At 37.1% G+C, this 167,821-nt stretch carries 149 protein-coding genes, 1 tRNA gene and 2 pseudogenes (1 of these 152 running past the window's edge); 66 read left to right on the top strand and 86 right to left on the bottom strand.

Annotated features, from left to right (window positions below):
* Positions 1-185: 185 nt before the first annotated feature.
* Both ACUN8G_RS09940 and ACUN8G_RS09935 read left to right on the top strand, forming a co-directional pair.
* Positions 186-1,667 (top strand): M64 family metallopeptidase, encoded by a 1,482-nt coding sequence (locus tag ACUN8G_RS09940; RefSeq protein ID WP_437346922.1) that lies wholly within the window; start codon positions 186-188, stop codon positions 1,665-1,667.
* Positions 1,668-1,718: 51 nt separating this feature from the next.
* Entirely contained in the window at positions 1,719-2,240 is a 522-nt protein-coding gene (locus ACUN8G_RS09935) for a type 1 glutamine amidotransferase domain-containing protein (RefSeq protein WP_437346921.1), read from the top strand.
* A 2-nt stretch (positions 2,241-2,242) separates the two neighbouring features.
* Here the strand turns inward: ACUN8G_RS09935 and ACUN8G_RS09930 are convergent, their stop codons facing one another.
* Positions 2,243-3,199: a pyridoxal-phosphate dependent enzyme gene (locus ACUN8G_RS09930; RefSeq protein ID WP_437346920.1), complete on the bottom strand. Its 957-nt coding sequence runs from the start codon at positions 3,197-3,199 to the stop codon at positions 2,243-2,245.
* A gap of 102 nt (positions 3,200-3,301) precedes the next feature.
* On the opposite strand from ACUN8G_RS09930, the gene ACUN8G_RS09925 reads away from it, so the two are divergent.
* The gene (locus ACUN8G_RS09925) at positions 3,302-3,619 is read left to right on the top strand and encodes a hypothetical protein (protein WP_437346919.1); all 318 of its coding nucleotides are present in this window, start codon (positions 3,302-3,304) and stop codon (positions 3,617-3,619) included.
* 59 nt (positions 3,620-3,678) lie between these two features.
* On the opposite strand, the gene ACUN8G_RS09920 is transcribed toward ACUN8G_RS09925, so the two are convergent.
* Positions 3,679-3,786: a TetR/AcrR family transcriptional regulator gene (locus ACUN8G_RS09920; protein ID WP_437346918.1), complete on the bottom strand. Its 108-nt coding sequence runs from the start codon at positions 3,784-3,786 to the stop codon at positions 3,679-3,681.
* 94 nt (positions 3,787-3,880) lie between these two features.
* Here ACUN8G_RS09920 and ACUN8G_RS09915 point away from each other — a divergent pair, with 94 nt between their 5' ends.
* The 4 genes from ACUN8G_RS09915 to ACUN8G_RS09900 are packed head-to-tail and all read left to right on the top strand — an operon-like array spanning position 3,881 to position 6,904.
* Positions 3,881-4,756 carry an SPFH domain-containing protein gene (locus ACUN8G_RS09915; protein ID WP_437346917.1) on the top strand — a complete coding sequence of 292 codons (876 nt, stop codon included), beginning with the start codon at positions 3,881-3,883 and terminating at the stop codon, positions 4,754-4,756.
* Positions 4,757-4,762: 6 nt separating this feature from the next.
* Entirely contained in the window at positions 4,763-5,269 is a 507-nt protein-coding gene (locus ACUN8G_RS09910) for a hypothetical protein (protein WP_437346916.1), read from the top strand.
* A 1-nt stretch (position 5,270) separates the two neighbouring features.
* Positions 5,271-5,468 (top strand): type II toxin-antitoxin system antitoxin, encoded by a 198-nt coding sequence (locus ACUN8G_RS09905; protein ID WP_437346915.1) that lies wholly within the window; start codon positions 5,271-5,273, stop codon positions 5,466-5,468.
* An 8-nt stretch (positions 5,469-5,476) separates the two neighbouring features.
* A complete protein-coding gene (locus ACUN8G_RS09900) occupies positions 5,477-6,904 on the top strand; it encodes an alpha/beta hydrolase family protein (protein WP_437346914.1) in 1,428 nt (475 codons plus the stop codon).
* 26 nt (positions 6,905-6,930) lie between these two features.
* Here ACUN8G_RS09900 and ACUN8G_RS09895 read toward each other — a convergent pair whose 3' ends face one another.
* Genes ACUN8G_RS09895 through ACUN8G_RS09880 form a run of 4 tightly spaced genes read right to left on the bottom strand, consistent with a single transcriptional unit; the run spans position 6,931 to position 11,404 of the window.
* On the bottom strand, positions 6,931-8,133 hold the full coding sequence (locus ACUN8G_RS09895) for an alginate export family protein (RefSeq protein ID WP_437346913.1): 1,203 nt from the start codon (positions 8,131-8,133) through the stop codon (positions 6,931-6,933).
* Positions 8,134-8,193: 60 nt separating this feature from the next.
* Positions 8,194-9,690 (bottom strand): ammonia-forming cytochrome c nitrite reductase, encoded by a 1,497-nt coding sequence (gene nrfA, locus ACUN8G_RS09890; RefSeq protein ID WP_437346912.1) that lies wholly within the window; start codon positions 9,688-9,690, stop codon positions 8,194-8,196.
* A gap of 14 nt (positions 9,691-9,704) precedes the next feature.
* Positions 9,705-10,313: a cytochrome c nitrite reductase small subunit gene (nrfH, locus tag ACUN8G_RS09885; protein WP_437346911.1), complete on the bottom strand. Its 609-nt coding sequence runs from the start codon at positions 10,311-10,313 to the stop codon at positions 9,705-9,707.
* Entirely contained in the window at positions 10,310-11,404 is a 1,095-nt protein-coding gene (locus tag ACUN8G_RS09880; protein WP_437346910.1) for a 4Fe-4S binding protein, read from the bottom strand. The genes nrfH and ACUN8G_RS09880 overlap by 4 nt, the downstream gene beginning before the upstream one ends.
* A gap of 159 nt (positions 11,405-11,563) precedes the next feature.
* On the opposite strand from ACUN8G_RS09880, the gene ACUN8G_RS09875 reads away from it, so the two are divergent.
* From ACUN8G_RS09875 to ACUN8G_RS09805, 15 genes and pseudogenes are all read left to right on the top strand, one after another.
* The gene (locus tag ACUN8G_RS09875; protein ID WP_437346909.1) at positions 11,564-11,968 is read left to right on the top strand and encodes an RrF2 family transcriptional regulator; all 405 of its coding nucleotides are present in this window, start codon (positions 11,564-11,566) and stop codon (positions 11,966-11,968) included.
* 49 nt (positions 11,969-12,017) lie between these two features.
* Entirely contained in the window at positions 12,018-12,752 is a 735-nt protein-coding gene (gene ric, locus ACUN8G_RS09870; protein ID WP_437346908.1) for an iron-sulfur cluster repair di-iron protein, read from the top strand.
* A gap of 13 nt (positions 12,753-12,765) precedes the next feature.
* On the top strand, positions 12,766-13,227 hold the full coding sequence (locus ACUN8G_RS09865) for a c-type cytochrome (protein ID WP_437346907.1): 462 nt from the start codon (positions 12,766-12,768) through the stop codon (positions 13,225-13,227).
* A gap of 16 nt (positions 13,228-13,243) precedes the next feature.
* Positions 13,244-15,187, top strand: a pseudogene (gene nosZ, locus ACUN8G_RS09860) (Sec-dependent nitrous-oxide reductase).
* Positions 15,188-15,243: 56 nt separating this feature from the next.
* Entirely contained in the window at positions 15,244-15,822 is a 579-nt protein-coding gene (locus ACUN8G_RS09855) for a hypothetical protein (protein ID WP_437346906.1), read from the top strand.
* Positions 15,800-16,246 (top strand): nitrous oxide reductase accessory protein NosL, encoded by a 447-nt coding sequence (locus tag ACUN8G_RS09850; RefSeq protein ID WP_437346905.1) that lies wholly within the window; start codon positions 15,800-15,802, stop codon positions 16,244-16,246. Before ACUN8G_RS09855 ends, ACUN8G_RS09850 begins: the two co-directional genes overlap by 23 nt.
* Positions 16,224-17,480 carry a nitrous oxide reductase family maturation protein NosD gene (locus ACUN8G_RS09845; RefSeq protein ID WP_437346904.1) on the top strand — a complete coding sequence of 419 codons (1,257 nt, stop codon included), beginning with the start codon at positions 16,224-16,226 and terminating at the stop codon, positions 17,478-17,480. The genes ACUN8G_RS09850 and ACUN8G_RS09845 overlap by 23 nt, the downstream gene beginning before the upstream one ends.
* Complete coding sequence (locus tag ACUN8G_RS09840; protein WP_437346903.1) at positions 17,467-18,204, top strand: ABC transporter ATP-binding protein; 738 nt, start codon at positions 17,467-17,469, stop codon at positions 18,202-18,204. Before ACUN8G_RS09845 ends, ACUN8G_RS09840 begins: the two co-directional genes overlap by 14 nt.
* Positions 18,170-18,958 carry an ABC transporter permease gene (locus ACUN8G_RS09835; RefSeq protein ID WP_437346902.1) on the top strand — a complete coding sequence of 263 codons (789 nt, stop codon included), beginning with the start codon at positions 18,170-18,172 and terminating at the stop codon, positions 18,956-18,958. The genes ACUN8G_RS09840 and ACUN8G_RS09835 overlap by 35 nt, the downstream gene beginning before the upstream one ends.
* A 76-nt stretch (positions 18,959-19,034) precedes the next feature.
* On the top strand, positions 19,035-19,829 hold the full coding sequence (locus ACUN8G_RS09830; RefSeq protein WP_437346901.1) for an ATP-binding protein: 795 nt from the start codon (positions 19,035-19,037) through the stop codon (positions 19,827-19,829).
* Positions 19,826-21,055 (top strand): DUF438 domain-containing protein, encoded by a 1,230-nt coding sequence (locus ACUN8G_RS09825; protein ID WP_437346900.1) that lies wholly within the window; start codon positions 19,826-19,828, stop codon positions 21,053-21,055. Before ACUN8G_RS09830 ends, ACUN8G_RS09825 begins: the two co-directional genes overlap by 4 nt.
* Positions 21,045-21,566, top strand: a complete 522-nt coding sequence (locus ACUN8G_RS09820) for a DUF1858 domain-containing protein (RefSeq protein WP_437346899.1) — start codon at positions 21,045-21,047, stop codon at positions 21,564-21,566. The genes ACUN8G_RS09825 and ACUN8G_RS09820 overlap by 11 nt, the downstream gene beginning before the upstream one ends.
* A gap of 49 nt (positions 21,567-21,615) precedes the next feature.
* Positions 21,616-22,866, top strand: coding sequence for a multiheme c-type cytochrome (locus ACUN8G_RS09815; RefSeq protein ID WP_437346898.1), 1,251 nt, complete (start codon positions 21,616-21,618; stop codon positions 22,864-22,866).
* 143 nt (positions 22,867-23,009) lie between these two features.
* Positions 23,010-24,515, top strand: a complete 1,506-nt coding sequence (locus ACUN8G_RS09810; protein WP_437346897.1) for a glycogen synthase — start codon at positions 23,010-23,012, stop codon at positions 24,513-24,515.
* A 32-nt stretch (positions 24,516-24,547) separates the two neighbouring features.
* Complete coding sequence (locus ACUN8G_RS09805; RefSeq protein WP_437346896.1) at positions 24,548-25,705, top strand: metallophosphoesterase; 1,158 nt, start codon at positions 24,548-24,550, stop codon at positions 25,703-25,705.
* A 4-nt stretch (positions 25,706-25,709) separates the two neighbouring features.
* On the opposite strand, the gene ACUN8G_RS09800 is transcribed toward ACUN8G_RS09805, so the two are convergent.
* The 8 genes from ACUN8G_RS09800 to ACUN8G_RS09765 all read right to left on the bottom strand — a co-directional run bounded on the left by ACUN8G_RS09800 (position 25,710) and on the right by ACUN8G_RS09765 (position 32,727).
* Complete coding sequence (locus ACUN8G_RS09800) at positions 25,710-26,345, bottom strand: HAD family acid phosphatase (protein WP_437346895.1); 636 nt, start codon at positions 26,343-26,345, stop codon at positions 25,710-25,712.
* A gap of 35 nt (positions 26,346-26,380) precedes the next feature.
* Entirely contained in the window at positions 26,381-27,739 is a 1,359-nt protein-coding gene (gene hslU / locus ACUN8G_RS09795) for an ATP-dependent protease ATPase subunit HslU (RefSeq protein WP_437346894.1), read from the bottom strand.
* Positions 27,740-27,750: 11 nt separating this feature from the next.
* A complete protein-coding gene (gene hslV / locus ACUN8G_RS09790; protein WP_437346893.1) occupies positions 27,751-28,287 on the bottom strand; it encodes an ATP-dependent protease subunit HslV in 537 nt (178 codons plus the stop codon).
* Positions 28,250-28,924 (bottom strand): NnrU family protein, encoded by a 675-nt coding sequence (locus tag ACUN8G_RS09785; protein ID WP_437346892.1) that lies wholly within the window; start codon positions 28,922-28,924, stop codon positions 28,250-28,252. Before ACUN8G_RS09785 ends, hslV begins: the two co-directional genes overlap by 38 nt.
* A complete protein-coding gene (rpoN, locus tag ACUN8G_RS09780; protein ID WP_437346891.1) occupies positions 28,921-30,393 on the bottom strand; it encodes an RNA polymerase factor sigma-54 in 1,473 nt (490 codons plus the stop codon). Before rpoN ends, ACUN8G_RS09785 begins: the two co-directional genes overlap by 4 nt.
* Before the next feature lie 6 nt (positions 30,394-30,399).
* Entirely contained in the window at positions 30,400-30,963 is a 564-nt protein-coding gene (locus tag ACUN8G_RS09775) for a DUF3109 family protein (protein ID WP_437346890.1), read from the bottom strand.
* A gap of 85 nt (positions 30,964-31,048) precedes the next feature.
* A complete protein-coding gene (locus ACUN8G_RS09770) occupies positions 31,049-31,765 on the bottom strand; it encodes a response regulator transcription factor (RefSeq protein ID WP_437346889.1) in 717 nt (238 codons plus the stop codon).
* A 5-nt stretch (positions 31,766-31,770) separates the two neighbouring features.
* Entirely contained in the window at positions 31,771-32,727 is a 957-nt protein-coding gene (locus tag ACUN8G_RS09765) for a sensor histidine kinase (RefSeq protein ID WP_437346888.1), read from the bottom strand.
* A gap of 173 nt (positions 32,728-32,900) precedes the next feature.
* Between ACUN8G_RS09765 and ACUN8G_RS09760 the strand changes: the two genes are divergently transcribed.
* The 7 genes from ACUN8G_RS09760 (at position 32,901) to thrC (ending at position 42,031) form a co-directional block, all read left to right on the top strand.
* Entirely contained in the window at positions 32,901-34,385 is a 1,485-nt protein-coding gene (locus ACUN8G_RS09760) for a B12-binding domain-containing radical SAM protein (protein WP_437346887.1), read from the top strand.
* Positions 34,386-34,592: 207 nt separating this feature from the next.
* On the top strand, positions 34,593-35,027 hold the full coding sequence (locus ACUN8G_RS09755) for an FKBP-type peptidyl-prolyl cis-trans isomerase (RefSeq protein ID WP_437346886.1): 435 nt from the start codon (positions 34,593-34,595) through the stop codon (positions 35,025-35,027).
* Positions 35,028-35,059: 32 nt separating this feature from the next.
* Positions 35,060-37,102 (top strand): thioredoxin domain-containing protein, encoded by a 2,043-nt coding sequence (locus tag ACUN8G_RS09750; protein ID WP_437346885.1) that lies wholly within the window; start codon positions 35,060-35,062, stop codon positions 37,100-37,102.
* Between the two features lie 248 nt (positions 37,103-37,350).
* Positions 37,351-38,748, top strand: a complete 1,398-nt coding sequence (locus ACUN8G_RS09745; protein ID WP_437346884.1) for an aspartate kinase — start codon at positions 37,351-37,353, stop codon at positions 38,746-38,748.
* A gap of 4 nt (positions 38,749-38,752) precedes the next feature.
* On the top strand, positions 38,753-39,802 hold the full coding sequence (gene asd, locus ACUN8G_RS09740; protein ID WP_437346883.1) for an aspartate-semialdehyde dehydrogenase: 1,050 nt from the start codon (positions 38,753-38,755) through the stop codon (positions 39,800-39,802).
* A complete protein-coding gene (locus ACUN8G_RS09735) occupies positions 39,792-40,724 on the top strand; it encodes a homoserine kinase (protein ID WP_437346882.1) in 933 nt (310 codons plus the stop codon). Before asd ends, ACUN8G_RS09735 begins: the two co-directional genes overlap by 11 nt.
* Positions 40,724-42,031, top strand: a complete 1,308-nt coding sequence (gene thrC, locus ACUN8G_RS09730) for a threonine synthase (RefSeq protein ID WP_437346881.1) — start codon at positions 40,724-40,726, stop codon at positions 42,029-42,031. Before ACUN8G_RS09735 ends, thrC begins: the two co-directional genes overlap by 1 nt.
* On the opposite strand, the gene ACUN8G_RS09725 is transcribed toward thrC, so the two are convergent.
* Together ACUN8G_RS09725 and ACUN8G_RS09720 are read right to left on the bottom strand one after the other, a co-directional pair.
* A complete protein-coding gene (locus ACUN8G_RS09725; protein WP_437346880.1) occupies positions 42,028-43,242 on the bottom strand; it encodes a lipase family protein in 1,215 nt (404 codons plus the stop codon). The two genes, thrC and ACUN8G_RS09725, sit on opposite strands and share 4 nt — an antisense overlap.
* Positions 43,242-45,875, bottom strand: coding sequence for a DUF5916 domain-containing protein (locus ACUN8G_RS09720; RefSeq protein ID WP_437346879.1), 2,634 nt, complete (start codon positions 45,873-45,875; stop codon positions 43,242-43,244). Before ACUN8G_RS09720 ends, ACUN8G_RS09725 begins: the two co-directional genes overlap by 1 nt.
* Positions 45,876-46,259: 384 nt before the next feature.
* Between ACUN8G_RS09720 and rpmH the strand changes: the two genes are divergently transcribed.
* The 5 genes from rpmH to ACUN8G_RS09695 are packed head-to-tail and all read left to right on the top strand — an operon-like array spanning position 46,260 to position 51,672.
* Positions 46,260-46,406, top strand: coding sequence for a 50S ribosomal protein L34 (rpmH, locus tag ACUN8G_RS09715; RefSeq protein ID WP_437346878.1), 147 nt, complete (start codon positions 46,260-46,262; stop codon positions 46,404-46,406).
* Between the two features lie 51 nt (positions 46,407-46,457).
* The gene (locus ACUN8G_RS09710; RefSeq protein WP_437346877.1) at positions 46,458-46,865 is read left to right on the top strand and encodes a ribonuclease P protein component; all 408 of its coding nucleotides are present in this window, start codon (positions 46,458-46,460) and stop codon (positions 46,863-46,865) included.
* The gene (yidD, locus tag ACUN8G_RS09705) at positions 46,862-47,071 is read left to right on the top strand and encodes a membrane protein insertion efficiency factor YidD (protein ID WP_437346876.1); all 210 of its coding nucleotides are present in this window, start codon (positions 46,862-46,864) and stop codon (positions 47,069-47,071) included. The genes ACUN8G_RS09710 and yidD overlap by 4 nt, the downstream gene beginning before the upstream one ends.
* A 17-nt stretch (positions 47,072-47,088) precedes the next feature.
* Positions 47,089-48,969 (top strand): membrane protein insertase YidC, encoded by a 1,881-nt coding sequence (gene yidC / locus ACUN8G_RS09700; protein ID WP_437346875.1) that lies wholly within the window; start codon positions 47,089-47,091, stop codon positions 48,967-48,969.
* A gap of 18 nt (positions 48,970-48,987) precedes the next feature.
* Positions 48,988-51,672 carry a patatin-like phospholipase family protein gene (locus tag ACUN8G_RS09695; RefSeq protein ID WP_437346874.1) on the top strand — a complete coding sequence of 895 codons (2,685 nt, stop codon included), beginning with the start codon at positions 48,988-48,990 and terminating at the stop codon, positions 51,670-51,672.
* Here ACUN8G_RS09695 and ACUN8G_RS09690 read toward each other — a convergent pair.
* The 13 genes from ACUN8G_RS09690 to ACUN8G_RS09630 all read right to left on the bottom strand — a co-directional run bounded on the left by ACUN8G_RS09690 (position 51,666) and on the right by ACUN8G_RS09630 (position 65,147).
* On the bottom strand, positions 51,666-52,223 hold the full coding sequence (locus tag ACUN8G_RS09690) for a hypothetical protein (RefSeq protein WP_437346873.1): 558 nt from the start codon (positions 52,221-52,223) through the stop codon (positions 51,666-51,668). The genes ACUN8G_RS09695 and ACUN8G_RS09690 overlap by 7 nt on opposite strands.
* A 65-nt stretch (positions 52,224-52,288) precedes the next feature.
* Positions 52,289-52,669, bottom strand: coding sequence for a VOC family protein (locus ACUN8G_RS09685; RefSeq protein WP_437346872.1), 381 nt, complete (start codon positions 52,667-52,669; stop codon positions 52,289-52,291).
* Between the two features lie 12 nt (positions 52,670-52,681).
* Positions 52,682-54,127, bottom strand: a complete 1,446-nt coding sequence (gene rlmD / locus ACUN8G_RS09680) for a 23S rRNA (uracil(1939)-C(5))-methyltransferase RlmD (RefSeq protein WP_437346871.1) — start codon at positions 54,125-54,127, stop codon at positions 52,682-52,684.
* Between the two features lie 4 nt (positions 54,128-54,131).
* Complete coding sequence (locus ACUN8G_RS09675) at positions 54,132-54,839, bottom strand: class I SAM-dependent methyltransferase (protein WP_437346870.1); 708 nt, start codon at positions 54,837-54,839, stop codon at positions 54,132-54,134.
* Positions 54,840-54,914: 75 nt separating this feature from the next.
* The gene (locus ACUN8G_RS09670; RefSeq protein ID WP_437346925.1) at positions 54,915-55,817 is read right to left on the bottom strand and encodes a BFO_1060 family glycosyltransferase; all 903 of its coding nucleotides are present in this window, start codon (positions 55,815-55,817) and stop codon (positions 54,915-54,917) included.
* Positions 55,818-55,827: 10 nt separating this feature from the next.
* Positions 55,828-56,697, bottom strand: a complete 870-nt coding sequence (locus ACUN8G_RS09665) for a 6-hydroxymethylpterin diphosphokinase MptE-like protein (protein ID WP_437346869.1) — start codon at positions 56,695-56,697, stop codon at positions 55,828-55,830.
* A complete protein-coding gene (locus ACUN8G_RS09660; protein ID WP_437346868.1) occupies positions 56,694-57,599 on the bottom strand; it encodes a glycosyltransferase family 2 protein in 906 nt (301 codons plus the stop codon). Before ACUN8G_RS09660 ends, ACUN8G_RS09665 begins: the two co-directional genes overlap by 4 nt.
* Positions 57,600-57,628: 29 nt before the next feature.
* Positions 57,629-59,083, bottom strand: coding sequence for an oligosaccharide flippase family protein (locus tag ACUN8G_RS09655; protein ID WP_437346867.1), 1,455 nt, complete (start codon positions 59,081-59,083; stop codon positions 57,629-57,631).
* Entirely contained in the window at positions 59,080-61,602 is a 2,523-nt protein-coding gene (locus ACUN8G_RS09650) for a YfhO family protein (RefSeq protein WP_437346866.1), read from the bottom strand. Before ACUN8G_RS09650 ends, ACUN8G_RS09655 begins: the two co-directional genes overlap by 4 nt.
* 16 nt (positions 61,603-61,618) lie before the next feature.
* A complete protein-coding gene (locus tag ACUN8G_RS09645; RefSeq protein ID WP_437346865.1) occupies positions 61,619-62,917 on the bottom strand; it encodes a glycosyltransferase in 1,299 nt (432 codons plus the stop codon).
* A gap of 9 nt (positions 62,918-62,926) precedes the next feature.
* Complete coding sequence (locus tag ACUN8G_RS09640; RefSeq protein ID WP_437346864.1) at positions 62,927-63,982, bottom strand: NAD-dependent epimerase/dehydratase family protein; 1,056 nt, start codon at positions 63,980-63,982, stop codon at positions 62,927-62,929.
* A gap of 148 nt (positions 63,983-64,130) precedes the next feature.
* Positions 64,131-64,550, bottom strand: coding sequence for a copper chaperone PCu(A)C (locus tag ACUN8G_RS09635; RefSeq protein ID WP_437346863.1), 420 nt, complete (start codon positions 64,548-64,550; stop codon positions 64,131-64,133).
* Positions 64,551-64,565: 15 nt separating this feature from the next.
* Positions 64,566-65,147 carry an SCO family protein gene (locus ACUN8G_RS09630; protein ID WP_437346862.1) on the bottom strand — a complete coding sequence of 194 codons (582 nt, stop codon included), beginning with the start codon at positions 65,145-65,147 and terminating at the stop codon, positions 64,566-64,568.
* A gap of 52 nt (positions 65,148-65,199) precedes the next feature.
* Between ACUN8G_RS09630 and ACUN8G_RS09625 the strand changes: the two genes are divergently transcribed.
* The 6 genes from ACUN8G_RS09625 to ACUN8G_RS09600 all read left to right on the top strand — a co-directional run bounded on the left by ACUN8G_RS09625 (position 65,200) and on the right by ACUN8G_RS09600 (position 72,471).
* The gene (locus tag ACUN8G_RS09625; RefSeq protein ID WP_437346861.1) at positions 65,200-66,426 is read left to right on the top strand and encodes a T9SS type A sorting domain-containing protein; all 1,227 of its coding nucleotides are present in this window, start codon (positions 65,200-65,202) and stop codon (positions 66,424-66,426) included.
* Positions 66,427-66,797: 371 nt separating this feature from the next.
* Positions 66,798-67,829 (top strand): UDP-N-acetylglucosamine 4,6-dehydratase (inverting), encoded by a 1,032-nt coding sequence (gene pseB / locus ACUN8G_RS09620; protein WP_437346860.1) that lies wholly within the window; start codon positions 66,798-66,800, stop codon positions 67,827-67,829.
* A 10-nt stretch (positions 67,830-67,839) separates the two neighbouring features.
* Positions 67,840-69,021 (top strand): UDP-4-amino-4,6-dideoxy-N-acetyl-beta-L-altrosamine transaminase, encoded by a 1,182-nt coding sequence (gene pseC / locus ACUN8G_RS09615; protein WP_437346859.1) that lies wholly within the window; start codon positions 67,840-67,842, stop codon positions 69,019-69,021.
* Complete coding sequence (locus tag ACUN8G_RS09610) at positions 69,018-70,481, top strand: GNAT family N-acetyltransferase (protein ID WP_437346858.1); 1,464 nt, start codon at positions 69,018-69,020, stop codon at positions 70,479-70,481. Before pseC ends, ACUN8G_RS09610 begins: the two co-directional genes overlap by 4 nt.
* Positions 70,482-70,485: 4 nt before the next feature.
* Entirely contained in the window at positions 70,486-71,520 is a 1,035-nt protein-coding gene (gene pseI / locus ACUN8G_RS09605; protein WP_437346857.1) for a pseudaminic acid synthase, read from the top strand.
* Positions 71,521-71,706: 186 nt separating this feature from the next.
* Positions 71,707-72,471: a cytidylyltransferase domain-containing protein gene (locus ACUN8G_RS09600; protein WP_437346856.1), complete on the top strand. Its 765-nt coding sequence runs from the start codon at positions 71,707-71,709 to the stop codon at positions 72,469-72,471.
* A gap of 39 nt (positions 72,472-72,510) precedes the next feature.
* Here ACUN8G_RS09600 and ACUN8G_RS09595 read toward each other — a convergent pair whose 3' ends face one another.
* The 9 genes from ACUN8G_RS09595 to ACUN8G_RS09555 all read right to left on the bottom strand — a co-directional run bounded on the left by ACUN8G_RS09595 (position 72,511) and on the right by ACUN8G_RS09555 (position 81,168).
* Positions 72,511-72,756: an FmdB family zinc ribbon protein gene (locus ACUN8G_RS09595; RefSeq protein WP_437346855.1), complete on the bottom strand. Its 246-nt coding sequence runs from the start codon at positions 72,754-72,756 to the stop codon at positions 72,511-72,513.
* Between the two features lie 12 nt (positions 72,757-72,768).
* On the bottom strand, positions 72,769-73,428 hold the full coding sequence (locus ACUN8G_RS09590; protein WP_437346854.1) for a fumarylacetoacetate hydrolase family protein: 660 nt from the start codon (positions 73,426-73,428) through the stop codon (positions 72,769-72,771).
* Positions 73,429-73,470: 42 nt separating this feature from the next.
* Positions 73,471-74,961 carry a serine hydrolase gene (locus ACUN8G_RS09585; protein ID WP_437346853.1) on the bottom strand — a complete coding sequence of 497 codons (1,491 nt, stop codon included), beginning with the start codon at positions 74,959-74,961 and terminating at the stop codon, positions 73,471-73,473.
* Between the two features lie 88 nt (positions 74,962-75,049).
* Entirely contained in the window at positions 75,050-75,514 is a 465-nt protein-coding gene (locus tag ACUN8G_RS09580) for a YbhB/YbcL family Raf kinase inhibitor-like protein (protein WP_437346852.1), read from the bottom strand.
* A 72-nt stretch (positions 75,515-75,586) separates the two neighbouring features.
* A complete protein-coding gene (locus ACUN8G_RS09575) occupies positions 75,587-76,336 on the bottom strand; it encodes a cytidylate kinase-like family protein (RefSeq protein ID WP_437346851.1) in 750 nt (249 codons plus the stop codon).
* A 167-nt stretch (positions 76,337-76,503) separates the two neighbouring features.
* A complete protein-coding gene (locus ACUN8G_RS09570) occupies positions 76,504-77,559 on the bottom strand; it encodes an alpha/beta hydrolase family protein (protein ID WP_437346850.1) in 1,056 nt (351 codons plus the stop codon).
* A gap of 536 nt (positions 77,560-78,095) precedes the next feature.
* The gene (locus ACUN8G_RS09565) at positions 78,096-78,641 is read right to left on the bottom strand and encodes a NifU family protein (protein ID WP_437346849.1); all 546 of its coding nucleotides are present in this window, start codon (positions 78,639-78,641) and stop codon (positions 78,096-78,098) included.
* A 102-nt stretch (positions 78,642-78,743) separates the two neighbouring features.
* Positions 78,744-79,421: a 16S rRNA (cytidine(1402)-2'-O)-methyltransferase gene (gene rsmI / locus ACUN8G_RS09560; protein WP_437346848.1), complete on the bottom strand. Its 678-nt coding sequence runs from the start codon at positions 79,419-79,421 to the stop codon at positions 78,744-78,746.
* A gap of 58 nt (positions 79,422-79,479) precedes the next feature.
* Complete coding sequence (locus tag ACUN8G_RS09555) at positions 79,480-81,168, bottom strand: proline--tRNA ligase (protein WP_437346847.1); 1,689 nt, start codon at positions 81,166-81,168, stop codon at positions 79,480-79,482.
* A 326-nt stretch (positions 81,169-81,494) separates the two neighbouring features.
* On the opposite strand from ACUN8G_RS09555, the gene ACUN8G_RS09550 reads away from it, so the two are divergent.
* Together ACUN8G_RS09550 and ACUN8G_RS09545 are read left to right on the top strand one after the other, a co-directional pair.
* The gene (locus tag ACUN8G_RS09550; protein ID WP_437346846.1) at positions 81,495-82,334 is read left to right on the top strand and encodes an alpha/beta hydrolase family protein; all 840 of its coding nucleotides are present in this window, start codon (positions 81,495-81,497) and stop codon (positions 82,332-82,334) included.
* Positions 82,335-82,336: 2 nt separating this feature from the next.
* A complete protein-coding gene (locus ACUN8G_RS09545) occupies positions 82,337-83,773 on the top strand; it encodes a pyridoxal phosphate-dependent decarboxylase family protein (RefSeq protein WP_437346845.1) in 1,437 nt (478 codons plus the stop codon).
* Here ACUN8G_RS09545 and ACUN8G_RS09540 read toward each other — a convergent pair whose 3' ends face one another.
* From ACUN8G_RS09540 to ACUN8G_RS09505, 8 genes are all read right to left on the bottom strand, one after another.
* Entirely contained in the window at positions 83,774-84,121 is a 348-nt protein-coding gene (locus ACUN8G_RS09540; protein ID WP_437346844.1) for a gamma-butyrobetaine hydroxylase-like domain-containing protein, read from the bottom strand.
* Positions 84,122-84,676: 555 nt separating this feature from the next.
* On the bottom strand, positions 84,677-85,270 hold the full coding sequence (locus ACUN8G_RS09535) for an aminotransferase class IV (RefSeq protein ID WP_437346843.1): 594 nt from the start codon (positions 85,268-85,270) through the stop codon (positions 84,677-84,679).
* Positions 85,254-86,216, bottom strand: coding sequence for an aminodeoxychorismate synthase component I (locus ACUN8G_RS09530; protein ID WP_437346842.1), 963 nt, complete (start codon positions 86,214-86,216; stop codon positions 85,254-85,256). Before ACUN8G_RS09530 ends, ACUN8G_RS09535 begins: the two co-directional genes overlap by 17 nt.
* Positions 86,213-87,088, bottom strand: coding sequence for a MauE/DoxX family redox-associated membrane protein (locus ACUN8G_RS09525; RefSeq protein WP_437346841.1), 876 nt, complete (start codon positions 87,086-87,088; stop codon positions 86,213-86,215). The genes ACUN8G_RS09530 and ACUN8G_RS09525 overlap by 4 nt, the downstream gene beginning before the upstream one ends.
* Positions 87,089-88,456: a DNA repair protein RadA gene (gene radA, locus ACUN8G_RS09520; protein ID WP_437346840.1), complete on the bottom strand. Its 1,368-nt coding sequence runs from the start codon at positions 88,454-88,456 to the stop codon at positions 87,089-87,091.
* Positions 88,457-89,188, bottom strand: a complete 732-nt coding sequence (locus ACUN8G_RS09515; protein ID WP_437346839.1) for an ABC transporter ATP-binding protein — start codon at positions 89,186-89,188, stop codon at positions 88,457-88,459.
* A 113-nt stretch (positions 89,189-89,301) separates the two neighbouring features.
* On the bottom strand, positions 89,302-90,813 hold the full coding sequence (locus tag ACUN8G_RS09510) for a cytochrome c3 family protein (protein ID WP_437346838.1): 1,512 nt from the start codon (positions 90,811-90,813) through the stop codon (positions 89,302-89,304).
* Positions 90,814-90,948: 135 nt separating this feature from the next.
* Positions 90,949-91,602 carry a hypothetical protein gene (locus ACUN8G_RS09505; RefSeq protein ID WP_437346837.1) on the bottom strand — a complete coding sequence of 218 codons (654 nt, stop codon included), beginning with the start codon at positions 91,600-91,602 and terminating at the stop codon, positions 90,949-90,951.
* Positions 91,603-91,748: 146 nt separating this feature from the next.
* On the opposite strand from ACUN8G_RS09505, the gene ACUN8G_RS09500 reads away from it, so the two are divergent.
* From ACUN8G_RS09500 to ACUN8G_RS09470, 7 genes are all read left to right on the top strand, one after another.
* Complete coding sequence (locus tag ACUN8G_RS09500) at positions 91,749-93,245, top strand: sensor histidine kinase (protein ID WP_445480934.1); 1,497 nt, start codon at positions 91,749-91,751, stop codon at positions 93,243-93,245.
* Entirely contained in the window at positions 93,242-93,913 is a 672-nt protein-coding gene (locus ACUN8G_RS09495; protein WP_437346835.1) for a response regulator transcription factor, read from the top strand. Before ACUN8G_RS09500 ends, ACUN8G_RS09495 begins: the two co-directional genes overlap by 4 nt.
* Positions 93,914-93,982: 69 nt before the next feature.
* A complete protein-coding gene (gene truA / locus ACUN8G_RS09490) occupies positions 93,983-94,792 on the top strand; it encodes a tRNA pseudouridine(38-40) synthase TruA (protein ID WP_437346834.1) in 810 nt (269 codons plus the stop codon).
* A gap of 19 nt (positions 94,793-94,811) precedes the next feature.
* A complete protein-coding gene (locus ACUN8G_RS09485) occupies positions 94,812-95,282 on the top strand; it encodes a hypothetical protein (protein ID WP_437346833.1) in 471 nt (156 codons plus the stop codon).
* 4 nt (positions 95,283-95,286) lie between these two features.
* Entirely contained in the window at positions 95,287-96,150 is an 864-nt protein-coding gene (locus ACUN8G_RS09480; RefSeq protein WP_437346832.1) for a DMT family transporter, read from the top strand.
* A gap of 80 nt (positions 96,151-96,230) precedes the next feature.
* The gene (locus ACUN8G_RS09475; RefSeq protein ID WP_437346831.1) at positions 96,231-97,874 is read left to right on the top strand and encodes an amidohydrolase; all 1,644 of its coding nucleotides are present in this window, start codon (positions 96,231-96,233) and stop codon (positions 97,872-97,874) included.
* A 15-nt stretch (positions 97,875-97,889) separates the two neighbouring features.
* Complete coding sequence (locus ACUN8G_RS09470) at positions 97,890-99,266, top strand: M20/M25/M40 family metallo-hydrolase (protein WP_437346830.1); 1,377 nt, start codon at positions 97,890-97,892, stop codon at positions 99,264-99,266.
* Here ACUN8G_RS09470 and ACUN8G_RS09465 read toward each other — a convergent pair.
* From ACUN8G_RS09465 to ACUN8G_RS09445, 5 genes are all read right to left on the bottom strand, one after another.
* Positions 99,263-99,952 carry a potassium channel family protein gene (locus tag ACUN8G_RS09465; RefSeq protein WP_437346829.1) on the bottom strand — a complete coding sequence of 230 codons (690 nt, stop codon included), beginning with the start codon at positions 99,950-99,952 and terminating at the stop codon, positions 99,263-99,265. The genes ACUN8G_RS09470 and ACUN8G_RS09465 overlap by 4 nt on opposite strands.
* Before the next feature lie 14 nt (positions 99,953-99,966).
* A complete protein-coding gene (locus ACUN8G_RS09460; protein WP_437346828.1) occupies positions 99,967-101,727 on the bottom strand; it encodes a TrkH family potassium uptake protein in 1,761 nt (586 codons plus the stop codon).
* Complete coding sequence (locus ACUN8G_RS09455; RefSeq protein ID WP_437346827.1) at positions 101,724-102,644, bottom strand: mechanosensitive ion channel domain-containing protein; 921 nt, start codon at positions 102,642-102,644, stop codon at positions 101,724-101,726. The genes ACUN8G_RS09460 and ACUN8G_RS09455 overlap by 4 nt, the downstream gene beginning before the upstream one ends.
* A gap of 86 nt (positions 102,645-102,730) precedes the next feature.
* Positions 102,731-107,218 carry a cation:proton antiporter domain-containing protein gene (locus ACUN8G_RS09450; protein WP_437346826.1) on the bottom strand — a complete coding sequence of 1,496 codons (4,488 nt, stop codon included), beginning with the start codon at positions 107,216-107,218 and terminating at the stop codon, positions 102,731-102,733.
* Positions 107,215-108,459, bottom strand: a complete 1,245-nt coding sequence (locus ACUN8G_RS09445) for a cation:proton antiporter (RefSeq protein WP_437346825.1) — start codon at positions 108,457-108,459, stop codon at positions 107,215-107,217. Before ACUN8G_RS09445 ends, ACUN8G_RS09450 begins: the two co-directional genes overlap by 4 nt.
* A gap of 217 nt (positions 108,460-108,676) precedes the next feature.
* Here ACUN8G_RS09445 and ACUN8G_RS09440 point away from each other — a divergent pair, with 217 nt between their 5' ends.
* On the top strand, positions 108,677-109,105 hold the full coding sequence (locus ACUN8G_RS09440) for a SufE family protein (protein WP_437346824.1): 429 nt from the start codon (positions 108,677-108,679) through the stop codon (positions 109,103-109,105).
* On the opposite strand, the gene ACUN8G_RS09435 is transcribed toward ACUN8G_RS09440, so the two are convergent.
* A complete protein-coding gene (locus ACUN8G_RS09435) occupies positions 109,106-110,014 on the bottom strand; it encodes a cation diffusion facilitator family transporter (RefSeq protein ID WP_437346823.1) in 909 nt (302 codons plus the stop codon).
* A 46-nt stretch (positions 110,015-110,060) separates the two neighbouring features.
* Here ACUN8G_RS09435 and dgt point away from each other — a divergent pair, with 46 nt between their 5' ends.
* Positions 110,061-111,326 carry a dGTP triphosphohydrolase gene (dgt, locus tag ACUN8G_RS09430; RefSeq protein WP_437346822.1) on the top strand — a complete coding sequence of 422 codons (1,266 nt, stop codon included), beginning with the start codon at positions 110,061-110,063 and terminating at the stop codon, positions 111,324-111,326.
* Here dgt and ACUN8G_RS09425 read toward each other — a convergent pair.
* The 10 genes from ACUN8G_RS09425 to ACUN8G_RS09380 all read right to left on the bottom strand — a co-directional run bounded on the left by ACUN8G_RS09425 (position 111,299) and on the right by ACUN8G_RS09380 (position 122,840).
* Positions 111,299-112,534, bottom strand: a complete 1,236-nt coding sequence (locus ACUN8G_RS09425) for a 4-hydroxy-3-methylbut-2-enyl diphosphate reductase (protein WP_437346821.1) — start codon at positions 112,532-112,534, stop codon at positions 111,299-111,301. The two genes, dgt and ACUN8G_RS09425, sit on opposite strands and share 28 nt — an antisense overlap.
* 1 nt (position 112,535) lies before the next feature.
* On the bottom strand, positions 112,536-113,375 hold the full coding sequence (locus ACUN8G_RS09420; protein WP_437346820.1) for a DUF2911 domain-containing protein: 840 nt from the start codon (positions 113,373-113,375) through the stop codon (positions 112,536-112,538).
* Between the two features lie 190 nt (positions 113,376-113,565).
* Positions 113,566-115,203: an L-glutamate gamma-semialdehyde dehydrogenase gene (gene pruA, locus ACUN8G_RS09415; RefSeq protein ID WP_437346819.1), complete on the bottom strand. Its 1,638-nt coding sequence runs from the start codon at positions 115,201-115,203 to the stop codon at positions 113,566-113,568.
* A 736-nt stretch (positions 115,204-115,939) separates the two neighbouring features.
* Positions 115,940-116,233 carry a hypothetical protein gene (locus ACUN8G_RS09410; protein WP_437346818.1) on the bottom strand — a complete coding sequence of 98 codons (294 nt, stop codon included), beginning with the start codon at positions 116,231-116,233 and terminating at the stop codon, positions 115,940-115,942.
* Between the two features lie 6 nt (positions 116,234-116,239).
* Positions 116,240-116,389, bottom strand: a complete 150-nt coding sequence (locus tag ACUN8G_RS09405) for a hypothetical protein (RefSeq protein WP_437346817.1) — start codon at positions 116,387-116,389, stop codon at positions 116,240-116,242.
* A gap of 385 nt (positions 116,390-116,774) precedes the next feature.
* Positions 116,775-118,025, bottom strand: a complete 1,251-nt coding sequence (locus ACUN8G_RS09400) for an asparagine synthetase B (protein WP_437346816.1) — start codon at positions 118,023-118,025, stop codon at positions 116,775-116,777.
* A 41-nt stretch (positions 118,026-118,066) separates the two neighbouring features.
* Positions 118,067-119,320, bottom strand: a complete 1,254-nt coding sequence (gene clpX / locus ACUN8G_RS09395; protein ID WP_437346815.1) for an ATP-dependent Clp protease ATP-binding subunit ClpX — start codon at positions 119,318-119,320, stop codon at positions 118,067-118,069.
* The gene (locus ACUN8G_RS09390) at positions 119,313-121,157 is read right to left on the bottom strand and encodes a tetratricopeptide repeat protein (RefSeq protein ID WP_437346814.1); all 1,845 of its coding nucleotides are present in this window, start codon (positions 121,155-121,157) and stop codon (positions 119,313-119,315) included. Before ACUN8G_RS09390 ends, clpX begins: the two co-directional genes overlap by 8 nt.
* Positions 121,138-122,607, bottom strand: a complete 1,470-nt coding sequence (locus ACUN8G_RS09385) for an FAD-binding oxidoreductase (RefSeq protein ID WP_437346813.1) — start codon at positions 122,605-122,607, stop codon at positions 121,138-121,140. Before ACUN8G_RS09385 ends, ACUN8G_RS09390 begins: the two co-directional genes overlap by 20 nt.
* Positions 122,608-122,624: 17 nt before the next feature.
* Positions 122,625-122,840, bottom strand: a complete 216-nt coding sequence (locus ACUN8G_RS09380; protein WP_437346812.1) for a Trm112 family protein — start codon at positions 122,838-122,840, stop codon at positions 122,625-122,627.
* 69 nt (positions 122,841-122,909) lie between these two features.
* On the opposite strand from ACUN8G_RS09380, the gene ACUN8G_RS09375 reads away from it, so the two are divergent.
* Entirely contained in the window at positions 122,910-123,653 is a 744-nt protein-coding gene (locus ACUN8G_RS09375; protein WP_437346811.1) for a class I SAM-dependent methyltransferase, read from the top strand.
* A 1-nt stretch (position 123,654) separates the two neighbouring features.
* On the opposite strand, the gene ACUN8G_RS09370 is transcribed toward ACUN8G_RS09375, so the two are convergent.
* The 4 genes and pseudogenes from ACUN8G_RS09370 to ACUN8G_RS09355 form a co-directional block, all read right to left on the bottom strand.
* Entirely contained in the window at positions 123,655-124,086 is a 432-nt protein-coding gene (locus ACUN8G_RS09370) for an RrF2 family transcriptional regulator (RefSeq protein WP_437346810.1), read from the bottom strand.
* Positions 124,083-125,150: a mechanosensitive ion channel family protein gene (locus ACUN8G_RS09365; protein ID WP_437346809.1), complete on the bottom strand. Its 1,068-nt coding sequence runs from the start codon at positions 125,148-125,150 to the stop codon at positions 124,083-124,085. Before ACUN8G_RS09365 ends, ACUN8G_RS09370 begins: the two co-directional genes overlap by 4 nt.
* Positions 125,151-125,232: 82 nt before the next feature.
* A pseudogene (locus ACUN8G_RS09360) lies at positions 125,233-125,544 on the bottom strand (septal ring lytic transglycosylase RlpA family protein); the annotation flags it as partial.
* Between the two features lie 237 nt (positions 125,545-125,781).
* Positions 125,782-126,075 carry a hypothetical protein gene (locus tag ACUN8G_RS09355; protein WP_437346808.1) on the bottom strand — a complete coding sequence of 98 codons (294 nt, stop codon included), beginning with the start codon at positions 126,073-126,075 and terminating at the stop codon, positions 125,782-125,784.
* A gap of 169 nt (positions 126,076-126,244) precedes the next feature.
* On the opposite strand from ACUN8G_RS09355, the gene ACUN8G_RS09350 reads away from it, so the two are divergent.
* Both ACUN8G_RS09350 and ACUN8G_RS09345 read left to right on the top strand, forming a co-directional pair.
* Positions 126,245-127,720, top strand: coding sequence for a glycosyltransferase family 2 protein (locus ACUN8G_RS09350; protein ID WP_437346807.1), 1,476 nt, complete (start codon positions 126,245-126,247; stop codon positions 127,718-127,720).
* Positions 127,707-128,696: a DUF4922 domain-containing protein gene (locus ACUN8G_RS09345; RefSeq protein WP_437346806.1), complete on the top strand. Its 990-nt coding sequence runs from the start codon at positions 127,707-127,709 to the stop codon at positions 128,694-128,696. Before ACUN8G_RS09350 ends, ACUN8G_RS09345 begins: the two co-directional genes overlap by 14 nt.
* On the opposite strand, the gene ACUN8G_RS09340 is transcribed toward ACUN8G_RS09345, so the two are convergent.
* The 5 genes from ACUN8G_RS09340 to ACUN8G_RS09320 form a co-directional block, all read right to left on the bottom strand.
* Positions 128,693-129,829 carry a SpoIIE family protein phosphatase gene (locus ACUN8G_RS09340; RefSeq protein WP_437346805.1) on the bottom strand — a complete coding sequence of 379 codons (1,137 nt, stop codon included), beginning with the start codon at positions 129,827-129,829 and terminating at the stop codon, positions 128,693-128,695. The two genes, ACUN8G_RS09345 and ACUN8G_RS09340, sit on opposite strands and share 4 nt — an antisense overlap.
* A 15-nt stretch (positions 129,830-129,844) precedes the next feature.
* The gene (locus ACUN8G_RS09335) at positions 129,845-130,183 is read right to left on the bottom strand and encodes an STAS domain-containing protein (RefSeq protein WP_437346804.1); all 339 of its coding nucleotides are present in this window, start codon (positions 130,181-130,183) and stop codon (positions 129,845-129,847) included.
* Between the two features lie 12 nt (positions 130,184-130,195).
* Positions 130,196-131,575, bottom strand: coding sequence for a sigma-54-dependent transcriptional regulator (locus tag ACUN8G_RS09330; RefSeq protein ID WP_437346803.1), 1,380 nt, complete (start codon positions 131,573-131,575; stop codon positions 130,196-130,198).
* Positions 131,576-131,578: 3 nt separating this feature from the next.
* A complete protein-coding gene (locus tag ACUN8G_RS09325; protein WP_437346802.1) occupies positions 131,579-133,468 on the bottom strand; it encodes a sensor histidine kinase in 1,890 nt (629 codons plus the stop codon).
* Positions 133,469-133,536: 68 nt separating this feature from the next.
* Entirely contained in the window at positions 133,537-134,679 is a 1,143-nt protein-coding gene (locus tag ACUN8G_RS09320) for an MFS transporter (protein WP_437346801.1), read from the bottom strand.
* 92 nt (positions 134,680-134,771) lie between these two features.
* Between ACUN8G_RS09320 and ACUN8G_RS09315 the strand changes: the two genes are divergently transcribed.
* The gene (locus ACUN8G_RS09315; RefSeq protein WP_437346800.1) at positions 134,772-135,983 is read left to right on the top strand and encodes a peptidase U32 family protein; all 1,212 of its coding nucleotides are present in this window, start codon (positions 134,772-134,774) and stop codon (positions 135,981-135,983) included.
* Here the strand turns inward: ACUN8G_RS09315 and ACUN8G_RS09310 are convergent.
* The 8 genes from ACUN8G_RS09310 to ACUN8G_RS09275 all read right to left on the bottom strand — a co-directional run bounded on the left by ACUN8G_RS09310 (position 135,976) and on the right by ACUN8G_RS09275 (position 145,121).
* On the bottom strand, positions 135,976-136,350 hold the full coding sequence (locus ACUN8G_RS09310; protein ID WP_437346799.1) for an STAS domain-containing protein: 375 nt from the start codon (positions 136,348-136,350) through the stop codon (positions 135,976-135,978). The genes ACUN8G_RS09315 and ACUN8G_RS09310 overlap by 8 nt on opposite strands.
* A gap of 261 nt (positions 136,351-136,611) precedes the next feature.
* On the bottom strand, positions 136,612-137,409 hold the full coding sequence (locus ACUN8G_RS09305; RefSeq protein WP_437346798.1) for a hypothetical protein: 798 nt from the start codon (positions 137,407-137,409) through the stop codon (positions 136,612-136,614).
* Positions 137,406-138,692 carry a T9SS type A sorting domain-containing protein gene (locus ACUN8G_RS09300; protein WP_437346797.1) on the bottom strand — a complete coding sequence of 429 codons (1,287 nt, stop codon included), beginning with the start codon at positions 138,690-138,692 and terminating at the stop codon, positions 137,406-137,408. Before ACUN8G_RS09300 ends, ACUN8G_RS09305 begins: the two co-directional genes overlap by 4 nt.
* Before the next feature lie 45 nt (positions 138,693-138,737).
* Positions 138,738-140,288, bottom strand: coding sequence for a serine/threonine-protein kinase (locus ACUN8G_RS09295; RefSeq protein ID WP_437346796.1), 1,551 nt, complete (start codon positions 140,286-140,288; stop codon positions 138,738-138,740).
* A complete protein-coding gene (locus ACUN8G_RS09290; RefSeq protein WP_437346795.1) occupies positions 140,278-141,777 on the bottom strand; it encodes a sigma-54 interaction domain-containing protein in 1,500 nt (499 codons plus the stop codon). Before ACUN8G_RS09290 ends, ACUN8G_RS09295 begins: the two co-directional genes overlap by 11 nt.
* A 1-nt stretch (position 141,778) precedes the next feature.
* Entirely contained in the window at positions 141,779-143,731 is a 1,953-nt protein-coding gene (locus ACUN8G_RS09285) for a carboxypeptidase-like regulatory domain-containing protein (RefSeq protein ID WP_437346794.1), read from the bottom strand.
* 82 nt (positions 143,732-143,813) lie between these two features.
* Complete coding sequence (locus ACUN8G_RS09280; protein ID WP_437346793.1) at positions 143,814-144,596, bottom strand: PhzF family protein; 783 nt, start codon at positions 144,594-144,596, stop codon at positions 143,814-143,816.
* 12 nt (positions 144,597-144,608) lie between these two features.
* Positions 144,609-145,121, bottom strand: coding sequence for a hypothetical protein (locus ACUN8G_RS09275; protein WP_437346792.1), 513 nt, complete (start codon positions 145,119-145,121; stop codon positions 144,609-144,611).
* A gap of 132 nt (positions 145,122-145,253) precedes the next feature.
* Between ACUN8G_RS09275 and ACUN8G_RS09270 the strand changes: the two genes are divergently transcribed.
* The 3 genes from ACUN8G_RS09270 (at position 145,254) to ACUN8G_RS09260 (ending at position 148,296) form a co-directional block, all read left to right on the top strand.
* Positions 145,254-145,325 (top strand) — tRNA-Arg (locus ACUN8G_RS09270).
* A 28-nt stretch (positions 145,326-145,353) separates the two neighbouring features.
* Entirely contained in the window at positions 145,354-146,643 is a 1,290-nt protein-coding gene (locus ACUN8G_RS09265) for an MFS transporter (protein WP_437346791.1), read from the top strand.
* 6 nt (positions 146,644-146,649) lie between these two features.
* On the top strand, positions 146,650-148,296 hold the full coding sequence (locus ACUN8G_RS09260) for a capsule assembly Wzi family protein (protein ID WP_437346790.1): 1,647 nt from the start codon (positions 146,650-146,652) through the stop codon (positions 148,294-148,296).
* 399 nt (positions 148,297-148,695) lie between these two features.
* On the opposite strand, the gene ACUN8G_RS09255 is transcribed toward ACUN8G_RS09260, so the two are convergent.
* From ACUN8G_RS09255 to ACUN8G_RS09235, 5 genes are all read right to left on the bottom strand, one after another.
* A complete protein-coding gene (locus ACUN8G_RS09255; protein WP_437346789.1) occupies positions 148,696-151,008 on the bottom strand; it encodes a methyl-accepting chemotaxis protein in 2,313 nt (770 codons plus the stop codon).
* A 929-nt stretch (positions 151,009-151,937) separates the two neighbouring features.
* A complete protein-coding gene (locus tag ACUN8G_RS09250) occupies positions 151,938-152,330 on the bottom strand; it encodes a hypothetical protein (protein ID WP_437346788.1) in 393 nt (130 codons plus the stop codon).
* 112 nt (positions 152,331-152,442) lie between these two features.
* A complete protein-coding gene (locus ACUN8G_RS09245) occupies positions 152,443-152,814 on the bottom strand; it encodes a response regulator (protein WP_437346787.1) in 372 nt (123 codons plus the stop codon).
* Positions 152,815-152,929: 115 nt separating this feature from the next.
* The gene (locus ACUN8G_RS09240) at positions 152,930-153,565 is read right to left on the bottom strand and encodes a response regulator (RefSeq protein ID WP_437346786.1); all 636 of its coding nucleotides are present in this window, start codon (positions 153,563-153,565) and stop codon (positions 152,930-152,932) included.
* A gap of 69 nt (positions 153,566-153,634) precedes the next feature.
* Positions 153,635-156,469 carry a PAS domain-containing sensor histidine kinase gene (locus ACUN8G_RS09235; RefSeq protein ID WP_437346785.1) on the bottom strand — a complete coding sequence of 945 codons (2,835 nt, stop codon included), beginning with the start codon at positions 156,467-156,469 and terminating at the stop codon, positions 153,635-153,637.
* A 114-nt stretch (positions 156,470-156,583) separates the two neighbouring features.
* Between ACUN8G_RS09235 and ACUN8G_RS09230 the strand changes: the two genes are divergently transcribed.
* Positions 156,584-157,909 (top strand): M16 family metallopeptidase, encoded by a 1,326-nt coding sequence (locus ACUN8G_RS09230; RefSeq protein WP_437346784.1) that lies wholly within the window; start codon positions 156,584-156,586, stop codon positions 157,907-157,909.
* 18 nt (positions 157,910-157,927) lie between these two features.
* Entirely contained in the window at positions 157,928-159,997 is a 2,070-nt protein-coding gene (locus ACUN8G_RS09225) for an insulinase family protein (RefSeq protein WP_437346783.1), read from the top strand.
* A gap of 51 nt (positions 159,998-160,048) precedes the next feature.
* On the opposite strand, the gene ACUN8G_RS09220 is transcribed toward ACUN8G_RS09225, so the two are convergent.
* Both ACUN8G_RS09220 and ACUN8G_RS09215 read right to left on the bottom strand, forming a co-directional pair.
* Positions 160,049-160,261 carry a cold-shock protein gene (locus tag ACUN8G_RS09220; RefSeq protein WP_437346782.1) on the bottom strand — a complete coding sequence of 71 codons (213 nt, stop codon included), beginning with the start codon at positions 160,259-160,261 and terminating at the stop codon, positions 160,049-160,051.
* 261 nt (positions 160,262-160,522) lie between these two features.
* On the bottom strand, positions 160,523-160,732 hold the full coding sequence (locus ACUN8G_RS09215; RefSeq protein WP_437346781.1) for a cold-shock protein: 210 nt from the start codon (positions 160,730-160,732) through the stop codon (positions 160,523-160,525).
* Between the two features lie 382 nt (positions 160,733-161,114).
* On the opposite strand from ACUN8G_RS09215, the gene ACUN8G_RS09210 reads away from it, so the two are divergent.
* The 6 genes in view from ACUN8G_RS09210 to ACUN8G_RS09185 are tightly spaced (at most 38 nt apart) and all read left to right on the top strand, a layout consistent with a single transcriptional unit that may run on beyond the window.
* On the top strand, positions 161,115-161,735 hold the full coding sequence (locus ACUN8G_RS09210; protein ID WP_437346780.1) for a TetR/AcrR family transcriptional regulator: 621 nt from the start codon (positions 161,115-161,117) through the stop codon (positions 161,733-161,735).
* A gap of 27 nt (positions 161,736-161,762) precedes the next feature.
* Entirely contained in the window at positions 161,763-163,100 is a 1,338-nt protein-coding gene (locus ACUN8G_RS09205) for a TolC family protein (RefSeq protein ID WP_437346779.1), read from the top strand.
* Position 163,101: 1 nt separating this feature from the next.
* The gene (locus ACUN8G_RS09200; RefSeq protein WP_437346778.1) at positions 163,102-164,139 is read left to right on the top strand and encodes an efflux RND transporter periplasmic adaptor subunit; all 1,038 of its coding nucleotides are present in this window, start codon (positions 163,102-163,104) and stop codon (positions 164,137-164,139) included.
* Positions 164,140-164,152: 13 nt separating this feature from the next.
* Positions 164,153-167,266 carry an efflux RND transporter permease subunit gene (locus ACUN8G_RS09195; RefSeq protein ID WP_437346777.1) on the top strand — a complete coding sequence of 1,038 codons (3,114 nt, stop codon included), beginning with the start codon at positions 164,153-164,155 and terminating at the stop codon, positions 167,264-167,266.
* 10 nt (positions 167,267-167,276) lie between these two features.
* Positions 167,277-167,570: a PG0541 family transporter-associated protein gene (locus tag ACUN8G_RS09190; RefSeq protein ID WP_437346776.1), complete on the top strand. Its 294-nt coding sequence runs from the start codon at positions 167,277-167,279 to the stop codon at positions 167,568-167,570.
* A gap of 38 nt (positions 167,571-167,608) precedes the next feature.
* Positions 167,609-167,821, top strand: partial view of a DUF4956 domain-containing protein gene (locus tag ACUN8G_RS09185; protein ID WP_437346775.1) — the 5' portion only. The gene runs 465 nt beyond the window's last position; only the first 213 of its 678 coding nucleotides appear in the window; the start codon lies at positions 167,609-167,611; its stop codon lies beyond the right edge, outside the window.

Below are 167,821 nucleotides of genomic sequence, written 5' to 3'. Positions count from 1 at the left end.
TGGGTAAACAAATCGATATTATTAATCTTATTGCTGCGCATCTTTTCCTCTTTTTTGTTTATTCTCTTACAACGCTTTTCATTAAAAAGTTTTTAAATTCTGGATAATTTTTCAGAGGTTTCTTTTACATAAATTTTTCCAATAATTTAATAAACGTATTTTTACGAAAAAAAAGGAAAACCAACATGAGAAAAGTTTTAACTGCATTAGTATTCATGATTATGTTATTCAATGTTATCAAAGCACAAAGTGAATTCGAAAAGTTTTTTGAAGACAAAACTATGCGAATCGACTACTATCATACCGGTGATTCAGAACGGGAATTTGTGAGCATCGACCGTATTTATATCTACGGTATCTGGGCGGGCAGCAAATTAAATCTGATTGACGAGTTTAACAACGGGGCATACTATTACAAAATTTACGATGCAAACGACGGCAGATTGCTCTATTCGAAGGGCTTCGACAGCTATTTTAAAGAATACCAGACTACCGATGATGCAGCCTCGGGAATTTTGCGTACGTACCACGAAAGTGCAATTATTCCGGCGCCGAAAAACAAAATTAAATTCGTTCTCGAAAAACGCGATCGATCAAACCAGCTCAAAGAAATATTCAGTACACTAATAGATCCCGACGATGTTACAGTAATAAGAAAAGAATTCTTCGATAGCCAGGCTAAAATTATTAAATCCCACATTGCAAAAGATCCCCATGAATGTCTGGATATTTTGATCTTGGGCGACGGCTACACTAAAGACGAAGAAGAAAAATTTCAAAAAGATCTAAAGCGCTATACAGATTTGATAATGAATTTTTCTCCTTACAATCAATTTAAAGATAAGATCAACTTTACTGGGATTTACAGAGCATCCGAGGAAAGTGGCATCGACGAGCCTGATGCCGGTCAATTCAAAAATAACTTACTCGGCACAACATTTTATTCTCTTGGCTCCGAAAGATATGTATTGACAGAAGACAATAAAACAATGAGGGACCTGGCCGCTCTTGTTCCATATGATGCTATTTATATTATGTGTAACACAGAAAGATACGGTGGGGGTGGTATCTATAATTTTTATTGTACTTTTACATCCGACAACCAATTCAGCGATTATATCTTTCTTCATGAATTCGGACATTCCTTCGGAGGACTTGCCGACGAATATTATACAAATTCGGTAGCATACAACGAATTCTACCCAAAAGATTTGGAGCCTGTCGAACCGAATATAACCCGTCTGCTCGACAAAGAAAATTTGAAGTGGAAATCTCTTGTCACTGCAGGAATCGAATTGCCCACCCCATGGGAAAAAGAAGAATTTGATAAGATGGATTTAAAATGGCAAAAGGAACGCGCTGAGTTAAACAAAAAAATTGCTCAATTAAAGAAAATAAAGGCTCCCGAAAGTGAAATAAAAAAATTGCAGGAAGAATATAATCGGAAGGATAAAGAACACAGTGCTGAAGTTGATCGTTACTTGAGAAACTCAAAATACTGGAATAAAGTTGGTGCATTCGAAGGAGCGGGCTATTCATCAGAAGGAATGTATCGACCAATGCTCGATTGTTTGATGTTTTCTAAAGGCGCTAAACCTTTCTGTAGAGTTTGTGAAGAACATATCAAAAAAGTAATTGGATTTTATACGAACGGCATTGTGAAATGAACTTTTATTAATTGTGCGCGATTTAACAATAATAATTCGAAAGGAAAAATTATGTTGATAGGAAAAAAGATTTTAATGTTTGTCGATGATATTTACGAAGACCTCGAATTGTGGTATCCAAAACTTCGGATGATAGAAGAAGGTGCAGAAGTGGTTGTGGCAGGGCCAGAAGCTGGTAAAACGTACCGAGGCAAAAACGGTTATCCGTGCAAAGCTGACGTATCTTACTACGATGTTGAAGAAACCGATTTTGACGGACTGATCATTCCAGGTGGTTTTGCACCAGATAAACTGAGGCGTGTAGAAAAAGTGATTAGTTTAACGCAACATTTTCATCAAAAGGGAAAACTTGTGGCGCATATCTGTCATGCCGGCTGGATTCCAATTTCTGCAAAAATTATGAAGGGTTTTAGATGCACTTCTACCGTCGGTATTAAAGACGATCTTGAAAATGCAGGCGCTATCTGGGTCGACGAGCCGGTTGTGGTTGACAGAAATATGATATCGAGCCGAAGGCCGGACGACCTCCCTGCATTTTGTAAGGCAATTATCGAATTTATGAACAAGAAATAAAATTATGAATTCCACGGGAGGCGATTCAGATCTAAATTGCCCCCCGACAAAATGCAAACCACTTTTTTACGTTCGAAAAACATTTGATTTTCCCGTATCGCTGCAAGAGTTATTGCAGCCGAAGGTTCGACTATTATTTTCATCCTTTCCCAGATTAGTCTCATCGATTCTATTACAGATTGATCGCTGCAGGTGAATATCCTGTCGACATTATTTCTTATTATATTAAAAGTCCTGTCGCTCAGTTGAGTTAATAAGCCGTCGCAAATTGTTTTCGGATTAACTGACGGATGAATAAATCCATCTCGAATTGAACGGAATGCATCGTCGGCTCCTTCCGGCTCGGCTCCAATTACTTTTGTAGACTTTGAGAAATACTTTGCAGAAAGTGATGTGCCGCTTAACAGGCCTCCACCTCCTACCGGTGCAATTATATAATCTGCATCTTTTACTTCGTCAAATACTTCGAAAGCGCAGGTTGCTTGTCCAGCTATTATCGAATAGTTATCGTATGGATGGATTAATGTTGCGCCAGTTTTAGAGATTACTTCCTCAACTTTTTCAATTCTTGATTTGAGAGTTGGTTGACAAAAGTAAATTTCTGCATTGTATGAGCGCACTGCATCCTTTTTTATTTGAGGTGCCGTTTCAGGCATAACGATATATGCCTTGCTGTTCAGTAGTTTGGCTGATAAAGCCAGTGCTGCTGCGTGATTGCCCGAAGAATGCGTCGCTACGCCCTTTTTTAATTCATCCCTGTTTAATGATCTCAAAGTGTAATATGCACCTCTAAATTTAAAGGCGCCAGCTTTCTGAAAATTTTCGCATTTGAATAAAATCGTGCATGCGAACATTGAATTTATAGCCGAAGAAGAAAGAATCGGAGTCCGGTGAGCTTTCTCCTTGATTATATTTGCAGCGTTAATAATATCTTCTTTCGATGGAATTTCCTTTAGCAAGCTTATCTCCTTTTTATATTCTGCCAGAAAAATCGCGAGTGCTTCTGTGCCATCTCAAATATCGATTTGTCGATAGGAAGCACTGTCATCTTTTCAAGTCGAATGAAAAATAAAGGCGTCAGATATTCTTCAGTAAGCAGCTCAACTTCGTTTTCAATTAAATTGTTCTTCTTCATTTCTGTCAGAATTAATTTAACTATTTTTCTTGTCTCTTCGAAAAGAATTGATATTGAAATTTTCAGTCCATCAATATTCCTGAAATGTTCGGAGAGAATAAGCCGTGTAAATTGTACTTCTTCGGGCGAAGACCACTTCTTTAGCAGCTCTTCGGAAAAGTCTACAAAGAAATCGACAGGCTCAGATAATTTGTCGAGCAGTTCTTCATTGAGTATTTCTCTTGCTGAATTGAGAGCAGAATAATTTTTAATTAGCTCGGTTAATATTTCGTCTTTGGAGCGGAAATGGTTATAAATGGAGCTCTACCTTATGCCTGCTTCTGCTGCAATTTGTCTGACAGATGTGGCAGCAAATCCATAATCAGAAAACAATTTTAATGATACAGAAATTATTTTTTCGCGTGTTTTCATAATACGAACGTTCGTTAGTATAAATATAATGATTTTTTATTTGACTTCAAGATATTGATATGATATCTTTGTGATATCATTTTAAGGAGGGAATATGGAAAAAGTAGTCGAAAAAAACGGATTTAAAATTAATGGTTATTTAATGGTTTTAATTTATCTGGCTTTATTGTTAATTACTTTGTTAGTAATTGGAAGTTATGCCAGACATCCAGAAGAAGAAAAACTTTTAGCATTCATTTTGTTGGCAATTGTTGATGTGATTTATCCATTGGGATTTATTATTATTCAGCCGAACGAATCGAAGGTACTGATTTTGTTCGGGAAATATACCGGTACAGTAAAAAATTCGGGCTTCTGGTGGGTAAATCCATTGTCTGTAAAAAAGAAAGTATCGCTGAGGATTCACAATTTTAACAGCGACGTTATAAAAGTGAATGACCTCGACGGAAATCCAATTGAAATTGCAGCGGTAATTGTATGGCGGGTTGTCGACTCGGCACGCGCCATTTTCGACGTCCAGAATTACGAACAATTCGTTGCAATACAGAGCGAGACCGCCATAAGAACTCTGGCAACCGAATATTCATACGACAGCGGCGATGAAAATATAATGTCCTTGCGCACGAGTCAAAACGAAATTTCCGAACGATTAAAGACTCATATACAACAGCGACTCGAAATTGCGGGGGTAGAAATTCTCGAAGCACGAATAAGCCACCTGGCATATGCACCTGAAATTGCACAGGCAATGCTCCGCCGTCAGCAGGCTCAAGCAGTTGTTGCAGCTCGCCAGAAAATTGTCGAAGGTGCCGTCGGTATGGTCGATATGGCTCTTAAAACTCTGAGCCAGCAACAGATAGTACAACTCGACGAAGATAAAAAAGCAACAATGGTTAACAATTTGATGGTAGCCCTTGTATCAGAAGTGCAGGCTCAACCTGTCATTAATACGGGAACACTCTATCAATAAAAAATTATGACGAAAAAAGAATATAAATTTGAAAAAGGAATGCGCTTTACCGTTAATCAGCAGTCGGTTATTAATAGAAATCTTGAAATTAAACTTGAAGAAGAATTAATAGCAGGGCTCAAAAGAACGGGTTTTCTTAAGAACAATTTTCTGTTAGAAGGAAAATGGGGCGAGTGGGAGTTTTACAGGGAAAGTATCTGGAAAAGTGACATCTCTATTCGACCATATGGCTTTGATTTGCCAACGGCTTTTTTTTATAAAGAATTTTTTAAGAATAAAGGTACTCTCAAATTACCAATGGGTCTTCACTTTTCTATCGCATTGAATCCATTCAAAAAGTATGATGAACTGTTTTATGGTAATGACAAATTGGTTTTATATAAACAAAACATTAGTCTTAAAAGCAAGAGCATTGATATAATAATTACAAATGCAAGCGAAAAGATTAATAAGAATCCGTGGGTTGTAGCATTTCCTGTTTATCTAATTCATGCATTTAAAAGTAATTTTTAATATGGCAGACAAAAAGAAATTTTTACTTCGTATAGACGAAAAAATTTATGAAGCTTTAGAAAAATGGGCGGCAGACGATTTAAGAAGCATCAATGCACAAATTGAATTTCTTCTGAAAGAAGCATTACGAAAGAATAATCGTCTTAAGGAAATTAGCAATAATAATGAAGCAATTACTGATACAAAAACAGAAAAATAGAAGGGTTTATGAAAAAAATATTATTTGCATTGATGATGTGCTATTGCGGATTAAATGCACAATTCGAAAATATCAATTATGATTCGTACTGGCAGGGTAAACTGAATTTCGGTCAAACAGCTCTTAACGTAGTCCTGAAAATTTTTGCAACCAAAGAAGGAAAGCTTGCTGCACATCTGGATAGCCCAAATCAGGGCGTGGTAAATATGCAGGTTACAGAAATATACATAAGCAGCGATAGTCTTAAATTTTCGGTTGCATCAATAGGTGCGTCGTTCAAAGGGGCATTCGAAAAAGAAGGAAAAAAAATAACAGGAATTTTCAGTCAGTCTGGTTATAATCTTCCCTTGATACTTGAAAAAACTGAAGGAATAGCCGAATTAAGACGACCACAGAATCCTGAAAGACCATTTCCTTATATTGAAGAGGAAGTAACATTTTTAAACCCTTACGACGATATTAAATTAGTAGGAACATTAACATTGCCTTCCGGAAAAGGTAAATTCCCTGCGATTGTTTTAATTTCCGGTTCCGGACCGCAGGACAGAGACGAAACAATTTTCAGTCATAAACCTTTTTTAATTATTGCCGATTATCTTACACGAAATGGTATTGCAGCATTGAGATATGACGATCGCGGCGTGAATAAATCCGGTGGTAATTTTTACACAGCTACAACTGAAGATTTTATGAAAGATGCAGTTGCTGCAGTCGAATATCTCAAAACAAGGAACGAAATTGACCACGAAAAGATCGGATTGGTTGGTCACAGCGAAGGAGGTTTAATTGCTCCAATGGTTGCTGCTTCTTCTGATGATGTCAAATTTCTTGTGCTGCTCGCTCCTCCTGGAATTCCGGGTAAGGATTTGATTCCGCTTCAAACTGAATTAATAATGAAAACCCAGGGTATCGACAGTCTTACAATTTCCCGCACAGTTTCAGAAATGAAAATTGTTTTTGAAATTATTACTAATAACTCAGACAGCTTAGTTGTTTACAATAAATTGAAGGAATTATACCAGAAAGAGATTGAAGCGTTGCCGGAAGAGGTGAAAAAGAAACCCGAATACAGTTTCGACGAATTTGATCGAAAAGCAAAGAACTATTTGAGTCCCTGGTTCAGGTTTTTCTTAAAATACGATCCAGCGTGGGCACTTGAAAATGTAAAGATTCCTATTCTTGCACTTTGGGGCAGTAAAGACCTTCAAGTTCCTGCAAGAGAAAATATGACGGCACTAATAAAAGCGCTGGAAGCTGCTGGCAATAAACAATTTAAAACCGTCGTGTGCGACGATTTGAATCATCTTTTTCAAAAATCGATAACTGGTCTGCCACTTGAATATGGTTCTATAGAAGAGACAATTTATATGCCCGCGCTTGAGATGATAAAAGATTGGATTAAAAAAACTGTAAATCAATCCGCCGGGTTGAAGTGAACATTCCGGCGGTCTTAAAAATGAAATTATAAATTAACAGTAGCCATTAGATAATACCACGAAGATAAATCATTGCCACGCAATCTTTCGAATATCTTGCTAGGATTAAACAGAGAAGCACCTGCCTGAAAATCGACATATTCATTGTATTTATAATTAAACGTCAAATCTGCTTCAGAACCGAATTCGTTGGAAGTCCCGCCCGAATAAACATAATCTTCGACAGAGCGAAAAATGTGGTAATTAAAGGCAATGCTTAGAGCCCTTATTGGTTGGATGCTACATTTAACTGCTATATCAAGTATTCCAAGATTATATGTATCGTTGTTCAGGTTGACAAAGTAGTCCATGAAACCGAAAAATTTATGTCCGGTTGGATAGACTGAGGTATACGCTTTGTATTCGTTGTCGAGAGGATTGTCGTCTCCACTTGCATAGTCTAATTGAAATCCGAGAGATGGTTTTAATGAATGACTAAAATTATAATTCGTGTTGATCGAAAAAGTCATCGCATTAAGATCTTGTTCTCTGCCGTTTACAAGTGCAGAGCCTGTCTGGAATCCGAAATCAATTTCATGTTGAAAATTTTTCAGGTTACCAGCAATATAGAATCCAAGAGTTGCCCTGTCGAGATAATTTGTTGGATTAACTCTCTGCCAGATCACAAAGGGTTGAATTTTGTACGATTCGAAAAGAAACAAATCGGTCATCAATGCATAAATATTCTGATCAAGAGAGTCGCCTACGTTGAATTTCTCGAACTCTCTTACAGCTATTAAATCTGCATTAAGTAGAGAGCTTTTGAAGGTTAATACGCCGCCGTCAAACGAACGACCAACATTATGCCAGTCGACAGGTCCTAAAAATCTTTCCGAGCCATATTTTAATTCCATTCTGCCGACTTTAATGTCAACCGGTAAATCGAAAAAGTTATTAATTTTGAAATAAGCTTGGTGAAGATCAAGATTGTTTGAATTACTCAATGTTGAGATTTCTTCTCCAAAAATTCTGGAGTCTTGCAATTGAATGTAAGCACTCATGTCCTTGGAAACATTGAATTTCAGTCCAAGTCGCGTTCTCAATGCTGTAAAAGTATTTGGATTTGTAGACGAATTGAAATCTTTGTTGTCAATTTCAAAGCGTGGACGTAACTGGAAATCGAGTTTGTAAATACTTTGAGCATTTAGGATGATAGGAAGCGCAAGAAGTAGTGATAGAATTTTTTTCATGTTAATGCTCCTCAATTTTGATGAATTGATAAAAGAGCGGATAAGTCCGCTCTTCATAAATTAGTATTTCTTTAAAGTTCCCTGTCGTTTTTTAGCTTCGCTATCCCACTTAACTGCTGTGGTTTTCAGAAATTCTTTTTTGTCTGCTTCGAGTGCATTGATGTCGAGACCGATATATTTTTGTGCTTTTTCTTTTGTTGAGATGTCGGGTAATTCAACCGGATAGTTCACGCCGTGTTTAATCAGAACAGCAGCAATTTCTCTGCGAGCTTCTTCGGCTTTTTGAATTGCAGTCCCAAGAACTCTTAGTGCTTCAACAGGCGAATGGAAACCCATTGCGTTTGCAGCTGCAGTCCAGTCCCATCTCCATTGTGCGTGCCTGATAAGTTTGAGAGCCTTCTTCATTTCCGATTCGGTTGCTCCGTTATCCCATGCAATTTTAGCCTCAATGTGTGCAGCTGCAAGGGCTTTCTCGGCATATCTTCTTAATTCGTGAATTCTGTCCTGGCGGTCGTAAACATTTTTAATCAAACTTTCGGTTTTTTCCCTGTGGCATACCTGACAGGAATTTTCCACATTGTTTAAAGGACTTTGAATGTGGTGGTCTGTAAATTTAACTCCTCCTTCGGTTTTGTAAGGCATATGGCAATCGGCGCATGAAACACCTCTTTCGGCATGAATACCTGTCATATAAAGCTCGTAATCGGGGTGTTGTGCTTTCAACATCGGTGCCTTACTAAGTGCATGTGTCCAGTCGGAAAATTCGATTTCATCATAGTATTTTTCCATATCGTCCACACTGAATCCTTTATCCCACGGAAATGTCAGATACTGTGCGCCTTCCACTTTTGTTTTGTCAAAATAGTATTCAACATGACATTGAGCGCACACAAGCGAACGCATCTCGTTGTGACTAAAGCTTTTGATGTCTTTGCCCTGGCGTTGGAAAGCTTCGATAAGAGCTGGTCTTGTAATTCTTAAATCCATAGTTTTTGGATCGTGGCAATCCTGGCAACCAATTGGATTTACGAATTCATGTCCTTTTTCGATCCAGCTCCCTTTATAAAACTCGGCAACTCCATCTCTTGCCATAACACGCGGTACATCAGTACTTTTACATGTCCAGCAAGTCGAGGGCATCGGACTGACTTTATTACCGCCGGTACGCAATGTATTGCGAATATCTTTAATTGCGTAGGCATGTCCTCTTGGAGTTTCATAATCTTTTGAGAAACTATAACCCGCCCACATAATTACAAGCTCGGGTGATAATTCGAGATAATCGCGCGTAACGGATCCGGCGTATTTGCTGGCAAAATTTGTATCGAGTGTCTTTAGATAAGTTTCATATTCACGTGGGTAATTTTCTCCCCATACTTCATTGCGGGGCTCCCACTCCGCTATCGGCTTTACTACTTGCAGAGTGAACGATTCGCTTCTCCTTTCGATTATAGAAGAAGCAAAAAGTCCAATAAAAAATACTACAACAACGGTTGCAAAAAAGATTAACCATGCTACCCATGGTTTTGCTTTGATTATTTCCTGAATTGGTCTCATTTTGTTCCCCGTTTTTATTTTATAATTTCTTTTTCATTAAAAATCCATTCGGCGACAGGTTTTAATTTTGGTACGCGCGCATAAGGTGTAGACGAAAGGCTGTGTATCTTGCCATGAGGAGTTTCCCGATGGCATTCCCAACAGTATCGCTCTGTCTGGTCGGCAACGCTTCGGTTATTGATAGCTCTCAGGGCAATTGGATGAATTTGATTAGTATGACACCGAATACAATTTTCCTGAACGGCATTTTTACCCGCTTCTTTTATTTGAATAACCTGTGGTTCCATTCTAAGAGTAAAAATTGTAGCATGTCGTAAACCGTCGTTTGCTTTGAACCAGAGTTTTTCAAAAATATTTTCTTGAGGCACATGACAATCGTTGCACGTCGCAACCCTTGCGTGACTTCCTCTTTGCCAGGTAGCATATTCGGGATTCATAACGTGGCAATTGACACATACTTTTGGGTCGTCAGATAAATATGATATCGCGTTGGAAACATAAAGAATATGAAAACCAAGCCCTGTCAGTATACCAAGTAATAAAATTACCGGAAACTTCCAACTGTCTGGTGGACTCAATATCTCGATAATTTTTTTAAAAAACGACTTTCTTTCGGCGTTCATTTATCTGCTCCACTTTCTGATTCTTTATTTAGTTTTTCAATGTCTGCAGTACTTGTAGGGTGACCTAAATTTTCGATTTGTTCGTGAAGAATAATATATTCCTTTCGAGAAATATTATTTTTCCAGTGCCCAGTAAGAAATCCAATTCCAGTAATGGCAATATATGTACTAATAATGGCTATTACCACTAATTTTTTAGAAATTTTTTTGTTAACTATTTTTGTTTCTACAAACAAAGTGTCCGCAACTGGACATGCGTCTATGCAATTCATGCACATCGAACATTCATCCGAACGGACAGTATCAACCTTGTCGACTTTAATAAAAGAAGGACATGCTTTTGCGCATAATCCACAATCGATACAACTTTTGGCTTCTCTTTTTATTTTAAGAGGGCTCAAGAATGAAACTAACCCTAGCAAGGCTCCATAAGGACAGAGATATCTGCACCAGAAATTCCTTATAAATATCGATAGTATAAACAAAAGAGCAATTACGATTAACGAGAATCTACTTATATGGGCGAAGAAGTAGTACATTTTTACGTCGGCCATAAGATTGTAAGGGCTGTCGAGAAACGACTTGAGTGCAGTGATAGTCATAGAAAAAAAGATGGCATAAACAAAAAAGCCGAGTAGTAGATATTTTAGTGAACGAAGAGGGTAGTCGATGAATTTTGGTAATTTAATGCGTCTTTTGAATAATTTGTACCATATTTTTTCGCCAAATTCTCCGATTGTCTCAGAAAGGAAACCAATCGGGCAAAGCCAGCTGCAAAATGATTTACCGGCAATTAATGAGACTCCAACAATGGCAAGAAATATAAAAAATCCAGCAGGGTGTGCAGGATGAATTTCACCTGTTACGAAAAAATAATAAACACTCATTAAAGCACTAATTGGAAGAAAGCCCTCAACTCCAGGAGGTCGATACGACACGAGATCTGGATTGCCATATTCGAGAGACTTTACGAATAATGTAAACTCAATTCCGATCCAGATGCATAGTAGTGCAAAGAGTGCTTGAATGGCAAATCTATATTTTTGAATTGCTTTTTCGGTGTTCCGTATTATTTTATTTTTTCCTTTCATTGGGAGCCTTTCAATATGTAAACAGACTATAAATTCCGATAATAAAATTATAGTTTGTATCAGGAATAGTCAAATTAAATCATAATAAAATAGATATTTTATCCTTGACATAAAGAAAATAAGTGAATATATTTAAACAGAATTAATAATCTGATTAAAATGTTATTAAACAATAAAATAAAATACGGAATTAAAGTGTTGTTCTTTTTTACAGAAACTGGGGAAAATATATTGTATACGGCGAAGGAAATAGCAAAAAGACTTAATATCCCCAAAGAATTCATTTCAAAAATAATGCAGAGCCTGGCTCACGAGGGAATATTAAATTCAAAAAAAGGTAAGGGCGGGGGGTTTTATCTAGCTGTAAATCCTTCAGAATTAAGCTTTGAAAGGGTTTTTCGAGTGCTCGGTTATGATGAAAATATAAGCGATTGTATCTTTGAAATGAAAGACACCTGCAAACGTAATATTTGTCCTTTTTGTAACAATTGGAAAACTTTTTTAAAAGAGTTTAACGAAGCATTGAGAAACTATTCGATAAGCGGTAACGAAGTGAGTAAATAAAATTTTTTATTTTATAATCGGACACAATATACTTAATTAAGGAGGCTTTATGATAAATAAACTATTAGATTCCCCTGTCGGAGATATTGTAAAAGAAAATATTCAAGTTGCCGATCTTTTTGAAAAATATTCGATTGATTATTGTTGTGGTGGCAGTAAACTATTAAAAGATGCTTTGGATGAAAAGAAAATTGACCATAACGCTTTTCTTCATGAATTAAAAAATTATGTTAATAAAAAAACGCAGCAATCTGATAACTATAATGATCTTGAACTCGACACACTTTGCGAGGTTATTGTAAATAAACATCATAACTATATACGATCGTCAGTGCCTGAAATTGAAAGTTTGCTATTAAAAGTAATAAATGCACATGGTGGCAAATACCCGTTTCTTGAAATTATAAACAATCTGTTTGCTGAACTCTCGAAAGAACTAATGAGCCATCTGCTTAAAGAGGAGCGAGTATTATTTCCTCTTATACGTTACTTAGTGAATACAAAAAAAGCGGGTGAAAAACCGAAAACAAAAGGTTACGGTACGATAAAAAATCCAATCTCTCAAATGATTCGCGAGCATGACAACGCAGGTAACATAATTGAAAATATCGCTACCACAACGAGTGGCTATAACCTGCCAAAAGATGCGTGCGTTACTTTTTCTCTTCTTTATGAAAAATTAAAAGAGTTTGAAAAAGATTTACACATTCATGTTCATCTGGAAAATAATATTTTATTCACCAGAGCCATTGAACTGGAAAATTCAATAATAAACAAGGAGTAAAAAATGAAAAAAAATGATTTTTGCATTCATAATGTATTTTTTATTGGTTTTTACATATTGCAGCTCAGAAGAAGGCGACAAGACAAATAGAAATGTGAACGAAAAACTGGCCGCAAAATTTGGGCTGACGGTCTTTGAATACGAAAACGGTATCGGTCCAATTAAGGAAAAAATCAATATACCAGAGCAAATCAATCAGATAATGGCAGAAAGCGGAAAGGAAATATTTGAAGCAAAATGTACTCAGTGTCATAAATTAAACGAGCGATATACAGGTCCAGCCTTGGGAGATGTTACCCAAAGGCGCTCACCGGAATATATAATGAATATGATCCTAAATCCAACTGAAATGACGCAGAAACATCCCGAAGCTAAGAAGCTACTTGGGTTGTATGCGACTCAGATGACGTTCCAGAATGTAACCCAAGAAGATGCAAGAAAGATTCTTGAATATCTACGCTCCGTTTCAAATTAATTCATAGGAGAGAGCTATGAAATCACAAAAAAAATTATCCTTTTTTCTTTTAATGATTATAATAGCAGTTGTTCTTAACAATTGTACCCCCTCGAATAAGGGAGGCGATTTTGACGGGGCGGCTTCGAAAGTTTATGTTGCGCCGGGAAAATATGACGAATTTTATGCTTTTATGTCGGGGGGATTTAACGGACAATTGTCTGTTTATGGATTACCTTCTGGCAGACTTTTTAAGATTATAAGCGTTTTTTCGCAGAATCCTGAAACCGGATACGGATTTTCTGAAGAAACAAAACCAATGCTAATGACTTCATACGGTTTTATTCCCTGGGACGATGCACATCATCCAGAATTATCTCAAACAAACGGCGTTCCCGACGGCAGATGGATTTTTATTAACGCTAACAATACGACCAGAGTGGCAAGAATAGATCTGTCGTCTTTTGAAACGTCGGAAATTATCGAAATTCCCAATTCTGCCGGAAATCATGGGTCGCCATTCGTTACTGAAAATACAGAGTATCTAATTGCCTCTACGCGCTTTAGCGTTCCAGTTCCAAATAGAGATGTGGCTATCAATACGTACAAAGAAAACTTTAAAGGGACACTTTCTTTTATTAAAGTCGACCCCGAAAAAGGTAATATGGATATTGCATTTCAGATTCTCGTCCCCGGTTTTGATTATGACCTTGCGCATGCTGGCAAAGGTCCTTCTCACGGATGGGCTTTTTTTACTTCATATAATAGCGAGCAGGCAAATACACTTCTTGAAATAAACGCTTCGCAAAACGACAAGGACTTTATTGCCGCTGTAAATTGGAAACTTGCGGAAAAATATCTTGCAGAAGGGAAAGCTCAAAAAGTTAGTACGGAGTACTACCATAACTATTTCGATGAAGAGAAACAGCATGCTTTTTCGGAGAAAAAATCGAGCGTATATGTTCTGAATCCCAAAGATTGTCCTGATCTCATTTATTACTTGCCCACACCTAAATCGCCGCATGGCGTTGACGTTGATCCGAGTGGCGAATATATCGTTGCAGGAGGCAAACTTGCAACCGTAATTCCTGTTCATTCATTTTCGAAAATGCTTGAAGCAATAAAAAATAAAGAGTTCGATGGCGAAATTGACGGTATACCGATTCTTAAATATGAATCGGTTGTTGCCGGAGAGGTGGAAAACCCGGGATTAGGACCGCTCCATACTGAGTTCGACGGAAAAGGCTACGCTTATACTTCAGCATTTATTTCTTCTGAAATCGTTAAGTGGAAACTCGGTACCTGGGAAGTAGTTGACAGAATTCCGACTTATTACTCGATCGGTCATCTTATGATTCCGGGAGGAGATAGCAAGAAACCGTGGGGTAAATACGTCGTGGCTTTGAACAAAATTACTAAAGACAGATACCTGCCCACAGGTCCTGAACTGTGCTAGTCAGCTCAATTAATCGATATTTCAGGAGATAAAATGGAACTTCTGCTCGATTTCCCAACTGTCGGTGAACCGCATTATGCCCAGGCAATACCTGCTGATATTTTAGTGGAGAAAAACAAGAAAATTTATGAACTCGAGAAAAATTCCCATCCCAATAAAACGGCGAATGAAAAAGAAGCCAGAGTGGAAAGAAAGGGAAATGAAGTTCATATTTATATGACCGCTACAAGAACTCATTTTAAGCCGGATAATATAGAAGGTGTCAGGGTTGGTGATAAAGTTTATTTCCACATCACAAATCTTGAACAGGACTGGGACATACCGCATGGTTTCGCAGTGAAAGGACTGAACAACTCAGAACTGTTGATTATGCCCGGTCAAACAAAAACAATCGTATGGAATCCCAGACAAGCAGGCATATATCCCTTTTATTGCACCGATTTTTGCTCGGCTCTTCACCAGGAAATGCAGGGGTATATTAGAGTTTCGGGCGCGGGAAGCAATACTAAGTTAATCTATAATTAAAGTATTTAGGCGGGCTGACTCTGAAATATCAGCCCGCATTCTTAATTGGTGGAAAGATGATATCAAAGAAATCACAATACATATTATTAATATCAACATTGTTGTTAATTGCTACATATTATGTGCCGATATGGAAAATTGATTTGAATGCGCCTCAGTACCCGGAAGGAATCGGACTTAGAATCTGGGTGGACAAAATTACTGGATTAAATGATTTTGACCTCGATAACATCAATAAATTAAATCATTACATCGGTATGAAAATTATCGAACCAGATTCGATCCCCGAATTAAAAATTATGCCTTTTATCATAGTATTTTTTATCGCTTTCGGAATAGCGGCTTTTTTAATACGCAGGAAAATTATGATTTATCTGTATGTATTTTTGATGGCGTCAGTCCTTTTGATTGGTTTATACGACTTTTATAAGTGGGAATACGACTACGGGCATAATCTTAATCCGGAAGCACCAATTAAAGTTCCTGGTATGACATACCAACCTCCGTTAATCGGAACAAAACAGCTTCTTAATATGAAAACAACTTCTCTTCCCGATACCGGAAGTTATATAATTGGATTGTCCTTATTGGGTTTTATAGGAGCTTTGATATATGAAAAAAGAAATAATAGTTGATTTAACTCTGATAGTTTTAATGTTAATCGGCGGATGCAGTAAATCGCCCGAAGCGATTGATTATGGTAATATCGATTGCGCTTATTGTCAAATGACAGTTTCCGACCCGAAATTTGGTGCGGAACTGATTACTGAATCAGGGAAAAAATATTATTTCGACTCTTCGGAATGTCTGGCGGCATATATCATTTCCAATGACGGAAAGTATCATTCTGCCTGGGTTACAAATTATAAAAAGCCGGGAAATCTTATAGAAGTTAGCCAAGCCCTTTTTGTAATTAGCGACGGCATTAAGAGCCCAATGGGACTCGGCATTGCCGCTTTTGAAAGCGATTCGGTAAAAAATACAGGGATTGAATATGGCGCCGAAGAAATTGTCAATTGGGAAAGAATAAAAAAATATGTCAAAGATGAATGGTTTTAAAATAGTTTTTCTGCTGATTGTATTAATATCCCCGGGTCAATCTTTCGGAAGAGTATTAAAGGTAGGTAGCAATGAAAAATTTAAAAAAATTTCCGACGCTTTGAAATATGCAAACAATTTCGATACTGTTTTTGTAACAAAAGGCGTTTATAAAGAAGGCGTAATAGTCGTCGACAAGAAAATATCACTGCTGGGTGAAGACTTCCCTGTCCTCTCCGGCGAAGGAAAATATGAAATCATGAATATAACTGCACATGGCGTTGTAGTGAAAAATTTGGAATTTAGAAATGCTGGCGTAAGTTTTATTCATGACAATGCGGCTATTCGAATCGACAGCGCATCTAACTGCATAATTGAAAACAATAAATTTACCGACAATTTTTTTGCCATTTACCTGGCGCGTTCAAGCCATTGCAGAATAAAAAACAATGTTATTATATCGTCTAATAAAAGCCAAACTCACTCTGCAAACGGTATTCACTTGTGGTACTGTAAGGATATTGTTATTGAAAACAATTTAATAGAAGGACACAGGGACGGAATTTATTTTGAATTCGTGCGTAACAGCCGTGTAGAAAACAACATAAGCAGGAACAATTTGAGATACGGACTCCACTTCATGTTTTCCGACAGTTGCGTCTATACAAAAAATAAATTTATGAATAATCGAGCCGGTGTGGCTGTAATGTTCACCAGGAAAGTAAAAATGGAAAAAAATGAATTTGTCGATAATTGGGGTGCTGCCTCATATGGTTTGCTGCTTAAGGAAATATATGACAGTGAGATTAGGAATAATAAATTTATCGGTAATACATGCGCAATCTATTATGAATCGTGCAGCCGAGTAAAAGCAACGAAGAATTTATTTTCGAAAAACGGGTGGGCAATCAAGTTGATGGCAAATTCGATGGGGAACGTTTTTGAATTAAATAATTTCATCGACAATACTTTTGATGTCTCTACAAACAGCGTTCGTAATTATAATGTTTTTGTAGCTAATTATTGGAATAGGTATGATGGGTACGACTTGAATAAAGACGGTTACGGAGATGTACCGTACAGACCGGTTAATCTTTTTTCATACATTGTAGTAAAAAACCCCACAACATTGATATTATTACATAGTCTATTTGTTAAACTGCTCGATTTATCGGAAAAAATTTTTCCTGTGCTAACTCCGGCAGAACTCCAGGATAAATCGCCAAGGATGAAAAAATATTATGATATTGATTGATTCAGTTTCTAAAAATTTCGGTAATATAAAGGCACTTGAACAAGTTAATCTAAAGATTGAAAAAGGAAGCATGACTTACCTTGTAGGTCCTAATGCCTCGGGTAAGTCTACTCTGATTAAAATTATTTTGGGATTAGTAAAACCTTCTGCCGGCAACGTTGTTGTTAACGGAATTAAGTTAAACGGACATTCAGAGTACCGAAATTCGATCGGCTATATGCCTCAAACAGCCAATTTCCCAGACAATCTCAGTATAAAAGAGATTTTTGATATGATAGCGGAAATTCGGTCCGTTAAAAATTTTGCCGATAGCGAATTAATAGAATCGTACAACCTTTATAGAGAATTCAACAAAAAATTGAAACATCTTTCCGGAGGAACAAAACAAAAAGTAAACGCTGCTATAGCATTTGCGTTCAACCCGGAAATTTTAATACTTGACGAACCTACGGCCGGTCTCGACCCGTATGCAAGTTCTATTCTCAAAAACAAAATATTAAAAGAAAATAAACTGGGAAAGACGATTATCTTTACCTCGCATATTCTCAAAGATCTGCAGGAACTGGCACGGGAGATTGTGCTCCTTGTTAACGGGAAAATCGTTCTTTCCGGAATTATCAACGATATTATTTCCAATAATGGAATCGACCTTGAAGAAAAAATTATTAGCATTATGAAGGAAAATCTGTATGCTGACAATCAAAGTGGTCAAATATCAGTTTAACGACATACTCAGAAGCAAGTGGCTGATAATTTATACACTGTTCTTTATGTCCTCCACATACGGATTGGTTTATTTTAGCGGAACCGGACATAAATTTATTCTGAGCGTCGGAAATATATTTCTGTTTATAGTGCCTTTCATATCGATTGTATACGGTACTATTTATATGTACAATAATCGGGAGTATATTATTTTTATGCTCTCTCAGCCTATCAAAAGGCAAACTCTGTTTTTAGGATTGTATTTTGGAGTTACTTTCGCTCAGATCATCAGCTTGACGGTTGGCGTTGCTTTGCCTCTTGTTTTTTATTGTCCATTTCACAAAGAGACGATGGATTATTTATTTGCAATTATTGCGCTTGGTATTTTCAATATACTAATTTTTACATCCTTAGCCTTTTTTATATCTACTTTTATTGAAAATCGGCTTCTGGGATTGGGTGTCTCTATCTTCTTATGGTTAGCATTTGCAATATTATTCGACGGCGTTCTCATGATACTATTGTTTATGTTTAGAAATTATCCAGTAGAAAAGCCATCAGCGATCATATCGCTCTTAAATCCGATTGATATAGGTAGGTTGATGCTTATGTTGCAACTGGATGTCTCGGCTTTAATGGGCTATACCGGAGCGATTTTTAATAAGTTTTTCGGCTCGGGTTTAGGATTGATGGTTGCACTTACCGATATGATCGTCTGGTCGATTTTTCCCCTGCTGCTCGGATTGAAAAGATTCATAAAAAAAGATTTTTAGACAAATTCAATTTTTCATTTGCAGAGAAAAAATAAATTTTGTTAATTTATAATCGGAATAAATAATCTGTTTTAATATGATGCGGGACATTATAACAATCAACGAAGAACTTTGTGATGGATGTGGGAAGTGTGTGCCTGAGTGTCGCGAAGGAGCATTGCAGATAATTAACGGCAAGGCGCGGTTGATAAGCGACTTGTTTTGCGACGGTCTAGGCGCGTGTATCGGACGCTGCCCCACCGGCGCTCTCACTATTGAAAAAAGAGAAGCCGAACCTTACGACGAGAGAAAGGTGATGGATTACATTATACGTGGCGGCTCAGATGTGATCAAGGCACATCTTATTCATCTCAAAGAACACGGTCAATATGACTATATTAGTGAAGCCGTCCAATATCTTAACGAAATGGGAATAGAAATTCCGAATATCAGCAAACATTCCGAAGATATGCCGAAAGAAAAACCGGACGACCAGGTGTTGAATCAATGGCCTATTCAGATGCATCTTGTATCGCCTCTGGCGCCCTGTTTCGTTAATACGGATTTACTCCTTTCGGCCGATTGCTGCGGGTATGCTCTTGGCGATTTTCACAACAGTTTTTTGAAAAACAGGAGCCTTGCAATAGCTTGTCCCAAGCTTGATTCGAATAAACAGGTCTATCTCGATAAGCTGATTACAATGATTGAAAAAGCCAATATAAAATCAATAACCGTCTTGATTATGGAAGTGCCTTGCTGCAGCGGATTGGTGAAAATCGCTAAGCAGGCGGTCGAATTTTCAAGCAGACGAATCCCGGTTAGTATTGTAATTGTCAGTACGAAAGGAGAAGTATTAAAAAAAGTTAATGTAAATGAAAGGGAAACTATATGAGCGAATTAATAAATAACAGCAAAAACAGAGTTGAAGAACTGAAACATCTTATAAGAGAAATACATCAAGGGAATTCGGTAGAGGAAACAAAAAGTAAATTGGTCGAAAAACTTGGTTCGGTTCCTTACGGAGAAGTTGTCCAGGCCGAAGAAGAGCTTATTAAAGAAGGAATGGAGCGCGAGGAAATATTGAAATTTTGCGATCTGCACACCGAAGCTCTTAAAGGGAATCTTCAGGCACGGTTTTCCAAACCAATTCCGCAGTATCACCCAATTGACATTTTCATGAAAGAAAACAGAGAGGTGGAAAAGGTAATCGACAGGATAAGGCACCTGTTTTACGAAACGCGACAACGAGATAAGAATGAAAACGCCAGTGACCTATTGAAAGCATTACACGAGGAATTCAATTTATTGATGGATATCGAAAAACATTATCTCAAAAAAGAAAATCTTCTTTTCCCCTTTTTGGAAAAGCACGAAATAACTGGACCTCCGATGGTTATGTGGGGAAAACACGACGAAGTAAGAACTTTCCTGAAATCCTGTTTTCCCCTCTTTGAAAATGAACATGAAGCTACGGCTGAAGTAGTGTCCGGCTTTATCGATTTAATGCTGGAACCGACCGTTAAAGCTATCGAAGAAATGATTTATAAAGAAGAGAATATTCTTTTCCCGATGTGTGTTGATTCTTTGAATGACATTGAGTGGTACGAAATTGCTTCGCAGCTCGATGAGATAGGCTATTGCCTCTATTCTCCGGAAGGTGTCTGGAAGCCCGAATTTGAAATTGATAATATAGAAGAAATAAAAAATGACAAAGTTAAATTCGAAAACGGTTCACTCAGTCAGGAAGAACTCGAAGGAATTCTGAATACAATTCCGCTCGATCTTACTTTTGTGGATAAAGATGATAAAGTTAAATTCTTTTCGCACGGTGGTAATCGCATTTTTCAAAGACCCAAAGCTGTCTTGGGTAGGCAGGTTCAATACTGTCATCCACCGTCGAGCGTTCATATCGTCAATAAAATACTGGATGATTTTAAATCAGGCAAACAAAATTCAGCTAAATTCTGGATTAATTTTCATGGACAATATGTGCATATTGCTTATTATGCCGTAAGAAATTCAAAAGGTGAATATCTCGGTACTCTCGAAGTAACTCAGGATATTAACGAATACAAAAAACTTGAAGGTGAAAGGAGAATTTTGCAATATGACAACTGAAAAATGCGACATAACACCGAATACGATTGTAGGCGACCTGCTCCGGGACTATCCTGAAATTGAAGATAAATTGATAGAAATTGCGCCGGTATTCAATAAACTGAAAAATCCCGTTCTCAGAAAAACTGTGGCGAAAGTAGCCACTTTAAAACAAGCGGCACAAATTGCAGGAGTGCCCGTCTCGATTTTAATCAATAAATTGAGAGAAGCTGTTAATATGGAGCAGATTCAAGTTGAACAGGATTCTACAGAGAAAGCAGTAAAACCCGATTGGGTAGATAGCGGCAAAATTGTAATCGAATACGATGCTTCGCTCGACATTGAAAATGGATTGCACCCCGCTGCAAAAGTCACAAAAGAAATTATGAGCCTGAAAGATGGAGAAATCTATTTGTTGATTACTCCGTTTTTACCCGCACCTTTAATAAAAATTGTAGAAGAAAAAGGCTATAAAACTTACAGCGAAAAAAAGAACGAAACTACTTGGTATACATTTATTGGTAAAAAATAAATCCAGTCACATATAAATAATAAATTAATCACAGCCAGGAGATTCGTTAATGAAAAAAAACATTTTACTAATTTCAGGGTTGCTTCTCTTTGGTGCAATCAATATTTACAGTCAACAAAGCAAATGTATCGAGTGCCATTATAAGGAAACTCCAAATATAGTTTCCGATTGGCAACTCAGTAAGCATGCAGAAAATGATATCGATTGTTCGGTCTGCCACGGCGACGAACATATGTCGGCCGGAGATATTGCAAAAGTAAAACTACCCACACCAGAAACCTGTGCAATGTGTCACGATACTCAGGTAAGCCAATTTAAAAAAGGGAAACACTCAGTAGCGTGGGCTGCAATGAAAGCTATGCCCACAGCACATATGCAACCGATGTCCCTGATGGAAGGTCTCAAAGGTTGCGGAGGTTGTCATAAAGTTGGTATAAAGTCCGAAGAGGAAATGAAAAAATTAAAAGCTGATGGTTCGGTATTTGGACACGCGTCGTGTGACGTTTGCCATACACGCCACACATTCAGCAAAAAGGAAGCTCTGCAGCCGCAGGCCTGTCAAACCTGTCATCAAGGATTCGACCATCCTCAGTGGGAAATGTATTCTGGTTCGAAACATGGAGTTCGTTATCTCCTGAAGCAAAACAATGTACTGGCCGAAAACAGTGCCGCTCCAACATGCCAGACGTGTCATATGCCAGATGGAAATCATGAAGTGAGAACTGCATGGGGATTTCTTGCTGTACGTCTTCCGATGCCTGAAGACAAACAATGGGCTGAAGATCGTACGACAATTCTAAAAGCGCTCGGAGTTCTCGACCCAGACGGGAAGCCGACTCAACTGCTCGACGTGGTTAAAGCTGCCGATGTGGCAAGATTGACTCAAGAAGACTGGCAGAAAGAACGGGATAAAATGATCAATATTTGCTCGAAATGCCATTCGGAAAATTATGTTAGAACAGAACTCAAAAAAGGCGACGAGATGATTAAAAATGCCGATAGATTAATGGCAGAAGCAATTAAAATTGTAGCCGATCTCTATAAAGAAGGCATTATCAAAAAAAATGATAATTACCCTGCCGCTTATCCGATGTTATTAACATTCCACGATGCCCCGACGGTCATTGAACAAAAGTTATTCGTTATGTTCCTCGAACACAGAATGAGAACTTTCCAGGGAACATTCCATAATAATCCAGATTATGCGCTCTGGTATGGCTGGAGCGAAATGCAGCGCGACCTCTCGGAAATTAAAGAACTGGCTCATCAGATGAGATTGAATCAAAAAGCAAGTCATTAATAACTACAAGTTTCTATGGAGCGCAGATTATGATTGCAAGTTTTACCTGCGCTCCTGTCACTCTCCCTTTTCTAATTAATTTCGCAGAAATGATATAATAAATCTTTATTTTTGTAATTATATTTTTTCGTTTCAGGATATTAATGCAGACATCCAGACCTTTAAAAATTGCTTTCGTATCGAGCGAGGTTTACCCGTACGCAAAGACAGGCGGTTTGGCAGATGTTTCGGGTTCACTCCCGCTGGAGCTTTCTTCTCTTGGAAATGAAGTTAAAGTGTTCATGCCCAAATATAATACTTTCGGCGAGCTCGAACATGGTTTGAAATACAGGTGGGATATAGGTGAAATACCCGTGCGAGTTGCAGGTAGAGTTGTTCCAGTTCACGTTCATACCGCCATTCTGCCGAATAATAAACCAGATAAATATTCGAATGTGGAAGTCTACTTTGTCGACTGCCCTCATTACTTTCACAGGTTCCGACTTTATACAAATGACCCCGACGAAGACGAGCGCTTTATTCTTTTTATGAAAGGCGTTATCGAAATTTTGCAGAGACTTCAATGGGCTCCAGATATTATTCATTGCAACGACTGGCAAACAGCTCTTATACCGTTGCTCTTAAAAGATAATTATGGATGGGACAGATTATTTCATAATACAGCTACAGTTTTTACAATTCATAATGTAGCATATCAGGGACGCTTTTCTAAATCATCTTTTGCAAAAGCCGAAATAAAAGATCAATATTATCTTCACGGAGGAATTGGCGAATACCAGGGGGGAGTTAATTTCCTGAAGACTGCAATTTATACTGCCAATGTAATTAATACCGTAAGCGAAAATTATGCCCGCGAACTCCTTACTCCAGAATACGGGGAAGGAATGCATGAATATCTTAAGCATAGAATAAATGACTTTTATGGTATATTAAACGGGGTTGATTATAGCATCTGGAATCCTCAAACCGATAAATATATACCGTACAATTATTCAATTGAAAATCTGGATGACAAAAAGAAGAACAAAGCATATTTGCTTGAGCATTTTATGTTACCCGTGGATGACAGACCTTTGATTGGAATGATTTCCCGTATGGTAGACCAGAAGGGATTCGATATCATGGCATACGTTATCAATGACCTGATGAGTTTGGATGTCAGGTGGATAGTACTCGGTAGCGGTGAAAAAAAATACGAAGACATGTTTTATTATCTGGCAGGAAAATATCGAGAAAAAATGGCTGTCTACATCGGTTACAATAACGAATTGGCTCATTTAATTGAAGCTGGTGCGGATATATTTCTAATGCCTTCGAAATTCGAACCGTGCGGCCTAAATCAAATCTATTCGATGAAATATGGAACTGTGCCGGTGGTAAGAAAAACTGGCGGACTGGCAGATACCGTCCTTGACTGGAACGAGTATCTCGCACAGGGAAAAGAAATCGGTACCGGTTATTCTTTCTGGGATTATAGTGGCCATGCAATGCTGCAGTCTGTTCAACGTGCTATCCACGATTATTATTTGAAGGACGTCTGGCATAAAATTCAAACCAACGGAATGATGCAGGATTATTCCTGGCGTCGTTCTGCCGAAAAATATATTGATCTTTATAAAAAAGCTCTTGTTAACAATTTACATGTTTGAACTAATCTATTGTCAAGCGGGTTTATAACGTCATGAAGTTGACACAAATGATTTTATTCTTCGGAATTGTATTTGCCGTTTACGGCTTAATTAATTACTATATTGTAAAAAGACTACTTTCAGTAATCCCGGAGCAGTATAAAGGAATTGCTCTGATTCTATCGTTGTTTTTTGTTCTCTCTTATATAATTGGAAGAGTGATCGAAAATTACTGGATATCTTACCTGAGTGATTTTTTAGTGTGGATTGGTTCGTTCTGGATTGCGATTATGTTTTATACTTTCCTTTCCTTGCTGATAATTGATCTAATTCGATTAATAAATTGGGCAGTTCCATTTTTGCCAGGCGTACTATCAAAAAATCCAATTAAAACAAAACAATATGTTGCTATGATTGTATCCATCTTTGTAGTTATAATGGTTGTCGGTGGATTTATTACAACGCGGATGATTCAAATAAGAAAGTATAACCTCATTATCAATAAAAAAGCAGGTGACCTTAAGTCGCTTAATATTGTAATGGTTTCCGACTTGCATCTGGGAACAATCAATGGAAGTAAATTTGCTTATAAAATAGTCGATAAAATCAATAAGTTGAAACCAGATATAATTTTATTTGCAGGTGATATTATTGATGAAGACATAGAGCCTGTATTAAGAGATAACGTTGGCAATGCACTTCTTGAACTTAGAGCAAAATATGGAGTATATGGGATTACTGGAAATCATGAATATATTGGTGGAGTAAATAAAGCGGTCGATTATTTGAACAATCATAACATCAAAATCATCAGGGACGGTCATGTTTTAATCGACAATAGTTTTTATGTAGTGGGAAGAGAAGACAGAGCTATCAATCGTTTTTCAGAATATAACAGAAAAAGTCTCCAAGAAATTATGGCTGATATTGATAAGTCTATGCCTGTTATAATGATGGACCATCAACCGTTTAATCTCGAAGAAGCGCAAAATAACGGTGTCGATTTACAGTTGTCCGGACATACGCACAACGGTCAGCTCTGGCCATTAAACTATATTGTGAAAAAAATTTATGAATTGCCCTGGGGTTATAAAACTAAAGGCAGTACACACTATTATGTTTCTTGCGGAGTAGGGGGATGGGGCCCGCCGGTAAGAACCGGTAGTCTTCCAGAAATTATTCAAATCAAACTGAATTTTACAGGCAAATGATTTTTTAATCCACTTCATAAAGATAGTTAGGAAGCCTGACTACATAACCCGTATAACCGCCTTCGAAATCGCTTTGCTGGTCGCCTACATTTGCAATAATTCGATAACCTTTTTCTGAAAGCTCTTTTCTTACGCGGCTTTTGAATTTGGAAGCCAGTTCGTTGATTTGATGGTTTTTCCTGATGATAAGAGTATCGTATTCAGTATAACCGGCTGAATGTAAGTTATCAACGGTGGCTTTGTAAGTTTCCTCATATCTTCCGGAAAGAAATATAATTCGTATATTTTTCGAACGAAGGTAATTGTAGAATCTTTTGACTTCTTTATTCGGAGGTGCTTCTGCGCTGTTAACCCATTTATTCCATTCTTCAAGAATATATCCGAATCCGATCGATTTGATATACTGGTAATTGTCGAAGGCAGTCTCGTCGATATCAAAAACTACTGCATTGCTATCGAAAGGCTCTACCGATTCAATAAATTCAATAGCCCTGTCAATTAGCTTTCTGCAGTCTTTTTCATATTTTCCCGAATCATAGTACTCTGCAACAGCTTTTTTAGCCTTGTCGAGATTAATCAATTCGGGCTGGCAGGCAACCAAGAAAATTAAGAGCGATATTTGAAGAATTCTATATTTCATAAAAGGATACCGGACGATTTGTCAGCCGGGGCTGGTTACAAAATATATTTACTCAAATCCCTGTTAGTTACGATTTTCTCTAATTTTTTCTTTACCATTTCGCCGTCTATCTCAATTGTGCTTTCGGGCATTTTGTCGGGAACCTCGAATAAAATGTCCTCCAGCAATGTGGTAAGGATTGTATGAAGTCTGCGAGCTCCGATATTTTCAACCTGCTCGTTTACTAAAGCAGCCGTTCGGGCAATTTCACGTATTGCTTCGTCGTTGAATTTAATGCTTACCCCTTCTGTTTGTAAAAGTGCTGTATATTGTTTTAATAGAGCGTTTTCAGGCAGTGTAAGAATTTTAATAAAGTCTTCTTCGGTAAGACTTTTCAATTCGACACGTATTGGGAATCTACCTTGAAGTTCAGGTATTAAGTCGGACGGTTTAGAGACGTGAAATGCTCCAGATGCAATAAAGAGAATATGATCGGTTTTTATGGGACCATATTTTGTGTTTACAGTAGAACCTTCTACAATTGGCAAAAGATCCCTCTGGACGCCTTCGCGCGATACGTCTGGCCCATGCTGACTTTTTGTTCCTGCTATCTTATCAATTTCGTCTATGAATACAATGCCGGATTCCTGTACCCTTTGCGTGGCTTCTCTTTGTACTGCTTCCATATCGATTAACTTTTCTGCTTCTTCTTGAGCGAGAATTTTCTTTGCCTCTTTAATTGTAGTTTTTCTTTTCTTTTTCTTTTTTGGAATCATATTGCTGAGCATATCCTGAAGGTTTGAAGTTATATCGTCCATGCCCATTGGTCCAAGAACCTGCATACCGAAAGCGGGAGCCGTGATATCGAATTCGATCATCCTTTCGTCGAGTTCGCCATTACGCAATTTCTCGCGCATCCATTCGCGGGTTTTTTCGTTTTGAATTTCATCGGTTGAGTTTTCGTCGTCGGTTTTAGAAGAGCGTTTCAAAGGCGGGATCAATTGATCGAGAATTCTTTCTTCTGCAAGTTTTTCGGCTTTGTCTCTCACTACTGCCGTTTTCTCGGCTCTGACCATATTGACGGCAATTTCGGTTAAGTCGCGTATCATCGATTCGACGTCCCTGCCTACATAGCCAACTTCCGTGAATTTTGAAGCCTCCACTTTAACGAAAGGAGCATTTGCAAGTTTTGCCAGTCGACGTGCAATCTCGGTTTTGCCTACGCCCGTAGGTCCAATTAAAATAATGTTATTTGGCATTATCTCTTCGCGCATCTTTTCTTCGACCTGCTGTCGACGCCATCTATTACGCAGAGCTATAGCAACTGCGCGCTTAGCCTCGTCCTGCCCGATTATAAATTTATCCAGTTCTTTTACAATTTGAGAAGGAGTAAGTTGGTGCATATTGTTATTCATAATTTAAAACCTCATTTGTCTATTTCTTCGATTGAAATTTTGTCATTGGTATAAATACATATTTCAGCCGCTGTTTTTAGTGCTTCTTGAACAATTTCTTTTGCGGATAAGTTGCTGTGTTTTTTTAACATTTTGGCCGCTGCAAGCGCATACATTCCTCCGCTGCCAATTGCCACAATATTATCTTCCGGCTCGATTACGTCGCCGGTTCCCGAAACGATAAAAGCTTTGTCGATCGATATAATTGCAAGCATTGCTTCGAGTCGTCTTAAATATTTGTCTGTCCTCCAATCCTTTGCCAGTTCGACAACCGCTCTTTCAATATTTCCCCTGTAAGCTTCGAGCTTTTCTTCAAAGCGATTCAATAGTGTAAAAGCATCGGCGGTCGAGCCAGCAAATCCGCATAGTACCTTTCCATCTAAAAGTTTACGTATTTTTTTAGAATTATGTTTCATTACAGTATTGCCCAGTGTAACCTGACCGTCGCCGCCAAGAGCGGCTTTGCCGTCTTTAATTACGCCCAGTATTGTCGTTGACCTGACTTTCATATAATCTCCGTTTAGTTTCCTTTTTTATCATACAGGGAAAAATTCGAGGTGTATTTTTAGAATATTCTTCATAATCTTTCCCGTACTTTTCTTTAAGTCTTTCTTCTTCGAAAATTGAACCAATATAAAAATACAAAACGATGCATATAAACGTTACCATGTAAAACAGATCCATTGTCGGACGGAATCCGAGAAACAGTATTGTAAAGAAATAAATCGGATGTCGCACGTATTTATAAATACCAGTGGTAATCAACGGCTGCCATTCGTCGAGCTGTTCAATATTGTAGCTGCCTTTAATATATCGAATAACCTGACGTATGCCAATGAACTCGAGCAAATCAATTGGCTTAGTTGATACAATAATTCCAAATAAAGAAAGAACCTGAAATACAAATGTAATAATATCATAGGGATAATGTAAGTCGTATATCGTTATGTCGGGTTTAGGTGCGATTAAATAAAATAGAAGAAAAAAAATCGCGGATGCGGCATTGTAAAAAAGACGATAAAAAGCGATTGCTTCTCCTAGTCGCTCTTTGAGGGCAAGTTTTATTTTTTTAGACGCGAGTAACGAGTGTGCCAGAGCAAAAAGTATAAAAAGTACGACGATGCTGATTATATCGAACAGGATCATATAATTTTTTTACGAAGTCGGGCAACCGGAATTTTCAACTGTTCTCTGTATTTTGCGACGGTTCTTCGAGCAATGTGAATTCCCTTTTCCTGCAGAATGCTTGCAATTTTGTCGTCGCTGTACGGTTTATCTTTCGGTTCGTTTTCGCAAATTTCTTTGATTAGTTCTTTGATATGCTTATTAGATATTTCGTCGCCGTCGTCGGTTGAAAGACCTTCGCTGAAGAAATATTTTAATTCGTGAATTCCCTGAGGACTTTGCACATATTTGCCGTTGACCACTCTGCTTATTGTTGAAATGTCCATCCCGATTTCATCGGCAATGTCTTTATAGATCATCGGTTTGAGATATTTCGGTCCGTTCTCGAAAAACTCGTATTGTTTTTCGAGAATAGCCTGCATAATTTTCATAAGAGTCTGGCGTCTTTGATGCAACGAAGCGATAAACCATTTAGCCGATTCGAATTTTTCTCTCAAGAACTGATGTGCTTCTTTTTCGCGTTTGGGTATTTTCCTTTTTCTTTTGTTGTTTTCGAGCATTTCAAGGTAAGTCTTGCTTATAGTAACAGATGGTACCGCTCTATCGTTAAGCGTTACAATATAATTGTCGTCAACCTTTTCGATAATGAAATCGGGCGTAATCTGGTTAATTTGTTCCGAGTCAATATTTCCTTCGCCGGGTTTGGGGTTTAATTTTTGAATCAGAGCCAGCGCCGATTTTAAAGTTTCTGTGGATAGTTTTAAATTTTTCTGAATATTGTCGAAGCGTTTGTTGATAAAATCTTCGAAATGTTCGCTTAGTATTTTTTCTGCAATGTATGAATAATACGGGTCGTAGGAAGAGTTGCGAATTTGAATGAGTAAACATTCCTGAAGATTACGAGCTGCTATACCGACGGGCTCTAAAGTTTGAATCTTTTTAAGAACTTTTTCGGCGTCTTCCAGGCTTACGTCGATACTTTCGAAGAGTTTCAATTCATTAATAAATTTTTCGAGGTCCTCTTTAAAATAGCCGTCTTTGTCGAGCGCTCCGATTATGTTTTCACCCAGTATCATTTCTTTTTCGGTCAGGTCGAGCATATGAAGCTGGTCTATTAAACTGTCGCGCATCGATTTCCGCTGAATTGCCACGGGATAAACTTTTTCTTCGTCGTTATTTTTATTAAGGCGCTCGAATTCCTGTTCGTACTCTGAATCGTTCATAAAATCTTCCAGATCGAACTCGTCTTCTGCATTGTCGAATTGTTCTTCTTCCTCGTCCTCAGCTGCGTTCTCTTTCTCGGGCTCTTCTTCCAGTTGTTCGAGTTCCATTTCGTCTTCAAGAGCTTCTTCGAGAATCGGATTAAGTTCGAGCTCGGTTTTGATTCTTTGCTCGAGTGCAAGTGTATTTAATTGAAGTAGCTTCTGATACTGTATTTGTTGAGGCGATAATTTCTGCTGAAGTGCCATTTTTTGTTGCAACGATAACATAGTCTTCTACTCCGTTACTTTTTTTAATTTTGATAACCAGTCGCTGCCGAAAACTCTTGTTAGAGCTTCGCGGCAAAACTCTATTATTGTTGTCGATGTTTCTTTCCCTTTTGCTAATGCAGGAAGACATTCTTCGTACTTTTCGTATCGAAGTACGGGACCGCCAAAATTAGAAATCCTAATTGGAAAAAGATGACACGAGACCGGCTTAATAAAATCGATTTTACCTGCCTTGTATGCTTTTTCGATGCCGCAATATGCAATGTCGTTCTCGTAGACCACAAAGACGCACGCTCTATTATTTAAACTTTTTGTCATAAATTCGCCATGTTCTTCGAACCAGAAACCTTCGCGTTCGATAACGTCAACGTGTTCATCAGGAAGAAAATCTTTAATTATATCGATGTATTTGCTTATTATCTCGATTTCTTCTTCTAAAAGAGGAGCACCATATTTGCTTTCCATAGTACAGCATGACCCTTTGCACTTGCTCAAATCGCACGTAAACTTTGTTTCAATTATCTCCCTGTTTACAATTACATCGTCAACATCGATTAAATGATTATTCATAATACTGGAATAATTTTTGTTGTAAGATACAAATTTTTGTTCATTCAGTAAATTGCCGAATTTTTTTTAATACAAACAGTCTTCATTAATGGAATTCGAAAATGTATCCCATGCCGCGGACGCTTTTGAAATAAGCCGGATTGTCGGGATCGAGTTCAAAATACCTCCTCAAACGGGAAACAAATATATCAACGGTACGGGTTTCAACATCGGAGTGCAAATTCCAGACATTTTCGAGCAACTCTTTTCTCGAAATTATTCTCGACCTGTTTTCGACAAAATATTTTAATAACATTGCCTCTTTGGGAGTAAGCCGGAATTTTTTTTTGCCAGAGGTACACTCGAGATTAATAAAATTGACTTTGTTGTTGCCGAACTGAAAAGTTTCTCCCGTCTTTTCCAGATTTTTGTACCACGATTTTCTTTTTAACATCCTTTCTATCCGCAGAAGCAATTCCTTTAAATTAAATGGCTTTACCACATAATCGTCGGCTCCGTAATTGAAACCCCTGATTTTATCCTCGGCAGAAGAACGCGCCGTGAGTATCAGAATTGGCATTTGAATGTCTTTGTTCCGAATTAATTTGGTAATTTCAAAACCGTCGTGATAAGGAAGCATTAAATCGATAATAATGAGATCGTAATTTTCGTTGGTGATTTTTTCGATGCCCTCTCTGCCGTTCTTAGCCCAGTCTACAATATATCCTTCCTCTCTTAAATTGAATTCGAGTCCGATTGCCAGTGATTCTTCGTCTTCGATTAGCAAAATACGTTTACCTTTTAATTCTTCGGATTGTGTCATGTTTTTTATTTGTCCTTTATTTTTACCGCAGGGAGTTCAATTGTAAAAGTTGACCCTTTGTTCAAGCCTTCGCTATAAACGTTTATCGAGCCGTCGTGCTGCTTGATTATTTCTTTTGTCCAGTACAAACCCAATCCCGTCCCTTTTACGTTTGGCATATAATTCAAGTCGATTCTAAAAAATTTATTGAATATTTTTTTCTGATATTGCTGTGGGATGCCCACACCATTGTCACTTATGTTTATAATAATTTTCTTTCTATTGTCCTTAACGGAAATATTAATCGAGGGTTCTTTGTTTGAATATTTAATTGCGTTGCTTATCAAATTATCGACTGCTATCTGCAATGCTTTTTTATCCGCAGAGCAGCTTGAGGTGGAAGTACATTCGTATTTTACCACACCATCGGGAACCGATAAATTGGCGATCGATTCATTCACCAGTTCTTCAAAGAGACTGCAGGTATAATATGTTCGTCTGTCGTGTACAATCTTTTTTTGTTCAAGTCGGGAAATTTCGAGAATTGTATTTATCAAATTATCTAGTCGTTGAATGTCTTTCATCATTAACGCAAGAAAATCTTTCTGTTTATCTTCGCTCACATTTTTATATGACATAGTTTCAAGGAATAATTTTAATGAGGAGAGAGGTGATTTTAATTCATGAGTAACGGTAGCAATGAAATTGTCGTATAAATTTGCGAGTTTATACTGAACAGTAAGATTCCGAAAAAAAATGAACATGACAACAGCAATTCCCACAATGAGAATAATTCCACCGGTGAAGACAAATACATTTGGGGTTTGAATGTCAATTAAAGGCGAAAGTTTGCTGGCTACCTGTTCGAATATTATATAATTTGTTACATACCAATAAATCCACAAAGCCAGCAGGCCAAGCCATGCAATCTGAGCGATAACAAAGGCGATAATAATATAGAGTTGCGAATTAATTTTTTTCATCTTTCGCCGTTCAATTGACGGATTAATATCGCTGAAATACGCGAATTATACAATACGTAGTAAGGCAAGGAAGAAAATCAAAAGCTGGTTGCGCTTAATTTTTACATTTCTTTTACAGAAAGTATGTCTGAAATTTATGATTATTACGAGTGTTAATAAACACGTTAAACGAGATGAAAATATTAATGATTTATCCAGAGACTCCGGCAACATTCTGGAGTTTTAAAGATGCGCTTAAATTTGTATCGAAAAAGTCAGCCGAACCACCACTCGGATTGATCACTGTAGCTTCGATGCTTCCAGCTGAGTGGGAAAAGAGACTGATCGATTTGAATGTAACCCGACTCGAAGACGAGGATATTTTGTGGGCGGATTATGTTTTCTTAAGCGGAATGAATATTCATACCTCATCGATAAGAAAAATTATTAGAAAATGTAATAATCTGGACAAACCAATAGTTGGTGGTGGTCCCCTTTTTACTTTTCAGTATAACGATTTTCCCGGCATAGACCATTTTGTTTTGAATGAAGCCGAACTAACTTTGCCGCAATTTTTAAGCGACCTCTCGAAGGGCAGAGCTGAAAGAGTTTATTCAACAAATGAATATCCAGAACTTGGCGCCACTCCCGTACCGATGTGGGAACTGCTTGAGATGGATAAATACGCATCAATGAGTATTCAATATTCACGTGGTTGCCCTTACGATTGTGAATTTTGCAGCATAACTGTTTTAAACGGAAGACGACCGCGTACAAAAAGCAGTTTCCAATTTATTGCAGAACTCGATAGATTATATCAACTCGGCTGGCGTGGTGGAGTTTCAATTGTTGACGATAATTTTATCGGCAATAAAAGACTTTTAAAGTCCGAGACTCTGCCCGCAATTATTAAGTGGCAACAAGAAAAAGGGTATCCTTTCAATTTTATTACAGAAGTATCGATCAATCTGGCAGACGACGAAGAGCTGATCGCTCAGATGATTAATGCCGGTATTAACAGCGTTTTTGTAGGAATCGAAACAACCGACCCGGACAGCTTGAACGAATGCGGTAAGAAACAAAACTTAAGAAGAAACCTCGAATTGTCAGTTAAAAAATTAATTGGCAGCGGAATGATAGTATCGGGGGGATTTATTGTGGGTTTCGACAGCGATAAACCTGGATTTCATAAACAATACGTCGATTTTATTCAAAGCAGCGGTATAGTTTCTGCTATGGTTGGATTGCTAAATGCTCCTAACGGCACTAAATTGTATAACAGGCTAAAAAAAGAGAACCGCTTGATCGACAACTTCAGCGGCAACAATATGGATGGCTTTACGAACATTGTCCCCCGAATGAATTACAAAGAATTGATAAAAGGCTATACACAGATCATCAAAAAAATTTATTCGCCGAAAGAATATTATAATCGTATAAGAAATTTCGTTGATGTTTATCGTGTGCCTGATTGGCCGAAAGTCAGATTTACATTTAGAGAGTTTAAAGCGTTTTTTATGATATTATGGAAACTGGGTATACTCGACGCCGGAAAACGTTATTTCTGGAAGGTGTTTTTCTATACGGTTAAAAAATATCCAAAAAAATTCCCCCTTGCCATGACTTTTGCTGTTTACGGATATCATTTTAGAAAAATATCTGCGAGAATAACAAATTAATAATTTAGTTTTTTTCTAAGTAATATTTTTTATATTTGTAACGTAAGTTGCATTTCACACCTGACGTTTTTCACATCGAATTTGCAACATTGGTTCTTCTCTTAAACTATTCGTAGTAATTGGATGTTATTAAAAAAAAATTAATAAACTTAGGTAAATCTATAAACAAAATAACCCGCATTCAGGAATGCGGTTGGAGGAAAAAATATGTCAATCGCAAAAACAGGCGACAAAGTAAAAGTTCATTATACCGGAACATTAAACGACGGTACGCAATTCGATTCGTCATTCGGCAACGAACCCCTTGAATTTACAATTGGTGAAGGAGCTCTGCTCGGTAAATTTGAAGAGGCAGTTGTTGGTCTCGAACCAGGACAAACCGTCGATATTAATATTCCTGCCGACGAAGCTTACGGACAAAGAAGGGAAGATTTGATTATCAAAGTAAATAATTCAAACCTTCCTCCTAACTTGAATCCGGAAGTTGGAATGAAACTTCATATGCAAACAGATGACAATCAAATTATTCCCCTTACGATCGTTGATGTGCTCGAAGATGGTATTGTGGTGGATGCAAATCATGAATTAGCAGGGCAGGACCTTAACTTTCACATTGAATTGGTATCGATCGAAGAAGAATAATTTAGTTAGTTTAACTTGCTCCATACTATTGAGTGTGGAGCTTTTTTTTCCGAAAGGAAGAGAAAATTAATCGCTTAAAAAACGAGAAATCGCCATATTTAAGACAACACGCAGATAATCCTGTCAATTGGTATGCGTGGTGCGACGAAGCTTTCCGTATCGCTCAAAGGGAAGACAAGCCTGTCTTTCTTTCTATCGGTTATTCAACCTGTCATTGGTGCCATGTTATGGCTCACGAATCTTTTGAAGACGAAGAAGTAGCCGAACTTCTCAATAAACATTTTATTTCGATTAAAGTCGACAGGGAAGAACGTCCCGACATTGACTCAATTTACATGACCGCCTGCCAGTTGATTACGGGCAGGGGAGGCTGGCCTCTTTCGATTTTTCTTACACCCGATAGAAAGCCATTTTACGCCGGCACTTATTTCCCGAAGTATTCATATTACGGGAGAATCGGTTTTGTCGATCTATTGAACAGAATAATCGATTTATGGAACAAAGACAGAAGTCTGTTATTGCGTACTTCCGATGAAATATCATCAACCATTATCAAACATTTTGAATCTTCGACAAGCGAAGCCTTTGACAATTCGATTATCGACAAAGCATTCGAAACACTGAAATTGAATTTCGATGCCGAGTACGGAGGTTTCGGAACTGCTCCAAAATTTCCTGCACCTCACAACCTTCTCTTTCTTCTCGATTACAATAATCGGCAGGCAAATGAAATGGTTGAAAAAACTCTCACTGAAATGAGAAAAGGCGGAATATACGATCAAATCGGCTTTGGATTTCATCGTTATTCGACGGACAAAAAATGGTTCCTTCCTCACTTCGAAAAAATGATTTACGATCAGGCTTCATTGATCGAAGTTTACGCACTCGCTTATGCAAAAACTGGCGATAGCTTTTATGCCGATACGGTTAAAGAAGTATATGAATTTATTAAAAACGAAATGACCTCTTCTGAAGGTGCATTTTATTCGGCACTGGATGCCGACAGTGAAGGGGAAGAAGGAAAATATTATCTCTGGACTTCAGATGAAATCAAGTCGCTTTTGGGGAACGATTACGGGATTGCTCGGGAAATATTTAACTTTTCAGAGGAGGGCAATCACCGCAACGAATCGACTGGAAATCCAACGAGGAAAAATATCTTCTTCTTGCAACAAAGATCTGACATACTTCGTGTTCAATACGGAAGAGATAAAATTGAGTCCATAAGAAAAATTTTACTCGAAGCCAGGAGCAAAAGAATCAAACCTTTAAGAGACGAAAAAATTTTAACAGACTGGAATTCAATGGTTATCTCGTCGCTTGCTTTGGCGGGCTCGATTCTCGAAAATAAAGAAATGATTGCAAGCGCTGAAAAAGCTTTCGCATATTTGATAGACCATGCTTTTGTCAATAATCAATTGTATCATTATTCCGAGAATAAAATTCCCGGTTTTCTCGACGATTATGCGTATTTAATTAAAGCCGCTCTCGAACTCTACAAAACCACTCTGAACGAAGATTATCTTTTTCGAGCACTTCAAATTAACGATATACTTACGGATTTATTCGAAGACAAATCTGAAGGGGGATTTTTTTACAATCGGCCAGAAGAGAATACAATAAGATTAAAATTTGCTTACGACGGCGCAATCCCGTCGGGGAATTCGATTCAGTTGCTAAATTTAATCGAACTTTATTTTATTACAGGTAATAATAGAGAACTGGCAGTAAATTCGATTAAAGCATTTTCTTCCTCGTTAAATAAAAGTTCGATCGGGTATACATATTTTCTGCGTGGTATTATGAAATTTCATTCCAAAGATACTTCTCTTTTATTGATTTCTGGAAATAAGCCAGAGCAAAAATTTATCTCGCAGTTAAGGAAAAACTCAAACCTCTATTATCTTCATGTCGACAAAAATAACATTGAGAAAATGATTGAAAGAGCGCCATGGCTTGAGAATTACAAACTCGATTCCCAAAAGACGATCTACTATCTTTGCAAGGATTTTTCATGCACACTGCCCACCGATAATCGAGAAGAGATTTTATTGGCAATTAATCAAAAAAAATAATTTTTTAATAAAATCTGTTGAAACTGTCCCGAACGATTCTTATAATAAAATCCAAAATTTTGAGATTTTGCAAGTGCATTCGAGCAGTTCCTATATAACAACCCCATATAAGATTTTGCCGACTACCCCGCGCGGCAAAAAAGCAGAACTGCGTACAACAACGACGTCCACGCAAACGCATGTCACGACGTGCTGATTTACGGCACACAATCCAAGCTTTTTCATTAAAATTTAACAGGTGAATGAGTATGACTATATTAAAATTTGGTGGATCAAGTGTAGGTAATTCGGAAAGAATAAACAGCGTAATCGATATTCTTACGAACTATTATCTGAATAACGGGAAAAAAATTGCAGTTGTTTTTTCAGCATTTCAAGGCGTTACGGATAAGTTGATTGAGATAGCTCGCAAAGCAGATAGCAGGGACAATTCATACAAAGAAGAATTCGATTCGCTTGTAGAACTTCATTTGAAAGTAGCAGCAGATCTGAATAGAACTGAAGACTTGCCAGATATTGAAAAATTGCTCCGCAGTTTATTCGGAGAATTGAAAGAAATTTTGCACGGCGCTTATCTCGTACGCGAAGTTTCGCCTAAAACACTCGACTTTATTCAAAGCTTCGGAGAAAAATTATCGTGTTCTATTATCTCTTATACAATGCAAAAAAGGGGAATAGATTGTGAATACCTGGATGCCAGTAAATTGATAAAGACAGACGACAATTTCGGAAATGCAAAAGTAAATGAAAAAGTAACCTACAATAAAATTAAAAGATATTTTTCAAAGCACAAGAAACTGCAGATAATCACCGGCTTCATAGCATCGACAATCGATAACGAAATAACTACACTCGGTAGAGGCGGTTCCGATTACACAGCATCAATTTTCGGGGCGGCTTTGAATGCAAAAAAGATTGAGATCTGGACTGACGTCGACGGTATACTTACTGCCGACCCGCGCAAGGTCAAAGGTGCCTTTCCTCTATCCACAGTTACTTATGAAGAAGCGATGGAATTGTCCCACTTCGGCGCAAAAGTAATTTATCCTCCAACGATTTTGCCAGCTCTGAAAAAGAATATTGAAATTGTAATTAAGAATACATTCAATCCAGAATTCCCGGGTACAAGAATCATTCGACGGGAACAGAGTTCCGACATGACCGTTAAAGGAATTTCTTCAATCGACAACGTTTCATTGATTGGTATATCGGGCGGCGGTATGGTCGGGGTCACTGGTATTGCAGGCAGATTATTTACTGCACTTGCTCGCTACAATGTGAATATAATTTTAATCTCACAGGCTTCCTCCGAACATTCGATCTGTATTGCCATTCCTCCTTCGATGGGAAAAACTTCGATAAAAGCCATCGAAGAAGAATTTAAATTCGAAATTATGGAAGGCAAAATCAGTCGGCTCTCGTTAGAGGAAAATTTATCGATCATAGCTGTTGTGGGCGAAAACATGAGACGCACTCCGGGTATAGCTGGAAAAGTATTTCAGGCACTCGGCAAGAACAATATTAATATTATTGCCATTGCTCAGGGTTCTTCGGAGTTGAATATTTCGCTTATTATTGATAGGAAAGATATTTCAAAAGCACTTAATGTGCTTCATAAAAGTTTATTAAAAACTATAAAACGGTGAAAATATGAAAGAAAGTAAAATACCTGTGGCAGTATTGGGAGCTACTGGCAGCGTTGGACAAAGATTTATCGAAATGCTGGCAAATCATCCGTGGTTTGAAGTTGTTGAACTTTGCGCTTCCGATAGATCCGCCGGAAAAAAATATAAAGACGCCGTCAACTGGATTATGGCTACACCTATTCCTCCTCAAATAGAAAATATGATTGTTAAGAAATGTGAAACTGGTTTAACGGCGCGTATACTTTTTTCGGGACTCGATTCTTCAGTTGCGGGTGATATTGAAAAAATGTACGCCGAAGACGGTTGCATAGTAATTTCCAACGCGCGTAATCACCGTTTCGACAAAGACGTTCCGTTGATTATTCCCGAAATTAATCCCGAGCATATCGAACTGATTAAATCTCAAAAACATAAAGGAGCAATTGTAACAAATCCAAATTGTTCAACGATTGGGATGGCGCTTGCACTCAAACCAATTATTGATAATTTTGGGATAGAAGCCGTCAATGTGGTTACATTGCAGGCTATCTCGGGCGCAGGATATCCAGGTTTACCGAGTCTGGACATCCTCGACAATGTAGTGCCTTTTATCGGAGGCGAAGAAGAAAAAATGGAAACCGAACCGCTCAAAATTTTCGGAAAATTGAAAGATGATTCGATTGAGTATGCCAATATTAAAATTAGTGCTCAATGCAACAGAGTTGCCGTACTTGACGGTCATACAGAAAATATTCAGATTAAACTGAAAACCAAAGCCGAGCCGCAAGATATTATTGAAGTATGGAATAACTTTCGATCAGTGCCTCAGGAATTAAATTTGCCGCTGACGCCGGCAAAACCAATTATCTATTTCGAACAGTCAAACTATCCGCAACCGAGAATACACCGCAATCTGGGCGGAGGAATGTCAATTTCAGTTGGACGATTACGAAAATGCCCACTTTTTGATTATAAGTTCGTTGTCCTTTCACACAATACAGTAAGAGGTGCTGCGGGAGGCACTATTTTGATTGCCGAATTAATGAAAGCAAAAGGGTACTTCGATGAGCTCTAAGTCGATTAAAGTATTTGCTCCGGCTTCGGTTTCTAATGTTGGTCCAGGATTCGACATGATGGGTTTTGCCCTTCACAATCCCGGCGACGAGGTTACTGTAAAATTAACAGACCGCAAAGAAATACGGATAGTAAAAATCTTTGGCGACAATGGCTACCTTCCTTATGAAGTGGATAAAAATACTACAACTGGTGCCATGCTATCTTTATTGAAAAAGTACAGAATAAATGTTGGGCTGGATGTAACGATACATAAAAAGATGGGAATCGGTAGCGGATTGGGCTCGAGCGCTGCGAGCGCAGTAGCCGGCGTTTTTGCTCTAAATGAACTTCTCGAACTTAGATTATCTCTTTATGAACTTCTGGAACATGCTCTCAAAGGAGAATTTATTGCCAGTCGCAGTATTCATGCGGACAATGTTGCTCCCTGCCTTTACGGAGGATTCGTATTGATTCGAAGTTATAATCCGATTGATATAATAAAAATTGACTATCCTGAAGATCTCCATTGTTCAATTGTTTATCCCAATATAGAAATAAAAACCTGCGAGGCTCGTAAACTAATAAGTAAAAATGTTAGCATAAAAAAAGCAATTGCACAGGCAGGTAATGCCTCGGCTTTAATTGCTGGTCTAATTACATCGGATTACGATTTAATTGCCAGGTCGATTATCGATTACTTTGCCGAGCCGAAACGAGCGGCATTAATACCATGCTACGACGAAGTGAGAAATGCAGCTCTGGAAAAGGGAGCTATTAATTGTAACATTACTGGTTCTGGTCCTTCGATGTTTGCTTTTTCGAGAAGCGAGTCGCATGCGCGCGTAATTGCAAACGCAATGTTGAAAGCTGTAAAATCTGCGGGCTTCGAAGGCAAAATTTACGTATCAAAAATTAATAAAAAAGGTCCGATGGTTTTATAATGAAATTCTATAGTACAAACGACAAAAAAAATATTGTCAATTTCGAAACGGCGGTTTTGCAAGGGCTGGCAAAAGACGGTGGCCTTTTTATGCCCGTCGAAATTCCCATACTCCAGAAAGAAATGATTGATTCGATTGAAAACTATCAATTTCAGGAAATTGCCTTCAGAATTGCGGAAAAATTTGTCGGCAATGAAATAGGCGAAAGCGACCTTTCGGATATTATACAACAGGCAATCAACTTTCCAGCTCCATTAGTTAATCTAAAAGACGATTTAATGGTACTTGAACTCTTTCACGGTCCTACGCTTGCATTTAAAGATTTCGGTGCCCGCTTTATGGCTAAAACGATGGGATATTTTGTGAAGAAAAAAGGGGAAAGTCTAAATATTCTGGTGGCTACATCAGGAGATACCGGTAGTGCTGTTGCGTACGGTTTCTATGAAACTCCCGGAATTAATGTTTATATTCTTTATCCAAAAGGAAAGGTAAGTTTAATTCAGGAAAAACAATTAACAACGTTAAACAAGAACATAACAGCCCTTGAAATCGAAGGCACATTCGACGATTGCCAGCGTCTTGTGAAGAGCGCATTTATTGATAAAGAACTTGCATCGAAATTGAATTTGACTTCGGCAAATTCGATTAACATTGCTCGATTGCTGCCTCAATCCTTTTATTATTTCGAGGCTTATAAACAAATTCCCAATAAAACAATTCACTCAGTCTTTTCTGTACCCTCTGGCAATCTTGGCAATCTCACCGCCGGTTTGATTGCAAAGAAAATGGGATTACCGATTACAAAATTTATTGGTGCAGTAAATAGCAATCACGTGTTTGCCGATTTTGTCAATACCGGAATTTTCCAGCCGCATCCTTCCGTTCAAACGCTTTCAAATGCTATGGACGTCGGAAATCCGAGTAATCTTGCGCGTATACGGGAATTATACGGCAACCGACTTTCGGAAATTCAACGAGATATTCACTCCAGATCCTTTGACGACGTCCAGACACGACGGGGCATTAAAGAAGTTTACGAAAAATATGGATATATCCTCGATCCACATGGTGCGGTGGGATATATGGCGCTAAAGGACTACGAGATTGTTAGAGCGACGGCTAAATTTAATAAAGTGGTTCTCGAAACTGCACACCCTGCAAAATTCAAAGATGTAATTGAAGAGGAACTTGGAGTTGAAATTGATGTTCCTCAACGGCTTGCAACTTGTCTCGATAAACAAAAGAAAAGCATCGAACTTAGTTCCAATTACAGCGACCTGAAAGAATATTTACTTTCCACAGTTTAGTTTTGTACATAGAAGTGCGATTGATTAAAGCTGTCGAACCAAAGAATTAAATCGATAAGAGCAGGGACGGCGCTTGTATAATGAGTTCCGTTGTGAATGATAATTAAATCCACATTTGCACCGTGTGCCGAAAAGTAATCGTAAGCCAGATACGAATTTTCGACAGGTACAAAGTCGTCTTTATCGCCGTGATAAAGTCGCATTGGAGTCGAGGGGCTCCAATTTATTAAACTGTTTTCTTTCAATTTTGGTAGGAGTCGTTTCTCAGTTTTGTTTTGTATCGAAGAGAGGAATTCTGGCGCAAGCAATTGTTTGAGCTCTTTCGGGAGTGATTCATTAATCATCTCTATGTTTTTCGAGCCGTCAAAGAGTTCGTGCATGGCTGAGGCGTAAGGTTCGTTAAAAAAGTAATTCAAGTCGTTCCATTTATAAATTTTTGAATAAGCATAAATAAGGTAAGCTAAGAAAGCGGGTTGTGGATAATAATCATTTTCAAGAATTTTTGTTGCCGTTAGTTCCAGATCGTAAGCGCCTGCCATTGGCGCTGATGCTGTGATGTTAAATTCATTTCTATGGTTAAGTTCAATTTCTCTTTGAACAGCCATCGTTACGTAACCACCCTCTGAATAGCCGGCTAAAAAGAGTTTCCCATTCAGTGTTAAATTCTGAATGTATGCAAATTCTCTGGCGGCGCGTAAAAAATCGATTACCGAATTTGCAGAAGTTTGATAATGATGATAAGGATGCACAATTTCTGAAATGCCGAGTCCAAGATAATCGGGTTCGCAAGCGTAATAGCCCAACGCCGCAGCAATTAATCCTTCGAGCGCAAATAACGGGTTCACCGAGCCAACTCTTTTGCGATTTGTTTGGGTTCCGTGCTGAATGCTTATCATCGATAAATTATTAGTTCCCACAGGAATAAACACTATTCCAGAAGCCATTTCAATTTTGTTATCGTACCCAACCGTGTTATAGATTATTTTATAAACTTCGACATCATGAATACTTTTGTTCGAAGTAATATTTGATATATTGTCGTCGTCGTACTCTGAAGCAAGAGTAAGTAGCAGATCGGAATTGTATGTGGCAATTTTTTCGTAGTCGATAATTTTGCCCCGCTCAGATTCCAGAGGTCCTATAAGATCACTACCTCTTTCACATCCAAGCAGTAAAATTATCAACAAAAAGTATTTAATATTCTTTTTCACTAAATATTTATCCAGTAAGAAAATTTAACTAAGAAGATATCGTCGCCGGTTGATTTCCACAAACTTTTTATATCTCTCGAAAAGTCGAAGTTACCAGCGTAATCGTAATTAGTTTGATTGTGTGACCATACAAAATAAAATATGGAACCTGGAACAAATTCCCAGCGGAGAACCGCATTGCCTCTGAGAGATTTATAATTGAAATCGGGATTTTCAAAAGAAATTTCTTCAGCGTCTCCTTCGCCGTCAGGGTCAATATAATAAATATTTTCGGCACTGTCGTACCTGAAATGCGTATAATTTATAAAATTGTCTGTTCCTGGTTGAGCAAGTTCTTTGAACTCGCTGTATTTACCGACGGCCAAAAAAGGTTGCAGGTAAAGCTGTAGGCTTAATGTTGGGGTGAATGTCCAGTTGAGACGGATATTTGCCGAAAGCACGTCTTGTTTAATTTTACCGAAGACGTATCTTTTGTTATAAGTTGCCGTTGCAGTTGGATCGTCAAAAGCATCGATCCATTGTCGTGTTTCGTATCCGAATTTGTATTCCGGTTCGAAGATCAAATTGATTTGTGAAGTCGGCTTCCAGTCGATTTCGAGTTGAAGTTCAATCGAATTACTACCAGCGTCGTTAGCCGAATATTCATAATCAAAATCGAAGGCGATTTTATTTCTATTGTCGGTGCCGAAGGAAATATCTACCGAGTAATTAGCCGGGTCGATTGCAAGAGGTCCACCGCGTGTAAGAGTTTTTGTATATTTTTCAAAAGAATAATGGCCGCTGATTCGAATATTATGGTAATTATGAAAAGTTCCTCCGCTTCTGAACCACAAGAAATTATTGAGAAGATTGCCGTCGTAATCGAATGAGCGAGAATGAGCTGCGTAGATAAATTTTTCTCTGAAAATTTTTGCAGGTTCGTACCAGCGATAGCCAATAACAACGTGTCCATTTAATCTGTCGGCTAACCATTGAAATCCAAGGTCGTTAAATTCGAATCCTGGAGAAGCCGCACCCAATGCCATGTTGAAATAAAAATTGCCGTGTTGTTTGTTGAGCATTAATCTCCCGAAATATCCTGCAAGCGAAGTCCGTGTTGAATCGAGGCGTGAGAAAGAAGCATCCGGCCTCTGGAAATACCGATGCGGTCTTTCTTGAAGGTTTATTAGAAATTCTTTTGTACCTTCGATGTAAGAACCTGCAAATGCTCCAGATAAAACGTACTGTTTATCGTCATCGAGAAAGCTCCAGCCATCGAGTCCAATAGTGTATGCCTGTCTTGAAAGCAATTCTTTAAGGTCGTTGTCGTGTAAATCGCGGTTTACCGATGTAAACATTAAACCGAGCGATTGTTTACCCTCGTTGAATTCTCGTTTTAATCTTAATACTCCATAGTGTGTAAGGGGTTCTACTTCATATTCCGAAATATTATTTTGGGAATAAATTTTAGCAAACGTTCTTTCTGTCAAAGCCGATATTGCACCGATGGTAGTTGACTGGTTGATTTTTCCTGAAATTTTTGCGGCGCCTAAAATCCGTGTTTCGCCCGGAAAATCTGCGTAATCGTATTCATCAGGTAGATTGCCAGTAGGTGTTTTCCCGATTCTCCTGGAATAAAAAAGTTCTGGCCAACCGAAATTGAAATTCCAGTTGCTGTTCGAGCCACCGATGCCGAAGTAGAACAAGTCGGCGCCTTCAACAAAGAAAGGTCTTTTTTCGCGAAAATAAGATTCGAATGCCGATAAATTAATAACTGCGGGATCTACTTCCACCTGTCCAAAATCCGGATTGATAGTTAAATTCATGTTAAGGTTAGAGCCGATGCCAAGTTTAATGTCGGCTCCAGCGTAAGTTTTAAATTGATTCGATTTATAAAAAGGATCGCCGGCGTCGTGAACTAAGAATTGAGTCTTTTGCAATAAATAAGGGAGCACTTCAATCTTTTGTGTCGCTTTAATTCCGTTAATGCCTTCCAGAGTGGCAAAATGGGAAACGAAGCCGCTTTCATTCTTTGGTACCATTACAAAGTATGAGCGTTCGTTTTTCCTTTTTATTTCGCGCGCAAAATTCACACCCCATTTCATCTTGTTTTCTTCTTTGAATCGTAATTGTGAAAATGGGATTTTTATTTCTACTGACCAGCCGAAATCTTCTATACTTGTTTTAGCTTCCCAAATGCCATCCCATGTATCGTCGTCCCAGCTGTCGTTAAATAGAATACCGTCAATAACCGAGCCGCCGGCATTGACTGCAAAAAAGAAGCCGCTTTTTTTATCGTTGTACGGGTCTACATAAAATCCAAACCAATCAGAAAGAATATAATTGTCTTTACGCGTTAAGCTTGCATCGATTAATTCCGGATGGCTGTCGTATAGTTTCGCTGCTATGTATAAATACTCGTCGTCGTAAGCAATCCAAACTTCAGTTCGTTCCGAAGCAGGCATTCCTTCGTTAGGGTCACGTTGTGTAAAATTGTCGATTGGCAGATATTGCCATATCTGTTCGATAATTTTACCGTCCAGGTGGATTTCGGTATTCTCGAGCTTAAATGCTTTAATCGTAGGAGCTCTACAGGCTGCTTCTGTGTTAGTCGTAAGTAACTGTATTAATAAAATTAGTAATAAAGAAAACATTACCACTCCCGGTTTTCAATTTGGTGTCTTTAGACTCCTTAAATTGGTTTTCGTTGCAAAAATAATCAAAAGTAATTTTTTTTAGCATTTAAATTAAATAAATAATGAATTGAATAGCGAACGAAGTGTCTCATTATCGAATTACGACTCACAACAGGACAGAATTATTGAAAAAAGACGCGTAAAAACGAACGAAACAGAATTGGCATTCAAATTGATTCTAAAGTAACAAGGCGGCGGTTTTTCCGGCGGACTGTTTATCGGCTGGGCAGTTTGCTGAGATTGCCGCCTTTTTTATGTCCATATACCTCCCCACCATTGGTTTGTTAATTACGTCTAAAATGTTTACTTTTGCACGTTTCGAACGATTAAATTAGGTGAATTATGAAAAGAACATTTCAACCGAGTAATAGAAAAAGAAGGAATAAACACGGTTTCCGTGAAAGAATGTCCACAAAAAATGGGCGTAAAGTTTTAGCCAGAAGAAGAGCAAAAGGAAGAAAGAGACTTACAGTAAGCGACGAGCGTTAATTTTTGCCCTGTAAGCGTCCCCTCAAATTCGGGACTTCAAAGAGGTTTATTTTGAAGCAATATGGTCTTTCTGCCAAAGAAAGAATCAAAAGGAAAAAAGATTTCGAATTAGTTTATAATAAAGGAAATTTATTAATCTCTCCTTCAAAAAAGTTGAAAGTGGTCTATTACGCTGAATTTCTGGCAGACGAACCAGGTGTTAAAACAGCTTATGCGGTAGCTCGAAAAAGCGGCAATGCTGTTTGGAGAAACAGAATTAAAAGACTGATGCGCGAATCGTATCGCCTCAATAAATTTATACTGACAGAATTATGCAAGGCAAATAAAATTAAATTGCTGCTTGTGTTTGCATCTCATTCAATGAATCAGACCATAAATAAAAAAGTCAAGTTGAGCGAAATTATGCCGGAAATCGTAGATTTGATGAAAAAAGTTAAAGACAGGCTCGAATTAAAATGAAGTACTTGTTTATCTACTTAATTAAATTTTATCAGAAGGCAATTTCCCCAATGTTCCCCCCGTCGTGCCGCTTTTATCCCACTTGTTCGGAATATTCGGTTCAGGCATTTACTAAATACGGTGTAATCAAAGGGGGTATTAAATCTATCTGGAGAATATTAAGATGTAATCCGTTCAATAAAGGTGGGTACGATCCTCTCGATTAATTTTAAAGGTAAATTTTATGGACAGACAATCAACAATTGCATTCATACTTATCGGAGTTATTTTAGTAGTATGGCTCTATCTCAATTCACCCACTCCCCCTCCGGCATTACCAGAGTCAAAGGATTCAACGTTGGTAGCTAACGATACTTCAAAGGCAGGTAAGGATACTCTTCCCGCTGAAAAATCGAAAGAAGTGAAAAAGGACTCGATTGCCGAAGAAAATGAAACTCTTCCCTTTGAAACAGTACAACTTCCCGAAAAAATAATTACAATCGATACAAAACTTGCAAGAATCGAATTGACCAGCAAAGGTGCCAAGATTCGAAAATATTATCTAAAAAATTACGAAACGTGGTACCACAAAAAATATGATGAGAGCGATTTTTATAACAGACATGTTCAATTGATTAATCCTGATAACGGCGGAGATTTCAATTTGATTTTTGTTACAAAAGACGGAAAACTTGTCAATACTTCCAATCTTGATTTTTTCTCCGAGTCCAGCAACTATTTTTATAAACTCGACGAGAACGATTCACTGGTGTTGAAATATAAATTTGAAGGAACCGATGGAAAAGAAATTATAAAAACCTTCAAATTTTTTGGCAATGATTATGCTGCCGATATCGATATCGAATTTGCTAATTTTCAGGACATCATAAGCAGTTTCAGATACGACGTTGCGTGGACTAATGGAATAAACTTCACCGAAAAAAATTCTGTTGACGAAGCGCATTACACAAATGCCTCTATTTATGCCGGGGGCGAACAGGTGGTTGTCGATGCTTCCAGTCCGGATGAAAAAGTATCTAAGGATATTAACGGTAAAGTCGATTGGGCTGCAGTAAAAAGTAAATATTTTTCAATTATAATTTCGCCTGATAGTCCAAACGACGACGGTGGCGCTTACGTCGAGGGGACGCATGTGGTTAAAGGTGAAGACGTCAGGGAATATTACAACGTAAGTCTAAAGGTACCGTTCAAAAATCAAAGTTACCAGAAAGATTCGTTTAAACTTTACATTGGACCTGTAGAATACAATACACTAAAAGTATACGGCAGAAACTTCGAAGCACTTGTCGATTTCGGAAGTTTTCTGGGATTGAAAATTATAATTCGTCCCATTTCTGAATATTTTCTTTTGCCTTTGATGAAATTCCTCCATGAGTTTATTCCAAATTACGGATTCGTAATCATATTACTTTCGATAATAGTAAAATTTGCTCTGCATCCACTTACAAAGCAGAGTATGAAGTCGATGAAAAAAATGCAGCTTTTACAGCCGAAGATAAATGAGTTGAAGGAAAAGTATAAAGACGACCCGCAAAGATTACAGAAAGAAACGATGAAACTTTATTCGACCTACGGCATCAATCCAATGGGCGGATGTTTCCCGATGCTGCTTCAGATGCCTATACTTATAGCTTTGTGGAGTTTGTTTAATGTAGCCATCGACATCAGGCAGCAGCCGTTTATGCTCTGGATCGACAATCTTTCAGCGCCAGATGTTATTTTCAAATTACCCTTCAGGGTGCCTCTTTTTAATATCGACGTAGTCAGTGGCTTAGCTTTGCTGCTCGGTATAACGATGTTTATTCAACAAAAGCAGAGTGTTAAAGACCCTTCACAAAAGGCTTTGGTTTATATAATGCCCATAATGTTTACTTTGATGTTTATGGGATTCCCCTCCGGGCTCAATCTTTATTACTTTATGTTCAATTTATTGTCGATTGGACAGCAATATTATATAAATCACAAAAAAGGCGATATTGAACTGGTGCCAGTGGCCAATCCTGGTAAAAAGCAAGGATTCATGGCACGTATGCTCGAAGCAGCCGAAAAGCAGGCAAAGGCACAAAAACAGATTCAATCGAAATCCAGAAAAAGAAAAAAATAATCGACTACGAGTCGAAATGTGAAACGTCTTTTAATTACATTATTCTTTTCCTGTTTATCTCTAATTATGGCGCAGCGGAAAGACACGCTGTGCCTTGAACTTGAAAACAGATCCCTGCCATTCGGACTGGAAGAACAAATTCTTGCGAATAGACCATACGTTGGATTAGCACTCAGTGGTGGCGGGGCAAGGGCATTAACTCAAATCGGAATTTTAAAATTCCTTGAAGAAATCGATCTTCCAATCGACATGATTATGGGCACAAGTATGGGCAGTATTATCGGCGGACTCTATTCCTCTGGATATTCAATTGACGATCTCGATTCAATCGCTTCGAACACCGACTGGAATGGACTTTTTACCTCTGAAAGTTCCAACAGGAACGAACTTTTTGTCGATCAAAAAATTACTCAAGATAGGGCAATTTTATCTTTAAGACTCGAAGGCTTAAAGCCAATAATTCCAAGGTCTCTAAATTCCGGTTTGAAAGGATCGGCATTTTTAAATTTGCTTGCGTTAAATGCGCCTGTAAAATCGGATGATTTCGATAAACTGATATACAGATACAGAGCGGTTTGTACCGATCTTGTTAACGGCAGGGAAGTAATTATCGACAAAGGTTCTCTGGGACTTGCTATGCAAGCCAGTTCCAGTGTTTCGTTTCTATTACCGCCGGTTCAATTTGATTCGCTTACACTTGTCGATGGCGGTATAGTTGCCAATATTCCTGTAAAAGAAACACGACGTCTCGGTGCAGATATCGTCATTGCAGGAAATGCCGTAAGCCCGCTTTATTCGGAAAGCGAACTTAATTATCCATGGATTCTTGCCGATCAGCTAATCAGCATACCAATGCACCTGCTCAACAAAGAACAACTCGAAAATGCCGATATTGTAATTCAACCTGAACTGATGGGTGTCAGAAATACCGATTTCAAAAATATTAATGAGTTGATTCAAAAAGGTTATCTTGCCGCTAAGGAAAAGAAGGAAGAGATAACGAATCTTTATCTCAAACATTTTAAGAAAAAAATTAAAAATCCCACAGTTTATTATAATTTAAAACTACACGCGAAAGACCATATAGACAAATACTTCGATTATCAAACGATAATTGATTCTATCGACAGCAGCAGGCTGACTTTGATTTTATATCGTATAAAAAAAGATTACGGACTAAAAAAAGCAGCTTTCGAATTTGAAATAATAAACGACACAACGTATCTCAGGTTAATTAAAGATGAATATCCTCAGGTCATGAAAGTGGAATTCACTGGAGATTCTGCAGTTTCGAGATATCAATTGATGCAGATTGTTAGGAATCAGATAGGAAAACCCGCCAGCCCGAGGCAACTATTTGAAGTTGCTCTAAAAATAATCAATTACTATCGCAATGCAGGTTTCCCGATAGCAGAAATAAAAAAGGTAGATTTCGACGAACAAAGCGGTATTTTGAAATTTTTGATAGAAGAAGGCGTGATTGACGAAATAAAATTAACAGGGAAATATAGAGCAAAAAGAGAAATTATACTGCGCGAGTTCCCAATTAAACAGGGTAAGCCTTTTATTCTAAGAGAAGCCGAATTGGGTTTGATGAATTTGAGAAGTACGGACTTGTTTGAACAGATCGAATTGACAGTCGATAGAAAAGGCGAAAAAAATATCCTTTCGTTGAAAATGATTGAGCGCCCGTCGAGTATAATTCGATTTGGAATGCGTGTAGACAATGAAAACTTCACCCAGTTTTCTGTGGATGTGCGCGACGAAAATTTTAATGGTACAGGTACCGAAATTGGAGCAATAGTTTCGGGTGGGATCAGGAATCGATCGTTTATCATTGAACATAAAGCAAATCGAGTTTTCGATACTTATATGACTTACAAAGTGAGAGCAATTTATGAATTTAATGATATTAATATTTACAAAGACGATTCAACCGCAGCTTTTAATGAATTTAAACGGATAAAATCGGGTGAATACAGACAAATTTTCCTGGGTGGAACGTTCGGGATTGGAGCGCAGGTAAAAAGGTTTGGAAATTTAATGGTAGAAGCTCGTTTTCAGGAAGACAGAATTAAAAATAAATCGAACGCTGAAGATCTGACGGGTAGCACGGTTATATCTGCTCTTAGATTTTCTATTGCAGTCGATACACAAAACGATTATCCTTTCCCAACACGGGGTGTTTATCTTAAAACTTATTATGAAACAGCTCAAGCCTCGCTGGGCGGCGACGTCAGTTATACAAAAATATTTTTCGATTACAAGAATGTTTTCAGCCCTCTGCCATCGCACACATTTACATTCAAAACAACCGTTGGAGTGGGCGACAATACATTGCCCTTAACGCAACAATTTTCTCTGGGTGGACAGAACATGTTTTTCGGTTTCCGAAATGATGAATACAAAGGCAGACAAATACTAAACATTTCTGCAGAGTACAGATATAAATTGCCTGTAAAAATATTTTTCGATACCTATTTGAAACTTCGATACGATATCGGCTCGGTTTGGGAAAAGCGGGAAGCAATTAGGTACAAAGACCTGAAGCATGGATTAGGATTTACACTGTCGTTCGACACTCCGATTGGGCCGGCAGATTTTTCCGCAGGCAGGAGTTTTTTCTTTAAAGACCGATTACCTAAAAACATTCTGGTCAAGGGTGAACCTTTCTTCTATTTTACGATTGGTTATTATTACTGAGTCTTTTTCGATTTCCTTTCCTGCTCGGCTGCTTTTTCGGCAAGTGCTGTATAGCGGGCTTCGTTCTGGAAATCCTTTAATCGTTTATAATGATTAGCAAGCGATTGATATACTTTACTTTTTAGTTCAACGTTCTTAACATTTGTTTTAACTAATTCAATTATCTTTGAATTTGTCGGCAAGTCGAGGTCAAAATTATAAAGGCCGAGAAGATTTATAAGGGGTTCGTGCGCAGCTGGATTAGCGGTCATCGCTTTTTTGTAATACTCAATAGCGCTTTCGAGATACTCGTATTCGTCGGCATTATTTTCCAGAATTTTTGCAGTCCAGATTGCCAGGTCGTATTTCTTGTGATTGAAATCTCGAATCAATTTTTCGGTGTACATTTTTATTTCGTCGAGATTCAGGGTCGGATTGCCTAATAATATTTTAAATACTTCCAGATCGTCTATTCCGCATCTTACGGCTTCGGTAAATGCGTCGAATAATTCATCGGACGAACTTGAATATCTAAAAGTGGACTCGAGTTTTTTTATCAATTCTTTTTTCATCTCTTTTCAGAAAATTATTTGACTCTGGCACTTTTATTCATCACACCAGAGAAAAAAGTTTCATTTTATTCGTGTTCAAAGAGTGCACAACATGCGCCAGCAGGATCCTCGATTAAGCAATATTTACCCATTCCTTTAATTATCTTTGGTCCGGAGATAACTTTGCCGCCGTTTACAATACAGGCATCAATGCTTGCGTCCAGATTCTCCACATTGATATAAATCATCCACTGAGAGGGTAAATTTGAATTCTTTTCTCTTTTATGGCAAATTCCAGCTGCGGGATAATCTTCCGAAGGAATCATCATATTGTAATCGTCGTAATTACCCATATTCACTGGCTGGGATTTCCAGCCCGTAACTTTTTCATAAAAATTTTTAATGCCTTCGGCATTCTCTACAGTTAAATCATGCCAGGCAATAGCTCCTATTGTTTTGTTTATCATAAAATAATCCTTTTATTTTGTGTATTCCAGCAAAGCTACATTTTCAATGTGATATGTGTGCGGGAACATATCCACGGGTCTAATCTTGAGTAATTTATATCCGCCGTTACAAAGGAGTTTTATATCACGTGCCTGAGTTGCGGGGTTGCAACTTATGTATACAATTCTGGGAGGATGAATGCTTAAAATATCGTTGACCGTTTTTGGGTTCATACCGCTGCGTGGCGGATCAGCAATTAAAACCTGGGGCAAGGGAATTTTATTTTCGTCTATAATTGGTAAGAAGGATTTGTTCAGGTCGGCTAAGAATGGTGTGAAGTTTGTAATGTTGTTCAACTCGATATTAATTCGAGCATCTTCAGTTGCAGAGGCAACGTTTTCAAATCCGTAAATAAAACCCGCCCTTTCCGCTATAAAAATTGGTATTGTGCCTGCACCAGAATAAAGGTCATAAACAATTTCGTCGCTTTTTAGATTTGCAAATTCAAGTGCAGTGTTATAGAGCTTTTCTGCCTGCAATGTATTTGTCTGGAAAAAAGAATTGGCGCTTATACGAAAAATTTTTTCACCGATTGCATCGTATATAAATCCGTTTCCGAAGAGAACGATTTCGTAGTCGCCCGTTGCCACCTGCGATTTCTTTTTACTGATGTTATTTATCAATGATGTAACAGCTGGAAAATTTGCTTTAATCGCTTTGCTGTATTCTCTCATTAATTCAGAATTCTCTTCCGAAGTTACCAGATTTACCATTAAATCGTTATTATGGAAAGATTGTTTAATTACGAGATTGCGCAGATAACCCGTATGTGTATCAGTTGAATAAATTGTAACATCTCTTTCTTTGAAATAATTACGCGTAAAATTCAGTATATCGTTGCTGATTTCAGATTGCAAAAAGCATTCATCAATATCGAGAACTTTGTCGTACATACCCGGAATGTGAAGTCCAAGAGCAAAATTTTTGTCATCAATCTCCTGCATTGAATTAATTTCATAATCCGAGAGCCAGCGTTTATTTGCAAACGAAAACTCCATCTTGTTCCGATAAAAAAAGATTTTGTCGGAAGGAATGATGGGAAGAGTTTCGAAGTCATTTAAACCTGCAATATGGCGGAATATTTCGTCAACCTGTTCGCTTTTGTATTTCAATTGAATATTATAGTCGAGGTCCTGTTGTTTGCAACCACCGCACACTCCAAAGTATTTACAGCGTGGTTCGGTGCGATGAGCCGATTTTTTCAGAATCGAAACTGCTTCGGCTTCCGCATACGACTTCTTAATTTTTTTTAAACGGGCTTTTACTACGTCGCCGGGATATCCGTTTTTAACAAAAATTACGTAACGTTTTGAACTATCAGGGGCAATCGGATTGATATCCGTTATAATTTTAGCAACTCCTTTGCCTTCAAAAGCATATGAGGTAATTTCAAGTTCTAAAATGTCGCCTTTTTTCAATTTTTTAATCCTTCTGCAATAATAAAAGATAAAAACCGATATGTTTGCTAGCGCCCAGATTGAGATAAGCGTACGCTTCGTGTTTTATCCGATTAATGGTTTTTTTATAATAACTTTTTTCAGAAGGGTCTAATTCTGTTGTGCTTTTCTCTAATTTTCGTTTGACTTCCCTGTAATAATCCTTTAGCGTATACGACAGGTTTTTTTCCTGAAGAATTTTGAATTTTCTTTCTACATAATATTTTTTTAACTCATCAATTTTCAAGGGATTCAAATAAGAGTTTGCGTAGATGTCCTTAATAAAAGCGGGATACTTATCTGAGAGATGAACCATTTCGCCGACGCATAAGTGTCCTCCGGGTTTCAGTATTCTTTTAAATTCTTTGATAATTTTGTTCCTGTCGGGAGTAGAAACGGATGCCTGAGCATAAATGAGGTCGAATTCGTGCTCGGCGTAATCGGTATTTTCGAAACTCATCATTTTGATATTTACTGAAGGATTATTTTCGCCGAGAAGTCTGGTTTCGAGTAACGATTGATAATCTTCTACAATCAAATCGACTGACGTATTAAAATGTGCTGCAATAAGGGAGGCGGCATAGAAAGCACCGCTTCCTGCAATCAGGATCTTTTCCGGTTTGGGAATCAGATATTTGAACAAAAATTCGACCTGATAATTTAAACCGGGTAAAAGTATTTCTTCCTTTTCCATGCTCCAAAAATAAGAAACAATGGGATGTGTTTCTGAAAAAAGATAAATAAAATTAACTATGAATAGATGTGTTCTTTATTTGAATAAACTCTTGAACAAAACGTCGGTATGGTATTTTTCTTCAATTTTATTCACTTCATAAAATTCATCAAGATAAGTTTTATATCTTTTATAAAGATGGTTAAGTTTTTCCATTTTGTAGTTTTCGAATACCCAAAGGTGTTTTTTTAGTTTATAGATTTTCGAATAAATCTTCCGGTTGTAGAATGGAGCGGCAATACGAATTAGCAGGTAAACTATAAAATGCCAAAGATGCAATTTGTAAGTCGGTTTAAAATATCCCTCGGAAATTTTATCGAGTGTTTTCTTAAAATAGTAAGAAACACGTATATGATTTAGACCGTCACCATAGCCAATGATATTTTTTATTAACTCTTTGCGTATTTCTACTTTTTCCGGTAAGAAGAATGAGGAGAGTTTACCTGTGGAGTAATACTCATAAATCATATTACAAAATTCATTATAACTATTAGCCAATGCGGAGCCTTTGTAGAGTGGGTCACGGTTGAAGTTTGGTTCGGGATTGATAAATATGGTTTGTTTGCCCATAAGCCAGCTTTCGAGTGCCGTCGTCGATTCGAAACACGTCCATAAATCAGAGACAGAAATTAGATCGTGTATCGATTCTTCATTACATAAATAAAGAACATTTGGGTAATGTGCCAGTTCGCTCATCTCGTTGACCACAGGTTCGGGACGCTCCGGTGCGTTTTCTTGTGGATGTTGTTTTAATATAAAAAGTATATCCGGATTATTTTCGATAGCATTTTTAAGGATATCACGAACTGCACGACGTTGATTTTCTACCCATTCTAGTTTCGATTCGTCTCCTTTGAAAAATGCAATGAGTTCCTCTCGCCCTCTTTTATGGTCTTTTTTATTTAGTAGTCTTGATAAATTTGTATGAAATTTAGTTATAAAAATAAATTTATATTAAATTACCTCTTTGAAATGCATCAATATAACTTTTAGTGCTAATATTAATTATGGATGTGTTTCTATACTTGGAATATTCTTCAAGAATGAAATAACCCTTGAATGCATAATGTAATTTTCTAAAGATATCATGAATGTGATAAGGTTTTCCATCTAATTTATACATAGGCATGCGAACTTCTGATTTGTCATAAAAATGTTCGTGGTTTATAGTAACAGAATTAGTTGTGTCAATTTTTATTTCTTCGTGCCAAGAATGGTCAGCGCCCATAATATATATTTTTTTAAATCCAATGTTAATTCCCAAAAAAATCGATGGAATTAATACATTGTGCGGTCTTGGCATACCAAGATTGTATTTAAATAGTAAAAAATTAATTTTATTAAAACCTTCTATGGGAGTATCGTTGAAAAAAATAATTCTGATATTATCATTTTTTTGTAGTTCTTTATAAAATTGAGATTTTGAGGCCCTGAAAGGTAAAAAAAGCACTAATTCCCAATTTGTTTTTTCAATTAAAGTATGCAATAGATTTTCTCTTGATTTATGCATGAACTCTGTAGTTCTTTCTAACCAGAATTCAGGTGCAGCTAATACATAGAAATCAGGTTTAATTTTTGTGTATATTTCTGATAATGCAAATAAGTTAACGCACATAATACTATAATTACTTAGTTTATTTTTATAAAGTTCAATATCCTTTCTTAATGAAGGGCCATTTGCTAATATTATGCATTCCTTTTTCGGAATTCTCACTTTTATTATACTTGTTTTAATTTTCGATAAAATCAATACTTTTACAATTGAAAGTATTGATTGAAGCATTAAATTAAAAAAGATACTTATTTTTTCGTAGTTCATTTCAAATCCTTATGAAAATACCCCACTAAAGTGTACCATCGATTTTTAATTAAGTATGTTCCTTTATTGTACTGCATTGTTATAATGAAAAAAATGCCAATAAAAATACTAATTATTAGTTTAAGTATATATTCAATTACTTTTAGAATTTTACTAAATATATTAGAATTTCTTAACCTAATCCTCTCGCCTTCTCCTACTAAAAGGGATATATTTTTTAGAGATTTTAATTCTAGTCTTTCTTTATTAATATGATGATATAATACAAAATTGGGATTATAAAGAAATCTTTTTTTCCTTTTTTTAAGCTGTAAAAATATATACTTGTCGTCACACCTTGAGTGTATATCTGTATTAAATAATCCGATATCATTAAAGACGCTTTTTCTAAAAGCCATACTACATCCTGGGGGATATTTACTATAAGGATATTTTTTTATCTTATTTCCCCAATCAGATTTAGTAACCAAACCCCATAAGAAAACTGACATCCATTCTGGTTCTTTATTTTCTTCATATTTAGGGATTATCTTTCCCCCCATTGCATCAACATTTGGATGTTGACTGAAGAACTTTTTTGCTTCTTCTAAATAATTTGGTGTTAATTCAGCATCATCATCAATAAAAATAATTATCTCTCCAGTGGCTTCATTAATACCCCTATTTCTTGCGGCTGATAATCCTTTTTGTTTTTCAATTACGTATTTAATATTAAGATTAGGATTTTGGTCGATAAAATCTTTACAAACTTTTTCTGTGTTATCAGTAGAATTATTATTTACTATTATTATTTCATATTCATTCTTGTCAAATTTCTGTTCTTTTAATGAATTTAATGCTATAGGCAAGTACCTAGCACGATTATAAGTACATATTATTACAGATATTTGATATTCATTCATATTATACCTTTTTGTTTATTAAAATAACTTTACAAATTAATTATTAATTTTATAAATTTTTTAATATACTCCAGCTCTCGTTCTTCGTAAAATCTGAATATATAAAGTATAAAAGGGAATGCGCCTATTAAAAATATTTTTATAAATGTGTACATGATATTCTGAGGCAAAAAATAAACCGGTGCCGAAAGTAAAATCCCCAATAAAATCATAAAAGAGATTTTGTTGTTCTCAAAAGGAATTTTAAGATGCTTATTTGACACCATTAACGTAGCAAGATAAAATATTACATAGGCAATCAATGTGTTGAGCGCCGCTGCTATTATTCCATATTTCGGTATAAAAATAAAATTAAGTATAACATTTAATATCGCCGCACTGAGTGTAATTGTAGCAATGTGTTTTGTATTCTTTGTCAGCATCATTCCAAGCGAAGCCGTCACTCTCATTCCACTTAGCGAATACGAAATAAGTATAATCGGTACAACCATGTAAGCCGAATAATACTCGGGCTTTTCGGCAAATAAATTTACCACTTCTCTGCTAAAGAGCGAGATAGCAATGCTTCCCCATATAAACATAAAAGCCGAATAGGTCATTAATTTACTGAAAAAACGTTTATCGCCCTCCTGACCAAAATATTTAAAAGCTATCGGCATTAAACTTAAACTAAAAGGCATTATAAAAAACATATTGAGCACGCCAGCAATACGATATCCTAAACCATATATTGCATTCGACTCTGCTCCAAGTAAGTAAGTTATAATATAACGATCGCTCAGATTCAGAATCATGATTCCAATTGTACCGAATACTAAAGGAAATCCGAATTTAAACGACACTTTCAAAAGTTCACCGTCAAATCGATACGACATCTGGTTCAACAATTTAAGAAGGAGAAATAATGTTATAATAGCTTCGCCAATTAATGTCGCCGTAAATATTCCTTCTAATCCTTTGTTCAATATTGTTAATGCAAATATTATCCCAGCAGCAATCAATACTAATTTAACAATACTGACCGATGTGAAAAATATTGCTTTTTCTTCAGCACGGAATTTTGATAGAAAAAGATTATTGAGGGTTCGAAAGAAAACAATCCAAACAATCAATCTTATGTAAATTGGTTTAATTAAATTGGCAATATCTGAACCTTTATAAATGCCAATAATAATTTCGCTGAATAAAATTAAAAGAGTGCATACAACTACCAAAAATATCGTAATCGTAAAGAGTGCTTCTTTCTTCTTTGCTTTGTACTCGGAACTATTATTCAGAAAAATTATAGAGGCAGCTTGCCCGAGAAGAAAAATTTCGGCAAGTATATTTGTAGTTATATCGAGTAAATCCCATTTACCGAAATCCTGCTGTGTTAAATAAGCGGTATAAATGGGAAGGAGTACAACGCCTATTAATTTAGGCGCTATGTTACTAATGCTGTAAACAAACGTATCTCTCAGTGTACCCTTGAGCCGTTCAATCATTTCTTTTGTTTGTTTTTCTTGTTTATTACGATTGCAACGGCAATCGAAGCAAAGAGAATTAAATTAAGAACAAGCGAGAGATACTTGCCAGTCAAAAACGAATTTGGTTCATAGATAAATTGAATTTCGTGTGAACCTTTAGGAACAGCTATTCCCATAAAAGCGTGGTTAGTCTTATATACTTCTGTCTTTTTGCCGTCGATAAAAGCTTTCCAACCTGGCAGGTAAGTGGTGCTAAAAACGAGAAAATTGTTTCCTGATGTTGTGGCTCTTGCTGTAATTTTTTCGTCGCTATATGAAACGATATTCAATGTAGTAGTTGAGTCAGTTTTGTCCAGATTCAAATTACCACTTTCGATGAATGCTTTTACTTTCGGATCGAATTTGTCGTTAGCAACAGCATTGAGAATTTCAATCGGTTTTCTGACCTCAACCGTATCGACGAAATAGAGTCTCGGAAGTGCATTTTGATTTTCGTAAACAAAAGTATTTCCCGATTGATAAATAGGAATTAGCCCCATTGGATTATACGGTCTGTCGGTAATGATATATTTTACATTAGCCATTCGCCAGAGCGTAATATTTGCTGGTGTTACAACGTCGATAATATCTTGATATGCTCGTGGTTTAGCTGCTGAGTAGCCAAAAAAATCTTCTAAAAGAAAATAAACATTATAATTTCCATTGTTGGAAATTGAACCGAGAGAGCCGTCCTGTTTTAAATTTAATATTCTAAATGGCTCTTTATCGTTTTTGTTTTTTATAGCTGTTACATATTCCGGTTGACGAAACATATCTTCAATTTTCTGTGAATCTTCATAATGTGCGCCGCGACTACCGATCCTGAAAAGGTCAAAAATAATCAAGAATGCAAGAGCGCCGAGCAGTACTTCCTTTTTAATATTGTTGTTCAAATATGCGTAGATCAATCCAAATGTAAGTGTCAAAAGTGCCATTGCAATTTGTAGATCGCCGCGGAACATATCGGCCATATAATCGGAAAGTGCATTGAACATTTGTGCTTGCTGCTGATTGCTAAGGGAAGTCGCATAGGTATTTACTCTCGAAACAAACCAGTCGGACAAAAGACCACCAAAAATTATTGAAATAACAAAAAGACCTGAAAAAACAAGTGCAGTGTTTTTAAAATTCTTCAGATAAGCAATGTTTTTTTCTTTTCGCAATTCGGATAATTTCATCAAACCCAATCCCGCTAACAGTGGAAAGATGATCTGAATTACATGAAGTATCATCGACGGTGCTCTGAAGTTATCGAAATAGGGGAAATAGTAATACATCAGATTATAGACGATGGGGAATGTCCTTCCAAATGAAATTAATAGAAAGAAAAGTATGACAATTGTAAAATACCGTACCATCGGGTCTTTCCATCTCAAAATAATTGTCATAATACCAAGAGCAAAAATTATTACTCCCATGTACATCGCAGTATCGACGAAAGGCATTTGACCGAAATAGGTGTTGACTTCGACGGGTTGATAGTTTGTTAGAGGACCTTTGTAAGTAGACCTGCCAAAGCCGTAATAAGAAGGCACAATGAAAGTTAATACTTCGCCGGGCGAGAAAGACCAGTTGGTTGCATACTGATAAAAATCGGATTCGCTTTGTGCACTTTTATTTTCTTTTTCAACTATACTTTCTGTACCACGCGTTGAATAAGGTTTGTATTCGAATAGCTGCCCGTAAGTATCATACGACATTAGGACTGCAATTACGGCAGCGACAATTGAAACGGCAATCGACTTAAAAAGCTGATTCCTCAAAAAATTGTTTTTAGTGTAAATTGCATGAGCAAAGTAATAAATGAAATAAATTAATGATGCTAACCCAAAATAAAAAACAATTTGAACGTGTGCCCCAAATACCAGAATATGTAATCCGACTATAAACAATAAAACGTCTAGTATTTTTATTTCTTTCTGGAATTTAAAGAGCATCATCATAATAAAGGGAAAGATTGAAAGGCTCATCAGTTTTGTTGTGTGTCCGATAAAAAAGAGTACAATAATACCAGTACTGAAGGCAGCCGAAGTTGCAGTTATGAAAGCAATACCTCGGGAAGCTCCGAATTTCCGCATGAAAAAAAACGCAGTAAATGCAAGTATTAATAAATTGAAGGTATAAATTGCATTGTAGTTTTTAAAAGCTGCTGAGTAAATTTTTGAAGAAAATGAATAGAGCATGGCGGTTAAGTCATAATAACGAACCGACATCGAGGTAACAACTGCCGGCATTCCACAAAAGATGTAAGGATTCCACAAAGAAACTCCATCTCGCTCTTTTAGTGCATATTGTCTCATACTCTTAATTTGAATAAGGTCGCCTGACGTTGTGGTTTTATCGCCGAACATTACAGGAGAAAAAAAAGCGAACATGAGCAAAAGAATAATCAATAGTAAAATCGGCGTTCTATATTTTTCGGGAATTAAATTCACAATTGAAAAGCCAAATTCACTTGACTCTTTTTTTGTTGTGGTTCCTTTCTTTTGTTTGCTCATTTAATCACCATTGATTTTATGCATTTTTATGATATTCATTAAGAATTGCCTTTGCATAATTTACCCAGGTCATTTTCTTTGCCTGCTCTTCAATTCTTCCTCTTGGAATAGGATTTTCGATAAAATTTTTCATTACGCGATACATCGAATCGATATTATTTGGTTCTGCTAAATAGCCGTTGTAGCCGTGTTTAATAGTTTCAGGAAAATGTCCCACCGCAGTGGCGATCGTCGGTAAATTAAAATTATATGCCATCGATTCTACGCCCGATGGGGTGGCAACTTCATAAAACAAAACATTACAATCTGCAACTTGAAAATATTTGTGCACTTCTTCATTTGGAACGTATTTGTTTACAACAACCACACTCTCCCTAATTCCGAGTTTATCAATCAGTTCAAGAGGTCTGTAATTGCTTTCGTCGTCCTTCTCGTCTGTAAATAAATTCTTGAGGAAGCCAAAAAGCTTGTTTTTCAGACGGGTCGATAATTTTTTTTCGTCGAGTGTTTGCCAGAACGATTCGCCAACAATTAACAGCGATACATCGTTTCGTTCTGCAGCCAACTTTGCAAAAGCCTGGATTACGTTGTGCAAACCTTTATATTTTCTTATAAATCCAAAAAAGAGGAAAACATATTTTTTCAGTCCCAACTCGGTTTTAATTTTTTCCCGATCAATGTTAAAATCGGGAGTAAACATGTCGTATATCGGATGATAGAGGCGAATAACCTGTTGAATTCCCTTTCGTGACAATTCGACGTGATTATCCCTCTCTTTATTTTCAACAAGAATAAATTTTTGTTTTGGAAAAACTCCCTTTAACTCCTCAAAAGTTTTGAGTGAATGAACAATAAAAGTATGCGGTTTTTTCAAGGCATATTTGAGGAAGATTTTATCGAGTATACTGCTTTCTTTCTGAGCCACTACATGGAGGTCGAATATAATTTCGCAATTGCAAGTCGTTTTTAATTTCCGGGCAATGTAGCCCATCGGTAATCCTTGCACCGCAATTGCCCATTGAAAAACTACAATGTCGGGGTTGATGTTTTTAATTAGTTTAGCAGTTTTGTTCCAGGATAGAGGATTGTTATAATTAGTTACATATTCAATTTTAACTGGAGTACCCTCGAGAAAATTTTTTTTGCTCGAGCGGTCGATGAAATCACGCGGAATTATTGAAGGGTATTGTTGAATCCAGGATACAATATAAACCTCAGCACCTAATTTAGTCAAAGATTTAGCAAGCGAAGTGGTATAATTTGCAATTCCTCCTTTGAATTGCGGACCGGGACCGAAGATTACAATTTTTTTCATTTTGAATAATTATTTATTGTTTTTAATTCTTTCTACAGCCACATCGTAAACTCGTTTCATTCCTTCTTCAAGTGATATTTTAGGTTCCCATTTTAGTAATTGTTTAACAAAACTCATATCGCTATAACGTGAATGGACTCCCATTGGTTTGTCGGTGAGTGGTTTAATTGTAGGAGAATAGCCGGCAAATTTTGTAAAGAGCTGGATTAATTCAATAAAAGAAGTCAGTTTTCCCGAGCCTATATTGATTGCCGTTCCGTCGTGAATTTTGTCCATTGCCAGAAACATACAGTCCATTACATCGTCAATATGCACAAAGTCCCTGCCTTGTTGGCCGGTGCCCCAAACTTCGAAGGGGTCTTCTTTGCGTGCTGCTCGTGTTGCAATTGCTGGTACGGGATAACTCAAATCTTGATCTTCGCCGTATCCAGAAAAAGGACGTATACACACAATTGAAATTCCGTAATGTTCTGCTGCAATTTTCGCAAGGTACTCGCCTGTTAGTTTTGTCCAGCCGTAAGTCATATCCGGTTTCCCCAGCGTATAACCGTTTATATCGATATAAGATTCCTTTAAAGCTACAGCATTTCCTTCCGCTTGCAGATTAATTGGATAAGCAGCCGAAGAGCTGGGATAAAGAACTCTTTCTGGTTTCGACTTGGCAATCCAGTTGAAAAATTCGGCGTCGATCGAGAGATCGAGCGCAACCGCCATCGGATCGCCTTCAATTTTTGCGCGTCCTCCTACAATTGCAGCAAAATGAAATACATCTCCAAAACGTTCTATCTTCAGTCCGTATTCTCTTCTCAACCTGTCTTTATCTTCCTGCAATTTATTTAGGAATTTTCTAATGTCAGTTTGAAAGAAAAAGAGACGTTCGTCTTTGCCAAAAATTTCGATATCTTTAAATTTTTTTGAATAAGAATCACTGAGCCATGTAGTAGGATGAGTTCCAACAGAAAGGTCGTCAACCATTATAACGTAGTCGTTTGTTCTTTTAAGCAATTGTTTTACGGTATTTCTGCCCACAAATCCGCAGGCTCCAGTTACGAGATGAAATTTCATAATAAGGTTCCTTTTTTCTTCAATCGTAAAAATAAGAATTTTTGGCTTTTATCTTTCTATTCGAAACATTATTCGGCTTGATAATATGAAAAATCAAACTTACCTTCGGAATGCAATTTAGTTAAGAAACAAAAGGAGCTTGATTTTATCAGAACGACTTAACTTTTGCCTTAACATTAATTTTTCCGTTTTTTCTAAAGAATAAATCAACTTTGATTGAATCACCAGCAATTAAATCTTTAGTTACTCCAATAAGCATTATATGATGCCCACCTGGTTTAAAGCTAAGGCTTGAATTTGGTAATATTTTGACAAATTCAACTTCCCTCATTCCCATCATATCCTCGCCGGCTTTATAAGTTTCGTGAATCTCCACAATCTGAGCCACAGATGATTTTGCCGCATAAAGCGTATCTTCAAGTGTGCTTTTATTGCTAATTGTCATGTAAAGCGCCGAATTATGTCCCGTTGCTGCAGGACGCGCCCAGGCATTAGTTACTTCGATTTTTAATTCTTGCGCATTTATTAACATGGGAAAAAGAAATGTTAGTAATATTAATTTTTTCATAACGTCCTACCCCCTTTACAATAATTTTTTGATGTCGGCATAAATTTCTTCGAGATTCAGCTTGCTGCCGGAATAATTTTTCCTTACTATTCCGTTCCGGTCAATTAATTGGATTCTGTCCGTATGGATATAGTAATAAATTTTTTTTCCGTTGGCGAGGATTGTTGAATCTCCCGGAACGGCTAACACTTCAACTGTTTTCATTAATGAGTTAATCTCATTTTGACTTCCCGTAAGGAATTCCCAATTATGCGTGTCAAGATTCCTGATTTCCGCATACTTTTTCAAAACTTCAGGCGTGTCATTCAAAGGATCAAAACTGATCGAAATGAATTTTACATCCGATATTCCTTCGTTGTTTAACTTATCTTTTAAAAGGCGCATATTGTTTGTGGTAAGCGGACAGATATCCGGGCAATTTGTAAAAATGTAACCTGCTACGGTTAAGCGTCCTTTGATATTGTCCGGAAATATTACTTCTTTACCTTCTTGATTGATAAGATGAAATTTATATTCCGAAAGATCTATTAATTTTGGGAAATTATTTCCACAAGCGACTAATATCGCCAAAACGGGAATTATTTTAATTAATTTCATATTTACTTATTTTGAAATATCCAAAAGCAATAATAATTAATTAGGTTTTTAAATGAAACGTTTCTTTATGATTGCTCTTATTCTGGTTGCATTTAGATTGAATGCACAGGATACATTAAAAATAATGACTTATAACATTCATCAATATACTCCGTATAATCCCACGGAGAATGATCCGTCGAGACTAGATTGGGATAACCCTGCATTGAAATTTGTTGTTAACGCTGTTAATCCCGACATTCTGGTCTGTCAGGAAGTAGTCGACAAAGCTTCTGTCGAACAATTTTTGAAATATGTATTAGAATATAAATATAAGGCCGCTGATTTTATTGCCTCGACAGGTATGAACAGCGCACTATTTTATAAAGAAGATAAAATTGAATCGCTGGGTAACATAATTCATGATGCAGTAACGAGACCAATTCACGAATTTCCGGTGGTGAATAAAATTACTGGCGACACATTGATTATATTTTCGGTACATCTTAAAGCTAACACGAGAGATGGTGATAATAGTGAAAATCTAAATAAAAGATTTGAACAGGCTAAAGTATTGAGAAGTGTTACTTCTAAATTTGCTGAAGATAAAGATTATATAGTTCTGGGCGATTTCAACACACTTAACGGCTCCGAAGCTGCCGTTGCTGAATTAATCGACACAAGCGCTCCGGGATATTTTATCGACCCCCTGGATGCAATTGGTGAGTGGAACTACAATCCTCTCTTTAAACATGTTCATAGCTATTCCTCGGCGGAACTTACAAATCGATTTGACATGATACTCATTTCTCAAGCAGTCAAAGACCCCGGCGGTATTGAATATATCTCTAATTCCTATACAATAGTGGGAAACGACGGTAATCACTTCAAAATGCCTGTTAATTTCGGTACAAATACTTTTGGTATCGAACTAGCAGATTCACTCGTATCGGCAAGCGACCATTTGCCTGTTTATGCACTTTTCAAATTCGATAAATTGCAGAGTGTTTCAAATGATGGCGAAATGTATTACGGATTCGAGTTATATCAAAATTATCCGAATCCATTTAACCCGTCAACGAATATTAAATTCAAACTCGAAACGAGTGGATATGTAAAACTTGTTGTGTTTGATATTCTTGGCAGGGAGATAACACAACTTGTCAACGGATATTACCCACCTGGTTCTTACGAATTCAGTTTTGATTCAAGCAGCTATAAACTATCGTCAGGAATTTATTTCTACACGCTAAATTTTAACGGTTATTCAACCACCCAAAGGATGATTTTAATAAAATGAGAAACTACCGGGTTTCATAATGTTTTTATCGAATGCGAATGCTTTCCGATGTTAGTGAATTATAGAATTTATTCGGTTTGAAATCATTTTTCTGTAGGTGGAAAAATTCTTAGTTGTCATGTTTGTTCAAACTATAATATTATGGAAGGCAATTATATCTTAGGTTCCGAATTATTGTTTGCTGCTCGATTTAATTACACATTCGTATCATACGAGCAATATTTTTTCGAATTGAGCATTATCCATTTGATTATAACAACAATGTTATTTCCTTTGAAGGTTTCTCGTTTGAGTAAGAATTATGATTTGTAAATGGTAAGATAAATCGACATAATTTTAATAAATTTGCCTTGATAAAATAAAGGAGAATCATGGACGGCAAAACAATACTTATTACAGGTGGAACAGGTTCCTTCGGAAAGAAATTTGTTGAAACTGTATTGAAAAGATTTACACCAAGAAAAGTCATTATTTATAGCAGGGATGAACTGAAGCAATTTGAAATGCAGCACAATCCTAAATACAATAAAGAAGGCGTATTGATGCGCTATTTTATTGGTGATGTACGGGACGAGGAAAGGCTCAAGAGGGCAATGGAAGGTGTTGATTATGTTGTTCACGCAGCTGCATTAAAACAAGTGCCAGCATGCGAATACAATCCTTTCGAGGCGGTTAAAACCAATGTAATTGGCGGGCAAAATGTGATTAATGCTTGCATTGAAAAAGGGGTTAGAAAAGTTATTGCTCTCAGTACCGACAAAGCCGCAGCCCCGGTTAATCTTTACGGCGCAACAAAACTAACTTCCGATAAGCTTTTTATAGCGGCAAATAATTTCAAAGGCGCTCACGATATCAAATTCTCTGTAGTCCGTTACGGCAATGTTATGGGCAGCCGCGGTTCAGTAATTCCATACTTCCTTCAAAAAAGGAAAGAAGGGGTTCTACCGATAACCGATGAAAGAATGACGCGTTTTAATATCACTCTTCAACAGGGAGTCGACTTCGTTCTCGAAAGTTTCAAACGAATGTGGGGTGGCGAGCTCTTTGTACCAAAGATTCCTTCTTATAGAATATTAGACCTTGCCAAAGCCATCGCTCCTGAGTGCAAAATTGAAATTGTGGGAATTCGTCCCGGCGAGAAAATTCACGAAGAGATGATAACACAAGCAGATGCTCTCAATACAATTGAATTCGACGACTATTTCGTTATTCTGCCGTCAGTTCAATTGGGTAACGATTCTAACTTCAAGTTGTGGGATACAGAAGAATTTCGATTGAAAAGCAATGGCAAACCAGGAAGATTTTGTGAATACGGCTTTTCTTACAATAGCGGATCTAATCCACACTTCCTTACGGTTGAAGAACTACGTGAGTTAATTGAAAAAAATGTTGTCGTATCTTAAAGGAAATTTTATGAATTCAAAAACTTATTCATATGGAAAACAAAATATAAGTAAAGACGATATCGAATGTGTGGTTAAAGTATTACAGTCCGATTGGCTAACGCAAGGCCCAACTATAGATGAATTTGAAAAAGCGCTTACAGATAAATTTGGTGCAATATATGCTGCAGCTTGTTCAAACGGTACTGCAGGCTTGCATTTAATTGCATTGGGACTCGGCTGGTCGAAAGGCGATGTTGTTATTACAACTCCAATAACTTTTCTTGCAAGCGCCAACTGCGCAATTTATGCCGGTGCGGATGTTGACTTTGCCGACATCGATCCACTTTACTACACAATAGACCCAAATAAACTTGAAGATAAGATCAAATCTTACCGAAAGAAAAATATTAATGTTAAAGCAGTTGTCGCCGTCGATTATGCCGGTCAGCCATCCAATTGGGAAGCATTAAAAAGTCTTAAAGATAAATATGAATTTCAACTTGTTAATGACTTCTGCCATGCTCCTGGAGCAGAATATAAAAAAGATTATACCTATGCAGTTAAATATGCAGACGCTGTCAATTTGAGTTTTCATCCAGTGAAACATATTACTACAGGAGAAGGAGGTGCAGTTCTCTCAAACGATAGTAGTTTTATCAAAAGAGTAAAAACACTAAGAACACATGGCGCAACAAAGGATCCTACTGTTCTCGAAAAAAATGACGGCCCCTGGTATTATGAAATGCACGAAGTCGGATTCAATTACAGAATTACCGATTTCCAGTGCGCACTTGGAATTTCGCAATTAAAAAAACTCGATTCCTTTGTTGTCGAAAGAAGAAAAATTGCAAAATATTACGATGCTTTTTTTAAGAACGATGATCGATTTATTATTCCTCACGTCAACAAGGATTCCAACCATGCTTATCATCTCTATCCATTACAGATTAAATTCGACGAGTTAAAAATATCGAAGAAATCTTTTTTCGAAAAGATGAGGGAAAAGAAAATTTTTCTTCAGGTGCATTATATCCCAGTCCACCTTCAGCCGTTTTACAAAAAAAGATTTGGATTTAAGGAAGGTGATTATCCCGAAGCTGAACTATTTTATAAAAGAGAAATCTCGATTCCAATTTATCCTGGATTAAATGAAGAAGACCTAAATTACATTACAAAATCAATTGCGAGCACACTCGATTTAATGAAATGAAAATATCAATTATTACAGAAGGATTTCAAAATACTGGATACGGTCATATAACCAGATGCCTTTCGCTCTATCAAGCCTTTGAAGAAAGGAACATTTACCCGCATTTCTTCATAAATGGCGACGACAAATGCTCACATTATTTAAATGGTGTTCGATATGAAATAATCGACTGGCTTAGTCATCCTGCACAGTTGATAAAAAAAATCATAAATAGCGACTATGCCATTATTGACTCGTACCTTGCAAGTAGGGAATTTTACGATAAAATATCAAACTTCTGCGAAAAACTTGTTATAGTCGATGATAACCTGAGAATCGATTATCCAGAATCGATTATACTAAATGGAACACTCAACGCGGAAAATTATCCTTACCAGAAAAAAGCAGGATACGATTTTCTCCTTGGTTCGGAATATATACCAGTGAGAAAACCGTTTTGGGATTCAAATCAGCGTAAATACAATAAAGAAGTAAAAAGCATTTTAATTACATTCGGCGGACAGGATATAAGAAATCTTACTTTGCCCGTACTGAAAATAGCATTAGAAATTTATCCACAAGCAGTAATGCACGTTGTCTTTGGCAATAAAGGAAAAGACGAAATTGAAAAATTTGAGAAGCAATACGAAAATGTAAATTTTTACAGCATCTTAAACGCCGAGCAAATTAAAGATTTGATGTTGAAAGCCGATATTGTTGTTACTGCTGCAGGACAAACATTATATGAACTTGCGGCAACAGGAACTCCTTCGATCGCAGTGGCAGTAATCGATAATCAAAAAAACAACATACTCGAATGGCATAAAAGTGGCTTTCTGATCGAACCAATTTTTTACAATGAAATTAATAGTATGAAAAAAATTGTCGACCAGCTTCAAAAATATAAGTCGATCAGTTTGCGTAAAAAATGCGGTAGCGCCGGCAGAAAAAAAGTTGACGGTCAGGGCAGTCGACGTGTTGTGGCCTATCTTATTGACCGTATATGCTCCGTCGATAAATTTTATTTAAGGAAGGCAGTGGCCGGCGATTCCAAAATTGTATATGAATTGTCGAACGATCCCACTGTAAGAATGCAATCGATTAACAAAAACCCAATCCCGTGGGAAGAACATCTCGTATGGTTCAATAAAAAAATTAACGATGAAAATTATTTATTCCTTCTGGCTTTCGACCGCGAGGATCGATTTATCGGTCAAATACGCTTTCAAATAGAAGATAATCATGCATTCGTAAGTGTCAGTTTAACTGAAAATTTTCGCGGTAAAGGATTGTCAAAAAGAATTATTAAAGAAGGCTCGCGCAGATTGTTTGTCGAAAATCAGAATGTTAGATCGATAACAGCATACATATTGCCGCAAAACAGCGCTTCCTTAAGTGCATTCGAAGCTTCGGGATATAAATTGGAAGGCGAGGAATTAATTAATAATGAAATCTATAAAAAGTATGTGCTTGTGAGGTGATAGCGTGATTATCGAAAATTTTGACCTCGATAAAAAAGTGTTTATCATTGCCGAACTTTCAGCAAATCACAATCAGAATTTTCAGACGGCAATCGATTCAATAAAAGCAATCAAAGAATGCGGAGCTGACGCTGTTAAACTCCAGACTTATACTCCCGATACAATTACAATTGACTGCGACAACGAATATTTTCAAATTAAACAAGGTACTATATGGGATGGTGTTACCCTCTACCAGCTTTATCAAAAAGCTTATACACCGTGGGAATGGCAGCCCGAACTTAAAAAATTTGCTGAAGAACTCGGTCTAATTTGTTTTTCTTCTCCATTTGATAAAACGGCGGTCGACTTCCTGGAAAAGATGAATGTACCCGCGTATAAAATTGCCTCTTTCGAAATTACAGATATACCGTTGATTGAATACGCTGCCTCGAAAGGAAAACCGATGATAATCTCCACTGGAATTGCAAACGAAGAGGACATACAGGAAGCTATCGACGCATGCAAAAGAATGAATAACGATCAGATTGCGCTTTTGAAATGTACCTCTTCTTATCCTGCTCCAATTGAGGATGTAAATCTTAATACTATTCCCTACATGAAAGAAAAGTTCAAAACTATCGTCGGTTTATCAGATCATACAATGGGAACGGTTGTACCAGTAGCTGCAGTAGCGCTTGGAGCAAGAATTATCGAAAAGCATTTCATACTCGATCGAAAGATTGGGGGACCGGATTCTTCATTCTCACTTGAACCTTCGGAATTCAAAAAAATGGTTGAAGATATCAGAAATGCTGAAAAAGCACTTGGCAAAGCCACATTCGAAATTAATGAGAAAGTTAAGAAGAGCAGAACATTTGCGCGCTCTCTCTTTGCAGTTAAGGATATAAAGGAAGGAGAGCTACTAACTGAAGAAAACGTCCGCTCGATTCGTCCTTCTTATGGACTGCATCCGAAATTTTTGAAACAAGTAGTCGGCAGAAAAGCGAAAACCTATATAAAAAAAGGAACTCCTTTGAAATGGGATTTGATCGACTGAGCAGTTATTTATACAGGCAATGAAATTTAACGAATCTTTATGCGCTTGAGAAAAAAAGAATATCAAAATTATTTCTGAGAAAATTCTCTTTCGAACGGCGTGCGAATAGTTCAAAAAGAAATGGAGATTTATTCATAAAGACTTCATAAAAAATTCACATCACGCAAAAAATAAACTAAAGGATTTATGGGAAGAAGAAGCTACTCGAATTTTGTATGCGCCATAGTACAGGCGCGAATCGGTTCTACACGGCTGCCCGGAAAAATATTTAAAGAACTCGAAGGCAAGCCGATTTTGTGGCACGTTATTAATCGACTGTCGCATTCCAAAAAAATCAAGAATATTATTGTTGCAACTACAGACCTGCCTGAAGACGATGCTACTGAGGAATTTTGTGAGAATAATAAAATCGATTGTTTTCGAGGTAGTTCCGAAGATGTTCTTTCAAGGTATTACCAGGCTGCTATCGATTATGAAGTCGATACAATCGTTAGGGTTACATCCGATTGTCCTGTAATCGATCCAGCTGTTATCGACAAAATGATCTCTAAGTATTTTCTTCTGAACAAAAACGGTATGGTCGACTATTTGAGCAATACAATTAAAAGAACTTTCCCTCGTGGACTTGATGCCGAGATATTTTCTTTCACAGCGCTGGCGGAAGCATTTAGATGCGCAAACGAAAAATACGAACGCGAACACGTTACTCCCTATATCTATCAACATCCCGACATTTTTAAAATTGTGAATTATGAAAACAACCAGGATTATTCATTCCACAGATGGACGGTCGATACGGCGGAAGATTACGAATTGATAAAACAGATCTACAAGAACCTGTATAAACCGAATAAGTTATTTTATTTCGAAGACATCCTAAAATTATTCGAGGAAAAGCCAGAGTTGATTAAAATAAATCAGAAGGTAAAACAAAAAAGTCTGGGAGAGTAATAAGAAAAGCTTCGTCGGCTGAACGACGAAGCTTCAAAATTAATTGAGTCCACAGCTACCCGTTGAACATCCGCCATATGCAGGCAAGTTGCAGGAGCCGTCAGCGCACCCGGTCGAGGTCTCGTATGAATCACTTTCATTTGAAGTGCTAAATGATGAGAGCAGCTTTTTATAATTTCTGGATTTGCAGGATGGGCATTCGATATCACTGAGTTTGTTTATTGACTTATGATAAATTTCATACTTTTTGCCGCAGTCGTTGCATTTGTATTCGTAAACGGGCATAAACAATCCTCCTTATTTGATTATTTCAGTATCTATGAATCCGATATTTTCTATTTCAGCGTGAATTTTATCTCCAGGTACTACTCTGCCCACTCCTTCTGGAGTGCCGGTAAAAATCAGGTCGCCCTTTTCAAGTGTCATTTTTGACGAGATGTATTTTACGATTTTTATTGGCTCAAAAATCATTTTTTTTATGGACGAGTTTTGCCTGAGCTCGCCGTTAACAGAAAGTTTAATTGTTTCGTTTCCTCTTAATTTGTAATCTTTTTTTAATACAAATTCAGAAAGCACTGCAGCAGTGTCGAAACATTTTGAAAGTGTCCATGGGTCACCTTTTGCCATAAATTCTTTTTGAAGGTCTCTCAATGTCATGTCGAGTCCAACAGCGTAACCTGCAATAGCTTCTTCCGCAGCGGAATCGTTGGCATCTTTAATCGTATTTCCGATTAACAAAACAAGTTCCACTTCATGGTGAAGATTATTGGAATATTCGGGATGGATTACATTTTCACCGGAATAAATTACATTCGATGCCGCTTTCAAAAATATGACTGGAAATTCGGGAACCTCGTTGCCAAGCTCGAGGGCATGCGCCGCATAATTTCTGCCAACGCAGACAATCTTACCGATCGGTATTTCTTCATTGCTGTTTTTAACTTTTAAATATTTCATAGCACCTGTTTGATATTTATTAATGAAATTGGTTTCAGAATATTATTTTTTCTTTTCAAATAATAATTCAGTAAAAATAAAGTCGGGCGAATTCGGTACCTCCAGGCTGAACTGTTTTACGTTTCCTTCGAAATCCATATCGAATTTTATCCAGCCACGCGTCAGGAATTCATCTTCCCAGTCAATATAAAAAGTGTCGTAATGATAGTGATTGAGAACGCCCCTGAAAGTTGGAGTGGGAACAAACTGCAGAAAGAGCTTACCGTCTTTAAGATTTATTTCCGCTTCGCCATACATCTTATCTTCATATTTTCCGCAATATTTTTCGAGTGGGAGTGAGGGCGAAGTATTTTTTGCGCGTACTTCTTCCCGTCTTTTTAGTTCATCCTCATACTTTTGTAAACGCTCATTCCATTTCTCGAGCATTATTTTATTATAATCTTTCGGTTCGATTCCAGTAAATAAGTCGATAATATAATCCTGGATTGCCGAAACCATGCCGGTTTCCATATTGCTCAAAATTGCAAAGCCGAAATTTTCTTCGGGTAAAAGAACAACCGTAGAAATCATTCCGGGCATACCGCCACCGTGATAAAGCATTTTTTTACCGTTTCTGTATCGTATAAACCAGCCCAATCCATAATTCATTTCACCAAAAGCAGTTTGGTTCGACCACATTTCTTTCGATTGTTCTTTGCTAAAAATTGTTATGCTGTCGATTTTGCCCCTGTTAAGTTGAAGACGAATCCATTGCGCCAGATCGTTTACCGAAGAATTAATTCCGAGCGCTCCACTCGCATTGTCTTTTTGAGTGTCGGTGTAAACTTTTATTTCACCGTTCTTTTTGTAATGAGCCTTTGCTTTATTTTCTGCGGTTGCAAGTTCTTTATAAGATGTGTTTGTACTTGTCATTTTCAGTGGAACGAGAAAATGCTTTTTAATGAAATCACCCCAGGAAGTGTCGGTTACAGCTTTTATAATTTCCGCAGCGGCTATGAACATAATATTTTGATATCCGTACTTAGAGCGAAAACTCGAAACAGGTTTGAGATACCGTGCGCGTCTTATTACTTCTTTGCGATCGTAGTTTGAACCCAGCCAAAGAAAATCTCCACTAAATGTAGCAAGTCCACTTCGATGTGTTACGAGATCGCGTATTGTAATTTCATTAGTAACCCACGGGTCGTACATTTGAAAATCCGGCAGATAGTCGATTACCCTGTCGTCCCATTTGATTTTTCCCTGGTCGACCAAAACAGCCAGAGCAGCCGTTGTGAATGCTTTGGAACAGGAGGCAATTACAAAGAGAGTATTGGCGTCGACTTTTTCATCTTTACCGTATTCTCTAACTCCGTATCCCTTTGCAAAAATTACAGAATCGTCTTTTACAATTGAAACGGCAAAGCCGGGCATATCCCAATCATCCATAGCATTTTGAATGTATTCGTCGAGTTGTTTTAGCCTTTCTGTTTGTGCATTTAAAAATTGCACCGACAGAAAAAGCAGAATCAGCAGAAAAAATTTTCTCTTCATTTTAATTCCGATTGATGGTTCATTTATAGATGAAATATAAGAATAGCGTTCCTTTTTATGAAAGAGGAAGTTTATTTAATGATTACTCTCAACGAACACGCTGATATTTTCCCATAAGCACAGCTTCGCCGAGTATATGTCCTTTCATTAAACCGAGAAGCTTTTTCTTCGTCATTTTATTATCTGCGGGTAAGGAAGTATTGAGAGCGTATAATTTAAAATAGTAACGATGTATACCAGAAGGAGGACACGGACCTCCGTAGGAATTAATGCCCCAGTCGTTCAGCCCTTCAATTGAATTTTGTGGAATTTGTTTCTTATTGGAAGCACCTTCGGAAAGGTGATCGATTTCAGGTGGAATGTTGTACAAAACCCAATGGACCCAATCTCCAGCAGGAGCATCGGGGTCGTCGTTGATTAATGCAAATGATTTTGTGCCTTCCGGAATATTGTTCCATTTCAATGGTGGCGAAATGTTTTCTCCGTCACATGTATAACGAACGGGTATCATCCCTTCGTGCTCAAAAGCAGGTGAATTAATTGTGAATTTCATATTCACCTCCGAATTACATTTTATGAATAATATAATTGCAAGCAATATGAAAATTGAGTTTCGCATTTATATTCATGCAGTGAGTGACAATACTTTGTCTTTCGAAAAGAATTTAGGGAATTTTCTCACGATGCATTGACCAATCATTTCTGCTATCTCTTCAACTTCAAGTAAATTTGTATTGATTATAACATGATAAAGAAGTGGATCTTCAATATTCTTATGGAAGAATTTCCAGATATACTGTTTGCGTGCTTCATCTTCCTCGCGAATGAAATCAGCTGCTTTTTTGTAATCAAGATTATAAAGTCGGCATGCGTTTTCAATTCTGTATGAGAGAGGGGCAACCAGTCGTATATGGAATGCGTTTTTTCTTTTTGCTGTTATGATGTTTGCACCTCTACCTACTATTATTACATTTCCAAAGTCGGCTAATTTTAAGATCGTTTGAGATATTTTTCTGAGTAACAGAATTTTCGAAGGAGTAACACCGAGCAATTCGCCGAACCATGTTTCAATTTTAGGAGGCTTTTCCTCGTGTAAATATTTTCTGAAATGATCCGGCAATTGATGGTCCTCCATTATTTTTTCGATTAACGACCTGTCGAAATAAGTCCAGTCGTCGTAACCTTCAATTGCTCTTTTATTAAAGTATTCCACAAGTTTTTCGCAGATTACGGCTGCCCCAACTCCGGTTTCCCTCGAAATTGTGATGACTGGACCGGGATTTAATTTTCTGTGATGAATGCGCGCTTCTTCGGAGTCCTTATAATGTTTTTCAATATAGATGCGAGCTTTTTCGTATGCACTTAAAATCTTCATTGTCCGTCCCCCTTCCTTTTGTTGGGAAATCAGCATACGGCGAGTTCATGTAAAATCTAATAAAAACTTATATCAAAGTGAACAGAAATAAAAGTGGATAATTCAACATCATATCCATTTTTAGTTAAGACTAAATTTTTTTTGTGCAGGGAGACTTAGAAAATTATTTAAGGTAAATACGCTGCTTTGTTTATATCCTCTAAGTTTTTAATCTTAACCGGTGGATCTAAATATTTATCGAGAAAGGTGTAAATCTTAATTCTTATCTGGCGCGCAGTTTTTGTATCCAGACGGTCGAATGAATGCCCGCCTGGCATGTTATTGAAAATTTCGTACTCGAATTTTTTGCCGGCGGCTTTTAAAGACTTAATAAGATGTTCCACTTCCAGAACGTTCACATCCTCGTCGTTTGTGTTTGTATGGATCAAAAGAGGCGTTTTTAATTTCTCAGCATTCCATGCTGGCGAACGGCGTCTGTATTCATTTACATTTTCATCAGCAGTTTGACCGATATGATAATCAGCCGAGTAGAGTGCTCGATAGCTATCGTCTTTATAACCCATTCGGGCAATCAAATCGCTGACGGGAACACCAGCAAAACAAACTTTATAATTTTCAGGATATTCGAATATGTTCATCAGTGCAATCAGTCCACCGTGACTCCAGCCTATAATTCCAACGCGTTCTTTATCCACAAAATCATAATTCTCGAGAACAAATTCCCTGCTCGAATTAATGTCTTCAATTTCCAGACCGCCGTAATCGATTTTTTCATAAAACGATTTTCCATATCCTGTGCTTCCGCGGTAGTCAGCCGCTACAACAATATATTTTTGGTAGAGCAGTTCTCTTATAATGTGCGTGTAATAAGTGTTGAAATTTGCATGAACACCGCCGTGCGGAAAAACGATAAGGGGATATTTTTGAGAATAATCAATTCCTTTGGGAATGAAGATATAAGACCAGAATTTAACCGGATTACCAGCACCCTGTCCGGTAGGATTTTTTTCTTTCCATAAAGGAGGCCCTGTCAGGAATACTTTGTCGATAAATGCAACATCTCCCACTCGTTGAAACCATATAATGTCGTCGATCTTTTTTTCAAGTTCATCAAGACGATGATCCAGTGATTCGCTTTTGTTTTTAAGAGCTTGTAATTCTTCTTTAATATCCTGAGCAAAAAATGTCGTAAATGAAATTAAAAGTATGACTAATATTTTCATAACTGCCCCGCTCTATTTTTTTCGTCAACAAATTAAAGAATTACAACAAAATAATGAAGAAGTGAGATGAGGGGGGAGGGATTAGGGATTGGTGGTTAGGGATCAGGGATCAGGGAGTAGGGGCCAGGGGATGGGGAAGAGGGGGTGTGTGAATTATTTTCGTCGTTCTGTTTTTTGTTCTATGATTGTTGTTCAATGTTCTTTGTTGATGGGTTCATGATTTTAATTTTTTGTTCAATGTACGTGGTTCTTTGTTCAAAGTTTTGTGAAATTGAATGTCGATCGTTTTCGTGAGGAATGAACTGAAGGCGAATGTTGAAGTGAAGACTGCCTCCCACTTGTCTTTGTGAGCGAAGCGGAGCAAGCCGACTCTTTGTTTGATTGTTAAGCTAACAAATTAAAACAAAAAACTCCCGCACCCCCAAACCCCAGCACTTCGGCACAAAAAAGATAAATCTGGTATAAACAAAAAATCATTCAACTTAAAAGCTGTTTGCACATAATAAAAAATCCCGCATGTGCGGGATTTAAAATTATCAGTCAGATATTACTTCTATTGCGGGATTAACTTCACGCTTAAGTAAATTCTCGATTGCAATCAATGTTCCGCGTATTGCGCTCGGGCAACTACCGCATGCGCCCTGATAACGTATTTTAAGGGTATATCCTTCTAAGCCTCTTATTTCCAAACCACCGCCGTCGCCTGCAAGTGCTGGACGAACCCGCGTGTTGATTACTTCGTTTATCTTTTTCAAGAGTTCTGTTTCTTCTTCCGCACTGATATCAGCAATATCAGTTTCAGGCGGTATTAAAGATTTGTCAAAATTTTTAATGAATTCCACCAGCGGCTTTTGAATTTGTCCCCAAGATGCTGCGGGCTCTTTCTCGATCGTTATAAATTTATCCATATAAAAAACAGATACTACACCGGGAATTTCGAAGATTCCTTTTGCTAGCGGATCTTTTTGGGCTTCTTCTTTATTCTGAAAACTACGTGTTTCTTTCTGAAGCAATTTTTCATTTAATATGAATTTTAACGCTTGTGGATTCGGCGTTAAATCAACATCCTGTACCATTAACATTTTTTACTCTCCTTTTAATACTAAATAAACGTATGCATAAGTGCGAAAGTTCTCAATTCATTACATGCAATCTTATGAAAAATTAGGCACCTATTCAAGAACTCATTTTCTGTTATCGATTATCAAAACAAATTCACCTTTGAGATTTCTCAATTTTGCTGCATTCAAAACCTCATCAATTGAGCCTCTGATAAATTCTTCGTCTTTCTGTGTTAGATTATATGCCAGTACAGATGGTATTGAATTTCCAAAGTTTCTTTTAACGTCTTCCAGTATTTTAATCAAACGGTAAGGTGTTTCCATCAGAACTATTACTTCTTTAATTTCCTTTAATTTCATCAAATCGCGACGGCGTAAATCTTTTTTGGGCGAAATCCATCCGGCGTAATAAAATTTACTAAAATCAAATCCGGAACCAACCAATGCAGCCATAATCGAACTGCTTCCTGGTACGGGAACAACCTCGATTCCGTTTTTAATTGCAAGTTGAACTAATAAAGTTCCCGGGTCAGAAAACAACGGTGTTCCGCAATCGGATATTAATGCAGCTGACTGGCACTGCCGAATTTTTTTTAGGAGTGAATACGAGTTTTCTTCTTCATTATGTTCGTTGAGCGAGTAAAGTTCTTTTTTAATGTCGTATTTTGACAGAAGTCGATTGGCTTCCTTAAATTCCTCGCATATTATAAAATCACATGTACGAAGTACTTTCAACGCGCGCAGCGTAATGTCTTCGTAATTACCAATTGGAGTTGAAACAATATATAACTTCGGATTCATTCTACTTTTTGATTCCGAAAGAGAAAACGAGACGTATCTGGATTGCTATAAAACGTTATTAGTCGAGCAATTCTTTTAATTTGTTCTTCAGTTCTGTTAGTTGAACGATAAATTTTTCGCCGGACTGACGAATTTTTAATTCCACGTTTCCATCTTTCAGATTTTTTTCACCTACAATTAATTGTACGGGCATGCCGAGCAAGTCAGCATCATTGAATTTGAATCCCGCGCTGGCATCAAGTCTGTCGTCAAATAGAACTTCATAGCCTGCATTCAGTAGTTCATTATATAATTGCTCGGATGTTTCCGACACATTTTGATTTTTCATATTTAGCCCGATAAGATGAATATCGAAAGGTGCAAGGGGTTTTTTCCAGATTATGCCTCTTTCGTCGTAGTTCTGTTCGAGATAACAGGCCAGTACTCTTTCGACTCCAATGCCATAACTTCCCATCACAACGGGATGTTCTTTGCCGGTTTCATCGAGGTAATTAACTCCAAGTGCTTCGGAATACTTTGTACCGAGTTTGAATATATGACCAAGTTCAATTGCTTTAAAAACACTGAGTGTAGAATTGCATCGAATGCATTTTTCACCGCTTTCGACTGTACGCAGGTCGAAATATTCAATTTGAGGTACGTCGCGTCTCAGGTCGATACCCCCGATGTGATAATCGTTTTTATTTGCACCGCTATATAAATTATTGGCGTCTTTCAAGAGATTATCGGCAATAATTCTGTGTTTGAACCCGATGGGGCCGATAGAGCCTGCGTCTGCGCCTGTGATTTCTTTCAGCTCGTCGGGATGTCCCGGTCGTACGTTTCCACCCAGCACTGCCTGAAGTTTTGTTTCGTTAACTTCGTCATTGCCGAGCATTAATACCAGAACGGGTTTGCCATCGCTTATATAAACTCTCGATTTTGCAGTTTCATGTTCGTCGATGTTCAAGAATTCGCACAATTCGTCGATCGATTTCACATTGGGCGTATGAATTTCATAAATTTCTTTCGGTACTTCGTGTCGTTTTGCAGACGAGGCAATCGATTGTGCCACTTCAACATTAGCGGCATAACCACAATTTTCGCAATAAGCAACCGTATCCTCGCCGGCATCGCTTTTAACCATGAATTCTTCAGATTTACTTCCTCCCATTGCTCCGCTCGAAGCTCCCACAACGAAGTATTTAAGTCCACAACGGTCGAAGATTTTTCTGTATGCTCGGTCGTGTAACTCGTACGACCTATCGAGGTCTTCGAAGGATCGGTCAAGCGAGTAAGAATCTTTCATAATAAATTGTCTGCCTCGTATAACTCCACTGCGGGGACGGGGTTCATTTCGGAATTTGGTTTGTATTTGATACCAGATTTGTGGCAAATCTTTATAAGAAGTAAGCGCACCTTTTGCATGCCATGCAACAATTTCCTCGTGCGTGGGTGCAAGGACGTAGTCTCTGTTTTTGATATGAAACATTATATCGCCGAAAGCTTCAACACGTCCCGTCTGTTCCCAGATATCTTTTGGATTCAAGGCTGGATAATGGAATTCCTGCCCGCCAATTGCATTCATCTCTTCCCGTATAATATCCATTACTTTTCGTAATACTTTATAGCCCAACGGTAACCAGGTATAAATACCAGCTGAAAGCTGGCGTACGAGGCCAGCACGTATCATTAAAATATGGCTCGGAATAACCGCTTCGGCCGGTATCTCTTTTAAAGTGGGCAAAAACGATTTACTGAATTTCATATTGTACCGTTCTTTGTGAAAAACTTAAGTGCAAAGATAAAAAATAAATCGAAATTGAATTTTATTATTTTTTTCTAAATTACAATCCTGAAAGTCGAGAAAATAAAATACCGAAACGTGAAATTATAAAAACAGATTATCGCTTAAACGTCGGAAGCGTGACATTATGGTAGAAATGTAAAAAAAGATAAATCAGCCACGGAGCTATTGTATCACAACAAATTCCATAGTTGTAAAAACGGCAAAGTTATCTAATTATTGAAGATATTCACATTCTTTCCCTCTCTATTGTTATATTAGAGAAAAATAATTTCAGAAAGATTGTTATGAACTACGATCCAGTAGTAGAAGATCCTAAATATTACGATACAGAGTTTCCCTCGTCGATGCTTCCCGTTGTTATCGAAAGTTATGGTTATAAATTGATAGGAACATATTTTCTTGCCGCAGGTAAAGGGCCGCATCCTATAATTATACTTCTTCACGGCTTTCCCGGCAATGAAGTTAATTTCGATCTCGCACATGTATTCCATCGACAAGGATTTAATGTACTTATTTTTCATTACAGGGGCTGTTGGGGAAGCCAAGGAGATTATTCATGGGAAAATCTTACAAGAGATTTGGAATCGGCAGTCAATTTTATAAAACAAAATCATAAGAATGATAAATTCAGATTGGATTCTACAAGGATAATTCTTGTGGGACATAGCATGGGAGGATTTGCTGCTCTCTATTACTCAATATTCCACGATGAAATCAAAAATGTAGTTTCAATCGCAGGTTTCAATGCAGGTGCTTTTGGAGAGCTACTCAAAATAAATAAAGAGATATTTGATTTAAGTTTGGAAAAAATAAAATTTTTTGCTACGATTGTTAAAAATACAAGCGCCGAAAAATTACTGGGTGAACTAATATCCAACATGAATGAATGGAATTTATTAAAATATTCGAGCAAACTTTCTCTAAAAAGATTACTGATTATTGGAGCAAAGTACGATACAACAGCTCCCCTTGAAATTCATCATTTACCTTTAGTAACTTCCTTGAGGCTTGCCGGTGCAGAAAAGCTGGAGGAGAATGTACTCGAATGCGGGCATTCGTTTGCGGACAGCAGAATTGAACTGGCAAGAATAATTTCTAACTGGTTGAAAAAAATAAGGTTTTAGTTATGCCTGAAAAAATTTCTGATATGACACCTGATGAATTTTCAAAAGCCGGCAAAGAAGTAATTCAATGGGCTGCCCGGTATTTCGAAAATATTGAAAACTACCGCGTTCTGCCCGACATAAAACCGGGAGAAATCGAGAAACTAATTCCGAATAAGCCACCTGAATTGGGAGAGGATTTCGAAACAATTTTGTCGGATATCGATCGTATAGTCCTTCCAGGTATTACTCACTGGCAGCATCCAAAATTCATGGCATATTTTGCATCAACATCAAGTGGACCCGGAATACTGGCAGATATTATTAGTTCTACCTTGAATTCAAACGGAATGGTGTGGAAATCGTCGCCTGCATTGACGGAAGTGGAGCATAAAGTTCTTGACTGGTATCGATCAATGCTCGGATTTCCTGATGGTTATAAAGGAATAATATACGATACTGCTTCGATAAGTTCGTTTCATGGAATAGCAGCTGCACGTGAATATAAATTGCCAGAATCGAGAAATAAAGGAATGAGTTCATTGCCAGCGCTGCGTCTTTATTGTTCTGAACAGGCTCATTCCTCGATCGACAAAGCTGCAATTGCCCTGGGAATTGGTCTGGAAGGAGTGCGTAAAATTAAAGTTGACTCAGAATTTAAAATGATTCCCGGAGAGCTTAAAAAAGCAATAGAAGAAGACATAAAAAATGGATATTCACCATTTTGCGTCGTTGCTACAATTGGGACAACTTCAACAACGAGCGTCGATCCGGTTGATGAAATAAGTGAGATTTGTAAAGATTACAATTTATGGCTCCATGTGGATGCAGCATATGCAGGCGTTACTTCGATGCTGCCCGAAATGAAAAAATATTTTAAAGGCATTGAAAATGCCGATTCGATAGTTACCAATCCACATAAATGGCTCTTTGTTCCGATTGATCTGAGTGTCTTTTATACCAGGCGTCCTGATATTCTCAAAAGAGCATTTTCGCTCGTTCCTGAATATCTTAAAACCGATGCCGACTCAGAAGTAGAAAATCTAATGGACTACGGAATTCAACTCGGTAGGCGTTTTCGCGCTCTTAAACTCTGGTTTGTAATCAGATATTTTGGCGTTGAAGGTTTAAGGGAAATATTAAGAAAGCATATTCGTCTGGCTCATTCTTTTGCTGACTGGATAAAAGAATCGAGCGATTTCGAATTGCTCGCTCCTGTACCATTTAGCACTGTTTGTTTCAGAGCGGTTCCTCCCGGAATGGAAGAAAAAGTTTTGAATGAATTCAACAAACTCTTACTTGGAAAGATTAATTCAACGGGAGAATTGTTTCTTACGCACACTGTTTTGAATGGTAAATTTACTATTCGCCTTGTAGTTTCAGGTATTCGGCAGGAAGAAAAGCACGTCGTAGAAGCAATTGAATTAGTCAAAAAGGAATATGAAAAGCTGCTTAAGTAATCAGTGATTTTCGAAATCCTGATGAAGATTATCTTTCAATTCAAGGTATTCACCAAATTTACGCAGCACTTCCCACGAATAGATGCCGTAGTCATAACCGTCTTTCCATTTGATTTGAATTGCGTAATTGCCTACGGGAGAAATGCTTTCAATTTCGTACATGCCCGGTTTAGTCGGACCTTTAGGTGGCGGAGCATAATGTTTCCACAGAATTGTTTCACCTTTGTTGCCCGCATCTGGCGATTCGTCTCTTAAAAACTTCAATGGGTATTTATAAATTTTTCCGTCGCTCCACTCGATTTCAAGATAGTCCTGTTTGTGTAACTCGATTCGTAACGGTGTAGTCATTTTATTTCGTTTTTTGTTTAAGTAAAAATATATTATTTGCTCGAAATAAAAAATCGGAATATAGAACCAGACTAATGTTATGCCTGCCAGAAAAAAAGAGTTGAAGATTGGTGGCATAATGTTGAATGTTTCAGAAAAAGTTTATTATAATTAAATGAAATTGGATTGTTTACAAATTCACATGTGAATTAAAATGGAAACAGTACTATTTTTGATAGCGTTAATAATTGCTGCAGGGTTAGCAAAAAAAATCATAAAGCCGAACAACTCGGATTCCTTCCGTAACTACGATAATGATTAAACTTTATCACTTCACTTTATTGAATTAGCAGTTTGTAAATTAAATTCGAGAGAGTTTTTCGCCAGAGATTATTATGCGAAACGAAGTGATGTTCTCAGGCAGGCATGAAAAAAAGCACCAGTAAGTAGAATCGTTAAACTTAATATGAATAATTTAGCATGGAATCATCCTTATTATGAACTGCTTCGTAACGTACTTTGTAAGCACACGTTAATATGAATTAATAATGAAATTACAAAAAACGTTTCTAACTCCTATTGTTTAATCAACTCTACTGGAATGCTAAGTTCATTCAAATCGGTCAATGCATTGATGAAGTGAATTTTTTTAAAATACATGATGTCGGCAGGTTTTATTTCGTCTTCGATTAATAATCCCTCGTTTATTAATTTTTCTCGTTTAGTCCCTTTCAAAAGCGGTTCGGCGGGTGTATATAAATTTTTACCGTCGTCGAAGACTAAATTGTATATCGAAGCATCTGTAATTTTATTTTTTCTGACAATAATAATTTCATCACTACCGGCATTGTTTAATAGTTTGTTGATTTCTCTTCTATTTTCATATTTAAACTTATATTCAATTCTGTCGTTATTAATAATCCGGATTGTTTTAATAGTTTTTCTTTTATACGGAATAAATTCTATCGAATGGATTAGATCTGAATAAACAATGCGGCATTTAGTTATTTCGTCGGTAATATCCTGGGGAATGGTCAAAATTTCTTCAAGCTTGATTTCGTCTTTTATACCAAAGAGTAATTTTCTCGATGTGTTAAAGCGATTATTGTGGTAATCGATGTTGTGTAATTTTTTCTGAAATACTTTTATAGTTTCAATTAATTGGGACATATATTTTTTTTAATAACTCTTCGTATTCAAATTCAGGGTTGCTCATGTGAGTAATGCCGCCGCCGCTTTTATAATAAAGTGTGCCGTCGATCGATTCAATAAAGCGGATAAGCACGCAACTATTGAGCGACTCACCGTTAAATACACCAAAAATTCCAGTATAATAACCGCGTTCGTAATTTTCGGCTCGTTTAATAATCTCAACGGTTTTCTTCTTAGGAGCACCTGTAATCGAACCAGCGGGCAGAAGCGAGAAGATAATATCGCCCAGTCGATGTTTATAATCGGGAGGTAAATCACCAACAATTTCAGAACTGACTTGCAAAAGCGATTTGTCGTGAGTTTCGAGTCTATCGATATAACGGAATTTGTTGACCCGTACATTCCTGGCTACAATCGATAGATCATTACGAATCAGGTCGACTATCGTGTTGTGTTCCGCAGTTTCCTTTTCATCGCTTAATATTAGTTCTGCAGCGCCTGGAATTGAAGCGTCGATTGTGCCTTTCATCGGATACGAATAAATTTTTCCATCAATAATTTTAACGAAGGTTTCTGGCGAAAAACAAACGAACCTGTCTTTCAATAATATTTTATATCGTGCGCTGCTCAGTTCATAGATTTGCTCCAGACTCAAATCCGTTTCTATTCGGGTGGGAAATGTAAGATTGAGTAAATAAGTGTTGCCATCATAAATTTCTTTGAATACTGTATCGAATGCTTTTCTGTATTCTTCAAAGGTCAAAGGAAATTTTTCGAGCTTTATTTTTTTTGATAATGCTTTTTTCTTTTGTTCTTCATCAATGCTGTATTTAAGTCCAGATTCTTCGGCTCTATCTAAAGAGCAAATAATCGGTTTATTCATGTCGAAGTCGATTAGAAATAGAAAAGCTTTTGATTCCGCACCATATTCATTCATCAGTTTGATTGCTTCTTTTTTATTCATCTTTTTTTTAGAAATTCGATAATTTCTTCAAAGTTATCGTCCCATATATTTTTAACCTCGCCATTGTTGAGAAAATAAACCCTTGGCGGAGATGTTCCAATAAGGTCAAAAAAATCGTCGACTTCAATTTTTGTGTAAGGATAATCAAAACCGGTCAACGTCTTAAAAGAATCGACGCTAACTTCACCTTCGGTATAATAGAGTGTAAATATTTTCGAAAATAGTTTATGGTTTTTATCATATTTAGCTAACATCTCTGCTACAGATTGACAATGCTCACATTCAGTATTAAATACAGCAATAAATTTTTCTCCGCTCGATAGGTCAACTCTACCTGCACCTTCAAAATGTGTAAATTTTGAAAAGGGAAAATTCTCCGCTGCTTTAATTGGAAACGTTGTAAATGTGATAACGATTGATAAAAAAATCGTTGCAGCAGGAATGAATAAATTCTTTTTTGATATTTTTTCGGATTTGTAAACAATGGTTATTAATAGTAACAGTACAATATTTTTCAATGAAGATTCGATGGGAGACATGTCAAGTATACTACCAAAACAGCCACAATTCTGCGAATCGCCCAGAATGAATTCTGTGTAGAGCAAATAAAGTGTAAATATAATTAAGACAAAAGTTGATAAGGGCAATGTAAATCTTCTTGTTTCATAAGGAAGGAAGAATAAAATTCCGAGTCCCAATTCGAAACCGATTAAAAGGCGCGTTAATAGAGCGGCTACTTCTCGACTACCTGTAATTCCATGGTCGATTAATATTATTTCAATCAATCCTGGACTAATTGCTTTTGAATAAGCTGAAAAAATAAATAGCGCACCAAGTATAAATTTTAATGTGACAGTAAGCTTGTTGTTCATCTATCTTTCGAAAGTTAGTTGTAAACTTTTATTTAATTCGTCCGAAAGATTAATTTCAAGTTTGTTTTTTAATTCGGTGTTGAGTGCTGTAATATTTTTTTTGTTGCTTGCTGGGAGGATAATCTTAGTGAAACCCAGCTTAGCTGCTTCATTGATTCTTCTGTCGATATGCGGAACACTTCTTATTTCACCTCCAAGTCCAACTTCTCCGATAATTACAAGTCCATTTTTTACAATTCTATTTTGAAAGCTCGATACAATTGCAGCACAAACAGCCAGGTCGATTGCCGGCTCGTCGATTCTCAACCCGCCTGCAATATTCAGGAAAACATTCTGTGAAGATAATTTCAGTCCCGCTCTTTTTTCGAGTACAGCCAGTAAAATTGCAAGACGTCGATAGTCGAATCCGGTTGCAACTCTTTGTGGATTTCCATAATAAGAAGGTGTAACCAGAGCTTGAACTTCGATTAATAGTGGGCGAGTGCCTTCGAGGCTTGCGGTTACAACTGTACCGCTAATATTGCTGCTTCGCTCGTTCAAAAAAATTTCACTCGGGTTGTTAACTTCGTGCAATCCAGTTTCGAGCATCTCGAATATTCCGATTTCATTTGTGTTGCCAAATCGATTTTTTTGAGAACGAAGTATCCGATATGAATGGCTTTTTTCGCCTTCAAATTGTAAAACCGTGTCCACTATGTGTTCAAGAATTTTAGGTCCTGCGATTATACCTTCTTTTGTAACGTGGCCGATTAATATTACTGAGCAATTCTTTTTCTTTGCAATGCTCATTAATTCTGAAGTTGATTCGCGTATTTGTGTGACAGTGCCGGCAGTATTGTCGAGCTCTGGTTTGTAAACTGTCTGAATCGAATCGACAATGACAACATCTGGTTTTTCATTTTCGATAGCGGTAAGGATATTTTCGAGATTTGTTTCGGTTAGAATAGATAACGAATCGGAATGGATGTTGAGTCTTTTGGCACGCTGGCTGATTTGATTAATCGATTCTTCGCCTGTAACATAAAGAACATTTCCTTTGATATGTGATGCTGCCTGGAGAACGAGAGTCGACTTTCCTATTCCCGGGTCGCCTCCTATCAAAATTACAGAGCCGGGCATCATTCCCCCTCCCAGAACTCGATCAAATTCATTGATGTTTGTTTTAATCCTTCTTTCGATTTCAATATCTGTCTTGTTCAATTTAAAAGTCTTATAACTCCCGCTGTGTTTTTCTTTTCTTAATTTGCCTGTTTCAACAACTTCTTCAGAAAACGAATTCCAGCTTTCACATTCGGGGCACTTACCCAGCCATCGGATTGACTCGTAACCGCAATTAGAGCAGACATATTTTGTTTTTATCTTGCTCATTTACAGTCCCGACCTTTTAATAAATTTTTTAATTATCGGATCGTTAATCTTTAGCATCTCTTCGAGGTTGCCGACAAAATGAATTTTCCCTTCGTGAATCATAGCAATTCTTTCTGCTGTTTTCTGAACGCTGAATATATCGTGTGTCACGACAATTGAAGTAACGTTCAATTTTGTGTTGAGTTCTTTGATCAACTCGTCAATCGAATCGGATGTAACAGGGTCGAGACCTGTAGTTGGTTCATCATAAAGAATATATTCAGGGCTTGTAATTAGTGCTCTTGCAAGACCCACTCTTTTTTTCATTCCGCCGGAAAGTTCTGCTGGTTTCATATTCTCCGTACCGCTCAATCCAACCAGAGACAGCTTTTCTTCAACGAGTTGCTTAACTTTTTCTGATGAATAATTATAGTTATTTTCGATGAGAGGCAGACTGACATTTTCGAAGACGGTCATCGAATCGAATAATGCCGCACCCTGAAAAAGAAAGCCAAAGCGTTTACGTACTTCATATAATTTTTCTTTGGAGAGATTTGTAACCGAAATTCCATCAACTATAATTTCACCCTCGTCGGGCATAATCAAACCGACGATATGTTTTAATAATACCGACTTGCCACATCCGCTTTTGCCTATTATGGCAATCGATTCTCCGGAATTGATCGTAAGATTGATTCCATTTAATACTTTATTTTCGCCAAAGGACTTATGAAGATTTTTTATTTCAATCATACCAATAAGAAATATTAACCGATGGAAATATATAAAAGTAAGGCGAGTTAATCGAATGCGATTATAAATGCAGTCAGCAGGATAGTAAAAATTTTCGAATAAAAGTTAATGAGCTAAGGATTTAATCCAGTATGGCAATCGACACAAAGCATTTTTTTCCATTGATCGCCCACATCTTCTCCGGGATGCTTGAATTCAAGCGCGGAATTTACGCCGGCCACTTCGAGCCTGTCGGGACTACCTTGTGCATTTATTGAATGACAAAGGTTGCAGTCTTTGCTAATAAACCTGCCCGTTTCAGTTTTATGCCTGTCGTTGTGACAGCGGAAGCATCCCATAAATTCGAGGTGTCCGATGTTGTTTGGATAGACCGACCATTTTACTTTCATTTCCGGGAAAATGTTTTTGTCGAAAGCGTTTAAAATTCCCTTTAATGCTCTGTCAATTTTATCTTTCTGTCTGGAATAAACATCAGGATAATTATCTCTATAAAAAGTATAGATGTACTCTGTAATGGCTTTATGAGCCGAATCGGTTGTCGGGAAATCGTTGCCAAGTATATCCATCGATGCAAATTTAATCAATGGTAAATCCTGCGGTATGTCGCCAGATGTAATTGCATCGTTAATAAAAAATGCTGGCGGCCTGTAGTTATGAGAAGGACGATTATGACAATCCATGCAATCCATTGTTCTTGTTTCAAGTGAATCGAGAGCCGATTGTGAAAGTGGACTGTCTTCATCTTTGTAAATAAAAACTTTACCAGTTTTTTTGTTCGTGTATTTAACCCACGGAATCGACTGACGTTTTTCGTCGGAGGATTTATATTCGATTTTTATATCGGGATTGATATGCCAGTGAATGCCTTCCTGTAAACCCAGAGCGCTCAAGTTTGCGCCGATTTTCATCGTAAGAGTTATATCCCATTCTGAATTATTGTAATCGGAAAGATAATGTCTTTCATTGCGAAGTTTGCGTGCATAGAATTTTTGTGGCCAGTGGCATTCCTCGCATGTTTCTCTTGCGGGGCGCAAATTTTTAATCGGCGTTTCAATCGGTCGTGGAACGGTTCCAAGTGTAACAGCATAAACCTGATAGAGTCCGGACAATTTAGAGCGCACGTACCAGCTGGCACCTGTGCCGACGTGACATTCGACGCATGAAACTCGCGCATGCGGCGAATTCTGATATGCAACAAATTCCGGCTTCATTACCGAATGACAAATCTTTCCGCAAAACTCAACAGATTCCGTGTAATGAAATGCTTCGTAACTGCCAACCGCAGTAGCCAGTAAAAAAATTGCAGTGCCAACCGAGAAAATCATAAATGCATTGCGGGTTCTCAAATCATTGAAATCAATTGTAGGCCAGTCTTTAGCTACTTTTATTCCACCACGCTTTTCTTTCCGAATTTTTAACCACATTCCGACAGGAATTAAAATTAAGCCGAATACTAAAACAGCCGGCAGAGCAATGTAAATTATTAGTCCAAGATAAGAATTATCTTTTCCAATAATCGAACTGATGATGAATAGAAAGACAATCATAAAGAAACTGATAAGTGCTATCGTTGCACCGACGAGTGAAATCCAGTTCTGAGTAGAATGTGGAAGTTTTAATTTCATAAACCCGCTCTTTTTATCCTGTTATAAAAATAAACATAAAGAAATGAATTCTTTTTTGAAAGAAAAAAAATGGGACTGTCCGAAATCGGCGGGAGTTAATTCCTGACAGTCCCGTTATAAGGAGTAAAGCAGACTTTAATCTTTTTCAATAATTATTTTCTTCTTCTTGGGTACTGGAACTATATGGTCATGGCAATGGCAGCAACAGCATTCGGAATCGTGCATAAACGGTGCTTTTCCCATGTGAAAATTTCCCAGTTTAATTCGAAATCTTTTTTGCATGTATTCTTTTAGAAATTCATCTGCTTCTTCGCCTTCGTAGACTTTTGTTGTTTCCTTCCCGTCTTCTTTAGTTATTACGGTTACTTTTTTTACGCCGTCTTTAATTTCAATCTTGATATCTTTATCCAACTCCATGTTCGATGAATCGTCAGAAAACCAGAACATCATAGGTGAGGGTAGGTCGATATCAATTTCTGGCGGAAATTCGAAGTCAAATTCGTCTATTCCTTCCCATTCGAATTCATCAGGATCGATGTTGATTTTTATTTTGGGAGGAATCATGCTCATTAATCGTATTCTATCTGCAAGCATTTGCGCCTCGTCGCCCTCGAATACAACCTTCTCTCCGTCGACTTCAAACGTAATTCGATCCACATCACCTTTGAGCTTTTTTATTTTGGAACGAAATTCATCTGAAGATTCCTGGGCATTGAGCGTTATTCCCAGCAGACCAAATAATAATAGTAAAATGATGAAAAATAATTTTTTGTTGTTTTGTTTTTCCATAGAACTAAACCTCCTTGTTGAATGTCTAATGCACGGTATGATACAGTGTCTTTCTGTTAAATGATTCTTAAAGAATGTTAAAAAATGTTAAAAGCATTTAGTTTTTCGTTTTCTTCGACTATTATAGACGTATGAAAGAGAAAAAAGTGAAAATATTGACTGCATTTATGACGGCAGCCCTTTTCGGCATAGCTGCTATTCAATTTTACTTACTCAAACATTCACTCAAAATAGAAGAGGAAAAATTCGATCGGAATGTCAGCTACGCCTTGTTAAGAGTGACTGACAGACTGGAAAAACGTAATACAGCTGATGTTGTAATTAATAAATTTTTCGACGATAATTTTATTCCTCCTCATTTCGGGAAAGATTCCGGATTCATTTTCAAACACGAAAACGACTTCGATTTCGATATCAACGTAATCGTAAAAGACGATTCGAACGAGTTTAAGATAAAAGCAAGAAACATCCGTAAACTTCCTGTGCCGCCTCATGCCATCTGGGTTCGAAAAGTCGATACTATAATTCAAAAGAAACTTGTCTCGAATGTACTGGATGATCTTTTTGCAGTCAGTGACAGTGTCGAAAAGAAATTGGATAAAGAAGAACTTGAGAATTTTCTTAAAGATGAATTTTCCGATGGTTCGATAGAAACTGATTTTTATTTTGGTGTTCTTAATCATAAGGATGACAGGTTTGTCTTTACGAAGTCAGGAGCCGATGAGGTGGAACTGAGAAAGAGCAGATACCGCGCACCACTGTTTCCAAATAGAATTTTTGCATCGCCTTACGAATTGATGGTCTATTTCCCTGATAAAGATTTCTATCTTTTAAAGTCGCTCTCTTTAATGCTTGTAATGTCGTTTCTTTTCATCTCTGTAATTGCCTTAGTGTTTTATCACACAGTGCGTATGTTCGTCCGTCAAAAGAAATTAACAGAGGTAAAGAATGACTTGATTAATAATATTACGCACGAATTCAAAACCCCGATTTCAACGATATCGATTGCCTGCGAGGCACTGAACGAGCCAGAACTTGCTGCAAATGAAAAAATGGTGAAAAGATATTCTAAAATAGTAAGCGAGGAAAACGAACGATTGAAGAGACTGGTCGAAAGTTTGCTTACAACCGCAGCCCTCGAAAAAAATGGAGGTTCGTCATTCAATCTCGTTAAAAAAGAAGTCTCCATTGACGACGTGATAAACGATTGTATAAAAAGTTTTAATGAAAGATTGCGTTCTGAAAAATTTTCCATCGAGACGGCTGGCATACCTTCGGGTATGGTTATTAAAGGCGATAAATACCACCTTGTTAATGTGTTTGGTAATTTAATTGATAATGCAATCAAATATAATTTGAGGACGCCCGACATAAAAATATCGGTTTCCCGCAATGGATTTTTTTGCATTGTAGAAGTAATGGACAACGGCATCGGGATCCCTCGCAGCGAAATCGATAAAATCTTCGATACTTTTTACAGAATATCCACAGGCAACATTCACAATGTAAGAGGAAATGGATTGGGTCTAAGTTACTGCAAAATTATTGTAGAGCTGCACGGTGGAAAAATAAAAGTGGAAAGCAAACCGAATGAAGGGAGCAAGTTTATAATTACATTGCCAATATTAGAAAATATGTCATGACAAAAATTCTTTTGGTTGAAGACGATAGTAATCTCGGTTCCATTCTTTCGGAATATCTAACCTTCAAGGGTTACGAAGTTAATCAGCAGATAAACGGTGAGGAAGCCTGGAAAGTATTTGGCTTGGCTAAATTCGATATCTGTATTATTGATATTATGATGCCAAAGATGGACGGATTTACACTGGCAAAGAAAATCAGAAATCAAAGTAATGTGCCGTTCCTTTTCTTGACTGCTAAATCATTGATCGAAGATAAAATAGAAGGTTTCAAATTAGGCGCCGACGATTATATTACAAAGCCGTTCAGTATGGAAGAATTGATGTTGAGAATAAACGCTATTTTGAATAGATACAATAATGCAAATATCAATGGCAATATTAAAATCGGGAAGTACATCTTCAATTATGAAGAGCGCCTTCTAATTGTGGAAGACAATTCAAAAAAACTGACGGCAAGGGAAGCTGAATTACTGAAAGTGCTGTGCGACAACAAAAACAAAGTCGTCGAAAAACAATTTATTCTGAAAAAAATATGGAACGAAGATTCCTATTTCGCAGCCAGAAGTATGGACGTTTATGTTTCTAAACTCAGGAATTATCTCAAAGAGGATAAATCTCTAACAATTTCAACAATCTACGGAGCTGGAATAAAACTCATCGAAAAATAAATTATTTCATTAAATTCCATTAACAATAACAATCTTTCTAATTATATTGCTTTCAAAAAAAATAGGCTTATGAGCAGGTTCAGACTCGACATTGAATACGTTGGAACGCGTTACAGTGGCTGGCAAATGCAAAAAAACGGCAGAACAATTCAGGGTAAATTAATAGAAGCTGCCGAAAAAATATTTAAGGGTGAAAAAGTCGAGTTGCAGGGTTCAGGCAGAACGGATGCAGGTGTCCACGCAATTAATCAGGTAGCCCATCTGGAAGTCAAAACGATGCTGGCTCCCGAAATAATAAAAATGAAATTCAACGATTTATTACCTGCCGACATAAACATCCTCGAAGTGTCGAAAGCTAATAAAAATTTCCATGCTCGACACGATGCCATCGCACGCAGTTATATTTATCAAATTTCAAAAAGAAGAACGGCGTTCGGAAAGCAATTCGTATGGTGGATTAAGGACAAACTTGACGTTGAGTATATGAAACAAATTGGTGGTTTATTCGAGGGAATGCATGATTTTGCATCCTTTGCCGATAAAGATGCTGACGACAAATCCACAAAAGTGCTCGTCGAAGCAATTCAATTTAAGGAAGAAGGAGATCTTATTTTGATCCGTATAATTGGCTCACATTTTTTGTGGAAAATGGTGCGTAGAATTGTGGGTGTTCTTGTAGAAGCAGGAAGACATAAACTAAACGAGAAAGATGTGGCAGCGTATTTGAATACGTTTACACGTGAACCGACAAAGTACACAGCTCCACCATCGGGACTGTTCCTTGAAACTGTTGTTTATCAGAAAAATTACAAGTGGGGAGGTATAGAACCGGTTGTTAATCTTTTGCCATCAACACTATTTAGTTTGAGAAAAAAATGAGCGAGTTCATTTCTCAGTCATGGAAGTAGGTAATTGGGTGGACGCAGAACAAAGCACCGGCAGAATAATACACATTCCTAACAGTGTTGTTTTTACTACTCCACAGGCTAATTATGCAACAGGATTTGAATATATCTGGAATAAGATACCTGTACTGGTCACTTTTGAAAGCAACAAAAAGAATACGGAACACTTCAGCGAATCTGCTGAAAGACAGATAAAAGAAGCTGCAAAAAAGTATTTGATTTATTACACTAAACTAACACCAATAGTTTATGTGTCTGTTAAAGACAGCGGCATTATGCTCTCAATGAGGTATCTTACTCGAACACGTCAGCGAAGAGCCAGTGAAAATGATATTTGGCAAGCCGTGCTCGAACAATTCGCTTTACATGACGACATCGATTTTGCTTATCCCACACAAAGATTTTATAATAACTTACTTGAAGGTAAAGCGGGCACAAAACCCAATAGTCAACCAGGTGAGTAGCTTAATGACAAAAAAGTATTGGAAGCCCCTGGCGTCCGTTGTTATTTGGGGTGCTTCTTTTATTGCAACAAAATTCCTGCTCGATAGTCTGAGACCTTTGACGATTATTTTTGTACGTCAGCTCCTGGCTGTTATTTTGTTGTCGATCATTGCAATGAAAAGAGGAAGAACTTTCAAAATTAATTTTCACGACCATTCATGGATTTTCATTCTTGCGTTGATTGCTTCTTTCCATCTATGGATTCAGGTGACCGGCATGCAATATACAACGGCATCTAATACCGGCTGGATTATTGGCATTACTCCTGTTTTTATGGCTCTGCTTGGAATGATTTTCTTTAAGGAAAGACTCACTGCCGGGCAATGGAGTGGAATTTTGATTGCATTTTCCGGGTTGATCCTTTTGATCAGCAAAGGGAAAATAACGTCGATAAGTTTAATTGAAAATAGAGGGGATTTTTTAATACTTGCCAGTGCATTTACATGGAGCGTCTATTCTCTGGTTGGGAAAAAAATTACCCTGAACTATCCTCCATTGATGACGATACTTTATTTGTTTCTGTTCATGTCGTTGATACTTGCCCCCTTTACACTTAATGGCGAAAATGTTAATAGCCTTATTGTTTTGTCAGCTGAAAGTATTGCAGCGCTCCTGTTCCTCGGTTTCTTTTGTTCTGGTATCGCATATGTCCTATGGGCAGAAGCAATGAACGAAATGCCTTCTTCTCACGTAGGTGCATTTTTGTATCTGGAACCTTTTGTAACCGTCTTTACAGCTTGGATTCTTCTTTCGGAAAGAATATCTTTATTAACATTAATAAGCGGAGTGATAATAATTATAGGTGTAATTATAGTTAACAGAAAATAGATGAGAGAATAATGAGAAAATTTTTTGTATTATCCGCATTAATTAAACTGTTAATTAACTTCGGTTGCGGGGAGAATAGAATGAACGAAAGATGTGACTTAGTAATGTTAAACGGCGAAATTTATACGGTTAACGATTCATTGCCATGGGCTGAAGCTATAGCAATTAAAGGGGACAGAATTTATAAAGTCGGTTCGAATGATGAGATTAAGAAATATATTGGAGATTCGACCGTCGTAATTGATTTGAACGGTAAATTTGTAATGCCTGGATTTATCGACAGTCATGCTCATCTGGTAGGAATAGGAGAAAGTTTATTAGATATCGACTTAAGGGATGCAAAGAATTGGGACGAAATTATAGCAGCGGTTGCAAAAAAAGCAGATGAAATGCGACCGGGCGAGTGGATAATAGGGCGCGGCTGGCATCAGGAAAAATTCGATCCGAAGCCCGAACCAGAAGTTGAAGGTTATCCAGTTCATACGGATCTTAGCAAGGCGGTTCCTTATAATCCTGTAATGCTGATACACGCCAGCGGGCATGCAGTCTTTGCAAACGCAAAAGCTATGGAATTAGCGCACGTCGATACAATTATTTCCAATCCATCCGGCGGCAGAATTGTGCGCGATTCTAAAGGCAATCCAATAGGCGTCTTCGAAGAAAATGCTGAAAGTATTATAAGAAATGAATATGAAAAATATCTTAACAACAGAACTCAAAATGAACTCGATGAGATTACAATCAAAAAAATTAAACTTGCTTCTGAGCACTGTCTTAAAAATGGCGTGACCACTTTGCACGATGCCGGAGAAACTCTGGAGACGATAGAAATTATTAAAAATATGGTCGATTCGAATTCTATAAAACTTCGCCTTTATGTAATGATATACGATACACTCGAAAAATTGAAAGGTAAATTGAGAGATTATAAACTTATAGGCTACGGAGAAAATCGGTTAACAGTACGAGCCATAAAACAGTATATTGACGGTGCGCTCGGGTCACGCGGAGCATGGCTACTCGAACCGTATTCAGATCTTCCGGATAACTTTGGTTCGAACGTTACACCCATTAAAACTCTCGATGACTATTGCAGACTTGCTGCGGAAAATGGTTTTCAAATTTGCATCCATGCAATAGGAGACAGAGGCAACAGGGAAGTGCTTAATTTATATGAGAAGTATGCCAGCCAATATGAAGAATTCATGAATATGAGATGGCGAATTGAACATGCACAACACCTCAATCCGCACGACATTAAACGTTTTGCTATCTTGAATGTAATAGCGGCAATGCAAACAATTCATTGCACTTCGGATGCACCGTTTGTTACTGAACGACTCGGAAACGAACGAGCAACTTCAGGTGCTTATGTATGGCGAAGTCTGCTCGATAATGGTACCCTTATTTGTAATGGCACGGATGCCCCGGTTGAAAGGATTGATCCTATAGCTTCTTTTTACGCAGCAGTCACAAGGAAAAATAAAGACGGCATTGGATTTTATACCAATCAAAAAATGACACGCGAAGAAGCAATTAAATCATATACCATAAATGGGGCCTATGCTGCATTCGAAGAAAATTTAAAAGGCTCACTCCAGGAAGGAAAACTTGCCGATATTGTAGTTTTATCAAATAATTTGATCAAGTGTCCGGAAGAAGAGATTCTTAATACGAAAGTTCTTTACACGATTGTCGGCGGAAAAATTGTATATAAAAAGTAAAGCCGGGAGGCAAAGATGAGAAAAGTCTATAGTTTGATAATTTTGCAGGTACTACTTGCGCTGTTTACGTTTTCAACAGCTGAAGGACAATTGGCTATAAAACGGGATAGTTCGATAATTAAGATGATAAATAAAATATCTGCAGACAGTTTGAAGTCGTACGTAGTGAAATTGACTGAATTTAAGACGCGTCATTCGCTCAGCAGTCGTACTGACGAGAAGGAAGGAATTGGCGCAGCGGCAAGGTGGGTTAAAAGTAAGTTCGAGCAATTCTCAATTAATTCAGATGGAAGACTAATTTCAGAGCTCGATTTTTTCGAGGTCAAACCAGACGGCATAAGAATAGACCGCAAGGTTAATTTGATGAATGTTATTGGTACTTTGAAAGGATATGATGTTAACGACAGGCGCTTGATAATAGTTGGCGCGCATCTGGATTCGCGAGTAGCCGATATTATGGATAGTACCTCATATGCGCCAGGCGCAAACGATGATTTGTCCGGTGTAGCCGCCGTTCTGGAACTTGCGCGAGTAATGTCGTCGACAAAATTTCCGGCTACTATAATGTTTGTCGCTTTTACGGGCGAAGAACAGGGTTTATATGGTTCAAATCACCTTGCCGAAAAAATTAAATCACTCCAGGCAGAAGGTAAATATCGTTTGATTGCAATGCTCAATAACGATATGATCGGTAATACACTTTCGAGTCAAACAAAATTGAAAGATAATATTAACGTAAGAGTTTTTAGTGAAAGTATACCGGCAGTTGAATCGGATGAAGAAAAAAGAATTCGTATATTGTCCGGCTCTGATTACGACGGAATTTCTCGCCAGCTTGCAAGGTATATAAAGGAAGTAGGTGAAAGATACGTGGACCAAATAAACGTGAAATTAATTTTCAGGCGCGACCGATTTTTAAGGGGTGGAGATCATACTCCGTTTAATCGACATGGCTTTGCCGCTGTTCGTTTTTGTGAAATGAACGAAAATTATTTTCATCAGCACGAGTATGTAAGGGAAGAAAATGGAATTCAATATGGCGATTTACCTGAATTCATCGACTTTGAATATGCACGAAAAATAACGGCAGTTAATTGCGCCGTTATAGCCAACCTGGCACTAGCTCCGCCTCAGCCCGAAAATGTAAGAGTCGACGTTAAAAAGTTATCTAACACAACAATACTTACATGGGATAATCCTACAGGCAAAAAACCTTCTGGTTACTACGTTCTGATGCGGGAAACTTACATGCCATTATGGGAAAAGAAGATTTACGTCGAGTCTAATAGTATTGAATTACCTTACTCAAAAGATAATTATTTATTTGCAGTTCAATCGGTAGACGAGGAAGGACACGAGAGTTTGCCAGTTTTTCCCGTGCCCGATTTTTAGTCGATAACTTTTTTGACATCTTTTTCTTTACCGAAGAGAACAAGAATGTCGTTTTCTTCAACGATTGTTGTAGAAGTTGGAACGCCGTAAATTCGTTGTTTCGTCAGTTCTTCGCCGGTCGTTTCATCTTTTACTTTATACTCTCTTTTGATTGTAATTAAATTCAGATTGTAACGAATTCGCAGGTCGATTTCTTGAAGCGACTTGCCAATAAATGCTTTTGGGGCGCGTATCTGGAAGATGCTATATTCTTCTCCCAAAGAAATAAAGTCCAGTATATCGTCACTTATTAAAGTGTTTGCAACTTTATTTGCAATCTCGAAATCGGGTGAAATTACCTGATCGACTCCAAGTTTAGTCAAAATCTTTTCGTGTATCTTGGAAGTAGCTCTTGCAATAACTTTTTTAACTTTCATTTGAAGTAATAAAACGGAGGTAAGAATTGTGTCCTCGAAGTTTGTGCCCATCGAAATAATTACTGCATCCACTTTATCGACACCGAGCGACCTTAAAGCCTTTTCGTCGGTTGAATCCATTCTAACGGCATATGTAACTTTGTCCTTAATATCTTCAATAATTTCCATGTCGCGGTCGATAGCAATTACCTCCGCGCCCTTTTCTGCCAGTGAAAGGGCTACACTTAATCCAAAATCGCCCAGACCGATAACTGCAAATTTCTTGTTCATATCCATACCTTTAATTAAAGTATTGAAATGTTCTCATGAGGCAATTCGTAATAATCTTCTTTGGTGCCGGTCATAAATGTATAGAGGAAAGCCAGTGGACCAACTCTGCCGATAAACATAAGTAGAACGATTATTATCTTTCCTCCCCACGTTAATTCTGGTGTCAATCCCATCGATAATCCCACTGTACCAAAAGCGCTAAATGCTTCGAAAGCAACCTTTGTTAAGTCGGCGCGTTCTGTTATGGTCAAAAGAAAAATACCGAATGTAATGAAAAAAATCGATAGGCCTGCTTTTATTAACGCCTTTATAATAACTTCATTCGGGATTGCGCGGTTGTAAATGGAAACTTCTTTTTTATTTTTGAGAATTGCAATCGAACCATAAAATAAAAGCGCAAACGTTGTGGTTTTAACGCCGCCACCCGTACCACCTGGCGAAGCTCCGATAAACATCAATAGAAGAAACAAAACAGCTGTTGGAGTTGTGATTAATCCGAAGTCAATTGTATTAAATCCCGCTGTTCGAGCTGTTACCGATTGAAAATAAGATGCGTTAATTTTTTCGAATAAATTTAAGTTTCTCAAAGTATTATGTTGCTCCAAAAAATAAAACGAAACGGCTCCAAAAATAATTAGTAAGACTGTGCTGAAGATTACGATTCGTGTTTGTAGCGGCAGCTTTATCGATAATTTCCCCATCTTACTTGTAATGTTTTTGAGTCTCAAAAGTGAAATGATGGTGGGAAACCCCAAACCGCCGAGTATAATCAAAATTGTGATTGTTGTTGTAAATAAGTGATTGTAACGTACTGCAGGGTCCATTAAATTCATTGAAAAGAGGGAAAATCCAGCATTACAAAAAGCCGATATTGAATGGAAAATAGATATAAAAAGCGCGTCGTTAATGCTGCTAAAAGAGTTTCTACAACTGTAGAACAATACAGAGGTGCCAATAGCTTCGATGATAAAAGTAATTGAAAGCAAATAAGTTAATACTCTTGTTATTGCTCCTATATTTTCTTCTTCAAGCAAATCGTGGAGCAATATCCTTTCTTTAATACCGAGACCACCTGATAAAAATATGGCAAAAAATGTGGTAAAAGTCATCAATCCAAGTCCACCGATCTGGAAGAGAGCCATAATTGTTAATTTACCGAAGGTGGTAAAATAAGTAGCGGTGTCCAGTGTAACTAAACCTGTAACGCAAACGGCGCTTGTCGATGTAAAAAGTGCATCGACAAAAGTGATTTTGCCTTCGACGGTTGACGCAGGTAGCATTAATGCAAATGTTCCCACTATTATCGTAAACAAAAAGCTGAATATGAAAAGTCGCGAAGGATGAATTTTAGACTGAAGTAATTTGATATTGTACCTCAAAGTTCCCGATATAATCCCTACGACTATAAATATCTGTGCAAATACAATATATAAATAAGTTATGTTCTTAAGCTTTAATGCTGTCCCAATTCTTTCGACAAGACTTAAATTGAAAAACGATAATAATCCTTCCAGTAAAATGAGGGAGATTATTATTATTTCAAATTTGTGTGTTTTTAAATGGAGGGCTTTGTTTTCAGAAATATACAATTGCAGAATGTGATAGATAATGAATACAATGATAACTCCAATTGTGATAAAATGGAGAGTGCCAGCTTCGCTGCTTTTTATCTGAAAGCCATATTCTACAATTATCGAAGCTATCCCGAGCAGACTCGAAATGATTACAATTATTTTGGAAAAACGGGCAATATTTTCGCGTAATTCTTTTTTCAATTAACAGATTTAATTTTGTTTGCCACAGTTTGATTAAAATGATTTAACGACTCATCGTAAAATTGCCTATCAAAAATATAAAAATTTACTTCATAGGTGTTAGTGTTATCGAGAGCGTCTGATTTTTTCAGGAATACTTCCACTTTTTTTCGAGTATATAAATAAGGGTTAGAAAGAGCTGCTTCTTTCAGAATTTTTATAATTCGGTCATGTTCCATCGATGAAGGTAAATCAATATTTATTGTGATTTTCTGTTCCCGATTCCCGATGTTTATATTTTCTACCGGCTTGCTCAAAAAAATGGAATTTGGCAGCGATACATTCGAACCGTTGTCAGTAACAATTGTAGTATGTCTCAAATTTACTTCGACTACTTTTCCTGTATATTCCTGAACGTGTATTATATCTCCTTTCCCGAACGGAGGATTGTATGTCAAAATAAAACCTCCTATAAGGTTCTTAATTACAGGCACCGAAGCAAGAGCCATTGTAATTATAACAATTATTAATAATCCCAGAAGGATTTCTTTCGACATGTCAAAAATTAGATTAATAACTAAATATGCTATCAATATTATAGTTATTGCTTTCAATGCAGGAACTAAATGTGTCGAAAAGAGTGGTAATCGTCGAGCCAAAGTAGATTTGCTGCTTCTGTTCAGCAGGCGGAAAATTACAAAGGCAATAAATATCAGAAACAGGGCTTCAAGTAATGTTATAAAATCCACCGATTTGAAGATATCGAGTGCCCGCCGGGACTGACGAATTGGAGTTGAAATATGTTTCTTTGTATCAGGTGTTGCACGGACCGAATTTTTTATGATGACAGCAGAATCTTTAGCCTCCTCGATATTTGAAATGGGTGCCGGGCTCAATAGCGTATCGTGAATGGATGGGGCTGGTTTTAATACGCTCATTGTGTCCCGCATCTGCAGGCTGTCCTGCGATAGGACCTTGCCCGCCAACAGCAAAGTTAAAATGGTTATATAATATTTCGTTTTCACTAAATGATATTTCTCTTTTTTAATTCTCTTTCGATTAATTTGAAGAAGAAACGGTTTATAAAAAAGTGTGCAGAGCCAATACTCCATTCGTGCTTATCTATTAAATTTTTCGTGTAAAGATAGTCGAGTATTTCTTTCGAGTTGCTTAAAGATAAGTTAAAAAGAGCCGAGTGTTCTTCATAAGTTAAAGTGCCGTGAAGGACAATATTGAATAGGGTAAGCAAATAAATATCTTCAAGTTTTTCGAGAAGTCTGGATTCAATTTTTCTGGGTACTTTAATGAACACTCTATTGTCTTTGATTTCTTCGATGGAAACCAGCCAGAAAAACATAGCTGCAATAATGTTGCCTTCGGAAAAATCTTCGAGTCTATTAAAATAAAGCGAAGCTAATTTTTTTTGCTCGGCTTCTATCGATTTTGGTCTTACGAATTTTGACTTGAATTTGTATAATTCCGTTGGCTTAAATACAAGGTTATAACCAGTTGCATTGTGCCTTGTCGTTATAATTGTACGTAATTCTCTTTTGTGAAGTTCATTAACCATTATCTCTTTTTCAAATACACGCGTGTATTCAAAATTATCTCTTATAAATTCCCAGCTGTATTTATCGGAAGTACAGATCCACAGAGTGTTTTCCGAAGTAGAATTTATGAGGTAGCGCAATGCGTTCAATGCATCGTAACCTGAAATTTTACGCAGGTATAATTCGTTTAAACTCTCGAGCACAATTACTCTTTTGTTGCTTTTATCATTTAAAAGGAATACGAGTTCATTCAAAGAATAAGTGTGATTGTAGCCCAATTCTCTGCACAAAATACGCAATAGTTCGCGTTCTTCGGTTACTGTGTAAGTGAATTCGTAGCGTACGATGTTGTGTGTTTTTAAGTAGTTATTAATAATAAAATTTAACAAACTCGATTTGCCGCTGCCAGTTTCGCCGGCAATCAAAAGTGAAGACTTTTCATTTTTCTTGTGTCTTTCAATAATGTATTTAATCGTCTTTTCAACCTGGTCGAGTCCAACAAAAAGATTGTATGTATCAATCGGAGTTCCATCGAAAAGCTTTTTGTAGATAAAAGGAAGTTTCTCAATTTTAGATTTGTTAAACAACGTTTCAGAATCGCTATCGCCTCTCTCAATTTTAACAATGTTGTATTTTACAAGCAGATCGTTAATTACATATCTGAAATAAAGATTGTAATTCCGTTTTATGATTACTCTGTATTTTCTAATTAAATGTTTCAGTTCGTCTCTTATTTGATTATATGTTTTGAGCAACTTTCCTTTTTGTTCAGCTTTGGTCAGGTATGACTTAATGTCCCCGTAAGATTTTTTCATTATCAAATCGTTAATTGATTCAAGACTTGCGGAGACTCTCTCGGTAAGGCGTTTGTTGATATCCGTTTCAATGCGGTCGATAATCTTATTAACTTCATCTATACGGAAGGACATCTTTTCATAAAAAGAATTAGCCAGATTGACTGCCAGTTGTCTGTCCGATTCTGGTTTCTCTAATTCGTGTATTGCAGTATCGAAGTGGAAGTTAATAATAAGTAGATAATTTTTAACTTCTTCTGTTATAAGAGAAAATTGATTGACCATCAATTCGTTGATTTCGCCGATGTCTACAGAAAGTTTGTTGTGGAGAATTGTATTTGCAATAGATCGTATCGGAACGGATTTTAGCGATTGAAGTTTTGGTATTCTCTCTTCGAGTACCAGGTCAGCTTCTTCGAGAAGTTCGACGGTTTCAGGCAGTGAAGCTGCTATATTTTTGAAACGGCTTATAAAATGGTCGAAGAGAAAATCGATTTTTTTCCCTTCGCTTACTTCTTTTAATATTTTTAGTTGCTTTTGAATTACATTGATAAAATGGGATAATTTTTCTTCGTGAAATAGTTGTTCGAGTTCTTCGTTACTGAGTGAATCGATTTCGGCTAATTTCTTGCGAAAGATTTTTAATTCCTTCTGAAGCTGGGCATTTGTTTCGCGTATGTCTTTGTTGATTTCCTCCGATACACTAATAAGCGATTCAGCGAGTGTAACGTCAATGTCGACTTTCAATTTGTCGATATAAGCTTCTTTCTGGAAAAGTCCGATAATTCCAGCATAATAGATAGTCCAGTAGCGAATCGACAGAAGAGCCAGTTCTTTTGCGTTTTCGCTCTTTTCGAATACTTTCGAAAATCGGTATTGTCTTTCGTTAAATTCATACGTTCCAGCTATATGAAGTGTATCAATCAGTTTATTAAAAGGGTTGGCAACTGCATAAAAAAGTCGTCTTCCAATTTCTTCAACCGTAGCGTTTATTTCGTTTGTGTAGACCGTTATTGAAGAAGTCATCTGCTGGTGAATTTCGTCGAGCTTTTCGATTAGAATCATCGGCAGAGCAACGTTGTCTTTTTCATTTAATGCCGTCTCGAGCAATTGATCGAGTTCTTCGTTGGTTTGTTTATAAAATGTTCTCAAAATTTTCAGGGTCGTAAGTCTCTCTATTCCTACAAGATTGACCGACTCGAGAATTTCCTGCGAGGATTCGCCAACGAGATAATACTTGGTCAGGTTGCGGTATTTTATCCTTCTTTTGAGTTTATAATCTTTGTTGAATAATCGATTGACGTGTAGCTTCGAGCGAAGTAGAAATTTTCTCAGTTTGAGTAGAGTGCCATCTTCAGGCGACGATATGTATTTTTCCTCTTCGAGGTCCGCAAGGTATTCGTATTTTAAACCGTCTGTCAGATCGATGAAAGCATAAAACAGATCCCTGATTAAAGGTTCGAGATTGAGAATTCTTTTTTCAGTTTTCTTTCTTTCCTCGCAGAGTGCAATTAGCCATTCAGAAAGATTCTTTTTAACCTTCAAAATCTCCATTCGTATCTTAGAATGCGTGATTGCTGTGTCGCTTAACAGTTTTTTGAGTGACTGGTATTCATCCGAATATTTCTCAGTTAAACTAACAAGGAGTTCGAGTGATTCCTCGCCCCGTGACTGAATAAACTTTTTATCGAATTCCGAAAGGATATTATTTACCTTAATTAAAATATTATAGAGTGATTTATTGAGTTCCTCGTGTTTTAAGTCAGGTTCTCTGAATCTGGCTTTAACTTTTATTGGTTTTATATCCTTTTCAATTTTTTCTACCTGTAATTCTGCAGGCTGGATCTCCTCTGCCTGAGAAAATGATTTTGCTTTTGTTATTCCGATTTTAAATAGGACAGGTCCAATAAAAATATTGAGCGCCACAACTGATGTAATCAAATTTTTTAGTTCGTTTCCCAGGCCTGGTAATTTTTGACTAATAATTATGGCCAGTCCGAGCATCAATCCACCAATCGAAAGAAATCCCATCCAGCTGAATTTTGTTATTTCAAGCGGTTCACGCGTAGCTTTGGTTGCAAATGTGATCGAAAGATAGAAGGCGAGTGCTCTGACCAGTACGATAATAATTCCAATTACAATGGCTTCAGAAACAGAAAAAAGATTTAGAGAAGCTCCTGCGATAGTAAAGAAGGTAATAAATATTGGCAATGAAATTTTTCCGAGCGGTTTGTGAATTTGTTCGCCGTACTGACTGAAATTTTGAATAATAAAACCTGCCGTTACAAACGTGACGAGCATTTCCAGATGGAGCATCGATGCAATTTCACTGCCGAATACGACGAATGCAACTATAAACAAAAGTAATTCGCGGTTAATATACTTCATGTAGAGAAAGCCAGCAGCACCAAGAACTCCGCCAAATAGAAGCGAGAAAAGAAGTTCCTTTCCTAAAGTAATAAATGGCGATTCTGCACCGCCTGATATCGAGAGTAATGACGCCGAAATAGTTAGTACGATTGCAAGTAGTAATATTACGAGAATATCTTTTAAGATAGCCGTACTCAAAATTAAATCGACGAATCTACCTCTGGCTTTTAATTCGTTTGCAACCACAAGTGTTAGCTCTATTGACGTGCCAAGCGCAATTACCGATAGTATCAATCCCGAAGCTAATTTTAATGTCCAGTTTTCACCTGCTAAAAATGGTACGAATGGCGATAGGAAATAAACCGTGCCGGTAATCAACACGAAAATTGTAATTGTTTTGAATAGAAGTATGAGCAATGAAGATTTTAAAAACGATTTAATAGCATTTATTTTTAATTCGAGTCCAGCGGTAAGAGCAATTAACGCAAGGGTTACATTATTAACCAGACTTATATCATGAATCACCTGATTGTTAAAAATCTGAAGGATTTTTGTATCGAAAATAAAATGCGAATAAGGACCAAAAATAATTCCAATTAAAAGATAACCGATAACACGAGGCAATTTTATAAGGGCAAAAATTTCACCGAGAGCAAACGAGGCAATAATTAAAAAGCCAAGTACAGCGAGTGTCTTTGGATTTATAATGCCGGTCGATTCAACCTGGATTGTTTCGACAAATAAAAAAATCGAAAAGAGAATCGAAATAACTATAATTCTTCTCAGGACAGGGATCATTTTGCCGCTCCTCTAATTTCGCCGGCATCGACTAATAACCGCTTGGACAACCTGTAACTAATCAAACCAAAGAAAATCATGGACGTTAATATACAGCTTACGACCAGATTTGTGAATTCATTCTGATATACATTTATAAAATCGACGACCATTGCACAGACAATTATATCCTGAGGTAACAAGCCGAGTCCGATATTTGGCACCAGTTTATCCTTTTCGAATGACGAAACGTAAGCCAGATATCCTGCAAATCCCTTGGAAAAGAAGCGAATAAATATAAATGCCGCAGTTGCTACAACAAAGAGTATCAACGGCACAGGAATCCAATTAAAGCCAGCCATAATAACCACAAGAATACCGACTGGCTCACTTAATTTTGTGACTGGTTTTTCTATCTTACCGGCTATTTTAGAAAAATTTGCTAGTATAAAACCAAGAATGAAATTCATAAAGAGAGGTGATATATTGATGAAATAGCCGATTCCACTTGTAAATACTATCGTACCAATTATGGCGACAAAAAATTTGTTTTCATCTTCCTCTCTTCCAAGAAAAATATTCAGTAGAATACCGATTAATAAAGCCAGCACTATACTCGTTACAATCCATTCAATTGGCGATTTAATAAATGTGTTTGTAGAACCGATATGAACTATTCCAAAAAGAAGACCGAAAAGGAATATATTAATGTCCAGATTAATTTTTGTAGAAACGTCGAGCGCCGAAGAAATTTTACCGGTTAATTGATAACGATTTTTAATTGATTTGATCAGGGAGTTAGAGGAAACAGAACCCATCAGTCCAAGTGCTGCAGCTGCTGCCAGTGTATCTTCGAACTTTGAATCAGGAAAAAGATAAAAATGGAAAACTGCAAAAGAAATTCCACCTATAACCAATACCGTAGTTAATACATCGAAAATAGTTACGCGAATGTGTTCTGAATCGGCATTCTGAAAATCACTCACTTTGAAGCGAAGTCCGTATACAAGTCCTATAATTCCAGTTGCCGCCGCAATTCCGGGCGCCATCTGTCGCAGCATATTATCGTCAACCAGTTGGGGGATATTAAAAGCAAAGTTTCCATTCAACCAGTTAGAAAACGAAGGACCTAAAAGTATTCCAAGTAATATATATTCCAGTCCCGCCGGCAGAGAAACTTTTGTTAACAGTTTATCTCTGAACAGATTTGCACCTAAGAATCCCACAACAAGAACTATCAAAAAAATAAAGAGAGGCGACATAGCCTTATAATATTATTTCAAAAAATCACTCTTTAATTTAACGAAAAAAGTTGTTTTTTCTGAATAAAACGTTTTCAATACATAGTTGTATGACAGAGAATAGATAAATACGCTGTTATTTAATGATTGTAGATTTATGCTTAATGTCAAAGAGCCCGAATTTTTATGATATAGCTGAACAGATTTTTATATATTAGCACTAAAAAAAACAATTACCATGACAATAGAAGAAAAGCAGAAAAAATTGGTTGAAGAGTTTGAACAATATACTGACTGGGAGGAGCGCTATAAACATTTGATTGAACTGGGTCGGCAATTGCCACAAATGCATGAAGAATTAAAAATAGATAAATATAAACTCGACGGATGCCAGTCGCAGGTCTGGATAAAAGCCGAGTTAAAGGACGGCAAAATTTATTTTGAAGCTGACAGCGACGCAGCAATTGTAAAAGGACTGATTGCTTTACTCTTGGCAGTTTATTCAGGCCATACGCCGGATGAAATATTGTCGAACCCACCGGAATTCTTAAAACAAATTGGAATCGACAAACATCTATCGCCTACACGAAAAAACGGATTGGCAGCGATGATGAAACAGATTCAAATGTATGCCGTCGCTTTTAAAACACTGATTGCTAAGAAGTAATTATCGATGTTGTTCAATGAGGCCAGATTCAGGGCACTGATTACACTCAAACTGTAGTGTAATGTGGTGTATGTCGAATTTGTTGTGTAGCTGTTCGATTATTTTTTTTCTCAAGAGGTCGCTTTCGCTTATCTTCATGTCGTGAACATTTACATGCGCTTCCAGATGAATGTCATTTTCACCTACCATCCACATATGGATATGGTGGATGTTTTCAACTTCCGCAAATTTTTCTACTTCGCTCTGAATTTCTTCTATTGAAATATTCCCAGGCGCACCTTCCATCAATACATGAATTGCTTCGAGTAGTATTGAAATACTTTCTTTTATAATATAAATGCCAATGAGGATTGTCAGAAGCGGGTCAATCCAGTGAGCTTGCCAGAGTTTAATGGCTATGCTACCGCCAAGCACAGCCACAGACGAAATTGTATCGCTAAGTAAATGGAGATACGAAGACCTGATGTTAATACTCGATTTAGAATCTTTTCTAAGGAGTAGAACGGCCAGCAAATTAGCTACGAGTCCCACAAGTGCAACAATACCCATTATTTCCGTTTCAATTACGGTCGGGACAACAAATCTTTTAGCTGCTTCGTAAAAAAGATAGAGCGAAATTACGATAAGCACTGCAGAATTAATTACAGCCGCTAAAATTTCTGCGCGCTTTAAGCCGAAAGTGTGACGCGGTGAATTTAAACGGTACTTTAATTTCAGAGCAATGTAACTGATTACAATCGAAACGCTGTCGGAAAAATTGTGAAGCGCATCTGAAATCAAAGCCAAACTTCCCGATATCAACCCTCCAATTACTTCAGTAACAGTAATTATGAGATTAAGAAGGATAACAAAAATTAATCTTCCTTTTGTAGCGGTCAGTATGTCGTTATGTGAGTGATTGTGTCCCAATTACAATTATTTATTATTTTTAAGTACAAAAATCAGAATAGAGAAAATGAAAAACAAATTTTACACACCTTTCGATATGCAACGTCTGAAAGAAAGTGAACGTTCAAATGACTACCGGACACCGTTTCAAATTGATAGGGACCGAATAATTCATTCTTCTGAATTCAGAAGATTGCAGGGCAAGACGCAGGTGTTTTTGCCTGGTGAATACGATTTTTACAGAACTCGCTTAACGCATTCAATTGAGGTAGCACAGATCGGCAGGTCAATTTGTAATTATTTATCTACTTCTCAAAAAGAATTTTTCAACGAAGAATTTCACATCGACTCCGATCTGGTCGAAGCAATTTGTCTGGCTCACGACCTCGGTCATCCTCCTTTCGGTCACGCAGGCGAAAGGATATTAAATAAATTGATGCACAGCTACGGCGGTTTTGAAGGGAATGCTCAAACTTTACGATTGGTAACGGAAATTTTTTACCGCGACGGAACTGGTTATCGCGGCATGAATCCAACGCGCGCATTCCTCGACGGCATTTTAAAATATAAAGCCCTTTTCAGTAATTTCAATAAACCAGAAAACCGTTTTCTCTACGACGAGCAGGAAAACTATATAAATTTTATCTGGGAAGGCGAATATGATTCGCATAAAAACGACGTCAATTTTTTAAATAATTTCCGCAGTATCGAATGCCAGATTATGGATTGGGCGGACGACACAGCCTACGCCGTCAACGACTTGGTCGATAGTATTTCAGGCGGTTTTATTAACATAGCTAAACTTTCTAAATGGAAACAAAACAACTGCAGTAGATGCGATGAAGAAAAAATAGTTGATGATATTATCGACTGGATAAAAGAGGACAGTTACAAGCAAAAATTCGGGGCACAAATTGGCGAATTCATCGTAGCATGCTCGGTTAGAAGAAGAAATACTTTCATGGATAAACATACCAACAGATATATGTTTGAATTGATTGTTCCGGAAGAGATTAAAAAGCGGGTGGAGATTTATAAAAAAATTTCCGTCGAACTTGTGTTTCGTTCGCCCACGCTTCATCAAATCGAATTCAAGGGGAATTCGATGATCGAAAAAGTGTTCAATTTACTCGAAGAAAATTATATCTTAGAATCTTCAGCCAGTAAATTGCTTCCGGATTTTAACGACAGAATTATACGGTCGGAGTCCGTAAAAAAACGGAGGGCACGAATGGTGTGCGACTACTTAGCCGGAGCCACCGATTCGTATGCAATGAGAATATACAGAAGACTTTTTGACCCTGACTACAGTTCGCTTACAGATCTTGTTTGATTGTTCAATATTTCGGGTGTGAACTCCACATCATAAAAAGAAATCAGTTTGCTAATCACTTCCTCAACCAGCGAGTCGGGACACGACGCTCCGCTCGTGATAGCTATTATAGGAGGTTTGTCAGAAGGCAAATAGTTTTTTTTCTTCACTTCTTTTTTTTGATTGAGGTCGTAGTAAACAATTTCTTCTTTTGAAATTATTTTACCTGGGTCGGAAATAAAATAAGTAGGGAATTTAGAAGAGAGAATTTCGACCAGATGAGATGTATTTGAACTATTGTATCCTCCTACTACAATAGCCGCATCTGCACTTTGCTTTGTGAGTTCGTATGTTGCCGATTGATTGTCGTTTGTGGCATAACAAAGAGTGTCGCGTGTATCGGCAAAATGTTCTTTTAGATTTTCTTCTCCATATTTTTTTAGCATGGTATTCTTAAGGAGATTTGCAATTTCCTCAGTTTCTTCGGCTAACATTGTAGTTTGATTGACCACTCCAATTTTTTCCAGGTCCTCTGGAAATCGAAAACCTGGTGTAAGTTTCCCTTTGAAATATTCATAAAATTCTTTTTGGCTTCTGATTCCCAGAATGAATTCTGAAAGAACACCTGCTTCTTTAATGTCGCGTACTATGATCGATGGTGAATTGATAGAGGTGTGCGAAAAAGTGGCCCTTGTTTCTTCATGATAATATTTACCGTGAATGACAATTGTGTAACCTTTACTTCCGAGTGAAGCAGAACGGTTCCAGACTTTTTGTACAAAAGGACAGGTTGTATTGTATGCAACTGTATCGATGTTCTTGCTTTTGAGCAGGTTCTCGGTTTCAATTGTGGTTCCGAATGCAGGAATAATTACAATATCATTGCTTGTTATTTCTTCCCATGGCACAAATTGATTGCCGTGACTGTCCATTATAAAATTTACGCCATTGCTTCTTAAATCTTCATTGACATGTGGATTGTGTATCATCTCGCTGAGCAGAAAAATTCTTTTGCCGGGGTTCGACCTTACAGTTTTATATGCAATTTCGATGGCGTTTTCAACACCGTAACAGAAACCAAAATGCCGCGCGATCAACAATGTTAATTTTCCGAAATCCAGACGCGTAGGAGAAAAATCTTTTTTTAGAGGGTCAGATTTTTTACGGCTCTCTTTTATTGCTGAAATAATTGGACTTCTATAAAAATCGGGTATATCGAATTTTTTCATCTTAATTCAGCTTTTCACGAATTCTTTTTTCAAGGAGGTCAACTTCATAAATGTAGCCTGGATAGTCGTCGTTGTTTCTTCCGGCTTCTCTGCACTGTTCAAGGGTGAAGAGAGCTTCGGAATATTTTCCCTGTCGATAAAGGAGTTTGGCTTTAATCAGATAAGTGTAGAAATTTTTTGTAATTGAAAGGGCTTTTTCAGTCCATATTTCAGCTTCGTTGAGGAATACACCGTTTTCGGCAGCGTAACGTGCGGCTTCGAGGTAAACCTGCCAGTCGTCTGAATCTGCTTTTGCCAGAGCTTCTTTGATGCGTTTATAAACTTCTTCGTTTAGTTTAACCGAAATGTCGAATGAAATTTTGAGATTTTCCCACCGCATTTCGACCGTACAGATTGAATCGGAAATTACAGGAAAAAGAAAAAGAAGACGTTCGGTAAACTCGGTCCTTTCTGGCTTAACTTTGAATCTCATTAAATCTTCTTCCGGTTTGTAATCGAGTCCCCAACCCAGTTTCTTATTCAAAATGATTGTCCATTCGTCTTTTTCTGGAATTGTAAATAGTGAATAAATGCCGGCCGGGACCGTTTGACCATTTATAATAACGTCGGTTGTGAATTTAATTCTCGTCGATTCATTTGCGCCCGTGCGCCATACTTTGCCGTAGGGTACCAGACCATCCCAGATTTTTCTCCCTTTAACTCCAGGACGCGAATATTCGATTGAAATGTCAGTATAGCCAAGGCGTTGATAAACTTCGGCTTTCGGACTCAAACGTGGCAGTTCTAATTGTCCATTTATAACGCTTGTGACTAAAATTATTATTGATAATAACTTTTTCATCGTATAACCTTTCCTAAAAATGGTTTCAATAATAATAAAGTTTCGTAAAATAAAACAAACAGCGAAACAATTAAGTTCTCACGTAAACATACCTTCGCTGGTTGATAAAATTTCTTTTTAAGAAGAAGTTAATGAAGAATTGAACTGCAGAAATAAAAAGAGGCTGCCGAATGGCAGCCCAGTAAAAATATTATTTATCTTGCATGAAAGGATATCTGTAATCTTTTGGTGGAATGAAATTTTCTTTAATTGTTCTTGCCGAAACCCATCTGAGAAGATTGAGGTAACTGCCGGCTTTATCGTTTGTGCCGCTGGCTCTTGCCCCGCCGAAGGGTTGTTGACCTACAACTGCACCCGTCGGTTTGTCGTTGATGTAGAAATTGCCAGCTGCGTTTGTGAGAATTTTGTCTGCAAGTTCGATTGCTTTCCTGTCCTGAGCGAAAATTGAGCCCGTTAACGAGTAAGGCGAAGTCTCGTCACAAAGATGGAGAGTCTCTTCGTATTTATTGTCGTCGTAAACGTAGATTGTCAGAACAGGACCGAATATTTCTTCTTCCATCGTTTTGAATTTCGGATTTGTGGTCAATATAACTGTCGGCTCGATGAAATATCCAACTGAATCGTCATAATTTCCACCAAAGATGATTTCGGCCTCGTTTGAATGTTTGGCATATTCGATATAACCTGTAATCGAATCGAAAGCATTTTTATCTATAACTGCATTCATAAAGTTTGTAAAGTCCTGTACGTCTCCCATTCGTACAGTTTTAAGCTCGTCGATCATAAATTCTTTCAATGAATTCCAGATCGATTTTGGTATGTAAGCTCTCGAAGCTGCAGAACATTTTTGACCCTGATATTCAAAAGCGCCTCTAATTAGAGCTGTGCCCAGAGCTTTTTGATCCGCACTGGCATGAGCAAATACGAAATCCTTTCCGCCAGTTTCTCCCACGATACGAGGGTATGATTTATATTTTGATAGATTATTCGCTGCAGTTCTCCACATTGATTGAAACGTAGGTGTGCTACCTGTAAAGTGAATGCCACCGAAGTCAGGCGAATCCATAACAATTTTACCGACCTTTGAGCCAGAGCCTGGTATAAAATTGATAACACCTTCTGGCAATCCTGCTGCTTCCAGAAGTTTCATAATCCAGTATGCAGAATAGACCGAGCTTGATGCTGGCTTAAGAAGAGCAACGTTTCCCATCAATGCAGACGAAGTCGGAAGATTACCGCAGATCGATGTAAAATTGAAAGGTGCAACTGCAAATATAAAACCTTCCAGAGGACGATATTCCATTCGATTCCACATGCCGGGAGGCGAATGGAGCGGCTGGTCTTCGTAAATTTTCATTGCATAGTAAGCGTTGAATCGGAAGAAATCCGCCAGTTCAGCTGCTGAGTCAATTTCAGCCTGAAATACGTTCTTGCTCTGGCCGAGCATTGTGGCGGCATTAAGAATATAACGCCACTCTGTTAACGAGAGAAGGTCGGCAGCTTTCAAAAAAACAGCAATCCTATCGTGCCATTCCATTCTCGACCAGACTTTATGAGCCATCATCGAGGATTCGATTGCCATTTGAATCTCTTTTTCTCCGGCTTTATGGTATTTAGCCAGTACTGTTTTGTGGTCGTGTGGACAAACGGAGCTGGCGGTATCACCGGTTTTAATTTCCTTACCGCCGATTATTAACGGAATTTCGATTGTCTGCCGAGCCATTAAACTGAGTTGCTTTTTTAATGCTTCACGTTCCGGGGTGCCCGGAGCATAACTTTTTACCGGTTCATTGGGTGGTACCGGTATGCTGAATTTTGCATTTGCCATAACATCCCTTTTTTTGTGTAAGGATTATTTTATTTATGATATAAAATTAGAAAAATTATAATAATTAAAAACTGGAATCGACTGAAAGAGAAGAATTAGAAGACTAATCAGTCTTGCTCAGAGAATAATTAGTGACCGATTTCTTTCATTTTAATTATTTGATTAATCCTATTCAGTTTTACACCGATGAAAAAAATATAAAATAACAATGCAAGACAAAATTTTTAGCTGGCTGTGAAACTTGTCTAAGGCAACTGTCTTTGAAGTTGATTTTCCTCTTTTATATCAAAGAAAGTTAGAATTTTTCATCAGAGTTTGAAACAGAAGAGAATATAAAAGCCCTGCTGTTTGTATATCGAAAAAAGAGATGCCCTCGAAACCCGGCTTTTTAAGCGCACGTAAAAAATCGACTGAGGAAAAATTTAGAAAGTATAAAATACTACTCCTTAACTCTTCTGAGCATGATAGACCAGCAAATTTTGACTAAGGTGTAATTCAAATAAATATTTTGTTTATTGGTTTTTTAATTATTTTTTTACAAATAAATGCTGATGCCGAATAAAACAACAGTATTAATTAATAGCCTATTCTGCTTATTGATTACGGTTGGCTCTTGATTACCATTAGTTGAAGATTTTGTTTCATTCTTGTCCCATGTATAATTTAAGCTCAATACATATTCGGAGTGTATACCAATATTTTTGCTAACTGACCATTCTACTCCTAAGATACCTCTTTAACCTGTTTTAAAACTTGTCAGGCTCTCTTCTTTTTTTACTTGAGCAGTAGAAGCTATGTTAGAACTATTATATTCATTGTTGCCGCTGATAAATATAAAACTAACTCCGCTTCCTCCATACATCATAAAATCGGCCTCCTGGAGCAGATTCCATAAATAATCTGTTCCGATGCCAATTATGTATTCTGAGTTATCCGATTCGGTTTGGCTGGAATTTTCTTGATCGGAATCTGAATTGCTTTTATTGAGGTGTGGAGAAATAAAAAATCTTAGTTGGTCTGAGTTTCTCAATATTTTTTAAAAAGCAATATCCATATTAAATTTAGTTAGAGTAAAATTATCCGCAATGCCGAATGTCAATGCATAGCGAGAATTTACTGTGTCGCTTTGAGCCGATACGAATGAAGTTAATAATAATGAAAGAATTATTCCCCAAAAGGTTTTCATCTTTTTCTCCTTTTGTTTAGTTGACGATTTTTACAAAAAAAATAGTAGCTATCTAACTTATCGATAAATTAATAATCAGCCTACTTATCTCTCTTTTTGTGTTTAATGTATTGCGTGCACTCGAATAAAAATGTCTTTTGGGAGATTCAGTAAAAATTAATTTTAGGTGGGCCCTCGTTAAATATTACTAATTTCAAATGGCTTTGAAATATTTACATTAAATGTAATGCAACTTGATAGTAATTTCAAGGATTAAATAAAAGTAAATTGAAATTTTGATTTTGATAAAAATGTTAAAAAGAATTTTTAATTATCTGAAAAATGATAATTCTTAAATTGACAGGGAAAAAATTTCATTAGTTAAAAGAATCGTGATCGGTGGTATTTACGTTTTCTGTTTTTTCTTTTTAGCTGCCGGGAAGAGAATGTTGTTGAGAATCAGGCGGTAACCTGGCGAATTTTTGTGAAAATTCAAATCTGTCGGTGGGTCGCCTACGGCGTGCTGGTAGTCCTCGGGATCGTGGCCTCCGTAAAAAGTAAAAGTTCCTCTGCCGTAATTTCCATGAATATATTTGACCTGGTCGGTACCTTCGCGTTCGGCTAAAATGTAGACCGATTTTTTAATCAAATTTTTTCGAAACATTGTGGTTTGTCCCATAAAGCCGTGAATTACATTTGCGTGATTTTGAGTTAGCATGGTCGGAACGGGGTCGTGTTTGGCAGAGAATTCGAAGAGTGTAAAATAATCGTTTTGCTCTGGTCCCACTTCAGCAGGTTGAATGTCGATATCGCTATACTCATAAATTAATGGATTCATTTCGAGTTTGAAATTTTCGAAAGCCAGAGTTTCTGAGAAATCGATTTTGTTTTGAGCGTCCGGATCGGCTGGGTCACCGTCGTAAATCCTGTCAACAATATCGACATGGAGTGCCGAAAGTGCTATGTCGTATGAATCGGTGGCTGAGCACATGGCAAACAAAAAACCTCCGCGCGCTATATAATTACGGATCTCGAGAACGACGGCTTTTTCCATGTCTGATACTTTTTTAAAGCCGAGTTTTTGGGCTTCCGATTCGTAAAGCCTCTGTTGTTCGATATACCATGGCGCATTACTAAACGAGGCGTAGAATTTGCCGTACTGACCTGTGAAATCTTCGTGGTGCAGATGCAACCAGTCATATTTGTCGAGTGCACCTCCAAGTATTTCTGCAACCCAGATTTTATCGTAAGGCACTTCAGCATAGTCGAGTGCCAGTGTAACAGCATCGTCCCATGGCTTGAAGTTGGGAGGAACATAGACTGCAATTTTCGGTGCTTTTTCGAGTCGTACCACATCCATATTTTGTTCGGGGCTTTGAACAAACGCATAAATTGAAACGGCGTCTTGTGATGAAATTTTTTCAAATGCTACTCCTTTCAATCTACATCGCAATGCCAGTTCCTCGCTGTAATCGAACATGAACGAACCGCCCCTGTAATTTAAGAGCCAGTCACCCTTGTAACCCTGTTCGAGAGCATTAAATGCAACGCCATATGCTTTCAGATGATCGGTCTGTGTATTGTCCATGTAAATTAAGATTTTCGGCTGTGCTGAAATTTGAAGCGAGATGATAAAAGTTAATAGCAGCTTTTTCATTTTATAAAAGAGAGGCTGTTCAATGAACAGCCCCGTGAAATCTAAGCAGTTTTTCTATCGGATTCAATGTAAATTGGTTTTTCACCCTTGAGAACTGTGTCTTCGGTAATAAGACATTTGTCGACGTTGTCCAGACTGGGCAATTCGTACATGACGTCGAGTAAAATAGCTTCAACAATAGAACGCAAACCTCTTGCACCAGTTTTTCGTTCGAGAGCTTTGTTCACAATTGCTTCGAGGGCAAGCGGGTCGAATTCTAATTCCACACCTTCGAGTGCGAAAAGCTTCTGGTATTGTTTAATGATAGCGTTCTTCGGCTCGGTTAAAATGTTCTTCAGAGCCTGGGCGTTCAAGGCGTGGAGCGGGGCAATAATTGGAATTCTTCCCACAAGTTCGGGTATCATTCCATATTTAATCAGGTCTTCGGGTTGAACTTTTTCTACAAGATTATCTCTGTCGAGCTCTTCATTGCTCTCGATATTTGTATCAAATCCGATTGCGTTTCTGTTAATTCTCGAGGCAATGATATTTTCGATGCCTTCGAAAGCACCGCCGCAGATAAAAAGAATATTTTTTGTATTTACGTTAATAAGACTCTGTTCGGGGTGTTTTCTTCCGCCTCTTGGCGGAACTCCTGCAATTGTCCCTTCGAGGATTTTGAGGAGAGCTTGCTGAACGCCTTCGCCTGAAACATCGCGTGTGATCGAGACGTTCTCGCTTTTACGCGCAATCTTGTCGATTTCGTCGATATAAACGATTCCCTTTTGAGCTTTTTCAAGATTATAGTCGGCTGCCTGGAGCAGTCGGACCAGTACGGTTTCGACATCGTCTCCCACGTAACCGGCTTCAGTAAGCGTGGTAGCGTCGGCAATTGCAAATGGGACGTCGAGTATTCTGGCTAATGTCTGTGCCAGAAGCGTTTTTCCAACACCAGTCGGCCCAATTAACAATATATTGCTCTTTTCGATTTCAACATCGTCAACATCGAAAAAAGATGTTGGCGCATTTATTCTTTTATAGTGATTATAAACTGCAACGGCTAAGATCTTTTTAGCTTTTTCCTGGTCAATTACATATTCGTCGAGATTCTTTTTAATCACCTCTGGAGTAATTGAAAGATTTACTGTCTCTTTCTTGTTGAAATTAGAAAGATTGTTTTTCAGTATTTCGACGCTGGTTTTAATGCAGATATCGCAAATATAGACATCGGGACCGGCAACCATACTTGATACTTCGCTTCCGTCTCTACCGCAGAACGAACATCTAATTGTTTTGGGTTCTCTTTTGTTAGCCATTTTTGCCTTTTTTTGTTTGTATATGATTTAAATTTTGTATTGCTGTTTCAAGATATAATGAATCGGGATATTTCTCAAGAAAATTTTTATATAATTCGGCGGCTCTCGTCTCGTCTTTCAAACCGTATTGATAAATTTGTGCCATAAGTAAAAGAGCTTTATCCTTTAGTATCCCGCTTTCCGATTTATCGAATAATTCCTTCAAATTTTCTAAGGCCTTATGATAGCTTTTAGTATAAATATTAATTTCAGCAAGTTTGTATAATGCAAAGTCCTTTAGTATAAATAAATTATCGCGATCAATTAAACTCTTTAATAAAGTTGCTGCCTCTTCATACTTTTTTTGAAATGCAAATAAATCACTTTTAGCATAAATAGCAAGGTTTAAAGAATCGCGTTTTAATGCGGAAATCAAAGCCGACAGTTCAATAGCGTCGTTTGCAAAAGCAGACGAGAGATCGCCGGAAGCAGATTTCAGATTCGACAGGGCAGATTCAAAGTTATTCTGCCAGAAATCGATTTTAGCTTTCCGGAAAAAAGCTTCGGCTTTTAAGTCCGCAGTCAGTTTGTAATTCAACAATATATTATCGAAAAAAGTTTTGGTTTGTTCAAGATTATCAGAATTAATTGCAATTAAACCCCGCTTTATGAAAGATTTAGCCGAATATTCAGTTCCTGGCGCGCGTAAATTTATTATGGCAAATATCGAATCTGCAAGCTGGTAATTATTAAGGTTCTCAAATTCAATTTCTGCTCTCGAATAGAGAGCCTGTATATAAATATTGCTGTTGGGATATGCCTCTGCAATCTTTTTATATTCTTCCGACAGTCGTTTGTATTCTGTCGTATCGAATTTTTCCGCGTACTGCCAGTCGTCACTTTCTAAACTGTCGTTAAGGCGTGCTCTGAGAGTTTCGACATAAGATATTTTGGCAAGTGGAACGAGATTCGAAGCCGGGTAGTTATCGATAATATATTTGTAACCTCTCAGTGCCGCATCGTAAGCTTTGCTTCTTAATGCGCTTTGGGACATGGAATAGATCGAAGCGCCGTTGCTGTTTACCTTCTTTTCGTATTCGATTGTGTATTTCAATGCCAGATCATAATTGCCATTTAACATATTGCAGAAGGAGATCAAATCGAGATAAATTGGTTGTGTGTTTTCTTTATAGTAAGATTCCAGTGTTGAAATAATTTCGTCGAGAGCTTTCTTGTTACCAGAATAAGAATTGAATTTGGTTTTAACAAGTCCAATCTGATCGGGATTTATTGAAAGGAGATAACAATATTCAAGAGTAGCTTCTCTATAACGTAGAGTAAGGGAATAAATGTTAGCCAGGTCGAGTGTGAAGGTCGATTTGTCGCTCGATAGGTAGCGCCCCTTTTTCAGGTATTCAAGGGCACGGTCGAGTGCTCTGCTCTCGATAGCATAATTTGCAATTATTCTGTAAGTGGAAATCGAAGTCGGATTTGTCTCGATGCCTTTATCCCAGTAAAAATACGCCGAATCGGACATCTCTTTCATAAAATAGACGGAGCCCATTAAACCATATAAAGACGGGTCGTTTGGAGAATATTTAATTCTTTTAGTTATTATTCTTATGGCTTCGTCGTATTTCTTTTGTTTTATGTAGATATTGTAGAGAGAATTAAAATATGAATAATTCCATGGCTGCAGTTCAATCAACTCGTTCAGTAAGGATTCCGCTTTTTCATAGTTACCAGCTTGTTCGTAATTCTCTGCGAGTCTGAATTTAGTGTCAGCATTCTGTCCCTGTATAACTGAAGTCAAAATAATTAGAGATATAAAAAGAACTCTATGTAAGATATTTCTCATCAAAAATATTACCTATGTTTAATATGCGATTCGTGTCGAAAGCCAATTTAATCAATGCCATTTTTTTAATTATATCGTCGTTGTACATAAGTTTAAAATATTCCCGTTTCAGTTTTCCGATACCGTGCTCGGCCGAGACTGTGCCTTTTAGTTTAACTGCATTGCTACAAATTTGCCTGTAAGTTTCAATTGCTGTTTTATACTGTTCAGCATTGTCCGGAAGCATATTTAAATGAATGTGAGAGTCGCCAGCGTGTCCATAAACAACGTAATTAAGACCAGCCCCTGATACCAATTTAATTGTATCGAAATAAAATCTCTTGAACGATTCGAACGGGACGGCTACGTCAGTGCCAACTTTTTTGAGTCCTCTCTGCGACATGTAATCATTTACTTTTAGAGCAATAGCGTGGCGGAAGTCTTTGAATTTATCCATCTCTTTTCTGTCGTTAGCAATCCATGAATCTTCTTCCATTCCATTATGTCTGGAAATCAATTCCATCCATTCAGAAATTAATTCGTCTTCATTGCCGTCGATTTCCTGTTCGAACCAGACAGCGGCTTCTGCATTTTCAGGAATATTAGTATAGTCATTGCGCAGGAATTTTAGTGTAAATTTGTCGAATAATTCGAGTCCTCGTGCTGAAATAATCGAATCGTCTGTATATCTTGAAAGTCTTACAGCTTCTTCTACAAAGTCGAGTGCATCCTCCTGCGAGTTGAAAAAAATTATGCACGACAAAATATTTTGTGGGAGATCAATTAGTTTTAATTTAATTTCTGTAATAATTCCTAGTGTTCCCTCAGAACCAATAAAGAGATCAATCAAGTCCATCTTTTCTTTGCAGTAGTAGCCGGCGGCGTTTTTTGTAGCAGGCATCTCGTAGCGAGGCAATTCAAATGAAATAATCGAACCGTCTTCTGTGGGAATGATGGCGTGTGATCCATCCGCAATAAATTGACCCCTTTCAATTCTCAATTTTCTACCGTCGGGCAAAACAATTTTAAGACCGAGCACATAAGATCGGGTTGGACCATATTTGAAAGTCCTTGCACCCGAAGCGTTTGTTGCAACCGTCCCTCCAATATAACAGTTCCTTTCAGTTGGGTCGGGCGGATAAAATAAATTCCTGCTTTCAACTTCCTGCTGGAATTCGCTCAAAATAACCGACGGCTGGACGACAGCGTATTTATCGTTCGAATTTATTTCGAGTATTTTATTCAACTTCTCTGTCGATAATACAATGCCCCCTTCGGGAACTCGTCCTCCAGTTAATCCCGTGCCGTTTCCGGCAACTGTAATTCTTTTTTTCTCGACATTGCATCTGGATACTATTTCCATTATTTCTTCTTCTGATTCCGGTATATAAACAGCCTCACATTTACCCGAATAATTGGAAGCGTCTGTTAGATAGTTTTGTATTTCGTCATGATTCGATTTGATAATCATATTGAAAACTTCCTTATTTAATCGACAGATTTTCCGTGTTTTTTCATTATTTCTTTCCATGTTTCGAGGTCGAGCTGCTCGGACTCTTCAACGAGTAAAATTGGGATGTCGTTTTCAATTCGATAACGCCTGCGTGTTTCTTTGTCTGTAGAAACCAAAAAATCACCGTCGAGAATAAGGTCGGCTTTTGATTCCGGGCAGCAGATAATTTCTAATAATTCCTTAGAAATCATTGTTCCTCCAATGCTTGGAAATAAGTATGCAAAGATACGAAACTTAAACGAATTCGTTATATTTGAGAAATGAAAGAAACCTTTATAAATAACGAAAAGTTCTACAATGAGATCTCTTCTTTTTATGATGAAATGATTTCTTTCGACTCAAATTTGAAAAAGAGGGAAGACTTTTATAAAAAGATATTCAACAAAAACGGCGCCGTTGCCGACATCGGTTGTGGCAGCGGCCTGGATTCGATTGCCCTGGCAAAATCAGGTTTCAATGTAACCGCATTCGATCCATCGGATAAAATGATTGAGTTACTGAAGAAGAAAACCAGCTTTTACAATGTTCGTATTGAATGCGAAAATTTTAGAATGGAAAAGATTCCGACGGCTTATAATAATCGATTCGATTTTGTTGTATCTATGGGAAATACAATTTCTCATCTGAGCAAGAAAAACCTTGCCGAAGGAATTAAAAGAGTTTATGACATATTGAAACCCGGCGGTAAATTTTTAGTGCATCTGCTCAATTACGATTACTTTATTAAAAACTCAATCAGAATTAATAGCATTAAAACTGGAAAGAGAATAATTGTACGTTTTTACGACTTTAGCAAAAAAAGAGCTCGCTTCAACATACTCGAATTTTCTATGGAAAGACCTGATGAATACCAGCTCCATTCTGTAATTCATTATATTCATAAGAACAATGAAATAAATAAACTGCTTGTCGAAACTGGATTTAAGAAGATAGAATTTTATGCCGATATGAATTTGACGCCATTTGAAAACAATAAAGAGATGTTTATTTTGTGTCGGAAGTAAATTAAAGACTTAGAATTTTTCTAATGGTTTTTTCTTTCAGCTGTGCCAGGCTTTCTTTTGTAAACATTTTGTAAGCTTCGTCTCTGAGTTTGCCCCATTTATCGTGAACTGGGCAGGGATTTTCGTCGGAGCAGCCGGGAAATCCGAGCACGCAGCTTTTGAAAATTTTGTCGCCGTCGATAGCTTCTATAATATCGATGAGATAAATGTTGCTCGGACTTTTTGCAAGATAAAAACCACCGTTTTTTCCTTTTTTCGAACCGACAATTCCTTTATAAGTAAGAGTTTGTAATACCTTCGAAACGAATTCTTTTGGTACTTTCAGTTCTTTTGAAATTTCCTCTGCACTGAAAACAACTTTTTCTTTTTTTATCGAAAGATAAAGTACAGCTTGAATGCCCAGTTCACATGCCTTCGAAAAAAAGACGGTCATTGATTGTTTCCCGAGTTTGTACTGTTTTCTTGATTGACAAAGATAGTTTGAGTTGGATAAGCAAACTCAATTCCTTCTTGCTCGAAAAGTCTGAAGATTTCGAGATTGATACTTTGTTGAATGTCGAGATAGAGCTCCATTTCTGGCGAGAGAATGAAATAGACAAATTCAAAATTGAGACTAAAATCGCCGTAGCTTACAAAATGACCCCTATCGTACTGAACCAGCTCGTGACGGCTGATTATTTCTTTTATCATAGTCGGAATGGCTATTAATTTGTCGTGAGGAGTTTGATAAACCACTCCAATTCTTAAAACGACTCTCCGTTTTTCCATTCTTTTGAAATTGTGGACAGTAGATGTAGTAAGTCGTGAATTGTTAACGATTAATTGTTCGCCGCTAAGAGCTCTTATCTTTGTCGTTTTGAGTCCAATTTTTTCAATATTTCCCAGTTGACCTTCGAAATTGATAAAGTCCCCAACTTCAAAAGGCTTATCAAAAAAGAGAACAAAATAGCTGAAGAGGTCGCCAAGTATTGCTTGCGCGGCGAGGGCCACAGCCACGCCCGAAATGCCGAGTCCGGTTATTACCGCTGAGACTTCAAATCCGAAATTATCAAGTAAAAATATTATACCGACAGCCCAAATGACCAGATCGACCAGACCCAGTAGAGGTTGTATGCGATTGAAATCCGATTCGCGATTGCTCTTAATAAAATATCGTTCTATTAAATACTTAACGACAACAACACTGAAACGTACGACAAAATACGTAATCAATACTAAATAGATAGAAACGATAATTTTTTCTGTGTCGTTGCTTAATTTCAGGCGTTCAATTATTAAATAAAGGATGCCAAGATAAATCGCAGGAACAAAAAATTTGTTAATGCTTTTGTTTAAGAAGTTGTATTTAGAAATATAACTGGATTCAAGTTGTTTTTTTAATCTCTGCAGTACGAATTTCTTAATAATTCTTATTATTATAAAGATTACGAGAAAAACACCGAGTGCAATCAGATAATCTTCAATAGTATTTCCCAAAAATTCTTTCTTAAAAAACATTAATTCCTCACAAAAAGTGACGAATAAATATAAAAAAACCCGCATTAAAAAATGCGGGTTCTATATCTAATTATCTACTTGATTAGTTGAGGGCGTATGCGGGAAGAATTTCTTCGCTTGGTTTTAACTTTTCGATGCGAACTTTAATTACTCCAGGATAAATCATCCCGAGAGCCTTTGCTGCTCCTTTCGATAGATCAATATCGCGTCCCTCGATATACGGACCGCGGTCGTTAATTTTAACAACGACGCTTTTTCCATTTCTTAAATTTGTTACGCGTAAATATGTACCGAATGGCAATTCTTTATGCGCTGCAGTCAATGCCATCTGATTGTAAATTTCGCCATTGGCTGTCTGCCGACCGTGAAATCCTGGGCCGTACCAGGAGGCTATCCAGTTGCCAACCGGCTCGTATTCTACATTGGCAGTTGAAGGACTTGAATCGATACTTAGAATTACTTTTGCATCCTCGTCGTTTACACTTGCCGACGAGCTATCTATATCTACCAGCCCAATTACTAATGCTGCTACTGTAATTATTATTGTCGTTTTAACTATACGCAAATATTACCTCTGTTTTGTTTTACAAACTATTGTGTGAGAAAAAGTCAGAATAGAATATTGGAGTTATTAAATTTTCAGATTTTTTCTGAGTGCTCTTTGAGTCTCGTCTTTTTGAGTGGATTTGATGAAGACGTAATTGTGATACTGAATTGTGACGGAAGAAAATTCCGCTTTGCAGTTCGTGATGAAATTAATCCCGGGCGAAAATGTAATTACTGTATTATCTGAAATTATATTTTCAATTATCGTACTCATGGGATCAATCGGCTCTGCATATCGTTTGGCTTTTGTTTCCGAATGATTAGCAATCAATAAAATTGCAATGGCAATAAAGCTGTATTTTCTTAATTTTGTTTTCATTGTAGCACGCAAATATAGGATAATGAAAGTAAAGATTCAATTTACAGTTAAAGTATATTACTTTGAATGGAAATTCTTTAGCACTCGTTAACTTCTATGTAAAGTATCTCGATATTTTAATTTATTTTGTATTCTTGAATTAAATTATCTGATAAAAATATTGAAGCAAATGGTATCAATTGTTTTACAAAGTCTATCGGAACTGGTAATAGACAACCTGAAAAATAATTTTCCTGATGGAATGGTAGAATTCATTTCCCTCGGTACCGAAGTGCAAGGAAAAAATGTGGTAAATATTGTTGACGAAAATCCTTATTCGTCTAGAGCGATAAAAAAAACTGCAGAAGCAATATCGAATAAAATAGTATTGTGGATCAGCGAATATGAAAACAAAAAAATCAAAAGAATAAATTTTTACGACGAAGCTCTGAAAAAGTTAATTAGTAATTTAGATAATCATAATGCTGGTATTGTTTATTCGAACTTTGTGGAATATGACTGTGCGACACGTAAAAAATCTAAACATCCGTTGATACCTTATCAATTGGGCAGCATTCGGGACGATTTCGACTTTGGTTTTGTAATGATTCTTAACGGAGAATTGATCAAAAGTATTGCTTCGGAGATGGAAGAAAATTATTTATATTCTGGATTTTATGATATGCGCCTGAGAATATCCGAGGTATCGAATTTAATTCATATTGATGAATATCTCTATTCTGCAGATGTGGAATATAGAAAAGACGATATGGAAGAGCATTTCAAATATGTAGCTTCGAATAGAAGGACACTTCAATTAGAATACGAAAAAGTTGCTACGGAACATCTCAAAAGAATCGGAGCGTATATTACACCGACTAAAAAATTATTTGATTTCAAAAAAGTAGAAGAAAGTTTTCCAGTCGAAGCTTCTGTAATTATTCCAGTTAAAAACAGAGCAAAGACAATCGAAGCGGCCGTTAATTCAGCGCTGAATCAAAAAACAGATTTTGAGTTTAATGTTATAGTAGTCGATAATTATTCCGACGACGGGACTACCGATATACTCAAACAGATTGCCGCAACAAATCAAAAACTTATACACCTTATTCCAGAAGAAAAAAACTTACAGATTGGCGGCTGCTGGAATTATGCTGTAAGGAGTAGCTATTGTGGCAGGTTTGCAGTCCAGCTCGATAGTGACGACCTTTACTATGATAAATACGCACTGGCTAAAATTATGAAAAAATTTTACGAGGACGGATCAGCGATGGTAATCGGTTCTTACAAATTGACCGATTTTAATCTCAACGAAATTCCACCGGGCATTGTAGATCATCGTGAGTGGACTGATCAGAACGGAGTCAACAATGCATTGCGAATAAATGGACTGGGTGCACCACGTGCTTTTTATACATCGGTGTTGCGAAAGATTGAAATTCCCAACGTCAGTTACGGCGAAGATTATTACCTCGGCATTACAATTTCACGCACTTATAAAATTTCAAGAATTTATGAACCCATTTACATCTGTCGCAGGTGGGCAGGTAATTCGGATGCTGACCTTTCTCAGGAAAAAATTAATAATAATAATTACTATAAAGATTCACTCAGAACTAAAGAAATAATCGAAAGACAAAAATTAAATAAATATGCTGGTGAATAAAATTCTTGCAGATAAAAACGATTTCCAGCTTGCTGAAGATGCTGTTAAGCTACTGGGAAGACAACTGGTAGAATGGGAATTATTAAAAACGAATTATGATAAGCTTGCCGGCGTAATTAACAAGGAAATTCGTTTTGAGGATTATAAGTTTATAGTACAATATAATCCCGGACGAATCAAATCGACGATGGCGGATATATCCGATTCCGGAATAAAAAACAGAAAATGTTTTCTTTGTAAAGAAAATCTTCCCGAGCAGCAGAGTGGAATTATTTATAACAAGAAATTCAACTTGCTCTGCAATCCTTACCCTGTCGCCAGTAAACATTTTACGATTGTAAAACTAAAACACATGCCTCAACAGATTGTGGGTAACATAGAGGACTTACTCGATTTAACGCGTCAGATGAGTAAATATTTTACGCTTTTTTATAATGGGCCAAAATGTGGAGCATCGGCGCCCGACCATATGCATTTTCAGGCGATCGAAAAAAAGAAAATGCCGCTTGAGGAAGATTTTAAAAAGATAATTGCCGATTCGAGAAATTTTAAGATTGAGAAACCGCGGCTCTCAATTTTTGCTGCCGAGACGTATCCCACAAAACCAATCATATTAGTAACTGAATATAAAGATGAAATATTGAAATCTTTCAGAGTTATTCTTAATTCACTTAAGAAAATTTATGAACCTAAAGAAGAGCCTTTGATAAATATTGTATCTACATACGAAGGAAATAAGTGGAGTTTGTTTATTTTTCCGCGTAGAGCGCATCGTCCTAAGGAATTTTATACCGGCGAATTGCTTGTAAGCCCCGCAGCACTGGATATCTCCGGATTAATTATTGTTCCCCGAAAGGAGGATTTCGATAAAATCGACCGCGATAAATTGATCGATATTTATAAGCAGGTTTCGTTCACGAAAGAATATTACGAATTTCTTAAAAAGAAGTTATACGATAATTTTATACGCTTTTAGAGAATCTTTATTGCAATAAGACTGACGTCGTCTTCAAGTTCATTGTCCGTAAATTTTAATAGTTCTTCGCGTAATAAATCGGCAGTATCGTCATCCGGTTTTAAATTGCTAATGAAGTCAAGAAGACGATCATTGCCAAATATTTCGCCTTCTTTATTTCTGGATTCCGTAATACCGTCAGTAAAAAGAATTATTTCGTCGCCGCTTTTGATATTAATGATTTTGTTCGAGTATTGTCCATCGGGATTGAAACCAAGTAAAAGCCCTGCTGACTCGATAAATTCCGCACTGCTACCCGAGCGGTAGATAATCGGGAGGTCGCCTGCGCCAGAATATTTTGCAATTTTATTCTTCGTGTCGATAATTACAACTGAGAGCGTAATGAATACTTCCGAAATACGTTCGTCTTTGTAAACCGACTCGTTGATGCGCTGGAGAATGATGTCGGGATTTAACTCAGCTGCAGATTCAAGAACCATTCTTGCGGCAGTTCTAACATAGCCGGCATATGCGACGGCAAAGTACCATGCACCCCACCGCTTTCCCATAACGTCTCCCATTATAACAGCAATGCTGTCGTCATTAATTTTAATATAATCAATAAAATCACCGCCGGGGACGTTCTTAAAAGGTGCATGCCATTGAAGTATTTTGAGTCCGCTAAATTGAGGAGGTGTTTCAGGAACAACTTTTGCCGCCATCGAATCGGCAGCTTTCTGCACTTCGTATACAACTTTTTCTCTCTCTTTTTCGAGACTCTTTAGTATGGCAGATACTTTGGCAATAACAATCTTAGGGCTGGATGTCTTTACAATGTAGTCTTCTATTTCCAGGTCGTACCCTAAAAGCATATCTTCCTCGCCGCTTTTGGCGGTAAGAAATATAAAAGGAATCGATTTGTATTCGGGATTGTTTAATAGTTCTTTTCGAAATTCAAAACCGTCCATGACGGGCATCATTATGTCGCTAATAATTAATACGGGTTGAACTTCGTCGATCTTTTCGAGAGCTACTTTTCCATTTTCGGCGTGCACACATTCAAAACCTGCTTTAGTTAAATTATGAATAAACAATCTGGCAATGTTTGGTTCGTCTTCTACTAGCAATATTTTGTTTGATGATGAAACAGCCATATTCTCCAATTCCGTTTATTTAAAACTGTTGATTGCAGAGTTTATATCTGGATAGACTTCGAAAACTCTATGCAAACGTGTAAGTTCAAACATAGCACGCACGTTCGGTCTTAAACCAACAAGTTTCAGGTCACCGCTCTGATTGATTGCTCTTTTTAATCCGCTCACCAGTGCCCCCAGAAAAGTAGAATCGATGAAGTCTACTCTGCTGAGGTCAATAATCACTTTTTGTAAACCCTGTTCTATTTTTGAGTAGATTGTTTTTTTTATCTGTTCTGCTTCTTTAATTGTTGCTCTGTCAGTGTCGAGTTTAATTGCCACAACATCATCGAATGTTCTTTCTTGAATGTTCATAATCGACCCCAATTATTTTTTATAATCGATATTATATTTTTCCATTAAACGGTAGAGAGTGGCTCTACCTATTTTTAATTTTTTCGAGGCTTCAACTATATTGCCATCAGTAACCTTCAAAGCGTGTATTATAGCCTCTTCTTTTAATTTTTCGAGAGGAATTATGGGCGAATTGTCGTCGAATAAAATTCCGTTTGAAGGCAGTGTGGCTTTGACTTCACCCGATGTAATTGAAGTTGGCAATACATCAATGTCGATATAATCTCCTTCGGTAAGTATTATGCATCGTTCAATTGTATTTTCGAGTTCGCGTACATTGCCCGGCCAGTCATAATCGTAAAGAAGCTTAAGTGCTTTTTTGGTAACACCCTTAATATTTTTTCCTAACTTTTCATTGTTCTTTTTGATAAAGTGATCGATTAGTACTACAATATCGCCACGTCTTTCACGGAGTGGTGGAATGTTGATAGGAAAAGAACTGAGGCGATAATAAAGATCTTCCCTGAATAATTTCTTTTCGACACATTCGCGCAAGTCTCGATTCGTGGCAGAAATAATTCTTACATCGGTTTTAATAATCTCGTTGCCACCAACTCGTTCGAATTCTTTTTCTTGAATAACGCGCAGAATTTTTGCCTGTAGAGCAATATCCATTTCCCCAATTTCATCCAGGAATATAGTTCCGCCGTTAGCAAGTTCGAATTTTCCGATTTTTCTTTGGTGTGCGCCTGTAAATGCACCTTTTTCGTGGCCAAAGAGTTCGCTTTCGAGTAATTCTCTCGGTATCGAAGCGCAATTGACTACAACAAATGGGGCATCCTTTCTGTTGCCATTGTAATGAATTGCACGCGCAATCAATTCTTTGCCCGTTCCACTTTCGCCTTGAATTAGTACGGTAATATCGTTATGCAGGACTTTGGAAACCATTCTAAATGCTTCCTGCATTTTTTTATCGGCCGAAATAATGTTGTCGAAGCTGAATTCTTTTCTTATATCCTCTTTAAGATTCTTTAGCTCTCGTTCGAGGTCATAATTTTTTATGGCATTGCGAATTGCTGATTCAAGACGGTTTTTATCAATTGGTTTCGGGAAATAATCGAACGCACCCAGACGGATCGATTCGATGGCCACCTGCACGCTCCCTTGCGCAGACAACATAATTACCGGCAAACTCGATTCGTAAGCCTTTATTTGGGATAATATCTCGTTACCGTTTATATCGGGTAGCATAATATCGAGCAGAACAAGGTCAGGATTTTCCTTTAATGAATTTAGAAAATCCTTTCCATTCGTAAATGTCTTTACATTGTATCCCCACTGATTTTTACACCAGTGCGTCAACATTTTTAGTATCGACTCTTCGTCGTCAACTATATATATGGTTTTCTCCATAACTCAGTCTTTCTTCTTGGGTAGTCTTATAATAAAAGTGGAGCCTTTGTTTTCCTGACTAATTACACGGATAACCCCTTTGTGAAGGTCCACAATTTGCTTTACCAGAGCAAGACCAAATCCGGCACCCGGCTGAAGCATTCCCTGTCGGTAAATTTTCGAGAATTTCTGGAATAATTTAGGGATTTCTTTCTCCGGAATACCAACGCCTGTGTCTGTAACGGCAATTTCAATTTCCCTGTCGAAATTTTCTACGAAAACAGATATTCTACCATTTTGAGGAGTAAATTTGATCGAATTTGATATCAAATTTCCAATTGCCTGCATAAGTCGATTCTTGTCGGCATAAATAATGACTTTATCTGCCGGGAAGCGGGTTGACAAACTTAATTCCTTTGCGCTGATTTGTTCGTTATACGTAGCAAGCAAATCATTAAGGGCTTCCAATAATTCAAATTCTTCTTTATTTAATTTTTCTTCTCCAGATTCGAGCTTTGAAAAATCGAGTACGTCATTAATCAATTTTGCCAATCTTTTCCCTTCGGTAAGGATAATATTGCTGAATTCACGAATGGTTTCGGGAGGAAGTTCGCTGTCGGTAGATATTGTTTCAGCAAAGCCAACTATTGAAGCCAGAGGAGTTCTTAATTCGTGCGATATATTCGAAATGAATTCACTCTTAAGTTTACTAACTTCTTCCAGTACATTAATTTTTTGCTTGGCTCTTTCGCGTTCGATGGAAATTATTCTATTGGCTTCTATCAATTTTGAATTGAGCTCTTTAATTTTCTTTTCATCGGCTTTACGTGCCGAAATGTTTCTTCCGACGCAGACTATTCCCGCCACTTCGTTGTCGATTATCAAAGGTTTTGCATGAACTTCGAATATTATTGGATTGCCGTACCTATCCACGAACTCAACTTCGAATAATACTTTGTCGCGCGAATCGATCAGTTTTGAAAATGCGTCGGCTACAATAAACTCGTTGTCTTTGTGTATAAACTCAAGTATATGTTTGCCTGTCATTTCCTGCGGAGAAAAACCGAGAGTTTTGGAGCCATTTTTGTTGATTGTACTGATATAACCAAAGCCATTTAGAATAAAAATTAAATCGTCGGCCGTATCGACGAGTACTCTTAACTTTTCTTCCGAATTTTCGAGTTTGAGCTGATTAATCTTTTCTTCTGTTATGTCGATTATCATGCCGATAATTTTTTCCACTTTGCCTTTGCGTATAATCGGTATACCGTTATGACGTACCCAGTGCTCTTTTCCGTAACGGTCTTTCATTTGATATTCAACACAAGCATTATCGCCACTGCGAAGTGTATCGATAAATTCTTTGAATCTGGCAAAATGTTCTTTTTTGATAGTTCGCAGAATCAAAAATTTATTTTCATAAATTTCCTGAGGTGTAAAACCGAAAATCATTCTAACTGCACTGCTGATATAATAGTATTCGCTACCGTCATAATTTGTCGAATAGACAACGGCGTTTAGATTATCAACCGCTTCCCGCAAAGTGTCGTTGGCGTCAGAGCTGGCTGTTTCCCGGAAAATAGTTAGAAGTCTAGATGGCATTTTACCGTCAAGAAAAATCGAGTCGATATAAAAAGATTTTTCAATATTTCCGTTTTTATAGATTAAAGATTCGTTTAGTCTACTTTTTCTATTCTTAAAGGCTTTGATAAACGGCAGTTTTTCAAAGGTGAGCTTTTTGCCTTTTTCGTCATAAAATTTGTCTGAATCAAAGAATTCTTTTGTCGGTTCCTTGCGAATTCCCAGAAGGCTCTTCAGCTTTTTTGATACGAACAAATTTTCGACGTCTTCAATAATCTCGAGAGCCGGCAGATCCATATTTTCAGTATATTTTTCGAACCGTGTTTTTGCCATTAACTTTTTAAAAAATTATTATGAACGTTATAAAATAAATTTATTTTTATTTAAAAACACATTTTTTGCTAATTAGAAGAAAAGGTATTACGTTTAGTATTCTTTTCACGATATAAAATAAGCCAGTAGGACAAACTTAGAAGCGATGCGAAAACCCAGTAAGCAATTCTTGTTTCGAGATCAATCATGATTGAACCGATAATCGGACCTGCAATTGTACCGATACCATAAAACATCACATAGTATCCGTTAGCTTCAGCAATGAAATCCCTGTCAACTTTTTCCATAGTGTAATTAAGTCCAATAGTGTAATATGCAGGCACAATCCCCCCTATTAAAAAAAACAGAAGTATTAAGTAAATAAAATTCGCTTGGAAAAGTGGAAGCAAGAAAAGGATGGCTAATATGACTGAAATGGCAGAGAGAAGTTTTCTTTTGTTAATCTTGTCGGCCATATAACCGATAAGATAAAGGAGGATAATACCACCAATAACGAAAGAAGTAAGAAAAGACGATACATCTGTTGTGTCGTACATACTTCTCAATCCATAAATTGGTATAACCAATACCAGTGATGATTCCATAATTCCATAAACGGCAGAAGAAATTAAACTAATTACAGGCATATCACTAAGGCGCATTTTATCATTCTTGGAATTGGAGTTTGTGAAATGAAAACTGTCAAAAAACAAAAAATATAAAAACCAGACGATGAACATTACTGTAGAACCGATAACAAATGGCACCCAATCGGAAATTTTTAGGGTCCATATTAAAAGAGTTCCTATAGCAATTCCGATAGATAAGAGAACAACGTAAATGCCAGTGTTTTTCCCGCGGTTGGAATCGTCGCTGTAAAAATTAATTATGAATTCTGTCGAAACAAAAATTATGGTACCTCCAAGTCCCATAATAAATTTAACCGTTAGCAACAAAGGATAGTAGCGCCAGAAAATGTGTGCAAGTGCACCCAATGCCCAGATAAAAAATCCAATTAGAACGACATTCCTGATTTGATACTTTTTAAGAAGTTTTCCCGCAAGAGGAGAAAAGAGTACAATGCTGATATAACCAGCTGTCGTAACAATGCCGGTTAAAAGAGCAGGAGTTTTGGATTTTTCCAGAAGTATAACTGTGACCGGATTAATTAATCCGAATCCAATTCCGCCAATTGCAATTCCTGCCAGTGCCAGATAAAGATTTTTGTGCATAAAAAAATCCGTATTATACGGCAAAAATACGAAGAATAGATTAATGGATAATAATTGTATAATTTTGCACACAAAGATTGAAAGGAACAAAAATGGCGAATAAAAAGCCCGAGTTACTTGCCCCTGCCGGAGACTGGAGTATGCTCAATGCCGCAATTAAGGCAGGCGCAAATGCCATTTATCTTGGAGTGGAAAGCTTAAATATGCGCGCACTGGCAAAAAATTTTGAACTGGAGGAATTACCGGAAATTGTTAAACATTGTAAAAATAACAACGTTGATGTTCACCTGACTCTTAACACTATCGTTTATGAGAATGAACTCAACGAACTCGAAATGATAGTTAAAAGAGCTAAAGAAGCTGGAGTAGATCTCATTATCGGGTGGGATTTTGCTGTAATTCAATTATGCAAAAAATATAATGTCCCATTTTGTATAAGCACTCAGGCTTCGGTTTCAAATTCTGTAAGTGCAGAGTTCTTTCGACAATTAGGCGCAAAACGAATTGTACTTGCAAGAGAATGTTCGCTGGAACAAGTCAAGGAAATTAAAAACAAAGTCGACATTGAAATCGAAGCTTTTATTCACGGCGCCATGTGTATCGCAATAAGTGGACGCTGCTTTATGAGTCATGAAGTCTTTAATAAAAGCGCCAATCGAGGCGAATGTCTCCAACCCTGCAGACGGGAATATGAAATTAAAGACAGCGACGAAAAATTTTCTATGATTCTCGGCGAAAATTATGTCCTTTCTCCTAAAGACCTCTGTACAATCGATTTTATAGAACTTTTAATAGAAGCAGGTATCGATGCCTTCAAAATTGAAGGCAGAAAAAGAAGTCCGGAATATATTTATAACGTTGTCTCTGCATATAGAAAAGCCATCGACCTCTACTACGAAAATAAGCTGGACGAGGAGATTAAAACCGATTTAAAAAGCAAATTATCCGAAGTATATAATAGAGGATTCTCCAGCGGATTTTATCTCGGAACACCAACCTCAAAGGATTATGCCGAAGCTTATGGCAACCTGGCTACTACCCGAAAAAAATTTGTAGGCAGAGTAATTAATTATTACAATAAAAATAAAGTTGCACACATTTTTATAGACGCTGAGCAATTGGAACCTGGAGACAAATTATACATAATCGGAAATACAACGGGAGTGGTAGAACTTGAGATTAATTCGATGCTAAAGGACGATAAACCAATCAATCGAGCTGCCAAAGGTGACGATATTACAATTTATTGCGAGGAAAAGGTTAGAGAAAACGATAAGGTCTATAAAATAGTCAGGACTAATTGATCCAGTCGAGACCCGGTTTCGTCCTTTTGATTCCGAAACTATTGAGTGCTTCGTCGAGAGTGTCGAAAATCTTGAATACCTTGTCCATACGTGTTACGACGAAAACAAGCGAAGGAGCTTCTTTGTTATAGACCAACCTTAAATCCCCCTGAATCGAGTTGATTTTTTTCAATAACGAAACCATTGCTCCAAGGAAAGTCGAATCAATATACTCACATAATGTCAAATCGATGATTACCTTTTTGCTATCCTGATCAATTAACTCTGTCACAAACTCTTTAAATTTAACTGCCTTTGCCAGCGTCGCTCTTTTTAGATATACATATATGACTGTTACATCTTCGTACTTTTCAGATTTAAATTCCATAACAACAGATATTTTTTACGATAAATATAGTGAAATTTACGTAAACTGAATAGAATTATTGATATTGCAATAAAAAAAGGTGAAGGTAAAAACCTTCACCCATTAAGGACGGAGCCCAATATTAATTGGGTAAGTTTGTTTGTGTGCTTTTTATGAAAAACAAAATTTATGCCGTAGCTCAGCATCGTGTTTTATTGGTGGTTAAGAGTAAATACTGTACGAATAAAATTCGCAGTCGAAGAAAAATATGCGTGGGATTGCTCAAAATCCGTAGCTGATTCCCCAAAGAATTGTGTTAGTCTTAAAATCGTAGGATATTTTTTTTTCGATGGTTTCGTTATGAGTATTGAAAAATAACAAGTCGATCTGGCTGTAAATCCACAACGCCGCATAAGAAATTATTAATGCATTACGTACCTTATAAGCGTTGTTATACTCGTCGTAGCGTGCGGGTATTAAGTTCTTATTTGTTTCGTTAAGATAACTTTTTTCTTTTTGATTGGTCTCGTAAATAAAATAAATCATACCTGCGAGATTTAATAAGGAAGCTGAACTCAAAATAATTCCCTTTGTAGAAAAGCCATTTGAGAGATAACCCCAGCCAGGCAATATCATGTTTTTTAATTGCATTAAATTTTGTGTAGGCTTTACATCCTTAATTTCATTTTGATAATTTGTAACGGTTGTATCGGACTGCTCAATTTTAGGCGGAGTAAAATTCAACTTAACCTGATCGAAAAGAGATATTAGCTTTGGAGATATAATTAAAGGATCGGGTGAATAAGCAGGATTGATTTTTAAGATTGCCTCAAAGTTTCTGGCTGCGGAATCTTCGCGTGCAATGGAGTAGAATGAAACAGCTCTCATCAGATAAATGTCGATCAATAACGAGTCCTGCAAATTATTTTTGTTTTTCAATAAGGAATCGGAAAGCTCTATTACTTTTTCATACTCAAAAGAATTGAATTCTTTTTTAACGTTATCATATGAGATTACTTGTGCAAAAAGAGACGAGGACGTGAAAATAAATAATATGGTTAAGAAGAATTTTGATTTCATTTCATAAGGACAATTTTTCTTGATAGATGAAAGTCGTCGCCGGTTAAACGAAGTAAGTAAATGCCTGAGCCCATTTTATTGCCGTACTTATCGACGCCACTCCATATTAAATTGTATTGGCCAGCATTTAATTCTCCTTTTTTCAAATTAATAACATGTTCGCCTGTGGAAGAATAAATATCGAGTGAAATATACGAACTTTTCGCAAGTTCAAACGTGATATTTGTCTCGGGATTAAATGGATTTGGGTAGTTTTGTAGCAAAGTATTTTTGTAAGGGAGAGGATTTTCGTCTTGATTAACGGTAGTTGGACTGTTAACGAGTTTTTCGATTTGAGGAACGATATTGCCTTGCGGATCTATTCCTCCAAATACCAATACGGTGCCATAGTAATTAACAGCCATCGGGTAACGACGTGGTATTTTTAACGAAGGAAATTGGGAAATTAGAATCGAACCGCCAGAAAGAAATTCGACAGCTTCAACTTTGCTAAGAGCTTTTTCGGACTCGTTGTATCCACCTATAATTAGAGCCTTTTTCAAAAAACGATTATAGATTGCAATACCACCGGCTCTTGGACTTTGCAATACTTCTTTAAGTATTACAAATTCTTTTGTCTCCAGGTCAAGCCGGCTTATTTGCTTTAGTGCACCGTGAAGTATTCCACCAAAAATGTAAATGTATTTATTGTAAAGAACCGTCATGTGTTGTTCGGGTAAGCTTGTGCTAATAGTATCGTAAGTAAAGTTGATTTTCTTATTTTTCAAGTCGTAGCCTACGATATAAGGTAGCTGTACATCGATGCTCGTAATTGGATTGCCTCCAATTATATAAAGTTCGTCGTCTTTTATGTGTCCGGTAGAATAGCGACGTGCAAAAATTATTGACGTGTCGTAGTCAATTGGTTCTGTGGGATAAGACTTGAAGTTCCAGGAATTAATATTATTAACAACCCGAGAAGTTTCGGCAGCTCCTCCGAAATAATAAATCGAATTTCCCCAAATATCAGCTACAAATTCGGAGCGGGGTTGATCCATACGACCTGCCATTTTCCACTTGCCGTTAAGTACATCGTATTCCTGAATCCAATCTACAGGCTTACCATCACTGTCCCGTCCACCAAGAAGGTAAAAATATTGATTGTTATTAGTGGTTGTGTCGAATACCACCTGTCCTCCCGATACGGGGTTAGGCATGTCATGTCCCGTTATTATTTGCCACTGATAGTACTGACTAAAAATTGGCTCTGTTAATATGATTATTAAAAGTACTAATTTTTTCATATGTGACCTTGTTTAAAAAAATATTTCAATCAATTATTATACCAGCTATTTTGTAGCTAGATTAAATTTCAACTTGAGAGAGTCTCCCTGTCCTACATAAACAGTGGTGTCAACATCCTTAAAATTAGGATTTGTAATTTTCAATCTCATAAATCCGGGATTTACCCTGATATATTCTTTTAGTGGCGTTTGACCTTTATAATTTCCATTGATGTAGATATTGCCCCACGGGTTTACTTTAATATCAAGGAAACCAAGTAACGATTCCAGCGATATTTTCAAGTTCGTAAGCTTATTTTTCTCGATTTTCAATATTTCTGAATAGATCGGGTAATCGGGATGAACTAACTTCAAAGTGTGTTCGCCAGCTGATAAAGTCAAAGGTTTCTTTAAGGGAGTGGTTTCTATTTTTTCGCCATCAATATAAACATCAGCCCAGGGGAAACATTCAACAAAAAGTCCGCCTTCGCCCACGTCTTCAATCGATGCTTGTTTTTGAACTTCGGCAGGAATGTTTAGTTCATCTGTTTTATTTGTCAGATTTTGATCATCAATTAATGTGGGTTTCTCTTCGGAAACGATATTTCCCGTTTTGTTATTTGTTTTGCTCGGTGCGGTAAATTCCGTATCCACTTCGTTACTGGGGAGATTAATTTCTGAGTGTTTATCATCTTTTACAATAATTGTAATGGCAATAACTAAAATTAGCAGTACGAATAATGGAATGATTATGCCGTATTTCTTTTTGACTTTATTTTCGAGTTTATCGAGGTCGCCGCCTTCTTCTTTTGCATTGAGCTTTTCTAAGACGTCTTCGGCCGAATCGATTCGTGCTGCAGGTTTTTTTTTCAAAAGTCCCGTCAAAATATCCTTTATATCATCATCTAATCCTTCGAGATTTTCTTTGATGCTATTCTCATTGAAAGACATTATTTCGTTTAATGTAAGCGTAACGTTTTCTCTGAGGAAAGGATTTTTGCCGGTAAATAACTCATATATAACAACACCAGCAGAAAATAGGTCGCTTTTGTGTGTCAATTGAGAACCCGATACCTGTTCGGGCGACATGTAACTGGGTGTACCTACAATTGAGTAGGGACTCGTAACAAAATTGTCATCAGCTGAAAGCGCAAGGCCGAAGTCTCCAAGTTTCAGGTTTAGATTTTTATCGACGAATATGTTTTCTGGTTTAATATCGCGATGAATAATACGATTTTTGTGTGCAAAATTTAAGGCTTTGAAGAGCTGGATAGTTAGCTTTTTTTTGTCGTCTTTGCTTAATGTCGATTCCTGTAAAATATTTCGAAGACTTGTGCCTTCTATATACTCAAAAGAGATATAAAAAAATTCTTTGGAGGTGCCAAAGTCGAGAACTTTGATAATATTGGGATGGTCGAGCCTGGCAAGCAATTTGGCTTCTCTTTTGAAACGCTCGAGCAAAGAAGGGTCTGAAATCTTAGCTGTGTTTAAGACTTTGAGTATAATTTTTTTGCTCAAATAGATATGATTTGCGAGATAGACCCCGGCATGTTCATCTTTTTTGAGAACTTCTAAAATTTCGAACTTCTCGAACATTATTTCCGATTTACCGCTCATCAACTTTTTGTTCCATCTCTTTCAGTTTCAATTGAATCCAGCGTACTGAAACTCCGAGAGATTTTGCAGTGAGAGTTCTATTGCCGTTAAATTCTTCGAGTCGTTTTTTTAGCAGCATCATTTCAAAATCACGCAGGGTGCCTTTGAAGTCCATTAATTCCTGAGTGCCTTCAAGAATTATATGGTCAGCGGTAATTTTTTGTGAATCGCATAAAATAACCGCACGTTGAATTACATTAATTAGCTGTCGAATATTTCCTGGCCAATAATAATTTTCGAGTTTTTTTACGGCAGCAGGTTCAATCGGAATATTTTTCCCTGCAATTTTTTTGATAAAGTGAGTTGCCAGAAGTGGGATATCTTCCCGCCTTTCTCTTAGAGGAGGCATAACGATTGGAAATACATTGAGACGGTAATAAAGGTCTTCACGAAATCTACCTTCTTTTACAAGTGCAGAGAGATCTTTATTTGTTGCAGCAATTATTCTGACGTTCACTTTTTTAACTTTTGTGTCGCCCAATCTAATAATTTCTTTGTTCTCAAGAACTCTTAGCAACTTTGCTTGAAGAGCAGTCGATATGTCGGCAATTTCGTCGAGAAAAAAAGTGCCGTTATCTGCAGCTTCGAGCAAGCCCTGCTTGTCTGTAGTGGCGCCTGTAAATGCGCCTTTTTTATAACCAAAAAGTTCGCTTTCCAGTAGACTGTCGGGTATTGAACCGCAGAATTGTGCAAGAAACGGAAAGTCTTTTCTTTTGCTGAGATGATGTATGGCTTTTGCAGCCACTTCTTTGCCGGTGCCGCTTTCGCCTGTAATTAGAACCGTTGCGTCTGTCTGAGCTACTTTATGGATAACCTGGGAGAGGTTTTTCATAACGACGCTTTGACCAACCATCTCCGGAATTTCTTCAATTGACTCGAGTTTATTAATTAGTATTCTATTCTCACGCTCGAGCTCTTCGAGTTTTAATATTCTATCGAGCGCCAGCGAGAGAAGATTCGAAAAGAAGTTTAGAAATATCAAATTTTCTTCCGTGAATTCCTGGCGATTTTTGGTGCTGTCTGCAATTATTACTCCCCAGACTTTATCGTCCCTTATGATCGGTACGCCAATTACCGATTTGATACTATGAATCTGAACGCTGGCAAATTGTGAGAGATTCGGATCGCCCATAACGTCGTGATATAAAAGCGGCTTCTTTTCAGAAATTACTTTTTGCAGTATGCCAGAGGAAAATTGATTTAAATCCGTTATTGATTCATTCGATATTTTGCGCGCACTAATAATCGAAAAATTATTCTCTGCTTCGTTGTACTTTACGAAAAGTCCTCTCTCTGCATTTATAATGTTAATGACAATGTCCATTGCATCTTCAATTAGAGAATCCTGTCCTGCTGATGAATTTAATATCTGACTGAACTGAAAGAGAGCTTCAAATTCTTCTTTGTCGAGGTTTTTTATGTAATTAATATTTTGAGGAATAAATTTCATCTTACTTTACCGTGAATGTTCCGGGTTTAGAAATTGAATTGTCGCCATATTCATCAATGCACCAGATTACCCAATAATAATCTCCCGCTGGTAATGTAATTTCGCAAACCTGTTCGACTGCATCTTTCGAAATATTATACTTTTCCCAAACAAGTATTGGAGAAAGTTCATCGGTATAAACTTGTATTCTGAATGTAAATTTAAATCCAGGTTCGAAGCGTTTCCATTTAAATGTGGGATTAGCTCCTGTTTCAGCTTTGTTGATGGGGCTTTCTATCGAAATTTCCTGATTAATTATTCTTTTTATGTTCGATTTCCCGACGTTAAACTCGTGGTTAAATTTGTCTTTTACAAGAATTGAAAAATCGAATCCGATAACGTCTTCCATTGAAGAAACCTTTAAATCTGTCGTTCGGAAAGTATTTTCATAATATCCATTGTCGGGATTGTATATCAACCGTTTTTTAAACCCGAGTGAATAATTTACCACAAAGACTGTATCGATGTCGTTCTCGTTGTCTGTAATTTTTGCCTGAACGGTCATTCTATAGTTTTTCACGTCTGGATATTTATTCTGCACGCTCGAATATATTTGCAGATTTTGTAGAACGGGAATCGAGTTGAGATATTTGTCGTCGGCTAATTTAGAAGATGAACTTGAGAATTCGACATAAAGCGAATCGCTGCTGTAGCCCTCTTTTTCAAAGTAGAGCCATCCATTTTCAGGTTCTACTTCTTTGAACTCATAGTAACCCGAAGAATTAGTTTGAGTTACAATCGATTGATTTTTCCATAATACTTTAACTCCAGATAAAGCTTTGCGTGGTAAAGAGAGAGTTCTAACATAGCCATAAAGTCGTACTTTAGTATAACTGAGGATTTTTTCCTGTGCTCTTATATTGTTGCTTCCATTCCATTCGATATAAAGTGAATCTGTGGCAAGGCCATTTTTCTCAAATTTAATCCAGCCATCTTTAATGGTTATTCCAGATAATTTGTAATATCCGAGCGAGTTTGAATAAGTAATAATATTTTGATTTGTCCAGATCACCCGCACATTCGAAGCGGGAATACGAGGCGCAGAAAAAACAAAGCCGTCTATTGTACCGAGTGATGGAGCTAAAATTATGTTCTCGAGATGCTTAATTTTTTCACCACTCCATCTTACGTAGATCGAATCCGAAAAGTAACCTTCCTTTTCAAAAATTAGCCAGCCATCCTCTAAAGAAATTTCGTTGAATTTATAGTAACCATTAGAATTTGTGTGTACAAGTAAATTCTGATTTTTCCAGTATACTTTTACACTGGAAAGTTCGCTGCCCGAGCTTGAATAAACATATCCATCCAGTTGACCGATGGTAGGAAACAGTATTAAATTCTCAATTCTTACTTTGTTTTGATTATTCCAGTTTAAGTAAACCGAGTCGGTAGCATACCCCTTCTTTTCGAAATAGATCCATCCATCTTTCATTTGCACGTTATCAATTAAATAGTAACCTTCTTCATTGGTTAACGAAAATTTATTCTGGTTCTTCCAGTAAACTTTGGCATTGGCAAGTCGCTGATTATTTATTGTGTATACATAACCATCAAAAGAGCCAATTTTATAAGAAAGATGAAATTCCAGATTCTTGATGCTTTTACCAGCATTCCAGTTGATGAAAATCGAATCTTTTGTCATGCCATCTTTTTCTACAAAAAGCCATCCTTCAGAGAGCTCCAGATTTTCGAGTTTGAATTTTCCCGTAGAATCCGAAAGTGCATAAACTTTTTGATTCGAAAAAGTAACTACGGCATTTGCAATTGGAAGTTTGGATTCGCCGGATAAATAGACTCTCCCCTCGACCGAGCCGAAATTGTTATCCGGGTTATCGGGGTCAAATGGATTTAAATGCGGAGCATCGCACGAAACTAATGCAACAAGTAACAAAATAAATAATATCTGCTTCTTCATCTAATTGGTTAAAATTGACTCTATTAAGATATGATATTTGTGCAAAATTTTCGCAATGCGAAAATTTTTTTAGGTGATAATTTTAAAGATAAATTTTGCCTTTAAGATAAAGAACTGCATTACCTTTAATCTTTGTCCTTTCTCCTGAGTTTTCGCAGATTAATTTACCCCCTCGTTTTGAAACCTGGTATGCAGTCAACAATTTTTTATTCAATTTTTCGGACCAGTAAGGAGTTAGAACGGTATGAGCAGAGCCAGTAACAGGATCTTCATTGATGCCTTCGTTTGGAACGAAAACTCTTGAAACGAAATCAACTTCTTTCCCTCTTGAAGAAATAATTACTCCATGTTTATGAAATTTTTTGATGGCTTCGATGTCGGGAATATAATTACGGATAAATTCTTCGTCGTCAAAAATCAATAAGAGAAAAGAACTGCTTTCTAACGATTCAACGGGTTCTTTGCCGAAACACTTTATAATTCCTTCTGGCATTTTAACTGGTTGGGGCTTGTTTGAAGGGAAGTCGAGCACCAGAAGGTCTTTTTCTTTCAAGACCGAAAGAGGTCCACTCTTCGAGATAAAGTTTAACACATTTGCTTCTTTTTCAAAAAAATTAAAGATAACAAAAGAAGTGGCGAGCGTGGCGTGTCCGCAGAGTGGCACTTCCGAAGTGGGGGTCATCCAGCGAATTCGATAGTTATTCCCATCTTTTATGAAAAATGCAGTTTCCGAGAGATTATTCTCAGCTGCAATGTTTTGCATTAAATCGTCGTCCAGCCATTTTTCCAGAGGCACAACGGCAGCGGGATTACCTCTGAATAATTCGGATGCAAAAGCATCTACCTGAAAAATGTCGAGTTCCATTTTTATTCCAATTTAATAGAGATCTTCGTCGTCTTCAATATTATCGTCGAGCAAATCATCGATATCAATATCTTCGTCGTCAATGTCAATGTTTCCGATGTCACCCAGCGGGGGTTCGTCTTCCGATTCTTCTTTTTCTTCGTCCTCGTCGGAGATGTAATTTTCTTCTTCGGCGAAAAAAGAGTCGCGCCTGGAATAATTCTCGTCCATTCTATCCATAACCTGTCCTACCAGTTCATCTTTAATGTCACTCTTCATCTGTTTGACCGAAGGTTTATCGTCAATCGAATCTTCCGCTGCGGGAGTGGCACTCCATAACTCTTCGATATTTTTCTTATCGAGCTTTGAAAGGAGCTTGTCGATTTCTTTTTCGATGGTTTGTATATGTTTTTGTTCCCACTCGCCTTCTTCGGTTAGCTGGCTTTTCATGAAGTCCCAGAACGAGCCGCTCTTTTTGCCGGGTTCAGGAAGCTTCTTTAACGACGTAATTACATCATCGACTAATTTTTTCATCGTCTTGGACATAAATTCCTCTTATTTAAAATGATATCAAAAAAATAGTTTTAGCGACAAGAGATAATATATACATAGAAAACAAATAATGAAAATATAATTTCAGTTAAGGACAAATTTATTATTTTGGAATCAGAAAAAAATGCCCCTGTAGTTCAAAGGATAGAACGCGAGCCTCCGGAGCTCGAGATGTGGGTTCGATTCCCGCCGGGGGTACAAATTTTATCATATAGTAAGGAAATTTATGTCTTTCAAAAAAACTCTCGCTCAATTCCCGCGTAATTTCTGGACTGTAATTACTATGGAATTTTTTGAACGTGGATCTTATTATGGTGTTATGTCGGTGCTTTCTGTCTATCTGGTTATCAGCCACAACGAAGGTGGACTGGGATTTTCAAAAGAAAGTGTCGGGATTATTAAAAGTACGATTACACCCCTCCTCTATTTTCTACCGATTCTCTCGGGTGCAATTGCCGATCGGTTCGGTTATAAAAAAACATTAATGTTTGCATTCGTACTTATGAGCAGTGGTTATTTCCTTACATCTCTTTTTACATCGTATGGACTGGTCTTTGCAAGTTTGATTTTAATGGCAATAGGCGCCGGTTTTTTTAAGCCCATTATATCGGGTACGATTGCTCGCACTACGGATAAATCAAACTCCACACTTGCTTTTGGAATCTTTTACTGGACGATTAATCTCGGCGCATTTTTGTTTCCTCTTATACTGGTTCCAACTTTAAAACAAATTTCGTGGTCGTATATTTTTATAATGGCTGCAATAGGCACCGGCTGGCTTATACTGCTAAATATTTTTGTATACAAAGAACCCGAAAAGCCGAGTAACACTAAATCTCTTGCACAGGTTCTTCTCGATATGGTAAAAGTTCTGGGAGATTTTAGATTCGTTATTATGATTGTTATTTATTCGGGTTTCTGGATCCTCTATTTCCAGCAGTTTGATACTGTGCTCTGGTATGTGAGAGAATATGTCGATACAACGCCGGTGAACAATCTTGTAAATTCTGTACTTGGTATCTTCGTCGCCAATCCAGATTGGAAGTTTGACGTCGAGCACGTTACAGTCATTAATGCAGGTACAATTATTTTGCTGCAAATTTTTATTTCGAATCTGGTTAAAAACAAGAAGGCATTGCCTACGATGATTGCCGGCATTGCACTTGGTACTATCGGAATGGCAATACTTGCAATCTCAACTCACCCGTATGTTTTTATCCTTGGAATATTTATTTTCTCCATAGGCGAGATGACTGCGCATCCAAAATTCATCAGTTATGTGGGACTAATTGCCCCTGAAGATAAGAAAGCGCTTTATTTAGGTTACGCATTTTTATACGGAGTTATTGGGAGCGGGATTGGAGGAGTTCTTGGCGCAAGTCTTTATGTCCATTTTGTCGACAATCTGAAAAATCCTCAAATATTGTGGCTCATCTTCAGTTCAATTGGACTGGCCACAATTGCAGGCTTACTTTTATATAACAAATTTTTACGTCCCAAAATAGAAGATGTCTAATAAACTATGAAGCGTAAAATTGTATTATTATTTCTTATTGCTTTGCCACTTTTTTCTCAACAGGAGAATGTTCCGTTAGACCATCCCGTCTATATTTTCTTGAAAGAAATGAAGGTCAAAAATCTGCTCGACAATATTTATGAAGATAATCCAAATTTATCGAGAAAAGAAGTCTGGAATTTTCTGGAGAAAATACGTGAAAAAAAGGATCAACTTTCAGTAACAGAATTGGGGTTGCTTGAAAAGTTCACTGATGAATTTGATGCAATGCAATCAAATTCTATTAGCCTGATTGACGGAGCTGGATTAAAAGGTTTGTTCGAAGATAAAGTCAAGAATACTTTTTTGTATAAAGATAATAATGCGAATCTTTATATCGAGATTCTTGGACGCGCTATGCACGGACAACTCATCGAACCTAAAATCAATAACTCCGAATTATTCGATATTGGATTCCGTGTACGGGGAACTCTCTTTGGGAAATTGGGATACAGCATGACGGTACAGAAAGGCGGGGTCTGGGGTTCATCTGGGAAAGCGCCGATATTCGATCCACGACTGAATTACAATTTCAAATTTTATGAAAATATTGAAAATGTTTCGAATTACGATTTTACGGAAGGGTATTTGCGTTATGATACTGAACCAGCCGAGGGGATGGATTTAAGCTTTCAAATTGGCAGGGAAAAAATTCGACTGGGATATGGTTATGGTGAACCACTTGTTCTTACAGGTAACCATCCTTATGTTGATTTTATAAGAATGAATTTCCACTACGGAATTCTCAATTTTTATTCATTACACGGTTCTACTATAGGTGAATTTCACGAGGATCGGTCGCTCAATTACACAAAATATATTGCTTATAATAAATGTACATTTTCGTTTCCTGGTTTGTTTGATGCTGGCATTGGCGAGACTGTAGTTTATACTGGCAGAAGTCTCGACCTGGCATATTTAAATCCTTTTGCATTCTATAAATTCGAAGAAATGTCGTTGCAGGACAGGGATAATGGGATTCTTTTTCTCGATTTACAGACAAAATTCATTCGAAATCTCGAATTGCAAGGGACATTTTTTCTCGATGAAAACATCCTTTCTCATCTGCAGGAGTTGAATCTCTATTCTAATAAAACGGCTTATCAACTTGGTGCTTTCTGGTATTCGCCCTTGGGGCTCGATGACTTATCGCTTATTGTTGAATACACGAAGATCAGACCCTATGTTTATTCTCATATAACATTAAAGAATTCTTATACGGCTCACAGTCAATTGCTCGGGCATCGTATCGGACCAAATTCGGACGAATTACTTCTAAGGACGACTTATAATGTAAACAGGAAATTGAGATTCGAGGCTGAATATAGGTACATTAGAAGCGGTGAAAATATTTATGACGCACTCGGCAATCTGGTTTTTAATGCAGGTGGCGATCCACTGGTGTCACATCGTCAGGATATCGACCCAAAATACATTGATTTTCTCGATGGCATCAGATATGGAAACGACTTAGTATTACTTAGTATAAAATATGAGCCAATCAGGGATTTCTTCTTCGAAATGTCCTATCTCTATAATTCCTCAAAAAATATGACAGATAATCGGAGAAATAATAACCAGCATTTCTATCTTAAAATCTATTTTGATTTGTAATTGAACTTAGTCATTTGCACACGAAGAACTTACAAAAATTAAGTTATGTTAAAGAACCTTGCAATAACGTTAGAAATTATAGGTGTTTTACTCAAGAATGCTATTTCAAAAACTTGAAAAGATTGAAGAACGTAAATTAAGTGTAAGCTCCAAACTAAATTGACGCATAATTTTTGCGTAAGATGGACTTAAAAATAGTTAGTCGAAAAATTGAAAACAAAGCCACCTGGCATTTAAAACTTGCTCTCCTAATCAACAATTGCAATAGAAGTATTCACTGTTATTTTAGAGTCGGTTCTTACTTAGAATGAACGATTTTGAGAGAAACCTACTCGCATAAAAACATCTTTGTTCATCAAGCTGGGTTTAGAAGGAACAAAATCTGTTAATAAAGTCGAATTAGTTTAACACCGACACATTCTTTTTCATTGATTTTATCTCAAGTGAATCCAGAAGACTTACGATTTTCTCACTTAATCTTTCAATATCCACTAATTTATTTTTCGCTTCATTCTTTTTGTCGTTGATTACATCGTGTACAATTTCTTCTGCAAGTTTATGTAATTGAATATGCCAGTTTTCAAGTTCCTTAAAATCGGGGTCATGGCGAAGATTAATTGAGCCGGGGCCATAATACCATTTGCCAAGCGAGCAGCCTTTATAGTTTCCTGCAACTTTTGGATCAACTGTTTCTTTGCCACGAATAATATTTTGCAATCTAATCTTCCATTGACGATGAGCAAGCTTTGCGGCCGAGAAATCGAAAGTATCAATCTTAATATTACTGCCTGTTATTTGCTTGTTCGTATAATGTTTGTCAGTTTTTGATAATTTAAACATGTTTAGCAGTTCTTGAAGGTTAACAGCCTGTCTGGTCAAATCGTTAGATGCTTCGGCAATCTGTTCAACTGCATGAGCAGATTCACCAATTATTCCAGAGATATTTTCAACATTGGCAGAAACCTGTTTTGATGTAGCAGACTGTTCTTCGTTTGCTGCAGCAATCTGGGAGATCAATTCAACAACCTTATTAATGTTTTCTGGAATCTTTGATAATGATTTCTCGGAATTTTCTGTTAATTGAATAATTTCTGCGACCTCTTTATTCCCTCGATTCATTGTTTCAACAACTTTTCGTGTCTCATTCTGTATATCAGAAATAATTTTACCGATTTCTTTTGTTGACTTCGAGGATCGTTCGGCTAATTTTCTAACTTCGTCAGCCACAACGGCAAAGCCACGTCCGTGTTCGCCAGCACGTGCGGCTTCAATTGCCGCATTTAATGCTAGCAAATTGGTCTGTTCAGCTATGTCATCAATTACTTGGAGAATGCCTGTGATTGATTCTGTAGATTTCCCCAGAGATTCAAGTTTTTGTGCTGTGGATTGAACGAAATCTGCAATTTGTTTTACTTTGTCAATTGTTTTACCAATTTCTAAAATACTTCCTTTAACGATATCCTCATTATCTTTTGCTTTATCAGCTGTTTGGATTGCGTTTTCAGCATTCAATTGTATTGCAGAATCCATTTGAGACACAGCTGCTGCAACATCGTTAATTTGTAATGACTGTTCTTTTGATGTTACAGAAAGTTCTTCTGTTGTTGCTGAAATTTGACTTGTAGCTGAAGCCAAATTATCTGTAACCTCTCTTACATGCTGCAAAACATCACGTAGTGAATTGACCATAAACTGCAAGTTTTCCACAATAATTTGATTGTTCTCATCTTCTAATGTGTACTCTAAATCGACAGTAAAATCTCTATCTGCTAACTGATTCATGATTTCTTTTATTATTTCGGTTTCCTTCTTTAATATTTTATTTCGCTTTGATATATATTCTACAAACTCAAATGTTATTATACTATTAACTGCGATAATACCAACCATTTCGAGAAACTTTTTATCGTCATTATTGAAAGGTGTTCCGTCTTTCTTTTCGGAAATATATAAATTACCATAACTTTTATTTTCGTGTATCAAAGGTATGGCCAAAAGTGTCTTCATTTGTGGATGATTTGCGGGAAAACCATATGATTTGGGATGTTTAGATAGGTCATCCAACATTAACGTTTCACGAGTTTGATGGATATATCCGAGCAGTCCTTTCCCTTCGGGATATTTCCCAATCTTTTGTTTTATTTCCTCGCTTACTCCACGTGTGATAAATTTTTTAACTTTATTTTTTTCATCAAAAACAGAAATTGCCACATATTTAACGTCGAAGATTTCCAAAGTTAGGTCAGCAAGCTTTTCTAATATTCCATCAGTACTTTTTTCCGAACGAAGTTTGAAAAAAACATCGACTATTAAATTTGTATTCCTAACAAAACGGCTAAATACTCTTTGAACTTTATATAGATCTTTGTTGATGAAATGAAGTTCGTCTTTTAATCGGTATTCCTCAGCTTCTGATGAAAAATCATAATTTGAAATTTTATGAAGTCGTGTTTGTATTGAGGACAATTTTTTCAAAACGGTCTTAATAAAGAAGAGTCCAAGCAATAACGCAACAAGTATTGACAATATAATCATCGACAAAAAATTGCTTTGAAAATTTTCGATTACAACTCTTACTCCATTTATATCATTTTTTGATGTGTATTGATTAATCTCTGTAAGGAATGAATATACACCTGTGTAAAGAAGCAAAATAAAAATTGCTACAATAATCGAAGCTAGTAAAAATTGAATTTTTAAACTCAATTTCATATAAACTCCATTAAGTAATTATATGACTGTTGCTATTATCGAAAAAAAAGCACTTTTTTAAAGTATATAAGACTACTTATCGATTAATATTTTTTCATTATTATTGGCAGAAGTTTTGTGTATAAACAAATAAGCAGCTGGGTGTCTTTCAATAAATGCACATGCCATAATTTAAGATATTCTACATATGCTGGTATTTATCGGGATCCTTATCAGGCGGTGCAGAGTAGATTACAGAGTTAAATAAAAGTATTGGTTGGTTAGTTAAAACAATTCATCTTCAATAGTTTTGCGATTTCGCTCAACGGAAAGAGTTTGCAAATTCAGATAGGTATAAAATTTATATTCCACATTCATTTACGATAATACTTTTTTGATTAGCTGATAATCACTTCTTGATAATTATTCCTTCTCGATAGTTTCTATTTTATTGACTGAGATCTGGCGAAATAATTATATCTTATCTTCTTTTTAATGATTAATAGAGGAAAAATACTTTTTCATTTGAATTGCTTAGTTATCAATGCAATAACATGTGGGCAAAAAGAATCCAGTATTGAGAAAAGGAAAGAAACTATAATTAAGTAGGATTTTTTTAGAGATTCCTATGTTAAATTTTCTGCTAGCATTTATCCGAATGCTGCAGCATTTAACCGCAATAAGCTTCAAATAGAATTTTATACTTAATTTTGCCTAAAATTCAATATGTACTGTCTGTGCTTAATTGCAAAAATAATTTACAAATTAGGAAGGGGATAGAGGGAAGCGGAGGAAAGAGATGTCGAGGGCAAAACATCTCTCTGAGCATGCTCCCCTCTATATAGTAGTTGAGGGTGTTAAAATCTTTCTAGTTGAGTTATAATTTATTTACCGAGACAAATATAAAAAGAACAGAATAAAAAAATATAATGCTAAGTTGAGAAAAATTTTTACACTGCTTTGTTTCTTTCTTTTTCTTCAATATCGGTAATAACAGTTCTAAGTATTTTCAAAAAACTATCAAATTCTTTCAGCTTGTCGAAATTATAATCGATACCTAAATCGAAAAATCGCTTCCTTAATATTGGTATATCATAAGATGTCAGAAGCATAATAACAGTGTCGTTTTTTTTAGCTCTTGCCAGTTCGATTACTTTCTTTAATTCTCCTTCGGTGCTATCGCCATCTATTATTATAATATCAAAAGAACTTTTGGATAATTCTTTAACGGTTCCGTAAAGATTCTTGGTCAAAATAATATCTGCATTTGAATTTATCAACTCAATTTGTTTAGCAATTATTTTCCTGATATCATTTGAGTATTCGAAAACAAGCAATCTCATATACGCAACGAAAATTTTTCCAGCAACTTAAAGAACAAATAAAAATCCTCAAATAGTAAAAAAGTTATTTTTATGTCAAAAAACGTCAATTAAGAAAGTAGTAAAATTACTACTAATCTATACAGTTCTTGCCTAATTCTTGTAGAGTAGTTATTAACTTATCAATTTCAGTTGACTTGTCAAAAAAATATTCTGCATCTTTTGCAGCTTTTCTGAAAATTGGGTCTGTGTAATTTGTAAACATAATTACAATCGGCTCAGAGTTAGATCTGTTTTTAATTTTATACAGGATATCAATTCCACTTTTTTCACCCAGATTAATATCGAGAATCAAAATGTCGGGCATCTCATTTTTAATTTTTTCGATGGCAGATTGATAATCTTCGGCTTCACCGTAAAGTTCAATGCCATCAATCGAATCGATAATCTTTTTAAGATTTTGTCGAACAATGGAGGAATCGTCTACTATAAGAACTCTTTTCATAATAGGCTTAGAAATTATGTGCACGATTCTTTTAGTTAAAATTAAATATAAAGCTCTGAGAGAAGGAAAAAAGTAGTAAAATCAATCAAAATGGTGTCGTAATATTCCTACAAGATTATTCATTTAATTGATGTTGAAGTGCAAATCGAATGAGTTCAGCTGTAGACTTGAGACCTAATTTATCGAGCATGCGACTGCGGTAAGTGTTTACAGTCGAAACACTGAGATTAAGTTCGCGGGCAATTTCAGTTTGCGGTTTGCCTGAAGAAATTAATTTAAGAATTTGTATTTCACGGTCAGATAAAAGTTCTAATGGTTCTTTATTTGTTTTTTTGTCTTCCAGATCTTCAGCTAACTTTTCAGCGAGTGATTGTGAGATATATTTTCTACCTGCAGATATTTTGTGGATTGCATTAATTATTTCGTCGACTGCAGAATCTTTTGTAATATATCCGGAAGCACCTGCCTTTAATGTTCTTTTGGCAAACTGATCCTCAGGCATCATGGTCATAACCAGCACTTTTGTTTTCGGTGAAATATTCTTAATGTCTTTGAGTACATCAAGACCGCTTTTGCCTGGCATTGCCAGATCGAGTATAACAATGTCTGGCTTTAATTTTAATATATCATCAATGATATCGAATGGATTTCCGGTTTCCCCGATTACTTTCATACCGGATTCGTGTTTGATAAGATTCTTAATTCCCTCTCTGATCAATGAATGGTCGTCGGCTATATATATAGTTAACATAGCTAACCTTAATTGTGATTTTAATTTAAGGTTATTTTATGTAAAAAGTAAAGTCATTGATGACATCCATCATAGGACTAACTTAATGACAGTGCCCTGTCCTTTTTTGCTTTCGATTTCAAAAGTGGCACCTATCGAAGATGCTCTTTCTTGCATGCCCATTAAACCAAATGTTTTTTTGTCAGCCAGCATTTTATTATCGAAGCCGACCCCGTTATCTTTAATAATTAGATGTATCGAACCTTCTTTCTTAGTTAACGATACGCTTACTTTTGTGGCTTTTGAGTGCCTGCTGATATTTGTTAAAGCTTCCTGTATGATTCTGAAAATTACCAGTTCTTTATCTGAGTCAAGTTGTATCGATTCATCAGAAAATTTATATGAGCAGTCGATTTTTGTTGTCTTCTTAAAATTCTCAACCAGCCATTCGATAGCGGGTATCAATCCAAGTTTGTCCAGAACTTCGGGTCTTAGCTCTGTTATCATTTTTCTTACACCTGCTACCGCTCTGTCGATTACGCCCGACATTGAATCGAGTTCGGTAATAATTGTGTTTATATCCTGAATTTTTTTTTCAACGATATCTCTTTTTATAATTGAGAGGTTCATTTTAAGAGAAGTTAATAATTGTCCTAATTCGTCGTGCATCTCGCGCGCAATTGCTGCCCGTTCGGATTCTCTTAATGTTTGCATGTGCAATACGAGCTGTCGGTATCGCTCTCTCGATTCGTTCAATATTGTTTCTGCATTTTTCATTACAGTAATGTCGAATGCAGTTCCGATTGCCGCAGGTTTGTTTTTGTATAGAATTGTACCTGCTGAAAGTTCTATCCAACGTTCCGTTCCGTCTTTTGTAATTATTTTAAAAGAGTACCTGTTAGGTACTGCTTTGCCTTCAAGCCGCGCTATTCCTATTTTCATTACTTCATCCCGGAAATCAGGATGAATTAGATTCCAGACCTCCATTTCCATCAATTCGTCTTTTGAATAACCAGTAATTATTTCTGTGTAAGGATTGAGATAAACAAATTTATTGTCCTGATAAATAAATATTGCACTCGAAGTTGTTTCGGTCAAGATGCGGAATTTCTCTTCGTTTTCCTGCAGTGCTTTTTCTGCCAGATATTGCTCGGTTATGTCAATGGCAGTTACTAGTCGATAATTTCCTCCTAAAGTATGTGGCAGTGCGTGTGAACTGATTTCAACGTATATAATAGTACCGTCTTTCTTGCGGTGACGCCACCCACGATGTCGCTGTGTAATCTCGGTATCCTCGCGTACGCTTCGAATTAAATAAGGGATATCTTCTTCTGGGCGGATATCTGTTAATTTCATACTTAGAAATTCTTCTTTTGAATAACCATAGTGAAAAATTGCCGCATCGTTTACTTCAATAAATTTCATCGTATCGACGTCGTAGATCCACATCGGGTGCGGATTATTCATAAATAAAATTCTGAATTTTTTTTCACTCTCTTTGAGCGCATTTTCAATTTTATAGTGATCGGTTATATCTTCAATTGTACAAACAACCCCTTCGAATTTGTCATGGTGGCTTCTTAACGGAGTCGAATTGACCGACAGAATTTTAAACCCTTCGGCGCTTTTATAACCATAAAGTTTATCTCTTATTATTTCGCCACGTCTCTTCACTATATTAAATGGATATTCAATCTCTGCAAGCAGTTCTCCTTCGGCAGTATAAAAATTGAATTCAATAGAATGACAACATTTGTTTATCAGATTTTCTTTATCGAATGATAGGATGTCGTGAGCAGCTTCGTTTGCAAAAGTAATTATTCCATCCTGATTAACTGATATTATTCCGACGGGACTTGTATCGAGTATACGGTTTAGCAATTCTTTGTTGCGAGAAACTTCTTCTTCTTGTTTTTTTACTTCAGTAACATCGATCACCATCGACATCAACCCTTTAAACTTTCTACTATGATCATAGAGTGGAGTGTTGTACCATTCACATATAATCTGTTTTCCATTTTTAGTAACATTAATTTCAGTTGATTGGAGAGTATCGTTTTGCTTAATCAAACTATTGATTTGATTCTCAATTGCACTGCGATTTTCCGGCAGCGTAATGAAGTCGTGAATTTTTTTATTTATTATGTCTTCTTTTTTGTAGCCGAAAATATTTTCAGCTGAAGGATTCCAGTCTTTAACGGTAAAGTCGCTATTAAGTAGTATCATGCCAATTGGCATTCTTTCGAATTCCAATTGTAGCTGATTGAGTAAATATTCTTTTTCTTCTTTCAACTTTTTTAATTCAGAAATATCGGTGTGAGTGCCGATCATGCGGAGAGGTTTACCATCTGAATCCCACTCAAAAATTTTACCACGATCCAGTATCCATTTGTAGGAACCATCTTTTGTGCGCAATCTACTTTCTACCGAATACATCTCCGATTTGCCTGCCAGATAATCGTTTAGCTTTTTTAAAACAAATTCTTTATCGTCAGGGTGAAGTCGACTTTCCCATTCCGTGTAGTAGTTTTTTATTTCGTCTTCTTTATAACCAAGCATGGTCTTCCAGTTTTTTGAGAAATAGACTTCGTTTGTTTTTAAGTTCCAATCCCAGACACCATCGCCTGCCCCTTCAAAAGCATAATTCCATCTCTTCTCTTGTTCAATCAATTCTTCGTTTTGCTGCAGTATTTGTTTTGTGTCGTATTGGAGAAGATAATAAAGTATCAATGCTGTAAGGAGTATATAAGCTACTGCTTGTGTTATTGCAGCTATTTTTAATGTATAGGCGTCAGTTTCAATAGTGAAAGTCAGAAGGATTGAGATGACCGTAAAAGTTGATGAGACAAGAAAATAGCGAGTTGCAATTTTAAACGGCCTTTTCTTCAAAAAAATTGTTAAGTTATTATTAATTTTTTTCTCCATTTAGTCACCGTGGGCAAGTTAGAGTTTTTTTTATTTAATATAAATAAAATTTTGTATTATTTTCTAAGAGGACTTAATTATAGAACATCATCCCAATTTATTAATGGAGAATCGATGAAAAGACACATCTCATTTTTAATTCTTTTTCTGATTGCTGGATTTATAACAGCTCAAACTAAAAAGATCGAGTTTGTTCATTATAAACTCGATAATGGTTTGAACGTTATTCTACATCAGGATAATTCGACTCCGATTGTAGCGGTTACAGTATTGTATCACGTCGGAAGCAAAAACGAAGACCCTGAACGAACGGGCTTTGCGCACTTTTTCGAGCACTTGATGTTCGAGGGTTCACCTAATATCGGCAGGGGAGAATATTTTAAAATTGTGGAATCTGCAGGAGGCCAGCTGAATGCAAATACTTCGTTCGACAGGACATTTTATTATGAAATCCTCCCTTCGAACCAGCTTGAACTGGGACTCTATCTCGAGTCCGAAAGAATGCTCCATTTGAAAATCGATAGCATAGGCGTGGAAACACAAAGAAAAGTAGTAAAAGAAGAACGAAAACAAAGCTATGAAAATCGTCCTTACGGTTCATTGCTCGAAAAAATATTCAGCAATGCTTATAAAGTTCATCCGTATAGATGGATACCTATCGGAAGCGTACAGTATATCGATCAGGCAAAGCTGGAGGAATTTATCGAATTCTATAAAACATTTTATGTGCCTGAGAATGCCACCCTTTCAATTGCTGGAGATATCGATATTGAGAAAACAAAAAAGTTAGTAGATAAATATTTCAGTGAGATTCCGAAGGGTAATAAAACAATTCCGCGACCCGACGTAGTTGAACCGCCTCAACAAAAAGAGATACGAGAAGTAGTTTATGACAATGTTCAACTTCCAATGGTAGTTTATGCTTATCATATACCTGAACAGGGGACTCCAGATTACTATGCATTGCGTCTACTTACAACATTATTGTCTGGCGGAGAAAGTGCTCGGCTTCAAAAAGAAATTAAAGACAAAAAGCAGATGGCTCTTGCAGTTGGTTCCATACCTCTGTCGCTTGAAGACCCAGGGCTTTTTATCGTTTATGGTCTTTCCAATGTTGGGATTAACGCTGAAGAACTGGAAAAAGCAATCGAATCAGAAATCGATAAGGTAAAAAAAGAATTGATAAGCGACTACGAATTTCAGAAAGTGCGCAACCAGATTGAATCGGATTTTGTCAATCAGAATTCAAGAGTCGCAGGTATTGCAGAAAACTTAGCGGATTATCTGGTATATTTTGGCGACCCGAATCTAATAAACACAGAGATCGAACGTTACATGAAAGTTACTCGCGAGGATATTAAACGTGTGGCGAATAAATACTTTACAAAAGACAACAGAGTAGTGCTTTACTATTTGCCCAAATCAATGGAAAAGAAATAAAAATTAATGGAGTATAAAATGTTTAAGAAGATAATTGCGCTTTTATTAGTTGCGGGATTGGTTTCCACTTTTGCGCAGGTCGACAGAAGCCGACTACCTGAAGCGGGACCTGCACCCGAAATTCAAATCGGGCAGTACGAGTCGTTCGAGCTGTCGAACGGTCTTAAAGTGTTTGTTGTGGAAAATCATAAACTACCCCGAGTAACTTTTTACTTACAAGTGGATTCCGATCCAGTTCTCCAAAAAGATCAAAAAGGATATGTTGAAGCCGTCGGTGAATTGCTGCGTACCGGAACAAAAAATAGGACAAAAGACAAACTTGACGAAGAAATCGATTATCTGGGCGCTTCGTTTTCGACATCGGCAGATAATATAACAGCATCGGCTCTTTCAAAATATAAAGATAAAATATTCGAAATTATGGCAGATGTTATTTTGAATTCGGAATTCAAGCAGGAGGAACTCGATAAGATTAAAAAACAAATGATTTCTGCTTTAGCTGCATCTAAAGACGAGCCAGATGCAATTGCAGAACGACTTCGTTCCGTTCTTATGTTTGGAAAAGAACATCCCTACGGGGAACTTGAAACCGAAGAAACTCTTAAGGCCATCAGTCTGGAGGAGTGCAAAAATTACTATCAAACTTTTTTCAAACCGAATATTTCTTATCTGGCTATTGTTGGAGATATTACACTTAAAGAAGCAAAAAAACTGGTAGAAAAAAATCTTGGCGGCTGGCAAAAAGGAGATGTTCCAAATTATAAGTACAATACACCCAAATCCCCGCTTATTACAAAAGTTGCAATGGTCGACAGAGCAAATTCTGTACAATCCGTTATATCGGTTTGTTACCCAATAGAACTACAGGTCGGAGCCGAAGATGCAATAAAAGCATCTGTAACTAATTTAATTTTAGGAGGTAGCGCTACAGGAAGATTATTTATGAATCTACGTGAAGATAAAGCTTATACTTATGGCGCCTATTCCATACTCCGTTCCGATCCGATAGTTGGAACCTTCTTTGCATTTGCTCAAGTGCGCAATAGCGTAACCGACAGCGCAGTTGCCGAGATCCTTAAAGAAATGAAAAGAATACGGAACGAGAAAGTATCCGAAGACGAACTGAAAAAAGCCAAAAATTATTTAAGTGGAAATTTTATACGAGACCTGGAAAACCCAGCAACAATTGCTCGTTTTGCTATCAACACGGTGCGCTACAATCTTCCCAAAGATTATTACAAAAATTATTTGAAAAATCTCGCGGCTGTTACTGTTGATGACGTTCTTAATACTGCAAAAAAATACATCAAACCGAATAATGCTTATATACTGGTTGTTGGAAGCGCCGACGAAGTGGCCGAAAAACTGAAAAAGTTTACTGTTACAAACAAAATTGAATATTACGACATCAACGGCAATCCATACGACCCTTCACTCAGTAAAATACCAGAAGGCTTAACTGCCGAGCAGATAATTAAAAATTACGTCAATGCAATTGGGGGAGCCGATAAGCTTGCCGCAGTTAAAGATAGAATGATTAAGATGAACGGTTCTATGCAGGGAATGAATGTAAGTGTGACACTTTATCAAAAATACCCGAACAAATTATATCAGGAAGTTGACGCAGGAGTATTTAAACAAAAGACCGTTTTCGACGGGAATAAAGGTTATGTGGAGGTAATGGGACAGAAACAAGATCTTCAGGGCGATCAGCTCGAATCCCTTAAAAACGAAGCTCTCGATGCCGTTCTCGATTATTCTAAGTATGGAATTACTCCCGAGCTAACCGGTATGGAAAACATCAACGGCAAAGACGCTTATCGAGTAGTATTAACTTCCGCTGGAGGAAAGAAAACAACACAGTATTTCGATCCGGAAACGTGGCTGCTTATAAGGAGCATAACGTCAATTTCGACGCCTCAGGGAAGTTTTACTCAAACTACCGATATGAGCGATTATAAAGAAGTCAATGGGGTTAAATATCCGTTTAAGTACATACAAAGTTTCGGTCCGCAGTCGATCGAATTAAACGTAAGTACAATTGAAATTAATACTGGTTTACCTGATTCGCTATTCGAGGTTAAATAGAAGGGATAAAAAAAGCCCCCGTAAAAACGGGGGCTTTTGGTTTTTATTTGCTTATCGAATTACTTTCACTTCAGAGGCTTGTAGACCTTTCGGACCCTGAGTAACACTGAATTCAACTTTGTCGTTTTCATTCAATGTCTTGTAGCCTTCGCCTACAATCGACTGATAATGAACAAAAACGTCTTCGCCGTTTTCTTGTGAAATAAATCCATAACCTTTTGAACTGTTAAACCATTTAACAGATCCTGTTTTGCGCTCTGCCATAACAGATGCTCCTTAAAATAAATTTGTAAATACGTTTATTTTTTCGACAGAGGTTAAGAACTACTGAGGGTTCGAGCGGGATGCTTCTACTACTTCGTATACTTCTAAAACAACTGTCTTACGGTTGCTAACATAATGAATTATTCTTTTATATCCAAACGAATAATTAAATTTGAAAAAAATAAAAATTTGTGTCCATGTTTAAAATTTTGGGAAGGTGTAATTAAAAAAGCCTCGCATGAGCGAGGCTTAGAATTTATTTTATATTACCTTAACATTGGCAGCTTGTAGACCTTTTGGACCCTGAGTTATGCTATATTCAACTCTGTCATTTTCGTCTAATGTTTTATAACCCTGACTTACAATTGCTTGGTAATGAACGAATACATCTTCGCCCTTTTCTTGTGTAATAAATCCGTAACCTTTTGAGCTGTTAAACCATTTAACAGTTCCGATTTTGCGCTCTGCCATAACAGTGCTCCTTTTTAATTTGTTGTGTATTGTGTTTATGACAGGTGCTATGGAACTACTTCTGAGAGATTAAGCGATTTGCTATTACTTCTTGAGTAAACTTCGATATCAACTGTCTTTCAAAAACAAACATAGGTAATTTATTATTAATATCCTAATGGAACTAAAAATTAATTTCAAATCGTTAAAAATGGTGATTTTCTGAACTGTTGCCGATAAATACGGTCTGTTTACCGATTTTCAATTCTTGATAACTCAACTATTTTTCAATTTTCATATGTGAATTTGAAAAATAAGCTTGACAGGAACAGAAAGAGAAGATATATTTGGGAAACGATTTATACAAATTTCGTTTCCAAAGAATAAGACTGAAGGTGTTATTTTGAGTGATAATTTAGAATTACATGAGCGGATTTTGACCGTAGCTGAAGAAAAATTTCAGAAATACGGCTTTAGCAAAGTTACAATGGAAGAGATTGCTGCCGATTTGGGCATAAGTAAAAAAACTCTCTACAAATATTTTTCAAATAAAGAGCATGTTCTCCGCGAAGTAATAAAAAAAATAAAAATCGATTTTGAAACATTTTTCGACGAACTCTTCAAAGATACAACCATCGACTTTTTCGAAAAACTGAAACGGCTAATGGAATATGTAACCAAAAATTCAGCCCGTTTCGAAGGCAATATGATTAAAGATCTGGTTCATAACCATCCCAAAATTTGGGCCGAGATGAAAGAATATCGAAAAGAACAAGCTCACAGTCGCATTATCAAAATATTAGAAGAAGGAACCAAAAGCGGATTCTTCAGGAATGATATACTTCACGATCTCGTTGCTATTATGATTTCATCAGTTCACAACATTATAACTCCCGAAGTGATTAAGGAGCTTCCGATTACAGAAAAGAATGCTCACATCTATTTTTCCAGGATAATTTTTGAAGGTATTCTTACTGATGAAGGAAGGAAAAAGTTGAAAGAACTCGATTTACCAAATAAATAAGTTTATTAACAAAAAAAGAGGACAGAAGTGAAAAAAATCTGGATGATAATATTTCTATCGACGAGTCTTGCATTTGGTCAAGCTAATGAAAGACTTTTGCTCGATATTGATGCGGCTATTAAATTAGCCCTCGAGAACAATCCGAATGTTAAAATTGCGCGCATGGAAGTTAACAAATCGGAAGAAAAGTTCAGGGAAACAGTAAGTGGATATTATCCCAAAATTGACGCAAGCGCGCAGTATCAGAGATATATCAATAAACCGGTTATCTTTTTACCGCCCGGCTCCCCTTTCGGTCCAACGCTAGAAATTGGGTCGGACAATTCTTACAATGCGGCAGTCAGCCTTAGCTTACCGATTTTTTCGCTCTCGTTAATCGAGGGTACGAAAACCGCATCGCTGGGCGTTGATATCGCAAAAGTTAATTTACGCAATATCGAAATTAAAACAGTTGCTAACGTAAAAAAATCGTTTCTCGGTGTTTTGCTCGCACGTGAATATAAAGTTGTTATGCAGCAAAGCTTAAAAAATGCACAGGATAATCTTGAAAATATAAGAAAACTAAATGCTCAGGGACTCATGTCGGACTATGATCTACTGCGAGCTGAAGTTCAGGTTGAAAATTTAAAACCAACCGTATTACAGGCTGAAAACAGTTATAAACTGGCGCTCGATGGTCTTAAAGTAACAATTGGTCTGGACGCTTCGAAAAATATCGATGTTACAGGTGAACTATTGTACGATGAAAATTATATTCTTCCAGATTACAATTCAGTGCTTGAGGATGTAATGAAAAATAATCCGCAGCTCGAACTTCTCAACAAACAGGTTGAAATAAGTCAAAAAAGTGTATCGCTTCAAAAAGCTGCTTATTTCCCGTCTCTGGCAGCTTTCAGTAACTATCAATACCAAACGCAGTCCAATGATTTCAAATTTCAGGATTATAAATGGGTAAAAACTTTCCTGGTTGGGGTACAGGTTCAACTGCCGATATTCAATGGCTTTAAAACAGATGCGCTTGTTGAGCAGGCTGAAATTTCTCTCAACCAGGCTACTGAGCAAAAGGAAGGATATTTAAAAGCAATAAAAACTCAGATCAGTAGCGTTATTTATAATATATCGCAAGCAGTGAAAAGAATCCAGGCTCAGTCAAAGACAGTCGAGCAAGCACAAAAAGGATACGAAATTGCTAAAACAAGACTCGAAAACGGACTGAGTACACAGCTCGAAGTAAATGACGCCGAACTTGCTTTAAGGCAGGCTAAGTTAAATCGACTTCAGGCTATCTACGATTTTCACTCTGCTCTTGCCGATCTGCACGAATTAACGGGTAAAAGTTTTAATTATGAAATCAAGGAGAAATAAAATGAAATCGAATAAAATTGTGCCGGCTTTATTACTTCTTTTATTTGTAGGACTTGCAGGTTGTTCTTCAAAAAAAGAAGAAGTTAAAACCGATCGACCGATTCCTGTGGAAGTAACAAAAGTGGTTAAGTCCAGTATTGAAAGAGAAATAGAACTGGTGGGAACTTTGCAGCCCTGGAAGGAAGCAAATTTAGGGGCTCAAACGACAGGTAGAGTAGAAAAGATTTTTGTTGAAGAAGGGAGCTTTGTGAAAGAAGGTGATCTGCTTTTTCAGATGGATGATACTCAGTTAATTCAGGCTAAACTTCAGTATCAATTAGCAAAAGATAATTACGAAAGAATTAAGCCTCTCTACGAAAACGGTTCAGTTTCACAGTCACAGTTTGACCAGGTAAAAGCTAATTATGAATCCGCCGAAAAGTCGTATAATCTTCTGCTTACCAATACACAGTTCAGAGCTCCATTTTCTGGTGTGGTTACAGCCAAAAGATTGAACGACGGAGAAATCTTTTTACTTGCTCCTACTGGGGGAGCTCCCGCAATAGTAACGATTATGCAATTAAATCCTCTTAAACTGATGCTTGGCATAAGCGAGTCTGACTTTAATTCTGTGAAAATTGGACAGACGGTTATCATTAAAACCGATATTTATCCAGAAGAAGAATTTAAAGGAGTAATTAATAGAATCAATCCGGCAATTAATCCAACCACACGGACTTTTCAGGTAGAAGTTAAAATATCGAATGATAAAAATCTTCTAAGGCCTGGTATGTTTGTTAGAGCTTTTGTCCAGATAGGAAGTAAAGAAGGAATAATTATAAATCGCTCTGCCGCATTGAAACAACTCGGTTCCGATGCCTACTATGGCTTCGTTGTCCAAAACAATAAAGCAAAACGGGTTGAATTAAAATTAGGCAAGGAATTTAATTCCGAAGTGGAAGTTATTAACGGTTTGTCCGAAGGCGATTATATTGTGACGAAAGGACAGGGTCTTCTCAAAGACGGTTCAGCCGTTGAAATCAAAGCTAAAGTAGAGTAAAAAGGAGACAGAGATGAACTTACCAGAAATTTCAGTAAGACGACCGATAACGACTATAATGCTTTTTATTGCGATAATTATTATTGGTTTAGTTTCCTTTCAGAGGCTTCCTATTGATTTATTTCCTGAAATTGATCCACCTTACATAAGCGTCCTGACACAATATCCAGGCGCAAGCGCACAGGACGTCGAAATTAACGTCAGTAAGAAAATCGAAAGTGGTTTGAGTTCTGTTACAAACCTTAAAAAGATTTCTTCTGTTTCTATTGATAATATTTCCGTTGTGCAGCTCGAGTTCGAATATGGCACAAATCTCGACGAAGCTTCGAACGATATTCGTTCTGCCCTTGAATTTGCAAAGCGAAATCTTCCCGACGACGCCGAAGACCCAATTATATTTAAATTCAGTACAAATATTTTTCCTATTCTCTTTATTGCTGTTCAGGCAGAAGAAAGTTATATCGGGCTAAACAAACTTGTCGAAAGAGAGATTATCGATCCGCTTAAACGGGTTAATGGTGTAGGTACCGTTCAGGCATTCGGTGGTCCTGTAAGACAAATATTAATTAACGTCGACGCTAAAAAGCTCGAAGCTTATAATATCTCACCTGCCGAAATATCCCAGATATTACAATCTGAAAATCTAAACATCCCCTCCGGCTCAATCAAAGTAGGTGATATGGAGTACAATCTCAGAGTACCCGGGGAATTTGCAAATGTTAATGATATCAAAAACATTGTAGTATCTCAAGCGGGTGGTAAGTTAGTTTATCTTAAAGATGTAGCTGTTGTAAAAGACAGTTTAAAAGACAGGTCAATAGATGTTCGACTCAATGGCGGTCGCGGGCTCTTTATTATTATTCAAAAACAATCCGGCGCAAATACTGTCCAGGTGGCCGAAGATGTTAAAGAAAAAATCGAGGAACTAAAAAAGAATCTTCCATCAGACGTTAAAATTGATATTACTCAGGATTCTTCGGAATTCATAATACAATCTGTGAATAATCTTGCCGAAGCTGTTTTACTGGGAGCTGTTTTTGTTACGATTGTGGTTCTCCTTTTCCTCAGAAAATGGAGAGCTACATTTATAATTGCATTGACATTACCAGTATCTTTAATCGGCGCTTTCATTTACCTCTATTTTTCGGGCAATACAATAAATATTATATCGCTCTCTTCACTGTCGATTGCTGTGGGATTGGTTGTGGACGATGCAATTGTTATACTTGAGAATATAACGCGTCACGTCGAACGTGGAGCTCGACCGAGAGAAGCTGCGGTGTTTGGCTCTTCAGAAGTAGGTCTTGCTGTGGCTGCTGCTACTTTTACGATCGTAGCGGTATTCTTCCCCCTGGTGTTTATTTCAGGTATCGCCGGAATTCTTTTTAACCAGCTCGGATTTCTTGTTACGGTAATGATTCTCGTTTCCTTGTTGGCTGCACTGACGCTCATCCCGATGCTTTCTTCAAAACTGTTGAAATCGAGAAAGGAAGAAAAACCAATAAAGAATCCGCTTCTTAAAAAGATAGACTCCAGTTTGTCGTCTACATTAGAAAGCATCGATGACTTTTATACAAAAGTTCTTGCGTGGGCATTGGATCATCGCAAGACAGTTGTCTTAACGGCTATTTTAATTTTTGCCGGTTCACTGATGCTTTTGGGTACGTTGGGAACAGAATTTATTCCTAAATCGGATTCTTCCCAATTCCAGCTGACGTTAGAAATTGAACCAGGCAGAAAGCTCGAAGAAACAATAAAATACGTTAAAGAAATAGAGCGCATTGTAAAAGAAGACTTTCCAGAAGTTCAATACATGACAGCTCGCTCAGGTGTTAACGACCAGGGCTTTTCATCTGTCTTGTTCGGACAGAGCGAGGGTACTAATATTGCCACTTTCCAATTTAAAACATCCAAAATAAACGAAAGGAACCGTTCTATATTTGAAATGGCAGACGCCTTGAGAGAACGACTTAATTCTTTTGTCGGAATCAAAAGTATAAGCGTAAATACTGCGGGAGCAGGCGCCTTTTTAACTGGTGCAACCGGTGCCCCCGTAGAAGTCGATATTATTGGTCCCAACCTCGATGAATCCTACAAAGTTGCCAATCGACTTAAAGATTTTATGAATTCAATCGAAGGCACTCGTGACGTTCGAATTGATATTGGTGACCCGCGTCCAGAATTGCAGATTATTTTACAACGCGATAAAATGGCTACAAGCGGATTGAACACAGCCATGGTGGGTAACGCTCTTAGAAGTCATTATTACGGCATTACTTCAACTACATATAGAGAGCTGGGAGATGAGTATGATATCTTCATCAGTCTCCCTCCCGAAAAGAAAACAAGTATCGACGATATCGAAAACTTGCCCATTAAAACACTGCTTGGTACAACGGTTAGACTTAAAGACGTAGGTAAAGTAGTTCAGGCATATTCGCCTCCGACAATCAAAAGAAGAGAACAGGAACGAGTTATTGCAGTGCTGTCAGACGTTGAAGGTAGATCACTCGGTGAAGTAACTTCGGATATTCAGAACTTTGTTGACGGCATCGAACTTCCTCCGAATACTACTATTGAATACGGAGGACAAATCGAGCAACAGAGCGATACATTTAAAGACCTTCTATTACTACTTGCATTAAGTGTTGTACTGGTTTATATGGTAATGGCGGCACAATTTGAATCGCTGCTCGATCCTTTTATTATCATGTTTTCTGTCCCCTTTGCATTCACGGGCGTATTCATTGCTCTCTTTATAACAGGCATTCCATTTAGCGTTATTGCATTCCTCGGAAGTATTATGCTCGTTGGTATTGTTGTTAAAAATGCTATTGTGCTTGTCGACTTTACGAATATTACAAGAGCACGCGGTTATCAATTGCGGGAGGCTATAATTTATTCGGGTAGAAACAGGCTGCGTCCTGTATTGATGACTACACTTACAACCTTGCTTGGACTCTTGCCTCTTGCCGTCAGTACCGGCGAGGGTTCGGAAATATGGCAACCACTTGGTATATCAACTATCGGCGGACTATTCTTCTCTACATTGATAACGTTGATCCTTGTTCCTGTTCTCTATTCGTATTTTGAAACTAAAGTTAAACAGAAAAAAATTGTTGACTGAGAGGTGAAAAATGAAAGCAGTAATGATAGTATATAATCACGGAATTACGGAAGAAGTAGACGAAAGTCTGGAAAAGCTTTCAATACGTGGATTTACACGCTTTATTAACGTGCATGGTCAGGGCTCGGATAAAGGCGAGCCCCACCTTGGCACACATATCTGGCCCAGTCAAAATGCCGTTGTCTTAACAGTTATTGAAGACAGCAAAGTTGAGCCATTGCTCGAGGAAGTAAAAAAAATAAATAAAGAAGCGGAAGAACAGGGTATTCATGCATTTGTGTGGAACATCGAAAAAATGGTTTGACTAACGATGAAATTCTAAGGTAAAAGAGGAGATTATTTATGCATAGCATAGAAACAATCAAACTCTGGGAATCGTTTCGGTTCGGAGTCAGAGAGGCGTTACTGAGTCTTTCAGCTACAGCAGCCCTCTCTCTCTTCGTAGCGTGGGTTTATTATGTTACCCATAGAAAGAAAGGTTACAGCAAGGAATTCATTCAAACGCTCGTATTTATCAGTACAGTTGTCTCCTCGATTATGCTTGTAATCGGTAAT

The sequence above is a fragment of the Melioribacter sulfuriphilus genome (assembly GCF_052656625.1).
The sequence above is the reverse complement of the archived record's forward strand: the minus strand, read 5'-3'. Positions and strand labels throughout refer to the sequence as shown.

Coding starts and splice junctions, on each gene's coding strand:
- ACUN8G_RS09485 (WP_437346833.1), top strand. CDS start 94,812: ATGGAAGTAGGTAATTGGGTGGACGCAGAACAAAGCACCGGCAGAATA.
- truA (WP_437346834.1), top strand. CDS start 93,983: ATGAGCAGGTTCAGACTCGACATTGAATACGTTGGAACGCGTTACAGT.
- ACUN8G_RS09800 (WP_437346895.1), bottom strand. CDS start 26,345: ATGAAATATAGAATTCTTCAAATATCGCTCTTAATTTTCTTGGTTGCC.
- ACUN8G_RS09900 (WP_437346914.1), top strand. CDS start 5,477: ATGAAAAAAATATTATTTGCATTGATGATGTGCTATTGCGGATTAAAT.
- ACUN8G_RS09245 (WP_437346787.1), bottom strand. CDS start 152,814: ATGAAAAGAGTTCTTATAGTAGACGATTCCTCCATTGTTCGACAAAAT.
- ACUN8G_RS09600 (WP_437346856.1), top strand. CDS start 71,707: ATGGGAAGAAGAAGCTACTCGAATTTTGTATGCGCCATAGTACAGGCG.
- ACUN8G_RS09195 (WP_437346777.1), top strand. CDS start 164,153: ATGAACTTACCAGAAATTTCAGTAAGACGACCGATAACGACTATAATG.
- ACUN8G_RS09260 (WP_437346790.1), top strand. CDS start 146,650: ATGAAGCGTAAAATTGTATTATTATTTCTTATTGCTTTGCCACTTTTT.
- ACUN8G_RS09320 (WP_437346801.1), bottom strand. CDS start 134,679: ATGCACAAAAATCTTTATCTGGCACTGGCAGGAATTGCAATTGGCGGA.
- pruA (WP_437346819.1), bottom strand. CDS start 115,203: ATGGCAAATGCAAAATTCAGCATACCGGTACCACCCAATGAACCGGTA.
- ACUN8G_RS09550 (WP_437346846.1), top strand. CDS start 81,495: ATGAACTACGATCCAGTAGTAGAAGATCCTAAATATTACGATACAGAG.
- ACUN8G_RS09580 (WP_437346852.1), bottom strand. CDS start 75,514: ATGAAATTCACAATTAATTCACCTGCTTTTGAGCACGAAGGGATGATA.
- ACUN8G_RS09545 (WP_437346845.1), top strand. CDS start 82,337: ATGCCTGAAAAAATTTCTGATATGACACCTGATGAATTTTCAAAAGCC.
- ACUN8G_RS09920 (WP_437346918.1), bottom strand. CDS start 3,786: ATGAAAACACGCGAAAAAATAATTTCTGTATCATTAAAATTGTTTTCT.
- ACUN8G_RS09875 (WP_437346909.1), top strand. CDS start 11,564: ATGTTATTAAACAATAAAATAAAATACGGAATTAAAGTGTTGTTCTTT.
- ACUN8G_RS09240 (WP_437346786.1), bottom strand. CDS start 153,565: ATGTTAACTATATATATAGCCGACGACCATTCATTGATCAGAGAGGGA.
- ACUN8G_RS09925 (WP_437346919.1), top strand. CDS start 3,302: ATGAAAAATAAAGGCGTCAGATATTCTTCAGTAAGCAGCTCAACTTCG.
- ACUN8G_RS09585 (WP_437346853.1), bottom strand. CDS start 74,961: ATGAAGAGAAAATTTTTTCTGCTGATTCTGCTTTTTCTGTCGGTGCAA.
- ACUN8G_RS09345 (WP_437346806.1), top strand. CDS start 127,707: ATGCTGGTGAATAAAATTCTTGCAGATAAAAACGATTTCCAGCTTGCT.
- ACUN8G_RS09310 (WP_437346799.1), bottom strand. CDS start 136,350: ATGGAATTTAAATCTGAAAAGTACGAAGATGTAACAGTCATATATGTA.
- ACUN8G_RS09665 (WP_437346869.1), bottom strand. CDS start 56,697: ATGAACTACGAAAAAATAAGTATCTTTTTTAATTTAATGCTTCAATCA.
- ACUN8G_RS09450 (WP_437346826.1), bottom strand. CDS start 107,218: ATGATCCCTGTCCTGAGAAGAATTATAGTTATTTCGATTCTCTTTTCG.
- ACUN8G_RS09555 (WP_437346847.1), bottom strand. CDS start 81,168: ATGAAATTCAGTAAATCGTTTTTGCCCACTTTAAAAGAGATACCGGCC.
- ACUN8G_RS09390 (WP_437346814.1), bottom strand. CDS start 121,157: ATGAGAAATATCTTACATAGAGTTCTTTTTATATCTCTAATTATTTTG.
- ACUN8G_RS09565 (WP_437346849.1), bottom strand. CDS start 78,641: ATGTTAATGGTACAGGATGTTGATTTAACGCCGAATCCACAAGCGTTA.
- rpmH (WP_437346878.1), top strand. CDS start 46,260: ATGAAAAGAACATTTCAACCGAGTAATAGAAAAAGAAGGAATAAACAC.
- ACUN8G_RS09425 (WP_437346821.1), bottom strand. CDS start 112,534: ATGAAAAAATTCGATATACCCGATTTTTATAGAAGTCCAATTATTTCA.
- ACUN8G_RS09265 (WP_437346791.1), top strand. CDS start 145,354: ATGTCTTTCAAAAAAACTCTCGCTCAATTCCCGCGTAATTTCTGGACT.
- ACUN8G_RS09660 (WP_437346868.1), bottom strand. CDS start 57,599: ATGAATGAATATCAAATATCTGTAATAATATGTACTTATAATCGTGCT.
- ACUN8G_RS09440 (WP_437346824.1), top strand. CDS start 108,677: ATGACAATAGAAGAAAAGCAGAAAAAATTGGTTGAAGAGTTTGAACAA.
- ACUN8G_RS09380 (WP_437346812.1), bottom strand. CDS start 122,840: ATGATTTCTAAGGAATTATTAGAAATTATCTGCTGCCCGGAATCAAAA.
- ACUN8G_RS09300 (WP_437346797.1), bottom strand. CDS start 138,692: ATGAAAAAATTAGTACTTTTAATAATCATATTAACAGAGCCAATTTTT.
- ACUN8G_RS09215 (WP_437346781.1), bottom strand. CDS start 160,732: ATGGCAGAGCGCAAAATCGGAACTGTTAAATGGTTTAACAGCTCAAAA.
- ACUN8G_RS09505 (WP_437346837.1), bottom strand. CDS start 91,602: ATGGAAAAACAAAACAACAAAAAATTATTTTTCATCATTTTACTATTA.
- ACUN8G_RS09905 (WP_437346915.1), top strand. CDS start 5,271: ATGGCAGACAAAAAGAAATTTTTACTTCGTATAGACGAAAAAATTTAT.
- ACUN8G_RS09340 (WP_437346805.1), bottom strand. CDS start 129,829: ATGGCTGTTTCATCATCAAACAAAATATTGCTAGTAGAAGACGAACCA.
- ACUN8G_RS09735 (WP_437346882.1), top strand. CDS start 39,792: ATGAGCTCTAAGTCGATTAAAGTATTTGCTCCGGCTTCGGTTTCTAAT.
- ACUN8G_RS09910 (WP_437346916.1), top strand. CDS start 4,763: ATGACGAAAAAAGAATATAAATTTGAAAAAGGAATGCGCTTTACCGTT.
- ACUN8G_RS09470 (WP_437346830.1), top strand. CDS start 97,890: ATGAGAAAAGTCTATAGTTTGATAATTTTGCAGGTACTACTTGCGCTG.
- ACUN8G_RS09285 (WP_437346794.1), bottom strand. CDS start 143,731: ATGAAGAAGCAGATATTATTTATTTTGTTACTTGTTGCATTAGTTTCG.
- nrfH (WP_437346911.1), bottom strand. CDS start 10,313: ATGAACGCCGAAAGAAAGTCGTTTTTTAAAAAAATTATCGAGATATTG.
- ACUN8G_RS09480 (WP_437346832.1), top strand. CDS start 95,287: ATGACAAAAAAGTATTGGAAGCCCCTGGCGTCCGTTGTTATTTGGGGT.
- ACUN8G_RS09855 (WP_437346906.1), top strand. CDS start 15,244: ATGATATCAAAGAAATCACAATACATATTATTAATATCAACATTGTTG.
- ACUN8G_RS09675 (WP_437346870.1), bottom strand. CDS start 54,839: ATGGAAAAGGAAGAAATACTTTTACCCGGTTTAAATTATCAGGTCGAA.
- ACUN8G_RS09745 (WP_437346884.1), top strand. CDS start 37,351: ATGACTATATTAAAATTTGGTGGATCAAGTGTAGGTAATTCGGAAAGA.
- ACUN8G_RS09590 (WP_437346854.1), bottom strand. CDS start 73,428: ATGAAATATTTAAAAGTTAAAAACAGCAATGAAGAAATACCGATCGGT.
- ric (WP_437346908.1), top strand. CDS start 12,018: ATGATAAATAAACTATTAGATTCCCCTGTCGGAGATATTGTAAAAGAA.
- pseC (WP_437346859.1), top strand. CDS start 67,840: ATGAATTCAAAAACTTATTCATATGGAAAACAAAATATAAGTAAAGAC.
- ACUN8G_RS09475 (WP_437346831.1), top strand. CDS start 96,231: ATGAACGAAAGATGTGACTTAGTAATGTTAAACGGCGAAATTTATACG.
- ACUN8G_RS09325 (WP_437346802.1), bottom strand. CDS start 133,468: ATGGCAAAAACACGGTTCGAAAAATATACTGAAAATATGGATCTGCCG.
- ACUN8G_RS09895 (WP_437346913.1), bottom strand. CDS start 8,133: ATGAAAAAAATTCTATCACTACTTCTTGCGCTTCCTATCATCCTAAAT.
- ACUN8G_RS09190 (WP_437346776.1), top strand. CDS start 167,277: ATGAAAGCAGTAATGATAGTATATAATCACGGAATTACGGAAGAAGTA.
- ACUN8G_RS09785 (WP_437346892.1), bottom strand. CDS start 28,924: ATGATCCTGTTCGATATAATCAGCATCGTCGTACTTTTTATACTTTTT.
- ACUN8G_RS09385 (WP_437346813.1), bottom strand. CDS start 122,607: ATGATTATCAAATCGAATCATGACGAAATACAAAACTATCTAACAGAC.
- yidD (WP_437346876.1), top strand. CDS start 46,862: ATGAAGTACTTGTTTATCTACTTAATTAAATTTTATCAGAAGGCAATT.
- ACUN8G_RS09315 (WP_437346800.1), top strand. CDS start 134,772: ATGGCGAATAAAAAGCCCGAGTTACTTGCCCCTGCCGGAGACTGGAGT.
- ACUN8G_RS09915 (WP_437346917.1), top strand. CDS start 3,881: ATGGAAAAAGTAGTCGAAAAAAACGGATTTAAAATTAATGGTTATTTA.
- ACUN8G_RS09350 (WP_437346807.1), top strand. CDS start 126,245: ATGGTATCAATTGTTTTACAAAGTCTATCGGAACTGGTAATAGACAAC.
- clpX (WP_437346815.1), bottom strand. CDS start 119,320: ATGGCTAACAAAAGAGAACCCAAAACAATTAGATGTTCGTTCTGCGGT.
- ACUN8G_RS09820 (WP_437346899.1), top strand. CDS start 21,045: ATGACAACTGAAAAATGCGACATAACACCGAATACGATTGTAGGCGAC.
- ACUN8G_RS09610 (WP_437346858.1), top strand. CDS start 69,018: ATGAAAATATCAATTATTACAGAAGGATTTCAAAATACTGGATACGGT.
- ACUN8G_RS09655 (WP_437346867.1), bottom strand. CDS start 59,083: ATGATTGAACGGCTCAAGGGTACACTGAGAGATACGTTTGTTTACAGC.
- ACUN8G_RS09370 (WP_437346810.1), bottom strand. CDS start 124,086: ATGACCGTCTTTTTTTCGAAGGCATGTGAACTGGGCATTCAAGCTGTA.
- yidC (WP_437346875.1), top strand. CDS start 47,089: ATGGACAGACAATCAACAATTGCATTCATACTTATCGGAGTTATTTTA.
- asd (WP_437346883.1), top strand. CDS start 38,753: ATGAAAGAAAGTAAAATACCTGTGGCAGTATTGGGAGCTACTGGCAGC.
- ACUN8G_RS09375 (WP_437346811.1), top strand. CDS start 122,910: ATGAAAGAAACCTTTATAAATAACGAAAAGTTCTACAATGAGATCTCT.
- ACUN8G_RS09280 (WP_437346793.1), bottom strand. CDS start 144,596: ATGGAACTCGACATTTTTCAGGTAGATGCTTTTGCATCCGAATTATTC.
- ACUN8G_RS09420 (WP_437346820.1), bottom strand. CDS start 113,375: ATGAAAAAGTTATTATCAATAATAATTTTAGTCACAAGCGTTATAAAT.
- ACUN8G_RS09805 (WP_437346896.1), top strand. CDS start 24,548: ATGAAGTTGACACAAATGATTTTATTCTTCGGAATTGTATTTGCCGTT.
- dgt (WP_437346822.1), top strand. CDS start 110,061: ATGAAAAACAAATTTTACACACCTTTCGATATGCAACGTCTGAAAGAA.
- ACUN8G_RS09840 (WP_437346903.1), top strand. CDS start 17,467: ATGATATTGATTGATTCAGTTTCTAAAAATTTCGGTAATATAAAGGCA.
- ACUN8G_RS09770 (WP_437346889.1), bottom strand. CDS start 31,765: ATGACACAATCCGAAGAATTAAAAGGTAAACGTATTTTGCTAATCGAA.
- ACUN8G_RS09775 (WP_437346890.1), bottom strand. CDS start 30,963: ATGAATAATCATTTAATCGATGTTGACGATGTAATTGTAAACAGGGAG.
- ACUN8G_RS09635 (WP_437346863.1), bottom strand. CDS start 64,550: ATGAAAAAATTAATATTACTAACATTTCTTTTTCCCATGTTAATAAAT.
- ACUN8G_RS09455 (WP_437346827.1), bottom strand. CDS start 102,644: ATGAGCGTATTAAAACCAGCCCCATCCATTCACGATACGCTATTGAGC.
- ACUN8G_RS09755 (WP_437346886.1), top strand. CDS start 34,593: ATGTCAATCGCAAAAACAGGCGACAAAGTAAAAGTTCATTATACCGGA.
- ACUN8G_RS09935 (WP_437346921.1), top strand. CDS start 1,719: ATGTTGATAGGAAAAAAGATTTTAATGTTTGTCGATGATATTTACGAA.
- ACUN8G_RS09570 (WP_437346850.1), bottom strand. CDS start 77,559: ATGAAAATATTAGTCATACTTTTAATTTCATTTACGACATTTTTTGCT.
- ACUN8G_RS09535 (WP_437346843.1), bottom strand. CDS start 85,270: ATGTCCCAATTAATTGAAACTATAAAAGTATTTCAGAAAAAATTACAC.
- nrfA (WP_437346912.1), bottom strand. CDS start 9,690: ATGAGACCAATTCAGGAAATAATCAAAGCAAAACCATGGGTAGCATGG.
- ACUN8G_RS09355 (WP_437346808.1), bottom strand. CDS start 126,075: ATGAAAACAAAATTAAGAAAATACAGCTTTATTGCCATTGCAATTTTA.
- ACUN8G_RS09515 (WP_437346839.1), bottom strand. CDS start 89,188: ATGATTGAAATAAAAAATCTTCATAAGTCCTTTGGCGAAAATAAAGTA.
- ACUN8G_RS09835 (WP_437346902.1), top strand. CDS start 18,170: ATGCTGACAATCAAAGTGGTCAAATATCAGTTTAACGACATACTCAGA.
- ACUN8G_RS09830 (WP_437346901.1), top strand. CDS start 19,035: ATGATGCGGGACATTATAACAATCAACGAAGAACTTTGTGATGGATGT.
- ACUN8G_RS09525 (WP_437346841.1), bottom strand. CDS start 87,088: ATGAACAACAAGCTTACTGTCACATTAAAATTTATACTTGGTGCGCTA.
- ACUN8G_RS09225 (WP_437346783.1), top strand. CDS start 157,928: ATGTTTAAGAAGATAATTGCGCTTTTATTAGTTGCGGGATTGGTTTCC.
- rsmI (WP_437346848.1), bottom strand. CDS start 79,421: ATGAATCCGAAGTTATATATTGTTTCAACTCCAATTGGTAATTACGAA.
- ACUN8G_RS09330 (WP_437346803.1), bottom strand. CDS start 131,575: ATGGAGAAAACCATATATATAGTTGACGACGAAGAGTCGATACTAAAA.
- thrC (WP_437346881.1), top strand. CDS start 40,724: ATGAAATTCTATAGTACAAACGACAAAAAAAATATTGTCAATTTCGAA.
- ACUN8G_RS09250 (WP_437346788.1), bottom strand. CDS start 152,330: ATGAGATTGCTTGTTTTCGAATACTCAAATGATATCAGGAAAATAATT.
- ACUN8G_RS09335 (WP_437346804.1), bottom strand. CDS start 130,183: ATGAACATTCAAGAAAGAACATTCGATGATGTTGTGGCAATTAAACTC.
- ACUN8G_RS09845 (WP_437346904.1), top strand. CDS start 16,224: ATGTCAAAGATGAATGGTTTTAAAATAGTTTTTCTGCTGATTGTATTA.
- ACUN8G_RS09940 (WP_437346922.1), top strand. CDS start 186: ATGAGAAAAGTTTTAACTGCATTAGTATTCATGATTATGTTATTCAAT.
- ACUN8G_RS09880 (WP_437346910.1), bottom strand. CDS start 11,404: ATGAAAGGAAAAAATAAAATAATACGGAACACCGAAAAAGCAATTCAA.
- rpoN (WP_437346891.1), bottom strand. CDS start 30,393: ATGTTATCGTTGCAACAAAAAATGGCACTTCAGCAGAAATTATCGCCT.
- ACUN8G_RS09255 (WP_437346789.1), bottom strand. CDS start 151,008: ATGAAATTGAGTTTAAAAATTCAATTTTTACTAGCTTCGATTATTGTA.
- ACUN8G_RS09575 (WP_437346851.1), bottom strand. CDS start 76,336: ATGAAGATTTTAAGTGCATACGAAAAAGCTCGCATCTATATTGAAAAA.
- hslU (WP_437346894.1), bottom strand. CDS start 27,739: ATGAATAACAATATGCACCAACTTACTCCTTCTCAAATTGTAAAAGAA.
- ACUN8G_RS09540 (WP_437346844.1), bottom strand. CDS start 84,121: ATGACTACACCGTTACGAATCGAGTTACACAAACAGGACTATCTTGAA.
- ACUN8G_RS09765 (WP_437346888.1), bottom strand. CDS start 32,727: ATGAAAAAAATTAATTCGCAACTCTATATTATTATCGCCTTTGTTATC.
- ACUN8G_RS09850 (WP_437346905.1), top strand. CDS start 15,800: ATGAAAAAAGAAATAATAGTTGATTTAACTCTGATAGTTTTAATGTTA.
- ACUN8G_RS09690 (WP_437346873.1), bottom strand. CDS start 52,223: ATGAAAAAAGAATTGATAAAAAAACTCGAGTCCACTTTTAGATATTCA.
- ACUN8G_RS09275 (WP_437346792.1), bottom strand. CDS start 145,121: ATGTCCAAGACGATGAAAAAATTAGTCGATGATGTAATTACGTCGTTA.
- pseB (WP_437346860.1), top strand. CDS start 66,798: ATGGACGGCAAAACAATACTTATTACAGGTGGAACAGGTTCCTTCGGA.
- ACUN8G_RS09495 (WP_437346835.1), top strand. CDS start 93,242: ATGACAAAAATTCTTTTGGTTGAAGACGATAGTAATCTCGGTTCCATT.
- ACUN8G_RS09865 (WP_437346907.1), top strand. CDS start 12,766: ATGATTTTTGCATTCATAATGTATTTTTTATTGGTTTTTACATATTGC.
- ACUN8G_RS09445 (WP_437346825.1), bottom strand. CDS start 108,459: ATGTCGCCTCTCTTTATTTTTTTGATAGTTCTTGTTGTGGGATTCTTA.
- hslV (WP_437346893.1), bottom strand. CDS start 28,287: ATGAAAGTCAGGTCAACGACAATACTGGGCGTAATTAAAGACGGCAAA.
- ACUN8G_RS09650 (WP_437346866.1), bottom strand. CDS start 61,602: ATGAGCAAACAAAAGAAAGGAACCACAACAAAAAAAGAGTCAAGTGAA.
- ACUN8G_RS09405 (WP_437346817.1), bottom strand. CDS start 116,389: ATGAAAACCTTTTGGGGAATAATTCTTTCATTATTATTAACTTCATTC.
- ACUN8G_RS09400 (WP_437346816.1), bottom strand. CDS start 118,025: ATGAAAAAGCTGCTATTAACTTTTATCATCTCGCTTCAAATTTCAGCA.
- ACUN8G_RS09510 (WP_437346838.1), bottom strand. CDS start 90,813: ATGAAATTAAAACTTCCACATTCTACTCAGAACTGGATTTCACTCGTC.
- radA (WP_437346840.1), bottom strand. CDS start 88,456: ATGAGCAAGATAAAAACAAAATATGTCTGCTCTAATTGCGGTTACGAG.
- ACUN8G_RS09365 (WP_437346809.1), bottom strand. CDS start 125,150: ATGTTTTTTAAGAAAGAATTTTTGGGAAATACTATTGAAGATTATCTG.
- ACUN8G_RS09235 (WP_437346785.1), bottom strand. CDS start 156,469: ATGGAGAAAAAAATTAATAATAACTTAACAATTTTTTTGAAGAAAAGG.
- ACUN8G_RS09720 (WP_437346879.1), bottom strand. CDS start 45,875: ATGTTTTCTTTATTACTAATTTTATTAATACAGTTACTTACGACTAAC.
- ACUN8G_RS09295 (WP_437346796.1), bottom strand. CDS start 140,288: ATGAGCGGTAAATCGGAAATAATGTTCGAGAAGTTCGAAATTTTAGAA.
- ACUN8G_RS09760 (WP_437346887.1), top strand. CDS start 32,901: ATGAAAATATTAATGATTTATCCAGAGACTCCGGCAACATTCTGGAGT.
- ACUN8G_RS09810 (WP_437346897.1), top strand. CDS start 23,010: ATGCAGACATCCAGACCTTTAAAAATTGCTTTCGTATCGAGCGAGGTT.
- ACUN8G_RS09305 (WP_437346798.1), bottom strand. CDS start 137,409: ATGAAATCAAAATTCTTCTTAACCATATTATTTATTTTCACGTCCTCG.
- ACUN8G_RS09230 (WP_437346784.1), top strand. CDS start 156,584: ATGAAAAGACACATCTCATTTTTAATTCTTTTTCTGATTGCTGGATTT.
- ACUN8G_RS09290 (WP_437346795.1), bottom strand. CDS start 141,777: ATGAAATTTATTCCTCAAAATATTAATTACATAAAAAACCTCGACAAA.
- ACUN8G_RS09685 (WP_437346872.1), bottom strand. CDS start 52,669: ATGATAAACAAAACAATAGGAGCTATTGCCTGGCATGATTTAACTGTA.
- ACUN8G_RS09825 (WP_437346900.1), top strand. CDS start 19,826: ATGAGCGAATTAATAAATAACAGCAAAAACAGAGTTGAAGAACTGAAA.
- ACUN8G_RS09200 (WP_437346778.1), top strand. CDS start 163,102: ATGAAATCGAATAAAATTGTGCCGGCTTTATTACTTCTTTTATTTGTA.
- ACUN8G_RS09640 (WP_437346864.1), bottom strand. CDS start 63,982: ATGAAATTTCATCTCGTAACTGGAGCCTGCGGATTTGTGGGCAGAAAT.
- ACUN8G_RS09630 (WP_437346862.1), bottom strand. CDS start 65,147: ATGAAATTAATTAAAATAATTCCCGTTTTGGCGATATTAGTCGCTTGT.
- ACUN8G_RS09815 (WP_437346898.1), top strand. CDS start 21,616: ATGAAAAAAAACATTTTACTAATTTCAGGGTTGCTTCTCTTTGGTGCA.
- ACUN8G_RS09530 (WP_437346842.1), bottom strand. CDS start 86,216: ATGAATAAAAAAGAAGCAATCAAACTGATGAATGAATATGGTGCGGAA.
- ACUN8G_RS09220 (WP_437346782.1), bottom strand. CDS start 160,261: ATGGCAGAGCGCAAAACAGGATCTGTTAAATGGTTTAACAGTTCAAAA.
- ACUN8G_RS09645 (WP_437346865.1), bottom strand. CDS start 62,917: ATGAAAAAAATTGTAATCTTCGGTCCCGGTCCGCAATTCAAAGGAGGA.
- ACUN8G_RS09465 (WP_437346829.1), bottom strand. CDS start 99,952: ATGAACAAGAAATTTGCAGTTATCGGTCTGGGCGATTTTGGATTAAGT.
- ACUN8G_RS09625 (WP_437346861.1), top strand. CDS start 65,200: ATGAAACGTTTCTTTATGATTGCTCTTATTCTGGTTGCATTTAGATTG.
- ACUN8G_RS09595 (WP_437346855.1), bottom strand. CDS start 72,756: ATGCCCGTTTACGAATACAAATGCAACGACTGCGGCAAAAAGTATGAA.